This window comes from Arthrobacter oryzae (genome assembly GCF_031454875.1).
In the GTDB taxonomy this organism is placed as follows: Bacteria; Actinomycetota; Actinomycetes; order Actinomycetales; family Micrococcaceae; genus Arthrobacter; species Arthrobacter oryzae_D.
Window position 1 is genome coordinate 230,686 of sequence record NZ_JAVDRQ010000005.1, and the last position, 175,138, is coordinate 405,823.

The 175,138-nt window shown below is 65.5% G+C and carries 158 protein-coding genes, 4 tRNA genes and 1 riboswitch (1 of these 163 cut by a window edge); of the genes, 115 read left to right on the top strand and 47 right to left on the bottom strand.

What is annotated here, in order from left to right:
* A protein-coding gene (locus J2805_RS11025) for a WecB/TagA/CpsF family glycosyltransferase (RefSeq protein WP_309976022.1) crosses the window boundary here: on the top strand, positions 1 to 714 show its 3' portion. 45 nt of this gene lie to the left of the window's left edge; the window shows 714 of its 759 coding nt (coding positions 46–759); the start codon falls outside the window, past its left edge; it ends in the stop codon at positions 712 to 714.
* 46 nt (positions 715 to 760) lie between these two features.
* Here the strand turns inward: J2805_RS11025 and J2805_RS11030 are convergent, their stop codons facing one another.
* On the bottom strand, positions 761 to 1,657 hold the full coding sequence (locus J2805_RS11030; protein WP_309976024.1) for a glycosyltransferase: 897 nt from the start codon (positions 1,655 to 1,657) through the stop codon (positions 761 to 763).
* Positions 1,658 to 1,953: 296 nt separating this feature from the next.
* On the opposite strand from J2805_RS11030, the gene J2805_RS11035 reads away from it, so the two are divergent.
* The 14 genes from J2805_RS11035 (at position 1,954) to J2805_RS11100 (ending at position 15,574) form a co-directional block, all read left to right on the top strand.
* Positions 1,954 to 3,114: an MraY family glycosyltransferase gene (locus tag J2805_RS11035; protein ID WP_309976026.1), complete on the top strand. Its 1,161-nt coding sequence runs from the start codon at positions 1,954 to 1,956 to the stop codon at positions 3,112 to 3,114.
* A 107-nt stretch (positions 3,115 to 3,221) separates the two neighbouring features.
* Positions 3,222 to 3,713, top strand: coding sequence for a hypothetical protein (locus tag J2805_RS11040; RefSeq protein WP_309976028.1), 492 nt, complete (start codon positions 3,222 to 3,224; stop codon positions 3,711 to 3,713).
* Positions 3,700 to 4,029, top strand: coding sequence for a hypothetical protein (locus J2805_RS11045; protein WP_309976317.1), 330 nt, complete (start codon positions 3,700 to 3,702; stop codon positions 4,027 to 4,029). The genes J2805_RS11040 and J2805_RS11045 overlap by 14 nt, the downstream gene beginning before the upstream one ends.
* 91 nt (positions 4,030 to 4,120) lie before the next feature.
* Positions 4,121 to 4,921, top strand: coding sequence for a F0F1 ATP synthase subunit A (gene atpB / locus J2805_RS11050; protein ID WP_309976030.1), 801 nt, complete (start codon positions 4,121 to 4,123; stop codon positions 4,919 to 4,921).
* Positions 4,922 to 5,001: 80 nt separating this feature from the next.
* Positions 5,002 to 5,220: an ATP synthase F0 subunit C gene (atpE, locus tag J2805_RS11055; RefSeq protein ID WP_011692451.1), complete on the top strand. Its 219-nt coding sequence runs from the start codon at positions 5,002 to 5,004 to the stop codon at positions 5,218 to 5,220.
* A 51-nt stretch (positions 5,221 to 5,271) separates the two neighbouring features.
* Positions 5,272 to 5,829, top strand: a complete 558-nt coding sequence (locus J2805_RS11060) for a F0F1 ATP synthase subunit B (protein ID WP_309976032.1) — start codon at positions 5,272 to 5,274, stop codon at positions 5,827 to 5,829.
* On the top strand, positions 5,829 to 6,656 hold the full coding sequence (locus tag J2805_RS11065) for a F0F1 ATP synthase subunit delta (protein ID WP_309976033.1): 828 nt from the start codon (positions 5,829 to 5,831) through the stop codon (positions 6,654 to 6,656). Before J2805_RS11060 ends, J2805_RS11065 begins: the two co-directional genes overlap by 1 nt.
* An 82-nt stretch (positions 6,657 to 6,738) precedes the next feature.
* The gene (gene atpA, locus J2805_RS11070; protein ID WP_309976319.1) at positions 6,739 to 8,376 is read left to right on the top strand and encodes a F0F1 ATP synthase subunit alpha; all 1,638 of its coding nucleotides are present in this window, start codon (positions 6,739 to 6,741) and stop codon (positions 8,374 to 8,376) included.
* 76 nt (positions 8,377 to 8,452) lie between these two features.
* Complete coding sequence (locus J2805_RS11075; protein ID WP_309976035.1) at positions 8,453 to 9,346, top strand: F0F1 ATP synthase subunit gamma; 894 nt, start codon at positions 8,453 to 8,455, stop codon at positions 9,344 to 9,346.
* Between the two features lie 81 nt (positions 9,347 to 9,427).
* Positions 9,428 to 10,882 (top strand): F0F1 ATP synthase subunit beta, encoded by a 1,455-nt coding sequence (atpD, locus tag J2805_RS11080; RefSeq protein WP_011692446.1) that lies wholly within the window; start codon positions 9,428 to 9,430, stop codon positions 10,880 to 10,882.
* Position 10,883: 1 nt separating this feature from the next.
* A complete protein-coding gene (locus J2805_RS11085; RefSeq protein ID WP_190989724.1) occupies positions 10,884 to 11,168 on the top strand; it encodes a F0F1 ATP synthase subunit epsilon in 285 nt (94 codons plus the stop codon).
* A 10-nt stretch (positions 11,169 to 11,178) separates the two neighbouring features.
* A complete protein-coding gene (locus J2805_RS11090) occupies positions 11,179 to 11,610 on the top strand; it encodes a DUF2550 domain-containing protein (protein WP_307046273.1) in 432 nt (143 codons plus the stop codon).
* 5 nt (positions 11,611 to 11,615) lie between these two features.
* A complete protein-coding gene (locus tag J2805_RS11095) occupies positions 11,616 to 12,944 on the top strand; it encodes an alpha/beta hydrolase (RefSeq protein ID WP_309976039.1) in 1,329 nt (442 codons plus the stop codon).
* Between the two features lie 59 nt (positions 12,945 to 13,003).
* Positions 13,004 to 15,574, top strand: a complete 2,571-nt coding sequence (locus J2805_RS11100; RefSeq protein WP_309976321.1) for a phosphatidylglycerol lysyltransferase domain-containing protein — start codon at positions 13,004 to 13,006, stop codon at positions 15,572 to 15,574.
* A gap of 171 nt (positions 15,575 to 15,745) precedes the next feature.
* Here the strand turns inward: J2805_RS11100 and J2805_RS11105 are convergent, their stop codons facing one another.
* A complete protein-coding gene (locus tag J2805_RS11105; protein ID WP_011692441.1) occupies positions 15,746 to 15,949 on the bottom strand; it encodes a cold-shock protein in 204 nt (67 codons plus the stop codon).
* Positions 15,950 to 16,245: 296 nt separating this feature from the next.
* On the bottom strand, positions 16,246 to 16,941 hold the full coding sequence (gene nucS / locus J2805_RS11110) for an endonuclease NucS (protein WP_309976041.1): 696 nt from the start codon (positions 16,939 to 16,941) through the stop codon (positions 16,246 to 16,248).
* Between the two features lie 70 nt (positions 16,942 to 17,011).
* On the opposite strand from nucS, the gene J2805_RS11115 reads away from it, so the two are divergent.
* Both J2805_RS11115 and J2805_RS11120 read left to right on the top strand, forming a co-directional pair.
* On the top strand, positions 17,012 to 17,356 hold the full coding sequence (locus tag J2805_RS11115) for an ATP/GTP-binding protein (protein ID WP_309976043.1): 345 nt from the start codon (positions 17,012 to 17,014) through the stop codon (positions 17,354 to 17,356).
* A 10-nt stretch (positions 17,357 to 17,366) separates the two neighbouring features.
* Positions 17,367 to 18,167: an alpha/beta hydrolase gene (locus tag J2805_RS11120; RefSeq protein ID WP_309976045.1), complete on the top strand. Its 801-nt coding sequence runs from the start codon at positions 17,367 to 17,369 to the stop codon at positions 18,165 to 18,167.
* Positions 18,168 to 18,200: 33 nt separating this feature from the next.
* On the opposite strand, the gene J2805_RS11125 is transcribed toward J2805_RS11120, so the two are convergent.
* Positions 18,201 to 19,397, bottom strand: a complete 1,197-nt coding sequence (locus J2805_RS11125) for an AI-2E family transporter (RefSeq protein ID WP_309976323.1) — start codon at positions 19,395 to 19,397, stop codon at positions 18,201 to 18,203.
* A gap of 294 nt (positions 19,398 to 19,691) precedes the next feature.
* Between J2805_RS11125 and J2805_RS11130 the strand changes: the two genes are divergently transcribed.
* From J2805_RS11130 to J2805_RS11165, 8 genes are all read left to right on the top strand, one after another.
* The gene (locus J2805_RS11130; RefSeq protein WP_309976047.1) at positions 19,692 to 21,485 is read left to right on the top strand and encodes a hypothetical protein; all 1,794 of its coding nucleotides are present in this window, start codon (positions 19,692 to 19,694) and stop codon (positions 21,483 to 21,485) included.
* Between the two features lie 51 nt (positions 21,486 to 21,536).
* The gene (locus tag J2805_RS11135; protein WP_309976049.1) at positions 21,537 to 22,568 is read left to right on the top strand and encodes a tetratricopeptide repeat protein; all 1,032 of its coding nucleotides are present in this window, start codon (positions 21,537 to 21,539) and stop codon (positions 22,566 to 22,568) included.
* Positions 22,568 to 23,668: an NADH:flavin oxidoreductase/NADH oxidase gene (locus tag J2805_RS11140; RefSeq protein ID WP_309976050.1), complete on the top strand. Its 1,101-nt coding sequence runs from the start codon at positions 22,568 to 22,570 to the stop codon at positions 23,666 to 23,668. Before J2805_RS11135 ends, J2805_RS11140 begins: the two co-directional genes overlap by 1 nt.
* A gap of 91 nt (positions 23,669 to 23,759) precedes the next feature.
* A complete protein-coding gene (locus J2805_RS11145; RefSeq protein WP_309976052.1) occupies positions 23,760 to 24,560 on the top strand; it encodes an ABC transporter ATP-binding protein in 801 nt (266 codons plus the stop codon).
* Entirely contained in the window at positions 24,542 to 26,113 is a 1,572-nt protein-coding gene (locus tag J2805_RS11150) for a transporter (RefSeq protein WP_309976054.1), read from the top strand. The genes J2805_RS11145 and J2805_RS11150 overlap by 19 nt, the downstream gene beginning before the upstream one ends.
* 28 nt (positions 26,114 to 26,141) lie before the next feature.
* Positions 26,142 to 26,924, top strand: coding sequence for a glucosamine-6-phosphate deaminase (nagB, locus tag J2805_RS11155; RefSeq protein ID WP_309976056.1), 783 nt, complete (start codon positions 26,142 to 26,144; stop codon positions 26,922 to 26,924).
* Between the two features lie 37 nt (positions 26,925 to 26,961).
* On the top strand, positions 26,962 to 27,297 hold the full coding sequence (locus J2805_RS11160) for a DUF3039 domain-containing protein (RefSeq protein WP_309976058.1): 336 nt from the start codon (positions 26,962 to 26,964) through the stop codon (positions 27,295 to 27,297).
* Between the two features lie 223 nt (positions 27,298 to 27,520).
* Positions 27,521 to 29,296 carry a DEAD/DEAH box helicase gene (locus tag J2805_RS11165; protein WP_309976059.1) on the top strand — a complete coding sequence of 592 codons (1,776 nt, stop codon included), beginning with the start codon at positions 27,521 to 27,523 and terminating at the stop codon, positions 29,294 to 29,296.
* A gap of 6 nt (positions 29,297 to 29,302) precedes the next feature.
* On the opposite strand, the gene J2805_RS11170 is transcribed toward J2805_RS11165, so the two are convergent.
* Both J2805_RS11170 and J2805_RS11175 read right to left on the bottom strand, forming a co-directional pair.
* Positions 29,303 to 29,953: an isochorismatase family protein gene (locus J2805_RS11170; RefSeq protein WP_309976062.1), complete on the bottom strand. Its 651-nt coding sequence runs from the start codon at positions 29,951 to 29,953 to the stop codon at positions 29,303 to 29,305.
* Positions 29,953 to 31,290 carry a nicotinate phosphoribosyltransferase gene (locus J2805_RS11175; protein ID WP_309976064.1) on the bottom strand — a complete coding sequence of 446 codons (1,338 nt, stop codon included), beginning with the start codon at positions 31,288 to 31,290 and terminating at the stop codon, positions 29,953 to 29,955. Before J2805_RS11175 ends, J2805_RS11170 begins: the two co-directional genes overlap by 1 nt.
* A gap of 169 nt (positions 31,291 to 31,459) precedes the next feature.
* Here J2805_RS11175 and clpS point away from each other — a divergent pair, with 169 nt between their 5' ends.
* The 6 genes from clpS (at position 31,460) to rdgB (ending at position 35,814) form a co-directional block, all read left to right on the top strand.
* Positions 31,460 to 31,828, top strand: a complete 369-nt coding sequence (clpS, locus tag J2805_RS11180) for an ATP-dependent Clp protease adapter ClpS (protein WP_309976067.1) — start codon at positions 31,460 to 31,462, stop codon at positions 31,826 to 31,828.
* Positions 31,821 to 32,387 carry a DUF2017 domain-containing protein gene (locus tag J2805_RS11185; protein WP_309976069.1) on the top strand — a complete coding sequence of 189 codons (567 nt, stop codon included), beginning with the start codon at positions 31,821 to 31,823 and terminating at the stop codon, positions 32,385 to 32,387. Before clpS ends, J2805_RS11185 begins: the two co-directional genes overlap by 8 nt.
* 115 nt (positions 32,388 to 32,502) lie before the next feature.
* Positions 32,503 to 33,519 carry a glutamate racemase gene (gene murI, locus J2805_RS11190; RefSeq protein WP_396134302.1) on the top strand — a complete coding sequence of 339 codons (1,017 nt, stop codon included), beginning with the start codon at positions 32,503 to 32,505 and terminating at the stop codon, positions 33,517 to 33,519.
* The gene (locus J2805_RS11195; protein WP_309976073.1) at positions 33,516 to 34,313 is read left to right on the top strand and encodes an MBL fold metallo-hydrolase; all 798 of its coding nucleotides are present in this window, start codon (positions 33,516 to 33,518) and stop codon (positions 34,311 to 34,313) included. The genes murI and J2805_RS11195 overlap by 4 nt, the downstream gene beginning before the upstream one ends.
* Before the next feature lie 80 nt (positions 34,314 to 34,393).
* Entirely contained in the window at positions 34,394 to 35,152 is a 759-nt protein-coding gene (gene rph, locus J2805_RS11200; protein ID WP_104172370.1) for a ribonuclease PH, read from the top strand.
* Positions 35,149 to 35,814 (top strand): RdgB/HAM1 family non-canonical purine NTP pyrophosphatase, encoded by a 666-nt coding sequence (rdgB, locus tag J2805_RS11205; protein ID WP_309976077.1) that lies wholly within the window; start codon positions 35,149 to 35,151, stop codon positions 35,812 to 35,814. The genes rph and rdgB overlap by 4 nt, the downstream gene beginning before the upstream one ends.
* Positions 35,815 to 35,920: 106 nt before the next feature.
* Here rdgB and J2805_RS11210 read toward each other — a convergent pair whose 3' ends face one another.
* Positions 35,921 to 36,691, bottom strand: coding sequence for a VTT domain-containing protein (locus J2805_RS11210; protein WP_309976079.1), 771 nt, complete (start codon positions 36,689 to 36,691; stop codon positions 35,921 to 35,923).
* Between the two features lie 139 nt (positions 36,692 to 36,830).
* On the opposite strand from J2805_RS11210, the gene J2805_RS11215 reads away from it, so the two are divergent.
* Positions 36,831 to 37,847 carry a 3'-5' exonuclease gene (locus J2805_RS11215; RefSeq protein WP_309976082.1) on the top strand — a complete coding sequence of 339 codons (1,017 nt, stop codon included), beginning with the start codon at positions 36,831 to 36,833 and terminating at the stop codon, positions 37,845 to 37,847.
* Positions 37,848 to 37,965: 118 nt separating this feature from the next.
* Positions 37,966 to 38,508: a DUF4395 domain-containing protein gene (locus J2805_RS11220; RefSeq protein WP_309976084.1), complete on the top strand. Its 543-nt coding sequence runs from the start codon at positions 37,966 to 37,968 to the stop codon at positions 38,506 to 38,508.
* Here J2805_RS11220 and J2805_RS11225 read toward each other — a convergent pair.
* Positions 38,495 to 39,616, bottom strand: a complete 1,122-nt coding sequence (locus J2805_RS11225; protein WP_309976086.1) for an ADP-ribosylglycohydrolase family protein — start codon at positions 39,614 to 39,616, stop codon at positions 38,495 to 38,497. The two genes, J2805_RS11220 and J2805_RS11225, sit on opposite strands and share 14 nt — an antisense overlap.
* 212 nt (positions 39,617 to 39,828) lie before the next feature.
* Between J2805_RS11225 and J2805_RS11230 the strand changes: the two genes are divergently transcribed.
* The 4 genes from J2805_RS11230 to J2805_RS11245 all read left to right on the top strand — a co-directional run bounded on the left by J2805_RS11230 (position 39,829) and on the right by J2805_RS11245 (position 46,695).
* A complete protein-coding gene (locus J2805_RS11230) occupies positions 39,829 to 40,794 on the top strand; it encodes an MIP/aquaporin family protein (RefSeq protein WP_309976088.1) in 966 nt (321 codons plus the stop codon).
* A gap of 61 nt (positions 40,795 to 40,855) precedes the next feature.
* Entirely contained in the window at positions 40,856 to 42,028 is a 1,173-nt protein-coding gene (locus tag J2805_RS11235) for an exonuclease SbcCD subunit D (RefSeq protein WP_309976090.1), read from the top strand.
* Positions 42,025 to 45,096 (top strand): SMC family ATPase, encoded by a 3,072-nt coding sequence (locus J2805_RS11240; RefSeq protein ID WP_309976092.1) that lies wholly within the window; start codon positions 42,025 to 42,027, stop codon positions 45,094 to 45,096. Before J2805_RS11235 ends, J2805_RS11240 begins: the two co-directional genes overlap by 4 nt.
* A gap of 174 nt (positions 45,097 to 45,270) precedes the next feature.
* Positions 45,271 to 46,695 (top strand): MFS transporter, encoded by a 1,425-nt coding sequence (locus J2805_RS11245; RefSeq protein ID WP_309976094.1) that lies wholly within the window; start codon positions 45,271 to 45,273, stop codon positions 46,693 to 46,695.
* Between the two features lie 24 nt (positions 46,696 to 46,719).
* Here the strand turns inward: J2805_RS11245 and J2805_RS11250 are convergent, their stop codons facing one another.
* Positions 46,720 to 47,454, bottom strand: a complete 735-nt coding sequence (locus tag J2805_RS11250) for an IclR family transcriptional regulator (RefSeq protein WP_309976095.1) — start codon at positions 47,452 to 47,454, stop codon at positions 46,720 to 46,722.
* Between the two features lie 142 nt (positions 47,455 to 47,596).
* Here J2805_RS11250 and J2805_RS11255 point away from each other — a divergent pair, with 142 nt between their 5' ends.
* The 3 genes from J2805_RS11255 to J2805_RS11265 all read left to right on the top strand — a co-directional run bounded on the left by J2805_RS11255 (position 47,597) and on the right by J2805_RS11265 (position 51,213).
* Positions 47,597 to 48,136, top strand: a complete 540-nt coding sequence (locus tag J2805_RS11255) for a flavin reductase family protein (RefSeq protein ID WP_396134303.1) — start codon at positions 47,597 to 47,599, stop codon at positions 48,134 to 48,136.
* Positions 48,137 to 48,208: 72 nt separating this feature from the next.
* Positions 48,209 to 49,663, top strand: a complete 1,455-nt coding sequence (hpaB, locus tag J2805_RS11260) for a 4-hydroxyphenylacetate 3-monooxygenase, oxygenase component (RefSeq protein ID WP_309976097.1) — start codon at positions 48,209 to 48,211, stop codon at positions 49,661 to 49,663.
* Positions 49,664 to 49,881: 218 nt separating this feature from the next.
* Complete coding sequence (locus tag J2805_RS11265) at positions 49,882 to 51,213, top strand: MFS transporter (RefSeq protein WP_309976099.1); 1,332 nt, start codon at positions 49,882 to 49,884, stop codon at positions 51,211 to 51,213.
* 73 nt (positions 51,214 to 51,286) lie between these two features.
* Here the strand turns inward: J2805_RS11265 and J2805_RS11270 are convergent, their stop codons facing one another.
* Entirely contained in the window at positions 51,287 to 51,784 is a 498-nt protein-coding gene (locus J2805_RS11270; protein ID WP_309976101.1) for a hypothetical protein, read from the bottom strand.
* Positions 51,785 to 51,937: 153 nt separating this feature from the next.
* Here J2805_RS11270 and J2805_RS11275 point away from each other — a divergent pair, with 153 nt between their 5' ends.
* Positions 51,938 to 52,990, top strand: coding sequence for a C2 family cysteine protease (locus tag J2805_RS11275; RefSeq protein ID WP_309976103.1), 1,053 nt, complete (start codon positions 51,938 to 51,940; stop codon positions 52,988 to 52,990).
* A gap of 9 nt (positions 52,991 to 52,999) precedes the next feature.
* Positions 53,000 to 53,290 carry a hypothetical protein gene (locus tag J2805_RS11280; protein ID WP_309976104.1) on the top strand — a complete coding sequence of 97 codons (291 nt, stop codon included), beginning with the start codon at positions 53,000 to 53,002 and terminating at the stop codon, positions 53,288 to 53,290.
* A gap of 55 nt (positions 53,291 to 53,345) precedes the next feature.
* On the opposite strand, the gene J2805_RS11285 is transcribed toward J2805_RS11280, so the two are convergent.
* The 5 genes from J2805_RS11285 to J2805_RS11305 all read right to left on the bottom strand — a co-directional run bounded on the left by J2805_RS11285 (position 53,346) and on the right by J2805_RS11305 (position 58,309).
* Positions 53,346 to 54,173 (bottom strand): alpha/beta fold hydrolase, encoded by an 828-nt coding sequence (locus tag J2805_RS11285; protein ID WP_309976106.1) that lies wholly within the window; start codon positions 54,171 to 54,173, stop codon positions 53,346 to 53,348.
* 4 nt (positions 54,174 to 54,177) lie between these two features.
* Positions 54,178 to 54,507: a biotin/lipoyl-containing protein gene (locus tag J2805_RS11290; protein WP_309976108.1), complete on the bottom strand. Its 330-nt coding sequence runs from the start codon at positions 54,505 to 54,507 to the stop codon at positions 54,178 to 54,180.
* Positions 54,500 to 55,525, bottom strand: coding sequence for an alpha-ketoacid dehydrogenase subunit beta (locus tag J2805_RS11295; RefSeq protein ID WP_396134317.1), 1,026 nt, complete (start codon positions 55,523 to 55,525; stop codon positions 54,500 to 54,502). The genes J2805_RS11290 and J2805_RS11295 overlap by 8 nt, the downstream gene beginning before the upstream one ends.
* Positions 55,526 to 55,550: 25 nt before the next feature.
* Positions 55,551 to 56,693, bottom strand: coding sequence for a thiamine pyrophosphate-dependent enzyme (locus tag J2805_RS11300; RefSeq protein WP_309976112.1), 1,143 nt, complete (start codon positions 56,691 to 56,693; stop codon positions 55,551 to 55,553).
* A gap of 230 nt (positions 56,694 to 56,923) precedes the next feature.
* Entirely contained in the window at positions 56,924 to 58,309 is a 1,386-nt protein-coding gene (locus J2805_RS11305) for an amino acid permease (RefSeq protein ID WP_309976115.1), read from the bottom strand.
* Between the two features lie 173 nt (positions 58,310 to 58,482).
* Here J2805_RS11305 and J2805_RS11310 point away from each other — a divergent pair, with 173 nt between their 5' ends.
* From J2805_RS11310 to J2805_RS11335, 6 genes are all read left to right on the top strand, one after another.
* Positions 58,483 to 58,953 carry an Lrp/AsnC family transcriptional regulator gene (locus J2805_RS11310; protein WP_309976117.1) on the top strand — a complete coding sequence of 157 codons (471 nt, stop codon included), beginning with the start codon at positions 58,483 to 58,485 and terminating at the stop codon, positions 58,951 to 58,953.
* Positions 58,954 to 59,096: 143 nt separating this feature from the next.
* Complete coding sequence (locus J2805_RS11315; protein WP_309976119.1) at positions 59,097 to 59,807, top strand: NUDIX hydrolase; 711 nt, start codon at positions 59,097 to 59,099, stop codon at positions 59,805 to 59,807.
* Positions 59,804 to 61,120: a quinolinate synthase NadA gene (nadA, locus tag J2805_RS11320; protein WP_309976121.1), complete on the top strand. Its 1,317-nt coding sequence runs from the start codon at positions 59,804 to 59,806 to the stop codon at positions 61,118 to 61,120. Before J2805_RS11315 ends, nadA begins: the two co-directional genes overlap by 4 nt.
* Positions 61,121 to 61,161: 41 nt before the next feature.
* Positions 61,162 to 62,883 (top strand): L-aspartate oxidase, encoded by a 1,722-nt coding sequence (gene nadB, locus J2805_RS11325; protein ID WP_309976327.1) that lies wholly within the window; start codon positions 61,162 to 61,164, stop codon positions 62,881 to 62,883.
* The gene (gene nadC / locus J2805_RS11330; protein WP_309976124.1) at positions 62,880 to 63,803 is read left to right on the top strand and encodes a carboxylating nicotinate-nucleotide diphosphorylase; all 924 of its coding nucleotides are present in this window, start codon (positions 62,880 to 62,882) and stop codon (positions 63,801 to 63,803) included. The genes nadB and nadC overlap by 4 nt, the downstream gene beginning before the upstream one ends.
* 6 nt (positions 63,804 to 63,809) lie before the next feature.
* Complete coding sequence (locus J2805_RS11335) at positions 63,810 to 64,964, top strand: cysteine desulfurase family protein (protein WP_309976126.1); 1,155 nt, start codon at positions 63,810 to 63,812, stop codon at positions 64,962 to 64,964.
* A gap of 17 nt (positions 64,965 to 64,981) precedes the next feature.
* Here the strand turns inward: J2805_RS11335 and J2805_RS11340 are convergent, their stop codons facing one another.
* The 4 genes from J2805_RS11340 to J2805_RS11355 form a co-directional block, all read right to left on the bottom strand.
* Positions 64,982 to 65,488, bottom strand: a complete 507-nt coding sequence (locus J2805_RS11340; RefSeq protein ID WP_309976128.1) for a GtrA family protein — start codon at positions 65,486 to 65,488, stop codon at positions 64,982 to 64,984.
* Positions 65,489 to 65,529: 41 nt separating this feature from the next.
* A complete protein-coding gene (locus tag J2805_RS11345; RefSeq protein ID WP_309976130.1) occupies positions 65,530 to 66,366 on the bottom strand; it encodes a fumarylacetoacetate hydrolase family protein in 837 nt (278 codons plus the stop codon).
* Positions 66,367 to 66,438: 72 nt separating this feature from the next.
* Positions 66,439 to 67,005, bottom strand: a complete 567-nt coding sequence (locus J2805_RS11350; RefSeq protein ID WP_309976132.1) for a DM13 domain-containing protein — start codon at positions 67,003 to 67,005, stop codon at positions 66,439 to 66,441.
* 127 nt (positions 67,006 to 67,132) lie between these two features.
* Positions 67,133 to 67,795, bottom strand: coding sequence for a DUF1684 domain-containing protein (locus tag J2805_RS11355; protein ID WP_309976134.1), 663 nt, complete (start codon positions 67,793 to 67,795; stop codon positions 67,133 to 67,135).
* Between the two features lie 150 nt (positions 67,796 to 67,945).
* Between J2805_RS11355 and J2805_RS11360 the strand changes: the two genes are divergently transcribed.
* On the top strand, positions 67,946 to 68,770 hold the full coding sequence (locus J2805_RS11360) for a hypothetical protein (RefSeq protein WP_309976136.1): 825 nt from the start codon (positions 67,946 to 67,948) through the stop codon (positions 68,768 to 68,770).
* Between the two features lie 75 nt (positions 68,771 to 68,845).
* Complete coding sequence (locus J2805_RS11365; RefSeq protein ID WP_309976138.1) at positions 68,846 to 69,652, top strand: transglutaminase-like domain-containing protein; 807 nt, start codon at positions 68,846 to 68,848, stop codon at positions 69,650 to 69,652.
* Between the two features lie 71 nt (positions 69,653 to 69,723).
* Here J2805_RS11365 and J2805_RS11370 read toward each other — a convergent pair whose 3' ends face one another.
* From J2805_RS11370 to bcp, 8 genes are all read right to left on the bottom strand, one after another.
* Complete coding sequence (locus tag J2805_RS11370) at positions 69,724 to 70,185, bottom strand: MarR family winged helix-turn-helix transcriptional regulator (RefSeq protein ID WP_309976141.1); 462 nt, start codon at positions 70,183 to 70,185, stop codon at positions 69,724 to 69,726.
* Positions 70,185 to 71,309, bottom strand: a complete 1,125-nt coding sequence (locus J2805_RS11375) for an LLM class flavin-dependent oxidoreductase (protein WP_309976143.1) — start codon at positions 71,307 to 71,309, stop codon at positions 70,185 to 70,187. The genes J2805_RS11370 and J2805_RS11375 overlap by 1 nt, the downstream gene beginning before the upstream one ends.
* Before the next feature lie 207 nt (positions 71,310 to 71,516).
* Entirely contained in the window at positions 71,517 to 74,741 is a 3,225-nt protein-coding gene (locus J2805_RS11380) for an efflux RND transporter permease subunit (protein ID WP_309976145.1), read from the bottom strand.
* Between the two features lie 69 nt (positions 74,742 to 74,810).
* Entirely contained in the window at positions 74,811 to 76,316 is a 1,506-nt protein-coding gene (locus tag J2805_RS11385; RefSeq protein ID WP_309976147.1) for a malate:quinone oxidoreductase, read from the bottom strand.
* Positions 76,317 to 76,395: 79 nt separating this feature from the next.
* Positions 76,396 to 78,072 carry an ABC transporter substrate-binding protein gene (locus tag J2805_RS11390; RefSeq protein ID WP_309976149.1) on the bottom strand — a complete coding sequence of 559 codons (1,677 nt, stop codon included), beginning with the start codon at positions 78,070 to 78,072 and terminating at the stop codon, positions 76,396 to 76,398.
* A 223-nt stretch (positions 78,073 to 78,295) separates the two neighbouring features.
* Positions 78,296 to 78,970: a fasciclin domain-containing protein gene (locus J2805_RS11395; RefSeq protein WP_309976151.1), complete on the bottom strand. Its 675-nt coding sequence runs from the start codon at positions 78,968 to 78,970 to the stop codon at positions 78,296 to 78,298.
* Positions 78,971 to 79,218: 248 nt separating this feature from the next.
* Positions 79,219 to 79,300, bottom strand: a tRNA-Leu gene (locus J2805_RS11400).
* 150 nt (positions 79,301 to 79,450) lie between these two features.
* Complete coding sequence (bcp, locus tag J2805_RS11405) at positions 79,451 to 79,921, bottom strand: thioredoxin-dependent thiol peroxidase (protein WP_309976153.1); 471 nt, start codon at positions 79,919 to 79,921, stop codon at positions 79,451 to 79,453.
* 96 nt (positions 79,922 to 80,017) lie between these two features.
* Between bcp and J2805_RS11410 the strand changes: the two genes are divergently transcribed.
* On the top strand, positions 80,018 to 80,500 hold the full coding sequence (locus tag J2805_RS11410; RefSeq protein WP_309976329.1) for a MarR family winged helix-turn-helix transcriptional regulator: 483 nt from the start codon (positions 80,018 to 80,020) through the stop codon (positions 80,498 to 80,500).
* A 6-nt stretch (positions 80,501 to 80,506) separates the two neighbouring features.
* Here the strand turns inward: J2805_RS11410 and J2805_RS11415 are convergent, their stop codons facing one another.
* Positions 80,507 to 80,782 carry a hypothetical protein gene (locus J2805_RS11415; RefSeq protein WP_309976155.1) on the bottom strand — a complete coding sequence of 92 codons (276 nt, stop codon included), beginning with the start codon at positions 80,780 to 80,782 and terminating at the stop codon, positions 80,507 to 80,509.
* Positions 80,783 to 81,000: 218 nt separating this feature from the next.
* Between J2805_RS11415 and J2805_RS11420 the strand changes: the two genes are divergently transcribed.
* Positions 81,001 to 81,312: a hypothetical protein gene (locus tag J2805_RS11420; RefSeq protein ID WP_309976157.1), complete on the top strand. Its 312-nt coding sequence runs from the start codon at positions 81,001 to 81,003 to the stop codon at positions 81,310 to 81,312.
* Entirely contained in the window at positions 81,309 to 81,482 is a 174-nt protein-coding gene (locus J2805_RS11425) for a hypothetical protein (protein WP_309976159.1), read from the top strand. Before J2805_RS11420 ends, J2805_RS11425 begins: the two co-directional genes overlap by 4 nt.
* 106 nt (positions 81,483 to 81,588) lie before the next feature.
* Here the strand turns inward: J2805_RS11425 and J2805_RS11430 are convergent.
* The 3 genes from J2805_RS11430 to J2805_RS11440 form a co-directional block, all read right to left on the bottom strand.
* Positions 81,589 to 81,664 (bottom strand) — tRNA-Lys (locus J2805_RS11430).
* Between the two features lie 106 nt (positions 81,665 to 81,770).
* The gene (locus J2805_RS11435) at positions 81,771 to 82,907 is read right to left on the bottom strand and encodes a PQQ-dependent sugar dehydrogenase (RefSeq protein WP_309976161.1); all 1,137 of its coding nucleotides are present in this window, start codon (positions 82,905 to 82,907) and stop codon (positions 81,771 to 81,773) included.
* A 35-nt stretch (positions 82,908 to 82,942) separates the two neighbouring features.
* A complete protein-coding gene (locus J2805_RS11440; protein WP_309976163.1) occupies positions 82,943 to 84,217 on the bottom strand; it encodes a sunset domain-containing protein in 1,275 nt (424 codons plus the stop codon).
* A 114-nt stretch (positions 84,218 to 84,331) separates the two neighbouring features.
* Between J2805_RS11440 and J2805_RS11445 the strand changes: the two genes are divergently transcribed.
* The 17 genes from J2805_RS11445 (at position 84,332) to J2805_RS11525 (ending at position 106,815) form a co-directional block, all read left to right on the top strand.
* Positions 84,332 to 85,255 (top strand): LysR family transcriptional regulator, encoded by a 924-nt coding sequence (locus J2805_RS11445; protein WP_309976164.1) that lies wholly within the window; start codon positions 84,332 to 84,334, stop codon positions 85,253 to 85,255.
* Between the two features lie 140 nt (positions 85,256 to 85,395).
* Complete coding sequence (ilvD, locus tag J2805_RS11450) at positions 85,396 to 87,117, top strand: dihydroxy-acid dehydratase (RefSeq protein WP_309976166.1); 1,722 nt, start codon at positions 85,396 to 85,398, stop codon at positions 87,115 to 87,117.
* A gap of 405 nt (positions 87,118 to 87,522) precedes the next feature.
* Positions 87,523 to 89,424 (top strand): acetolactate synthase large subunit, encoded by a 1,902-nt coding sequence (locus J2805_RS11455; protein ID WP_309976168.1) that lies wholly within the window; start codon positions 87,523 to 87,525, stop codon positions 89,422 to 89,424.
* A gap of 2 nt (positions 89,425 to 89,426) precedes the next feature.
* Positions 89,427 to 89,939, top strand: coding sequence for an acetolactate synthase small subunit (gene ilvN / locus J2805_RS11460; RefSeq protein WP_028271611.1), 513 nt, complete (start codon positions 89,427 to 89,429; stop codon positions 89,937 to 89,939).
* A 100-nt stretch (positions 89,940 to 90,039) separates the two neighbouring features.
* On the top strand, positions 90,040 to 91,065 hold the full coding sequence (gene ilvC / locus J2805_RS11465; RefSeq protein ID WP_309976171.1) for a ketol-acid reductoisomerase: 1,026 nt from the start codon (positions 90,040 to 90,042) through the stop codon (positions 91,063 to 91,065).
* Between the two features lie 126 nt (positions 91,066 to 91,191).
* On the top strand, positions 91,192 to 92,781 hold the full coding sequence (gene serA, locus J2805_RS11470; protein ID WP_309976172.1) for a phosphoglycerate dehydrogenase: 1,590 nt from the start codon (positions 91,192 to 91,194) through the stop codon (positions 92,779 to 92,781).
* A gap of 208 nt (positions 92,782 to 92,989) precedes the next feature.
* Entirely contained in the window at positions 92,990 to 95,785 is a 2,796-nt protein-coding gene (locus J2805_RS11475) for an ABC transporter permease (protein ID WP_309976174.1), read from the top strand.
* Positions 95,782 to 96,537: an ABC transporter ATP-binding protein gene (locus J2805_RS11480; protein ID WP_309976176.1), complete on the top strand. Its 756-nt coding sequence runs from the start codon at positions 95,782 to 95,784 to the stop codon at positions 96,535 to 96,537. The genes J2805_RS11475 and J2805_RS11480 overlap by 4 nt, the downstream gene beginning before the upstream one ends.
* 65 nt (positions 96,538 to 96,602) lie before the next feature.
* On the top strand, positions 96,603 to 98,162 hold the full coding sequence (gene metG / locus J2805_RS11485) for a methionine--tRNA ligase (protein ID WP_309976178.1): 1,560 nt from the start codon (positions 96,603 to 96,605) through the stop codon (positions 98,160 to 98,162).
* Positions 98,163 to 98,575: 413 nt separating this feature from the next.
* Complete coding sequence (locus J2805_RS11490) at positions 98,576 to 99,376, top strand: hypothetical protein (protein ID WP_309976180.1); 801 nt, start codon at positions 98,576 to 98,578, stop codon at positions 99,374 to 99,376.
* Between the two features lie 89 nt (positions 99,377 to 99,465).
* Entirely contained in the window at positions 99,466 to 100,272 is an 807-nt protein-coding gene (locus J2805_RS11495) for a class F sortase (RefSeq protein WP_309976182.1), read from the top strand.
* An 80-nt stretch (positions 100,273 to 100,352) separates the two neighbouring features.
* Positions 100,353 to 101,405: a 3-isopropylmalate dehydrogenase gene (locus tag J2805_RS11500; RefSeq protein WP_309976183.1), complete on the top strand. Its 1,053-nt coding sequence runs from the start codon at positions 100,353 to 100,355 to the stop codon at positions 101,403 to 101,405.
* Between the two features lie 101 nt (positions 101,406 to 101,506).
* On the top strand, positions 101,507 to 102,619 hold the full coding sequence (locus J2805_RS11505; protein WP_309976186.1) for a branched-chain amino acid aminotransferase: 1,113 nt from the start codon (positions 101,507 to 101,509) through the stop codon (positions 102,617 to 102,619).
* A gap of 125 nt (positions 102,620 to 102,744) precedes the next feature.
* Positions 102,745 to 103,527: an MBL fold metallo-hydrolase gene (locus tag J2805_RS11510; RefSeq protein ID WP_309976188.1), complete on the top strand. Its 783-nt coding sequence runs from the start codon at positions 102,745 to 102,747 to the stop codon at positions 103,525 to 103,527.
* A 128-nt stretch (positions 103,528 to 103,655) separates the two neighbouring features.
* Entirely contained in the window at positions 103,656 to 104,432 is a 777-nt protein-coding gene (locus J2805_RS11515; RefSeq protein ID WP_309976190.1) for a fumarylacetoacetate hydrolase family protein, read from the top strand.
* 131 nt (positions 104,433 to 104,563) lie between these two features.
* Positions 104,564 to 106,078 carry a glutamate--tRNA ligase gene (gene gltX / locus J2805_RS11520; RefSeq protein ID WP_309976192.1) on the top strand — a complete coding sequence of 505 codons (1,515 nt, stop codon included), beginning with the start codon at positions 104,564 to 104,566 and terminating at the stop codon, positions 106,076 to 106,078.
* Positions 106,078 to 106,815: an HAD family hydrolase gene (locus J2805_RS11525; RefSeq protein ID WP_309976193.1), complete on the top strand. Its 738-nt coding sequence runs from the start codon at positions 106,078 to 106,080 to the stop codon at positions 106,813 to 106,815. Before gltX ends, J2805_RS11525 begins: the two co-directional genes overlap by 1 nt.
* A 15-nt stretch (positions 106,816 to 106,830) precedes the next feature.
* Here the strand turns inward: J2805_RS11525 and J2805_RS11530 are convergent, their stop codons facing one another.
* Positions 106,831 to 108,219 carry a hypothetical protein gene (locus J2805_RS11530; RefSeq protein WP_309976195.1) on the bottom strand — a complete coding sequence of 463 codons (1,389 nt, stop codon included), beginning with the start codon at positions 108,217 to 108,219 and terminating at the stop codon, positions 106,831 to 106,833.
* A 343-nt stretch (positions 108,220 to 108,562) separates the two neighbouring features.
* Here J2805_RS11530 and J2805_RS11535 point away from each other — a divergent pair.
* The 4 genes from J2805_RS11535 to J2805_RS11550 all read left to right on the top strand — a co-directional run bounded on the left by J2805_RS11535 (position 108,563) and on the right by J2805_RS11550 (position 112,411).
* Positions 108,563 to 108,634: transfer RNA gene (locus J2805_RS11535), tRNA-Gln, on the top strand.
* Positions 108,635 to 108,761: 127 nt separating this feature from the next.
* Positions 108,762 to 108,837: transfer RNA gene (locus J2805_RS11540), tRNA-Glu, on the top strand.
* A 176-nt stretch (positions 108,838 to 109,013) separates the two neighbouring features.
* The gene (locus tag J2805_RS11545) at positions 109,014 to 110,795 is read left to right on the top strand and encodes a dynamin family protein (protein ID WP_309976196.1); all 1,782 of its coding nucleotides are present in this window, start codon (positions 109,014 to 109,016) and stop codon (positions 110,793 to 110,795) included.
* The gene (locus tag J2805_RS11550) at positions 110,792 to 112,411 is read left to right on the top strand and encodes a GTPase (protein ID WP_309976198.1); all 1,620 of its coding nucleotides are present in this window, start codon (positions 110,792 to 110,794) and stop codon (positions 112,409 to 112,411) included. Before J2805_RS11545 ends, J2805_RS11550 begins: the two co-directional genes overlap by 4 nt.
* Here J2805_RS11550 and J2805_RS11555 read toward each other — a convergent pair.
* Both J2805_RS11555 and J2805_RS11560 read right to left on the bottom strand, forming a co-directional pair.
* Positions 112,408 to 112,953, bottom strand: a complete 546-nt coding sequence (locus J2805_RS11555) for a DUF1697 domain-containing protein (RefSeq protein ID WP_309976200.1) — start codon at positions 112,951 to 112,953, stop codon at positions 112,408 to 112,410. The genes J2805_RS11550 and J2805_RS11555 overlap by 4 nt on opposite strands.
* 82 nt (positions 112,954 to 113,035) lie before the next feature.
* Positions 113,036 to 113,755, bottom strand: a complete 720-nt coding sequence (locus J2805_RS11560; RefSeq protein WP_011692361.1) for an IclR family transcriptional regulator — start codon at positions 113,753 to 113,755, stop codon at positions 113,036 to 113,038.
* A 112-nt stretch (positions 113,756 to 113,867) separates the two neighbouring features.
* Here J2805_RS11560 and leuC point away from each other — a divergent pair, with 112 nt between their 5' ends.
* The 6 genes from leuC (at position 113,868) to J2805_RS11590 (ending at position 120,456) form a co-directional block, all read left to right on the top strand.
* Complete coding sequence (leuC, locus tag J2805_RS11565) at positions 113,868 to 115,322, top strand: 3-isopropylmalate dehydratase large subunit (protein ID WP_309976203.1); 1,455 nt, start codon at positions 113,868 to 113,870, stop codon at positions 115,320 to 115,322.
* 60 nt (positions 115,323 to 115,382) lie between these two features.
* A complete protein-coding gene (leuD, locus tag J2805_RS11570) occupies positions 115,383 to 115,985 on the top strand; it encodes a 3-isopropylmalate dehydratase small subunit (protein ID WP_309976205.1) in 603 nt (200 codons plus the stop codon).
* Between the two features lie 188 nt (positions 115,986 to 116,173).
* The gene (murA, locus tag J2805_RS11575; RefSeq protein ID WP_309976207.1) at positions 116,174 to 117,499 is read left to right on the top strand and encodes a UDP-N-acetylglucosamine 1-carboxyvinyltransferase; all 1,326 of its coding nucleotides are present in this window, start codon (positions 116,174 to 116,176) and stop codon (positions 117,497 to 117,499) included.
* Positions 117,500 to 117,509: 10 nt separating this feature from the next.
* A complete protein-coding gene (locus tag J2805_RS11580) occupies positions 117,510 to 118,256 on the top strand; it encodes a lysophospholipid acyltransferase family protein (protein ID WP_309976209.1) in 747 nt (248 codons plus the stop codon).
* Positions 118,253 to 119,305 carry an NAD(P)H-dependent glycerol-3-phosphate dehydrogenase gene (locus tag J2805_RS11585; protein WP_309976211.1) on the top strand — a complete coding sequence of 351 codons (1,053 nt, stop codon included), beginning with the start codon at positions 118,253 to 118,255 and terminating at the stop codon, positions 119,303 to 119,305. The genes J2805_RS11580 and J2805_RS11585 overlap by 4 nt, the downstream gene beginning before the upstream one ends.
* 2 nt (positions 119,306 to 119,307) lie before the next feature.
* Positions 119,308 to 120,456, top strand: a complete 1,149-nt coding sequence (locus J2805_RS11590; protein WP_309976213.1) for a D-alanine--D-alanine ligase family protein — start codon at positions 119,308 to 119,310, stop codon at positions 120,454 to 120,456.
* Positions 120,457 to 120,566: 110 nt separating this feature from the next.
* Here the strand turns inward: J2805_RS11590 and J2805_RS11595 are convergent, their stop codons facing one another.
* On the bottom strand, positions 120,567 to 121,070 hold the full coding sequence (locus tag J2805_RS11595) for a DUF3515 domain-containing protein (protein ID WP_309976216.1): 504 nt from the start codon (positions 121,068 to 121,070) through the stop codon (positions 120,567 to 120,569).
* Between the two features lie 127 nt (positions 121,071 to 121,197).
* Between J2805_RS11595 and thiL the strand changes: the two genes are divergently transcribed.
* Genes thiL through rsmD form a run of 4 tightly spaced genes read left to right on the top strand, consistent with a single transcriptional unit; the run spans position 121,198 to position 126,125 of the window.
* Positions 121,198 to 122,223, top strand: a complete 1,026-nt coding sequence (thiL, locus tag J2805_RS11600) for a thiamine-phosphate kinase (protein ID WP_309976218.1) — start codon at positions 121,198 to 121,200, stop codon at positions 122,221 to 122,223.
* A 22-nt stretch (positions 122,224 to 122,245) separates the two neighbouring features.
* On the top strand, positions 122,246 to 123,247 hold the full coding sequence (locus J2805_RS11605) for a DAK2 domain-containing protein (protein ID WP_309976331.1): 1,002 nt from the start codon (positions 122,246 to 122,248) through the stop codon (positions 123,245 to 123,247).
* A complete protein-coding gene (locus J2805_RS11610; RefSeq protein ID WP_309976220.1) occupies positions 123,237 to 125,507 on the top strand; it encodes an ATP-dependent DNA helicase RecG in 2,271 nt (756 codons plus the stop codon). The genes J2805_RS11605 and J2805_RS11610 overlap by 11 nt, the downstream gene beginning before the upstream one ends.
* A gap of 39 nt (positions 125,508 to 125,546) precedes the next feature.
* Entirely contained in the window at positions 125,547 to 126,125 is a 579-nt protein-coding gene (rsmD, locus tag J2805_RS11615) for a 16S rRNA (guanine(966)-N(2))-methyltransferase RsmD (RefSeq protein ID WP_309976222.1), read from the top strand.
* Between the two features lie 55 nt (positions 126,126 to 126,180).
* Here rsmD and J2805_RS11620 read toward each other — a convergent pair whose 3' ends face one another.
* Both J2805_RS11620 and J2805_RS11625 read right to left on the bottom strand, forming a co-directional pair.
* Complete coding sequence (locus tag J2805_RS11620; RefSeq protein WP_309976224.1) at positions 126,181 to 126,966, bottom strand: spermidine synthase; 786 nt, start codon at positions 126,964 to 126,966, stop codon at positions 126,181 to 126,183.
* A gap of 2 nt (positions 126,967 to 126,968) precedes the next feature.
* Positions 126,969 to 128,177, bottom strand: a complete 1,209-nt coding sequence (locus J2805_RS11625) for an aminotransferase class I/II-fold pyridoxal phosphate-dependent enzyme (RefSeq protein WP_309976225.1) — start codon at positions 128,175 to 128,177, stop codon at positions 126,969 to 126,971.
* Between the two features lie 141 nt (positions 128,178 to 128,318).
* On the opposite strand from J2805_RS11625, the gene coaD reads away from it, so the two are divergent.
* From coaD to J2805_RS11665, 8 genes are all read left to right on the top strand, one after another.
* Positions 128,319 to 128,819: a pantetheine-phosphate adenylyltransferase gene (coaD, locus tag J2805_RS11630; RefSeq protein ID WP_309976227.1), complete on the top strand. Its 501-nt coding sequence runs from the start codon at positions 128,319 to 128,321 to the stop codon at positions 128,817 to 128,819.
* Positions 128,820 to 128,994: 175 nt separating this feature from the next.
* Positions 128,995 to 129,519, top strand: coding sequence for a YceD family protein (locus tag J2805_RS11635; protein ID WP_309976229.1), 525 nt, complete (start codon positions 128,995 to 128,997; stop codon positions 129,517 to 129,519).
* Between the two features lie 36 nt (positions 129,520 to 129,555).
* On the top strand, positions 129,556 to 129,759 hold the full coding sequence (gene rpmF, locus J2805_RS11640; RefSeq protein WP_009356569.1) for a 50S ribosomal protein L32: 204 nt from the start codon (positions 129,556 to 129,558) through the stop codon (positions 129,757 to 129,759).
* Positions 129,760 to 129,777: 18 nt separating this feature from the next.
* Positions 129,778 to 130,500: a ribonuclease III gene (gene rnc / locus J2805_RS11645; RefSeq protein WP_104175399.1), complete on the top strand. Its 723-nt coding sequence runs from the start codon at positions 129,778 to 129,780 to the stop codon at positions 130,498 to 130,500.
* A gap of 7 nt (positions 130,501 to 130,507) precedes the next feature.
* Positions 130,508 to 131,488, top strand: a complete 981-nt coding sequence (gene mutM, locus J2805_RS11650; RefSeq protein ID WP_309976241.1) for a bifunctional DNA-formamidopyrimidine glycosylase/DNA-(apurinic or apyrimidinic site) lyase — start codon at positions 130,508 to 130,510, stop codon at positions 131,486 to 131,488.
* A gap of 415 nt (positions 131,489 to 131,903) precedes the next feature.
* The gene (locus J2805_RS11655; RefSeq protein WP_309976244.1) at positions 131,904 to 132,335 is read left to right on the top strand and encodes a hypothetical protein; all 432 of its coding nucleotides are present in this window, start codon (positions 131,904 to 131,906) and stop codon (positions 132,333 to 132,335) included.
* 5 nt (positions 132,336 to 132,340) lie between these two features.
* Positions 132,341 to 133,630: an MFS transporter gene (locus J2805_RS11660; RefSeq protein WP_309976246.1), complete on the top strand. Its 1,290-nt coding sequence runs from the start codon at positions 132,341 to 132,343 to the stop codon at positions 133,628 to 133,630.
* The gene (locus tag J2805_RS11665) at positions 133,627 to 134,655 is read left to right on the top strand and encodes a TolB family protein (protein WP_309976248.1); all 1,029 of its coding nucleotides are present in this window, start codon (positions 133,627 to 133,629) and stop codon (positions 134,653 to 134,655) included. The genes J2805_RS11660 and J2805_RS11665 overlap by 4 nt, the downstream gene beginning before the upstream one ends.
* A gap of 342 nt (positions 134,656 to 134,997) precedes the next feature.
* Here the strand turns inward: J2805_RS11665 and J2805_RS11670 are convergent, their stop codons facing one another.
* Complete coding sequence (locus J2805_RS11670; RefSeq protein ID WP_309976250.1) at positions 134,998 to 139,752, bottom strand: DUF4082 domain-containing protein; 4,755 nt, start codon at positions 139,750 to 139,752, stop codon at positions 134,998 to 135,000.
* A 367-nt stretch (positions 139,753 to 140,119) separates the two neighbouring features.
* Between J2805_RS11670 and smc the strand changes: the two genes are divergently transcribed.
* The gene (smc, locus tag J2805_RS11675) at positions 140,120 to 143,776 is read left to right on the top strand and encodes a chromosome segregation protein SMC (RefSeq protein WP_309976334.1); all 3,657 of its coding nucleotides are present in this window, start codon (positions 140,120 to 140,122) and stop codon (positions 143,774 to 143,776) included.
* A gap of 84 nt (positions 143,777 to 143,860) precedes the next feature.
* On the top strand, positions 143,861 to 145,075 hold the full coding sequence (ftsY, locus tag J2805_RS11680; RefSeq protein ID WP_309976252.1) for a signal recognition particle-docking protein FtsY: 1,215 nt from the start codon (positions 143,861 to 143,863) through the stop codon (positions 145,073 to 145,075).
* Here the strand turns inward: ftsY and J2805_RS11685 are convergent.
* A complete protein-coding gene (locus J2805_RS11685) occupies positions 145,072 to 146,355 on the bottom strand; it encodes an MFS transporter (protein WP_396134310.1) in 1,284 nt (427 codons plus the stop codon). The genes ftsY and J2805_RS11685 overlap by 4 nt on opposite strands.
* A 239-nt stretch (positions 146,356 to 146,594) precedes the next feature.
* Between J2805_RS11685 and J2805_RS11690 the strand changes: the two genes are divergently transcribed.
* Together J2805_RS11690 and J2805_RS11695 are read left to right on the top strand one after the other, a co-directional pair.
* Positions 146,595 to 147,947: an ammonium transporter gene (locus tag J2805_RS11690; protein ID WP_309976254.1), complete on the top strand. Its 1,353-nt coding sequence runs from the start codon at positions 146,595 to 146,597 to the stop codon at positions 147,945 to 147,947.
* Complete coding sequence (locus J2805_RS11695; protein WP_011692333.1) at positions 147,944 to 148,282, top strand: P-II family nitrogen regulator; 339 nt, start codon at positions 147,944 to 147,946, stop codon at positions 148,280 to 148,282. The genes J2805_RS11690 and J2805_RS11695 overlap by 4 nt, the downstream gene beginning before the upstream one ends.
* A 93-nt stretch (positions 148,283 to 148,375) precedes the next feature.
* Here J2805_RS11695 and J2805_RS11700 read toward each other — a convergent pair whose 3' ends face one another.
* Complete coding sequence (locus J2805_RS11700) at positions 148,376 to 149,764, bottom strand: glucose-6-phosphate dehydrogenase (RefSeq protein ID WP_309976257.1); 1,389 nt, start codon at positions 149,762 to 149,764, stop codon at positions 148,376 to 148,378.
* Positions 149,765 to 149,914: 150 nt separating this feature from the next.
* On the opposite strand from J2805_RS11700, the gene ffh reads away from it, so the two are divergent.
* Positions 149,915 to 151,504 (top strand): signal recognition particle protein, encoded by a 1,590-nt coding sequence (ffh, locus tag J2805_RS11705; protein ID WP_309976259.1) that lies wholly within the window; start codon positions 149,915 to 149,917, stop codon positions 151,502 to 151,504.
* A 95-nt stretch (positions 151,505 to 151,599) separates the two neighbouring features.
* Complete coding sequence (locus J2805_RS11710; RefSeq protein WP_309976261.1) at positions 151,600 to 152,337, top strand: alpha/beta fold hydrolase; 738 nt, start codon at positions 151,600 to 151,602, stop codon at positions 152,335 to 152,337.
* A 65-nt stretch (positions 152,338 to 152,402) separates the two neighbouring features.
* Here the strand turns inward: J2805_RS11710 and thiC are convergent, their stop codons facing one another.
* Positions 152,403 to 154,226, bottom strand: coding sequence for a phosphomethylpyrimidine synthase ThiC (thiC, locus tag J2805_RS11715; RefSeq protein ID WP_309976263.1), 1,824 nt, complete (start codon positions 154,224 to 154,226; stop codon positions 152,403 to 152,405).
* A riboswitch (TPP riboswitch) is annotated at positions 154,221 to 154,328 on the bottom strand. (Overlaps the previous gene by 6 nt.)
* Positions 154,329 to 154,412: 84 nt before the next feature.
* Between thiC and J2805_RS11720 the strand changes: the two genes are divergently transcribed.
* The 17 genes from J2805_RS11720 (at position 154,413) to J2805_RS11800 (ending at position 168,251) form a co-directional block, all read left to right on the top strand.
* The gene (locus J2805_RS11720; RefSeq protein WP_309976265.1) at positions 154,413 to 155,522 is read left to right on the top strand and encodes an amidohydrolase family protein; all 1,110 of its coding nucleotides are present in this window, start codon (positions 154,413 to 154,415) and stop codon (positions 155,520 to 155,522) included.
* Positions 155,523 to 155,579: 57 nt separating this feature from the next.
* Complete coding sequence (locus J2805_RS11725; protein WP_309976267.1) at positions 155,580 to 156,455, top strand: VOC family protein; 876 nt, start codon at positions 155,580 to 155,582, stop codon at positions 156,453 to 156,455.
* A 101-nt stretch (positions 156,456 to 156,556) separates the two neighbouring features.
* A complete protein-coding gene (locus J2805_RS11730) occupies positions 156,557 to 156,994 on the top strand; it encodes a hypothetical protein (protein ID WP_309976269.1) in 438 nt (145 codons plus the stop codon).
* Positions 156,995 to 157,178: 184 nt separating this feature from the next.
* On the top strand, positions 157,179 to 157,601 hold the full coding sequence (gene rpsP, locus J2805_RS11735; RefSeq protein ID WP_028271661.1) for a 30S ribosomal protein S16: 423 nt from the start codon (positions 157,179 to 157,181) through the stop codon (positions 157,599 to 157,601).
* A gap of 1 nt (position 157,602) precedes the next feature.
* Complete coding sequence (locus tag J2805_RS11740; protein ID WP_011692324.1) at positions 157,603 to 157,845, top strand: RNA-binding protein; 243 nt, start codon at positions 157,603 to 157,605, stop codon at positions 157,843 to 157,845.
* Positions 157,846 to 157,987: 142 nt separating this feature from the next.
* On the top strand, positions 157,988 to 158,581 hold the full coding sequence (gene rimM / locus J2805_RS11745) for a ribosome maturation factor RimM (protein WP_309976272.1): 594 nt from the start codon (positions 157,988 to 157,990) through the stop codon (positions 158,579 to 158,581).
* On the top strand, positions 158,582 to 159,406 hold the full coding sequence (gene trmD, locus J2805_RS11750) for a tRNA (guanosine(37)-N1)-methyltransferase TrmD (protein WP_309976274.1): 825 nt from the start codon (positions 158,582 to 158,584) through the stop codon (positions 159,404 to 159,406). It begins immediately after the preceding gene.
* Positions 159,407 to 159,662: 256 nt separating this feature from the next.
* A complete protein-coding gene (rplS, locus tag J2805_RS11755) occupies positions 159,663 to 160,022 on the top strand; it encodes a 50S ribosomal protein L19 (RefSeq protein WP_011692321.1) in 360 nt (119 codons plus the stop codon).
* Positions 160,023 to 160,106: 84 nt separating this feature from the next.
* Entirely contained in the window at positions 160,107 to 160,784 is a 678-nt protein-coding gene (gene lepB / locus J2805_RS11760; RefSeq protein ID WP_309976277.1) for a signal peptidase I, read from the top strand.
* Positions 160,785 to 161,750: a signal peptidase I gene (lepB, locus tag J2805_RS11765; RefSeq protein WP_309976279.1), complete on the top strand. Its 966-nt coding sequence runs from the start codon at positions 160,785 to 160,787 to the stop codon at positions 161,748 to 161,750.
* Positions 161,751 to 162,416 (top strand): ribonuclease HII, encoded by a 666-nt coding sequence (locus J2805_RS11770; protein ID WP_309976281.1) that lies wholly within the window; start codon positions 161,751 to 161,753, stop codon positions 162,414 to 162,416.
* A gap of 72 nt (positions 162,417 to 162,488) precedes the next feature.
* The gene (locus J2805_RS11775) at positions 162,489 to 162,815 is read left to right on the top strand and encodes a DUF2469 domain-containing protein (RefSeq protein ID WP_003806068.1); all 327 of its coding nucleotides are present in this window, start codon (positions 162,489 to 162,491) and stop codon (positions 162,813 to 162,815) included.
* 493 nt (positions 162,816 to 163,308) lie between these two features.
* Complete coding sequence (locus tag J2805_RS11780) at positions 163,309 to 163,665, top strand: YraN family protein (RefSeq protein WP_055795913.1); 357 nt, start codon at positions 163,309 to 163,311, stop codon at positions 163,663 to 163,665.
* Positions 163,666 to 165,210: a YifB family Mg chelatase-like AAA ATPase gene (locus tag J2805_RS11785; RefSeq protein WP_309976284.1), complete on the top strand. Its 1,545-nt coding sequence runs from the start codon at positions 163,666 to 163,668 to the stop codon at positions 165,208 to 165,210.
* Between the two features lie 10 nt (positions 165,211 to 165,220).
* A complete protein-coding gene (gene dprA, locus J2805_RS11790) occupies positions 165,221 to 166,405 on the top strand; it encodes a DNA-processing protein DprA (RefSeq protein WP_309976287.1) in 1,185 nt (394 codons plus the stop codon).
* Positions 166,406 to 166,519: 114 nt separating this feature from the next.
* On the top strand, positions 166,520 to 167,446 hold the full coding sequence (locus J2805_RS11795; RefSeq protein WP_309976288.1) for a tyrosine recombinase XerC: 927 nt from the start codon (positions 166,520 to 166,522) through the stop codon (positions 167,444 to 167,446).
* Between the two features lie 301 nt (positions 167,447 to 167,747).
* Positions 167,748 to 168,251 (top strand): DUF3145 domain-containing protein, encoded by a 504-nt coding sequence (locus J2805_RS11800; RefSeq protein WP_309976290.1) that lies wholly within the window; start codon positions 167,748 to 167,750, stop codon positions 168,249 to 168,251.
* A gap of 95 nt (positions 168,252 to 168,346) precedes the next feature.
* Here the strand turns inward: J2805_RS11800 and fabF are convergent, their stop codons facing one another.
* From fabF to J2805_RS11830, 6 genes are all read right to left on the bottom strand, one after another.
* Complete coding sequence (gene fabF / locus J2805_RS11805; protein ID WP_309976292.1) at positions 168,347 to 169,585, bottom strand: beta-ketoacyl-ACP synthase II; 1,239 nt, start codon at positions 169,583 to 169,585, stop codon at positions 168,347 to 168,349.
* Between the two features lie 158 nt (positions 169,586 to 169,743).
* The gene (locus J2805_RS11810; protein WP_011692310.1) at positions 169,744 to 169,989 is read right to left on the bottom strand and encodes an acyl carrier protein; all 246 of its coding nucleotides are present in this window, start codon (positions 169,987 to 169,989) and stop codon (positions 169,744 to 169,746) included.
* A 123-nt stretch (positions 169,990 to 170,112) separates the two neighbouring features.
* Positions 170,113 to 171,174, bottom strand: a complete 1,062-nt coding sequence (locus J2805_RS11815; RefSeq protein WP_309976294.1) for a beta-ketoacyl-ACP synthase III — start codon at positions 171,172 to 171,174, stop codon at positions 170,113 to 170,115.
* Positions 171,171 to 172,100, bottom strand: coding sequence for an ACP S-malonyltransferase (locus J2805_RS11820; protein ID WP_309976296.1), 930 nt, complete (start codon positions 172,098 to 172,100; stop codon positions 171,171 to 171,173). The genes J2805_RS11815 and J2805_RS11820 overlap by 4 nt, the downstream gene beginning before the upstream one ends.
* An 87-nt stretch (positions 172,101 to 172,187) precedes the next feature.
* Positions 172,188 to 173,432: a PucR family transcriptional regulator gene (locus J2805_RS11825; protein WP_309976297.1), complete on the bottom strand. Its 1,245-nt coding sequence runs from the start codon at positions 173,430 to 173,432 to the stop codon at positions 172,188 to 172,190.
* Positions 173,433 to 173,597: 165 nt separating this feature from the next.
* Positions 173,598 to 175,138, bottom strand: a 1,541-nt coding sequence (locus J2805_RS11830) for a transketolase-like TK C-terminal-containing protein (RefSeq protein WP_396134313.1), incomplete at its 5' end; no start/stop codon positions are given.

A 175,138-nucleotide genomic window follows, 5' to 3' on the forward strand; every position in this document is an offset into this window, starting at 1 on the left:
ACACCACTTACCGTTCCTCAGATGACCGCGGCGCTGAACCGCTTTGTCGCTGAAGGCGTCACGCGCACCGTGGTGGGCCATAACCTGCACAGCGTGACCCTCTTCCATTCGGATCCGGACTTCCGCGCACTCTACGAGGACAGCGATGTTGTGCTCCTCGACGGTGCCCCGGTCCTGTGGCTGTGGGGAAGGTCGGGGGACACGGAGGGGCCGGTCATGGATTACCGTCTGGGCTCCACCGACTGGATCCCGGCGCTGGGCGATGTCGAAGGACTTGAACGGATTGCCGTGATCGGCGCCGGAGCGGAGGCCAATGCCAGGGCCGTGGCGCGCTTGGCGGAGATTGCGCCGAATGCCAAGGTCGCCGGCATGCCCGGCGAAGGCTGGAACGACGAAATTGAGGGGCAGGCTGTCGCCTGGCTGGCGGGGCTTCGCCCGCAGCTCGTGCTGATCGGCCTCGGCATGCCCCTGCAGGAGATGGTTCTCCGGCGGCAACTGGGCGCCCTTCCCCCTGCCGTGTACTGCGCAGTGGGCGGAGCGATCGAACAGATTGCCGGAATCCAGAAGCTGGCACCGCGCTGGCTCGGACGCATGGGCCTGGAATGGGCGTGGCGGCTCCTGCTGCACCCGCGCAGGGTTGCCTACCGCGTGTTCGGCGAACCATGGGTGCTTTTGGGGCTCCTGATCCGGCGACGCCTGACGTCAAACCGCTAGGACGTCCCGTCGCCGGGCCCGAGTCCAGCGGGCTGGAATGCCGGGTTTAGAACTTCTGGTCTTTCAGGGGAGCGAACCCCTTGCCACGCAGTCCGGTGGAAAATGCCCGGAACCAGTCAGCCAGGCCGCGGAAATCGCCGCGACGCAGGAAGTAGCCAAGGTAGCCGCCCACGTCCGCCACCAGGGACTTCACCCGGAAGTGGCGGCGGATCAGATACCCGCGGTTCCGGTAGTAGTAATAGCGCTTGAAGGCGGTTTCGGGAACGATGACGTGCCACCGTGCGCCGAAGACATGCTTGGTCTCGGCAAAAGCGTGCGGGTGCGTGATCGCCGTCGTCGTTACCGTGCCGAACCGGATACCCGCCTTGCGGAGCCTGATGGTGAAGTCCACCTCGTCGCCGCGGATGAAAAGCCGCATGTCCGGCAGGCCCACCTTGAAGAAAACGTCCGAACGGATGAGCGCGCCGTTGAAGAAGTGACCGTCATCGGGCAGGAAGCCGAGTTTCTCCACTTCCGCGCGGTCGTGCGTCACTTTGCCGTCGAGCCGGAAGAAAAAGGACAGCCGGTCAGGGTGTCCGGGCGCTGCCACCAGGGGGACCACGGCATCCAGTCCGCGCGACTCAGCCTCGCGGAGCAGCGTGGCGAGGCATTCCGGGTCACCGGGCTCGGCGTCGTCGTCCATCATCCAGATCCAGTCAGCGCCGCTGGCCACCGCTTTGAGGATGGCCAGGGAGAAGCCGCCGGCGCCGCCCAGATTCGCCTCGGAGCGGACATAGTCCACATTGGAGTGCTCTGCTGCCACGTCATTGGCGGGCACCGTGCCGCTGTCCACGAGGCAGATGGAACGGACGGGCGCGGTCTGCCTGTTGATGGCATTCAGCAGAACGGCGAGCTCACGGGGACGGTCAAACGTCACGGCAGCAACTGCAACCGACATGGACATTGCTGGTTCCTTTCAACACGGCCGCCGGTGGATTTCCCGCCGGCATTGGGCCGTGTGACGCGAAGCCAGCAAGCCGTTGGCATTAGTATCTTGACTAGAGTCCACTGTAATACAGCCCTGTCAGGCACTACGCACTGCCTGCCGCGCGCACGGCGACGGAGAAGTTTCATTTATCGAAAGTCAGTTCCACAGCAATCCCGCCCGAGCTATCCCAGCCGCCAGGCATTGACCCGGCCGCAGGGATCCACGCTGCCCAGGGCTGGCTCCGCTGACGGCACGGGGAAGGTGTCCTCCCCATGATCATGTACCTGCTCATGATGCTGACGGCGGCCATCGTGTCTTACGGCGCAACCTGGGGCGCACGCCTGATCGGCAACAGGCTTGAACTGTTTTCGCCGATCCGCAGCCGCGACACGCACTCGCACAAGGTCTCCAGGCTGGGAGGCCTGGGCATTTATGCGGGATTCCTGGTGGCGCTGTGTGTTGCCAGCCAGTCATTCTTCGTCAAGGACATCTTTCGCGGCAACGCCTCCCCGTGGGGAGTCCTTGCCGGCGCCACGCTGATCGTCATCGTGGGACTCGCCGACGACCTGCTGGACCTGCGGTGGTGGGTGAAGCTGATCGGGCAGAGCGCCGCAGCCATGGTGGTGGCCATCTGGGGCGTCCGGATGGCCATTGTTCCGTTCGTCCCCGAACCGATCATTCTCGAGAACGAGATTGTGAGCATAGTCCTCACCGCCGGGCTGATCGTGACCACCATGAACGCCTTCAACTTCATCGACGGCCTTGACGGGTTGGCCGCCGGTGTTGCCATCATCGGCGGCGCAGCGTTCTTCCTGACCGCCTACTGGGTGCACCGCAATTCCGACGTGCTGGACAAGTCGGATCTCGCGACGCTCCTCACAGCGGTGGTGGTGGGCAGCTGCGTGGGCTTCCTGCCGCACAACTGGTTCCCGTCAAAAATCTTCATGGGCGACTCCGGCGCCATGCTGATCGGCCTTCTCCTGGCCTCCGCGGGCATCGTGTCAACCGGCCAGATCACGTCCGGGCTCTACGACCGCGCCAACGGTATCCCGACAATCATCCCGATCCTCCTGCCGTTCGCGGTCCTGTTCCTCCCGCTGCTGGATCTTTGCCTGGCTGTGGTGCGGCGGACAGCACTGGGCCGTTCGCCGTGGTCCGCCGACCGCGGACACCTCCATCACAAGCTGATGGACATCGGTTACTCCCACCGGACCGCGGTGCTCCTGATGTACATGTGGACGTGCATCCTGGCGTTCGGCGGCTTGGCTTTTGCGATCTTCCCGTGGCAGGTGGTGCTTGCCGCCGACGTGGCGGCGGCCGCCGTCATGGCCGTGGTGACCGCGTGGCCGTACCTTCGGGACAAGGCCCCGAAACCGGGCCCCAGGTCGGTGGCAGAGTCGGAAGCCGAGGCGGAAGCGGCGGGGCAGGATTGAGCGTTGGAGTCTCTTTTCGGAATAATTTCTATCTCATGTAGAATTCGAGTGCAGCTATTCGCCGCACCCACCCTTGCCAGCGCGCAGTACACGACGATTGGGATCTCATGACCTCCAACGCCGAACCCGGACCCAGATCCGGCAACGGACCCGTTGGTGTCTCCGGCCCCACAAATTCGCTGTGGCTGCGCCTGCTGATCCTGAGCAGCGGCGCCGGGCTGGCCGGTCTTGTCCTCGCCGGGATCCCCGCTGCCATCCTCAACGGCGCCGGGGGAGTGCTGTCCAGCACTTTCGGCGGCCTCCTGGTGATGGCCTTCTTCGGCATCAGCCTCCTGGTTGGCCATTTTGTCGGCCGGAACAACCCGTCGGGCGCCATCGGGGTCTTTGTCGTTACGTACTTCGTCAAAGTCGTCGGCTTTGCCGTGGTGCTCTTTGTCTTCGGAGCGCCTGCCTGGCTCCACGACCGCTGGTTCCTGATCGGAGCCGTTGCCTGCGTCGTGTTCTGGCAGGCCGCCGAGATCTACGGTTTCAGCAAGGCCCGACTCCGCATCTATAACGACCCCGACCCCGTGAAAGACGGCCATGATGAGCAGCCGTAATTCCAAGCGAAAAAACGTGCGTCAAATCCCCAATTCCACCTCCGGTTCGCCCGGTGTATCAGCCGACGGCGGGGACGGCGGATACAACGCCGGCATCGCCGTCTTTAGCTACATAATTGGCGGAATCATCGTCTGGAGTTTGATAGGGTGGGGTCTGGATTATCTGTGGGGAACCCGCTGGATTGTGCTCGCAGGCGCTCTGCTTGGAGCTGCGGGAGGGTTCTATCTTTCTCATATGCACGGACTCACCAGTAACAGAACGTCACCTGGTGAAGACGGTGCAGCCAGCGGCCCGTCCAAGGACGAGGAACAGTAATGCCAAACAATTTCACAAGGGGAAGGGCGGACATGATGGTCGCCCCACCCTCACCAACGCCCAATGATGGACACTGCAGAGAGGAAACGCGTTGATCGCGCTTGCGCTCCCGGCCCAAGATTCAGGAGAGTTCAATCCTCCTGGAATTGAAGAAATGCACCTGCCGGCAATCCTGCCGTGGGGTGTGGCAGACGGATTCTCCAAGCAGATGCTGCTGGTTATCCTGTCGGTCGTCATTATCGCTACATTCTTTCTGCTAGCTGCGCGGAAGCAGCAGCTTGTTCCAGGCAAACTGCAGTTTGCAGGTGAGGCCGCCTACGGCTTCGTCCGCAACAGCATCGCCAAGGACATCATTGGCGGCAAGGACTTCATTAAGTACGTCCCGCTGTTGTTCAGCCTCTTCTTCTTCATCCTGGTGAACAACATCTACGGCGCCATTCCGCTGATCCAGCTCCCGAGCTTCTCGCACGTTGGCGGCGCCTATGTGCTTGCCGGCATCGTCTACTTCACCTGGATCGCCATCGGCGTCAAGAAGAACGGGCTCAAGTACTTCAAGCTGGCTACGGTTCCTTCGGGCGTGCCGGTGTACATCCTCCCGATCGTTATTCCGATCGAGATCATCTCCAACTTCCTGGTCCGGCCCGTGACGCACAGCCTCCGTCTGTTCGCCACCATGCTGGCCGGTCACCTCATCGTGATGATCGCCGGATCCGGCATCGAGTACCTCGTCATGCAGGAGAACATCCTCCTCAAGGGCACCTCCGTACTGGTGCTCGCCGGCGCCATCGCCATGTACATGCTGGAAGCGCTGATCATGGCGCTGCAGGCTTACGTTTTCACGCTGCTGACTGCCATCTACATTGAAGGCGCTCTGCACGCGGACAGCCACTAGGCTCCCACAAACTTCCCCTTCGCGGGGATGAAGCAACCCAAACAACCTGCCACACGGGTGGCATCTTGAAAGGAAGAAAAATGGAAGGCTCCATCAACGGCTCCCTCAACCTCATCGGCTACGGCCTCTCCGCTATCGGCGGTGGTATCGGTGTGGGTCTCGTGTTCGCGGCTTACATCAATGGTGTGGCACGTCAGCCGGAAGCCCAGCGCGTCCTGCAGCCGATCGCGTTCCTCGGCCTTGCGCTGACTGAAGCACTCGCCATCCTCGGCCTGGTCTTCGCTTTCGTTCTTTCTTAATCGTCAGAACTATCGAACATCCAGAACCGAGTAGATAAGGACGGGTGAAATATGAATCAGATGATCATCTCAGCCGCCACCGAAGGCGCCGAGCCGACTAATCCGCTCGTTCCCAACGTATGGGAAATGGGCGTGGTCCTGGCCGGCTTTGCTGTCCTCTTTTACATCGTGGTCAAGTTCGTTGTCCCGATGTTCGAGAAGACGTTCGCGGAGCGTGCCGAGGCTATCGAAGGTGGCATCGCCAAGGCTGAAAAGGCCCAGGCGGAGGCTTCTGCTGCACTCGAAGAGTACAAGCAGCAGCTCACCGACGCCCGGGCAGAAGCCAACCGCATCCGCGAGGAAGCCCGTGCCGAAGGCGCTCAGATCCTGGCGGACCTGAAGGAAAAGGCAGCTGCAGAGTCTGCCCGCATCACCGCCCACGCCCACGCGCAGATCGAATCCGAGCGCCAGGCGGCTGTTGTGTCGCTGCGCACGGAGGTCGGCACGCTGGCCACCACGCTGGCGAGCCGCATCGTTGGCGAGTCACTCAGCGATGACGCGCGTGCAGCCCGTGTGGTTGACCGCTTCCTGGCAGATCTGGAGAACCAGAACGCAGGTGCAGCTAAGTAATGGCAGGTGTATCGAGCGAATCGCTGACCGCGGCGCTGGTGGCGTTGGAAGCCAAGCTTCCCTTCGCTTCGCTGCAGTTGGCTAAGGAACTCTTCGGAATCCTGGGAACGGTGGACAGCTCGGCTGGCTTGCGCCGCGCCCTGACTGACCCGTCCCGCAGCGGTGACGAAAAGTCGGCGCTGGTCAGGCAGCTCTTCAGTGGGAAAGTCTCTACTGATGCTGCGGAAATCGCGAGCGGACTGGCCGGTTCACGCTGGGCCTCGGCTCGGGATATCGGCGATGCACTCGAGACTCTTGCCGCTTCGGTGGTAATTGCCGTTGCTGAGAACAGGTCTGCCGTCTCTGCCTCAGGAATCACCGGACTGGAAGCGCTGGAGAACGATCTGTTCGCCTTCAACCAGGCCGTGGATTCCAGCCACGAGGTACAGCGTGCTCTGTCCGAGCCGCAGGCGAGCCCGGCTGCAAAGACTGCCCTCGCCGAAAAGCTCGTTCCCAATGCGAGCGAGGAAGCGAAAGTCCTCATAGGACAGGCAGTTTCGCAGCCGCGCGGCCTCAAGGTGACCAACCTTGTGCGACGTTTCGCAGAACTTGCAGCCAAGCGCCAGCAGCGCTGGATCGCAACGGTCAGCGTCACCCGTCCGCTGACGGAGACGCAGATCAGCCGGCTGCAGGCAGGGCTGAACGCCCTGTACGGGCGCGAGCTCAAGATCAACATGAACGTTGACCCGGCACTGATCGGTGGCATCCGGATCCAGGTTGGTGACGAAGTGGTTGACGCTTCCGTAATCACCCGCCTGGGCCAGCTCCAGCGTCAGCTTGCCGGCTAACCGGACAAGCACAACTTAACTGATAGAAACCCCGGTCATCGTGACAACGATGATCACGAAAACAGGAGAGCAGGGACTGCAGATGGCCGAATTGACCATCAACGCCGACGACGTCCGTATTGCGTTGAACGAGTTCGCGGCGTCCTACGAACCCGGAAACGCAGAGCGCGTAGAGGTCGGCCGTGTGACCACCGCAGGTGACGGCATCGCCCGTGTTGAGGGCCTTCCCTCGGTCATGGCGAACGAGTTGCTTCGTTTCGAAGACGGCACGCTGGGCCTGGCCCAGAACCTCGACGTCCGCGAAATCGGTGTCATTATCCTCGGTGACTTCACCGGCATCGAAGAGGGCCAGGAAGTCCACCGCACCGGTCAGGTTCTGTCCGTGCCGGTCGGCGACGCCTTCCTCGGCCGCGTGGTTGACCCGCTGGGCCAGCCGATCGACGACCTCGGCGAAATCAAGGCTGAAACCACCCGTGCACTGGAACTCCAGGCGCCCGGCGTGACGCAGCGCAAGTCGGTTCACGAGCCGATGCAGACCGGTCTGAAGGCTATCGACGCCATGATCCCGATCGGCCGCGGCCAGCGTCAGCTGATCATCGGTGACCGCCAGACCGGCAAGTCGGCAATTGCCATCGACACGATCATCAACCAGAAGGCCAACTGGGCTTCCGGAGATGTCACCAAGCAGGTGCGCTGCATCTACGTGGCCATCGGCCAGAAGGCGTCCACCATCGCGGCTGTCCGCCAGACGCTCGAGGACAACGGCGCCCTGGAATACACCACCATCGTGGCTTCCCCGGCGTCCGACCCCGCAGGCTTCAAGTACCTGGCCCCCTACGCCGGTTCGGCTATCGGCCAGCACTGGATGTACGGCGGCAAGCACGTCCTCATCGTGTTTGATGACCTGTCCAAGCAGGCTGAGGCTTACCGTGCAGTGTCGCTGCTGCTCCGCCGCCCGCCGGGACGCGAAGCCTACCCGGGCGACGTCTTCTACTTGCACTCCCGCCTGCTGGAGCGTTGTGCCAAGCTCTCCGACGAGCTCGGTGCCGGTTCGATGACCGGTCTGCCGCTCATCGAGACCAAGGCGAACGACGTGTCCGCGTACATCCCGACCAACGTGATCTCCATTACCGATGGCCAGATCTTCCTGCAGTCGGACCTCTTCAACGCCAACCAGCGTCCCGCCGTCGACGTGGGTGTCTCCGTGTCCCGCGTGGGTGGTGCAGCGCAGGTCAAGTCCATGAAGAAGGTCTCCGGTACCTTGAAGCTTGAACTGGCTCAGTACCGCGACATGCAGGCATTCGCAATGTTCGCGTCGGACCTCGACGCCGCATCGCGTCAGCAGCTGACCCGTGGTGCACGCCTGATGGAACTGCTCAAGCAGGGCCAGTACTCGCCGTTCCCGGTTGAGAACCAGGTTGTGTCGATTTGGGCCGGTACCAACGGCTACTTGGACGACGTTCCGGTTGAGGACATCAACCGCTTCGAGACCGAGTTCCTGGAGCACCTGAAGCACAAGTCCTCCATCCTGACCACGCTGGCACAGACCAACGTTATGGACGATGACACTGCGGAAGCACTGAAGACCTCGATCGTGGCCTTCAAGAAGGGCTTCTTCGGCGAGGGCGACAGCTACCTGGTCGGCGCGGGGCACGAGGAGCACGCCCCCATCGACGAGCAGCAGGTCGACCAGGAAAAAATCGTCAAGCAGAAGCGCTAGTTTCGCTGGCAGGGACTGCCGGGACCCCGACGGGTTCCGGCAGTCCCGGCCACCGGGATCTTAGGAAAGGATAAGTATGGGAGCCCAGATTCGGGTCTACCGCCAGAAGATCAGCTCGACGACGTCGATGCGCAAGATCTTCAAGGCGATGGAACTGATCGCTACCTCGCGCATCGGCAAGGCCCGCGCACGCGTAGCGGCTTCACTGCCTTACGCAAACGCGATTACGCGTGCCGTTTCTGCTGTCGCAAGCCAGAGCGAAATCGACCACCCGCTGGTCACTGAGCCCGAGCAGATCCGGCGCGCCGCTGTCCTGGTCATCACCTCGGACCGCGGCCTTGCAGGTTCCTACTCGGCAAGCGTGCTCAAGCAGGCGGAAGGCCTCACCGAGCTGCTTCGAGAGGAAGGCAAGGAAGTCAAGACGTACGTTCTCGGCCGCAAGGCCCAGGCGTACTTCGACTTCCGCAACCGTCCTTACGCCAAGGTGTGGACCGGCAATACGGACGCGCCGGAGTTTGCAACCGCGCAGGAAATCGGCGCAGCACTGCTGGAGGATTTTGCCACCGCATATGAAGAGGATGGCGTGGACGAGATCCACGTTGTCTACACCCGCTTCAAGTCCATGGTGACGCAGGAACCGACGGTTATCCGTCTTCTTCCCCTCGAGGTCGTTGAAGAGCAGGCGCAGTCCGAATCGGACCTCCTGCCGCTCTACGAATTCGAGCCGGAGGCGGAGCAGGTCCTCGATGCCCTGCTGCCGCGCTACATCGAATCACGCATCTTCGCCGCAATGTTGCAGGCAGCAGCTTCCGAGCTCGCAGCCCGTCAGCGGGCGATGAAGTCCGCCGGCGACAACGCCACGGACCTCATCAAGAAGTACACGCGTCTGCGCAACACTGCCCGCCAGGCTGAAATTACGCAGGAGCTTTCCGAAATTGTGGCCGGCGCCGACGCCTTGAACGCGTCCTAGCCAGCACGGTTCCGGATCCAGCTGTACCTGCACCAAAGATAAACTTAACCCCCACGCCATCTACTGAGTGAAGTGAGAGAGATGACTGCCACCGCTACCGAACACGTAGCCGCAACGTCCGGTGCAACCGGCCGTATTGCACGTGTTATTGGCCCGGTTGTCGACGTCGAATTCCCGGCTGACGCAATCCCCTCGATTTACAACGCACTCACCACGGAGATTACTCTCAATGGTGAGACCAAGACCATCACGTTCGAGGTTGCCCTGCACCTGGGTGACAACCTCATTCGCGCCATCTCCCTGCAGGCTACCGACGGACTCGTCCGCGGCACCAACGTAGTGGACACGGGCTCGCCCATCACCGTGCCCGTCGGCGACGGCGTCAAGGGCCACATCTTCAACGTCCTCGGCAAGCCGCTGGATGTTGACGAGTCCGAGATCCAGGCGTCGGACCACTGGGCCATCCACCGCAAGGCCCCGGCCTTCGCGACCCTCGAAGGCTCCACCGAGATGCTGGAAACCGGCATCAAGGTGATCGACCTCCTCACCCCGTACATCAAGGGTGGAAAGATCGGCCTGTTCGGTGGCGCCGGTGTGGGCAAGACCGTGCTGATCCAGGAAATGATCACCCGTGTTGCCCGCAACTTCGGCGGCACCTCGGTGTTCGCCGGCGTCGGCGAGCGTACCCGTGAAGGTAACGACCTCTGGGTTGAAATGGAAGAGGCAGGCGTCCTCAAGGACACCGCCCTTGTGTTCGGCCAGATGGATGAGCCGCCGGGAACGCGTCTGCGCGTTGCACTGTCCGCACTGACCATGGCGGAGTACTTCCGCGATGTGCAGAACCAGGACGTGCTGCTCTTCATCGACAACATCTTCCGCTTCACGCAGGCAGGTTCCGAGGTTTCCACCCTTCTCGGCCGCATGCCTTCCGCCGTGGGTTACCAGCCGAACCTTGCTGACGAGATGGGCCTCCTCCAGGAGCGCATCACGTCCACCAAGGGCCACTCCATCACCTCGATGCAGGCCATCTACGTTCCCGCGGATGACTACACCGACCCGGCACCGGCCACCACCTTCGCACACCTCGACGCGACCACGGAACTTTCCCGTGAAATCGCCTCCCGTGGTCTGTACCCGGCTGTGGATCCGCTGACGTCGACTTCCCGAATCCTGGACCCCCAGTACATCGGCAAGGACCACTACAACACGGCTGTCCGTGTGAAGCAGATCCTGCAGAAGAACAAGGAACTCCAGGACATCATCGCCATCCTCGGTGTTGACGAACTGTCGGAAGAGGACAAGATCGTCGTGTCGCGTGCACGCCGCATCCAGCAGTTCCTCTCCCAGAACACCTACACCGCCAAGCAGTTCACCGGCGTGGAAGGCTCCACCGTTTCCATCAAGGACACGGTTGAGGGCTTCACCGCCATCTGCGACGGCGAGCTCGACCACGTTGCAGAGCAGGCGTTCTTCAACGTCGGTGGCCTCGATGACGTTGAGCGCCAGTGGGCCAAGATCCAGGAACAGACCAAGTAATATGGCTGAGCTTGAGGTTGAGATTGTCGCAGCGGATCACTTCGTGTGGTCCGGAGCGGCCAAGATGGTCAAGGCCCGCACCAGCGATGGTGAAATCGGAATCCTGCCCGGCCACTCGCCCCTGCTGGCGATTCTGGCCGAAGGTGAGCTGGCCATTGAGCCTGTTTCCGGTGACCGCATTGCTGTAGTGGTCGACGGCGGATTCTTCTCCGTCGACAACAACAGGGTCGTCATTGTTGCTGACAACGCCCAATTGGGTGACGCGGCTACTGCGGGGATCCGCTAGCACTACCTTGATGAACGATCCCGGTTTTCCGTTCATCGCGTTGGCAACCGCCTTTGCGTTGCTGATTTTTGCACTGTGCCTGTCCGGGGTACGCCGCTTTAACCTGCGGCGTGCCCTGGGCACAGTGGACGCCTCCATTTGCACGGCTGGAAAAAGCTGGCAGATGGGGGTTTGTCGTTATCAGGACAACGACCTTGAGTGGTTCAAGCTGCTCTCGCTGAGTGTCCGCCCCAAATACACTTTCCGCCGCAGTTCGCTGGAACTCGTGGGGCGCCGCAAGCCCACCGAGGCGGAACTCGTCAAGGTGCAGCCTGATTCCGTTATCGTGGAGCTTCACTATGAGGGTCAGGAAGTTCTGCTGGCTATGAAGTTTGACGCCTACACGGGCCTGTCATCGTGGCTGGAGGCCGGCCCGGTCATCGGTGTCGGCACCTGGCGCTAACGCCAGTGGACTTCATATCTGACATTCACCTGACCGACGGACCTGTGCTCTGGATTGCCTGGGCCGCCGGAGCCGCCGGGTTCGGCTGGCTGTTGTGGTCCCGCGGACGCCGCTGGATCCTGAGCGCAGCCGCTGCCCTCCTGCTGTCCGTCGGGGTTGTGGCCGCGGTGCACTGGCTGCTCATTTATGCATTTTCAACCCTGCCCGAAGAACTCCCGCGCGAGGTGCTCGCATGGTTTGTGGCAGTGGTCTTTGCCCTGTTCCTCTGGGCGCTCCGGCTCTGGAGGCTCCGCCGGCCATCCCCTCAAGCGGGGCGCGGTGCGTGGCGGGGGAGGACTGCCGTGACAGCTGCCATGCTCGGAGTGTTCCTGCTCGCCGCCGTCCAGATCAATGCCTACTTTGGCCTCAACCACACGGTCAGTGACGTTATGGGCACGGCGGTGGCCAGGATCCAGCCGCTCGAATCCGCGTTAAAGCGCCAGCCCGCGGCAGCACCCCCCATCTCCCTGGGAGACTGGCGGGCACCGGACGGAATGCCCTCGGGCGGAGTGCTGCGCAAGGCGGAGATCCCCGGCTCCGTGTCGGGCTTCAGCAGCCGCGAGGCATACGTCTATCTGCCTCCCGCTTACCAGGCCACACCCCGCCCTGCCCTTCCCGTCCTTGTCCTCTTTTCCGGTCAGCCCGGCGGTCCGTCGGACTGGCTCACTGGAGGGGCCCTGCGCAGCCGGATGGATCGGTTCGCAGCGGAGCACGACGGTGTTGCGCCCGTCATCGTTGTGGTGGACCCGAACGGTTCGGCGTCGGCCAATACACTGTGCATGGACAGCCGCATCGCCCGGGCCGACACATTCCTGTCCCGGGACGTGCCGCAGTGGATTGAACAGAACCTGGACGTTGATGCGGACCACGGCAGGTGGGCCGCCGGGGGATTCTCCTTCGGAGCGACGTGTGCACTGCAGATGGGAACCCGGCATCCGGACGTCTACGCCTCTGTCCTCGCCTTTTCCAGCGAGCGTGAACCGGCGCTTGCCAAGGAGCGGCACAAGACAGTTGAGGCGGCGTTCGGCGGCGACGTGGCGGCCTTTGATGCGCAGACTCCCTTGAACATCATGCGAAAGACGCGCTTCGATGGCCATGCCGTGTACTTCGGTGCCGGTTCCAGGGATCCCGAGTTCATCGCCTATATGGAGGAACTTTCCGGTGCCGCGCGACAGGCCGGCTTCACCGTCCAGGCCCAGCCGGTGGCCAACACGGGTCATTCCTGGGAGGCGGCTTCCAACGGTCTTCCTGCTGCCCTTAACTTCATGGCGGAGCGGTGGGGAATCCTGCCGTGACGAACGAGCGAGTGGCAAGCCGGCCGGAGGCAAAGAAGGACTACGCAAGCGACGGCGACGTGACGTGGGCCGACGTCACCCTACGGGCGCTCCGGCGTACTCAGGACCATTTCAAGGCAGTGCCCTTCACCTTGGGTGTCCTTGGCCTCTTCCTCGGAACCGGAGCCGCCACCAACAGCTTCCTGGCGGGGCCTCCGGAAGCCCTCCTTGATATTGCGTCGGTGAACATGACGGCGCTGAAGAGCGGGCAGTGGTGGTCCCTGTTCACCTCGCTCTTCTTCGCCACGAACCCCGCGGCGTACCTCACCGCTGCGTCCATGATCCTGCTGCTGCTGGGGCTCGCCGAGCGCAGGCTGGGCACACTCCGGACGGCCGGGTTCTTCTTCGGAGGACAGTTCGCAGCAGTTTCCCTGTTTCTGCTCTTCACCCAGCTCGCGCGCTACGCCGGCGACGGGTGGATGGGACTCATGGTGGACGCCCGGCTCATCGGACCGTATGCCGCCGTCCTTGCCGCAACGCTGGGGGCCAGCGGACTCGTGCCCGCCCTGTGGCAGCGGCGCCTGCGCACCGGCATCATGTCCGCGTCGCTGCTCCTTGTCCTCTATGTGGGGCACCCGGAGACCGTGGTCGGGTTCCTCGGCGCCTTGGCCGGGCTGACCGCCGGGTGGTGGATCCAGAGCGACCACGGCACACTCCACCGGCACCGTTCCACCGGCCGCGAGACACGTAATCTGCTGGCCCTGATCGTCGGCATTTTCGCTGTGGGCCCCATCCTGACTGCCGCCGTCCGCAGCCCCACGGGACCGCTGGCGCTGCTGCGGGATGTGGTCCTGAACCCGTTGCCCACCCTCAGCCAACTGGAGCAGAACTGCGGCGGCACTGTCGACGTGGACTGCCTGGAGATCGGGCGGGCGGGGTTCGCCGGACCGCTGGGCCTTGCCTTGGCCGTGGTGCCCGTGCTGCTCCTGCTGATATGCGCCGACGGGCTGCGACGGGGGCGCCGGCTCGCCTGGCGGATCACCATCGGCGTCCAGCTGGCCGTCACGGCGCTGTCCGCCGTGTACCTCACGCTGTTTGCGCGGATACCGCACTACCCGTCGCGGCCGCACACCGCCGTCATGGGTTCAGGGTTCGTCCACGTTCTCCCGCTGGTGGCAATTCCGCTGCTGCTGGTGGTGCTGCTCTGGATCAACCGCCGCCAGTTCCGGGTGGAAACATCCGCGCCGGCACGGCGTCACCTGGCCCGGGTGCTGGCAGGTACGTGGGCGGCCCTTGCGGGCACGTACACCATCGCCTGGCTGGCCGCCGGCGGAATAGAGCGCGACGGCGGCCCGTCCGGGCTCGCCGCCGAACTCGCCCGCCAGTACCTGCCGGTGCCCATCCCCAGCCTGTACAACCGGATCTTCCAGGACCGGAATTCGGTTGAGGCCTTCCTGTTTGCGTTTTCCGGCATCGCCTTCTGGGCAGTGGCCCTGGCCGGAGTCTGGGTGGTGCTGCTCGGGCAGCACCACGGGGCAGGCGCAGGGGTTGAGGACAGGGACGTGGCCCGCCGCCTGGTGCGCAGGGGCGGCGACTCACTGTCCTGGATGGCATTGTGGGAGCCCAACAAGTACTGGTTCACGCCGGCCCGGGACGCGGGGGTGGCGTACCAGCAGCATGGCAGTGTGGCACTGACGCTGGGCGGTCCGTTCGGAGACCCGGGACTGCGGGAGGAGGCTGCTGCCGGATTCATGCAGTACTGCGCGGAGCATGCCCTGGTTCCCTGCTTCTATTCCTGCACCGACGGGCTGTGGCCCATGCTGCAGTCACGTGCGTTCAGCCGGGTGGCCGTGGCCCAGGAGACCCGGCTTGCCGTGAGGGAGCTCGAGTTCAAAGGCAAGGAATGGCAAAACGTCCGGACAGCGCTGAACCGAGCGCGAAAAATCGGCGTGACGGCGGTGTGGGGAGCCTACAGCGGGTTTCCCGCACCGCTGCGCGCCCAGCTCCTTGAGGTGTCGGAGGAGTGGGCCGCGCAGAAGTCCGTCCCGGAGATGGGTTTCACGCTCGGGGGCATGGACGAACTGATGGACGACGACGTTCTGTGCTGTGTGGCAGTCGACGGAGGCGGCCTGGTACACGGCGTGACCAGCTGGCTGCCGGTTTTCGACGACGGAACGGTGGTCAGCTGGACGCTCGACTTCATGCGCCGGCGGGACGACGGATTCCCCGGCGTCATGGAATTCCTGATTGCCTCCGCCGTCTTGGAGCTGCGGACTTCCGTTGAAGTCATTTCCCTGTCCGGGTCGCCCCTGGCCAAGGAACCCGCCGAGGCGGCAGCGTCCGTGGCAGCCCCGGACACCGAGGGGGTTTCGGACCCTGCAACAGACCGGGACGCGGAGCGGGAGAGGGACCGTAAGCCTGAGGGACTTGCGGCGATCCTGGATGTGGTGGGCCGTGCATTGGAGCCGGTGTACGGCTTCCGTTCCCTGGCCACCTTCAAATCCCGGTTTAAGCCGGACTACCGTACGCTCTACCTCTACTATCAGGACCCCCTGCAGCTGCCCGCCATCGGGCGGGCGCTGAGCCGCGCCTACCTGCCCGGTCTCTCTGTCCGCCAGAGCGCACGGCTGCTGCGGACACTGGTCAGCTAATTGCGCAGGGCCGGCCGGGTAATTTGGGTGCATGTTTTCTGATTCCGAAAACATTTGTGACGGGAAACAATGTGCAGGCGTGGCAATAGATAAAAAATGATCCCCGGCATTAGTGCCGGGGATCATTTGTTTCGTTGGAGGCCACCGGCAGGCGGCCGGCCGACGAAGGGACTAGACCAGCGTTACGCCGGTTGCCTGGGGGCCCTTGGCGCCCTGGCCGATCTCGAACTGAACGCGCTGGTTCTCGTCGAGGGTCTTGAATCCACCGGTCTGGATCTCCGAGTAGTGAACGAAGACATCGCCATCGGAGTCATCCGGGGTGATGAAGCCGAAGCCCTTTTCAGCGTTGAACCACTTGACGGTTCCCTGTGCCATTTATTTCTCCTCATTGTGGAACTTGCTTAAGCCCGGCACACTTCGTGCCGCACTTGGTCACTCCGCGAGAAGAATCCTGGCTTGCCGTCCGGTGGAACCGGACACTAGCTGACGAAGCTTCGCGCTCGCAACATGTCTTGCGAGCATGAAAAACACCTACACAAAGACTTATATAAGAATTTCATGTGGGTTGCGTCAGGTCAACGGGCAAAACGGGGAATTCGATAAATTTTGCGTAAAGCCCATGTGAACCGCGGCCTTATGACAGTGCGCCGCGCTATTGGACAACCGCCAATTCAGAAGAGGCGGGATTCGCTGTCGTCAACGCCGCGCATGGCGTCGTAGTCGAGCGTGACGCAGTCGATGCCGCGGTCGGTGGCCAGGACCTTGGCCTGGGGCTTGATCTGCTGGGCGGCGAAAATGCCGCGGACCGGTGCCAGCAGCGGGTCGCGGTTGAGCAGTTCCAGGTACCGGGTCAGCTGTTCAACGCCGTCGATGTCGCCGCGCCGTTTGAGTTCGATGGCCACCGTGGCACCGTCCGCATCCCTGGCCAGGATGTCCACCGGGCCGATGGCCGTGAAGTACTCGCGCCGGATGAGTGAAAAGCCGGTGCCGAGCCGTTCGATCTGATCGGCCAGCAATCGCTGCAGGTCAGCTTCGACCCCATCCTTGATGAGGCCCGGATCCTGGCCCAGCTCATGGGAGGTGTCGTGCAGCTGCTCGTGGATGTTGATGATCAGCCGGTCATCGGTCTTGGCGGACTGCACGGTCCACTGTTCGGTGACGCCGAGCTCCAGGTCCACCTCGTCAGGCGTGGAGACCCGGAGGCTGGCCGGGGGACTCATCCAGTTCAGCGGCTTGTACGAGCCGCCGTCGGAGTGCACCAGGACGGACCCGTCCGCCTTCACCAGCAGGAGCCTGGTGGCAAGGGGGAGATGGGCCTTGAGCCGGCCAACGTAATCAACAGAACAACGGGCTATGACTAAACGCACCCGGTCAACACTACCGTCTGAGTCCATGGCAGGAACAGCGCGGGGCCGGAGCCTGGGGCAGAATGGAGACATGCCCCGTTCCAACCGCCCCCGCCGTGCCGTCTCCGGAAAATTGGGACAGGCCAGCCGCAAGCACGCCACCGGCCCCGTACCGGAGCTGGACCTGGAGCGTGCCCGGTCGGGCATCGCACGGCGTGAAAGCGCGCCCGACGGCGAGTGGATGGTTCGGACCATGACGGCCAAACGGGCCGAAAAGTCATACATCTGCCCGGGCTGCTCAACCGCGGTCCTTCCCGGCGTGGAGCATCTGGTGGTCTGGTCCGAAGACCACCTGTTCGGCGCGGCGGCCGGGCTCGCCGAACGGCGCCACTGGCACTCCAACTGCTGGACTTCACGCACGTACCGCTATCGCTAAGCTGGTAGTCATGACTTTTGACCCGGCGTCGTTCGTATTCAGCCAGCCTTCCGAAGCAACCGCAATCCGGGCCTCAACGGTTCTTCCGGCCCGCCGGGAGAACGTGGAGATTCGCACCGAAGACGGTCACGTCCTTGTCGGCGAACTCGCCATCCCCGAGTCGGGTGACATCACCGCCACTCTGATCACGCTGCATCCGCTGCCCACCCACGGCGGGTTCATGGACTCGCACGTCTACCGCAAGGCCTCGTACCGGCTCCCCGCCCTTGCCGGCGTCGCCGTGCTCCGGTTCAACACCAGGGGAACCAGTTCGCCGCGGGGCACCAGCGAAGGCCGGTTCGAGGAGGGCATCGGCGAACGGTTCGACGTCGAGGCGGCCGTCAGGTTCGCCGCGGACCGGAACCTGCCCAACCGCTGGCTGGTGGGCTGGTCGTTCGGCACCGAGCTTGCACTGATGTACGGGGCGACAGACCCGGTGGCCTCAGCGGTGGAAGGCGCCGTCCTGCTTTCGCCGCCGCTGCACAGGGCAACGGATGTTCACCTGAAGGAGTGGGCTGCCGCAGGCAAGCCCCTGAAAGTGCTGGTCCCCGAACACGACGACTACCTCCAGCCTGCTGCCGCCGTCGAGCGCTTCAGCCTGGTGCCGCAGGCTGACGTGGTGGGAGTCGACGGCGCCAAGCACCTCTGGGTGGGGGAGAAGTACGCCGCCCGAGTCCTCAATGAAATCGTCGACGAGGTCACTGAGCGGGGTGCAGGCCCGGACGGCCTGCCGCAGGAATGGAGCGGTCCCGTGGCCACGGCCGCGCCCTAGTTGCGGGATTTACGCCCAGGCCGGAACCGCCGGTCAGTGCTTGTCCTGGCGGACGATGAAGATTTCCTTCACGAGCAGCATGACCGCCGCAGCCGTGGGAATGGCGATCAGGGCGCCGAGCACCCCAAGGAGGCTGCCGCCTGCAATGACGGAAATGACGGCAACGGCGCCGGGCACGGCTACCGCCTTCTGCATGATCCGGGGCGAGATGAAGTACGCCTCGAACTGCAGGTAGGCAAAGTAGCAAATAGCGTAGACGAGGGCGGTCTGCCAGCCCGCCGTGAGTGCGATCAGCGTTACCACCACGCCGGCGATGAGACCGCCGACTAACGGGATGAACGCCAGCAGAGCCACGACGAAGGCCAGCAGGACGGCAAAGGGAACGCCGACGATCGACATCACGATGAAGGCGAAGGTCGCGTTGAGGAGGGCTACGCAGGCCTGGCCGATCACGTAGTTGCCCACCGAAGCGGTGATCTCTTCGGCAAGTGCTTCCACGCGCACGCGGCGGGAGCGCGGCGCGAGCCGGTAGCCCCACTTCTTCATGGCCGGCAGGGCCGCAAGGAAGTAAAGGCTGAGCACCAGGACTATGAGGGTGCCGAACAGCCCGTTGGCAACGGTGGAGCCGAATCCCACAACCCCTCCGAAAATGCCTCCCATGGCATCCGGATCGTTAACGAACTTCTCCAGTTCCTGCGTGATGCGCTCCCGCACACCGAACTGGTCGTCGACGCTGCGGAAGAAGTCCGAATCAATGAAGTCCTGGATCCAGCGCGGCGCCTCCTGCACAACCTGGGTCACCTGCTGGACGATGGTGGGGATCAGGGTGGCGAAGAATCCGGCGACGGCGGACACGAGTACCGTTACCGCCACCAGGATTCCGATGGGCCGGGGAAGCCTGCGCCCTTCAAGCCAGCGCACAACCGGGTCCAGGCCCAGCGCGATGAACAGCGCGGTCACGATCCAGAGCAGCAGCTGCGTGGTGTTGGACCCGATCCAGTAGACCAGCAGGGCCACGCCGACGCCCACAGTCCCCATGAAGCCCATATATAGGGGATGCTGGGACGACATTCGCGGCCCCGGGTGGCCGAAGCGTGTTCCCTTCTCGGTTTCGGGGGTGATGGAGTCCTCCGCGGACTCCGGCGGCATCTCGAAGCGAAGCCGGGGCTGGGCGCCGGGAATGGGCGTCCGAAGCCTGCGCACCACCGCCGCCGCCAGTCCCGGCAACAGGCGTTTGCGTTCGTGGGGCTTGGGGCCCGTCACACTTTCCTGGGCACCGGATCCCGTAATTTTTTCCTGTCCTGGGGTGGACGAATCCGTGTGTTCAGTCACTGCGTTTTGGGGCCCTTTACCGTCCGTGGCGCCGCCGTTGCGGGCCTTGTGATGATCATCGCAAACACTATCAGCAGGCCCGTCAGCGCCCGGTTTTCGAGCGGACCCGGCAGGTTGCCCTAGGCTGGGACCAGAGCCCCGATCTGACTCATTGGTAACAAAACGGTTACTATTGAAAGTAAACCCCCGCTGATGATAGGTATCCTTTTGCGTTTCAAGACTGCAGTTGCACTAGTGCTGCTCGGCCTCCTGACACTGCTGGCCGGCGTAGGACAGAAGACCATCTGGGCCCCGGCCGAGACCGTAACGGCCTCGGCGCCCTCCGACGGCACCGCCGCACCACTTACCGTCATTGACCAGAAGTTGAGGACCCTTCACGGGGGAACGGTCAAGATCAACGTCAAGGGCGAAGGCAGCTTCATGCTGGCCGCCGGCCGTCCCGACGACGTGGACGCCTGGGTTGGCAAAACAGCCCACAACACCGTTTCCGGAGTTTCGGAGGACAACAAGTCCCTCCAGCTGAACCACACGGACGGCGAAGCAACCGCGCCGACGCCTGCCGGTTCCGATCTGTGGGTTTCCACGGAGAACGCCAGCGGTGAGCTGAACTACACCTGGAATGCCCCGGCCGACGGCGAGTGGTCGCTCCTGCTGGCCTCGGACGGCACCAAGCCGGCGCCGTCGTCCATCTCCATGACGTTCCCCAATGACACTTCCACGCCGTGGGCCGTACCGTTGATGGTCCTTGGCGGCCTCCTGATGCTCGCCGGACTGGCGCTGCTGCTGATCAAGCCCAAGGGCGGGAAGCCCGAGGGGGTCGGCGGGGACGACACCGGCGAATCCATGAAGGACAAGTTGATCCGCCGTGCACGCGCAGTCCGCCCGGCCGACAAGCCGGCGCCTGTAACTCCGTCACCCGTTGAAAAGCAGCCCGGTAGCGCCAATAGCAGCTCTAACTTCGCTGCCCCGTTCAAAACCAGGCGCGCCGGCGTGGCCATGGCCGCACTGGCAGCCACGATCGTCGCCGGCACGGGCGTAGCCGCCCAGGCTACTACCACTCCGTCGCCGTCAGCCAGCGCTTCCGCCGAGGCTGAAACCCCCGACTCGCCGGTGCTGCTGGATGCCCAATTCCGCCGGATCCTGGAACAGGTGTCCAGCACTGTGGATGCCGGCGACGCCGCCAAGGATGCCGCGAAACTGAAGACCCGCGTGGACCGCACCGAACTCGAGGTACGCACGCAGAACTACAAGATCCGTTCGCAGGTGGGCGCCTACGAGGCGCGCATGCCCGTTCGTGCCACCAAGTTGCTGACCACCGTTGTCACCAGCAAGCGAGCCTGGCCGCGCTCGGTCATGGCCGTTACCCAGGGTGAAGGCAATGTTGTTCCCCAGCTGCTGACTCTCGTCCAGAAGTCCCCGCGCGAGAACTACAAGCTGGTGGAAACCACGCCGCTGCAGCCGGGCACCACGTTCCCTGCAATCGGACGGTCCGGCACGGAAACCCTGGCCGCCAACGACAAGTCCGGCCTGCTCTACAGCGGTGAGGAAGCCCTCGCCGGGCTGGGTGACCGCCTGACCAAGCCGGATTCGACGTTCAAGGACAAGCTGGTTGAAGGTCAGTCCTCGCCGTACATCGCCGACACGCTGGCCTACCAGGCTGATGTGGTCAAGACCGGCGTCAACGGCAACTTCAGCTTCACGCATAAGGTGGCACCCGAGGAAACCGTGGTGTTCCGCACCGCTGACGGCGGCGCCCTGGTCCTTGGCCGCCTGAACTTCGCCTTCGACGGAACCCCCAAGGCCGAAGGGGACAAGCTGGCCATCGGCGACGACGCGGCCGTCCTGGCAGGGGGCAAGGAAACGAGCTCCGGCATGGTGCTCAACTTCGCCGAATCCATGGCCGTCTACATCCCGCCGACCGGTTCCAAGGATCCGATGAAGCTGGTAGCCGCCACCCGCGGACTCGTGGGAGCCAGCTTCAAGTAGCCCAGGCTACGGGTATGACCAGCAGCGGCCGGAGTGGCTAGAGTGGAGGCTATGAGTTCGCCAGCCTCCCGTCCAGTCCCTCCAGCCGCTGCCAGCCAGCTCAACCTGCGCGGCGCCGTCGACCTTTCCAGCCTGAAACAGCGCCCTGCCGCCCCGCCGGCACCAGGTGCGCCCGCCGGCGGCCCGTCCGCTGCCGGGCAGGCGGGGGCCGTCCCGCCGTCAGCGACCGCCCAGGGGGCGGCGCCGGACACCGGCGGGCAACCGCTCCGCGTCGAAGTCACCGAGGCCAACTTCCAGCAGCTCGTTGAACTGTCCGCCCAGGTTCCCGTGGTGTTCGGCCTCTGGGCCAGCTATTCACCCGCTTCGGGCGACCTGCTGAATGTCCTTGAGGACATCATCAACAGCTATGGCGGACGCCTGGTCCTCGGTGCCGCAGACATTGATGCCTTCCCGCAGCTTGCCCAGGCCTTCCAGGTCCAGGCCGTGCCCACGGCCGTGGCAGTTGTGAAGGGGCAGCCCGTGCCCCTGTTCCAGGGCGGAGCCGATGAACAGCAGGTGCGCAGCCTGCTGGATGAACTGCTGAAGGTCGCAGCCGCCAACGGCGTCACGGGCAGCCTGGGCGGCGCCGGAACCGCTGCCGCCGAAGCCGAACCCGCCCCGCTGCCGCCCCTGCACCAGGCAGCTTATGACGCCATCGAAGCCGGAGACTATGCCGCCGCGGCCGCATCCTACCGGCAGGCGCTGCTCGAGATGCCGGCGGACGCAGAAGCCAAGGCAGGCCTCGCCCAGGTGGAGCTGATGGAGCGACTGCAGTCCCTGACCGGTCCGGAAGGCGACGCGCTGCGCCAGCTCGCAGCCGAGCAGCCGGACAACCTTGATGCCCAGCTTGGCGTGGCGGACCTGGACATTGCCGGCGGGCACATCGAGGACGCCCTGGGCAGGATTGTCAGCTTCATCGGCCGGAACTTCGGCCCGGAGCGCGAGACCGCCCGCGTCCGGCTGTTGGACCTCTTCGAGGTTGTGGGGCCGTCGGATGAACGCGTGGCCAAGGCGCGGCAGGGGTTGGCCCGGGTGCTCTTTTAATGCCCCCGGCCCTCTTTTCGCCGCTGGAGCTGCGCTCACTGACCCTGCGCCACCGCGGCTGGGTCTCGCCGATGTGCCAGTACAGCTGCGGCCCGGACACCGGCGAAGGCGTCCCGCACGACTGGCACCTTATGCACCTGGGATCCTTCGCAGCCGGGGGAGCGGCGCTGATCCTCACCGAGGCAGCAGCCGTTAACGCAGCCGGACGGATCAGCCCCCTGGACGCCGGAATCTACAACGACGAGCAGGCGGCCGGCTGGGAACGTATCACGGCGTTTGTGCACCGCCACGGCGCGGCAGACGCCAAGATCGGCACCCAGCTGGCGCACGCGGGCCGCAAGGCCTCGACGTATTGGCCCTTTTCGGGGAAGCGCGGCTCGGTGCCGGCCTCCGACGGTGGCTGGGAGACTGTGGGGCCGGGCACCTCGGCGTTCGACGGCTATGCGGCGCCCGGAGCCATGACCGCGGCGGAAATTGACGGCGTCATTGCCGATTTTGCCGCGGCCGCCGTCCGGGCAGTCGACGCAGGGTTCGACACCATCGAAATCCACGGTGCCCATGGCTATTTGCTGCATCAGTTCCAGAGCCCGCTGATCAACGACCGCACTGACGACTGGGGCGGCGACGAGCCCGGACGGAACCGGCTGACCCTGGCAGTGGTGGACGCGGTGCGGAACGTCATCCCCGACTCGATGCCGCTGCTGCTACGGATCTCCGCTTCGGACTGGGCCGAGGGCGGGATCGATGCCGCTGCATCGGTCCGGCTGGCTTCCGCCGCCGCCGAACGTGGCGTGGACCTGGTGGACGTGTCCAGCGGGGGAGCCGTGGCACACCAGCAGATCCCGGCCGGTCCCGGCTACCAGACAGGCTTCGCGGCCCAGATCCGGCGCGAGGCCGGCGTGCGGACGGGCACCGTGGGACTGCTGACCTCGCCCGGTCAGGCGGAACACGCCGTCGCCACGGGCCAGGCTGACGGGGTCTTCATTGCCCGCGCGGCCTTGCGGGACCCGCACTGGTGGCTGCGCGCCGCCTTCGAACTCGGCCACGAGCTCCCGTGGGCGCCGCAGTATGAACGGGCCATTCCCCGCCGCTCTTTCTAGGAAATGACCCTTGCAGGAAGTAATCCTTTCGGTCAGGAAGTAACTCTTTCGGAGGACCCTCCCGGCATAACCGGAGGACTACGCTGGCATCATGACTGAACCGCAACCCGGGCTGCCTCCGTCTGCCGGCCCCCAGCCTGTTCCTGCCCTGGCCATCCGCGGCCTGGCGAAACGCTTCGGCGGCAAGATCGCCGTCGACGGCATCAGCCTGGATGTGCCCGCAGGGTCCTTCTATGGGATTGTGGGGCCTAACGGTGCCGGCAAGACCACCACGCTGTCCATGGCCACGGGGCTTCTCCGGCCGGACTTCGGCACGGCCCTGGTGCACGGCGTCGACGTCTGGGCGCGGCCGCTTGAGGCAAAAAAACTCATGGGCATCCTCCCTGACGGAGTCCGCCTGTTTGACCGCCTCACCGGAGAACAACTGGTGACCTACGCGGGCCTGCTGCGCGGAATGGATAGGGACGTGGTGTCCGCCCGGGTGGGGGAGCTGCTGGCGGCACTGGACCTGGGCGCCGATGCCGGCACCCTGGTGGTGGACTATTCGGCCGGCATGACCAAGAAGATTGCCTTGGCCTCCGCCCTCATCCATGCGCCGAGGCTGCTGGTCCTGGATGAGCCCTTTGAATCGGTGGACCCGGTGTCTGCGGCGAATATCCGGGACATCCTGGACCGTTATGTCGAATCCGGCGGAACAGTGATCGTTTCCAGCCACGTCATGGACCTGGTCCAGCGGATGTGCGACCACGTCGCCGTGGTGGCCGCCGGGCGGGTGTTGGCTGCCGGCACTGTGGAGGAAGTCCGGGCCGGTGCTTCCCTGGAGGACCGGTTTGTCCAGCTCGTGGGCGGCCGGAGCCAGACGGAGGGCCTGGAATGGTTGCGCACCTTCTAAGACTGAAGATCACGCTCCTGCGCAACAGCCTCCGCCGCAGCCCGTGGCAGCTCGTGGGCCTGATCGTCGGGGGCCTGTACGCGCTGGGGCTGGTGGGTGTGCTGGTGGTGGCCCTGCTTCTGCTGCGGCAGGAAGACAACGAACTCGCGCACACCGTGGTGGTGCTGGGCGGTGCGGCGGCCATTCTGGGCTGGGGCATCATCCCGGTCGCCGTCTCGGCCGCCGACATGACGCTCGATCCCGCACGGTTCACCACGTTCGCCGTCCCTATGCGGCAACTCCTGACAGGCTTGGCTCTGGGCGGGCTGATCGGAATTCCGGGTGGGGCCACTGCCCTGGTGGCGCTGGCTACGGTGGGGACCTGGTCCCGCGGCGTTCTTCCCGCCCTGGCCGCGCTACTGGGGGCGGTCCTGGGCGTTTGCACGTGCATTCTGCTCTCCAAAGTTGCCACCACGGCCACAGCCAGCCTCGCGGCCTCGCGCCGTTTCAAGGACGTCAGCGGAGTTGTCTTTATGGTGCCGCTGATCCTGCTGGGCCCCATCGTGGCAGGAGTTTCGCAAGGAATCTCCGCGTCCGGAGGGTTTCTTCCTGACTTTGCCAGAACCATGGCGTGGACACCGCTTGGCGCTGCCTGGTCCCTGGGCGGCGACGTCGACGCCGGGCACGCGGGGACGGCTGCAGCCAAACTCCTCATCGCCGTGGCCTCCGTGGGGGCGCTCGCCTGGTGCTGGAAGATCCTGCTGGAGCGCGCCCTGGTCAACCCTCCCTACGCGGGTGGCGGGAGCCGCAAGGGCGGCAAGATGGGGCTGTTCTCCATCATGCCCGCAACGCCGACCGGTGCGGTGACCGCACGGGCCCTGACCTACTGGCTCCGCGATCCCCGTTACGGCGGCTCGCTCATTGTCATCCCGCTGCTGGCGGTGGTGATGTTTTTCCAGGCGAGCCAGGGAGATGACTTCGGGATCCTCATGGTGCTTGGCCCACTGACCGCGTTCCTGATGGCCTGGTCGATCTCAGCCGACGTCTCCTATGACAACACCGCTTTTGCGCTCCACCTTGCCACGGGAGTGCGGGGGGTGGCGGACCGGCTCGGCCGTGCCCTGGCCTGTCTGATCCTCTCCGTTCCCGTGGTGCTGGCCTTCACCTTCGTGCCCTTTGCGTTCACCGGCAGCTGGGCGTGGCTGCCCGGCGTACTGGGATTGTCCGTGGGTATTCTCCTGACCGGTCTTGGCCTCTCGTCAGTGGTGTCGGCCCGCTATAACGTAGCAGTGCCGCTGCCGGGAGACAGCCCTTTCAAGAAACCTCCCGGCAACGTCGGCCAGACCATGCTGGTGCAGTTCGGCGGGATGGGGGTGCTCTTTCTCCTGGTCCTCCCGGAAGCGGCGCTGATAATAGCCCAGAGCGTGACGGGCGATGCTCTCTTCGGCTGGCTGAACCTTGCGCTGGGCCCCATCCTGGGGCTGGTACTTTTCGTGACGGGCGTCAGGCTCGGCGGCCGGTGGCTCGAATCCCGGGGCCCTGAAATGCTGGCCCAGCTAAGCGTCAACCGCTGATTCCGAGGCACAAGAAAGGTGGCCCCACGTGGAAGTTGTCATCCTCCCGGGCAGCAAACAGATCGCATCACTGGCTGCGGACGCCATTGAGGCCCTGCTGCGCCGGAAACCGGGCGCTGTCCTGGGGCTGGCCACCGGGTCCTCTCCGTTGCCGGTCTACGATGAGCTTGCCCGCAGGCATGAGGCGGATGGCCTCGACTTCAGCCGTGCCCACGGCTTTGCCCTGGACGAGTATGTGGGCCTTGAGCCGGGGCATCCGCAGTCCTACCGCGAGGTGATCCGGCGGGAGTTCACGGACCGCGTGAACATCGATCCGGCGAACGTGCACAGCCCCGACGGCTCGGCGTCGGATATCCTGGCCGCCTGCCAGGCCTACGAGGAAGCCATCAAGGCGGCCGGAGGCGTGGATCTTCAGTTGCTGGGAGTGGGCACGGACGGCCACATCGGGTTCAATGAGCCCGGGTCCTCGCTGGTATCGAGGACCCGGATCAAAAGCCTGATCGAACAGACACGCCGGGACAACGCCCGATTCTTCAATAGCATCCAGGACGTTCCCCACCATGTGCTCACCCAGGGGCTGGGCACCATCATGGACGCCCGCCATGTGATCCTGATTGCAACCGGCGCCCAGAAGGCACAGGCTGTCCGGGACTTCGTAGAGGGTCCGGTCGCAGCCATCTGCGCAGCGTCCGTGCTGCAGATGCACCCGCACGCCACAGTCCTGGTGGATGAGGCCGCTGCGTCGTCGCTGCGGCTGGCGGACTACTACCGCCACACCTATGACAACAAGCCCGAGTGGCAGGGCCTGTAGTCCGGGGTTCAGTTTTTTGTCCGGCACAACGGCTAAGATGGATGCCATGACTAGCATGACGGATCCCCTCGAAAACGACCCGATGCGTGAGCTTTCCGGAGCAGGAACGTCCACTGCCACTATCGAGCGCGAGGAACTGCGCCAGGAAGTGGAGCCCGGCGACCGGGAGCGGTTCTCCCACTACGTGCGCAAAGAGAAGATCATGGAATCGGCCATGACGGGCGAGCCGGTCATCGCACTGTGCGGCAAGGTGTGGACCCCCGGCCGCGATCCCCAGAAGTTCCCGGTCTGCCCCGAGTGCAAAGAGGTCTACGAAGGCCTGCGCCCCGGTAACGACGGCGGCAAGGGCTCGGACGGCGATTCCGGCAAGTAGCCGGCCCCTCCTGCGGCCGCCCACTCCCTGAGGCGACCGCGCCCTGCCCGAGCAGGGCGACAAATCACGGTGCGCAATTCCATGCTGCGCGCGTCCCGTGACGATATTGATTGCGGCTAACTGTGGTTACCGGATCAGTGCGGCTCTTCCGGAACAGATTGGTGTTTATGTTTATGTGTCTTTCGCTGACGGCTGCCGCAATGCGGGGAACTGAGGGCTCTGCGTGACGGAGACACTCTTTGGCGGGCCAACGCTGCCACCGGCCTACCCTGAACGGGCAGCGTGGGGAACCGCGCCGAAGCTCCGTGCCTGGCAGCAGGAGGCGCTTGACCGTTATTTTGCGGCCGGTCCCCGGGACTTCCTGGCCGTGGCAACCCCGGGCGCGGGCAAGACCACCTTCGCCCTGCGGGTGGCCTCGATGCTGATCGAAGCCGGCACCGTGAACCGCGTGACCATCGTGGCACCCACAGACCACCTGAAACGCCAGTGGGCCGATGCCGCGGCCAAGGTGGGGATTGCGATCGACCCCAACTTCAAGAACGCCGACGGGCAGCACGGCCGCGGCTTCATTGGCGTGGCCGTGACCTATGCGCAGGTGGCCAGCAAGCCCATGCTGCACCGCGCGAAGACTGAGGCCGCCCGTACCCTGGTGATCCTGGACGAGATCCACCACGGCGGCGAAGCCCTGTCCTGGGGCGACGGCCTCCGCGAAGCCTTTGACCCGGCAGCACGCCGACTGTCGCTGACCGGAACGCCCTTCCGCTCCGACACGTCACCCATCCCGTTCGTGGAGTACGCCGAGGACCGGGACGGCATCCGCCGCTCCAAGGCCGACTACACCTACGGCTACGGGAACGCCCTGCGTGACCACGTGGTCCGTCCCGTCATGTTCATGGCCTACTCGGGGCAGATGCGCTGGCGTACCAGCGGGGGCGAGGAGATGGCCGCTTCCCTTGGCGAATCGGCCGTCACCAAGGACATCATTTCGCAGGCCTGGCGCACCGCGCTCAACCCTGCCGGCGAATGGATCCCGGCCGTGCTGGCCGGGGCGGACAAGCGCCTGAGCGAGGTCCGCCGGACTGTTCCCGACGCCGGCGGCCTGGTGATCGCCACCGACCACGAGGACGCCCGCGCCTACGCCGGCCAGCTGAAGAAGATCACCGGAGAATCGCCCACCGTCATCCTTTCCGACGACGCCAAGGCATCCAGCAAGATCGAGGAATTCACCGCCAGCGAAAAGCGCTGGATGGTAGCCGTCCGCATGGTCTCCGAAGGCGTGGACGTGCCCCGGCTGTCCGTAGGTGTCTACGCCACTTCCACGTCCACGCCGCTCTTCTTCGCCCAGGCCGTGGGCCGTTTCGTGCGTGCACGGAAGCGGGGCGAGACGGCCTCCGTGTTCCTGCCGTCGGTTCCGCAGCTGACCGCGCTCGCGAACTCGATGGAGGCCGAACGGGACCATGCCCTGGACCGGCCGGAAAAAGAGGACGCCGACGGCCTGTTCAATCCGGAGGACTCGCTGATGGACGAGGCCAACCGGGAGGACAAAGCCTCCGACAGCCTCACCAAGGGCAAGTTCGAGGCCCTGGACTCGCAGGCATCGTTCGACCGCGTACTGTTCGACGGCGGCGAGTTCGGCACCGGCGGCGACATCGGGTCAGATGACGAGCTGGACTTCCTCGGAATTCCGGGGCTCCTGGACGCCGAGCAGGTGGGCACGCTGCTGCGCCAGCGCCAGCACGAACAGCAGAGCCGCAAGAAGCTCAGGTCCGCGGAGCCTGTTGCTTCGCCGGCCGTGCCGGACCACCGGATGCTGATGGACCTGCGCAACGAACTGGCCAAGAACGTGGCTGCCTGGTCCGCCCGGACAGGAACGCCGCACGGCGTGGTGCACACCAAGCTCCGCACCGTCTGCGGCGGTCCTCCCGTGGCGCAGGCCAACGAGGAACAGCTGCAGGCCAGGCTGCGGAAGCTTCAGGACTGGTTCATCGGCCGCAAATAGGCCGGCTCAGGCCAGGTCCACGCCGCCGAGCTCCATTTCGGCGTAGGCGTCGTCAAGGTCGTCGGCAATCCCCGCGGTCAGGTTTTTGACCACCGTCACGGAGTAGCCGGCCTGGACGGCATCCAGGGACGTTGCCATGACGCAGTAGTCGGTGGCGATGCCCACGATCACAACGTCTTCCACGTCGTGGCTCTGCAGCCAGTCGTCCAGGCCGATCGCGTCCTCGTCGGCAAACGAACTGGCGGTTAGCGCCGCCGCGTCGTCCGGCAACGGCAGAGCGCCGGGCTTGCGGTCGCCGGTCGGAACGGCGTCCTCGGGCGCCAGGATGCCTTCAAAGCCGGAGTAGGCGGCAGTGAACTGGCCCTTCTGGAAGTAGGCCTGGATGTACTCGGTGTCCAGGTCCGGATGCAGCTCCGCGCCGCGGGTTCCCGCGACGCAGTGCGGCGGCCAGGTGTCAATGAAGTCGGGAGCCTCTGAGAAATGTGGGCCGGGCTCGATGTGCCAGTCCTGCGTGGCCACGATGTGGTCGAACTGGCCGTGGTGGGCATCCACGTATTCGCTGATGGCGCCGGCCACTTCGGCCCCGCCTTTGACGGCGAGGGAGCCGCCCTCGCAGAAATCGTTCTGGACATCAACAATGATCAGGGCGCGGGACATCAGATCTCCTCAGTTTCCTCGTAGAGAGTAGGGATAGCCGGTTCGCCGCGCTGCAGGCGGTTGACCACGGCGGGAAGTTCCGCCATGGAGTCCATGTGACGCTGGCGGGCCCGGGTCACGCCCTCGGTTCCGGTCCAGCCGGGAAGCAGTTCGCCGTTTTTGATGAACTGCTGCAGCAGCTGGCGGTCGTTGCCGTCGTCCTCAGGCCGGTGACCCACGCCCACGATTTCCTGGGTGGCGACGCCCCGCTCGTTCAGCTTTCGCAGGGCGTATTTCCGGCCGCCCTTGCTCGCCTTGTTTTTGGCCGCCTTGGCCACCGAAACAAATTCACCGGTGTCATCCGTGCGGCTGACGAGTTTGTACACCATGCTCGCCGTGGGTGCGCCGGAACCGGTGACCAGCGAGGTGCCCACGCCGTAGGAGTCAACCGGCGCCGACTGCAGGGCTGCGATGGCGTATTCATCCAGGTCGGAGGTGACCACAATCTTGGTGTTTTCGTTGCCCAGATCGTCCAGCAACTGCCGGACCCACTGGGCCTGGGCCACGAGGTCTCCGGAGTCCAGCCGGACGGCCCCCAGCTCGGGTCCCGCAAGGTCAACGGCCGTACGGACGGCCGTTTCGACGTCGTACGTGTCCACCAGCAGCGAGGTTCCGCTGCCGAGCGAGGCGATCTGCGCTTCGAAGGCTTCCCGTTCGGTGTCATGGAGAAGCGTGAAGGAGTGGGCCGCGGTGCCCACGGTCTTGATCCCGTAGCGCCGGCCGGCCTCCAGGTTGGAAGTGCTGTCGAAGCCGGCGATGACGGCTGCGCGGGCGGCGGCGGCTGCGGATTCCTCCTGGGTCCGCCGGGAGCCCATTTCGATGCAGGGGCGGTTGCCTGCCGCGGTGATCATCCGGGACGCCGCGGAGGCGATGGCGCTGTCATGGTTGAGCACCGAGAGGATGTACGTCTCCAGGATGCACGCCTCGGCGAACGTGGATTCCACAATCAGGATGGGGGAGTGGGGGAAATATGCTTCGCCCTCCGCGTAACCCCAGATGTCACCGGTGAAGCGGAATCCGGCCAGATAGTCCAGGGTTTCGGCGTTGACCACTCCGGTGCTCCGGAGGAAATCCAGCTCGGGGCCGCCGAAGCGGAAGTCCGCGATGCCCTCCAGCAGCCGGCCTGTTCCGGCCACAATCCCGTAGCGGCGGCCGTCCGGAAGCCGCCGGGCGAACGCCTCAAACACCGACTTCCGGTGTGCGGCGCCGGAATGCAGCGCCGCCTGGAGCATGGTCAGCTCGTAATGGTCGGTGTACAAGGACGTGCCGGGATGGTCCCAGCCAGCAGAGGTACTCACGAAATTCACTCTAGTCCCCACCGGCTCCCACGTCTCGCTTCGCTTCGCCGCGGGGCCCTCGCCGGCGTGGGCCCACCCACCGGCTCCCACGTCTTGCTTCGCTTCGCCGCGGGGCCCATCCGGCGTGGGCCCATCCGGCGTGGGCCCATCATCGCCCTAGAATGGACAGATGACCTTAAGCGTTGCGCTCGGCCCTGACACCCAGGAGAGCACCCAGACCGGAACAGTGACGTCCACCGACGCCCTGACCGCCCCGGACATTCCCTGGAACCTGGTGATCTGGAACGATCCCGTCAACCTGATGAGCTATGTAAGCTACGTCTTCCAGAGCTATTTCGGCTATTCGGAGCCCAAAGCCAACAAGCTCATGATGGAGGTCCATAAGAAGGGACGCTCCATCGTGGCGCACGGCAGCAAGGAACAGGTGGAGCAGCACGCCGTCGCCATGCACGGCTACGGCCTGTGGGCAACGGTGGAAAAAGCCACCGGTGGCGGCAAAGAGGGCGGATCCGGCAAGGGCAAGGGCAAACGTGGCTAAGGCATTCAAATACGGACTCAAAGGAATTACCGGCTACCTGGAACCCGCCGAACGGGAGCTGCTGCGCAGCCTGATCGACGACGTCATCTCCATGCTCGAGCCGTCGGAAAGTGCCAGCGAAGATCCGCTGACTGCCCTGATCGGGCTGGACATGAACGTCCGGGAACCGTCAGACCGTGCGCTGCGGCGGCTGCTGCCCAACGTCACGAAGAACGACGACGCCGCCTCCCTGGAATTCCGCCAGCTCACCGAACGCTCGCTGCGGGAAAACAAGATCGGCGCCCTGCGCGCCGCGTCGCTGGGCCTGGACACCAATGACGTGGTTCTTTCGCCCGCCGATGCCCGGCACTGGTCCCAGGCGCTCAACGACGTCCGCCTTGTCCTGGCCGAACGGCTGGACATCCGGGACGACGCCGACGCCGACCACGTCCACACCATGCAGGACTGGTCCCAGGCCGAAGACGTGGAAAGCTACCTGGCGCTGGTGTACAACTTCACTACCTGGCTGCAGGAATCACTGGTGCAGGCCATGCTCCAGTCCATGGAATCGCGCGGCTGACCGGACCGTCGCGCGGCCCCCGGCGGCCCGTCCCGCAAGTGTGACCCAACCGACATGAGTCGGACGACACAATGTGATGGCCGCACCAACAGGGAAGCCCTATCCTCGAATAATCATGACAACAGCCTCGAGCATGGATCCGGCAGCGGGAGCTGCGGCGGATTCCCCAGCGATCAGCACGGACAACAGCCCCATGGGCTCGCGGCCTATCGGCATCTTCGACTCCGGCGTCGGAGGGCTTACCGTGGCGCGGTCCATCATCGACCAGCTGCCCAACGAGTCGATCCTCTATGTGGGTGACACCGCCAACGGCCCGTACGGCCCGCTGCCTATCGCGGAAGTCCGGGCCAACGCCCTGGGTGTGATGGACGAGCTGGTTGATTCCGGCGTCAAGCTGCTGACCATTGCCTGCAACTCCGCCTCCGCAGCCGTGCTGCGGGATGCCCGCGAACGGTATACGGCGCGTTACGGCATCCCGGTTCTCGAAGTGATCCAGCCCGCCGTTCGCCGGGCCGTGGCCGCCACCCGGAGCGGGCGGGTGGGCGTCATCGGGACATCCGCCACCGTGGGCTCCCGCGCCTACGAGGACACGTTCGCCGCCGCCCCGGACCTGCACATCACCTCCGTGGCCTGCCCGGCGTTCGTCAGCTACGTGGAGGCCGGAGTCACCACCGGCCCGGAACTGCTGGCCGTTGCCCGGGAATACCTTGAGCCACTCCGGACCGCCGGAGTGGATACCGTGGTCCTCGGCTGCACCCATTACCCGCTGCTTACCGGCGTGATCTCCTACGTCATGGGCGAAGACGTCACGCTGGTCTCCAGCGCCGAGGAGACCGCCAAGGACGTTTACCGGGCGCTGGTTTCGCACGACCTGCAGCGGACACTCGACGCGCCGCCGCAGCACCATTTCATCGCCACCGGCGAGGCGGGCCAGTTCGAAACTCTGGCCAGGCGTTTCCTGGGGCCCGAAGTGCTCAGCGTCCGGCACGTTGACCACGTCGCCGCGCAGTACCCCACCGGCAGCCTGGCAAGGATAACGCCGGAGATGATCGCGGCCGCCCAGTCCGGCGCCGCCCGGCCGCGGCTTTCCAACTTCGTCAGCGGTTCCGCAGCCGGAGGTTCCCGCCTGTGAAGCTGACCATTGTTGGGTGCACCGGCTCCTTTCCGGGACCGGGCTCGCCGGCGTCGTGCTACCTGCTGACCGCCCACGACGGCCAGCGGACCTGGAAGATCGTGATGGACCTCGGCAGCGGGGCGCTCGGAGCAATCCAGCGGTATACGGACCTGGAGGACATCGACGCGATCTTCCTCACGCACCTGCACCCGGACCACTGCATGGACCTGTGCGGCCTGCACGTGGCTGTGCGCTGGAAGCCGGGCGGCTGGGGGCGTGACCGGATTCCGGTCTGGGGCCCTGCCGCCACGGCGGACCGGATGGCCACGGCCTACGGGCTGGAGCTCGACCCCGGCATGCACGAGGAATTCGACTTCACCAACTGGACTGAACGGCAGTCCGTCACCGTTGGTCCGTACACCGTGACACCGTTCGCAGTGAACCACCCCGTCGAGGAGGCTTACGCCCTCCGCGTCGAGGTCACCGAACCGTCCGCGCACGGCGTGCCGGTCACCCGGGTGCTCACGTATTCGGGGGACACGGACTCCTGCGCCGGGCTGGAAGAGGCTGCGAAGGACGCGGACCTGTTCCTGTGCGAGGCCGCCTTTGAAGAAGGCCGGGACGACGACATCAAGGATGTGCACCTGACCGGAAAGCGCGCCGGTGAGGCCGCCGCCGCCGCCGGGGCACGCCGGCTGCTCCTCACGCACATTCCGGTGTGGACGTCGCAGACCAAGGTGATGGCCGAGGCGAAACCGGTGTTCAACGGCGACGTTGCGGTTGCAGTGGCCGGAGTCCACTACACCGTCTGAGCCTGCCGTTGGCAGTACGGGCGGTGCAGTGCGTCCTGGCCGGTGTCCGGCGGGACCGTGCGGGTCGATAAGCTAAAGGCATGACTTCTGAAGCAATTGCCACCCCCGTCATTCGTGCCGACGGCCGTACTCCTGATCAGCTCCGCCCGATCAGCATCACCCGCGGCTGGTCCAAGCAGGCCGAAGGATCGGCCCTGATCGAATTCGGCAACACCCGGGTGCTGTGCACGGCTTCCCTGACCGAAGGCGTGCCGCGCTGGCTTAAGGGGGAGGGACGCGGCTGGGTCACGGCCGAATACGCCATGCTGCCCCGTGCCACCAACACCCGCTCCGACCGCGAGTCCGTCAAGGGCAAGATTGGCGGCCGCACCCACGAGATTTCCCGGCTCATCGGCCGCTCGCTCCGCTCCATCATTGACACGAAGGCGCTCGGCGAGAACACCATCGTGCTGGACTGCGATGTCCTGCAGGCCGACGGCGGCACCCGCACAGCCGCCATCACCGGTGCCTACGTCGCGCTGGCCGAAGCCATCCGCTTTGCCCGCGAAAACAAGATGATCTCCAAGAACGCGCAGCCCCTCATCGACACCATCGCTGCCGTGTCCGTCGGCATCATCGACGGCATCCCCATGCTGGACCTGCCGTATGTCGAGGACGTCCGCGCGGAGACCGACATGAACGTCGTGGTCACCGGCTCCGGCAAGTTCGTCGAGGTCCAGGGAACCGCCGAAGGAGCCCCTTTCGACCGCGATGAGCTGAACCAGCTGCTGGACCTCGCCCTGCTGGGCACCGAGCAGCTCGCGGCCATCCAGCGCGAAACGCTGGCGGAAGCCCCGTGACCCACGCGGACGGGCCGGCTCCCGTGCTGGTCCTTGCCACACACAACAAAGGCAAGCTCCGCGAACTGCGCGAGTTGCTGCGCGGGCAGGTGCCCGGGCTCGACGTCGACACGCAGGTTGTGGACGCCGGCGCCGTCGGCGCGCCGGACGTCGCCGAGACGGGTGTGACGTTTGCCGAGAACTCCCTGCTGAAGGCCCGCGCTGTGGCCGAGGCCACCGGCCTGGTGGCCATTGCCGACGACTCCGGCCTTTCCGTGGACGTCCTCGGCGGGGCCCCCGGCATCTTTTCCGCCCGGTGGAGCGGCCGGCACGGTGACGACGCCGCGAACCTGCGGCTCCTCCTCGCCCAGCTCGCGGATGTTCCGGATGAATACCGCGGGGCTGCCTTCGTCTGCGCCGCAGCGCTCGCCGTCCCGGGCCAGGCCGGCGGACGCGAGGTGGTGGAGTACGGCCAGCTCGAAGGCTCACTGCTGCGCGAACCACGGGGCGAGGGCGGTTTCGGCTATGATCCGGTGCTGCAGCCGAGCGGACTGGACCGCAGCTGTGCAGAGTTGAGCCCCGAGGAAAAGAACGCCATCAGCCACCGGGGCCAGGCATTCAGGGCATTGCTGCCCGCGATCGTCGAGGCGCTGGCGGAGCATCGCCTGAGGAACCGGACCTAGGTACGGCAACTACCAGTTACGGCGACAACGACTTACTGCAACAACGACGAAGGCGCCCCACAAATGTGGGGCGCCTTCGTCGTGGCGTGTGGTCCGCAGGCTGGAACTACATGTTGGTTTTGCGCTCGCCCTCGGGAGCATGCTCTTCGATGTACTCGTCCACGGCATCGGTGCCGAAGTGGGCTGCCTGGCGTTTGGCGGACAGCCCGCGCAGGACCTCGATGCCGATGGGGATCACGGAGACCAGCACAATGATGATGAAGATGATGTCCAGGTTGTCACGGACCCACGGCACCCGGTCGCCCAGGAGGTAGCCCAGGAGTGTGACTCCGCCGCCCCACAGCACGGCACCGATGACATTGAAGAGGAAGAACTTCCGCTTGCTCATCTGCGCGACGCCCACGATCACGGGCACGAAGGTGCGGATGATGGGAACGAAACGCGCGAGGATCAGCGCCTTGCCGCCGTGCTTTTCAAAGAAGGCGTGTGCGCTTTCCACGTTCTCGCGCTTGAACAGCCTGGAATCCGGCTTGTTGAAGATGGCCGGGCCGGCCTTGGAACCGATGAAATAGCCGGTCTGGTTTCCCACGATGGCCGCCACGATGATCAGCGCGGAGAAGAGCCAGATGTTGAACTTGATGGTGTCCGTGGCGACCAGGAGGCCCGCCGTGAAAAGCATGGAGTCCCCCGGGAGGAAGAAGCCGATCAGCAGCCCCGTCTCCGCGAAGATGATGCCGCAGACCAGCAGGACAACCCACGGGGCAAGTGCCGGATCGGCCAGGAAGATCTGGGGGTTGAGCCAGTCAGGGAGGAACGAGGCCAGGTGCGGCTGCACCGGTCCCGCACCCCCGAGGGTGGACACGGCAAAGTCACTCATCGCATGTAGGTTCACCCCTCAAGGTTACTGGACCTCCGGCGTCGGCCCTTGCCGGGCGCCGTCGGCGTGACCATCAACACGCACGACAGGCGGGGGAACGGTACAGGGGCCGGCGCGGGCCGACGGTAAAGTGTGAGCCGTGGGTTTGGACTTTACGGCGATCGACTTCGAGACAGCCAACGGCTTCCGCGGTTCGCCGTGTGCCGTTGGGCTCAGCAAGGTCCGCGGCGGGGTGGTGGTGGAGGAAGCTTCCTGGCTGATGCGTCCGCCCGAAAACCATGACCGGTTCGACTACCACAATGTGCGGATCCACGGCATACGGCCCGAGGATGTTGCCGGCCTGCCGCGCTTCGGCGAGCTCTTCCCCGAGATCGGCGCGTTCATCGGCGGAGACGTCCTCGCGGCGCACAATGCGGCCTTTGACCTGGGCGTGATCCGCTCCGCGTTGGAAGTGTCCGGACTGCCGGGCCCGGCCTATGACTACGTGTGCACGGTGATGCTGTCACGCCGGTGCTATTCACTGGTCTCCAACTCGCTGCCCTACGCGGCGGAGGAAGCCGGCGTCCCGCTGGTCAACCATCACGATGCTGCTGAGGATGCGAGGGCGTGCGCGGGAATCCTGATAGACATTGCACGGCGCAACGGAGCCGGGAGCATCGCCGAACTCTTCCTGTCCCTTGGACTGTCGGTTCCGCACCAGCAGGCCTTCGATCCCACGCGTGACGGGCTGTCGAAGGCTACGCTGACCGCCCTGGGGAGAGGCGGAGGCAACGGAGCCGCTCCGGTGCGCGCGTTCAAGCCCGGCTGGCCCGAAGAAGGGGCCAACCCTGTTCCGAACTCCGACGCCGAGCCCGATCATCCGCTGTTCGGGCAGACGGTGGTGTTCACGGGAGAACTCGCCATGCCCCGCCCGGACGCCAAGGTCCTGTCGGCGGAGTTTGGCGCTCAGCCGGAAAGCCGGGTGACCGGGCGGACAACCGTGCTGGTGGTCGGCGACGGATTTGTGGCCTCCGACCTTCGATCCGGGCGCCTGACAGGGAAGGCCCGGCGGGTCCTGGAGCTCCACGAGCGCGGTCAGCGCATCGAGGTGGTGTCCGAGGGCGAGTTCCTGCAGATGGTGGCGGGGCAGGTCCCCGCAGCCCCGGCACTGCTCTAACCAGGGCGCTGGCTCCGTTTTCCGGCCCTGGCTGCCGGATGCTGTGCGAGAGGCGGCAGGCGGGTCATACGGGGCAACAATGCTTCCGGTGCCGGACGGGGCCTCCTAGCCTTGCAGCATGGGCAAACTCCGCATCAACGATACGAGCGCCGTCGCAGATAGCGGGCACGCCGGCGTCAACTGGCGCAAGGTTTTCGAATTCCCCAACCCGGTCAACGAGTACGCCGCCCGGATCACTGCGGGCATGGTGGTGGTGCTGGCTGCTGTGACGCTGCTGACCGGCTGGGGATGGGGACTGGCCCTCATCGCGGCCGGTTTCTGGCTGCGTGTGCTGTTCGGCCCCAGGATTTCGCCCCTGGCGCTGCTTTCCGTCAAGGTCCTGGCGCCGCGCCTGGGCAGGGCCAAGCTGGTCCCCGGCCCGCCTAAGCGCTTCGCCCAGGGAATGGGTGCGGCCATGTCAACGGCCGCGGCACTGCTCCTCGCGGCAGGTCTTGCTCCCGCTGCCTGGATTCTCCTGGCTGTGCTCGTGCTGGCAGCCTCGCTGGAAGCATTCGCCGGCTTCTGCCTGGGCTGCGTGATCTTCGGGTTCCTGCAGCGCCGCGGACTTATCCCGGCGGAAGTCTGCGAAGCCTGCAACAACATCTCGCTCAGGCGACTGTAACCGAGATCAGCTGCCGGGCCATGCCGCGGATCACCTCCGGGGCTTCCAGTGCTTCCAGCCACTCGGCCGGCAGGCACTCCTCGCCGTAGAAGGCACCCAAAATGTTCCCGGCAATGGATCCGGTGGAGTCGCTGTCCCCGCTGTGGTTCACAGCCAGCGCAATGGCGTCGCGGAAGTGCGCCCGGGGGGCCGTACCGGCGGGCTCCGAATTAAGGTCCCCGGCGGGGGCTGTAGCCAGTACTGCGTAAAGCGCGACCGCGAGGGCCTCCTCGGCAACCCAGCCTTCCCCCAGCTCGCGCACCAGCTCTTCGGGACTGAGCTGGCGGGCGGCGGTTGCGTCCTGCCCCGAACTTTCCGCCAGCTGAAGGGCCCGCTGCAGCCGATCAATGAGGGCGGGCTCGGCGTCAGCCTGGCTCCGCGCATGGTCAAGGGCGAATTCCGCCGCTTCGGGGAGACTTTGGCCACTCACGAGTGCGTGGATCAGGAGGCTGAAGGTACCGGCACTTTGGCGCGCCGAACGGTGCCCGTGGGTCAAAGACGCCGCATCGGAACTCAGCTTGTACACCGCCTCGGCGGGAACGTGAGGGATAAGCCCGAACGGCGCCGAACGCATCACGGTGCCGCATCCCTTCGAGTCAGGATTGACCGGGCGGTACACGGTCCCCATTTCACCGGTGGCCAGGCCGCTGAGGCAGGCATTCCCGGGTGCGCGCCGGTGCTTCAGGGCTGCCTGGCCATCAATCCAGCGCGGCTGCGGGGCAGGAGCCGACGGCGGGACCGGTACCCCCTGCGTCGCAAGCCAGCGCAGGTAGGCGAGCCACACGCACGCGTTGGCGTCGGCGGCCGTCCCGTCATTGGCCCACTCCAGAGCCTCTACCAGGCCGTCAACCGTGTACAGCGTCATCTGCGTGTCGTCCGAGAAGTGACTGCCGGCGTCGAGCGCTGAAAAATCCTGGAGCCCTGCGGGGCCGAAGCGGCTCCGGATGGTGGAAATGTCATCGAATTCCACGGCGTAGCCGAGGGAATCGCCCAGGGCGCCGCCCAGCAGGCAGCCGTGGATCCGGGATTCGGGCGTCGGTGCCGTCCGGCGGAAAGGTTCAGTGCTCATGACTGTAAATTTACCCCGGGCCGGCCACGGTCCGATCCGCGGGCAGGCGCCACAGTCGCAGCGAAGGCCGCCCGCCCGCTAAGCTCGGACCCAGCAAGCGTCCAGACTCAGTTGGCAGAATACGTCGGACAGTACATTGCCGGGTGCACCGCCGCCCGCACGCGCACCGGAATCACCGGCTGGGCAACGAAGCAAAAGGATTTTCCAAAACCATGACCTCCCCTGTGCCTGCGCACCAGACCTCAAGTCCCGATTTGCACGCCGCTCCGGAGGCGTTCAAACCGGGGCTGGTGGCCCGCCTGTCAGCCGAGGCCTTTGGAACCCTGTTCCTGGTGATCGCAGGGCTTGGGGTCCCGCTGTTCACGATTCCCCAGTCCAACCCGCTGCCCGCCTCCCTGGCCGCCGGACTGGCCGTCACCGCCGCCATGCTGGCATTCGCCTACATTTCCGGCGGCCACTTCAACCCGGCAGTCACCCTCGGCAACGCCATCGCCGGCCGCATCAGGCTGCCGGAAGCCGCGGCGTACCTCGGCGCGCAGCTTGTCGGCGCCATTGCCGGAACCCTGGCACTGTTCGGCGTGCTACGGACGGTCCCCAAGATCGAGGACACCCGCGCAGCTTTTGACACGGTGACCGCAGGGTTTGGCGAGCACTCCATCATCCAGGCCCCGATGGCCGGCGTCCTGCTCGTCGAGGTCCTGGGCGCGGCCCTGCTGGTAGCCGTCTTCCTTGGCACTACCGCAGCTCGCAACACCACTAAGGCCGCCGCACCCTTCGCCGTGGGCCTCACACTCGCCGTCCTGCTGCAGCTGGGCCAGGCAGTGGGCAACGCGCCCTTCAACCCGGCCCGGGCAACTGCGTCGGCCATCTTCAGCAACTCCTGGTCCCTCGAACAGCTGTGGCTCTTCTGGGTCGCGCCGCTGGTTGGCGCGGCGATCGCCGGCCTTGTGTTCCGCGGCTTCGCCGAGACCCCGGCTGTGCCGGCGCGCACGCAAAACGCGGCAGGCGACGACTCCGCGCTGGATCGCGACGGCGACGACGACCTTGACGACGACCTCGACAGCGGGGATGAGAAGCTGTACGGCAAGGCTGAGGCCGGCAACGCCACGCCGCAGGCTCCGGGACGGCCGGAATCTGACGACGCCCGCGACTTCTTCGACGGCAAGCACGGACAGTAGTTTGCCGCTCCTGCCGTGTCTGTGCCGCAATACTGTCAGTACCCGCGGATAGCTTAAGAACATGCGGCTATTGCACACTTCCGATTGGCACCTGGGCAGGTCTTTCCACGGCGTCGGCATGCTGGACGCCCAGCAGGGCTTCATCGATCAGCTGGTCGACTTCGTCCGCACCGAAAAGGTGGACGTCGTCCTGATTGCCGGTGACGTCTACGACCGTGCCCTGCCGGGGGTTGACGTGGTCCGCCTCCTGGATGACGCCCTGGTACGGCTGACGGCGGCAGGAGCGCAGGTGGTCCTCACCAGCGGTAACCACGATTCCGCAATCCGCCTCGGCTTTGCCTCAAGGCTGCTGGAGCGCGGGGGAGTGCACCTGCGCACACGGCTCGCCGAACTGGACGTTCCGGTGCTCCTTCCCCTGGACTCCTCCGCGCACGGTTCCGTACTGGCCATCTATGGCATTCCGTGGCTTGAGCCCCGCCTGGTTGCCGATCAGCTGGGCGTTGAGCCCGCCAGCCACTTCGAAGTGACACGCGCCGCCACCGGGAGGATCAGGGCTGATATCGCAACCATGGCCGGGAGCAGGCAGGTCCACTCGGTGGTGCTGGCCCACACTTTTGCAAGCGGCGGCATCAGTTCGGACAGTGAACGGGACCTGAGCATCGGCGGTGTCGGCGCCGTGCCGCTGGACCTGTTCGACGGCTTCGGTTACACAGCTCTCGGCCACCTCCATGGAAGGCAGTCTTTGTCGCCTACGGTCCGCTATTCCGGATCGCCGCTGGCCTATTCATTCTCCGAAGCGAAGCACCGCAAAGGCGGCTGGCTGATCGAAGCGGACGCCACGGGCATCACCGGAGTCAGCGAGGTCCTGTGGGACGCGCCCCGTTCCCTCGCCGTCCTGCGGGGCACCCTGGACCACCTGCTGTCGGCCGAGGAGCACTCCTGGGCCGAGGCCGCCTATTGCCAGATCACCCTGACGGATGCCCAGCGTCCCGCCCAGGCCATGGAGAAACTGCGGGCACGCTTTCCGGACACTTTGGTGCTGGGTTTCGAGCCTGAAGGCGCCGCCGCAGGCGTGAGGACGAGCTACAGCAGCAGGCTCGCCGCGGCGGAGGACGATCTTTCCGTCTGCTGCGGCTTCCTCGAGCACGTCCGCGGCCGGAGCGCCGACGACGCCGAAGCGGCTGTCCTGGCGGAAGCCCTCGACGCCGTACGCCTGGAAGAGATGTCACGATGAGGATCCACCGTCTCGAAATTTCCGCGTTCGGCCCGTTCGCCGGCACCGAGCAGATCGACTTTGACCGGCTCAGCGCGCACGGCCTCTTCCTGCTGAACGGACCAACCGGCGCCGGCAAAACCAGCGTGCTGGATGCCATCTGCTTCGCCCTCTACGGATCCGTGCCGGGTGCACGCCAGGAAGGCAAGCGCCTCCGGAGCGACCACGCCGAGGCCGCCGCCGAACCCCGCGTCACTTGTGAGTTTTCCGCCAAGGGCAGGCGTTTTGAAGTGTCCAGGATCCCGGCGTGGAACAGGCCCAGTGCACGGGGCAGGAACGGATTTACGGAGCAGAAGGCCAACACCCTGCTGCGCGAACGCGTGGACGGGCAATGGATCGAGAAGTCCGGCCGGAACGACGAAGCCGGAGCGGAAATCAGCTCGGTGCTGGGCATGGACCGCGACCAGTTCACGCGTGTGGTCATGCTGCCGCAGGGCGACTTCGCCGCTTTTCTCCGGTCGAAGCCCGCCGACCGGCTCGACCTGCTCCAAAGCCTCTTTGGCACGCAGCGGTTCGAAGCCGTGGAGCAGGAACTGGCCCGCCGGGCCGCGGATTCCCGCACGGAGGTCGCCAGCCTGAACGGCCAGTTGGAACTCCTGCTGGCACAGGCCCGGTCACAAGCGGAACCACCGGAACAGGGCCTGCCGAGCGCCCTCCCGGAGCCGGAAGATCCGGAGGAACTCCTCATCTGGCTGCAGGATTGTGCAGCCGAGAGGGCTGCGTCACTGCAGTCCGAGGCTGACCAGGCGGAAGCCCAGCGCAACGGGAGCGCCAAGCGACTCGAGGCTGCGGCAGCGCGGGCCGCCCGCCAGGCGAAACTCTCGGCGGCCGAACGGCGGCGATTGGCCGCAGAAGACGCCGCACCGGAGCTCGAGGAAAAGGCCAAGCGGCTTCGCCTGCACCGCAGGGCGGAAGTGCTGGGTGGCCAACTTCAGGCCGTAGACAAGGCAGGTGAGGCCGAAGAGCGGGCCGCCAAGGCCATGACCGCGGCAGCCGACGAACTGCGTGCTGCCGTACTGGTGGATCCGGAGCTTTCTGCTCTGTCCGCTGCCGGCGGCCAAAGCGACGATAATCCGGGTGCGCCATTCTTCGAAGGTGCGGTGGTGCGCAGCGAACTCAGCCGGCTGAAGTCCCTCCGCGCAGTGCTGGAGGAACGCCTTCCGGACGAGGCCAGGCTGGCCGGGATGGTGGCCCGCGGGACCGAACTCCAGACGACTTTGAATCAGCTGAGGGAGGAAAGAAGGGCCGGTGCCGCCGCTCTTGATTCACTGCGCGCTGAGGCGGCCGGGCTGCTGGCGCGGGTGATGCCCCTCGAGGAGCTCGCAGCGGAGGCGCAGCTGCGGACCAAGGAGGCTGCGGCCGCAGAAGAACTCGTCGCCCTGGTCAGCCGGCACATCGCGGCGGTCCGAGTGTGTTCAGGGGTTGCAGAACGGCACCGCCTGGCCCGGGACGAGCACCAAAACCACCGTCAGCGCTGGCTGGATCTGCGGGAAGAGCGGCTCGCGAATGCCGCGGCGGAACTGGCTTCCCAGCTCCTGCCGGCCGAGCCCTGCCCGGTGTGCGGGAGTCCCGAGCATCCGGCTCCGGCGCCCGCGGCCACAGCGGCTTTGGCCGTCGCCGAAGCGGAACGGGATGCCCAGGAGGCCTGCGAGGCAGCAGAAGCGGTGCTTGCGGCACTGGAAGCGGAATTTGCCGACGTGCGGCAAGAGGTCGCCGTCCTGGCGGCCCAGGGCGGGGACACCCCTCCGGACGAAGCCCGAGCGGAGGCCGCCTTCGCCAAGGAACGTGCGGACCAGGCGGTCCGGGCGGCTGCGGAACTCGCCGCGGGCCGTGAACGGCAGACGGAGCTGGACGGCCAGATCACCGCTGCCGAATCCGCGCAGGCGGCCACCGAGTCCCGGATCGCGAAGGCGGAATCCACCCTCCAGGAAGTCCTGGAACAGGCGGATGCCCTGGACGGTGCGCTGTTGAAGCTGCGTGCGGGTTTCCAGACCCTTGGCGGCCGCATCACTTCCCTGAGTGGAACAACAGCGCTCCTGGAACGGACGGACGCCGCCCGGACCAGCCTCGAACAGGCCCGGCTGCGCACCGGGGAGGCCCGCCAGCAGCTGGAGCAGGCGCTCCCGGATTCCGGATTCGATTCCGCTGATGCGGCGCGGTCAGTTCTGCTACCGGCCCCGGATGCCGCCGTGCTCGAGGCCGCCATCCGGGCCGGCCAGGATGAGGCAGCCCGCGTCGGGGAACTCTTCGCCGGAGAGGAACTCACCCTGGCGGCCCGGGAACTGGAAACTGACGGGCCCCTGGACGCCGGGGAACTCGAACGGCTCCGCGTGGAAGCCGCCGCGGCTGAACGAACTGCCAGGCAGGCCGTTGTAGCCGCGGGCCTCGCGGACAAGTCAGTGCTGACCGTCCGCCGGATCGCGGGGGACTACGCCCGGCTCGCAGCGTCGGGGCAGGGGCCCAGGGAACGCGCAGCGCTGCTGACTGCCGTGTCCGAGGCCGCCCGGGGCGCCGGCGACAACACCTACCGCATGAGCCTGAACAGCTATGTGCTCGCAGCCAGGCTTGAGCAGGTGGCCATCGCCGCCTCGGAACGGCTGATCGGCATGAGTGACGGCCGCTACACGCTGCAGCACACGGACGCGAAAGCTGCCCGCGGAGCCAAGTCCGGCCTTGGCCTGGAAGTCGTGGACCAGTGGACCGGCCACCGCCGCGACACCGCCACGCTGTCCGGCGGCGAATCGTTCATGGCCTCGTTGTCCCTGGCCCTCGGCCTTGCTGACGTGGTACAGCAGGAGTCCGGCGGAGTCGATATTGAGACGCTCTTTGTGGATGAAGGTTTCGGCAGCCTCGACGAGCAGGCCCTGGAGCAGGTGATGGATGCCCTCGAGGGGCTTCGGGACGGCGGCCGGGTGGTGGGCCTGGTGAGCCATGTGCCGGAAATGAAGCAACGCATCAGCACCCAGCTTCAGGTGGTCAAGGGCCGGAACGGATCCGCCCTCCACATTTCCGACGACGCCGTGTCCTGAGTAGCGTGTCTGATTCCCGTGTCCTGATGCGTTTCTCCTGATTCGGGTCTCCTGATTTGCGGACGGACGGACGGCCCCAGCGCGACGCTCCGGGGCTCGGCTACAATTGAAAAGTTACCGGGTCGCGCGCATCGGGAGGAGGGACGATGCGCACTCTTGAACGAACCCGGAATAATGACCTCTTCAACTTCTTTGCAGGCAACCGCCGCAACTTCATCGGCCGCGGACACCGCACACGCGGCCACTCTTCCCGTCCAGGATTTCCCGAGCCCTCCTTCGTCGACAGGCGGCCGCTACGCCCGGCTGCCGCTGCTGGCCGGCAAGGGATTCATCCCCCTGGGACTCTTCGCCCGCCTCCCCCTTGCCATGCTGACGGTGGGTGCACTGACTCTGGTTACTGCAGTCACGGGCTCGTATGCCATTGGCGGAGCTGCAGCAGGTGCCGTCGGCATCGGCTCCGCGCTGGGTGCGCCCGTCCTCGGTGCATGGGCGGACCGGCTGGGCCAGCGGCCCGTGCTGCTGTTCGCGGCAATTTTCAACGCTACCGCCGTAGTGGCCCTGATCCTCACGGCATACCTCGTTCCCTCCGGACGGGAGCTGGCTGAGGCAGTACCCGTCCTCGCCGTGGCTTTGGTGGCCGGTGCGAGCTGTCCCCAGGTAGGCCCACTTGCCCGCGTCCGCTGGATGGCCCTGACCGGCCGGGGCAGCAACGCGGGGAACGCGCGGGACCTTGACGCGGCCCTGTCCTACGAAAGCACGGCGGATGAACTGACCTTCGTCCTCGGCCCTGCGCTGGTGGGCATCCTGGCCAGCCTCATCACCCCATGGCTCCCGCTTGCCCTCGCCGCTGCCCTCACCATTACCCTGGTTCCCGCCTTCGCCGTCCACCGCACGCACCGTGCCGTACCGCTGAGCCTGCGTCGCCGGCGGGACGCTGCCCCGGCTGAAAAAGCCCCGGCTTCAAGCGATTCCGCTGCCGGTTCCCGGCGAGCCGGCATCCGCGGCACGGGCCTGGCCGCCGTAGCCCTGCCCTTCCTGGCGATGGTATGCATGGGAACATTTTTCGGCTCCACCCAGACCGGGCTGAGTTCCTTCTCCGCGAGCTTCGCCACCGCCGAAATCGCCGGGCTGCTGTACGCGGTCATGGGGTTGAGTTCCGCAGCGGCCGCTTTGAGTGTCGCCTACTGGCCGGCGCGCTTCACCCTGTCAGCACGCTGGATGGTCAGCGCCGTGCTCATGGCCGGCCTCGCCGTACTCCTGCTGCTGCCGGCCTCGGCGCTGCCGATGGTACTGGTCCTGCTTGTCCTGGGGCTGCCGGTAGGACCGCTGATGGTCACCGTATTCGCGATCGGCGGGGTAGTGGCCCCTGCCGGGCGGCTGGGAACGGTCATGACAGCCCTCGCCAGCGGCATTGTTGCCGGCACGGCCCTTGGGTCCTCCGTCGCCGGGCAGCTGGCGGAGCACCAGGGATATTCCGCTGCTTTCGTAGTACCGGTGTGTGCTGCTGCGGCGTTGTTCCTGCTCGGGTCGGCCGCCGCCGTCGTAATCAGCCGGCGCAGGAAGGCCGCCCTTCCGCCCGCAACAGCCGCCATCCGCTAGCTGGCCCCGCAGGGGGCCGTTGCGTTACAGCAGCTGCTTCTCGATGCGGGCGGCACTTGAGGTCAGGGCTGCCGCCACCTCGGCGGGATCCTGCGTTGAGCGGATATAGACGACGGCAACCGAAGCGGGGCGGCTGCCCGGCACGTTGATGGGTGCCGCCAGCGATGAAACCCCGGCAATGACTTCATCGTGGCTGGCCGCATAGCCGCGCTCCCGTGCTTCTGCCGCCTCGGCCCGGTAGGGGATATCCGGTGCCAACACCTTCCACTCATGTTCGGTGAGCGCGGACTGGATGGCGATGCCCGGGGCGCCGGCACTGATCGGGTGCCGTGAGCCGGGGTGCTGGACCACCGTGGCCGCCGAGTGCCGGGGCTCCACAGTCACGAGGGTGATGCAGTCCTGGTGGTCCCACACAGCGATGAAGGCGGTCATGTTCAGTGTGTTGGCAAGCTGGGTGAGCTCCGGCAAGGCTGCCGCCTGCAGCGTGCGCGAAACCCCCCGGGCCAGCACGGCGAGGCCGGGACCGGGCTGGACCTTTCCGGCGTCGTCCCGGACCAGGAGTGAATGGTCCTCCAGCGTGCGCAGGATGCGGTATGCCACGGAACGGTGCACACCCATGGCGTCCGCGAGTTCTGCAATGGTGAGCGGCCGCTCGGCTTCCGCCAGGATTTCCAGCGCGCGGATGCCGCGCGAAAGGGTCTGGGACGGGGAAGCCTGGGCGGGCGCAGCCTGTGCGCCGGCGCCTGCGGTCTGAGTCATGGTCTCCATCCTAGGCCGGGATTTGGGGCGCTCCGCCCGGAGGGTCTTGTGTCGGGCCCCACAATGGGCTAGCGTTCGATATGGGAACTATATGTTCAACTATAGAATAGTTCAAATATAGAACGGCTAGTCAAAGGGATCAATGATGATTGCCAGGCCCCGTCCGGGAGGGGCGCCCGAAGTCGTCGGCAGGACCTCCGCCCCGCGTGCCCATCATTTCCGCGGCAGTCTCGGCAGGTTTGCCACGGGGGTCGCGATCGTGACATTCGACGGCCCCACCAAACGCCACGGCATCACCGTCAATTCGTTCACATCCGTGTCCATGGAGCCGCCCCTGGTCCTGGTCAGCATTGCGCGGACCGCGAAAGCGCATGACGAGCTGGCCGGCCGTCCGTTCACCGTAAACATCCTGGGGGCCGAACAGCGGCAGCTGGCCCTGCACTTCTCCGGCCGCCCGGGGCCCCAGCCCCGATGGGTGGAAGGCGAGACGGCGCCACGGCTTTCCGGAGTCCTCGCCTACTTCGAGTGCAAGCCATGGGCGGAGTACGACGGCGGCGACCATACCCTCTATCTCGGCGAGGTGGTGGATTTCAACTACCGCAACGGCGATGCCCTGGCGTTCGCCAACAGCACCTTCACCACCATCCCTGAGAGCCAGTTGGGCATGGAGGACCTTCTCTAGCCTTGCCATCCCCGGTCCGCGGGGACGCCGAGCCAATCCCACTGCAGATCAGCATCGACTGGAGGAATAACAATGGGTATCCGTACCGGCCAGCAGTACCTGGACAAGCTCAACGCCATGACGCCCCATGTGGTGATCGACGGGGAAGTGGTCAGCGAGAAAATCGCCGAGCACCCGGCGTTCCGCAACGTTGCCCGGTCCTACGCGAAGCTCTTTGACATGCAGCATGACCCCGCCTACCAGGAAGCACTGACGTACACCTCGCCGTCCACCGGCGACCTGGTGAATGCATCCTTCCTGGTCCCCAGGACTGTTGAGGACCTGCAGCGACGGCGCAGGGCTATTTCCACGTGGGCCGAAGCCTCGAACGGTTTCCTGGGCCGCACGGGAGACTACATGAACTCCTCTCTCACAGCTCTCAGTACCGCAGAGAAATGGTTCGGGCAGGCCGATCCCAGATTCGCCGAAAATATCCGCAACTACTATGAGTGGGCGCGAGAGAATGACGTCCTGGCCACTCATACGCTGATCCCGCCGCAGGTCAACCGCTCCGTCTCGGGTTCTGAGCAGATGGGCGGGCAGCTGACGGCCCACATCGTCGAGGAACGGGAGGACGGGATTGTGATCAGCGGCGCCCGCATGCTGGCTACCATCGCCCCGATTGCCGATGAACTCCTGGTGTTCCCGTCCACCGTGCTGCGCGGCACGCCGGAAGATGCTCCGTACTCCTTCGCATTTGCCATTCCCAACGATGCGCCGGGCTTGCGCTACCTCTGCCGCACCTCGCTGTACAACGGCGGCAGCACCCATGACGAACCGCTGGCATCGAGATACGAGGAGATGGACGCCGTCGCAATCTTCGACAACGTGTTCGTGCCGAGCGAACGGATCTTCATGCTCGGCAACCCGCAGCTCTGCAATGCCTTCTACACCGAGACCGGCGCGGGTGCCCTGATGACCCACCAGGTGGTCACCCGGACCATCGCCAAGAGCGAGTTCTTCCTTGGCCTGGCGTCCGAGCTCGCCGATTCGATCGGGATCGACGGCTTCCAGCACATCCAGGAGGATATTGCGGAACTCATTATCGACGTCGAGATCGGTAAGGCGCTGGTCAGGGCGTCCGAGGCGGACGCCCAACTCAACGAGGCGGGCATGATGCTGCCCAAGTGGTCCACCCTGAATGCCGCCAGGAACTGGTACCCCAAGATCGCCCAGCGCTTCCCGCAGATCATCCGGAAGTTCTCGGCGTCCGGGCTGATGGCGCTGCCGGGGGAGGCGGACGTTAACAGCGAGGCCAGGGCGGACATCGACACGTACCTGCAGGGCAAGACGCTCACCGGCCCCGAACGCGTCCGCCTGTTCAAGCTGGCCTTCGATGCGTCGATCTCCGGGTTCTCCGGCCGGCAATCCCTCTACGAATACTTCTTCTTCGGTGATCCCGTCCGGATGGCCGGCGCCCTCGTGAACACCTATGACCGCGAGCCGGTCCGGGCCCGGGTCCGGGAATTCCTCAACCGGCAGAACTGAACCGGCAGGACTGAACGGGCGGTGCTCCGCCCGGCCGCGCTCCGGCCATCCTGCCCGCCGCCCTGGCGGGCGGGAAGGCGTCCATAAGAATTTAGTGCGCTTTGTCACACATTCGAGTATCCTCATACCTACTGACCGTTCGATCGGTAAATCGCTCGACGTCAATCCACCTCGGTAGTAGCACTTCCGGTAACACTGCCCCCAGCCATGGAGTTCCAATGACCGCAACTTCACACGTCGATTCGGAGACGGGTCCCAGCAGCAAGCATGAGGAACGCAAAGTCCTCGCGGGGACCTTGGTCGGCACCACCATCGAGTGGTACGACTTCTTCATCTTCGCCCAGCTGACGGGCACCCTGCTGTCACCGCTGTTTCTAACCCCGCTACAGCAGTCCAACCCCGGACTGGCCCAGATCCTCTCGTTCGCCCTCATCGGCATCAGCTTCCTCTTCCGCCCGCTCGGGGCTGTCATCGCCGGCCACCTCGGAGACCGGTTGGGCCGCAAGGCCATGCTGGTCTTCACGCTCGTGATGATGGGTGCCGCGACGGCGCTGATCGGCGTCCTGCCCACCTACACGCAAATCGGGGTCTGGGCTCCGATCCTGCTGATCCTCCTCCGGATCATCCAGGGCTTCTCCGCGGGCGGTGAATGGGGCGGGGCTGCCCTGATGGCCGTGGAGCATGCACCGATGAGCAAGCGCGGCATCTTCGGCGCATATCCCCAGATCGGCGTTCCCGTCGGCATGATCCTCGCCACCGGCCTGCTGTTCTTCCTGCGGAGCGGCATGTCGCCTGCTGATTTCGACGCGTGGGGCTGGCGTGTACCGTTCCTGCTGTCCATCGTGCTGATTGTGGTGGGGTACCTCATTCGCCGCGCTGTTGCGGAGAGCCCCGTCTTCCGGGAGATGGCCGCACGCAAGGCCGAGAGCAAGGCCCCGCTGGGAGAGCTCATCCGTCACCACAAGAAGCCGGTCCTCTACTCAACGATGATCTTCATCGCCAACAACGCCGCCGGATACCTCCTGATTGCTTTCTTCATTTCCTACGCAACGCGCTCGCTGCAGATGCCCGCACCGCAGGTCCTGCTCGCCACGACACTTGCCTCCTTCGGCTGGCTGATCTTTACCCTTGTGGGCGGCTGGCTTTCGGACAGGATCGGCCGGGTCAAGACCTTCCTGACGGGCTATGCCATCGTCTTTGCCTGGATGATTCCGATGTTCGCCCTCATCGACACCAAGGACATCGTGCTCTACGGCGTGGCGCTGTTCGTCCTCACCATCGGCCTGGGCCTGTCCTACGGCCCGATGTCCGCCATGTACGCGGAAATGTTCCCGGCGAACGTCCGCTACTCGGGCATCTCAATCGGCTACGCCTTCGGCGCGATCCTGGGCGGTGCGTTCGCCGCCACCATCGCGGAGTGGCTGCTGCAGACCACCAAGTGGACCGGATCCATCGGCATCTACATCATGATCCTGTGCGTCATTTCCGTGGTCGGTGTGCTTCTGGCAAAGGAGACCAAGGGGAACCTGCTGGGTGTGAGCCGCCACTAGGCGGAGCCCGCAAGCAGCAAGGCGGCCGGCACGGACCGAAGGGTCTGTGCCGGCCGTTCTTTTTCACCGTGCCTTACGAGCCGTACGGTGGAAGAGACATGTCGCAGTCACCGGCCTTCAACGGCGCCTCCAGCACCAGCAGAGTGTTGCCCTTTGCTGAGAGGTTTACCTCGGCGCCGTGGGGGTCCTTTGACTTGACAGTTGTCCAGCCTCCGGGAACGTCCGACAGCTTCTCCACCTTGGCGAAGTGGAACTTTTCAAGTACCGGATTAACCGTAGCCATGACTTCCGTGAAGGCGGGGGAGACCGCCTCGAGGTTCTGCTTCGATTCGTAGGACGCCGGATAAAAATCACAGACTCGTCCGTCTTTGTCGAGTTCCAGGCTTTCCGTTGACTCCCTATTCCATTCAACGGACGGGAACTTTGCCGAGAGGGCTGCCGTCAATTCCCGCGTCATGGACCGGTAGTGGGGCACGCCATCCTCAATGGACAGCGGCTCTGCGGCCGAGCAGCCGGAGATCAATATCGCCAGGATTCCGGCAGCAGCTGCCCATGGTCGTGGTACATGCATCGATAGCGCCTCCTGGCTGACGTCGGTCCTATCAACATACTGTGACCGGAGTGCCGGTGCCATGGGCAGGGCAACCCATGGCAGGCCGCCCGGCTGCTGTCCATACTGGAGGTTCGCCGGCTGGACCGTCGAGACTTACGGAAAGGGACCGCAATGGGGATCTACGGTGCAGACACAGCGCAGCTGCGCGAATTGGCGAAGGCCATGATGCAGGGGAGCGAACGGCTGGCCGCCGTGAAGAGCCAGCTCGGAACGGCAGTGGCGCAGTCACCGTGGGGTGGTCCTGACGCCCAGTCGTTCAGGGAGGACTGGCGGTCCGGGCACAGCCGGGTGCTCGCCTCCGCGATCTCCGGCCTGGAACTCCAGGCGAAAGTCCTGTCTGCCAACGCCCAGGAGCAGGAAACCGCCAGTCGGGCGTCGGGCGGCGGCCCGGGCGCTTCCGGCGGTGAGCGCTCCACTGCCGACCGCGACCGGCCGGGATCCCCGGATCCGGGCGGCCTCGGCGGCTATGACCCGCTGCCCGGCTACATCCCGCTCGACGATGACGCCTTGGACCCGACCAACATGCACCAGGGATCCATCGGGGACTGCTGGCTTCTGGCGGCACTTGGAGCCGTCGCCAAGGACGATCCCGGATTCATCCGCGATCACATGTGGCAGAACCCCGACGGCACGTGGACGGTCAAAATGTACAGGGACGGAGAGCCCGTCTACATTCAGGTGGAGCCCAAAGTGGTGGAACTGGGCGCCAAGGATGCCGACAAGAACGCCAACTGGCTTTCGGTCTACGAGAAGGCGGCAGCCGAGTACTACGGCGGATCCTACGATGACATCGACGGCGGGCATTCGAGCGACGGGTTCGAAGCCATCACCGGCCAAGATGCCGACAAGACCGGCGACATCGGCTTCGATGAGCTGAAGGACAGGCTGGCTGATGGTCCGGTGGCGCTGGGCACTGAAGTCAGAGGAACCTGGTGGCCGCTGGACGACGAAGTGGATGACAACCGGATCGTTCCCAACCATGCCTATATCGTGGACCGGGTCGAAGAAAGGAACGGGCAGACCATGATCCATGTGCTCAACCCATGGGGGCCGGACGGCGGGATGTACGACGGGCACCAGCGGGCGGGAGACATCTGGCTGACTGAAGATCAATACAAAGAGAACTTTGCCACCGTCTACTCGGCTCCATCAACGAAGGACTAGGGGAGCATTATGAATGCCGTACAGCAAGTCACCGCAAGCCAAGGCTCCCAGCCGACGTTTGCGGGAGTCCGTGTGGGAATCTTCCAGGCTGGCGAGCCGGATGGTGTGCTGACCGTCCGGCTCCTGCTCAGGAACGAGCGTGAAAACCGCTACGTCGATGTTGTACCTGGCGGCGCTGTTGACCTTTTCGGCCAAGGCGTCCTGACAGTGCAGGACATCCGGCTGGGCAGGGAATCAGGGTCCGGCCGGGATGTCGTCGTCCTGGCGTTCGAACCTTCACCAACTGGTCCGGCAGTCTGACGGCACGGCCGCGGCCCGGCCCGGAAATCAGACCCCGGAAATCAGACCCCGGGAATCAGACGCTGAGGAAATCGATAGCGCCCTGCTTGAACGCCCTGCTGGTGATCACATTGCTGTGGTTCCGGCCCGGTATCAGCAGCTGTTCCACGAGCGTCCCCGATTTGGCGCCCAGTTCGGCGAGCTCGGGCATGGTCGCGGCGCGGTCGTCCTTCTCGCCGGCCACCAGCAGCATGGGCATGTGCGGGACGGCTTCGGCGGGATCGAACGGCTCGCCCTTGATCGCTTCCACGAGGGACAGCAGCGCAAAGACGTTGTTGCTGGGCAGTCCCTGGGCCATTTTCAGCAGCCCGGCAGTGGACTCGTCCGCGATGGGCGTGCCGTCTGCCAGGTGGCGCTGCGCGGCCACCAGGTCAAAGGCTGCCAGCGGGTCCGCGATGTTGGGGCCTCCGAGCACCAGCCGGTGAACCAGTTCCGGCTGGGTGGCGCCGAATTCCCAGGCGAGCCGGGATCCCAGGGAGTAGCCGATCACGTCCAGCCCGCTGACCGGGTCGCCGTCCCGCAGCGGCCGGACGCCGGCGTCGAACGCCACCTGCAGGAGGTCCGCCCGGATCCTGCTCGGGCTGTACGAGTCCATGTCCTCCGGGGCTCCGCTGCGGCCATGGCCCGGCAGATCCACAGTGATGACGCGGCGGCCGGCTTCCAGCAGGGCGGTAAGCCAGCCGGTGTCCTGCCAGTTGAGCCTGGTGGAGGAAGAGAAACCGTGGAGCAGCAGGACGGGCCGCAGCCCGGCGTCGGCCGCCGGCTCATGCACCTCCACATAAAGCTGGGGGTCGGTGCCCTCCACGGTGTGGTGGTGCTGTTCGCCGGTGTGCCTGCCGCTCATCGTGTCAGTCCTCATCAAGTACGGCGCTCAGGCGGACCCGGCGCTTCGGTGCCTCTTCCTTCGGGACCGTGCCCACGATGCCGGCGGTGTTGTCCGGCACCTCAAACACAATCAGGGGCTCGCCGACATTGATCTTGTCGCCGGGCCCGCCGTGGATACGCACCACTTTACCTGCCTGCGGACTGGGCAGTTCAACAGCCGATTTGGTGGTTTCAACCTCGACGAGGGGCTGGTTCCGTTCCACCTGGTCGCCGGGTGATACCAGCCATTCCAGTACGGTCGCCTCGACCAGGCCCTCGCCGAGATCGGGAAGCGGGAAGGAAATTTCAGCCACGGCGGTACTCCAATACTCGCTGGATGCCGAAAAGGATCCGGTCAATGTTGGGGATGTATTCGTCTTCGAGGTCGCCTGAGGGATACGGGACGTCGAAGCCGGTGATTCGTTCCACGGGAGCCTTGAGGGTGTCGAAGCAGCCCTGCGTGATCAGCTGGGCCACCTCGGCGCCCAGCCCTGAGGTCAGCGGTGCCTCATGGACGACGACGGCGCGCCGCGTCTTCCGTACGGACGCCACCAGCGCGGCCTCGTCGATGGGCTTCAGCCAGCGGAGGTCCAGGACCTCGACGTCGATCCCGTCCTCGGCGGCGAGTTCTGCCACCTGGAGGCAGCGGGCCACCATGGCGCCCCAGGCGACGAGGGTCAGGTGCCGGCCCTCGCGCATGACCTTGGCGCCGGTGGGGGAGCCCCCGGAGGCGGACGGGTCTGCGGAGTCAAAGTCGACCTCGCCCTTTTGCCAGTAGCGGGACTTTGGTTCCATGAAGACCACCGGGTCCGGCCGGGTGGCGGCGTACTTGAGCAAGTGGTATGCCTCGTGCGGATTCGACGGCGAAACCACTTTGAGGCCTGGAACGTGGGCGAAGAGTGCCTCGAGGCTTTCGCCGTGGTGTTCGGGGGCCCGGATGCCGCCGAAGCTGGGTACACGCAGGGTAATCGGCATCGGCATAGTGCCCCGGCTGCGGTAGTTCATCCGGGCAATCTGGCAGACGATCTGGTTGATGGCCGGATAGGCGAAGCCGTCGAACTGGACCTCGGGGATCGGGTGGAAGCCCGCCATGGCCAGGCCCACGGACATGCCGAGGATGCCGGATTCGGCAAGCGGAGTGTCGAAAACCCTGCCGGGTCCGTACTTCGCCTGAAGCCCGTCCGTAATGCGAAAGACCCCGCCCAGCCGGCCGCAGTCCTCACCGAAGATCAGCGTTTTCGGGTGCTCGGCCAACACCTCGTCGAGGGCGCGGTTCAGCGCCTGCTGCATGGAAAGCTGTTCAATTCCGTGGCGTGGAGTTCCGTCGGCCATGGCGGCCTCGCTCTCAAGGGTGGCGTTAGACATGTTCGGACTCCTTGCGCCAGTTGGCTGCCTGGGCCTGCAGTGCAGGGGTGGTTTCCTGGAAGACCAGGTCGAACATTTCGCTGCCGGGGCGGGAGCCCAGCGCCTGGATGCCGGCGCGGATTTCTTCCTCTTCGGCTTTGGCGGCGGCGAGGGCTTCGGCGAAGAAGGCATCGTCGGCGACGCCGTCGGCGAGCAGCCGCTGCCGGAACCGTTCCAGCGGGTCCTCCCCGGCGCCGTCGCGCTCTTCATTCAGCGAGCGGTACCGGCCCGGATCATCGGAGGTGGAGTGCGGGCCGCGGCGATAGGTCATCGCCTCGATGAGTGCCGGGCCGTTCCCTGCCCGGCAATGCGCAAGGGCCTTCCGGGTCGCTTGGACCACGGAGACGACGTCGTTCCCGTCAATCCGCAGCGCCGGTATGCCGTATCCGGCAGCGCGGGAGGCCACGGAGCCGCCGGCCACCTGGCGTTCCGTGGGGACGGAGATGGCCCAGCCGTTGTTCTGGACGAAGAAGACCACCGGGGCCTTCAAGACGGCAGCGAAGTTCATGGCCTCATGCACGTCGCCCTGCGAGGAGGCGCCGTCACCGAAGTAGGTCATGGCCACGCCGAGGGTATGGTCGGCAGTGTTAGTCCCGGGAGTGTTTGTCCCGACAGCGCCTGTCCCGGCGGTGCCGGCCAGCGTCTGGCCGTGGGCCCAGCCCACGGCGTGCAGCACGGAGCCGCCCACCACGGCCTGGATCGGCGCGAGCCGGGACTCCCGGGGATCGTACAGACCGCCGTGCCAGGTGGCCTTGTGCGTGGACATGTAGGCCACCATGTCGACCCCCATGGCCCGGGCAACCCCCATTTCGCGGTATGTGGGGAAAACGAAGTCGCGGGCGGTGTCCACGGCGTACCCGCTTCCCACCTGGGCCGCTTCCTGCCCAAGTTCGGGGGCGTAGCCGGGGATAAGCCCCTGCCGCTGCCAGGCGATGGCCGAGGTATCAAGGTGCCGCACGGCCACCATCAGCGAATACAGTTCGCGGAGCTGGCCGGCGGTCAGCGGCTCAGCCGGGAGGCCGGACAGCTGCTCGTGAAGCGGTTCCGGCGGCGGGGCGGCGTCGTTGCCGGCGGCCGGGCTAAGCGGGGTATCCATAAATGTGACCCTAGTCACCGGCGGATAGCTGGGCAATCAGTCCATGAATCACTGACCAGATTGCCGAAAGCTGCCAGCTGTGGACCTGAATCGCATAGCAATTTGTATAGCAGTCGCGGGGTGGTGCCCGGCGGCCAGGTCACCCAACTGAGTCGCAGTTAATGTCGTTTTGAGCGCTCATAACGACATCTATTGCGACCTGGTTGGGTGGCGGCCTGGCTGGGGTGAAATTATCGGGTAAGGCTGTCCTGGCGTGATGCGGCGACCTTGGCGCCGATCCGGCATGCCGCGGCGATGGCGGCAATCAGGATGATGGTGCTCACCAGCTGCCGGCTGCTGTCGGCGTTGCTGAACCCGACGGCGAAGATCAGGGCCAGCAGGACCAGCCCGAAAATCGTCAGGCCCGGGAAGCCCTTCATCCGGAGCGGAAGTTCGGTGCCGTCGCGGTCGGCCCTGCGGCGCAGGATCAGCTGCGAGACGAGGGCCGAGCCCCAGACCATGAGGCAGGTGGAGCCCACGAGCTGGAAGAGCGCCGGCAGGATCTGTTCCGGGAAAAGCAGCTCCAGCACGGCGGCAATGAAGCCGAACGCCACGGACACGCCGACGGCGACCATCGGCACCCTGGCCTTGTTCAGCTTCGACAGGAAGAGCGGGGCTTCGCCGCGCTCCGCCAGGGAGTAGATCATCCTGGATGCGCCGTAGAGGTTCGCGTTGAGTGCGGACAACAGGGCGACGACTGCCACGAGGGTGATGGCTGCGCCGGCTCCGGGGATCCGGGCGGCATCGAGGACTCCGGCGAAGGGCGACGCCAGTGATTCGGACGTGGCGGGCAAGACGGCGGCAATGACAAAGACGGAGCCGATGTAGAAGACGAGGATCCGCCATAGCACCGTGCGGATGGCCTGGCCCACGCTGTGGCGGGGGTTCTCGGTTTCGGCTGCGGCCACGCTCACGATCTCGGTGCCGCCGAACGCGAAGATCACCACGAACAGCGCGGCGGCAATTCCGCCGAGGCCTTCCGGGGCGAAGTTCCCGGTGATGTTGGCCAGGCCCGGGCTCGCTACGTCCGGGAGCAGGCCCAGGAGCAGTGCGGTGCCGACGCCCAGGAACAGCAGGATCGCGGCGACCTTGAGGATGGCGAACCAGAACTCAAATTCGCCGAAGTTGTTCACGCCCGCGAGGTTGATGGCGGTGAAGACGGCCATGAACGCCAGGGCAAGTGCCCAGACGGGAATGACCGGCCACACGGTGAAGAGCAGGCCGGCCGCGCCGAGAGCCTCGGCTGCGATGACCACCACCAGCTGCAGCCACCACAGCCAGCCCACTGTGGCGCCGGCGGTGCGTCCCATGGCCTTTTCGGCGTAGACGGAGAAGGCGCCGCTGTTCGGGTTGGCCGCGGCCATTTCGCCCAAGGCCCACATCACCAGGATGATCAGGGTGCCGGCTACGAGGTAGGAAATCAGCACGGCCGGCCCGGCGGCCTGGATGCCTGCTCCCGAGCCGAGGAACAGCCCGGCCCCAATGGCGCTTCCCAGCCCCATCATGGTGAGCTGGCGGGGTTTCATGCTGTGCCCAAGAGTTGTGGCGGGGCGCTCTGCGGTGGACTTCATTGTCATGCTTGCGAACCTTCTTGTGGTCGGTGGTGTGGTCCTTGTGGGACATCTTGAATTTACCGTCCCGGGCAGGTCTCTCCGCGCACCATCCGTGAGAGCATGGTGGCAGTTTTCAGGTGCATCGTCCTTTTGTTCGGCGATTTGTTACTTAGGCGGGGACCTTGGAAGGAAATTCGATGAATGTGGACGTCATGGACGCTAAAATTGTCCGGTTCTTTACGGATTCGCCCAGGGCTTCGGTGCTTGAAGCCTCGCGTGTCCTGAAGATCGCCCGGGCCACCGTCCAGTCGCGGCTGGACCGGATGGCGGCGGGCGGGGTCATCGGATCTTGGGTGCCCCAGCCGGATCCGGCCCACTTCGGTTATCCGGTGGTGGCATTCTGCTCGCTCACCATCAATCAGGACCTGGGTCATGATGCGGTGGTGGAGGCGCTGGCCCGGATCCCCGAACTGATCGAGATTCACACTGTGTCCGGCAGCTCGGACCTGATGGCCCGGATCGCGGCCAGGTCCAACCCGGACCTGCAGCGGGTCCTCGATGCCATGATTGCCACCAGGACGGTGCTGCGGGCCTCGTCCGTGATAGTCCTGAACACCCATTTCCAAGGCCGCACGCTGCCGCTGCTGGAAGCTGCTGCCGCAATGTGACCTGAAACATTTTGCCTACGGGCGCCACAGCCGTACCATTAGTTCTAGTCAACTTGACTATAACTAACGGAGCGCCCCACGGACGGGACGCCGGACGAAGCCCAGAGGCGCCAGCGGGCGCGCGGAAAGCGGGGTGAACCGCCGTGTACACCAGCTCAGCCAACGTCGCCGAGCGGCAGGCCGCCCCGCCGTCGCTGGCCATTTCCACGGTGATCTTCGCCCTCCGCCCCAGCGAGAAGTCCGGGCGCCCCACCCTCTGGATCCCGCTGGTACGCCGGATCCGTGAGCCGTTCAAAGGACTCTGGGCCCTGCCCGGGGGGCCGCTGACCCACACGGAATCCCTGCAGGACGCGGCGTCGCGGAACCTGCGGGAAACCACCGGGCTGGCACCCGAATACCTCGAGCAGCTGTACGCGTTCGGCGGCCTCCACCGCTCACCGACCCAGCGCGTGGTGTCCATCGTGTACTGGGCGCTGGTGCAGCCCACTGAGGCAGCGCTCGCCGACGAGTCGGAAAACGTCAAGTGGTTCCGGGCGGACCGCCTGGGAGACCTGGCCTTCGACCACAACGCGATCGTGGATTACGCCCTCTGGCGCCTGCGGAACAAGCTGGCCTACGGCTCCGTTGCCTACCACCTGCTGGGGGAGTACTTCACCCTGGCCCAGGTCCGGGAAGTGTACGAAGCAGTCCTGGACCGTGAACTGGACCCCGCCAATTTCCGCCGACAGCTCAAGTCAACGCCGGAGATCGAAGAAACCGGCGAATACCTGCAGGGCGGCAAACACCGCCCTCCCCGCCTCTACCGCTTTACCGGCCGCCCCGGCCTTGACCCAGATAACAGGAGCACACCATGAGCAGCGTCAACACGGCAATCCAGTTGATCACTCGCGAACAGGCCGAACAGAAAGCTCTGGGTCTGGCGACCGGAGCCGCCGCCACTTGCAGCCCGGCACTGGCGCGCGGACCATGGGACTACGATCTGGCCGAGGCCCTCGCCGGCGTGCCCGCGTATGGCCCGGGCGCCTCGAGCGCGGACGTTGCCCCGGCCGCCACCCCGCGCCAGGGCCAGCTGCCGGAGGAATACAAAAAGGCCAGTGACGCCGAACTGGACGCCCGCATCCGCGCCGCCAAGGCGACCCTCGGGGAGAAGGCCGTCATTCTCGGCCACTTCTACCAGCGGGACGAGGTCATTGAATACGCCGACTTCGTGGGCGACTCCTTCCAGCTGGCCAATGCGGCACTGACCAAACCGGACGCCGAGGCAATCATCTTCTGCGGCGTGCACTTCATGGCGGAAACCGCGGACATCCTGTCCAAGCCCGACCAAGCCGTCATCCTGCCGAACCTCGCCGCCGGCTGCTCGATGGCGGACATGGCGGACATTGATTCCGTGACCGAGTGCTGGGAGCAGCTCGAAGAGCTCTACGGCACCGAGCCCGACGCCGACGGCCGGGTTCCGGTCATTCCTGTCACCTATATGAACTCCTCCGCAGCGCTCAAGGGCTTCTGCGGCGAGCACGGCGGCATTGTGTGCACGTCATCCAACGCCGCCACCGTCCTCGAATGGGCCTTCCAGCGCGGCCAGCGGGTCCTGTTCTTCCCCGACCAGCACCTGGGCCGCAACACGGCCAAGGCCATGGGAGTGCCAATGGAGCAGATGCCCATGTGGAACCCGCGCAAGGACCTCGGCGGCAACGACGAACAGACCCTGCTCGATTCCCGGGTGATTCTCTGGCACGGTTTCTGCTCGGTGCACAAGCGCTTCAATGTGGCCCAGATCGAGAAGGCCCGCACCGACTTCCCCGGCGTCAACGTGATCGTCCACCCCGAGTGCCCCATGGAAGTAGTGGACGCCGCCGATTCCGCAGGATCCACCGACTTCATCAGGAAGGCCATCGCCGCGGCCACGGAACCCACCACGTTTGCCATCGGCACCGAGATCAACATGGTCAACCGGCTGGCCGCGGAATACCCGCAGCACACCATCTTCTGCCTGGACCCGGTGATCTGCCCGTGCTCCACCATGTACCGGATCCACCCCGGCTACCTCGCCTGGGTGCTGGAGGCGCTGGTCAACGGGGAGATCCTCAACCGCATCACCGTGGACGACGACGTTGCAGCCCCGGCGCGCGTGGCGCTTGAACGGATGCTGGCGGCCCGGCCGTGACCAGGCCCGGTAGTGCCCGGAAAGCGGCCGACGGCGGTGCGATCGGCTACGGCGGCGCCCAGGGAAATCCGACGCGGCCCCGCCGCCTCGTGGTGGTTGGCAGCGGAATTGCCGGGCTGTACGCAGCGTTGCTGGCGGCCGACGCCGAAGGAGGCGCCGCGGCCGAGGTGGTGCTTCTCAGCAAGGGGCAGCTGGAACACAGCAACACGTTCTACGCGCAGGGCGGTGTGTCCGCGGTGCTGGAACCCGGCGAAGCCGCCCCGGGAGACTCCGTGGAGGCCCACGTCGCGGACACACTGGCAGCCGGAGCGGGACTGAACAACACGGAAGCCGTCCGGATCCTTTGCACGGAAGCCGCACGCGACATCGCAGGGCTGCGCCGGTACGGAGTCACGTTCGACGCCGATGCGCAGGGGGACACCGCGCTGGGGCTGGAAGCTGCCCATTCAGCGCCGCGCATCCTGCACGCCGGCGGGGACGCCACCGGCGCCCGCATTGCCCGCGGCCTGATCGCCGCCGTCCTGGAGCGGGCCGTGTCCGGCCGGCTCCGGCTGGAAACCGGCGCCTTCGTTACGGAGCTGACGACGGCGGATGGCCGGGTGACCGGGGTTGAGTACCTGCAGAACGGTGAACGGAAGAGCCTGCCGGCCGACGGCGTGCTGCTCGCCACCGGCGGTGCCGGCAGGGTCTTTGCCCGCACCAGCAACCCCTCGGTTGCCACAGCGGACGGACTGGCGCTCGCGTGGCGGGCAGGTGCCGCTGTGGGCGACCTTGAATTCTTCCAGTTCCACCCCACCACCATGGCGATGCACGAGGTGGCAGGCGGACCGCCGCCACTGCTGGTTTCCGAAGCTGTCCGCGGCGAAGGAGCAGTGCTGCTCGATGCCGACGGTTACCGCTTCATGCCGGACCATCACCCGGACGCCGAGTTGGCACCCCGCGACGTCGTCTCCCGCAGCATTGCGCTGCACCTGGCCCGCACCGGGGCGCCGGCGGACAGCCCGGTGTTCCTGGACGCCCGGGGGATAGAAGCCAGCAGGGGCCCCGGCTTCCTGGCACGGCGTTTTCCCACCATCAACGCCGCCACGGGGGCCGCAGGCTACGACTGGACGGCCGAACCGCTCCCCGTGTCCCCGGCAGCCCACTACTGGATGGGCGGGGTGTCCACCGATCTTGGCGGACGAACCTCCGTCCCGGGCCTCTACGCCGCGGGCGAAGTGGCGTGCACCGGTGCCCAGGGCGCCAACAGGTTGGCCAGCAATTCGCTGCTCGAAGGACTGGTTTTCGGGCGACGCGCTGTTGAGTCCTTCCTTGGTGCTGAACCGTCGCACGACAGCACTGCTCCGCGTGCTGCCTCGGCCGCTGGCGGCCTCACCTTGACGCACGCTTCCGCAGCACTGTCGCGCGACGTAATCGGCCGGGAAGGTTCAGCGACTGAGCCCGAAGGTGTTGTTACATCCTGGTCCGAGGCCGGGGTGTTTTCTCGGGAGGCTCTGGGGCGGTTGATGACTGGTGCTGCCGGGGTGTTGCGGACCGGGCCGGACCTTGATGCTGCAGCCGCACAGCTTGCCCTCTGGGCGGGCTCCATTGACAGTGTTGAAGCGAGCTGCCCGCGGGAGTTTGAGGACCGCAACCTGCTGCTGGCCGCGCGGCTGCTTGTGGCGGCCGCCCGGAAGCGGACCGTATCCGTGGGCGCGCACTACCGGGCCGATACCGACCACGCGTCAGCCCCTACCCATTCCATGCAAAGGATTTCGTCATGACCACCACCGCCCCGGAAACGCCGGCCCTGACGGCCGGTGAGCTCACCGGCACCCTGCCCGAAGCCGCCGTGTTGAGTGTGCTGCGCGCTGCGCTCGCCGAGGATGCCCCGTACGGCGACATCACCTCGCAGGTTCTTATCCCGGCGGACGCACGCGCGACAGCGATGCTCAACGCCCGTGTCGCGGGGGTCCTGAGCGGGGGAACGGTGTTTGCTGCCGCCATGAAACTCACGGACCCGGACGCCATCGTCGAGCTGCTGGTGGCGGACGGCGAGAGGTTCGGCGCGGGCACGCCGCTGGCCAGGGTGACCGGCAACGCCCGGGCAGTCCTGCTGGCGGAACGCGTGGCCCTGAACCTGGTCCAGCGGATGAGCGCGATCGCCACTAAGACGGCCGAATTCGTGGACCTTGTCCAGGGGACCAGGGCACGGATCACGGACACTCGGAAGACGACGCCGGGCCTGCGGGTCCTGGAGCGCTACGCGGTACGGTGCGGAGGCGGCGCCAACCACCGTTTCAGCCTGTCCGACGCCGTGCTGGCCAAGGACAACCACCTCGCGGTCATCACCGGCGGGGACCCGGCAAAACTTACGGCGGTGCTCCGCGCGGCCAAGGCACAACTCGGCCACACCACCCACTTCGAGGTTGAGGTGGACCGCATGGAACAGGTGGAGCCCGTCCTTGCCGCCGGGGTGGACACCATCATGCTGGATAACTTCACGCTCGAGGAACTGGCCGTCGGCGTTGCCCTGGTGGACGGACGTGCCCGGGTGGAGGCCAGCGGGAACGTCAACCTCCAAACGGTGGCAGCGATCGCCGCCACAGGCGTGGACGTCATTTCCATCGGCGGCCTCACCCACAGCGTCATCGCCCTCGATCTGGGCCTCGACATTGAACTGCTAGAACTGACAGCGGGCTGAATCACCATGATTTTCCTGGACGCAGCGGCCACCACGCCCGTCCGCCGCGAAGTGCTGGAAGCCATGTGGCCCTACCTCACCGGCGACTTCGGAAATCCGTCGAGCCACCACTCGCTGGGCGAGTCTGCCGCTGCGGCGCTCGCCGGCGCCCGCACGGGCACCAGCAAGGCGCTGAACTGCCGGCCGGCAGAGATCACGTTCACTTCCGGCGGAACGGAGGCTGACAACCTCGCTGTCAAGGGCATCGCCCTGGCGCGGCAGGCAGCCGACCCCACGCTCAACCGTGTGGTGATCAGCGCCGTCGAGCACCCCGCCGTGGAGGAGTCGGCACGGTACCTCGAACGGTTCCACGGGTTTGCCATCGACGTCGTCCCGGTGGACGGCTTCGGGCAGGTCACACCGGAGGCCCTCGCCGCCGTACTCCGGCCGGAGACGGCGCTGGTCAGCATCATGTACGCGAACAACGAGGTGGGGACGGTCCAGCCGATCCGGCAGCTCTCCGGGCTGACCCGCGAACGGGGAATTCCGTTCCACACGGACGCGGTCCAGGCCGCTGGCTGGCTGCCGCTGGACACCAAGCTTCTGGGCGTGGACGCCATGAGCATCTCCGGCCACAAACTGGGGGCACCAAAAGGCAACGGAGCGCTGTTCGTGCGGAGCCGTACCCGCATCGAGCCGCTCCTCCATGGCGGTGGGCAGGAACGCGGCCGCCGCTCCGGAACCGAGAATGTTGCCGGCGCCGTGGCGTTGGCAACCGCACTGTCGCTGGTCCGCCCCGAACAGGGTCTGCCTGCGCTTGTCACGGCCCTGCGGGACAACTTCATCGGGGAGGTCCTGGCCGGCGTTCCCGGCGCTCAACTGACAGGTCACCCGGTGGACCGGCTGCCCTCAGTGGCGTCGTTCTGTTTCCCCGGAACCAGCGGGGAGTCGGTGCTCCTGGAGCTGGAGCGGCAGGGCGTGGTCTGCTCCAGCGGATCGGCCTGCGCCGCCGGATCGGATGCTGCCTCGCCGGTCCTGCTGGCCATGGGCATTCCGTCCGAAGTCGCCCAGACCGCCGTCCGGTTCAGCTTTAATGCCACGATTACGGCGGAAGAACTGCAGGAAGCGGCGGCAGCCGTTCGCAGCGCCGTCGGCAGCGTGCTGACCTTGGGCATCCGCTAGGCGCCGACTGTCCGGCGTCAGCGGTGGCGTGCTCGGCGGAAGATCCAGTGCCGCAGCAGCACAAAACGCACCGCCGTGGCCAGGAATCCGGACAGCGTGGTGGTCCACAGCTCATCGGACATGGTGGCGTCCGGATTGATCCAGTGCAGCACGCCAAGGCTGCCACCCGTGATCACCAGCGCAATCACGATGACCACCATGCCGCTGAGATGGTCCCTGGCAAGTTTTCCGTTTCCGGCGATCTTGAACGTGAGGCGCCGGTTCAGGGCCGTATTCATCACCGAGGTAATGATCAGCGCTGCGGCGTTGGCCAGCTGGGGTCCCAGCCACGGCCGGAGCAGGGCGTACAGGGCCAGTGACGTCAGTGTGCACACGATGCCCACACCCGTGAACCGGAGGAGCTGCCGGACCGCGGGAAAACGAAGGACGCCACGGTAGTGCTTCGTGGCTGGCGCGCGCCGGACGGCCGTGCCGGAATCGGACTGTTGCGTCAGCGGGGCGGCGGCCGCAGCAGGTGATTCCATCGCTCAAGCCTGCCACACCGTGTTGCCGAATCCCGTCAGGCCTAGCCCGTCACCGGGTTGGTCAGTTCCCCGATACCTCCCACCCGGCACGTGACGGTGTCTCCGGGGTAAAGCCGCGCGCATTCGGCGGGGAACCCCGTGAGGACCAGGTCTCCCGGGTGCAGCGTCATGAAGGACGTCAGATACACCAGGATTTCGTCCACGCCCCAGCCGAGGTCCGCTGAGCTGGCGGGCCGCAGCTCCGTGCCGTTGTGCACGATGCCGATGGACAGGGCGGTGCTGTCCAACGTCCTGTCCAGGCCTGTCACGATCCACGGTCCTACCGGAGTGAACGTGTCCTGGCTCTTGGCGCTGATCCAGAGGTCGTCCGTTTTCTGCAGGTCGCGGGCCGTGACGTCGTTGCCAATGGTGAACCCCAGGACGGCCGTCCGTGCATTCTCCAAGGTCAATCCGCGTGCTTGGCGCCCGACGACTATAGTCAGTTCCGCTTCCGGGTCCACGTGCCCAATGCCCGGCGCGAGTTCGATGGCATCGCCCGGTCCCACCACGCTGGTGGCCGCCTTGTGGAAGGCCTGGGGCGGGAGGTCCCGGCCGGCCTGGCCGGTGTTGTGAGCCATGCCGAGGACGTTGGCCGGACTGCTCGGAGCGAGGAAAGTGAAGGAGTCTTCACCGACCATGGAGCCATGGTGCCAGCCTTCCCGCGGAGCAGCCGCCGCGTTCGCCAGGGATCCGGGAAAGGGGCTGTCGATAACTGTCCAGAGTTTTCCCGCATCGCTGCCGAAGTCCGCGGCATCGTTGGCCACGAAGAACTGTTCCAGCTCTGAGGCAGGGGCGTGCGGACGGACTCGCGCGATGCGGCGCGCTGGGATGGCGGTCATCATGACATCCTATGTCCTGTCCGGGACCTGGGCGGAGTGTGTCGTCCTCCCGGTCGCGGCCCCTTCAGAGCGTCAGGCCAGGGCTGCTGATCCGAATGCCACGCTGAACCTGTCGCACCAGAGCACCAGGGTGTCCAGGCCGGTGAGGTCTGTTCCCGGAGGCACCGCGTAGTTCTGGTTGCCGTGTGTTGCCTTGACGGGGCCAAGATCCAGGAACCTGCCGGAACGGTATTTGAACCAGTCCCCGCCTGCCTCGAGATTACTGAGCCATACCTTGACATCGGGGCCGTCACTGCTGGCGAGGTTCTCGAGTCTGACCACATAGGAGCCGTCAGGCAGCTGCACCAGGCTCGCGTTGCCGGACGTGGGATGTTCCTGGGACTGGAAGGGGCCTGTGGCCAGAACGTTGGGCCCGATGGCTGCCGTAGCGGCGGGAGCGGGCTGTGAAGCGACCGGCGGCGAACCGGCCTGCGGCGAACCCGCCGCTGCGGTTGCTGCAGGGCCCGGCGTCAGGGGTTCATCGATCGAACTGCTGGTGAACAGTCGCCAAGGCTGGAACAGGAGCATTCCGGCAACGAGCAACACCAGGAAAGCCGCGGAGGCCAAAGCCAGGAAGGTACGTCGTCGGGGTTTGCCCATGATCCAAGGCTAGATGCGGTGCGGGGCGGCGTCCCGGCGTTTTCCTTACGATTCCCTATCGGCGTCCCCACCGGTCGGCTCGCTGAGATTAATCGCGTAGTGCTGGCGTAGCCCGGGCGAGGAGCCGTCAGTAGAGCTCGCCGACCGGGATTTCCACAGCCAGCCGGTTGGACGGGCCCGCCAGCGGGCACGCCCATGCCTCGTTGTAGGCACAGGACGGGTTGTACGCGAAGTTGAAGTCCAGGATGAATTCGGCGTCGGGCCCGGATCCAAGGACGCCGTGGAAGGCTCCCTTGATGGTGTCCAGGAGGTAGCGTCCTGCGCCGTAGCTGCCGCCCGGCTGGCCCGCCGTGGCATCCCGGAACGGCACGAAGATTCCGCCGCCGTAACCGTGCAGTTTCCAGACCCCCAACTGACCCATTTCCGGCAGGTCGAAGGTGCCCAGGCGCACGAACCTGACAACGCCGTCGGTCCCGGTCTCGACATTCATCTCCCGGCCAGCCCCCTCTTTGGTCAGGGGAACGTGGAACCGGTAGATGGGGTCGTAGTCAGCAGTACGGAGCCCGCTGAAGTTCGCCTTCTCCGTCGCGGTGAGGGCGGAGGCCGGGTGGGTTCCGAACATCCGGTCGCGTTCCTGCCGCCAGTACGTATGGGCTTCGGCGGGGCTGTCCACGGCGATCCTGCGGACGTTTTGGTACATGGCGAAGGTCCGGACCCGCCAGTCGGCAATGTCCAGGGCCGAGATGTCCGCCACGCTGTCCTGATCCGCGTCAAAGTGCTGTTCCGCCATGTCCCCAGCGTATCCCTCTTTGCGGGCGGGAAAGCCCGCCCCCACGCAGTAACACCGCCCCGGCAGATATGAGCCGGGCTGCAACACGGGGACCACAACACTCCGGCCGGAACACGGCGGCCGCGGCGGCCGCGAAGCTACGCTTGCCTCATGACAGGGAAGGCAGCGGTACGCAGGGCCAGGTTTTGCGCGGCACTTATGGTTGTTGCCGCAGTGATGTCAGGCTGCAGCGGCGAAGGCAAGGGCGAACCCGCCTGGACGGCGGACAGCACTCCAACGGAAAGCGCGACGGCGGAAGGCACCTCTTCGGCGTCGGCACCAGGGGCAACTCCTGCAGCTTCGGCCACGGGCACGGCCACGGCCACCGGCACGGAATCCGCATCCGCGGGTGCGACCGCATCGGCGTGGAAGGTCTTCTCGGATTCCGCCAAGAACGTCAGCTTTGAATTGCCCCAGGACTGGATCGCGCAGTCAGTCACGCCGGACCAGGGGACGCTTCCGGGCGCCCTCAAGATCGAGGTCAAGGACGCCAAGGGAAATTACCTGGCCACGCTGCAGACCGGCCTGCCCTCGCCGTCCGCTGCCGCCTGTGCTGAAGCGGGAAGAAAGCCCTACGTGGTAGTCAGCAGCGTCCCGGTGGACCTGCCGCACCGTGAGGGCGAGGGCCTCATCACCCCGCATGTGGTGTTCCGAGTACTTCAGGGATACAGGTTCTTCGGCTCCTACGGCATCACCAACGTCGTGGGCGGAGGCGACGGCAAGGCCTGCACACTGCAGAACATCGTCCGTGGACCCGACGGCAAAGGCGACGTCTCCTTCGGGGACCTGACGGCTTTGAAGACCTTTGCAACAGACGAGAAGGTGGCCCCTGCCAAGGCCTTCGACACCCTGGACCAAGCGGCCAAGTACGTCAACGAGGGGTCCGAATTCGCGAATGTCCAGCGGATGCTAATGTCTCTGAAGATCAAAAGTTAGTCCCGCCGCCCTCCCGTAAACCCAACCGGCCGGCACTGGGGACTGTTCTGCCACTACCTCACACCCCGGAGATACATGGAACGCAGCGTGGCCGCCCGGCTCGTGTTTAAGACCGCGGCTGAAACCAAAGTCGCGCTGGCGGTTTCCGTCGCCAGGAACGAGGGCTATACGTCCCTCGATGAAACGCTTTCGGTGACGTCAGGGGCGGACCAGGTTCCCGTGACGGAACTGTCCGATCACCATGGTGGACGCTTCCACTACATGGAGTTCGCGGAACCCACGGAGGTGACGGTGGAGTATACGGCCACGGTTTCCGGGCAGGCGCTTCCGGAAGAGCCGAACCGTATGGAGCTCATCCGGTACGTCAGGCCCAGCCGCTACGCGGAGTCCGACCGGCTGCTGCCCACGGCTTACGCGGAATTCGGCGGCCTCCAAGGGGAAGAGCTCCTGCATGCTGTGCGCAACTGGGTCTTCAGCGAGCTCCGCTATGTCAGCGGATCCTCCCGCGGCACCGACGGTGCAGTGGAGACGCTCCTGCACCGCCGCGGCGTGTGCCGGGACTTCGCGCACCTGGCTATCGCCCTGCTGCGGTCCAAGGACATCCCGGCAAGGCTGGTGGCCGTTTACGCGCCCGGGCTGAGCCCGATGGATTTCCATGCCGTAGCAGAGGCGTACATCAATGGTGCCTGGTACGTCATCGATCCCACCGGGCTCGCGCCGCGGGAGAGCATGCTGAGGATTACCGCCGGCCGGGACTCCTCGGACACGGCCTTCCTGTCCACCGTAGGCGGAAGCCTGTCCCTGCGGGAGCTTCGCGTGACGGCAGTAGTGAACGGCGACTTGCCCGTGGAGGATCCCACGAGGCTTGTCGCCATCGCCTGAGGCGCGCCCGCCATCGCCTGGGGCGCGCCCGCCATCGCCTGGGGCGCGCCCCTACGTCCTGCCCCTTCGTCCTAGTGCCCTGAGACGGAGCCGCGCAGTTTCTCGGTAAGCCGCAACAGTTCACGCTGTTCGCTGGGGGTCAGCGCCGGAGTGATCAGGGCGGAGATGTCCCGGACGTGCTCCCGCCCGATCTGCTTTTGCAGGTCCCGGCCGGCGTCCGTCAGCTTCAGCAGGACGCCCCGGCCGTCCTGTGGCGCCGGCATCCGCTCCACGAGTCCGCGCTTTTCCAGCCGCTCAACGAGCCTGCTGAGGCTGGACTGGCTGAGCAGCACGTTGTCATTCAGCTCGTTCAGTCGCAGCCAACCCGAGGGGCAGCGGGAGAGCGTGAACAGGACGTCGTATTCGTTGAGGGCCAGCGCCTTGAAGGCAGGGCCGGACTGCAGCCTGCGCATCACCGCCACCTGGGCGCGGAACAGCGCTTCCCAGGTTTCGGCGGCGAGCCGGACGGGCGACTCGCCTGACGGGGAGGCCATCATGCCTCCTGCGCCGTCGGATTGCTCAGGGCGTCTTCCTGCACCTGTGCAGCCATCCGGGCTGCCACCCGGCCCGCATGGGTGGGCGGTTCAGGCACGTGGGCCGGCGTGAGCGCGGCATACTCCTTGCGCAGCACCGGCAGCACTTCCTCGCCGAACAGGTCCAGCTGCTCCAGAACGGTCTTCAGCGGCAGGCCCGCGTGGTCAATAAGGAAGAGTTGGCGCTGGTAGTCGCCGAAGTACTCACGGAAGGTGAGGGTCTTTTCGATGACCTCCTGCGGGCTGCCGACCGTCAGCGGTGTCTGCGAGGTGAAGTCCTCCAGCGAAGGACCGTGGCCGTAGACGGGAGCATTGTCGAAGTAGGGGCGGAACTCCTTCACGGCGTCCTGGGAGTTCTTGCGCATGAAGAACTGTCCGCCTAGTCCCACGATGGCCTGGTCTGCCTTGCCGTGACCGTAGTGCTCGTAGCGTTCGCGGTAGAGGCCGATCAGCTGCTGGTAGTGCTCCTTGGGCCAGAAGATGTTGTTGGCGAAGAAGCCGTCGCCGTAGTAGGCGGCCACCTCCGCGATCTGCGGCGTGCGGATGGAGCCGTGCCACACGAAGGGGGCCACGCCGTCGAGCGGGCGCGGGGTGGAGGTGAAGTTCTGCAGCGGGGTGCGGTGCTTGCCGGACCAGTTCACTGTGTCTTCATCCCAGAGCCGGCGCAGCAGGCTGTAGTTCTCGATTGCCAGCTCGATGCCGTCCTGCATGTTCTTGCCGAACCACGGGTAGACCGGGGCGGTGTTGCCGCGGCCCATCACCAGGTCCACCCGGCCGTCGGCCAGATGCTGCAGCATGGCAAAGTCCTCGGCAATTTTGACGGGGTCGTTGGTGGTGATCAGCGTGGTCGCGGTGGAAAGGATGATTCGTTCCGTCTGGGCCGCGATGTAGGCCAGCGTGGTAGTGGGGGAGGACGAGAAGAACGGGCGGTTATGGTGCTCGCCGATGGCGTAGACATCCATACCGATCTCTTCGACCTTCTTGGCAATCGCCACGGACGCCTTGATGCGCTCGTGTTCCGTGGGAGTGCGGCCTGTGGTGGGATCAGTGGTGATGTCACTGACGCTGAATACGCCGATCTGCATGATGTGCCTTCCTTCGATTCCGAACTGCTCCGGGTCTTTGTCCCAGTGTAGCCGATTTACATGCATTTGCATCTATCGTGAGATGTAACGTCACGCGCGCAAGGATATTCCCGCACGTTAAACAGCAGTGCCTGTGCCACCGGGGCGGCACAGGCACTGCTGTTGTTGGGCACTGCTGTTCGGGGACTGTCGTCACTCAGGCTGCCGCTATTCCGGCTCCCCGGCGGCCGCACGGCGGCCGGAAACTTTGGGAACCATCCCCGTTGTCCAATCGACGAACTCTGCGTCGACGTCGTCGGCCTGCCCGAAGTCGGGGCGTTCCTGCATCGCGCGGATCAGGGCCTTCCTCTCGCGGCGCCCCTCCACCAGCCGGTACAACACCGGTACCAGGACAAGCGTCAGCGCCGTTGAGGAGATCAGGCCGCCGATGACTACGACGGCCAGCGGCTGGGAAATGAAGCCGCCGCCGCCGGTCAGTCCCAGCGCCATGGGAGTCAGCGCGAAGACGGTGGCCAGGGCGGTCATCAGGATGGGCCGGAGGCGCTGCCGTGCACCGTGCGTGATGGCGTCGGCCACGTTCATTCCCGGCAATTCTATTCCGGAGGGGCCGGTTCGCGGCTTCCTGTACTGATTGATGAGGTCGATCAGGACGATCGCGTTGGTGACCACGATGCCCACCAGCATCAGCATGCCTATCAGCGATGGCAGCCCCAGCGGCACGCCTGTCACCAGCAGCAGTGCGATGGCACCCGTTGCCGCGAACGGGACGGACACCAGGAGGATCAGCGGCTGTATCAGCGACTTGAAGGTGGCCACCATAATCACGTACACAATGGCGATGGCGGCCAGGAGGGCCAGGCCCAGCTGCTGGAAGGACTCCGCCTGCTGGGTGGTGGCGCCGCCGATTTCTGCCGTGACTCCCGGGGGAAGCTCAACCCCCTTGAGCCGGTTCTGCACCTCGGTGCTGACCTCGCCCAGGTTGGCGCCCGACGGCGTGACGGAGACGCGCACGGTGCGCTGGCCGTTGCTGGCGGTAATGGAAACCGGGATGTCCACTTGCTCCACGGAGGCGATGCTGCCCAGCGGCACGGCGCCGCCCGACGTCGGCAGCGGGATGCTGCGGACGGCGCTGACGCTCGTGAAGCGGGTACCCTCGCCGATCTGCACCGGGAAGTCATTGGTATCGATGCGCACGGTACCGGCGGGAACCGGGCTGATGGTGGAAGCCAGGACGCCGGCCACCTGCTCCTCGTTCAGGCCGGCGGCGACTGCCTTGGCACGATCAACTTTTACCTGCACCACGGGTTGGCTGGCCGCGAGGTTGGTGGCAACCTCCGTGCTGCCGGGGACGCCCTCCATGGCCTTGACCATGGCATCGCTGGCCGCCCGGAGGTCCGCGGAGTTGGCCGCCTTGAGGGTGATGTCCACGGTGGAGGAGGTGCCCAATCCGCCCTGCTGGGAGCCGACGGAGATTTTGCCCGCGTCGCTGATCTTGGCCAGTTCCGTGCGAACGGTCTCCTGGAGCTTGGCCTGGTTGGCTTTTTCCTCGGTGACGACCGTGAAGGACGAGTTGGAAGCGCCGCTGGAGGTCAGCGCGGTGAAGCCCGTCTGGGCGTTGCCCGAGGTGACCTGGACGTCCTTGATGCCGTCGATGTCGCGGAGCGCGTCTTCGACCTTCACGGCGGCCGCGCTGGTGTCGGTCAGGCTGGTTCCGGCCGGCAGAACCTGGCGGACCGTCATGCTGTTCTCGCCGGACCGGCCCAGCAGGTCGGTGGCGAGCAGCGGCGTCATCGCAGCCGTCCCGCCGAGGACCAGGGCCGCCGCAATGAGTGTTATCACGGGGTGCTTCTGTGTCTTGTTCAGGATGGGCAGGTAGCCGCGCTGAAGCCGGCTGCGCTGCTCTGCCTCATGTGCCTTGGCTGCGGCTTCCCGCGCGGCCCCGGCGGACAGTGCGGTGCCGGCGGGTGTCTTGAGGAACCAGTAGGCCAGGACGGGCACGATGGTGAGCGATACCAGCAGCGACGAAAGCAGCGCAATGGTCACCGTCAGGGCGAAGGGCCGGAACAGCTCGCCGGCCAGTTCCCCGACGAACGCGATCGGAAGGAAAACGGCCACGGTGGTAAGCGTGGATGCCGTGATGGCACCGGCGACTTCACGGATGGAGGTCAGAATCGCGTCCAGTTTGGCTTCGCCGTAGCTGAGGTGGCGCTTGATGTTCTCGATCACCACAATCGAGTCGTCCACCACACGTCCGATTGCTATGGTGAGCGCGCCGAGGGTCAGGATGTTGAGGGAGTATCCGGTCGCCGACAGTCCAATGAACGTGATGAGCAGGGACAACGGGATGGAGACGGCCGTGACCAGCGTGGACCGCACAGACATCAGGAACACCAGGATCACTGCCACAGCGAATCCGAGGCCGAGCAGGCCTTCGGTGGTGAGGTCCTTGATGGACTTTTCGATAAACGGAGCCTGGTCGAACACCGGGGTGAACTTGGCGTTGGATCCGAGCTCCGCCTCGAGCTGGCCGATGGAATCCTTCACCGCGTGCGAGATCGCCACCGTGTCGCCTTCAGGCTTCTTGGTCACGGAGAGGGCAAGTGTTTCCTTGCCGTTGGTTCGCGTGATGGATGTGCGGACGTCGTCCTTGATGCTGACATCCGCCACGCTGCCGATGGTGGCGGCGTCCTTGGCGCCGCCGAGCGGCAGCGCCTTGACGGCATCCAGGGAGTCAACCGGGCTGCCGATCTGCAACGAGAGCGTCTTGCCCTGTTCCTCGATGGTGCCCGCCGGAATCAGCGCACCGTTGTTCTTCAGCGCATTGCTGATGGACTGGATGGTGGCGCCCTTGACCGCCATGGCATCCGGGCGCGGGAGGATCTGGATGTGCTGGGTGGCGCCGCCTGTGACGTCGGCGCCCCGGACGCCGTCGAGCTTCTGGAGGCGGGGAACGGTGAGCCGCTGCAGGTCGGCGTTCAGCTCGCTGAGCGGCTTGTCGGAGGAGACCGCCAGGAAAACGATAGGGAAGTCACTGATGCTGCCTGCGATGGCCTGCGGCTGGACGTCATCGGGCAGCGCGCGCTTGGCGTTGGAGATGGCGCGGTCGATCTGGTTCCGTGCACGGTCCAGGTTTGTCCCGTACGTGAACACCATGGTGATCTGCGAGACGCCGGTCCGGGACGTGGACGACGTCGATTCCAGCCCCTCGACACCGTTCAGTGCGGTTTCGAGAGGCCCGCTCACCTGCTTGTCCACCACTTCCGGGGACGCGCCCGGCATCGACGAGATGACCGTGATCTGCGGAAACTCGATGGAGGGGATGAGTTCCTGCTTCAGCGAGGACATGGTGATCACGCCGAACACCGATGCGAAGACGGTGATCAGCGCGATCAGGGCCCTGTTTGCCAGCGAAAGTTTTGCCAGCCGGTACATCTCATCGTCTCCTGGTGGGTTAGCGGACTTGTGGTTGGGGGTGAAACCTGCCGTAACCCGAACAGGGCGTCAGCTCGAAGGTGCGTCCACGGCTTCCAGCTGGAGTGCCTTGGCAGTTTCTGCCTCCAGCTGTGCAGCCAACTCCGGGTTGTCGTTGAGCTTGATGCCGTAGCCGGGCATCATTTCCTTGAGCTTCGACTGCCAGCCCCGGAAGTTCTTGGGGAAGGACTTCTGGAGCAGCTCGATCATGATGGGAACAGCGGTTGAGGCTCCGGGGGAGGCCCCCAGCAGCGCGCCGATGGAACCGTCGCGGGCCGCGATCACTTCAGTACCGAACTGCAGGACGCCGCCCTTCTTCGGATCCTTCTTGATGATCTGAACACGCTGACCGGCGGTGATGAGTTCCCAGTCGCCGTCTTTTGCTTCCGGATAGTACTCGCGCAGGGCCTCCACCTTGTCGCCGTGGCGCTTCGCGACTTCCTTGACCAGGTAGGCAGTCAGGTCCATGTTGTCCTTGGCCACCGCCAGCATCGGGATGATGTTGCTGGGGCGGATGGACAGCGGGAGGTCCAGGTACGATCCGCTTTTGAGGAAGTTGGTGGAGAACCCGGCGTACGGGCCGAACAGCAGTGAACGCTTGCCGTTGACGTAGCGGGTGTCCAGGTGCGGGACGGACATGGGCGGCGCTCCGACGGAGGCCTGGCCGTAGACCTTGGCGCTGTGCTGGCCGGCGAGTGCCTGGTCGGTGCAGCGGAAGAACTGGCCGGAGACGGGGAACCCGCCGTAGCCCTTGCTCTCGGGGATTCCGGACGCCTGCAGCAGGTGGAGGGCGCCGCCGCCCGCGCCCACGAAGACGAACTTGGCGCGGATGTTGCCGTGCTCGCCGGACTTCTTGTGCTTGAGCGTAAGGTCCCAGCCGCCGCCCGGTGCGCGGCGGATGCCGTTGACGTCGTGGCCGTAGTTGATCTCCACGCCGTTGTTGCCCAGGTAAGTGGTCAGCTCGCGGGTCAGTGCGCCGAAGTCGACGTCGGTACCCTCGGCTGCGCGGGTGGCGGCAATCCGCTGCTTCGCGTCCCGGCCCTTGACGATCAACGGCGCCCACTTGGCGATCTGGGCGTGGTCTTCGGAGTACTCCATGGAGCGGAAGAGGGGGTTCGGCTTCAGCGCCTCATACCGGGTCTTCAGGAAGTTGGCGTTGGCGTCCCCGATCACGAAGCTCATGTGCGGGACGGTGTTGATGAAGCCCTTGGGGGAGCCGATAAGCGAGTTGCTGACCAGATGGGACCAGAACTGGCGGGACAGCTGGAACTGCTCGTTGATGTGCAGTGCCTTGGAGGGGTCAACCGAGCCGTCTTTGGCTGCGGGAGAGTAGTTAAGCTCACACAGTGCGGCGTGGCCGGTTCCTGCGTTGTTCCACGGGCCTGAGCTTTCCAGGCCGGCCTCGTCGAGCCGTTCGAACAGCGAGATGGTCCAGTTCGGTTCGAGCTGCTTGATGAACGCACCCAGCGTGGCGCTCATAATGCCTCCGCCAATCAGGACGACGTCGGCATGTTGGGTCTTGGAAATGAAAGTCACAATCAGTCTCCGATAGCAGCGGCTCTGGCTGTCACAGAATATCCCCGAGCACCCTACTAACTGAAATTGGGCCAGTCCGTCAAGGTTTCAGCTCGACCTTTGTGAAAACCTCGTTTAATACCGGTGACGCAGGGTACTTCAGCACCCGGTCCGACAACGCCAGGGCCGAAATGGGGAAGGCGATGGGGACCGCGGGGACGGACTCGGCAATCTGGGCGTTGATGGTGCGGTACTGCTCTGTCCGCTCCTCGCCCTCCGGCAGGCCGCGGGCACGGGCGATCTTGGAAAAGATCTGCGGATCCTGGTAGCCGAACTCGCCGCTTTTCTCGCCGAACAGGGGGCCGACGAAGTTGTCCGGATCGGCGTACGAGCCGTTCCACCCCAGCAGGTGCAGGGCATGGTCGCCCGGGGACTGGACCTTTTGCAGGTACCCGTCAGACCATTCCACCGGAACAGGCTTCACATTCAGCCCCACGGCGGTGAGCTGCCGGCTGAGTTCGGCGTAGACCTTTTCGGGTGTGGGGAGGTACGGCCTGGTCACGTTGAGGGGGTAGTAGAACTTGAGTTCCTCGCCCTTGTACCCGGCCTCCTCCAACAATGCCTTGGCCTTGGCCGGATCGTAGCCAAGGGAAGGGGCGTTGTTGTTGAACCCGCTCAGTTTGGGCGGGACGAACTGGGTTGCCTGCGTGGTGTTGTCGATGAAGAACCTGCGGATCAGCGTGTCCTTGTCCACCGCCATTTCGATGGCCTGCCGCACTTTGAGGTTCTGCAGGATGGGCACTTCCTGGTTCATGCCGAGGTACATCACGGAGAAGGGGTCACGCTGGATGATCTGTTTTCCGCGTTTGACCAGCTGATCGAAGTTCCCCACAGTGACGGCGTCGTAGGCATCGATCTTCCCGTCGAGGAGGGCCTGCAGCCTCGCCTGGGGCTGGTCGTAGGTGACGAAGTTGATGGTGGCGATCTGGCCCTTGTCGCCCCAGTAGTCCTTGTTGCTGACCAGCCTGACGTTTGAGTCTTCCCAACCCGCGAAGCTGTAGGGGCCCGTGCCGACAGGGTGCAGGGCATAGTCCGAGACCGGCTGGCCGTCCCGGGTCTGGCTGAGGGTGTCAGCCTTCTGATCCGCCATTGCTTTCGGGGAGGACATCGCGAAGGCCGGGAGGGTCAGGGCCTGGAGGAACCCGGTGAAGGGCTGCGTGAGGTCGATCCGGACATTCCCGGCTGAGAGTGCGGTGCAGCCTTTGTAGATGGACAGTGAGGCTTGGTCGGCGTGGGCCTTGAAGACCCCCTTGAATGACATGCCGGGTGCCTGCTTCCGGAGGCTGTCCGGAAAATTGAACCAGCGGTTGAAGTTAGTGCACACCGATGCGGCATCGAACGCTGACCCGTCCTGGAACGTGACGCCTTCACGGAGCTTGAAGGTGTAGGCGCGGCCCTCGTTGGATTCCGCCCACTCGGTGGCGAGCAGGGGAGTCGGCAGTCCGGTCGTCTGGTCCACCCCGACCAGGCCTTCGAGGACCTGGCGGGTGATCCGGTAGGACTCCACGTCCGAGGCCAGGGCCGGATCGAGTCCCAGCGGCTGGGCCGCGGTGCCGAACGTAAAGGTCGCCGTCGGGGCTGTCGGGGCCGAGCTGGTAGTGACCGCAGAGGACGACGCCGGCGCGGGAGCGGGCACGCCCGTGCACGAGGCAAGCAGCAGCGACAGGACCCCTGCACCGATACTGACTGCAATGCGGTGCGATTTACTGCTGGGCACTCGATTATCACCTCTGGACGGCCGGAAGGCCTGGGACGGCTGGGGAGGTCCGCGGGCCGGGACCGTTCCCCAGTCTAATTGACCGTTCCTGGACGCCGGCCGGGTGTGGACCGTGTCCGGCCGTGGACGAAACGAAGGTCCGCACCATCGGCGCGGACCTTCGTTTTCTCCAGGTCGGCCCAGGGAGTCAGGCTGGAACCGGATCAGGAGCGTTGCGGGTTGCCTACTTCGGCATCAGGACGGAGTCCACCAGGTACACCGTGGCGTTGGCCGTCTGGACGCCGCCGCAAATGACGCTGGCGTCATCGACCTTGAGTGCATCCTTGGTGCCGGTAACGGTGACGGAGCCGCCCTGGACAGTCTTGTGGGTGCCCACAATGTTGTCAGGGGTGATCTGGCCGGGAACCACGTGGTAGGTCAGGATTTTGCTCAACAGGGCGTCGTCGGTCTTGAGGGTTTCGATGGTGGCGGCGTCGATCTTGGCGAACGCGTCATCCACCGGTGCGAAGACGGTGAATTCGCTGCCGTTGAGCGTATCCACCAGATCGACCTTCGGGTTGAGCTTGCCGGACACCGCAGCCGTCAGGGTCTTCAGCAGCGGGTTGTTGGAAGCTGCCACCGCGACCGGGTCAAGGGCCATGCCTGCCACCGAACCGGCGCCGTCGGGAACCTGCTCTGCGTAGCCTGCACAGCCGGGACCCACAAGGTTGGCCGCCGGGTCCATTGCGGCCGAGGAGCTGGCCGACGGGGACGGTGCCATGCTCGAGGCGGACGGCGTGGAAGCCGGTGTCGACGAGCTGGTTGCCGTCGTGGCGGAGCCTCCGCAGGCGGTCAGGCTGAGCAGAGCCGCAGCTGCAACGCCTGCAACGGTGAAGGTAGTGCGCTTGAATGACTGCATTTCGATTCTCCTTGTTAGTGCCGATCATTGCCTGCGGCGAACGAAACGTTCGATCACTGCACTGGCTTAATTCCGACTGTGGGCACCGACCCTTGGTTGGTGTCTCAATGGGTATTCGGCAGTTCAGCGGAAACGGATGGGTGAACCCGGAGAATTATTTTTCGCGGACTTTCCGAGCACCGGACCTTTGGCGTTAAACGGCGGAATCCCGGACCGTGAAGTCCGGGATTCCGGTGTTCGTACTGCTGTGCGCAAGGGGGGACTTGAACCCCCACGCCCGAAGGCACAGGAACCTAAATCCTGCGTGTCTGCCAATTTCACCACTCGCGCGCGGCGCCGTCGCGGGCTTGCCCTGACGCTGTTCCTGCCAAAGCGAAAAGACGTCCGACGGCGGATGCCAGGCTCCAGTGTACCTGCCAAGCGGTGCCTTCCGCTCGGTAATAAACCAAACCCGGCGCCCGGCTCAGCGGGAGGAAAGACCTACGCCAGGCCGAGGTCCCGGCGCAGCTTCGCCACGTGGCCGGTAGCCCGCACGTTGTACTGCGCCACCGCCACCTTGCCCTCTGGATCCACCACAATCGTGGAGCGGATGAGGCCTTCGTAAGTCCGTCCGTAGTTCTTCTTTTCCCCCCAGGCGCCGTAGGCCTCGGCCACGGAGTGGTCCACGTCGGACAGGAGCGGGAAAGTCAGTCCCTCTGCTTCGGCGAACTTGGCAAGCTTCTCGATCGGATCAGGGGACACGCCCAGGACGTCATAACCTTCGCGTTGCAGGGATGCGAGGGTGTCGCGGAAGTCGCACGCTTCCTTGGTGCACCCGGGTGTGGACGCTGCCGGGTAGAAGTACACAATGGTGTTCCGGCCGCGGTGGCTCTGCAGGCTGACATCGTTCCCTGCGGAGTCCTTCAGCGTAAAGTCCGGTGCCGGAGTGCCGGGAATGAGTCGTTCAGCCAAGATTTTCTCCTCTGGAATGTACTGGATATCCAAGCTTAGTAAGCGGGGGAGCGGGCGACGAATCCGGCGCTGGCTATACTAAGTGGTATGCCTGATATGGATCGCTGGCCCACAGGGCGCCTCTTGTCCACGGCGGCACGCCTCGTCGAACATTCCTGGAATGAGAAGCTGGGAGCCATCGGGCTTACCCATGCCGGGGTTATCGCCATGGAGGTTCTTGCCCTCAACGGACCCATGACCCAGGCGCAGCTTGCCCAATTGGTGCGCGTCCAGGCCCAGACTATGGGGAAAACCCTCAGCCGGCTTGAGGTGCACGGGCACATCCGCCGCGAGCGCAGCACGTCTGACCGCCGAAGCCACGTGGTGTCCCTCACGGACCGGGGTGTTGAGGCCGTAGGTGCGGCAGCTGATATGGAACGAACCGTCCTTGCAGCCGCTTCGATCGACCCCGATGTCCTGCGGCAGGAGCTCCAGGCCGTCGTTACTGTCCTTGCCAGCCGCTTTTCCTCGCCGGAGACCAAGGCCATTGTGGCCAGCGCCGAGTCCGGCCTCACGGTGGACGCCAACAGCGCCAGCTGAGTTTTCCTACCCCAGAAGCCGGACGGCTATCGCTTCCAGGGCCTGAATGTCCCAGCCCTTATTCAAGGGGCCCAATTTGGCCTGCAGGATCCCCATCACTCCCATTTCCAATAACGCCTGCAAAGCGGAGCCTGGGTTCTCGCTGAACTCCAGGCTGCTTTCCAGCGCGATTATTGCGTCGGCGTCGGTGAGATGGGGCGGGAGGGAGGCAGCCATGGCGGCGCCCAGGGCGTCGACATCCGCCTCGATCGTGCCCGTCACAGTAAACCGAAAGACAGCCATGGTTTGACCTCCCGCACCTAGTAATGAGGTCACCTTATCCAGCATTTCGCAGGTATTCCGATGCTTAGGGTGAATTTTTGCCAAAGAAAAATGAGTCCGTGCCTCAAGACGGGCGATACCCTGACCCGGTACACACGGGACCTGCTCCTGCAGGCGTTGATGCGGGACTGGTCCTTGGGGACCTGCTCCCCGATGGCTGACTCGGGAGGACGCACCGGATGGCGAATACACCACGTGCCACACACCACGACGATGTGTTCGTTCCCCAGCCGCGGCAACGCGAACTCGGATACTGGCTCTCGGAGGACGCCGCCCGCTACGCGCCTGCGGGGGTGACAACAGCACTTCGTGCCATGGCCTGGAACCGAAGCCAACTCCGAGGCCTGGCCGGTGCCGCGTTGGGAGCCGGAGGGGCATTCACGGGGCTCGGGATTCTTGGTGCAGTCAGTGGAGGCGGCCCGGGCTTTCTGCTCTGGCTGTCCGCCCCTGGTCTGAAGGCGCCGCCCTTCTGCTCGGCCATGCCGCCATGACTCTCGCCTTTTTCGGCGGCGTCTTTGCCGTGCCGTCCTACTTCATAGAGCACGCCAGGCGCGATTTCCTTGCCGATATTTCCGCAGATCCTCAGCTTCGCGCGGCGCTGGAGGAGATGTCGGTGACGTGGCGGGATCCGGTGGGCACCCGGGAGTTTGGGCCGCTGTAACAGGTGGCCCCTGGCGTAGTCCAGCCGGGCGTCGCCCTGCCGGCCCTGTCCGGGCAAAACAAAACCCCGCCTTCACGGCTTGTGGCCAGTGAAGACGGGGTTTCCGTGGTGCACCCCCCGGGACTCGAACCCGGAACCCATTGATTAAGAGTCAATTGCTCTGCCAGTTGAGCTAGAGGTGCAGCTGTTGTTTTGGTTCTTCCCGGGGGCTTTTGTTTCCCGCGTTCATCTCCGCAACGACATGAAACTCTACACGAGAATTAGCGCAGTGTGAAATCGGCGCCCGGCTCAGCTCTTCGGGCGGCCCGGAGGGGCCAAAATCAGCGCGGAATCAGGGTTCTGGTTGTTGGTCAGCATCCACAATGTGCCGTCCGGGGCGAGCGAAACGTCGCGAATGCGCCCGAAGCGGCCTGTGAAATGGCTCACAGGATTGCCGGCATTTTCACCCTCGAGCGGGACAGCCCAAAGCCGCTGACCCCTGAGCGCTCCGAGATAAGCCGTGGAGCCCACGATTTCCAGTCCGCTTGGAGACGATTCCGCGGTAGAGGGCCAGACCACCTTCGCGTCGATAAAGCCGTCCCTGCCCGGCGCACCCGTGACCTCCGGCCAGCCGTAGTTGCCGCCCGGCTGGATCAGGTTCAGTTCATCGTCCACTGTCGGACCGAATTCGCTGGACCACAGCCTGCCCGAATCATCCCAGTCGAGACCCTGCACATTCCGGTGGCCAAGGCTGTAGACGGGGTTGTCGCCAAAGGGATTCCCGGGTGCAGGCCGGCCCTCCGGAGTGATCCTGAGGATCTTGCCGCCCATCGCGTTCGGGTCCTGGGGTTGGTCGCGGCGTTGTGAATCACCGGTTCCGACGTACAGATGTCCGTCGGGTCCAAAGCGGATGCGGCCTCCATTGTGCGTTGAGGCCTTGGGGATGCCGGAGAAGATGATCTCCGGCTGTCCAAGGCTCAACGGGCTCCCCGTTTCCGGGTCCGTCAGCGTGAGCCGGGCAATCCTGTTGTCCGCGCCGGCCGTGAAGTAGGCGAACAGCGACTTGTCGGAGCCGTAGTCGGGTGACACGGCCAACCCCAAAAGTCCGCCTTCTCCACCGGGAACAACCCCGGGGATGCTGCCGAGTGACGTCGTCCTGCCGTCTTTGACCGACTTGAGTTCGCCGCTGTCACGTTCGGAGATGATGGCGGTGCCATCCGGCAGGAAGACGGTGGACCAGGGCAGCCGCAGCCCTTCGATGGTCCGCAGCACCTGCGGTTCCTGGGCCGCTGAGTTGCTGCCGGTGGCTGACCCGGCGTTGCCCGTGGGAGTGCCATTGCCTCCGCCGGTGCAGGCCGCCAGCGCGAGCAACGAGAACAGTGCGGTGGCGGCAGGCAAAAGGCGGAGTGCACGCCCGGGTGCGCGCCCCGCCTTCTTCGGGTTCATGGTGGACCCCGCCCCGCCCGGTTGACGGTCCCGGCCTAGTGCCGACTCCGACGCGGCGCCCGGAATCCTGCCGCTTCTGCGTGTGCGGCAGATTCGAACCACACCTCGGCAGTGGTTTCTTCGTAGGCCGGGCTGGTTTCATCGTGGTAGATCATCGACTGTGCATCGCCCTTGACCGTGTAGCCCTCCGGTCCGCTGCCGTCCGGCCCCGGAGCCGCGGACCCTTCGCCGTAGGGCTTGTCGGCTGCGAGATGCCCGGCGGGCTCTGCAGTATGGCTTGCGGCCGCTTCTGTGGCCGCTGATGACGCGGCAGCCTGCAGCGTTTCAGCATCTCCATCGGAGAGGACGCCCGTATGGGTCCCTGCCGCCGGTGCGGCTCCGCCGACGGGTGCCGGTTCCGCTTCGCGTGAGGGCGGCGCTGCCGTTGGGCGTTCATCAGCCGCCATATCATCGGACGCAACATCCTCGGCCGCGGCGGATTCGGCGCCGGGAAGGGTGGGAGCGTGGGGCTCCGTGTACTCGGGATGGTGGGTTGGTGCTTGCTTGTTGACGGCGGCGGGCGTTTCCCGTGCTGCCGCCTCCTTGGCTTCCGCGTCCCTCGGGTGTGTTTCGACCGCATGCGGAGTGCTGGCAGACTCGGACCACTGCGCTTCCCACTCGGCCTTGTCTGCCACTGCGGCGCGGTCCGCCCCGGCTGTCCTGTCCTGTTCGGCTGTCCGGCCTGTTTCTGCAGCAGCGGAGCCGGCCGGGGCCGGTGTCACGTCGTCGTCCCAGTCATCCACGTCCCCGCCGGCCGGGACCGCGCTCGCTGGCAGGGGACCGGCCGGAGCGGAACTCGCCGGTGCCGACCCCGCTGGCGGGACAGCCGCCGCGGGCCCAGCCGCTGACGCTGCGGGCCCAGCCGCTGACGCCGCGGGACCAGCCGCTGACGCTGCCGGCGCAGCATCTGTAGGCCCCGGCATGCTTTGCCCTGCAGGACGGAGAGTTGCAGCTTCCGCCTCGGCGGCCCGCTGCCGGTCCCTGGCGTCATCGGCCGTCGTCGGCGCGGACGGTCCGGCAGGAGAGCCGAAGCCTGCGGCACTTGCCATTCCGGCCGTGGCGGCTGCCTCTGCCGACACTGCCGCGCCCCCGCCTGATGGTGCGCCGCCAGCGGGCTTGGCGGCGCCGGTCTGCTCTGCCCGTGGAGCGGACACACCGGAATCGGAGGACGCCGAAGACCCGGTGGTATTCCCTGAACTGTTTCGATTCAGGAGCCACCAGATGACCCCGACGATTACCACGATGACGATGATCCAAATGATCCAGTCCATAGCAGAGCCCTTCTGTCCACAAGGCAAGGTTGCCGTTGCTTGACGTTACGTCGGTGTGATTACGGCTGTAAAGGCTTACATGGGGTAATCGGGGCCGTCCTGTAGCCTCGGCTCATGGATTTGAAACGGCTCCGGATTCTCCGCGAACTTTCGGACCGGGGCACCGTGGGCGCCACTGCCGAAGCGATGGATGTGACGCCCTCAGCCGTCTCCCAGCAGCTCAAGACCCTCCAGGATGAACTGGGCGTTGTCCTGGTCGAAAAATCCGGCAGGGGAGTGCGCCTCACAGAGGCGGGCCGGGCCATGGCGGCGGCTGCGGCGGACGTCTCAACGGCCATGGCCCGCGCCGAAGCAACCATCGACACGTACCGGCAGGGCTGGCAAACGCATGTCAAGGCGGCTTTCTTTCCGAGCGCAGCTGAGATGTTCCTCCCGGGCCTCCTACACCGGGTTAAGGAAGTGGAGGGCCTCCGGTTCGAGGCCCGCTTCGAGGACCCCGGCGTCGCGGGGTTTACTGCCCTCGCCGCTGATTACGACGTCGTGCTCGCCCACAGCGTGGACGGCCCCGACGTTTTTGCCCGGCAGGGGCTCGTTGTGGTCCCGCTCCTTAACGAGCCGTTGGATGTAGCCATGCCGGCCGGCCATATCCTGGCGGCAAAGCCTTCGCTGACAGCCGGCGATGTGGTGGGGTTTCCCTGGATGGGCGTGCCGGAGGGCTTTCCGTTTGACACCGTGCTGCGCCAGATTGAGGTTCATGCGGGGGCCCCGGCGTTTCGCGCCCAGCTGTTTCCCGACCTGCGGGTGCTGGAGGCGCTCGTCAGCGCCGGCCACGGGCTGAGCCTGCTTCCCAGGTACACAGCCCTGAGAAACCAGGATCGCGGCTTTGTGCTCCGTCCTTTGCTCGGAGTTACTGCCCGCCGCAGCATCGTCGCGCTTGCCCGCCCGGATGTGGCGGCACGCACCACCATCCAGCAAGTCCTGTCCATGCTTGAGGCGGAGGCCGAGTCCATCAACACCGCCAGCCGGAGTGACGCGTGACACAAGCAAAGGCCCCCCAGGGTTTGCCATCTCATTATTTGAGACGAGAGTCCACTATTTGATCGAAATATTCCTTGTTTTCGGCTTAACCCGCCCTTCCCGGTCGTTGGCGCCCTTCTCTGAGCAATAGACTTTGACCCATGAGTGAGGACACCCAAACCGCGACAGAAAACAAGCCGGATATCAAGCCCCGCAGCCGGGTCGTAACCGATGGAATACACGCCGCGCCCGCGCGTGGCATGTTCCGGGCGGTGGGCATGGGCGACGACGACTTTGCGAAGCCCCAGATTGGCGTTGCCAGTTCCTGGAACGAGATCACTCCCTGCAACCTTTCCCTGAACCGCCTGGCCCAGGGCGCCAAGGAAGGCGTCCACGCCGGCGGCGGTTTCCCCATGCAGTTCGGAACCATCTCCGTTTCCGACGGCATCTCCATGGGTCACGAGGGGATGCACTTCTCCCTGGTCTCCCGCGAGGTCATTGCCGACTCCGTGGAAACCGTGATGCAGGCTGAGCGCATTGACGGCTCCGTGCTTCTGGCCGGCTGCGACAAGTCGCTGCCGGGAATGCTGATGGCCGCCGCGCGCCTGGACCTCGCCAGTGTGTTCCTTTACGCCGGCTCCATCATGCCGGGCTGGGTCAAGCTTGAGGACGGCTCCGAAAAGGAAGTCACCCTCATCGACGCCTTCGAAGCCGTGGGTGCCTGCGCCGCCGGCAAGATGAGCCTCGGGGACCTGGAGCGCATCGAAAAGGCCATCTGTCCGGGTGAAGGCGCCTGCGGCGGCATGTACACGGCCAACACCATGGCCTGCATCGGGGAAGCCCTGGGCATGTCCCTTCCGGGCTCCGCCGCCCCGCCCTCGGCAGACCGCCGTCGCGATGAGTTTGCCCGCAAGTCCGGCGAAGCGGTGGTCAACCTGCTCCGCCTCGGCATCACCGCCCGCGACATCATGACCAAGAAGGCGTTCGAGAATGCCATCGCCGTGACCATGGCATTCGGTGGCTCCACCAACGCCGTCCTGCACCTGCTGGCCATTGCCCGCGAAGCCGAGGTTGAACTGACGCTCGACGACTTCAACCGCATTGGCGACAAGATCCCGCACCTCGGCGACCTCAAGCCCTTCGGGCGCTACGTCATGACGGACGTGGACAAGATCGGCGGCGTGCCGGTCATCATGAAGGCACTGCTCGACGCCGGACTGCTGCACGGCGACTGCCTTACCGTTACCGGCAAGACCCTTGCCGAGAACCTCGCGTCCATCAACCCGCCGGACCTCGACGGCAAGATCCTCCGCGCCTTGGACAACCCGATCCACAAGACCGGCGGCATCACCATCCTGCACGGTTCCATGGCACCGGAAGGCGCCGTCGTGAAGAGTGCCGGCTTCGACGCCGATGTCTTCGAAGGCACCGCCCGCGTGTTCGAACGCGAGCAGGGCGCCCTGGATGCGCTGGACAACGGACAAATCAACAAGGGCGACGTTGTGGTCATCCGCTACGAGGGTCCCAAGGGCGGTCCGGGCATGCGCGAAATGCTCGCCATCACCGGTGCCATCAAGGGCGCCGGCCTGGGCAAGGATGTGCTGCTGCTGACCGATGGCCGCTTCTCCGGCGGAACCACCGGACTGTGCATCGGCCACGTTGCGCCGGAAGCTGTCGACGGCGGCCCCATCGCCTTCGTCAAGGACGGCGACCGGATCCGCGTGGACATCGCTGCCCGCAGCTTCGACCTGCTGGTGGACGACGCCGAGCTCGAGTCCCGCAAGATCGGCTGGGAGCCGCTTCCGGCCAAGTTCACGAAAGGCGTGCTCGCCAAGTACGCCAAGCTGGTGCACAGCGCCTCCACAGGGGCATACTGCGGGTGATTCCTTCCCTTGGCGTGCGGCGCGGGGCGCCGCACGCCAAGGGGCCCGCGGATCCCCTTATTAAGCCCTGCCTCCTAGGTGGGGCTTGTGCGGGGGGATACCTTTAGGAATACGCGACCGAGCCCTGCGTTCGGTCTGTGGACAATGGAGTCCATATGGTGAGATGCGCGCCGTCGTCGTTGACACGCTTCTTACCAGAGGGAAAACTGAACGCATGATCGCATTCGTTACCGGCATCGTCGTCGTCCTTACCAAGCGCGTGGCTCAATAGCCCGACTGGTAACGAACCGTCACGCGCAACCCCTCGAAGAGCCACTAGGCTGAGGGGTTTTTTTATTTGTTGCAAGTAATTGAATTCCGCCCTGAGAACAACCCGCTAATGAAGATCCACAAAGGAAGAGTCCGATGAGCAAAGGATCGCCGATCAGCCCCTCGCTGATGGCTACAAAGTCCGCTGGAGCCCCCAAGGCTCCGGAACGCGCCGACCGCACGGCCGATGCCGGCGTCGACCACGCTGCTGCTGTCTCTCCTGTCCTTGGACCGAACAACGTCGTACCCCCGACGGTGATGACCGGTTCGCAAGCTATTGTCCGCTCGCTCGAAGAACTCGGCGTGGACGATATTTTTGGTTTGCCCGGTGGCGCGATCCTGCCCACCTATGACCCCTTGATGGCCTCCCGCATGAATCACGTGCTGGTCCGTCACGAACAGGGAGCCGGCCACGCCGCGCAAGGCTACGCCATGGTTACCGGGCGGGTAGGCGTTTGTATTGCCACCTCCGGCCCCGGAGCCACCAACCTCGTTACCGCCATCATGGATGCGCACATGGACTCCGTACCGCTGGTGGCCATCACCGGCCAGGTATCCAGCGGAGTCATTGGCACTGACGCTTTCCAGGAAGCGGACATCGTCGGCATCACGATGCCGATCACCAAGCACTCTTTCCTGGTGACCGACCCCAACGACATCCCGCATGTCATGGCCGAGGCCTTCCACCTTGCCTCCACGGGACGTCCGGGTCCGGTGTTGGTGGATGTCGCCAAGGATGCGCAGCAGGGCCAGATGACCTTTTCCTGGCCGCCGAAGATCGACCTTCCCGGTTACCGTCCCGTGGTCCGCGGCCACAACAAGCAGGTTCGCGAAGCGGCGAAGCTGATTGCCGCGGCCAGCAAGCCCGTGCTGTACGTCGGTGGCGGCGTAGTCAAGGCCCACGCTGCGGCCGAACTGCGGGAACTGGCAGAAATCACCGGCGCTCCCGTGGTCACCACACTGATGGCCCGCGGCGTCTTCCCGGACTCCCACCCGCAGCACGTCGGCATGCCCGGCATGCACGGTACGGTCTCCGCCGTGACCGCGCTGCAGCAGTCGGATCTGCTCATCACGCTCGGAGCACGTTTCGATGACCGGGTGACCGGAGTCCTGAAGACGTTCGCACCCAACGCGAAGGTGATCCACGCGGACATCGATCCGGCCGAGATTTCCAAGAACCGCACGGCGGACGTTCCGATCGTGGGATCCGTCAAGGAGATCATCCCGGAGCTCACCGAGGCCGTGAAGACGCAGTTCGAGGTGTCCGGCAAGCCGGACCTGGACAACTGGTGGACGTTCCTGAACAACCTGAAGGAAACGTATCCGCTGGGCTGGACGGAGCCGGAGGACGGACTATCCGCCCCGCAGCGTGTCATCGAACGCATCGGTGCCCTCACCGGACCCGAGGGGATCTATGTGGCCGGAGTGGGCCAGCACCAGATGTGGGCCGCGCAGTTCATCAAGTACGAACGCCCCCACGCCTGGCTGAACTCAGGCGGTGCCGGCACCATGGGCTACGCCGTACCGGCGGCCATGGGTGCCAAAGTGGGCGAACCGGACCGTGTGGTCTGGGCCATCGACGGTGACGGCTGCTTCCAGATGACCAACCAGGAACTGGCCACCTGCGCCATTAACAAGATCCCCATCAAGGTTGCCGTCATCAACAACTCCTCGCTGGGAATGGTTCGCCAGTGGCAGACGCTCTTTTATGAGGGCCGCTACTCGAACACTGACCTGAACACCGGACACGAGACGGTCCGGATTCCGGACTTCGTGAAACTGGGCGAGGCCTACGGCTGCGCGTCCTTCCGGTGCGAGCGCGACGAGGACATCGACGCCACCATCCAGAAGGCCCTTGAGATCAATGACCGCCCCGTGGTCATCGACTTCGTGGTGAGCCCCGACTCCATGGTGTGGCCGATGGTGCCCGCCGGAGTGAGCAACGACCAGATCCAGGTCGCCCGCAACATGACCCCGGAATGGGAAGAGGAGGACTGATCATGACCCGCCACACGCTGTCCGTTCTGGTCGAAGACAAACCCGGTGTGCTGACCCGCGTCGCAAGTCTTTTTGCCCGCCGGGCCTTCAACATCAACTCCCTGGCCGTCGGCCCGACGGAGGTCCCGGGCATGTCCCGGATGACCGTCGTCGTCGACGCCGACGGTGACCTCATTGAGCAGGTCACCAAACAGCTCAACAAACTGGTCAACGTGATCAAAATCGTCGAGCTGACCTCCGAATCTTCCGTACAGCGAGACCACATCCTGGTCAAGGTACGTGCGGATGCCGCGACACGTCTGCAGGTGACCCAGGCTGCAGACCTGTTCCGCGCTTCAGTGGTTGACGTCTCCACAGACTCCGTGGTCATTGAAGCAACCGGCCACCCCGAAAAGCTCACTGCACTCCTGTCAGTGCTCGAGCCCTTCGGCATCCGCGAAATTGTGCAGTCCGGCACCCTGGCCGTTGGACGGGGATCCCGCTCCATGAGTGACAGGGCCTTGCGCAGCGCCTGATGCATAGGCAGGCACCGTCCTGCCTGCAGCGCAATGCCCGTGCAGTACCGCAACACCACAGACTAATTACCAGTGAATCCACTCAAGAGGAGTTACCCAAGTGACTGAAATGTTTTACGACGACGATGCAGACCTGTCGATCATCCAGGGTCGCAAGGTTGCGATCGTCGGATACGGCTCGCAGGGCCACGCCCACGCCCTGAACCTGCGCGATTCCGGCGTCGACGTTGTCATTGCCCTCAAGGAAGGCTCGGCGTCGATCGCCAAGGCACAGGATGCCGGCTTCACCGTCAAGAACGTGGCGGACGCCGCCGAATGGGCCGACGTCATCATGATCCTGGCTCCGGACCAGCACCAGCGCTCGATCTTCAACGACTCCATCAAGGACAAGCTGACCCCGGGCAAGGCACTCGCCTTCGCGCACGGCTTCAACATCCGCTTTGGCTACATCGAGGCACCGGAAGGCGTTGACGTCATCCTGATCGCCCCGAAGGCTCCGGGCCACACCGTGCGCCGCGAATTCGAAGCCGGCCGCGGCATCCCGGACATCATCGCCGTGGAGCAGGACGCCTCCGGCTCCGCCTGGGAACTGGCCAAGTCCTACGCCAAGGCCATTGGCGGCACCCGCGCCGGCGTCATCAAGACCACCTTCACCGAAGAGACCGAAACCGACCTCTTCGGCGAGCAGTCCGTGCTGTGCGGCGGCGTTTCCCAGCTGGTCCAGTACGGCTTCGAGACCCTGACCGAGGCCGGCTACCAGCCGCAGATCGCCTACTTCGAGGTCCTTCACGAGCTCAAGCTCATCGTTGACCTCATGTGGGAAGGCGGCATCGCCAAGCAGCGCTGGAGTGTTTCCGACACCGCAGAATACGGCGACTACGTCTCCGGCCCGCGCGTCATCACCCCCGAGGTGAAGGAAAACATGAAGGCTGTCCTCGCCGACATCCAGAGCGGCGCGTTCGCCAAGCGCTTCATCGACGACCAGGACAACGGCGGCGCCGAGTTCAAGGCGCTGCGTGCCAAGGCTGAGCAGCACCCCATCGAGAGCGTTGGCCGCGAACTGCGCGGCCTGTTCTCCTGGCAGCAGCAGGACGAGGACTACGTAGAGGGTTCGGCAGCCCGCTAAGCCCGGCATTCAGCCGCCAGGCAGAAGACAACAGTGAGGCCGGGTTCACACTTAACAATGTGAGCCCGGCCTTTCCGTCAGCCTAGACTTGATTTATCCCCAGGACTGCAACGCAGAGGATCAGCCGTGTCAAAACCCGTAGTACTGCTCGCCGAAGAACTTTCACCCGCCACAGTCGAGGCCCTCGGCCCGGACTTTGAAATCCGCCAGACCGACGGCGCCGACCGTTCCCAGCTGCTCGCAGCCATCGCGGATGTTGACGCCATCCTGGTCCGCTCTGCCACCCAGGTGGACGCCGAGGCCATCGCTGCGGCCAAGAACCTGAAGGTCATTGCCCGCGCCGGCGTCGGCCTGGACAACGTCGACATCAGGGCCGCAACGCAGGCCGGTGTCATGGTGGTCAACGCACCGACGTCGAACATCGTCTCGGCCGCCGAACTCACGGTGGGCCACATCCTGAGCCTCGCGCGCCACATCCCGCAGGCCAGTGCCGCGCTCAAGGACGGCGAATGGAAGCGCTCCAAGTACACCGGCATTGAACTTTACGAGAAGAAGATCGGCATCATCGGCCTGGGCCGGATCGGTGCCCTCGTGGCGGCCCGCCTCAAGGGCTTCGACACCAAAATCCTGGCGTATGACCCCTACATCACCTCCGCCCGTGCAGCCCAGCTCGGCGTGCAGCTGGTGACTCTCGACGAACTGCTGGCTCAGTCGGACTTCATCACCATCCACATGCCCAAGACGCCGGAAACGGTGGGCATGCTCGGCGCCGAGGCGTTCAAGAAGATGAAGCCGACCGCCTACGTCATCAACGTTGCCCGCGGCGGCCTGGTGGACGAGGAAGCACTCCACGCGGCCCTGAAGGACGGCGAGATCGCCGGAGCCGGTGTTGACGTCTTCGTCAAGGAACCCAGCACCGACCTGCCGTTCTTCGAGATGGACAACGTCGTGGTGACCCCGCACCTGGGCGCATCCACCGACGAAGCACAGGAAAAGGCCGGCGTCTCCGTGGCCAAGTCCGTCCGCCTGGCGCTGGCCGGCGAGCTGGTCCCCGATGCAGTGAACGTTGCCGGCGGCGTCATCGCTCCCGACGTCCGCCCGGGCATCCCGCTGATCGAGAAGCTGGGCCGCATCTTCACGGCGCTGACCCACGCATCCCTGACCCAGTTCGACGTTGAAGTTGCCGGCGAGATTTCCTCACTGGACGTCAAGGTGCTGGAACTGGCCGCGCTCAAGGGCATCTTCGCCGACGTTGTGACCGAACAGGTCTCCTACGTCAACGCCCCGGTCATTGCCGAGCAGCGCGGCATCAACGTCCGCCTGATCACCACTCCGGACACTGAGTCGTACCGCAACGTCCTGACCCTGCGCGGTGCCCTGAGCGACGGTAGCCAGATCTCCGTGGCCGGAACCCTGACCGGACCCAAGCAGATCCAGAAGCTCGTGGGCGTCAACGGCTATGAAGTGGAAATCCCGATCAGCGAGCACCTGGTGGTGGTGGCCTACGCCGACCGCCCCGGCGTGATCGGCACGATCGGGCACATCCTGGGCATGAACAACATCAACATCGCCGGCATGCAGGTTGCGCGCCAGGCGGAGGGCGGCCAGGTCCTGGCTCTCCTGACCATCGACAGCTCGGTGCCGCAGCAGGTCCTTGACGCGATCAAGGCCGGCATCGGTGCCGAAATGGTGCGTGAAGTCGATCTCGAAGACTGACATCCCGCCTATTCGGTGAACTTCCTGTGACAGAGGTTAACTTCTGCCACATATGATTGGCCGGTCTGCGTACAATGGCTGGGTCCGATTTTCGGATCCGGCCGGCAGACCGGCCATTATTTTTTGCACGCCCGGCAGGGGACGCCTTCACATCCATTAGGTGTGACTGAGGTGTGCACACACGCAATCGAGCTTTTCAGGGAGCCCAATGAACGCCGTCCAGAGGTTCATCAGAAGCCGAGTGCTTTTGCTGACCGCGGCCATTTTGATCGTCGCCATGTGCCTGTCCGTCCTCGTCCAGGGCCAGTCGCAGGCGGCGCTCAACCGAACTGTCGACGAGAATTCCCGCGGCCTCTATGACATCCTGGTCCAGGCCAAGGCCGGGTCCGGTGGAGCGCTGATGCAGCCGGAAATCGCCAATGGCCAGGGCGGCATCAGCTTCGATCAGCTGGATGGCATCAGGAAGCTCTCAGGCACGTCCGTGGCGGCTCCGATCAGCCTGGTGTCCCGGGTGTCGCAGAACCTGGAGTCCCCGCGCCTTGACGCCATGGACTACCTGGGCTTCAACGCCGGCCTCGTGGGCACGGCAACCGCCGGGGAGCCCGGGGCAACCGACCCCAGCAAGTGGCCGGCAGCCGAATCCGTCCTCACCGACGAGGCGAAGAAATACCGGATGACGGCCAGCGCCGTCAGCTCGGACGGCAAGTCCGAACAGACGCTGTTCAAGTCCATGGCCGAGGGCTCGCTCGGCAAGGCGCGGCTCGTCGAAGAGCAGACCGCCGGCGGCAAGAGCATCCGCATTGCGGGCGCCGAAGGCGAGACCGGCATCAAGTTCCCGGCTCCGGCCGGCGGTTCCGAACACAACCTTTTCAATCTTTCCGTTTCCCTTCCGCTGGCGCCGCAGGTGACGGAGTCGGTCGTCGCCGTCGACCCCGTCTCGGAGCGCGCCCTGTTGGGGACCGCCGGTGACTTCCTGGCACCGCTCGAAAAGGCGCCGCCGGCGGATGCCCGCAACGCCGGAGCAATCGGCCGGCACTTCGAAAGCCTGTTCACCACCGGAATCAGCATGCAGGAGCTCGAGGAGGGACCTGACTTCCTCGGCGTCAAACTCAAGTACTGGGCTCCCCTGATGACCCAGTTCCAGCAGGCAAAACGGAACGGCCAGCTCACCGCCGATTCCCAGGCCATCCCGCTGATCGTCCGCTCGGGTACCTCCCTGGACCTCAAGTACACGGTCAAGATTGAGGAAATCGACGATTCCGGAAACGTGGTCAAGGATGTGGGCACCGTAACCCGCTCCCTGGACAAGGACTACCTCCCGTTCGTCTCCAAGTCGCCGTTTGCGCTTTCCTGGCCGGGATCGCAGGACTACTCCCAGCTGCTGGGCAACACCGGCAACTTCAGCCAGGGCCTTTACAACCCGGCGACGTGGAGCACCGACTTCGCATCGGCTCCCAAATACACCGACGGCGACACCGCCGGCAACGGCGCCGTGGACAAGACGGCGACACCGGGGGAGTGGGTGACCGTCAACCGGCTCCCGGAGAAGGGAGCCGGCGGCGCACCGGTCGACCAGACCCAGCGGGAACCGGTCGACGAGCGCTCCTACCGCGAGAACCTGGAAACGGGCACCAAGCTCGCAGCTCCGCTCGCCATGGTCTATGGCACGTTCGACGCCGACAAGGTCCAGGAAGCCGCCGGAGACATCAACCGGCTGCCTTTGGGCGGCTACGACCCCTCACCGCTTACCCTGACCGAGGACGCGCAGGGGAACAAGGTCGAGAACACCGAACTCAAGCCCTCGCTAAGCGCCACCGGACTGGTCAGCCAGTCCGCCGGTGCCATCACCGATTACTACGGCCTCGCCGCGGCACGGGGGTACGAAGAGAACGCTTCCGTGATCGACGCCGTCCGCGTCCGTGCCAAGGCGCCGGGCAGCTGGAAGCAGTCGCAGCCGGAGGTGGAGCAGCTCGCCAACGAAATCCGCGACATGGGTCTGGAAGCCACCGTTGTTGCCGGCTCCGCGCGTGAAGACGCCAACATCTTCGTCCCCGGCTATTCCAAGGACGACGCCGGCAAGGAATCCGCGCTGGGCACCGTTAGCCAGTCCTGGGTCCGCCAGGATGCGGCCGATGCCGTGACCGGCTCCCTGACCGGAACCAACGTGACCCTGCTGTTCCTGACCCTCATCGGGGCCGCCCTCCTTACAGGGGCGTCCACCGTCAGCTACATCCGCCAGCGCCGCCTCGAAGCCGGCACACTGCGGGCCATGGGTTGGACCCAGACGCGGATCCGCAGCTGGGTGCTTGCGGAATTCGGCGTCGGAGCGGGGCTGTTGGCCATTGCCGGCATTGTCCTGAGCCTGGTCAGCTGGAACGTCGCGACCGTCATCGTCTCCGCATCCGTGCTGGTGCTTTACCTGGCCGCCGCGTACTTCGCGGCCCAGCAGCTGAGGCACCGCGACGAAGTGGACCAGGAACCGCAGCACGATGAGCGGCTGATCGCCGTGGACTCCCCGCTCACGTTCGCCAACCGGCAGCTCAGCACCAACAAGTTCAACACCATCTCCCTGGCTGTCGCCGTCGGCGTCTTCGGGGCTGCTGTGGGCGGGCTGATCGCCCTCCTGATCGACATTCCCCGGGCAGCCGGCGCGAGTGCCCTGAGCGGTCTCGCCGCGGCAAGCGTGGCCCTGCCCAGCATTGTCCTGGCCCTTTCGGGAGTGGCGGTGGGTCTGGTGCTGACCCTCGTGACCGGACGCTTTGAGCTCCAGGCCAAGCGCCAGTACCTCGGCACCCTCGAAGCGATGGGCTGGAACCCCGACATGCTGGGCCAGGTGCGGCTGTTCGAAAACGCCCTCGTGGGTACGGTGGCCTTGCCGCTTGGCGTGGTGGGCGCCCTGGGCATCGGCCTGCTGCTCGCACCCTATGCCGCGCTCTGGGCCGCACTGGCCGGGCTCGTGGCTGTACTTTGCTGGATTCCAATTGCAACGAAAGTGGTCCAATGAACAACGACCTGAATCTCGACCGGATTCCCCAGGATGAGGCCGGGGACGGCTTGCTCCAGACCCGTGCCAACACCATCCTGAAGGCCGAAGACCACGGGACCCCGCTGGAACTGAGCAACATCACCATCCGCTACGGGGGCCAGAAGGGCGGAGCCGACGCCGTCAACGTCGTCGAGGGCTTCGACCTGACCCTCCACGCCGGTGAAATGCATTGCGTCGCCGGCCGAAGCGGTTCGGGCAAGACCAGCATCCTCACCGTCGGCGCCGGACTCACGCTGCCGACGTCGGGCCGTGTCTTCTGGGAAGGACAGTCCCTCGAGAGCATGGGCGACGACGAAATCGCCGACCGCCGTCGGGCACTGATCGGCTACGTGGACCAGGGCGGTGCCCTGATTGACGGCATGAGCGCTTTGGAGAACGTGCTGCTGCCGGCCGTGCCGGACGGTGAAGTGGACCAGCGCCGCGACATGGCAAAGGACCTCCTGGACCTGGTGGGCCTGGGACGGCGCATGCGGCACCGTCCCGCCCAGCTCTCCGGTGGCGAGCGTCAGCGCGTGGCGATTGCCCGCGCACTGATCCTGGGAACGCGCGTGCTGGTAGTGGACGAACCCACCGCGAGCCTGGACCGCACGTCAGCCAACCGCATCATCAGCATCCTCAAGGACACCACGTCCGACGGTATTGCTGTGCTGGTGGCGTCACATGACCACGAACTTGTCCGGCTCAGCGATACCCTGACCGAACTGATCTAGATTTAGGGGTAGCGTTTCCCGTCTGCCGGCCCAGCCACCGTTCCGAAAAAAGGTAACTTCCCAGAGTGTCGTCTTCAGCCCAAACCCCGTTCTACATCACCACTGCCATCACGTACCCCAACGGCGTGCCGCACATCGGCCACGCGTACGAGTACATTGCCACCGATGCGATGGCCCGTTTCAAGCGCCTGGACGGGTTCGACGTCTTTTTCCTGACCGGCACCGATGAGCACGGCATGAAAATTGCGCAGGCTGCCGAGAAGGAAGGCATTACGCCCAAGGAGCTGGTGGACCGGAACGCCGAAATCTACAAGGCGGCCCATGCCGACCTGGGAATCTCGTACAACCGCTTCATCCGGACCACGGACGAAGACCACTACGCCGCCTCGCAGGCCATCTGGAAGAAGATGGAGGCCAACGGGGATATTTACCTGTCGAAGTACGAAGGCTGGTACTCGGTCCGCGACGAAGCGTATTACGTCGAAGACGAGACGGTGCTCAAGGAAGACGGCCTGCGCTACTCCCGTGAGACGGACACCGAGCTGACGTGGACGGCCGAGGAGAGCTACTTCTTCCGGCTCTCCTCCTACCAGGACAAACTGCTGGCGCTGTACGAGGCACATCCGGAATTCGGCGCTCCGCAGTCCCGCTTCAACGAGGTCATCAGCTTCGTCAAGCGCGGGCTGGAGGATCTCTCCATCAGCCGCACCACCTTCGACTGGGGTGTGCCGGTTCCCGGCAACGACAAGCACGTGATGTACGTGTGGGTGGATGCGCTGACGAACTACCTCACCGGCATCGGCTACCCGGACGTGGACTCTGAGTCCTTCAGGAAGTTCTGGCCGGCGGATGTCCACGTGATCGGCAAGGACATCTCCCGGTTCCACGCCATCTACTGGCCGGCATTCCTGATGAGTGCCGGACTGGAGCTGCCCAAGCGGATCATGATCCACGGCTTCCTGCACAACAACGGCGTCAAGATGTCCAAGTCCCTGGGCAACGTCGTGGCGCCGTCGGACTTCGTGGCCCAGTACGGCCTGGACCAGGTGCGCTTCTTCTTCCTGCGCGAAGTGCCTTTCGGCGCCGACGGCAGCTACAACCACGAAGCGATTGTGGGACGGATGAATGCCGACCTCGCGAACAACTTCGGAAACCTGGCCCAGCGTTCATTGTCCATGGTCGCCAAGAACTGCGAGGGCCGCGTTCCGGTTCCCGGCGCCTTCTCGGCCGAGGATACCGCCCTGCTGGCCCAGGCCAACGGACTGCTGGACGCCGCCCGGGCTGCGTTTGAAAAGCAGGAATTCAGCCGTGCCCTCGAAGCAATCTGGAGTGTTCTGGGCGACACCAACGCGTACTTCGCCGAGCAGGCCCCATGGGTCCTGCGGAAGACCGACGTCGAACGCATGAATACGGTGCTGTATGTGACGCTTGAGGTGCTCCGGATCGTGGCCATCCTGGTCCAGCCGGTAATGCCGACGGCGGCCTCCGCCCTGCTTGGGACCCTCGGCCAGCCCGACGGCGACGCCCGCCGGTTCGCGGCGATCTCCACGCCGCTGGTTCACGGCACGGAACTGCCCGCCCCCGCGCCGATCTTCCCCAAGTATGAGGAACCGGCAGAAGCGTAATTTCCGCAGAATGCTCCCGCAGGTGAGCAAATTGTTGTGAGGCTCCCTCACCCGGGTCACCGGGTGGGGGAGCGCTTTTTCACCCACGGGACGGCAGTTCCAAGGGGAGCCTCCCGTCTCAAACAGGTACTGGCTCCAAGTAGTTCCCTCTATGCATTCGAGTGAATAGATTCTCGAAGCAGGTAATTGGTACCCGCGCCCGTTTGGTAATCGCGTACCCGTTACTCGGGTTTAACTTCAGCCGCAAACCTAGCCTGAAAAGGCAAGCGAACTGATGACGAATGCTGGGGAGTAACCGTCACCATTCAATTCGCTCATTGAGGTCTCACGCAGGTTTGCAGTACCTGGTCTCAAGACGGTTACTCCACGCAGTCCGGTCAGTTCGAATCGGATTTGCTATGGAGGGACCGAAAATGAAACGCACTATCGCCACTCTGGGGGTGGTGGGGCTGGGGCTGATGGGTGCCACAGTTGCAGCGAACGCCGCCCCCAATGACAGGATCACCATTTGCCACGCCACCGGCTCGGCGTCCAACCCCTATCTCTTGGAAACCATCAGTCTCAATGCGCTGGCGGCACACGTCGGCGACACTGGCGACATCGTGCCGGCGAACGCTGGGAACGACATACCCCACGGCCAGAACCTCACGGCAGCGAACCTCATCCTGCTGGCCAACAACTGCGTGGCTCCGCCCGCTCCCGTTGACCCCGACCCGGTAGATCCCGGCCCCGTTGATCCGGGCCCTGTGGATCCGGGCCCTGTGGATCCGGGTCCGGTTGATCCGGGCCCTGTGGATCCGGGTCCGGTTGATCCGGGCCCGGTTGATCCGGGTCCGGTTGATCCGGGCCCTGTGGATCCGGGTCCGGTGGATCCGGGTCCGGTGGACCCCGGACCCGTGGATACGGTTGACGAAGTTGTGCCGGCAACCGTTGTTGTCCCGGACGGAGCGCTGCCTGCCGCCGTGCCGCCCGCAGCTGTTCCGGCCGCGGTGCCGGCTGCGGCGGCGGTGACACCGGTTGCCTCAACGTCCGGCGGTGCTGCTGCGGCAGCTGTTCCGGCGGCCAGCAACGTTGGCTACAACGTCCAGACTGCCGTTGGGAGCCCGGGCACGGGGATCCCGGCCTGGCTGGCGGCGTTGACCGGGCTCTTCGCGGCGGTAGGTGGCTGGGTGCTCGTCAAGGGCGGCCTGCGCTCCCGCGGCGCGAACACCTAGGGAACCCAACCAGGGCGGGTGCCGTGAAGTTGCGGTCGCGGCACCCGCCTTCCCTTTCACTGATTTCAGTTTCAGCACCAGGAGCCCCCATGGTCAGTCATCGCCGAAACCGGCAGAAGCGTGCCGTCGGTATCCGTGGCCTGTTGCTCAGCTACCGGGATATCCTGATGCTCGCCGTGTGCGCTGCGGGGCTTCTGGCAGCGTGGCTGGTGTACGGAGTGACCGGCTCCGGAAATCACGGGTCGCCCGCGGCGGGGGAGCCTGCTGCGACAGTTCTTTCAGGGCCGGTTCCAGTCGCGCAGGCTGACCCGCAGGTTCCTGACCCGCAGGTTCAGGCCGGGGCGACCGCGCCTGAAGCCGCGGCGACTGCGCCGGCGCCGGGCGGGGAGCCCGCTGCACCGCTGGCCAACGGCGGCGTGCCCGCGGCACAGCCAACGGTTTCGTATCCGGCTGCGTCTTCGCCGCAAAGGCTGACGTACCCCGCGGCCGAAATGGACGTGGTGGTGCATCCCCTGGCATCCGATTCCCTTGATGCTGAAAGCCACAGCATTGTTCCGCCCGAGACGATGGACGCCTACTGGCTGGCGCCCTTCGGGACGCCCGGGGCCGGCTCCACCAACACGACCTACATCATCGGCCACAGCTGGGAGGGGCTCGATGCGCCGTTCAACCACTTGAGCTCAGCCGCCGCGGCCGGCGACGAACTGACCGTCACCACAGCTTCCGGCACCATGACTTACAGGGTGGATTCCGTCACCACCTACACCAAGGCCACCTTGAAGGACAGCCCAATCTGGGCTGTAGCGCCCAATCGGCTTGTCCTCATCAGCTGCTACACCGAGGATCCGTGGGGTAAGAACGTGGCGGTGGTGGCCTCCCCGGTACCAGGCCGCTGACGCATCTTCCGCCTACCCGGCGTGTTTCGAATACTGAGACAACTTGACCATCATGTGGATGGCTTGGCTACCCTGAAAACATGAGCGCATCCACGATTAATCTTGCTGTCATTCCCGGCGACGGCATCGGCCCTGAGGTCATCGCCGAAGCCTTGAAGGTCCTGGAGAAGGTTGTGGCCGCAGAAGGCGTCACCCTGGAACAGACCCACTACAAGCTGGGCGCGCAGCACTGGCTGGAGACGGGCGAGACCCTGCCGGACGAGGTGCTCAGCGATCTCCGCACCCGCGACGCCATCCTGTTCGGCGCTGTCGGCGCTGCCCCCGGTGACACCCGGATCCCGTCCGGCATCATCGAGCGGGAGATGCTCCTCAAACTCCGCTTCAGCCTGGACCACTTCGTCAACCTGCGGCCGTCACGCCTCTTCGGTAGCGTGGGCAGCCCGCTGGCCAACCCCGGCGAGATTGACTTCCTTGTGGTCCGTGAAGGCACCGAGGGCCCCTACGTCGGCAACGGCGGCACCCTTCGCGCCGGCACCAAGCACGAGGTTGCCACCGAGGTCTCCCTTAACACCGCCCACGGCGTGGAGCGGGTGGTCCGCGATGCGTTCCGCCGGGCCAGCGAACGTCCGCGTAAGCACGTCACCCTCGTCCACAAGCACAACGTGCTGGTCTACGCCGGCCACCTGTGGAAGCGCACCGTTGAAGCGGTGGCACCGGAATTCCCGGACGTCACCCATGATTACCTGCACATCGACGCGGCAACGATCTTCATGGTCACCGACCCTTCGCGCTTCGACGTGATTGTCACGGACAACCTTTTTGGCGACATCATCACCGACCTCGCCGCTGCCATCACCGGAGGCATCGGCCTGGCCGCCTCGGGCAACATCAACATGGAGCGGACGGCCCCGTCCATGTTCGAACCGGTGCACGGATCGGCTCCCGACATCGCCGGACAGCAGAAGGCGGACCCCACCGCGGCCATCCTGTCCGCTGCGCTGCTCCTGGACCACCTCGGCTACACCGACGCCGCGAAAAAGATCGAAGCAGCGGTCATCGCCGACGTCGAAGGCCGCGACGGCGGGGAACGCACCACGAGCGCCGTGGGCGACGCAATCGCGGCCGCCCTGTAGGGGCCCGCATCAGGCGTAAGCTTGTTTCGAATCACCAACATGCTGCCGTGGTCCGACGATGAACCACGTCCACACACCAGGCAGCCGACCGTGGAGGAACCATGACTCAGACTGCCCATGGCGTCGAATTCACCCAGCAGCCTTCGGCAACCCCGAAGTCAGCTGAAGAGCGTGCAGCCATCCTGGCGAACCCAGGATTCGGCAACTATTTCACCGACCACACCGCGGTCGTCGACTACAGCGTCGACGAGAACGGCAGGGGCGGCTGGCATGACGCACGCATCGAGGCATACGGTCCCATCTCGCTTGACCCTTCGGCGGCAGTGCTGCACTACGGCCAGGAGATCTTTGAGGGGCTCAAGGCCTACCGCCATGCCGACGGATCGGTGTGGACGTTCCGCCCCGAGGCCAACGCCGCGCGGCTGAACAAGTCCGCCCGCCGGCTCGCGCTGCCGGAACTGCCGGAGGAATACTTCCTCGGCGCCATCCGGGAACTCGTGCAGGCCGACCGGGAGTGGGTTCCGGCCGGGGATGGCGAGGCCCTGTACCTCCGCCCGTTCATGATCGCCACTGAAGCCTTCCTTGGCGTCCGCGCGGCCCGTGAAGTGTCCTTCCGCGTGATCGCATCACCGGCCGGCAACTACTTCGGCGGTGAGCTGAAGCCTGTTTCCATCTGGATCTCGCGGGAGTACGCCCGTGCAGGCCGTGGCGGAACCGGTGCTGCCAAATGCGGCGGCAACTACGCGGCATCCCTCATCGCACAGCAGGAAGCCGAGGCCCACGGCTGCAAGCAGGTCCTCTTCCTGGACCAGTTCAATGACAATGCCGTTGAGGAACTGGGCGGCATGAACGTGTTCTTCGTCATGAAGGACGGCTCACTGGTGACGCCAGCCCTCACCGGAACCATCCTTGAAGGCGTCACCCGGATGTCCGTCATCCAGGTGGCCAAGGACATGGGCCGCACCGTCACCGAGCGCAAGATCACCCTGGACGAATGGCGCGACGGCGTTGCATCGGGTGAGATCACCGAGGTCTTTGCCTGCGGCACTGCGGCCGTGATCACGCCCATCGGAGTCCTCAAGGACGCCACGGAGTTCATCGGTTCCGAGGATGCAAAGGCAGGGGAGACCACCATGGCCATCCGCGAGCATCTCCTGGGCATCCAGACGGGCACCGTCGAGGATACGCACGGCTGGCTGACGCGCCTTGCCTAGCTCCCTCTGACCGACGCACGACGCCGGGTGGCCCGCAACGCTTGCGGGCCACCCGGCGTCGTACTTTCCTGACGCAGCTGGTGCCGCCTCCGGTCCTGTTGGAGCAGAAATGCGAAGATGGAGACGTGAATCCCGCATCCTCCGCTTCGATTCTTCCCGCCAGCGACCTGGCGCGTTTCCGGCTGGCACCGAATCCCGGGCCTATGAGCCTGGACGGCACCAATTCGTATTTGCTGGGCGTCCCGGGGTCCGGGAGCGCCGTGGTGGTGGACCCCGGGCCGTTGGATGAAGGGCATCTCGGTGAGCTGGCCGCTGAGGGTCGGGTGGAACTCATCCTCGTCACGCACCGTCACGCGGACCACTCGGCCGCCGCCGCATACTTCCATGAACTCACGGGAGCACCGGTCCGCGCCGCGGACGCCTGCCACTGTCACGGAGGTCAACCGCTTACAGACGGTGAGGCCATTCTCGCTGCGGGGATCGAGCTGCGCGTCATTGCCGCCCCCGGCCACACCTCGGATTCCGTATGCTTCCACCTGCCCGCAGACGGCCCGAACGGTTCGGTGCTGACGGGGGACACCATTCTGGGACGCGGCACCACGGTGCTGGACTTTCCTGACGGCAAACTGGGCGACTACCTGGCAACCCTGGACAGGCTCGAGGAGCTTGGACCGGCCACCGTCCTGCCCGGGCACGGACCCGTGCTTCCCGCGCTGGATGCCGTAGTCCGTTCGTACCGGGAACACCGCCACGAACGGCTCGGACAGATCCGTGCAGCACTGGGCGACCTGGGGGCCGGTGCAGGTGTGCATGAAATCACGGACGCCGTCTACTCGGACATCGATCCCGCCGTGCGCCGGGCTGCGGAGAACTCAGTGGCTGCACAGCTGGAGTTCCTCCGCGGCTGAGCAGGCGGTGGCAGCGCCGGCGGGGGTGTGCTGAGGTGCCGATGGGGTCCTGCTGCGGTGCCCGTGCGGATCCCGGTTCGGCATCGCCCTCGCCGGGACGACTGAGCGGAGACTGTACGCTAGGAACCATGCGTATTGCCCGTTTTGTAGCTGATTCCGATCCCCTCTACGGCGTTGTTGAAGGCGAGCCCGGCAGTGAGGAAGTCACTGTCATCAAGGGTGACCCCTTCTTTAACGGCGTTGAACGCAGCACCGTCAAGTACAAGCTGGAGGATGTGCGGCTGCTGGCCCCCATCATCCCGCGCAGCAAAGTTGTGGGCGTCGGAAGAAACTTCGTTGAGCACGCCAAGGAACTGGGCAACGACGTGCCGCAGCAGCCACTCCTGTTCCTGAAGCCGAACACGTCGGTCGTAGGACCCAACGATCCCGTTGTGCTGCCGGAATTCTCGGACGAGGTGTCCTTCGAGGCTGAGCTGTGCGTGGTTATCGGAAGGATCTGCAAGGACGTTCCCGAGGACCGCGTCGACGACGTCATCTTTGGTTACACCTGCGGCAACGACCTGACCGCCCGTGACGTCCAGAAGACGGACCTGCAGTGGGCGCGTGCCAAGGGCTTTGACACCTCTGCTCCGCTGGGCCCGTGGATCGAGACCGAACTGGATACTGAGGACCTCCGGATCCAGGGACGGCTCAACGGTGAACTTCGCCAGGACGGCAGCACCAGCCAGATGATCCGGGGCGTGCGCGAACTCGTCTCCGTCGTGTCGCAGGCCTTCACGCTACTTCCTGGCGACGTGATCATGACCGGCACGCCGGCAGGGGTGGGCCTGGTCGCGGCCGGTGACCGCTTTGAGGTCGAGATCGAAGGCATCGGACGCCTCTCCAACCCGATCGTCCGGCGCTAGCCACTAAACCGCACTGATGCGGGCAGCCGTCCCGGGAATCCCCGGGACGGCTTTTCCGTATCTGCAGCGCATCCGGCGGCGGATCGGTGGCGGGCCGGCGCCCCCGGGCAGGCGGTAAAGTTGGAGTCACTATGACTACTCCTTCTGTGTCCAACGCCGTCTCCAGCCCTGCCGTCACCCCCGAAACCCCGGTCCGGGTGCGCTTTTGCCCGTCGCCCACCGGTACCCCGCACGTGGGCCTGATCCGGACGGCGCTGTTCAACTGGGCCTACGCCCGGCACACCCAGGGAACTTTCGTCTTCCGTATCGAGGACACGGATGCGGCACGCGACTCCGAAGAAAGCTACGAGCAGCTGCTTGAGGCCCTGAAATGGCTGGGCATCTCCTGGGAAGAAGGCGTGGAAACGGGTGGCCCGCACGAGCCCTACCGCCAGTCACAGCGTCTGGATCTCTACAAGGACGTGGTGGCCAAGCTCCTGGCGGCCGGCTACGCCTACGAGTGCTACTCCTCACCGGACGAAGTGGAGGCGCGTCACCGCGCCGCAGGCCGCGACCCCAAGCTCGGCTACGACAACTTCGACCGAAACCTCAGTGCCGAGCAGGTTGCCGCTTTCAAAGCCGAGGGCCGCGAACCCGTGCTCCGGGTCCGCATGCCTGACGAGGACGTCACGTTCACCGACATGGTCCGCGGCGAAATCACGTTCAAGGCCGGCAGTATCCCGGACTACGTGATTGTCCGCGCTGACGGTTCCCCGCTCTACACCCTGGTCAACCCGGTTGATGACGCCCTGATGGGAATCACCCACGTGCTGCGCGGCGAGGACCTGCTCTCCTCCACCCCCCGCCAGGTGGTGCTGATCCGCGCGCTCATGGACATTGGTGTCGCCAGCTACATGCCCGTGTTCGGACACCTTCCCTACGTCATGGGCGAGGGCAACAAGAAGCTCTCCAAGCGCGATCCGCAGTCCAACCTGTTCCTGCTCCGGGACCGCGGCTTCATCCCCGAGGGCCTGCTCAACTACCTCTCGCTGCTGGGCTGGAGCCTGTCCGCCGATGAGGATATTTTCACGGTGGAACAGCTCATCGAGAACTTCGACGTCCACGACGTCCTGGCTAACCCGGCGCGCTTCGACATCAAGAAGGCCGAGGCCATCAACGGGACCCACATCCGGATGCTCGCAGCGGACGACTTCAGGGGCCGCCTGGTCCCGTACCTGCACGCAGCAAACCTGGTGGGGGACACCCTGACCGCGCGCGAGGAGGAGATCCTCGCGGAGGCCGCCCCGCTGATCCAGGAGCGGATTGCACTGCTGGGCGAAGCGCCCGAGATGATTTCCTTCCTGTTCAAGAACGACGACGCCATCGACGTGGCGGACGATGCCCGCAAGGGGCTGCCGGAAAACCTCGCCGAGGTCCTGGACGCCGCGATCGCTGCGCTGGACGCCGTCACGGACTGGAACGCCGAGAACATCCAGACGGCGCTGAAGCAGGCCCTGGTCGAGGATCTGGGCATGAAGCCGAGGCTGGCCTTCGGTCCCGTCCGCACGGCCGTCTCCGGGCGGCGGATTTCCCCGCCGCTCTTTGAATCCATGGTCATCCTGGGCAAGGCCTCGTCGCTGGCCCGCCTGCGCGCTTTCCGCGGCTGATGACTGCCATGCGCGGTGACGGCGGCGGTGTCCTGCACACGGGTTTTGGTGTCATCAGGGGTGTGCTGTTCGATATCGACGACACCCTGGTGGACCTTGAATTTGCTATGACCACCGCGCTGCGTGACGTCAGCGAACACCTCCTGCCCGGCCTGGACCAGGCCGGGTGGGAGAAGTTCGGGCGGATTTTCACGCATGAGACCACACATTTCTACGACCGCTACCTTGCCGGCGAGCTGACCTTCAACGAGCAGCGGCTGCTCCGCGGCCGGGCCGCCCTGGGCCACTTCGGCGTGGAGCTCGAGGAGGGTGAGGAGTCGCATGCCTGGGTTACGTCGTACGCTGCCCTGCAGCACGGCTACGTCCGCGCGTTCGAGGACGTTGCGCCGGTCCTGGATGCCCTTGACGCCGCCGGGATTCCCTACGGCGCCGTGAGCAACAATGTCCACGACTACCAACGCGTGAAGCTCGATACCGCGGGGTTGCAGCGCATCAGGGTCCTGGTGGGAACGGACACGGTGGGGGTGCCCAAACCGGATCCTGCCATTTACCTTGAGGGGGTCCGCCTCCTGGGCAGCAGTGCGGCCGAGACGCTCTATGTGGGTGATAACCGGCTGCTTGACGCGGAAGGTTCGACGGCGGCTGGCCTGCTGGGCGTCTGGCTGAACCGCACCGGTGAAACCGAGTCTGCTTTCGCCGGTCATCAGATAGGTTCGCTGGCGGACCTGCTGGGCTAGGGCCGGCGGCCGGCATTAGGCGGATGCCCCACGCGGCCGACTTTTGCGCAACGCCACAAAGACGCCAACGGAACCGAGTCCAAGCGCCCCCACCATGCCGACGGCCGTTCCGGCGTCGGGCTGCCCCGCCATGTCCGACGGGGAGACCGCTGCAGCGCTCGAGTGCAGCGTGTCCGTCCCAGCCGCCACCTTCGCGTTCCCTTCCGCCAGCTTGCCGGCCCCTGCGGCCAGCTGCGTCGACCCGGAGGCGAGCTTGTTGTTGCCCTCCGCGAGTGCGGAGGCTCCGGCGGCCAGGACCTCGGAGCCGCTGAGCAGCCCGGGGTTGGCGGGATCACCAGGGTGGCCCTGGATGCCGGTATTCAGGGCCACAGTCCCGGCGGCAAGCCGGGCGGAGCCTTCGGTCATCCCGGCACTCGCCCTGAGCAGGCCCGGGCGTTCGGGGTTTCCGGGCACGCCGTCCATCCCCACCCTGAGTTTGGCGGTGCCGTCTGCCAGGAGCTGCGTGCCGAGGACAATCCCGGGGTTCGCCGGGTCCTGGCTGTTGAGCCTGCCGCTGAGGGTGGTGAAGCCGGCGGCCAGCTTGCCGGCACCCGCCTTCAATTCCCCGGTGCCTTCGTGGAGCCGTGAGGCGCCGGACTGGAGCTGTCCTGCTCCGGCGTCGAGCCTGTGGGCGCCAGCGGTGATTTGTGCAATTTTGTCCTTCACGAGGGACAGCGGCGCAAGCCCCCGGACGGGGTCTTCGGCGGCGGCCTGCAGCAGGTCAAGGGCCTGGGCCAGGGCAGCGGTGCCAGTACCCGCTTCCGGATTGCCGTTGGTCCCGCGGTAGCCTTTGAGCTGATCTGTCCCGGCAGCGAGCTGGCCTGCGCCTGCGTCCAGCCTGCCGGCACCGCCGGCGAGCTGTGTGGCGCCGTCGGCCAGATTGTTCTCCCCGGTGCCGCCGGGTGTAGGAGTCAGGGCTGCAGAGAGCTGCGCCGCTCCGGTGGCCAGTCTGCGGGCACCGTCATCAACTTTGTACACGCCGGGGGCGAGCTTGTTGCTGACGTCCGTTTCGATCCGGGCCGCTCCGGATGCCAGCCTTTCGGCCCCAGCCTGCAGCTGGTCCGCGCCGGGAGCGAGCCGCTTGCTGATGCCGGCATGGATCTTTTCGGCCCCAGCTGAGAGGTCTCCAGCGCCCGAGTCTGCCAGTGCAGCACCCTCGGACAATTTTGCGGCACCGACTTTGACCTGGTCGGCACCGGCCGAGGCCTGGCCTGCCCCGTCCTTGAGGCGGGCCGATCCGTCGGTAATGCGTCCGGTGACCATTGTGTAAAAGCCCAACAGTGCAATGAGGAGCAAGGCAAGGATCGTTATGGCAACCTGTTGTGAACGGGTGCTCGGGGGAGCGGCGGCACGACTCTGTGGCACGGAAGATTCCTCTCGACGGTCCTGGCGGGAGCAGTGTCCCCTGGCGCTCCCGACCGTGACGCAGCTAACATGCTGGGCCGGGCTGAAAGCTGCCGGTCGGGCAGGGCGGAAACCCTTGGTTACTGGCTAGTAACTTACCGAGCGTAAACTTGCCTGGCCCGGATTTGCAAGGAATTTCTCGGCTGCGCGCCCAGTCGGGCGGTGTTTCAGCCGCCCCGCGTCCTCGCTGGCGGGGCGGGACGCCTCGATTTGTGCCAGCCAAAACTCTCGGGTAAAGTAATTACTCGTGCTGAGGCGCTCGGAGCGAAGGTTTAGACCTGATTCTCCGGCCCGAAAGCGTCATTGGGATATGGTGTAATTGGCAACACTACGGTTTCTGGTACCGTCATTCTAGGTTCGAGTCCTGGTATCCCAGCTCTGAATAAGCGGCACTTCGGTGCAGCGGATCAGGGTTTCAAGCCGGTTTAGCCGATTTGAAACACCGGCTCTGTGTGTGAAACAATCACTGAGCCTGATGGCAGAAATGCTATCCGGAAGTACGCGGCCCCATCGTATAGCGGCCTAGTACGCTGCCCTCTCACGGCGGTAACGCGGGTTCGAATCCCGCTGGGGTCACCATTGAAACGGTCCCGGGCAACAGCCCGGGGCCGTTTTGTTTTGCATGGTACCTTCCGCGACAAATCCCCGTCGAACGGTCCTTTCCCCCGGAGTCGCGAGGGGGAGTTGACTTCCCGGCGGGGATTTCCCGGCGGGATGCACACGCCGGACGGTAACCGAACTGGCATGATGAAGCTGTGACGTCCCCATCTGAGAGTTCGCCCCCGGGCGCTCCCGCTTCGAACTCACGGGCTGCTGCCGCCGTGGAACTGCTCGAAGCTGTTCGCGGCGATCTCTTCGCGGCCGAGCTGCCCCTCGCACTGCCGGGCGCGGACACCGCCCGACTCGATATCAGGAACGCGCTGTCGCAGCTCGATGACTACATCCTCCCGCGCTTCCGCAGCTTGGACGCTCCGCTGCTGGCGGTGGTGGGCGGATCCACCGGTGCCGGGAAATCCACCCTCGTCAATGCCCTGGTGGGCCACCCTGTCACGAGGGCGGGGGCTATCCGTCCAACCACGAGGCAGCCGATCCTCCTTCACAACCCGGCCGATGCCAGCTGGTTCGAAGACCAGCGTGTGCTGCCGAGCCTGAGCCGGGTCCGGGGTGTTGTGGTGGACACGCCGGTTCCAGCCAACCGTGCAGGGGCTGCACCGGATGCCGCCTCAACATCGTCCCTTGTGCTCGTGGGGCATCCTGCGGTGCCGGAAGGCATAGCGCTGCTGGATGCTCCGGACGTCGACTCAGTATCGGATGACAACCGGAAGCTCGCAGGCCAGTTGCTCGCGGCGGCCGACCTCTGGGTATTCGTCACGACAGCCAACCGCTATGCTGACGCCGTCCCCTGGAAGCTGCTGCTCGATGCCGCTGCCAGGGACATCATGGTGGCCGTGGTCCTGGACCGCGTGCCCCCTGCCGCTGAGGCGGAGGTGAGCACGGACCTGCGGGCGATGCTCCAGCAGGAGGGCCTCGGCGCAGCGCGGCTGTTCATTGTGCAGGAGGTTGCCCTTGACCGCCTCGGAATGCTGCCACCCCAAGCTGTGGAACCCCTGGGACGGTGGCTCCGCGAACTGGCGGAGGATGCGGCCGGGCGGGCTGAGATTGCCCGCCGGACGCTGAACGGCGCAGTGCGCACGCTCAGCGGGCGGGTCGCGGCCCTCGCCCGGGCTTCGCAGGAGCAGCAGCAGGCTGCGGAAGTGCTGGCCAGGGATGCCCGCACGGCCTATCAGGATGCTGCGGTGCGGATTTTGGAGGCCACCCGGGACGGAGCCCTCCTGCGCGGCGAAGTCCTTGCCAGGTGGCAGGACTTCGTGGGCACCGGCGAATTCTTCCGGGTCCTGGAACAAAACATTTGGCGCATGCGGGACCGCGTAGGTGCGTTTTTCCGGGGAGAGCCTGCCCCGGCGGTCAAGGTTGAAACAGCCATCGAAACCGGGCTGCAGGCCGTCATTATGGACGAGGCCGCCAATGCGGCCGAGGATGCCGACCAGCGCTGGCGCTCGGACCCTGCAGGCCGGCAATTGCTGGGCACCGATGACCTTTCCGGCACCAGCACCGGCTTCCCGGACAGGGTCGCGGCAGAGATCCGGGCGTGGCAGGCAGGGCTCATGGAGCTCATCCGCACCGAGGGGCAAGGCAAGCGCACACAGGCGCGGTGGCTTTCCTTTGGGGTTAACGGGCTCGGCGCCGCGCTCATGATCGTCGTTTTCTCCATGACTGCCGGACTCACGGGACTCGAGGTCGGTGTGGCCGGCGGTACCGCTATCGTGGGTCAACGGCTCCTGGAAGCCGTCTTCGGCGAGGATGCCGTGCGGCGCCTCGCAAGGACCGCGCGTGAGGACCTGCATTCTCGGTGCGACAAGTTGCTGCTGGAAGAACAACAGCGCTTCCTTGAACGGCTGGAGTTCAGCGCCGGCGTGTCGCCGGACGTGCTGGCCGGCCATGCCCGTGCCCTTCAGCGGCTGGCGGAGACCGCGTGAGTAGGCACAGCGGGACCAGGGAAGCCTCCCGGCTCCACACCCGGCTGGAAGCCCTGAACGACGCGCGGGAACTTGCCGGCGGAGTGCTTCCCGAAGAGTCGCTCGATGACGTGCTGCACGTCCTCGAGCGCGCCAGTTCGCGCCGGTCACTGTCCTCGGACCACACGGTGGTGGGGTTCTTCGGTGCCACGGGCAGCGGCAAGTCCTCGCTCTTCAACGCGGTCAGCGGCGCTGAGATCGCGACGGCGGCAGCCCGCCGTCCCACGACGTCGGAACCGTTGGCAGGCGTCTGGGGAACGGAGGGTAGCGAACCGCTGCTGGACTGGCTGGGGGTTAACCAGCGGCACCATGCCACAGCGGTGCCGGGATTCGCCGACGAGTCCACCGGCCTGATCCTGCTGGACCTTCCCGACTTCGACTCGACGAAGGCTGCCAACCGGGAAATTGTGCAGCGGATGGTGGGACTGGTGGATGTACTTGTGTGGGTGCTGGACCCTCAGAAATACGCGGATGCAGCAGTTCACAACGACTTCCTGGCGCCGCTGGCTTCGCACGGAGCCGTCACCCTGGTGGTCCTCAACCAGATTGACCTGCTTCCGCCGCCGGACGTCGCGCCCGTGCTGGAATCGCTCAAGGCTATTCTGGCCCGGGACGGGCTGGGGAAAGTCCAGGTCCTGGGCGCCTCGGCCCTGACGGGAACCGGCGTGGACAAGGTCCGTGCGGCAATCCGCCAGGTGGCGGTACAACGGCAGGCATTGTCCCAGCGGCTGGCGGCGGATGTTTCCAAGGCCTCGGCTCAGCTGGCGGCGGTCTCCGGAACCGGGGAAGCGGCAGGAGTCCGGGCCGGCACACGGACGCGCCTCGCAGCAGAGCTTGCAGAGGCCGCCAACGTTCCGCTCGTGGTTGATGCCGTGGCGCGGTCGTACCGGCATGAATCCACACGGCGCACCGGCTGGCCCCTTACCCGCTGGCTGATCCGGTTCCGCCCGGACCCGTTGCGGCGGCTGAACCTTCGCCGTGAAGGGGGCAACGCCGAGGTCAACAGAACATCGCTGCCGCCGGCGGGTGCGCCTGAACGCGCCAGGACGGATGCGGCCGTGCGGGAATTCGCGGACGCAGCCAGTATCGGTGCTCCAGGCCCGTGGCGGGCGGCTATCCGCGGCGCGGCACGCGAAGGACGGGAGCAGTTGCCGGACGCCCTGGACCAGGCCATCGCGGGCACCGAGCTGCTGGCCGGACGTAAATCGTGGTGGTGGGGCCTATTCAACGTCGTCCAGTGGCTGGCGCTTCTGGCAGCCCTGGGTGGGCTGGCCTGGCTTGGCGGCCTTGCAGGCCTCGGCTATCTCCAGCTGCCGGTTCCGGAAGTGCCCAGGGTGGAAGGGTGGCCTGTTCCCACCCTGATGATTGCCGGGGGAGTGGTGCTTGGCATTGTCCTGGCCATCGCCGCGAAATTCATCGCCGGCGCGGCCGCCGGACTGCGTGCCGCAGCGGCGCGGAAGAAGCTCAATGCGGCTGTGGCTGCGGTGGCGGACAGGCTCGTGGTTGAACCGGTGGAGGTCGAGGTCAGCAGGCTGAAGTCCTTTAACGCCGCCCTGAAGTCAGCGGAGCGAGACTAGCCGTCCTGCAGGGCCGTCGTTGCGTCGCGCACCTTGATCATGGTGCGAAGGTTGCGGGTGGTGGTGCTGGATTTGTAGCGGGCCTTGGATGAGAGCTTGCTGAACGGGCTGTCCAGGGTACCGCCGGCGGGCGCAAGCCATGCCATGGCCTCCGGACCCAGCCGGTGCTGCCGATTGCCGTCCAGCCCTTCACCCGCCTCGAACAGCTCGTCCAGCACGGCTTTGTCCGAACTGAGCGTGATGTAGGTGTGGGTCGCCCTGTCGTCGGCCGGGTAGGGGCACGCCTCGACGATATCGGCAACCCTGTCGGCGGTGAGCACCACAACCCAGGCGTCATAACCGAAGGCTTCACGCAGGCAGGCTTCAACGTCCTTCTTGACTGCTGCCGCACCGAGATCGCTGGCCAGTGCCACGTTGCCGCTTGCCAAAAGCGTCCTCACTCCCGTGAAGCCGCGCGACGCGAGGGCAGCTTTGAGGTCTGCCATTTTGATGTTGATGCCGCCCACATTGATGCCGCGGAGAAAGACCGCATAGCTGTTCATGGGCACAGCCTAGTGCCACGTGAGGTGGCGGGAGCGCCAAGTGTGGACCGCCGGCAGGCCGCGTCAGCAGGACGCTGCCGGTTCAGTCGTTGTTTTTGCGGAGTGCCTCGGTAAGAACCCGGGCAGCGTTGCAGACGACTTCGGCGTGCAGCCGGCCGGGCTGGCGCGTCAGGCGCTCGATCGGACCGGAAATTGAGACAGCGGCAATAACCCGTCCGGACGGACCCCGCACAGGTGCCGAAACGGAGGCGACCCCCGGCTCGCGTTCGCCGAGGCTCTGGCCCCAGCCCCGCCGTCGTACTCCCGCCAGGACAGTGGGTGTGAAGCGCGCTGCCTGCAGTCCTTCGAGGAGCCGGTCGTGATCCTCCCAAGCCAGCAGCACCTGGGCGGCCGAGCCGGCCTTCATGGAGAGCTGGGTGCCCACCGGAATGGTGTCCCGGAGGCCGATGGGCCGCTCCGCTGACGCTACGCACACACGCCAGTCACCCTGGCGGCGAAAGATCTGGGCGCTTTCGCCGGTGGCGTCGCGCAGCTGCATGAGCACCGGCCCGGCGGAAGCGATCAGCCGGTCCTCGCCAGCGGCGGAGGCGAGCTCCACGAGGCGGCTGCCCAGCACGAACCGGCCCTGGATGTCGCGGCTGACAAGCCGGTGGTGAACGAGGGCCAGGGCAAGCCTGTGCACAGTCGGCCGCGCCAGACCGGTGGCAGCCACCAGCTGCGCCAGAGTGGTGGGACCGGCCTCAAGCGCGTCAAGCACATGGGCCGCTTTATCGATGACACCGACTCCACTAGAATTGTCCATGTAATGATATTGCCGTCTCAATATCTGAGATGCAAATCATTTGGCTGGCGTATTACGCGGGCCTGCTGGTTCAGTGGATATAAACAGCCAACAGCAGTGAAGGGAGATGGCCATGGCAAAGACATTGGCCGAGAAAGTCTGGGACGCGCACGTGGTGCGCAAAGGCGACGGCGAAGGTGCCAACGCTCAGCCGGACCTTCTCTACATCGACCTCCACCTGGTGCATGAAGTCACGTCCCCGCAGGCCTTCGAGGGGCTCCGCCTGGCCGGCCGCCAACTGCGCCGCCCGGACCTCACCATCGCCACCGAGGACCACAACACCCCGACGCTGGACATCGATAAGCCTATCGCCGATCTCACCAGCCGGACGCAGATCCAGACCCTGCGCAACAACTGTGCGGAATTCGGCGTCCGCCTGCATTCCCTGGGCGACGCCGAGCAGGGCATCGTCCACGTGGTGGGGCCCCAGCTCGGGCTCACCCAGCCGGGCATGACCGTGGTCTGCGGCGACTCGCACACCTCCACGCACGGAGCCTTTGGCGCACTGGCCATGGGCATCGGCACCTCCGAGGTTGAACATGTCATGGCCACCCAGACGCTGTCCCTGAAGCCGTTCAAAACCATGGCGATCAACGTCGAGGGGACTCTCCGGCCCGGTGTTTCGGCGAAGGACATCATCCTGGCCGTCATCGCGAAGATCGGCACGGGCGGCGGGCAGGGCTACGTCCTGGAATACCGCGGTTCAGCCATCCGCGCGCTGTCCATGGAAGCCCGGATGACCATCTGCAACATGTCCATCGAAGCCGGTGCGCGCGCAGGCCTGGTTGCCCCGGACCAGACCACTTATGACTACATGTACGGACGCCCGCACGCGCCGCAGGGCGCGGAGTGGGACGCCGCCGTCGAATACTGGAACACCCTGCGCTCGGAAGACGACGCGACGTTCGACGTCGAGGTGGACCTGGACGCCGACACCCTGGAACCCTTTGTGACATGGGGTACCAACCCCGGCCAGGGCGTTTCGCTGTCCTCGAAGGTTCCCTCGCCTGAGGACTTCGGTGATGAAAACGCCAAGGCAGCGGCCGAACGGGCGCTGCAGTACATGGGACTGGAAGCCGGAACGCCGATGAAGGAGATCCGGGTGGACACAGTCTTCCTGGGCTCCTGCACCAACTCCCGGATGGAAGACCTGCGCGCCGCCGCGGACATCATTCGCGGCCGCACCAAGGACCCGAACATCCGGATGCTCGTTGTACCGGGATCCGCGCGGGTCCGGCTGGAAGCGGAAGCGGAAGGCCTGGACAAGGTCTTCAAGGACTTCGGTGCCGAATGGCGCTTCGCGGGCTGCTCCATGTGCCTGGGCATGAACCCCGACCAGTTGGAGCCGGGCGAACGCTGCGCCTCCACGTCCAACCGCAACTTTGAAGGACGCCAGGGCAAGGGCGGACGCACGCACCTCGTCTCACCGGTCGTGGCAGCAGCGACGGCGGTCCGCGGCACGCTGAGTTCCCCGTCGGACCTTGACCCCGCACCGGAGTCCGCCGCCCTCCGCACCAGCGCCGCCTAGATAACGCCGACCAGTCGACGCCGTTTCGACGACGCAACGACCAGCACCGAAGGATCCGCCATGGAAAAGTTCAGCACCCACACCGGGATCGGCGTACCGCTGCGCCAGAGCAACGTGGACACCGACCAGATCATCCCCGCCGTTTACCTCAAGCGCATCACCCGTACCGGCTTCGAGGACGCCCTCTTCGCCGCCTGGCGCAAGGACCCGGCCTTCATCCTCAACCAGGAACCGTTCAACGCCGGCTCCGTGCTGGTTGCCGGCCCCGATTTCGGCACCGGGTCCTCCCGTGAGCACGCCGTCTGGGCATTGAAGGACTACGGCTTCAAGACCGTTCTGTCCTCCCGGTTCGCGGACATTTTCCGCGGCAACTCCGGCAAACAGGGGCTTTTGGCAGCGGAAGTGGCCCAGGATGACATCGAGCTCATCTGGAAGGTGCTGGAGAACGCCCCCGGCACCGAAGTGACGGTGGACCTCGTTTCGAAGACCGTGATCTGCGGCAACGTGGTGGCGCCGTTCGAGATTGACGACTACACGCGCTGGCGCCTCCTGGAGGGCCTGGACGACATCGGGCTGACCCTTCAGCACGAGGAAGACATCACCGCCTACGAGGCAACCAGGCCCGCATTCAAGCCGAAAACCCTCCCCGCGCGGCTGTCCTAGGCAGGGCGGTATTACCGGACGGACGCGTCACGCCACAGGCCCGCTCCCGGACGCTGTTGCGACCGCTCCCGGTCCTGTGCTGCACCTGCGGGGGGCGCGCCGTATTTCAGATCGGTAACGCAAGCTCCTATGCTTAGCTGGAGCCTTTCTAAGGATTTGGGGGCGAGTAGTCGTGAGGAAACCGGTAAATGAGTAGTGTTCTGACAATCCGCGGAGGCGTCCCGCTGACTGGCCGCGTCACCGTTCGCGGGGCCAAGAATCTTGTCCCCAAGGCCATGGTGGCTGCCCTTCTGGGCAACGAGCCGTCCGTGCTGCGCAACGTTCCTGAAATCAAGGACGTCGAGGTTGTCACCAGCCTGCTCCAGCTCCACGGCGTCACCGTGGAAAAGGACCCCGTCACCGGGGACCTCACCCTGGATCCGAAGGGCGCCAAGACCGCGTCCAGCACCGCCATTGACGCGCACGCCGGTGACTCCAGGATCCCGATCCTGCTGTGCGGTCCGCTGATCCACGCCATCGGTGAGGCCTTCATTCCTGACCTGGGCGGCTGCAAGATCGGCGACCGCCCCATTGACTACCACCTGAACGTCCTGCGTCAGTTCGGGGCCGTCGTCGAAAAGCGTCCGGGCGGCATCCACATTTCCGCACCCAAAGGCCTGCAGGGGGCCAAGATCTCCCTGCCGTACCCGTCAGTGGGTGCCACCGAGCAGGTCCTGCTCAGCGCCACCCGGGCCGAAGGCATCACCGAGCTCTCCGGTGCGGCCACGGAGCCGGAAATCATCGACCTCATTGCCGTGCTGCAGAAAATGGGCGCCATCATCAGCGTCCAGACTGACCGCACCATCCGGATCGAAGGCGTGAGGGACCTGGGCGGCTACAACCACCGCGCACTCTCGGACCGCAACGAATCCGCATCGTGGGCATCAGCGGCGCTGGTGACGCGCGGAGACATTTTTGTCGAGGGTGCGTCCCAGCGCGACATGATGACCTTCCTGAACACCTACCGCAAGGTGGGCGGCGGCATGGACATCGGCGAGGACGGCATCCGTTTCTACCACCGCGGCGGCAAACTGAACCCGCTCGTCCTGGAAACGGATGTGCACCCGGGATTCATGACCGACTGGCAGCAGCCGCTCGTTGTGGCCCTGACCCAGGCCGAGGGCGTCTCGATCGTCCACGAGACCGTCTACGAGAACCGTTTCGGCTTCACGGACGCGCTCCTCCGGATGGGTGCCAACATCCAGGTGCACCGGGAATGCCTCGGCAGTGTGCCGTGCCGCTTCGGCCAGCGCAACTTCCTTCACTCGGCCGTCATCTCAGGCCCCACGCAGCTCAAGGGCACCGATATCGACGTCCCGGACCTCCGGGGCGGCTTCAGCCACCTCATTGCCGCCCTGGCCGCCACCGGCACATCCAGGGTCACCGGAATCGACATCATCAACCGCGGCTACGAGCGCTTCACCGAGAAGCTCGCCGGCCTGGGCGCCGATTTCGACATCACCTCAGCCAAGTAACGGGGTTCCAGTGAAGGAAACGGCCAAGAGCCGCATCACCTTTGTCATCGTCGCCGGGATCGTCAGGCCCGTGATGAACCTGCTCATGAACAAGAAGTGGGAAGGGCTGGAAAAGCTTCCGGCAGGCGGCTTCATCGCTGCCCCCAACCACTGCACCGAGATCGACCCGCTGGTGATCGGCCACATGCTTTACAACCAGAAGCGGATGCCGCACTTCCTCGCCAAGGGCGGCCTCTTCAAAGTGCCGGTCGTCGGGGCCGTGCTGCGCGCCACCAAGCAGATCCCGGTGGAGCGTTCGACGGCGGGTGCCAACCGTTCGCTGAACGTCGCCAAGGAAGTGGTGGGCGAAGGCGGAGCGATCATCATCTACCCGGAAGGCACCCTGACCCGGGACCCGGAACTGTGGCCGATGAAGGGCCATACCGGCGCCGCCCGGATGGCGCTGGAAAGCGGTATTCCGGTTGTTCCCATGGCCCATTGGGGGGCCCACCAGGTCTTTCCCCGCTATGCCAAGCGCTTCCACGTGTTTCCCCGCCGGACATCCCGCGTTCTGGTGGGCGATCCCGTGGACCTCAGCGCTTTTGCGGGCCGGCCGCTAGACAAGGCGACGCTGACGGCGGCCACCGCCGTCATCATGGACGCCATCACCGGGCTGCTGGGAACGCTGCGGTCGGAGCAGCCTCCCGCCGAACGGTGGGACCCTGCCGCCCACAACCAGAGCAAACACGGACGCAACATCGAACGGGGCGGCAAATGACCCAGGAACAGGCCGCAGCGGGCTCAGCGAAATTGGTCGCCGTCCTCGGAGCCGGCTCCTGGGGCACCACTTTTGCCAAGATCCTCGCCGACGCCGCCACGGCATCCGGCGTTCAGCGGAACATCCGCCTCTGGGGCCGCCGCAGCGAAGTCGTTGAGCAGATCAACACCCGCCACCGCAACCCGCAGTACCTCAAGGAGATTGACCTCCCGCACAGCATCACCGCCTCCACCGACGTCGCGGACGTGCTGTCCGGTGCAGACCTTGTGGTTCTGGCCGTTCCCGCCCAGTCCCTTCGGCTGCAGCTGCGCGAGTGGCGGCACCTGATCTCTCCCGACGCCCTGGTGGTCTCGCTGATGAAGGGGCTGGAACTCAGTTCGGACGCCCGCATGAGCGAAGTCATCTGTGAGGAACTGGGAATCAAGGCGGACCGCGTTGCCGTGGTGTCCGGACCGAACCTTGCCATGGAAATTGCCCGGGAGGAACCGACGGCGTCGGTCGTGGCCTGCTCGGACGCCGAGGCGGCGTCATGGATTGCCCGCAGCTGCACCGCCCCGTACTTCCGCCCCTACACCAGCACCGACGTCGTCGGCGTTGAAATCGGCGGCATCGTCAAGAACGTCATTGCCCTGGCCGTAGGCATCTGCGAAGGCAAGCGGATGGGCGACAACACCAAGGCTTCGGTCATCACCCGCGGACTTGCGGAGACATCCCGGCTGGCGCTGGCCCTCGGAGGAGAGGCGCAGACCATGGCAGGCCTGGCCGGACTGGGGGACCTGGTGGCCACGTGCTCCTCGCCGCTGTCCCGCAACCACACCGCCGGACGACTCCTCGGCAAGGGGTTGACGCTCGAACAGGTGGCCGCGGAAATGACCCAGACGGCCGAAGGGATCAAGTCGGGCCAGGCCGTGCATGAACTTGCCGGAAAGCTTGGCGTCGACATGCCCATCACTGCGGCCGTCGTTGCCGTCCTGGCCGGAAAATTGTCCGTTGACGAACTGGGACCGCTGCTGCTGGCCCGGGACCTTAAATCCGAAGGCGATTACTAACTGTGTCGGAAGAACAATTGAACAAGAACACCGGTGCCGGCCACGCTAAACCACGCGTTGCCGTTTTGTTTGGGGGCCGCTCGAGTGAGCATGCCGTCAGTTGCGTGACCGCTGCGGGCGTGCTCGGCGCCATCGACTACGACAAGTACGATGTCATCCCCATCGGTATAGCCAAGACCGGGCAGTGGGTCCTCGCCTCGGGGGACACCCGGCAGTGGTCCCTCTCGGCCACCTCACTCCCTGAAGTGGCGCCGTCAGACCAGACAGTCACACTCGCGGAAATTGGCGGCGAACACCAGCTGATTGTCGCCTCCCCGAACGAAGTTCCGCAGGAGCTTGGCTCCGTGGACGTTGTCTTCCCCCTGCTCCATGGACCGTTCGGCGAGGACGGCACCATCCAGGGCTTGCTGGAACTCTCGGACACACGCTACGTGGGTGCCGGCGTTCTCGCGTCCGCGGTGGGCATGGACAAGCACTACATGAAGGTGGTCTTCGAAGCCGCCGGCCTGCAGGTGGGCCCCTACATCGCCGTGACCGACCGCCAGTGGATCACGGACCCCGAGTCAGTCCGCAAACGCGTTGACCTGCTGGGCTACCCCGTGTTCGTCAAGCCTGCCCGGGCGGGCTCTTCCATGGGAATCTCCAAGGTGGACTCCCTGGAAGGCCTGGACGCGGCCATCGAGGCTGCCCGTGAACATGACCTCAAACTCGTGATCGAAGCCGGAATCGTGGGCCGCGAAATCGAGTGCGCCGTCCTCGAAGGGCGCGGCACCGACAGCCCGCGGACCTCAATGCCGGGCGAGATTGCAGTGGCACCGGGCGAGCATGAGTTCTACGACTTCAATGCCAAATACGTGGAGGACGACGCCGCCTCGCTCAGTTGCCCGGCCGACATCCCCGAGGAAGCAATCGCCCGGGTCCGCGAGCTTGCCGCCGCGGCGTTCGATGCCGTGGGGGCGGAGGGCCTCAGCAGGGTGGACTTCTTCTACACTCCCGACGGTGAGCTGATCATCAACGAGATCAACACCATGCCCGGCTTCACACCCAAGAGCATGTATCCGCAGATGTGGGCCGCCTCCGGACTCAGTTATGCGGACCTGATCGACGAACTCATCTCTCTGGCGCTGCACCGCAAGACCGGGCTGCGCTAGTCCCCACCGGCACCCTAACCTCGCTCCGCTTCGGCCAGGGAACCCTGCCGGCGTGGGCCCACCGGCAGCACCCTAACCATGCTCCGCTTCGGCCAGGGAACCCTGCCGGGCTACTGACCGGTGGGCAGGTTCTGGAGTTCTTCCTGGCCCACGCAGTTCCTCGTGGCCTTGATCTTCCCGGCAGCGGCGGACAGTTCCGCCAGCACGGTCGCGGAACTGATCTGGTCCGGGTCCATGAGGATCTCCGTGGCCGGCTCGCGGCCGAATGTCGTCAGCGTCCACACGGGGTCGCCTTCCTTGATGACCCAGTCGATGCCGTTGACGCTGACGCAGCGGTCGGTGGTGGGGCCGGGTACGTTGACCCCGCAGCGCAGGATGACCTTGGACGGATCGCCCCAGGCCGCGGTTGCCTGGCTGTTGGTCTTGCGCAGCCCGGCATCACCCATGGTGTCCGGAAGTGCAACCATCATGGGGGCGCAGGCGGGATTGGCCGCATCCTTGGCCGGCGATACATCCACCGCTGGGGCGCAGGCGCTGAGGGCAAGCACCACGGCCGCCGCCGTTGCCGGCAGTCGAAGCGAACTGATGGAAGCCGGGGAGCGGAACTGGTGCATGTTTTAAGCCTATCCCGCGCCGGCGTGCCGGACGGACGCTGACCGGACCGTCGGCGTCGGCCGGATGCCGGCGGGTCAGCGCGGGGTCCGGGGAACGGATGTCGGTCCCTGACTGTAGCGTAGTGCTGTGCCTGAAACTCACCTTACTGTCGCCGGACTTTCCGAGTCCGAGCTCCTGGCCAGGATCTTTCCGCGCCTCAACAGCGGACCCGCAAAGGGCTCGGCGCTCCTGCTTGGGCCCGGGGACGATGCCGCCATTGTGGCCGCCCCGGACGGGAGGACGGTGGTGAGCATCGACACGCAGGTGCAGGACCAGGATTTCCGGCTGGTGTGGCGCAATGGTTACCGGACCACCGGTTTCGACGTCGGCTGGAAGGCCGCGGCACAGAACCTCAGCGACATCAACGCCATGGGCGCGCGGTCCACGTCGATGGTGGTGAGCCTGACCCTGCCGCCGGAAACGGCGGTCTCCTGGGTGGAGGACTTCGCGGACGGCCTTTCCCACGCCATCCGCGACCTCGGCGCTGCCGGCTGTTCGGTTGCCGGCGGGGACCTGGGCCGGGGCCGGGAACTGTCCGTTACCGTGGCCATCCTGGGAACGCTGGACGGCCGGGAAGCGGTACTGCGGTCCGGTGCCCGCCCGGGCCATACCGTGGCCCTGGCCGGAACGGTGGGGCAGGCAGCGGCCGGCCTTGCCCTGCTCGAAGCCGGGCCGGGCGTCAACCTTCTGACGCCTGAGCAGCGCACCATCATGGACAGGCAATGCCGCCCTCTTCCGCCACTGGCTGCAGGGCCGTCAGCGCTCGCGGCCGGAGCCTCGGCAATGATGGATATTTCCGACGGACTGATCCGTGACGGCAGCCGCCTGGCCGCGGCGAGCGGCGTCGTCCTGGACCTGGATCCGGCTGTGCTGAAGCATCTCACCGGGCCTTTGTCTGCAGCTGCCGACGCCGTGGGCGGGGATGCCATGGAATGGGTGCTCGGCGGCGGGGAAGATCATGGACTCCTCGCCACATTTCCCGCGGACGTACAGCTGCCTCCGGGTTTCGCTGCGATAGGCTCAGTAGAAGCCCTTGCACCGATGGAAAGCACTGGCGTCAAGATAGCGGGCCGGCCCGCGGACACTGTGGGATGGGATCACTTTGCAGACTAAGATTGCCGCCAACGCGCAAGCGATGAAGCGGTGGTTGGGCAAGGCCGAAACAGCGCTCGGGAACCACAGCGACCGGCTCAACGCGATAAACATCTTTCCGGTGGCCGACGGCGATACCGGCACCAACCTGTACCTGACGGTCCGTGCCGCTGCGCAGGCCCTCAGCAGCCCGGCAGCACCGCAGGACCCCGGGACGGCGAACCGGTCCGCCGGCAGCCACAGCCAGCAGGACGTCGGGGCAGTGCTTGCCCGGGCCGGCCAGGCGGCCATGGAACAGGCTCGCGGCAACTCCGGAACCTTGTTTTCGGTGTTTTTGTGCGCCGCTGCCGAACCTTTGGCCGGCCATACCCGCCTCAGCTCGCCGCTGCTGGCGGCTGCACTGAACCGGGCCCAGATCCGGGCCTGGTCCGCCCTGAGCGACCCCGTTCCGGGGACCATGCTCTCCGTCATGGAGGCGGCTGCGCGGGCCGCAGCGGCGGTGGACGCCGACCAGAACGGCGACGACAGCAACCACGCACTGGGCCTCGCCCTGGACGCAGCTGTTGAGGCGGCGCTCGAAGCAGTGGTCCGGACTGAGGACCAGCTGGCTGCCCTGCACGAAGCCCATGTGGTTGACGCGGGTGGGGTGGGGATGCTGCTGATCCTGGACTGCCTGCGCTCGGCAGTGCTGGGTGAAGAACTCCAAAGCGAACTGCTGGACGGTCTGCACGGCTACGACGTCCAGGACCCGCATATCCATACCAGCATGCCCGACGACGACGGCGTGGAAGTCATGTGCACCATCAGCCTGTCGCCCCTGGACGCGGCCACGCTGCGCCAACGGCTGGACGAAATGGGGGATTCGGTGATCATGAGCCAGGTGGGCGGCGCCATGGACTCCGACGGAAAATACCGCTGGCGCGTGCACGTCCACGTTCCTGCCCCCGAACCGGCAGTGGCACTGATCGGTTCGCTCGGGGAACCCACGGAAATTTCGGTCAGCCAGCTCGCCCTGCCGCGGGACCCCAACGGACATGAACACTGAGCTCGAACTCGGCCTGGAACGGCGCATCGGCAAACGGTCCGCGGCCGTCATCGAGAAACACCTGGGCATCACCACCGTGGGCGGGCTGCTTAACTACTTTCCACGCCGCTACCTCAACCGCGGTGAGCTGACCCCGATCAGCGAGGTTCCGCTGGATGAAGAGGTCACGCTCATCGCGCGCGTCGTCTCCAACAGCACCCGGGCCATGCGGGCGCGCCGCGGCACGCTCACCGACGTCGTCATTACGGATGATTCCGGGACGAACCACAACAGCCAGGGGCACGTCGGCAGGCTTCCCGGGGCCGGCGTCCCGGGCACCCTGAAGGTGAGCTTCTTCAATGGCTATCGCGCCAAGGCGGAGCTGCTCCCGGGGCGGCGGGCCCTGTTCTCCGGCAAGGTCACACGGTACGCCGGCAGCCTGAGCCTCACCAACCCCGACTTCCAGCTGCTCGACGAGGACCCGGACACCCCGGGCATGGACCCGGAGAAGCTCGCCGCCATGCCCATCCCGATCTACCCGGCAACGGCCAAACTCACCAGCTGGTCCATCCAGAAAGTGATCTCCACCCTCCTGGACACGGCCGACCTGGACGCCCTGGCTGATCCTCTGCCGCCCGAGGTCGCGTCACGGGAAAAGTTCCTGCCGGCGGCAGAGGCGTACCGGCTGATCCACTCCCCGGAGGTGCCCGGCGACTGGCAGCGGGCCAGGGACCGCTTCCGGTACCAGGAAGCCCTGGTCCTGCAGTCAGCCCTCGCGCGGCGCCGCGCCCAGCTGGCCGCCGAGGAGGCCACGGCCCGCAGGCCCGTGACAGCCGGCATCCTGGCCGCGTTCGACCGTCAGCTGCCTTTCACGCTCACCGCCGGCCAGTCTGCCGTCGGAAAAACACTCGCGGAGGAGCTGTCGCAGGACAGCCCCATGAACCGGCTCCTCCAGGGCGAGGTGGGGTCAGGCAAGACCATCGTTGCCCTGCGCGCCATACTCCAGGTGGTTGACGCCGGGGGACAGGCCGCGCTGCTGGCGCCAACCGAGGTCCTGGCAGCCCAGCACTTCGAATCCATCCGCCGGACGCTGGGGCCGCTGTCGCGCGACGGCCTGCTGGGCGGATTGGGTCCCGATTCCGTGCAGGTCACATTGCTTACCGGCTCCATGCCCACTGCAGCCCGCAAGCAGGCCATGCTGGACGCAGCCTCAGGCACCGCCGGGATCGTGATCGGGACGCACGCGCTACTCAGCGACAACGTCTCGTTCTACGACCTCGGGCTGATCGTCGTGGATGAACAGCACCGCTTCGGAGTTGAGCAACGCGATGCCCTACGCGCGAAAGCGAGCAAACCGCCGCACCTGCTGGTCATGACCGCCACGCCCATTCCCAGGACCGTGGCCATGACCGTGTTCGGCGACCTGGAAACCTCGGTGCTGGACGAGCTCCCGGCGGGCCGGGCCCCCATTTCCACGCACGTCGTTGGCCTGGCCGAAAATCCCGGCTGGGCCGGACGCATCTGGTCCCGGTCCCGGGAGGAGATCGACGCCGGACACCAGGTTTATGTGGTGTGTCCCAAGATCGGCGAGGACGACGACGGCGACTTCAGTCCCGGGGAAGCGGAGCCGTCCGCCGCCGAGCTGGAAGGTGACGGACCGGCCCGCGAGCTCGCGTCAGTCACGGCCGTCGTCGAACACCTCAACGATGAACCCGCGCTGGCCGGCGTTTCTTTGGCACCGCTGCACGGCAGGCAGGATCCTGTCCTGAAGTCAGCAACCATGGCATCCTTCACGGCCAATGAGACCAAGTTGCTGGTGTCCACAACTGTGATCGAGGTGGGCGTCGACGTGCACAACGCCACGCTCATGGTGATCCTGGATGCCGACAGGTTCGGCATTTCGCAGCTGCACCAGCTTCGGGGACGGGTGGGCCGCGGCGGCCTGCCCGGTACCTGCCTCCTGGTCACCACGCTGGAACCCGGCCACCCCAGCCGCCGCAGGCTGGACGCGGTGGCGGCCACGACGGACGGATTCGAGCTGTCACAGGAGGACCTGAAGCTGCGCCGTGAAGGCGACATCCTGGGGGCATCACAGTCCGGCGGACGGTCCGCGCTCAAACTGCTGCGTGTCCTGGAGCATGAGGCCGTCATCTCGAAGGCGCGCCAGGATGCGCAGCGGATCGTGGCCCGGGATCCCGGCCTGGCCGAGCATTCTGCACTCGCGGAGGCAATAGAAGAGTATTTGAACCCCGAAAAGGAGGCGTTCCTTGAGCGTGGCTAGGAGTTGGCGCATGGCTGCAAGCAGCGGGACGGTGCAGGCATGAGCCGCATCATTGCCGGCGCCGGAGGCGGGATTCCGCTGGTCAGCGTACCGGGGTCCATGACCCGTCCCACTACGGACCGCGTCAAGGAAGCCCTCTTCTCACGGCTTGAGGCGTTCAACGTGGTGGCCGGTGCCCGGGTTCTTGACCTTTACGCGGGATCCGGTTCCCTGGGCGTGGAAAGCGCCAGCCGCGGGGCGGAAACCGTCGACCTGGTGGAATTCGACGGCAAGGCCAGCGAGGTTTGCCAGCGTAATGCGGACCTTGTCAACGGGGCAGTTGGCCGCAAGGCCGTATCCGTGCACCGGTCCCGGGTGGAGTCCTTCCTGGAACGGACCGTGCAGGGCACGCTGTGGGACCTCGTGTTCCTGGACCCGCCGTATCCGCTGGATGAGCCCGCGATGGGTGCGGTGCTGGAAGAGCTGTCGCCTTACCTGGCGGAGAGCGCCGTCGTGGTGGTGGAGCGTTCCTCCCGCAGCCCGGAGCCGTCGTGGCCGGCATCGCTGGAGCGGTTCGCCGAGAAGAAATACGGCGAGACCAAGCTGTGGTTCGCTGAACCCGTGGGAGGCGGCAGCTGACAAGCCGCAACCCGGTCGCGGTCCTGCTGCGGCCGCGGCGAAGGCTGAGCCCGTCCTAGTCCGACAACGCCTCGAGGTCCACACCGGCGAGCACTCTCGCCGGGTGCGGGCCTCGGGCGGTCAGCACGTCAGTCCATTCTGAAGGCCACGGCCCCTGGGTGCCGGTGAGGATGATGTTGCCGGGATAGCGGCCGGCGAACATCCCGGCTTCGGCGAACGCGGACACCCCGCTCATGGCCCGCCGCAGCGCTGCCACCTGGCTTCGGACCAGCGTCAGCCCGGGTTCGTCGCCCACGTTTACTATCAGCACGCCACGCGGTGTCAGCTTCGCCGCCGCTTCAGCGTAGAACTCGGTGCAGGCGATATGCTCCGGCGCCTCCGGTCCGGAAAAGATGTCGAGGATGACGACGTCGAAACGCAGTTCCGCGGGCAGTTCCGCCAGCGCGTCGCGGGCGTCGCCGATCACCGTGTGCAGCACCGTTCCGTCGGGCATCGGCAGCTGCTGCAGGACGAAGTCAAGCAGCTCACGCTCAAGCTCGACGGCGTACTGCACGGATCCCGGACGTGTCGCCTGGATGTAGCGTGCCAGCGTGAGCGCCCCGGCCCCAAGATGCAGGGCGCTGACGGGCTCCCCGGCAGGGGCGGCCAGATCCACGATGTGCCCGATCCGGCGGAGGTACTCGTAGAATATTTCGCCCGGCTCAGCGAGGTTCACGTGGGACTGCTCCGCCCCGCCGATGCTGAGAACGTAGGCTCCCTCGGTAAAGGCATCCGGCTCGATGGCTGCATGCTGGCCGGTTGTCCGGAGATAGCGGGACGCTGCCGCAGGCCGGGCCGCCATGGTCAGAGCCTGTCGCGAAGCGTCGCGAGCCTGGCGGCGGCTTCTTCGAGGACTGAGGTCTTCTTGCAGAAGGCAAAGCGGAGCAGGCTGCGGGTCCGCTCGGCGCCCTCGGGGTGGCAGAAAACGGGCACCGGGATGGCGGCGACCCCCACGAGCTCCGGAAGCCTCCGGGCCAGGTCAACGGAGTCGGAGATCCCCAGAGGTGCCGTGTCCACATTCACGAAGTACGTACCCTGCGGTGTGAAGACGTCCAGGCCGGCGGCCTTCAGCCCCTCACTGAGGATGTCGCGCTTGTGCCGGAGGGTCTCGGAAATTCCGGTGTAGAAATCGTCAGGAAGGCCAAGACCAACAGCGATGGCGCCCTGGAACGGCGTGCCGGAGCTGTAGCTCAGGAACTGCTTTACTGTCCGGATGGCGGCCACCAGGTGTTCGGGCCCGCTCAGCCAGCCGATCTTCCAGCCTGTAAACGAGAATGTTTTCCCCGCTGAGGAAATGGTGACGGTCCTGCCGGCGGCACCGGGGAGGGAAGCCACGGGGATGTGCCGTTCGCCGAACGTCAGGTGCTCGTAGACCTCATCCGTGATGATCACTGCGTCGTGCCGGGAGGCAAGTTCGACGACGCGCTGAAGCACCTCGCGCGGGAAGACGGCGCCGGTGGGGTTGTGCGGATTGTTGATGAGCACCACCTTGGTGCGGCCGCTGAAGGCGGCTTCCAGCGCCGCCATGTCCGGCATGAAGTCCGGAGCGAGCAGGGGCGCCGTCACATGCGTGGCCCCCGCCAGTCCGATCATGGCGCCGTAGGAGTCGTAGAACGGTTCGAAGGTGAGCACTTCGTCACCGGGTTCCACGAGTGCCAGCAGTGAAGCTGCAATGGCTTCGGTGGCGCCGGTGGTGACGATGATCTCTGCCTCCGGGTCCGGCGTCAGCCCGTAGAACCGGTCCTGGTGCGCCGCGATGGCCTCCCGCAGGGGAAGGATTCCCTTGCCCGGTGCATATTGGTTGGCGCCGGCGGCAATTGCAGCCTGCGCAGCAGCCTTGATCTCTGCCGGGCCGTCCTCATCCGGGAAACCCTGTCCCAGGTTGATGGCACCGGTCCGTACCGCGAGGGTGGTCATTTCCTCGAAGATTGTGACGCCGAGGTTACCGTTGGCTGCCAGCAGGTTGGCTCCTGCTGCCGCCCGCTGCCAGGGTGCCGGAACTGATGTGGTCACTGTCTGCCTGCCTGTCGGTTGGTTACGGCGTTCGCTGCCCGCGCTGTGACAAGAACTGCGCCCACTGCAGCGGTGCACGGAATGTTCGACTCGGGCATCCAGTCATGTTATCCCGGCCCGCGGATGCGGTAGGTTCGGAATATGAGACGCGCCGTATGCCCAGGCTCCTTCGACCCGATCCACAACGGCCACCTGGAAGTCATCGCCAGGGCCGCGGGCCTCTTTGACGAAGTCATCGTGGCCGTGTCAACCAACTACGCCAAGAAGTACCGCTTCCCGCTGGAAGAGCGGATCGACATGGCCCGCGAGACCTTGGCGTCGCTGCGCGGCATCGTGGTGGAGCCGGTAGGGGAGGGGCTCCTGGCCGAATACTGCAGGCAGCGGGGTGTATCCGCCATTGTGAAGGGCCTCCGCTCCTCGTCCGACTTCGACTATGAGCTCCCGATGGCAACCATGAACCGGCAGCTCAGCGGAGTGGAAACGGTGTTCCTTCCCACCGAGGGCCACTACCTCCACCTGTCGTCAACGCTTATCAAGGAAGTCTTCACGTTGGGCGGCAGTGTGTCCGACTATGTGCCCAGGTCCGTGCTGAAACGGCTTCTAGCGGGCGAGTCGTCTTCGGACCAGCCCGGCAGAGGGTAGGCTTGACCAGTACGCAACGGCCTCTGCCGGTTCTGCGACCCATTCCCTGCCTGTCCCGCGGTGTTCGACTGTGCGGCGTCCGCCCGGTTTGAGTCCGCCCGGGAGATCAGGCTAAGATAGTACGTCGGTCATATGTTCAACAGGAGTTCTCATTAAACGAGATGCTAGTTCGCCCTTGGCGTTCGACGTCAAGGACCTCGGACGCAGTCCGGGGAGCATGCGGACGCTGACGGAACATGTACCTGCACCAAGGGATCTTGGTGTGGCGCTCATTGGCGTGCAGGAAGGCTCGGACATCGAGCTGGATCTGCGGCTGGAGGCCGTACACGAAGGAATTCTGGTATCAGGAACCGTTCTCGTCGGAGTAACCGGCGAGTGCGGCCGATGCCTGGATCCCCTTGCGTATGACCTTGAGGTCAATGTGCAAGAACTTTTCTTCTACGAGGGCGCCCAGTTCTCCGCTGAAGAAGACGAAGAAGAGCAATATCGAATCGAGCACGATTTAATCGATCTTGAGCCGGTGTTGCGGGACGCGGTTGTAACCATGCTGCCGTTCCAGCCGGTGTGCCGGGAAGACTGCCAGGGCCTTTGTTCCGAATGCGGAATACGCCTGGAAGACGAGCCGGGGCATCACCACGAGGTCGTAGATCCTCGCTGGGCCGCCCTAGCTGACTTGGCTAAGCCTGACCGGCAAAATTGATTTGTAAGTGTTTTTCTAGAGAGAAATGAGTTAGCCGTGGCTGTCCCGAAGCGGAAAATGTCTCGCTCGAATACCCGCGCCCGCCGCTCCCAGTGGAAGGCAACTGCCCCCCACCTGGTGAAGACCGTTGAGAACGGCCAGGTTACCTACAGCCTGCCGCACCAGGCAAAGGTCGTTACCGACTCGGCTGGCACTGCGCTGTTCCTTGAGTACAAGGGCCGCAAGGTCGCAGACGTCTAATCGGCCCACTGGCTGAAAATGACGTCTTCAACTGAAGAGCTTTTGAAGCGTCTCGGTGTCTCTATTGACGCCGGGACGCTTCGTCTTGCTCTGACACATCGTTCATATGCCTACGAAAACGGCGGCATACCCACTAACGAGCGCCTTGAGTTCCTTGGCGATTCCATCCTGGGTTTCTCCGTGACGGATGCGCTGTACCGCGACAACCCGGCATTGCCTGAAGGCGACCTCGCGAAGCGGCGGTCGGCCGTTGTCAGCACCAGGGCACTTGCCGGAATCGGCCGCAGCCTCGGCATCGGTGACTACATCTACCTCGGACAGGGCGAAAAGCTCACCGACGGCAAGAACAAGTCCTCCATCCTGGCGGACACCATGGAGGCCCTCATCGGCGCCACCTACGTGTCCAACGACATCGAAACGGCCCGCCAGTTGGTCATGCGGCTCATCGGACCGCTGCTCCAGGACGCCGCTGCACTTGGCGCCGGAACCGACTGGAAAACCAGCATCCAGGAGTTGGCAGCCAGCCGCCAGCTGGGCAGCATCTACTACGCCGTGGAGGGTTCAGGCCCGGACCATGCGCGGACCTTTGAAGCTGTGCTCCGGATCGGCGGGACCGACTACGGACAGGGTGCGGGACGCTCCAAGAAGGAAGCCGAGCAGGAAGCTGCCGCCGACGCCTGGCGGAAGCTGTCGGCTGCCGGGACGCCAAGCCTTCCAGCGGAATCCGAAGCCGGCCGCTAGGTCTTCAGTGCCCGAACTGCCGGAAGTCGAAGTTGTCCGCCGCGGACTTGTGAGTTGGGTCCGCGGCAGGACAATCACCTCTGTTGACGTCCTGGACCCGCGCTCCATCCGCCGCCATGCTCTCGGCGTGCAGGATTTTGCCGGCAACCTCGAAGGCGCCCGGGTCCTGGACGTGGTGCGGCGCGGAAAGTTCCTCTGGCTTCCCTTGGAGGAGGCCGAGGCCGTGCAGCCGGAGCCCCTGGAGGTCCTTCCGCCCGGGGCTGTCCGACCGGCCGTGGCACTGATGGCGCATTTGGGCATGAGCGGCCAACTGCTGATGCAGGATGCCGGCGTGCCGGACGAGAAACACTTGAAAATCCGCCTGCGGCTCAGCCCGGCTGAAGGCATGCCGGAGCAGCTCAGGTTTGTGGACCAGCGCATTTTCGGCGGCCTGTTCGTGACGTCGCTCATCCCGACATCCGACGGCGGACCAGGCGGCCTAGGGGAACTCCCGGCGCCGGTCATTGCCGAGGAAGCCGCCCACATCGCCCGGGACCCGCTCGACCCGCATTTCTCCTTCGATTCCTTTTACCGCCGGCTGCGGATCCGGAAAACGGGCCTCAAACGCGCGCTCCTGGACCAGGGACTGGTTTCAGGCATCGGCAACATTTACGCGGACGAGGCCCTGTGGAGGGCCCGGCTCCACTACGCGCGGCCCACGGATACGCTCCGCCGCGCCGAGGCACTGAGGGTTCTCGAAGCCGCCCGCGAAGTGATGCTGGACGCCCTTGCCGCCGGCGGCACCAGCTTCGACTCCCTATATGTCAACGTCAACGGCGCTTCCGGGTACTTCGACCGGTCCCTCAACGCCTATGGCAGGGAAAACCAGGAGTGTAGACGCTGTGCGGCGGCGGGAATCGTGAGCCTCATGAAACGCGAACAGTTCATGAACCGCTCGTCCTACACCTGCCCCGTATGCCAGCCGCGCCCCCGTAATGGCCGGTGGTAGAGGTCCCAAAAAGCAGGTAGCGCCACTCTACCGAACTGTTTGTCACAGGTGACACACTGTGCCCAAGGCAGTCGGGGCTGCCGGTAGCGCAGATGCGTTGGTCTCCAACGCCTGAACGGGAGGCGGGGGCCCAATGATAGCCAAGAGGCTTGTCATCGTAGGGGTGAGTGTTGCAGCAGCGTTGGGCGGCACTGCGGTTTATCTGGATCAGATGGCGGTGGCCCCGGATGTCGGCGCGGCCGCTCAGTCAGGCTCCGTTCCCGGCGCCTCGGCCAGTCCCGGTGACAGTAGCCCATCCGGAGCGGCGTCCGAGGTACCCGGCGGAGGTGGATCGGGCGCGGAAGGGGGCGGCGCAGGCGGAACAGATCCCTCTCCCGGAAAGTCCACGGAGAGCCCGGCACCCGAGTCCACACGAATGGAAGTGCTTCCCCCTGTGTCCGACGCCCCAAGAGGGCTTCCGCTGCCATCGCCGCCGGCTGCACTGGTCAGCCTGCCGCTACCTGCCACGGCGTCCGCCCAAGGGAAAATCGTCGATGGCTTCCCGGCTGCCGCTCTCCCTTTCCCGGATGAGTCCATCGTGGTCTTCACCGGTGTATCTGCTGCGGACACCGTCCTTCAGGTGACAGCGGACGCCATTTCTGAGTTGAGCCGGGACTCCGTTGTGGGTCATTTCCAACAGCGCCTCATGACTGTCGGCTTCTGGTCTGAGGCCGCTCCGGCAGCCGAGGGGCGGCGGGCAGTGCGTTTCGTTCGGGGCAGCGATTCGCTGACCCTCACCACATCAACAACCGGAACGGGCAGTACGCGGTTTACGCTGCTCGGTAGCCTCCACGCGACGGCGGGGTAGCGGTCATGTACATTTCTGTCTCGGATCGGAACGGCGGCAAGAAGGACGCGCAGCCAACGTCGAACGATCCCCAACTGCCGCAGCAGGCCTTCCGTTTGTCCCCTGTCATTCTCTGGCTGGGGATCGTCAGCATGTTCACCGACATATCCTCCGAATCGGTATCGGCCGTCCTCCCCCTTTACATCACCGGATTTCTCGGTCTGTCCGCCATCGCCTTCGGAATTCTTGACGGAATCAACCAGGGGGCCAGCGCCATTGTGAGAATCGCCGCGGGCTGGGCAGCGGACCGGAGCGGACACCCGAAATGGATTGCCCTCGCAGGCTACGGCCTGTCCATGGTGGCCAGGGTAGGGTTCCTCTTCGCCGGCGGCTTCTGGGCGCTGACGGCGATCGTTACCGGTGACCGGATTGGCAAGGGTATCCGCACGGCCCCGCGCGATGCCCTCATCACCGTATCCGCCCAGTCTGAGTATCTGGCACGGCACTTCGGCGTGCACCGGATGCTGGACAACATCGGGGCTGCCAGCGGTCCGCTGCTCGCGTTCTTTATCCTTATGCTGATCCCGAACGGATACGGAACCCTCTTCGTGGTTTCCCTTGCTTTTGCGGTGATCGGGGTCGCCACACTCGCCCTGGTGGTGCCCAACCTGAAAACTGCCAAATCCGCCGGGACCGCACGGGAACCGCGGCGCCGCCCTTCCTTCGTTTTCCGCTGGAGCCTGTTGCGGGAGCCCGGACTTGGCCGGCTGCTTGTCGCTTCGGGTCTGCTTGGACTGCTGACGGTGGGGGACGGGTTCATTTACCTTGTCCTGCAGGACCGTGATTCATTTGCGGTGCAGTGGTTCCCGCTGCTGTATGTGGGCACGAACGTGGTTTTCCTCGTTCTTGCGATCCCGCTCGGCCGGCTGGCCGACCGTTGGGGGAAGGCAAAAGTCTTCGTGGCCGGGCATGTCGCCCTCCTGCTGTGCTATGTCCTTGCCGCCGTGCCGCTGGGCGGACTGGGCCCTACGCTGGGGTGCCTGGTCCTGCTCGGTGCCTTCTACGCCGCAACGGACGGCGTCCTCGCCGCCCTGGCAAGCCAGCTCACGCCGCCGGAGAAGCTGGCGACGGGGATCGGCGCCGCCCAGACAGTCGTTGCCCTCAGTCGAATGGCCGCTTCTGCGGGCTTTGGTGTCCTGTGGTTTGCGCTTGGTCCGTCCACGGCCATGTTCGTGGTGGGCGGCTGCCTCGCCGTCGCCGTACCGGCCTCGTTGCTGATTCTCCGGGCGGGCATTCGTCAGAGGCAGTCGGCTTGAATCCGGCCGGAGGCAGGAAGCGCTGGATCATCCTGTTGGCGATCACTGTACTGGTCCTTGCCGGTGCCGGGACATACGCCGTTGTTGCCTTCCAGCGCTTCCAGGAAAGCCGTTCGGCTGCATCCGCCGTCAGTGCGGCTTCCGGCGGGGCCCTTCCTGCCGCTTCGTTCGTGCTCTTCCGCAACACGGCTCCGGGGCAGGGATACGGCATGGCCGGCACTGTTCCCCTCGACGCACCTTCCGGTCAGCGGTTCCTGGCGGCTGAGGCCTGCGACCGGATTTACGGGACGGCGCGGGGCGTCGTCTGCCTGAAGACCAACCGGGGTCTTGTCACAAATTTCGAGGCTGTGCTGCTGGACAGGGAGTGGCAGGCAACCGGCCGGTGGGCACTGCCCGGCATCCCCAGCCGAACCCGGATGAGTGCTGATGGCTCAATGGTTTCCACCACCGTGTTCGTTTCAGGCCACTCATACGGCGCCTCGGGCTTTTCGACCGAGACTTCCATCAGCCGGACGGACGGGAGTGCCGGAACCGGCAACCTGGAAGACTTCGCCCTCCTTGTCAACGGAGCACGGGTGACGGCAGCGGACCGCAATATCTGGGGCGTGACTTTCGTGCCCGGAGACCCTGACGCCTTCTATGCCACCGCTGCGTCGTCAGGGCGCATCTGGCTGGTCAAGGGAAACCTCTCGGCCAGGACGCTCACAGCCGTCCACGACGGCGTGGAATGCCCGTCAGTGTCACCCGACGGTACCCGTGTGGCTTACAAGAAGAACACCGGCACGGCGCTGGCCACGCATTGGAAGGTCATGATCCTGGACCTGGCCAGCGGCAAGGAATCTGTTCTGGCAGAGCCGCGGAGTGTTGACGACCAGGTTGAATGGCTCGATGACGGAACACTCCTCTATGGCCTTGCGCGCGAAGGCGCCGACGGCGACAGCGACATCTGGCAGATCAAGGCGGATCCGTCCGCCGTCGCCTCCCTGTACATAGAGCATGCCTGGTCGCCTTCCGTGGTTCGCTGAGTCAAGGCACTCCCAGCTTCACCGGAAGGAGCGGTCGGGTTGTCCTGTTTCGGCGTACCGGCCTCCCAACCGCATGCGCCCCCGCCGGGGTAACACGGCTTTCCTCCCCGACCCGAACGACGGACTGCCTCGTGTCGACCTCCCGGCAACACCGGGACAGCGGCCATGCCCCGCGAAGTCCGCGGAGCGAGCCTGAGAGCTGCCGGCGCCGTGACCCCATGGGCAAGCGGGCCCTTTCTCTGCCGGCAGAGAAAGGGCCCGCTGTGCACCCGCATTTCGGAATACCCGACGTCCGGGAGCGCCTCCTGGCTGGCGGCTGCCGGACGTATACCGGTCCCGGACTTATGGTGAAGCAGGGGCGAAGACGACATCCACGAAGTAATTGGTCGCATTCCAGGAGTTCGTCGGGACCGGCCCGCCTGCCCCGTACCGGTAGACGCCGTTGTTCGGACCGGGGGCGGTGAAGACACCGTTGGTCCACGCCTGTTCGAAGAACGCCGAGGTGTACGCGTAGTTACCGTTGGGCGCCTGGTACGACACCACGTAGGTCTGGCCAACAGCCAGCGGGACGGGGTTGGCAAACATTGCCGTTTGCCAACCTGTCGACGTCTCGTCGGTGAAAGTCACCTCGGCGATCTTCTCACCGGCCGAATTCCACAGAGACCCCACATGGGTTCCGGTGTTGCCGGAGCCCTTATAGAAGCGGACGCCCGTGGCGTTACCTGCCGCGGACACGGAGAACGCGGTTCCCAGCTCAATGGATGAGTTGTCACCGGATGCAGCGGGAACTGCCGGCAGCAGCGAGCCGAACATGGTCTGTTGAGCAGCAGAAGGACTCGCCGTCGTGAATCGCCAGTTCACCGGTGCCAGCGCCGCTCCCTGTGTCGAGATGACGTTGCTGATGCTGGCAGAAAGCGCCGTACCGGAAGGGAGCGGCTGGGCTGGCGAAAACGTGACGGTGCCGGCGTCCGCTGACAGCGCTGCGCTTCCCTGGACCGGGGTACCGTCTGCCGACAAGGCGAATGTGAAGCCGGACTGAATCGGCCCCGAGAACGTGATGGCCGGCTTCGACGTGAGCGGGAAGTCCGTTGAGTCGGGTGCGGGCATCTGTGACACAACACTCAGCGGCGGTGCCATGCCCACGAAAACGACATCCACGAGGTAGCTCGCGCTCGCCGACGACGACGGGAAGTCACCGTTGTAGGAGTATGCGCCCTCCTTCGCGGATAGCGGCCCGCTGATAAGAGTTGAACTCAATCCTCCCGGCGTTGCCGAATACGTGCCTGAGGGAGTGCGGTAGGCCGCCACATATTCGGTGTTGGCCGCGATAGCCACTGGCTGGCTGAAGGTGGCGGTTTGCCACCCGGCCGTGGTTTCTCCGCTGAAGGTGACCGTGGCCAACTGCTGACCGCCGGCGGTGTAGAGGGCACCAGTGTGGTTTCCGGTGTTCCCGGCGGCCTTGTAGAAGCGGACCCCCGTAACCTGACCGGACGTGGTGCTGGAGAAGCGGACGCCCAGGGTCAGGGGCACTCCGTCGCGGAATTCCGCTACGTCGGGTACCACGGTGTCCTGGTAGAGCGAGCAGGGGCAGTCGCCCTCGGTCCGCGGCAGCGGTGCTGTGGTGAATGTCCAAGCCCCGCCCGACTCGAGCTCCTGTCCTGTCGTTGAGACTGCCGTCAGAGTGGCGGCGTAGGCAGTGGCTGCCGTCAGGGGTGCCGACGGCGTGAATTCCACCTTGCCGGTTGCCTGGTTGTAGGCCGTGGTCCCCGGGAGATCCGAGTTGTTCGGTCCTGTCAGTGTCATCCGGACAGTTGAAGCCGTCGCCGGCTTGGAGAGCGTCGCAGTCAGGACGGCGTCCAAGGCAATGCTCGATGAGCCGGGGTAAGGGGTGTGCCCGCTGGCCGCGAAAGGTACCTCCGGATATTGGGTCACTACGTCCACTAGGTAGCTGGCGAAGGACCGTGCGTCCGGGAAGTTGTTCGCGTATGAGTAAGCGCCGGCCTCGGATCCCGTCCTCAGGTTCCCTGAGCTGAGTCCGCTCCCGAATCCATTGATTGTTGCTGAATACGTTCCGATCTCCGTCTTGTAAGCCACGATGTATTCGGTGTTCGCCGCCATCGGCACCGGCTGGTCAAAGTAGGCGGTCTGCCAACCGGTGGTGCTCTCGTTGATGAACGTGACGGTGGCCAGCTGCTGGCCGCCGGCGGTGAAGAGTGCGCCCGTGTGGGTGCCAGTGTTTCCCGCCGACTTGAAGAAGCGCACACCCGTAATTGTTCCGGCAGTTGTGCTGTAGAACCGTACGCCCAGCGTCAGCGGCACACCGTCCCTGAACTCCTGGACTCCCGGGAGGACTGTGTCGTCATACAGACCGCACGGGCAGACGCCCGGGGGAAGCGGGGCAACAACTGTGGTGAACGACCACCTGCCACCGGCGGTCAGGGAGCCCCCGCCTGTTGCGGTTGCACCAAGCGCAGCAGTGTAGGTGGTCGCCGGGTCCAGGGGAGCAGCGGGCGTGAACGTTGCCTTCCGGGAAAGCCCGTCGTAGCCGACTGTGCCCGGTACAGATGTTCCATTGGAAGCAGTCAGGGTGAGCTGCACACTCGACGCAGTCACAGGCTTGGAGAATACCGCGCCCACCGTGGTGGCGGAGGAGACGCTGGAGGATCCGTCCAGCGGCCACTGCCCGGAGGCTGTCAGTGGCGTGTTGTCCACGGTGTCGAACACCGCATCGACGAAGTAATTCCCGTTGCCGAAGCTACTGGTTGGGAGCGTTCCCGGTCCGCCGTACACGCCGGCCGGTTCACTGCCGAACCCACCGGCGACGGTCAGGGGCGGATCCGTGAACCCGGTGCTCGCCCACTGGTAGTCCTTGATGGCGTAGCGGCCGTTGGGGGCCGTGTAGGAGACGGTGTACTTCTGTCCGGCAGTCACGGGGACCGGCGGGGTGAACATTACTTTTTGCCACCCCGAGGCGGTTTCCGAAGTGAAGGTGGCACTGGCCAGGCGCTGCCCGTTCGAATCCCACACCGAGCCGGCATGGGTGCCGGTATTTCCTGTGCTCTTGTAGAAACGGACACCGGTGATAAAGCCGTCCACGCTGGGCGTGACCTTCATGCCCAGCTCGTAGGCGCCGCCGTCCTGGGAATCGCTGACGGCGGGTACCTGGTCGCCGAAGACCGTGTAGGGGCCACTTAGCTGGACGTTGCGCGTCGTGGCAGTGCCGATGTTTGCACTGTCATCCACGGCGCGCACCTTGATGGCGGCCGTGCTGAACCCCTTCTGGAGATAGGTGTAGGTCCAGTTTTGCTTGCCCTGAGCCGGGTGCCACGTGCTGCCGCCGTCCGTTGAGACTTCGACTCCGGCAACGATACCTCCGGTATCGGTGGCTGTGCCCGTTACGGTCACTCTGCTTCCGTGTGCAATCGTGGCACCTTCGGCAGGTGAGGAGACGGTGGCTGTTGGCGCAGCCACGTCGCTGCTGGGCGCAGCCGCAGCCAAGGCTGGATCGCGCGTACCTGGCTGGGCTCCCATGTCTGCAAGCAGGTTGATCTGCGCCTGCTGCATCCGGGGGTCTGCGGCCGCGCCGCTTCCGTCGTGTTCCTGATCGAGACCCCATGTCCACTGGACTGTTCCGGCCGAGAAGACGAGGGCTCCGCTGGCCGCGCGGTACAAGGTGATGTTGTGGGTGGTGCTTCCTGCTTTGACCGTGTTGCCGAAATCCTGGAGGTACTGCTCCGCCGGACCCGTGGTCGTTGACAGCCGGACGAGTCCTGACGGCCTGAATCCGTTGTCCAAGTCCTCATTGGACTCGTAACCCACGGTGTGCGGGGCCAGCTGGGCGGAGCTCCCTGACGCCAGTGAAGCCAGGGAAGTATTGCGCCAGAGGCGCGCCTTGCCTTCGGCGGCGCTGACGGTGACTGGCAGGTCGGTGAAATTGGACATGTACAAGGTCCCGGTCAGCCCGTTCTCCGGCAGGCCACCGCCGTTTGCCTGGGAGGCGAACCTGGGATCGCGCCAAGTGCCGGTCCACTGCGTGCTGGGGTCTATCTTGCTGTTGGCCCAGGTCTCCTTGTATGACGTCAGGGTGCGGTAGGCCGTCCCGTCAACCTGAGATGGCTCGTAGCGGGTGCGCCAGTACATTTCGTTGCCGGACAGAAACTGCAAATTTACCCCCGCGTCGCGGGCTGCCTGCACATTGTCTCGCTGCGCCCCGGACCAGTATTCGTCGTGGCCGACTGAGAGGAACACTTTGTGGTTAAGAAGCAGGGAGCCGCTCCGGTCAGTGTCCACGCCACTGATGTAGCTCACGTCGTAACCGTTCTTCTCCAGGAAACGCACCAAAGGGTACTCGTTGCTAAAGTAGAAGTCGCGGCCGTCAGGACCACCCCTGGTAACAACCGGACGGTTGTAGCTAACCTTGTAGGCCCTGCCGTTCGCCCCGCCTTCGTAGAAGTCGGAGCCACCATACGTGTTATAGGCCTGCCATGTCGTGTCGGACGTCTGGAAGACCACGTCGGAATGGCTTCCGTCTGAGCGGACAATGAAAGTGATGTGGCTCTGGCCACCGGTGTCCGGACGTGTTAGCAGCGCCACGTACACGCCCGAAACGGCTGTCGCCGGGACCTGCCACGTGGCCGAGACAGCCCATGTTCCGCAATCATAGAGTTCGGTCGCCACGTCCGAAAGGCACTGGGGCTGCGCTTGCCGGAAGGCGGACGGCGTCACATTAGCGATCTTGCGGGCACCCAGGCCCTGGTACCAGCCGGTCCGGTAGATGGCGATGGTGTAATTGGACGCGTTGGTGTCGACCTTGAAGTTGATTGGCTGGCCGGCGTTGACGCTGATCTCCGTCGCGAATCCCTGGATGTCGGAATCGCCCGCGCCGATAATATCCCATTCCGACGGCGGGCTCCCCGTTTTTGAGTTTTCACACGCGATGGCGTTCACCAGCGGGGCGCAGGGGTCCGCCGCGAAGGCGAACGGTAAGAGCGCAGAGGGGGCCGCAACCGGCAGGAGGGCTGCCACCATGGCAATGGCCAGCAGGAAGATGACCCGCTTGAAGGCTTTCAGCGTGCGATCGGCTGAGGATACGGACATTTGAACTCCTGGAGTGAGTGCGCAGTTGCGGAATCGGGCCGTGCTCAAAGCACTGCCCTGCATGCCGCCCCCCGGCGCAGCCAAACCAAGATATTCAGTTATCCCTCAAAGCCGGGTTGCGCTGTTCAACGCCCCTCACTGCATCATGGCTCATCCAGCTCCGCTGGATCCTGCCAAGTCGAACCGGTGTGAGACCACCGGCTCGAGCAGCGTCAAGCAACCCTTAGCCGCGAGTCTAAGGGCATGCGGCCAGGAGTGGCAAGGGTTTGGCTGCTGCCAAATGCCCAAATCCGCGCTTTGTCCGTGCCACGCAGTAGATTTGAGCCAGGAACCAGCCGCTTCAGCCACTCAGGAGATCCGAACCACCTTGCACCTCAAGAGCCTGACCGTCCGCGGATTCAAGTCGTTCGCGTCAGCCACGACGTTCGACTTCGAGCCGGGCGTCACTGCAGTGGTCGGCCCGAACGGTTCCGGGAAATCCAACGTCGTGGACGCCCTGGCCTGGGTCATGGGCGAACAGGGTGCGAAGACACTTCGCGGCGGCAAGATGGAGGACGTCATCTTCGCCGGCACGTCCGGCCGCCCTCCGCTGGGCCGGGCGCATGTGTCCCTGACCATCGACAACGCAGATGGCGCGCTGCCTATTGAATACAGCGAAGTGACCATTTCCCGGACACTTTTCCGCACGGGCGGGTCCGAATACGCCATCAATGGTGCCGGCTGCCGTCTGCTGGATATCCAGGAGCTGCTGTCCGATTCTGGCCTTGGCCGAGAAATGCACGTGATCGTGGGGCAGGGGCAGCTGGACAAGGTCCTGCATGCCACCCCGGAGGACCGGCGCGGCTTCATCGAAGAGGCGGCGGGGATCCTCAAGCACCGCCGGCGCAAGGAGAAGACGGTCCGGAAACTGGAGGCGATGCAGGCAAACCTGCAGCGGCTGAGCGACCTCACCAGTGAGATCCGCCGACAGCTGACCCCGCTCGGCAAACAGGCCGAGGTGGCTCGCCGGGCCCAAAGCGTCCAGTTCGAAGTGAGGGACGCCCGGGCGCGGCTCCTCGCGGACGACCTCGTGCAATTGCAGTCCGCCCTGGCACAGGACGTGGCCGACGAATCGGCACTGAAGGCGCGCAGGAGCGTCGTCGGGCAGGGCCTTGAAACCGGGCGCCAGCGGCAGGCGGTGCTGGAACAGCTTGCGGCCGAAGCTACCCCGAAACTCAACGCTGCCCGGGACACGTGGTACCAGCTCTCCGCGGGGCGGGAAAGGCTGCGCTCCCTCGGGTCATTGGCCGAAGAGCGCCGGCGGCTGCTTGGCGCCGCAGAAGATGTCCCGGACTCAGGCCGGGATCCTGAGCAGCTCGAACGGAACGCGGCGCGGGTCCGCGAAGAACAGGCGGCGCTGGAAAACGGCATCCTGGAGAAGCGCGCGGCACTGGAAGCCGCCACTGCAGCCAAGCAGCATGCCGAAAGTGCCGCCAGTGCCGAAGACAAACGGTTGGCCGCTGTCCTGCGCGCAGCAGCGGATCGCCGCGAAGGGCTGGCAAAACTGGCCGGCCAGGTTGGCGCCGCCCGGTCGCGCGTCGACTCCGCACAGGCAGAACTCGGCAGGCTCCGGGAATCCCAGGCTGCCGGCGATGAGCGCCGGCGGCGCGCCCAGAGCGAGTTCACTGCCCTGGAATCGCAGGTGGCAGGCGTCGAGGACGGCGAGGAAACCCTCGACGCCGATTACGAGGACGCCAGCGCTGTCCTGGACGCCATCCTGGCCGATATCGACAGGCTGAAATCCGCCGAGCGCGAGGGTGAAAGGGAACGGGACGCCCTCGTGGCCCGGCGGGATGCGCTGCAGCTGGGGCTCAGCCGCAAGGACGGTTCAGGCCGCGTCGCCGATTCAGGATTGCCCGGTGTCGTGGGGCCGCTCGCATCGATGCTCGCCGTCGAGGCCGGTTATGAAGCGGCAGTCGCCGCTGCCCTGGGAAGCTCCTCGGACGCCGTCGTCGTCCGGGACGCCGGTACCGCCGTCGAAGTGCTGCAGCTGCTAAAGGACGACGACGCCGGCCTCGCCTCGCTGCTGCTGGCAGCCGGGGAACAGCCGCCCGCCGATTTGCACGCCGTTCCCGATCAGCGGCCCCTTCCCGGGGATGCCCGCTGGGCCACGGACCTGGTCAGCGCGACGGGGCCGGCGCTGGAGGGAGTGCCGGGCGTCGACGGCCGCGCGGACAGCCGGGAAGCCGCCCCGCTGCTGGACAGCCTGCTGAATAGACTGCTTGCCGGAACAGCCGTTGTCACGGATCTGGAGTCGGCGGCACAGCTTATCCAGGTACAGCCGGAGCTGACCGTGGTGACACGCGCGGGTGACGTCTTCACGGCCTTCACCGTCCGGGGCGGGTCACCGAACGCGCCGTCGCTGCTGGAAGTGCAGGCCGCCGTCGACGAGGCCGAGGCAAGGCTCGCCACTGTCAGCGCGGATCTTGAACGGAACAGGTTTGCACTGGCCGCGGCCCAGGCCCGCCGTGCAGAAGCCCAGGACCGAGCGGACACCGCCTTGGACCGGCTCCACGAATCGGACGCCAGGCTTGCCGCCGTGGCCGAACGGCTGGGCCACCTGAACTCGGTACTGCGGAGCGCCGTCGGCGAGAGCGAAAGGCTTGGCGCATCGCTGGCCAAGGCCGAGGCGAACATCCTTGCCGAGCAGGACGCGCTGCAGGCAGCGGCCGCGCGCCTCGACGCAGCCCAGCAGGCTCCTGAGGATGAGGAACCCTCGCCGGAACTCCGGGACGAACTGGCCCTGGCAGCGTCAGCGGCGAGGTCGGCCGAAATGGAGGCCAGGCTCTCCCTGCGGAGCGCGGAGGAGCAACTGACTGCCACACGCAACCGGGCCCTGTCCCTGGAACGGGCAGCAGTGGCCGAGCGCCGTGCCCGCGAAGAGGCTGCCCAGCGTGCCCGCCGCCGCCGGATCCAGGCCGGCAGGGCGGCGGCCGTTTCGGCTGCCGTGGAGCATGTCATCGCTTTCATGGACGTGTCAGTGGAACTTGCCCTGCACGCGCGGGACCTCGCCGAGGAAGAACGGGAGCAAAGGGACCGGGAACTCGTGGAGGTCCGCTCACAGAACGACCTTCTCAGCCGCGAGCTGGCCGAACTGACGGACTCTGTGCACCGCGATGAGCTTGCGCGGACCCAGCAGCGCCTGCGGATCGAAGCCCTGGAACTGCGCTCGGTCGAGGAACTCGGCCTCTCGCCGGACCAGCTCGTGGCGGATTACGGGCCGGACCAGCCTGTGCCCGTACCCGCGGGGGAATCCGGTGACAAGTGGGCGGCACTCCGCGCGCCGGTGGACGAGGACGGCAGGCCGGTTCCGGAGGGCAGGCCCTTCGTCCGCGATGAGCAGGAAAAACGGCTCCGGAAAGCAGAACGGGACCTCTCCTCACTGGGGCGGGTCAATCCGCTGGCACTCGAGGAATTCGCTGCCCTGGAGGAACGGCACCAATTCCTCAGCACACAGCTCGAGGACCTCAAGTCCAGCCGCAAGGACCTGCTGGACATCATCAAGGAAGTGGATGATCGTGTCCAGAAGGTGTTCGCCGAAGCGTTCGCCGACACCTCGGCGCAGTTCGTCCGCGTTTTCGCACGGCTCTTTCCCGGCGGTGAAGGAAGGCTGGTCCTGACCGACCCCTCAGACATGCTCACCACGGGAATTGAAGTGGAGGCGCGGCCGGCCGGCAAGAAGATCAAACGCCTCTCGCTGCTGTCCGGCGGCGAACGTTCGCTGACGGCCGTAGCCCTGCTCGTGGCCATCTTCAAGGCCAGGCCATCGCCGTTCTACGTGATGGACGAGGTCGAAGCCGCCCTGGACGACACCAACTTGGGCAGGCTCATCACTATTTTTGAGGAACTCCGCGAGTCAAGCCAGCTGATCGTCATCACGCACCAGAAGCGGACCATGGAGGTTGCCGACGCGCTGTACGGGGTGACCATGCGGGGCGACGGCGTTTCAACGGTCATCAGCCAGCGCCTCGGAGCCGAAGTCTAGCCGCATTCGGCCCCGCGCCGACGCCCGGCTGAGGCTCCGGCAGCGTGTGACACATGGGGGAAACGTGTGTGAGAAGCTAGGGGAGTGAATGACATCCTCCCCATTATTCTTGCCATCCTCGCTGCCCTGGTGGTCATTGGCGGGCTGATCCCGGTCTTCATGAAGACCCGCCGGAACATCACCAAGTACCCGGGCACCCGCGACGCCAACGACCCCGTCGAACCCGTGCGCTCCGCTGGCGGAACGCTGCTGGAGGACCGCCCGGCGGTGACGCCTGAACGCAAGTCCACTGACGCCGTCGACCTCGAAGACCTGGAAACGGCCGAGGTCCCCGACGACGCGGCGGGACTTGAGGTCATTGCGGTGGAGACGCCGCTGCCGGTGGCGGGACGGCTCACCAGGCTCCGCGAACGCCTGGTGAGGTCAAACAACATCCTCGGCAAGGGCCTGCTCGCCCTCCTGTCCAGCGACAACATCGACGAAAACGTCTGGGACGAGGTCGAAGAAACCCTCCTGCTCGCCGACCTTGGCACCGAGCCGACCATGCAGCTGGTCGATGCCCTCCGGGAGCGCGTCAAGGTGCTGGGGACACGGACCCCCGAACAGGTCAAGGCCCTGCTTCGCGAGGAACTGATCAAGCTTGTGGACCCGACCATGGACCGCAGCCTCCGCACTGAACGCCACGCAGACACGCCGTCCGTCATGATGGTGGTGGGCGTAAACGGTGTCGGCAAGACCACCACCGTGGGCAAGCTCGCCCGCGTCCTCGTCGCCGAGGACAAGGACGTCCTGCTGGGCGCGGCGGACACCTTCCGTGCGGCCGCCGCCGAACAGCTCGCCACCTGGGGGCAGCGGGTGGGCGTGCCTACCGTCAAGTCCGACGTCGACGGCGCGGATCCTGCCTCCGTTGCCTATGAAGCGGTCAAGGCAGGCATCGACCAGGAAGTCGACGTGGTCATGATCGATACCGCCGGCAGGCTCCAGAACAAGGTGGGCCTGATGGACGAACTCGGCAAGGTCAAGCGGGTCATCGAGAAGCTTGCCGAGGTGGACGAGGTCCTGCTGGTGCTGGATGCCACCACCGGACAAAACGGCCTGAACCAGGCCCGCGTGTTCTCCGAGGTGGTCAACATCACCGGCATCGTCCTCACCAAGCTGGACGGCACGGCCAAGGGCGGCATCGTGGTCGCCATCCAGAAATCGCTCGGCGTTCCGGTCAAGCTGATCGGACTGGGCGAGGGCGCGGACGACCTTGCTCCGTTCGAAGTCGAGAGCTTTGTCGACGCACTCCTGAACTAGTTCGTTGATGCGCCGCTTTGGGCGTTCCGCTGGAACGTCTCGCGTGCCAACAGCCAGCCGGCGGCAGCCACGATCAGGACGCCGCCGGTGACACCGAATGCCCAGCCGTAGCCGAGCCGGTCGGCGAGGAGCCCGGCGAGCACGGGGCCGATGATTGCCCCTGCATCGGACATCATCTGGAAGACGGCAAGCACACGGCCGCCGGAACGGCCATTGCCGATCACGTCGGCGATGGCCGCCTGCTGGGCCGGCCCCAGCAGTCCGGAACCGATTCCGGCAACGGCCGAGGCCGCCAGGAACCAGGGCATATCGTGGGTCAGCCCGATGCCCGCAGTTGCCACCCCGGTGAGGACCAGCCCGGCAATCATCAGCGGCTTCCGGCCAAGGGTGTCCGCGAGTCTCCCGGAGACCGTGAGGGCTGCGGCGTTGCCGCCGGCGAACACGGCCAGCGCCCAGCCCGCCGCAGCGGTGCCGCCGCCCAGTGCCGCGACGGCGAAAAGCGGAACTGTTGCCATGCGCACGCCGAAGGTTGCCCAACCGTTGGCGAAGCTGGAGAAGAGGCCTGCCCGGTAGGCGCTGTCGTGCAATGCTTCGCCCAGACCCATCGCCTGCCCCGGGCTGCCGTCCTTCCGTGATCTGCCGGGGACGTGGCTGAGCTGGGTCTGCACTACAAGCGCCGCCAGGACCAGCGCAGCCGCATACGCCAGGAACGGAATGCGGAGGCCGAAACCGGCCAGGAGGCCACCGACAATGGGGCCGCAGACGTTGCCGATCAGGAAGGCGGAAGCGTACGCGCCGGAGACCCTGCCGCGGCTCTCCGGCGGTGCAAGCCGCACCACCAGGGCCATCGACGCCACCGTGAACATCACCGAGCCTGCGCCGCCGAGACCCCGGAAAATGAGCAGCTGCCAATAGTCCTGGGCGAACGCGCACGCCGCCGTTGAGGCCGCCACGATCAGCAGTCCGGCCACGTAGACGGGCCGTTCGCCGAGCCTCACGATCAATGCACCGCCTGCCGGTGCGAACAGCAGCCGCATGAACGCAAAAATGCTCACGATCACGGCTGCGGCAGTGGCCCCGACATCGAATGTCGTAGCGAACTGGGGCAACACCGGCGCCACCAGTCCGAAACCGAGCGCAATCAGGAACGCTGCAGCCAGCATCACCTTGATGTCACGCGGCAACTTGGTGTTGACGGGCTTTGCCTCACCCTCCGTGCGGCCTGATTTGCCGCTGTTCCGGCGCGGCAGGGGCTTGGCAGGGCGGAAACGATCGGTCATGGGGCCGTAGTCCTTGCAGGGGGCTGGGGGATGGCGGTTTGGGAATGGTGAAACATAACCGTAACAAGCAGGATATGCACCATTTACTTCCGGGAGGTTCTTGTAACAACCCGGACATCTAATTCCTCCGCCGGCGAAACACAGCCCGGCAAAAATCGTCTAAGAACGCAAAAAGGCGTTGGGCAAGCGGAGGATTCCGCTGGAACAACTACGGAACTAGGCAAGGGAGGACGTGCACCATGGAACTTACCGCAGGTCACGTATGGCTCATGGTTGCGGCGGCACTCGTGCTGTTCATGACACCAGGACTGGCATTTTTCTACGGCGGCATGACACGTGCGAAAGCCGCGCTGAACATGATGATGATGAGCTTCATTTCCATCGGCATGGTCGGTGTGGTGTGGGTGCTCTGGGGCGCATCAATGAGCTCCGGCGAAGGCTTCATGCAGATCGTCGGGAACCCGTTCGCAACATTCGGCCTTGAGGGCATCACGGCTCCTGACGGACTTATCAAGGTCGGCTACGCAGCAACCTTCGCCATCATCACGGTGGCACTGATCAGCGGCGCCATCGCCGACCGCGCAAAGTTTGGCGCATGGACCGTGTTCGTGCCTGTCTGGGTCACCCTGGTCTACTGCCCCATCGCGTACATGGTCTGGGGCGGCGGACTGTTCGGCCCGGAAGGCGCCGTCGGTCAGGCCCTCGGCCCGGCCATTGACTTCGCTGGCGGCACAGTGGTTCACATCAACGCCGGTGTAGCCGCGCTGATCCTGGTTCTGATCATCGGCAACCGCAAGGGCTTCGGCAAGGACCCGAACCACCGCCCGCACAACGTTCCGTTCGTTATGCTCGGCGCGGCTATTCTCTGGTTCGGCTGGTTCGGTTTCAACGGCGGCGCAGCCACCACGGCAGAGCAGGGCGGCCTCATCTGGGTCAACACGCTCGCCGCTCCGGCAGCTGCCATGCTCGGCTGGCTCATCACTGAGCGCATCCGCGACGGCCACCCGACCTCGCTCGGTGCAGCATCGGGTGTGGTTGCCGGTCTGGTTGCCATCACCCCGGCCTGTGCAAACGTCAGCCCGATCGGGGCTCTCGGACTCGGCGTCGTCGCCGGTGTGGCTTCCGCACTGGCAGTGGGCCTGAAGTTCCGCTGGGGCTTCGATGACTCCTTGGATGTAGTTGGCGTCCACCTGGTGTCGGGCATCATCGGCACCGTGGCACTTGGCTTCATCGCACTCCCGGTTGAGGGCGTCGGCGGCGGCCTGTTCTACGGCGGCGGACTGACCCAGCTGTGGGCCCAGCTCGCAGCGGCAGGCATCGCGATCGCTTACTCGGCCATCCTGACCACCGTGATCGCACTGGCGATCCACAAGACCATGGGCTTCCGGGTCTCCCAGGAGCAGGAAGTTGTGGGCGTGGACCTCAGCCTGCACGCAGAAACCGCTTACGAATTCGGCGTCGGCGGCCACGGCGGGAGCTTCCAGCCGCTGCATGAACTGATCACCGGCAAGCAGGGCGAAGAGCCCGCCCCGGTTTCGGAAGACGGCAAGAAGACTGATGCAGCAACAGGTAAGGAAAGTGTGGGGGCATGAAACTGATCACAGCAATCGTCCGGCCGGAAAAGCTCGACTCCATCCGGGAGGGGCTCGAATCCTACGGTGTGCAGGGCCTCACGGTCAGCGCCGCCAGCGGATACGGCAGGCAGCGGGGATACACGGAGGTGTACCGCGGGGCTGAGTACAACGTGGACCTGCTTCCCAAGATCCGCGTTGAGGTCCTGGCCACGGACGAACAGGCGGACGACATCCTGGATGTCATCATCGCCAGCTCCAACACAGGCAGGGCCGGCGACGGCAAGGTCTGGACGGTGGATGTCTTTGAAGCTGTAAGAGTACGTACGGGAGAACGCGGCTCGGCCGCAATCTAGCCCACTGCCAGCCCAATGATTGCAAAAGGCGGGCCCGGCACCTGAAAAGGTGCCGGGCCCGCCTTTTGCATGGCGGAATGCCTTGGGCAATGCCTAGGCAGGCCAGTCTTCCGGCCCGGCGGTTCCGGCGGCGTATTCCTCCAGCGGAACACTGCCGCGGCCCCAGGCCGTGATGACCGGCGCAACGATCCGCCAGCAGTCCTCGGCGGTGTCCGCCCGCACGGACAGCAGCGGATCGCCGGTGAGGACGCCTTCGAGGACTTCACCGTAGGGGAGCAGGTCGGAAGCGCTGAGTTCGGCGTTGAGGGTGGTCCGGTCAAGGCTAAGGACGTTTCCGGGGCCGTTCACGTCGACGTCGAACTGCAGGGTGTCAGGCCCGAATCCGATCCGGAGCTGGTTGGGCGAGTCGACGCCGGTGAAACCCCTGGGCAGATGGGGCACCGGTTTGAAGGTGACCACGGCCTCCTTGCGTTTCGCCCCCAGCGCCTTGCCGGAACGGAGGATGAACGGGACCCCCTGCCAGCGCCAGTTGTCGATGTCCACCCGTACTTCAGCCAGCGTCTCGGTGTTCCTGGCGGCGTCCACGCCATCTTCCTTGGCGTAGTCGGGCACTTTACGGCCGGAGATGGATCCCGCCGTGTACCGGGCGCGGCGTGTGCTCGACCGGTAGGGCGCCTTGATGCTGCTGGCACGCAGGAGAATGGCCACGGCGTCCCGGAGATCACGCTCCTCGACCGAAGCCGGCGGCTCAATCGCCATCAGGGCCATGATCTGCAGCAGGTGGCTCTGGATCATGTCCCGGAGTGCGCCTGCGGAATCGTAATAGCGGGCGCGGCCCTCCAAGGCGAGGTCCTCGTCAAAGATGACCTCCACCTTTTCAATGAAGTCCCGGTTCCAGACCGGTTCCAGGAAGGTGTTGGCGAAGCGGAGGCCCAAGATGTTAAGCACCGTTGCCTTGCCCAGGAAGTGGTCCACCCGGTGGATGTGGTCCTCCGGGACCAGCGCGGCCAAAGTCTCGTTGAGGTGGCGGGCGGAGTCCTCGCTGGAGCCGAACGGCTTCTCCATGACCAGCCGCGTGCCGGCCGGGACGTCCTCCGGGGCCAGCACTTCGCACGCCTTCTGGCTGACGTGGGGCGGAAGTGCGAAGTAGACAGCGACGGGAGCCTCAAGGCCGGATAACAGGGTGGCGAGCTCCCCGCCCGCAGTCACGTCAAGCTGTTGGTACACGGTTGTTCCGGTGATCCGTTTGAGCTCGCGCCTGCCATCGGCATCCGCTTGGGAGTTCGCATCGGCGAAGGATGATTCGACGCGCTCAAGCCACTGTTCCTGCGTCCACGGGTCCGATCCGGCTCCCACGAGGGTAAGTCCGCCGGCGCGCCCCTTGGCAGCCAGCCTGGCGAGTCCCGGCAGCAGCAGCCTGCCGGTGAGGTCCCCGGATGCGCCAAGGATGAGCAGGGTTTTTACACTTGTTTGGCTTGCCATCCTGCCAGCATGCCATCTTGAAGGGCTGTCTTGGTACCCTAGATAGTCGAGTCCCATTGTCGAGGCAGTTGGTCCAGGCCAACAACAGTCACGACTCTGGCGAGCCGCACCGGCCGCCAGCTGTAATCCACTGAAAGAAGTGCACGGCGCGTGTTCAATTCACTCTCTGACCGGTTGACAGCAACCTTCAAGAATCTCCGTGGCAAGGGCCGCCTCACCGAGGCGGACGTTGACGCCACCGTCCGCGAGATCCGGCGCGCCCTGCTGGACGCTGACGTTGCCGTGCCCGTGGTCCGGGAATTCACGGGCCGGGTGCGTGAGCGCGCCCTCGGCGCCGAGGTTTCCGGTGCGTTGAACCCCAGCCAGCAGATCGTGAAGATCGTCAACGAGGAGCTCGTTGAAATCCTGGGCGGCGAAACCCGGCGCATTCGCCTGGCCAAAACCGGCCCCACCATCATCATGCTCGCGGGCCTCCAGGGCGCCGGCAAGACCACCCTCGCCGGCAAGCTCTCCAAGTGGATGAAGTCCCAGGGGCACAGCCCCTTGCTCGTCGCCTGTGACCTCCAGCGGCCCAACGCCGTGACGCAGCTCCAGGTTGTGGGCCAGCGCGCCGGCGTGCCCGTTTTTGCCCCGCACCCGGGTGCCACCTCCACCGAGCTCGAACACCCGGCCGGGGACCCCGTGGCTGTTGCCCGTGCCGGCGTCGAAGAAGCGCGCCAGAAGCTGCACGACGTCGTTATTGTGGACACTGCCGGTCGGCTCGGTGTGGACGCCGAAATGATGGAACAGGCCCGCCAGATCCGCCGCGCCATCGTGCCGAACGAAGTGCTCTTCGTCATCGACTCCATGATCGGCCAGGACGCCGTCAACACGGCGCTGGCCTTCGATGAGGGCGTCAACTTCACCGGTATCGTGCTTTCCAAGCTCGACGGCGACGCCCGCGGCGGTGCCGCCCTGTCGGTCGCATCGGTCACCGGCAAGCCCGTCATGTTCGCCTCGACCGGTGAAGGCGTAAACGACTTTGAGCTGTTCCACCCGGACCGGATGGCGTCCCGCATCCTCGACATGGGTGACGTCCTCACCCTGATCGAACAGGCTGAAAAGTCCTGGGACAAGGATGAAGCGGCCAGGATGGCGAAGAAGTTCGCCGACCAGGAAGACTTCACGCTCGACGACTTCCTGGCCCAGATGCAGCAGATCCGCAACATGGGGTCCATGAAGAAAATGCTCATGATGATGCCGGGCGCGCAGAATATCCGCCAGCAGCTTGAGCAGTTCGACGAACGCGAAATCGACCGCGTGGAAGCGATCGTCCGTTCCATGACCCCGCACGAGCGCGTTGCACCCAAGATCATCAACGGTTCGCGCCGGGCGCGCATCGCCAAGGGCTCGGGCATGCACGTCTCGGACGTCAACGGCCTGCTGGAGCGGTTTGCCCAGGCCCAGAAGATGATGAAGAAGATGGCAGCCGGCGGCGGCATGCCGGGGATGCCCGGTATGCCGGGCATGGGCGGCGGCGGTGGAGCCCGGAAGGGCGCCAAGAATGCGCCGAAGAAGAAGGCCAAGTCCGGAAACCCGGCCAAGGCTGCACAGGAACTGCGCGATGCCGAGGCGCGGCGCGCCAACGCTGCAAAAGCACTGCCGACCGGTGCTTCCTTCGGCCAGCAGGGAGCGGACTTCGACCCGTCCCAGCTCAACCTGCCCAAGGGCTTCGACAAGTTCCTCGGCGGGAGCAAGTAGTTCCCGGCGGCGCGGCCACCCGCACGGGCAACTTCGGTTCCGGCGGGTTCAATGTCGGCCGCCGATTTGTCCGGCTATTGCCATAGGGTTGGGGCATGTTTAAGCAGCGCGTAGTGTTCGTCCACGGTTCGGGGGCCTTCGGGTCCGCCGCGTGGCCCAAGCAGCACGGCATGGCCCTGGCCTACGACGCTCTGTTCCTGCGCCGCCACGGCTTTGACGCGACGGCGGAACCCCTCGAATCGGACTTCCAGGCTGACACGGACATTGTTCTCGGCGCCCTGGCGGACGAGGGCCGGGGCGCCGCCGGCGGGCATGTGGTAGCGCACTCGCAAGGTGCCATTGCGGCCATGATGGCGGCCGTGGAACGGCCGGACCTGGTGCAGTCCCTCACGCTCGTGGAGCCCGCGTGCCTGTCGCTGACCGCCGAACTGCCGGCTACCGCCGCACACCGTGCCCTGATGCAGCCGCTCTTTGATGTGCGGCACCAGCTCGGCGACGACGACTTCCAGCGCGAATTCGTACGGCGGGCGTTTTCCGTGCACAGCGACGATCCGGCAACGCCGGAGGCACGGAGCGCAGCCCGCCGGCTCCGGCTGCAGGCACCTCCGTGGGAGGCGCCGCTGCAGATTGTTCCGGGCGTCCCCACACTGGTCCTCACCGGCGGCTGGGAGCCGCTTTACGAGGAAATCGCCGGCTACCTGCGCGAGACCGGTGCCCTGCACCGCGTAGCAGCGGGCGGACACCGGCCCCAGGACTCGCTGGAGGGCGACCGGTTCATCCGGTCGTTCATCGCGGAGGTCAGCCGGCGTCAGCAGCAGCCCCGCGCCTCCTGATCAGCTTTTCCTGGCCTACGTCCGGCTGGCCCCCAATGCCAGCCGGACGGCGCCCCGAAGAGCCGTTACTTGCCGGCTGACTCCGGAAGCTGCAGCTCCGGCAGGTAGACCTTGCCGCCCGCGGCGAGGAATTCGTTGCTCTTCTCACGCATTCCCGCAGCCATCTCCGCCAGGGCTGCCTGCGCCTCGGCTGAACCGTATTCGTCCCTGATGTCCTGGCTGATGCGCATGGAGCAGAACTTGGGACCGCACATCGAGCAGAAATGGGCGGTCTTCGCCGGTTCGGCGGGCAGTGTCTCGTCGTGGAAGGCTTCCGCCGTGACCGGGTCCAGGGACAGCGCGAACTGGTCCCGCCAGCGGAACTCGAACCGGGCCTTGGACAGTGCGTCGTCCCGCTCATGGGCGCCGGGGTGGCCCTTGGCCAGGTCGGCGGCATGGGCTGCGATCTTGTAGGTGATCACACCGGTCTTCACATCGTCCTTGTTCGGCAGACCCAGGTGCTCCTTGGGCGTGACGTAGCAGAGCATGGCAGTGCCGTACCGGGCGATTTCCGTGGCGCCGATGGCGGACGTGATGTGGTCATAGCCCGGGGCGATGTCCGTGACCAGCGGCCCGAGGGTGTAGAACGGGGCCCCCTTGCAGAGCTCCTGCTGGCGTTCCACGTTCTCGCGAACCAGGTGGAACGGTACGTGGCCGGGTCCTTCCACCATCACCTGCACGTCGAATTCCCAGGCGCGCTGCGTCAGTTCAGCCAGCGTATCCAGCTCGGCGAACTGGGCGGCATCGTTGGCGTCCGCCGTAGCTCCGGGCCGCAGTCCGTCGCCCAGTGAGAACGCGACGTCGTACTTGGCGAAGATCTCGCACAGCTCGTCGAAGTGCGTGTACAGGAAGTTTTCCTGGTGGTGGGCCAGGCACCAGCCGGCCATGATGGCGCCGCCCCTGGACACGATTCCGGTGACCCGTTTGACGGTGAGCGGAACATAACGGAGCAGCACGCCGGCGTGAATGGTCATGTAGTCCACACCCTGTTCGCACTGTTCGATCACGGTGTCGCGGAAGATTTCCCAGGTGAGGGCGTTAGCTTCGCCGTTGACCTTCTCCAGGGCCTGGTAGATCGGTACCGTGCCGATCGGGACCGGGGAGTTGCGGATGAGCCATTCCCGGGTCGTGTGGATGTCGTCGCCGGTGGACAGGTCCATCACCGTGTCGGCGCCCCACTGGGTGGCCCACTGCAGTTTGTCCACTTCCTCGGCGATGGAGCTGGTCACGGCCGAGTTTCCGATGTTGGCGTTGATCTTCACCAGGAAGGCCTTGCCGATGATCATCGGTTCCGATTCCGGGTGATTGATGTTGTTGGGGATGATGGCGCGGCCGGCAGCCACTTCGCTCCGGACCAGTTCCACGTCACAGTTCTCGCGGAGGGCGACGAACTGCATCTCGGGCGTCACCACGCCCTGCCGTGCGTAGTGCATCTGGGTGACGGTTTTGCCGTCGACGGCGCGGCGGGGCACCGGCTGTGCTCCCTTCCACTCCGCGGAGGCCGCACCGCGGCGCACGGCCGACTTGCCGTCGTCGAGCAGGTTCCGTTCCCGGCCGCTGTAGGGCTCGGTGTCGGCCCGCGATTCGATCCACCGGGACCTGAACGGTTCCAGGCCCAGCACGGGATCGCTACCGGGCCCCGCCGTCCGGTACACCCGGAACGGAGGGTTGGCCACGCCGCCCGGTGAATCCTCCAGAGCGATCTCGGTCACCGGCACCCTCATCCCGGTGTCCTCGTCAGTGATGAACGCCAACGAGTGGGACTTCAGTGACTGCGTTTCAGTGGTTCCCGAGTTGCTTACGGCAGTTTCATTTTGGGCAGGGAACAGCTGTGTTTCTTGTGTATTCACGGAATACTCACTTCCTTCGCCGGCATTACCCGGACAGGTTCAACGGTCGCAGGCTGCATCAGCCCGATCTCAGCCCCTGCAAGGGCACCCGTGTGGTCGTAGACGAAGCTACCACAGGGCCGGGCAGTGTTCCTGTCACACAGCGTTCACGCCAGCAGCCGCCGTCCGCCGGTCTAGGCTTGAAGCATGGCTGGCATCATCGAATTCAGCGGGACCGTTCTCACGGCCCCCGACCAGGAACGGCACGGCCTGTGGGCCGTCAACGGCAGGCTGACGTTCAGGCGCCCGGCCGTTCCCCCCGACGTTGTGCTGGACGGCTGGGTCCTGCCGGGCCTGGTGGATGCGCATTGCCACATTGGACTCGGGCCGGCAGGGGACGTTTCCGAATCCCTGGCCGAGCAGCAGGCCGTCACGGACCGGAACGCCGGCACGCTCCTGGTGCGCGACGCGGGAGCGGTGCATGACACGCGCTGGATCCAGCAGCGCACTGAGCTGCCCCGGATTATCCGGGCGGGGCGCCACATTGCCAGAACCCGCCGCTACCTGCGGGGATTCGCCGTCGAAGTCGAGCCGGACGGACTCGTCGAAGCGGTGCGCAAGCAGGCGCTCGCCGGTGACGGCTGGGTCAAGCTCGTGGGGGACTGGATCGACCGCGACGCCGGCGACCTCACGCCGTCGTTCCCCGCAGCCGTGGTGCGGGACGCTGTCCGCGCCGCCCACGATGAAGGGGCCAGGGTGACGGCGCACTGTTTCGCCGAGGACACGCTGGATGACATGCTCGACGCCGGCATCGACTGCATCGAACACGGAACCGGCCTGCTTCCCCGGCACCTGCCCAGGTTCGTGGAACAGCGTGTGCCGATTGTTCCCACCCTCATCAATATCGCCACGTTCCCGGAGATCGCCGACCGGGCGGAAGCGAAGTTTCCCCGCTACGCAGCACACATGCAGGCGCTGTGGCAGCGGCGGAACGAGCGGATCCTGGAAGCCTACGAGGCAGGCGTGACGATTTACGCCGGGACGGATGCGGGCAGCGTCATCAGCCACGGCCGGATCGTGGATGAGATCCACGCGCTGCACGCCGCCGGCCTGCCGGCAACAGCAGCACTGGACGCTGCGTCATGGGCCGCGCGGGAATGGCTGGGAGCTGACGGCATCGCGGAAGGGGCCAGCGCCGACGTCGTGGTCTGCGGACAGGACCCGCGGATCAGTCCGGAAACACTGGGGGAGCTGAAGCACATCATTCTCCGAGGGCGGGAACTCCGCGGGAATAAATTGAAGCTTCAAGTAATTTAACTCTATGTAATCGTCGCCGGCAGCCGGTGGCGTAGTTTCGGGAATTTGGAAGTTGCCATGACCACAGAATCCAGCAGCAAGGACCTGCTGCCCGCCGATCTCGCCATGGGCACCGTGATGCTCAAGGTGGGGAACATGAAGCTGATGACGGACTATTACCAGCGGGCACTCGGGCTGGAAGCCGTGGCCGAGCAGGACGGTGGCGTGTACCTTGGCCGCGGCGGAAGTCCCCTGGTTCACCTGGCGCCGGCCCCCGGGCTTAACCTCCCGGCGCGGGGTGAGGCCGGACTCTTCCACACCGCGATTCTTTTCGAGGACCGTCCGGCGCTCGCCGCCACGGTGGCGTCGGCGGCACGGTACGAACCGCGGTTGTTCACGGGCAGCGCGGACCATCTCGTCAGCGAGGCCTTCTACTTCAGCGACCCCGAGGGCAACGGAATCGAACTCTACTGGGACCGCCCGCGTGAAGCCTGGTCCTGGGAGGGCGGCACCGTGGTCATGGACAGCCTCGCGCTGCCTCCCCAGAAGTTCCTGCAGGATCACCTGACGGAGGATGCGGTGAGCGGACAGCGGGGATCCCGGGCCGGCATCGGGCATGTCCATCTTCAAGTGGGCGATGTGAAGTCAGCGCAGGATTTTTACGTGGGCACCCTTGGTTTCGAACAGACGGCGGGCTGGCACAGGCAGGCCCTGTTCGTCTCGGCCGGCGGCTACCACCACCACATGGCCATGAACGTCTGGAACAGCCGGGGCGCCGGGCCCAGGAAGGACACTCTGGGCCTGGGCGAAGTCCTGATCGAAGTGCCGGAGGGCGACGACGTCGGCGCGCTCGCGGACCGTTTGGGGGTTGCCGGTGTTCCCTCCCGCCACAACGGGGCGGAGCTGCAGTTCGAGGATCCGTGGCGCAACCGGATCCGCGTCGCCGTCCGCTAAGAGTGCGCTGGCCAGCACCTCCATCTGGGTTAGGCTGAATCCGGAAGGCCCCGGGCAGCCGCCAGGACCATCACACCGCCGACGGAATGAGGATGATTTCCATGGGTTTCACCGAAATCTTTGTTTCCACCCACGATGAGGCACTTAAGCGCGCCGGGGTACTCGACGGCGGGGGCCCTGCAGCTCCTGAGGCGCTCCGGATTCCGGACATCAGCGATTTTGAAATCGAGCAGCTCGGCGACCTTGCAGGGGCGGCGGTGCACGCGGCGGGCGCCGACTACGAGCTCGCCATGGTGGATGTGGCCAGCGATTCGCTCCTGGGCGTGCCGGCGGCAATGGTCCGGGCACTCGCGGAACTCCTCAGCTACGAAACCGAGGGGGACGGCGACATCCTGGAGGACGTGGCGGCCAGGTGGGCAGCCGAGGAGGACATGCCTTTCGGGCCCGAAGAGGCCCGCGGCTACGTTCAGCGGCTGGCCCAGCTCGCCGGCAGCGTGGACCCCAACGCCCGAACCGGACTGTACGTATGGTCCTCCTGACCCGGCCGCTGTGTGTCAAGTCGAAATCCCGGCGTTGATCTGGCACAATGAACAGGTACTCGATCTGCGTGGCCCCTCTCTCCGCGTCCGGATCCTGTCCTTTTAGAACCCCCTAGTACGGCCCGCCCCACGGGTGCAGAACGCCGGGCTCGACCCCGTTTCAGAAACAGGAGTGACCACAAAAGTGGCCGTAAAGATTCGCCTTAAGCGCTTTGGTAAGATGCGCGCACCGTACTACCGCATCGTCGTCATGGACGCACGCTCCAAGCGTGATGGCCGTGCCATCGAAGAAATCGGCAAGTACCACCCGACCGAAGAGCCCTCATACATCGAGGTCGACACGGACCGTGCCCAGTACTGGCTCGGGGTCGGCGCACAGCCGTCCGAGCAGGTTGCCGCGATCCTCAAGATCACCGGTGACTGGCAGAAGTTCAAGGGTCTCCCCGGCCAGGAGGGCACCTTGAAGACCAAGGCTCCCAAGGCTGCCTTCGTTACCCCGGAAAAGGGTTCCGTGATCATCCCGGAAGCCATCACCAAGAAGGCCAAGAAGGACGAGGCAGCCGAAGCTTCCACCGAAGCTGAAGCAGAGACCACCGAGGCTGAGTAAATTGCTGGCAGAAGCGCTCGAACACCTTGTCCGCGGGATCGTTGACAGTCCTGAGGACGTCAAGGTCAGCGCCAAGAACAACCGCCGCGGGGACACCCTCGAGGTGCGCGTTCACCAGGACGACCTCGGACGGGTGATCGGACGTCAGGGCCGCACGGCACGCGCACTGCGCACCGTCGTGGCGGCGCTGGCCGGTGGCGAACAGGTCAGGGTCGACGTCGTCGACACCGACCGCCGCCGGTAAACGCCCCGCACATATTTGTCTCAAGTCCGGCCCCTTCACCAGATTATGGTGGAGGGGCCGGACTGTTTTTCAGCAGAAACCCGGCGCGGCAGCAGGCGCGCGGCAGAACCAGCACAGAACGAATCCCGGAACAGAGGAACAGATGCAGCTTCAGGTGGCACGAATCGGCAAACCGCACGGTATCCGCGGCGAAGTGACCGTCCAGGTCCTGACCGACGCGCCGGAGGACCGCTTCATTCCGGGCACGGAATTCCGGGTCGAGCCCGCGACGGTGGGAACGCTGACCGTGGACAGTGCCCGCTGGAACAAGGACATCCTGCTGCTGGGTTTTGAGGGTGTTGAGACCCGCAACCAAGCCGAAGCCCTGCGCGGGGCCAGGCTGTTCATCGAGACTGAAGAGCTCGCCGAGGACGACGACGAAGGCTGGTACGAGCACGAACTCGTCGGCCTGGAGGTCCGCGTCGGCGAAGCCGTTGTGGGCAAGGTGACCGGGCTGCACACCCTTCCGGTCCAGGACCTCATTGTCGTCGAGGCAACGGACGGCAAGGAGATCCTAATTCCCTTCGTGGAGGAGATCGTGCCCGAGGTCAATGTCGGCGAAAAGTACATCCTGGTCACCCCGCCGCCCGGGCTCTTTGACATCAACGCGGATGATTCGGGCGAAACACCGGATGACGGCGACACCGGGCCGGGCAGGACCGACGCAGGCAAGACCGAGGCCGGAGACAACGCGTAAATGAGGATCGACGTCGTCAGCATCTTCCCGGAGTACCTTGCGCCACTGGAACTGTCCCTGATCGGGAAGGCCCGCCAGGACGGCCTGCTGGACCTCAACGTCCACGACCTTCGGGAGTTCACCACTGACAAACACCGGTCGGTGGACGACACCCCGTACGGCGGCGGCGCCGGCATGGTGATGAAGGCTGAACCGTGGGCACAGGCGCTGGCTTCGGTGGCCGGGGCAACGGAAGGTGCCCACTCCCGCAAACCGGTGCTGATCGTCCCGTCCCCGGCCGGTGAACGGTTCACCCAGGCGCTGGCCCACGAACTCGCGGAGGAAGACCAGCTCGTCTTCGCCTGCGGCCGGTACGAGGGCATTGACGAGAGGGTCATCGAGTGGGCGGAAGAACACTTCACCGTCCGGCCCATGAGCCTGGGGGACTATGTCCTGAACGGCGGTGAAGTGGCCGTCCTGGCCATGACGGAAGCCATCGTCCGGCTGCTTCCCGGTGTTGTTGGCAACCCGGAGTCCCTCGTTGAGGAATCACACTCCGACGGCCTGCTGGAATACCCCGTGTACACCAAACCCTCCACCTGGCGTGACCGCGACGTTCCGCCCGTATTGCTGAGCGGCAACCACGGCAAGATTGCGCAGTGGCGCCGCCACCAGCAGTACCGCCGCACGGCCGAACGCCGCCCGGACCTCCTGGCCGGTTTCGACGCCGGAAAGCTGCCGCGCGCGGACCGCACCGCACTGGGGGACCTGGGGTACGACGTCGTCGACGGTCGCCTGAGGCTACGCCCGGAGGCGGGCGGAGAGGGCGCGGCCGGCCAGGCCTGACGCCCGGCGGGACAACCGCCGCCAGCGGGCGGTTCCGGATTCGCCGGAATCCTCCGAATGTGGCAAAATTAGTCCTTGTGCCTGCTGGGTGCGCACCTGCCACAGGGGGAGCGACGCCAACAGCCCGGCACCCCGGCCCCGTCAATCAGTGATGGAACCGGAACAGAAGACTTTCGGCAGTGATTTCCGGGCTTTCCCGGGCTTGGCTGCCGTGACCCAAAGTGGATGACCTGTGGCGTTCACCAGGAGTGGATCAATGCATATCCTCGATACCGTAGACGCAGCGTCGCTGCGCACTGATGTTCCCCAGTTCCGCGCGGGTGACACCCTCAAGGTTCACGTGAACATCATCGAAGGCAAGAACTCCCGTGTCCAGGTTTTCCAGGGCTTCGTCCTGGGCCGCCAGGGCGACGGCATCCGCGAAACCTTCACGGTCCGCAAGGTCTCCTTCGGTGTCGGCGTGGAGCGTACCTTCCCGGTACACTCCCCGATCATCGACAAGATCGAGGTCGTCACCAAGGGTGACGTCCGCCGCGCCAAGCTTTACTACATGCGTGCACTGCGCGGTAAGGCTGCGAAGATCAAGGAAAAGCGCGACTTCAGCACCGCCAAGTAAGTCTTCCGGACTTCCACGGCGGGTCCAGAACCCGGATCCGGCCCGCGCCGGAGCCTTCCGCAACAGCGCCACAGGATACGGATCATGGACCAGTCAAAACGCCAGCCCAGGAAACTGGGTTGGCGTTTTGCGTTGCTGGCCCTCGCACTGGCCCTTCTCATCAGCGGACTTGTCCGTGCCCTCTGGCTCGATGTGTACTACATACCGTCCGCCTCCATGGAGCCGCTCTTCGGCGCCGGAGACAGGATCCTGGTATCCCGTACCGATTTCCAGTCCGGGCCGGTCCGCCGCGGTGACGTCGTCGTCTTCGACGGCCGCGGGACGTTCGCCCCGCTCAACAGCGGCAATGGTCCGGTGCAGGACGCCGCCGCGGCGGCCGGGCACTGGCTTGGCATTACAGGCAGTGATACAACCTACATAAAGCGGGTTATCGGGTTGCCCGGCGATCACGTTGTCTGCTGCGATGACCGGCAGCGGCTCACAGTGAACGGCCAGGCGCTTGAGGAACCATACCTCTATAGCGGGGATGTGGCGAGCAAACAGAAGTTCAGTGTGATCGTTCCGGCGGGACGGTTATGGTTGCTGGGAGACCACCGGTCGATGTCCGCCGATTCCCGAAGCCTGCTGGGCGCCCCGGGAGGCGGCATGGTGCCCCTTGACCGGGTGATTGGCCGGCCGGTCCAGATCATCTGGCCACTCGACAGATTTGCGGCCGTCCCCCGGCCTGCAGAAACCAGCACGACAACGAAGGACGGACAGTAGATGCCCGAGACCGATCCCCGGACTCCTGATCCGTTCAAGCGCGACCGCACAGACCGTGACTCCGCCGGACGCGACTCCGCCGGAGGCGACCACTCGCGAACTGCCACGGACGGGAATGTGGCGGTTCCGGCCGAAGCGCCGGTATCGCCGTCGGCGGGTGCGTCCGCCGGCGCGTCTGCCGAGCCGGCTGGATCGGAGCAGCCGGCTGTCCGGGCGGACAGCCGGGCAGCGGGTTCGAGGGGTGCCCATTCGAAGGCGGGCCCGTCAAAACCGGCCAAGGAAAGCAAAGCCCACAGCTCCCTGTACCTCTGGATCAAGGAAGTGGCCACGGTGGTGGCCATCGCAGTGGTGCTGTCCTTCCTGATCAAGACGTTCCTGTTCAGGGCGTTCTATATCCCGTCCGAATCCATGGTCAGCACGCTGGACGTGAACGACCGCATCTTCGTCAACCTGCTCGTGCCGGAGCCGTTTGCCCTCGAACGCGGCGACGTGGTGGTCTTCAAAGACACCAAGGGATGGCTGGTGCCGACCCCGGACAAGCCGGACGGCCCGTTCACGTGGGTCCAGGACGGACTGACGTTCGTGGGCCTGCTGCCGGACAACTCCGAGCAGCACCTGGTCAAGCGCGTGATAGGACTCCCGGGCGACCATGTCGTCTGCTGCGACGCCGGCGGCAAACTCACCATCAACGGCAAGGAAGTGGATGAGACCTACGTCAACCCCGCCGAGGTGCCCGATATCCGGAACTTCGACGTTGTTGTCCCCGACGGCAAAATCTGGGTGATGGGAGACAACCGGAACCACTCCGCGGACTCCCGAGCCCATCAGGACAGCAACGGCGGCTTCATCGATATGCCCGACATCGAGGGCAAGGCGGCCGTCATTGCCTGGCCCCTCAACAGGCTGACCGGGCTGGGCAACTATCCCGACGTGTTCCGGAACGTTCCCGCACCGACTGGAAAATAAATGTCCATTGCACCCACCCTCGACTACGAGCACCGCTTCCTGAGTTCCGGTGCAAGGCTCCTGGCCGGGATCGACGAGGTCGGCCGGGGAGCCATCGCGGGACCAGTGACCGTGGGCATCGCCGTCGTCGACCTCAGCCGCCCGGTTCTCCTCGACGACGTCCGCGACAGCAAGCTGCTGAAGGAAGCCGACCGTGAGCGGCTGGAACCCCTCGTACGCACCTGGAGCGTCGCATCGGCAGTAGGGCACGCCTCCGCCAACGAGATTGACACCATGGGCATCATCGCGGCGCTCCGGACCGCTGGGACAAGGGCCTGGCTCCAGATCCTGGCTGCCGGCATCACTCCGGACGTGGTGCTGCTCGACGGCAGCCACAACTGGCTGTCACCCGAGACGCAGCCCTCCCTCTTTGACGAAGCCCCCGTGGGGCCCGGCTGCGACGCTCCGGTCCACACCCTCGTCAAGGCGGACATGCAGTGCCTGAGCGTGGCCGCGGCCAGCATCCTCGCCAAAGTGGAGCGGGACCGGCTGATGCGGACGCTGCACACGGAGTTCCCGGCCTTCGCCTGGAACGAAAACAAAGGCTACGGCACAGCCACGCATAAGGAAGCCCTTAGGGCTGCGGGACCCACGCCATATCACCGCGTGAGCTGGCAGATTCTCTGACGGCCCCGCAATCTGGGGCGGGAGGAGGCCCGTGTGGCCCACGCGGTGCGCTGAATGGTGCAAGATGGAACCATGAGTGCCGAGGATCTTGAGAACTATGAAACCGACATGGAGCTGCAGCTCTACCGCGAATACCGTGACGTCGTCGGGCTGTTCAGCTACGTAGTCGAGACCGAACGGCGGTTCTACCTTGCCAACCACGTGGACCTGCAGGCGCGCAGTGCAGACGGCGAAGTCTATTTCGATCTCACCCTGCAGGACGCCTGGGTGTGGGACGTTTACAGGTCGGCCCGTTTCGTCAAGAGCGTCCGGGTGATTACGTTCAAGGACGTCAATGTGGAAGAGCTGCCCCGCAATGAGGAACTGGCTCTGCCCAAGGATGTAGACCTGGGCAACTGATCCGGGCAAGTGGTCAACGGGGCGGCGGTTGCACTACCTGTTTTTGGCGCAAGGGCTGGCATCCGTGCCGTCCTTGGCGCGAGACTACTGTATGGGATTGATTCGTAGTTCTGTTCCGACGGCTTACCGCGTTGCGGAGGGGTCTCGCGTCCTGCAGACACATCCTGACGGTGCTTGAGTCGAGCGCCGCAGGCCTCGTACTTGCACCGCCTACCCGGCTGACATCAGAGAAGATCTCGCCATGAAAATATTCTGCTGGTTCCTAGGGCACATCTGGAGCAGCCATGCCGGCTTCTACGATGAGCGGCCGCACCAGTCTGCGCACTGCATGAGATGCGGAACCCGCGCCTAGCGGTCCCGCATAGCGAATACTGCCGCAGGGCCTCCGCCCACTGCTCCTCCACAGCCCCTGTTTGCCAGGGGTTCCCCACATAGCGCCCTCGACCGGTATGCCTGGCTTCGCCGCTCCCGCAGGCTGGTGGCGGAGGTAAGAATGAGAGCCAAAGACTTGCTTGGCCGGCGCGGGGAAGAACTGGCTGCCGGATATCTGGAATCGCAGGGCATGCGGATCGTGGACCGCAACTGGCGCTGTCCCGAGGGCGAAATCGACATTGTGGCGCTTGACGGCGACTCGCTGGTTATCGCCGAAGTCAAGACGCGAAAGTCCCTGGCCTACGGGCATCCTTTTGAAGCCGTCGGCGTTGCCAAACTGGCCCGCCTTCACCGGCTGGCGTCCGCCTGGTGCCGGGACCACGAACTCCGCATGCCGTTCCGCCGCGTCGACGTAGTTTCCGTCCTTGACGACGGCGCCGGTCAGCCGCGCGTGGAGCACCTGAAAGGGGTGGGTTAGGTGGGCCTCGGCAGGACGTACTCCGTGGCCCTCGTTGGCCTCAACGGCTACATCGTGGAAGTCGAGGCGGACATCGGCCAGACCCTCCCGGCGTTCATCATCCTGGGCCTTCCGGATGCATCGCTGAACGAAGCCAAGGAACGCATCCGATCGGCGGCCCAGAACTCCGGCATCCCGCTGAGCCGGCGCAAGATCACCGCCAACCTCATCCCGGCATCGCTGCCCAAACGTGGCTCCGGCTTCGACCTGGCCATCACCATGGCCGTCCTGCGCGCCGCAAACGACATCAAATCCACTGAGCGGACCGTGTTCATCGCCGAACTGGGGCTCGACGGCAGGCTCCGGCCGGTCCGGGGCATCCTCCCGGCTGTCATGGCGGCTGTGCAGGCGGGATACCCGGACGTCGTGGTGGCCCAGGCGAATGAGGCGGAGGCAGGGCTTGTCCCGGGTGCAAAGGTCCGCGGCTACCGAACCCTTGCCCGCCTCGCGTGCGACTTCGGTGCAGATCCGCAGGAACTTGCCCTGGACTTTGAGCCGGACGACGAGGACTCCTGCGGCGACGGTCCGGCTATTGTAGGACCTGCCCCGGACATGTGCGATGTCGCCGGCCAGGCCGACGCCCGGAAAGCCCTGGAAGTTGCCGCTGCCGGTGCCCACCACTTGCTCCTGTCCGGCCCTCCGGGGGCCGGGAAGACCATGCTCGCCGAACGGCTCCCTGGCCTGCTGCCCGACCTGGCAGACGGCGAAGCGATGGAAGTCACTGCCATCCATTCCCTGTGCGCCCTGTCGTCAACTGCAGTGCAGCTGCTCCGCCGGCCGCCGTTCGAGAATCCCCACCACACGGCCACCGCAGCCGCCATCATCGGCGGCGGCTCGGGACTGCCACGGCCCGGCGCAGCGTCCCGGGCGCACCGGGGCGTGCTCTTCCTTGATGAAGCTCCGGAGTACGAGCGGCGTGTCCTCGATGCGCTCAGGCAACCCCTGGAGAGCGGTGAGCTGGTGATTCACAGGTCCGCCGGCACCGCCGCCTACCCGGCCCGGTTCCAACTCGTACTGGCCGCCAATCCCTGCCCCTGCGGGAAGGCGTCACGGAAGGGGCTCGACTGCACCTGCACGCCCATGATGAGGCGCCGGTACCTTGCGCGGATGTCCGGGCCGCTGCTGGACCGGGTGGACATCCAGTTGCAGGTGGAGAGAGTCTCGCTGGCTGACTTCGGCCAGACCGGGGCGGAAGAAGACACCGTTACGGTGGCTGCCAGGGTTCGTGCCGCCAGGGTCCGGCAGCTGGAGAGGCTGCGGCCGCTGGGCCTGGAGACCAACTCGCAGGTGCCGGGCCGTGTCCTTCGCGGGGCCCTGCGGCTGGCGCCGCCCACCACCCGGATCCTGGACCGCTCGCTGGAACGCGGAGTGCTCACCGCCCGCGGTTACGACCGCGTCCTTCGCCTGGCCTGGACGCTGGCGGACCTGGCCTGCCGTGATGCCCCGGATGACAACGACATCGGCCAGGCGCTGGGACTCCGGCAAGCCGCCTCGGCTGTGGCCTGAAAGGAACACGATGACTGGACAAGAACGCGTTGCCAGGGCCGCTCTGTCACGGCTGATGGAGCCGCAGGACGCCGTAGGCCTGGCACTGGTGAGCGCCGCCGGGGCCACCGACGCGCTGCGTATCGCCACCGGCCAGCTGGCGTCCGGGCCGCAGCTTGAGCGGGATGTCACGTCCTTGCTCGCGGACAACGGTACAGGTAGCTGGCCCGGGATGAGCGCCTCCCTCAAGCGCTGGGCACCGCGTATCCCTGACCTGGCTCCCGAACGCGATCTCGCCACTATGCAGCGCCTGGGCGGGCGCATGATCATCCCGTCCGACGCGCTGTGGCCCCCGCAACTTGCTGACCTGGACCTCCATGAACCCATCTGCCTTTGGTGGCGGGGAATAGAGCAACCGCTGCCGGCGGCCGCGACGTCCGTTGCCCTGGTGGGATCCCGCGACAGCACAAGCTACGGTGCCGCCGTCACCGGCGACCTCGCCTACTCGCTGGCACAGAGGGGATTCACCATCGTCTCCGGCGGGGCCTACGGGATTGACGCGCACGCCCACCGGTCTGCCCTGGCGGGCGCCGGTGACGCGATGCCCACCATCGCCGTCATGGCCGGGGGAGTGGACCGCTTCTATCCATCCGGCAATGAGGATCTGCTCAGGGCAGTAGCCAACCAGGGCGCGGTACTGGCAGAAGTCCCGCCCGGCTCCGCCCCCACGAGGTACCGGTTCCTGCAGCGGAACCGCCTCATCGCCGCACTGGCGTCGGTCACCGTCGTGGTGGAGGCCCGCTGGCGCTCCGGAGCCTTGAACACGGCCCACCACGCGGAATCCCTGGGCAGGGCCGTCGGTGCTGTCCCCGGGTCCGTGCACAGCGCCAATTCTGCCGGCTGCCACCGGCTGATTCGCGAAGGTGGAGCAATCTGTGTCACGGACGCCGGTGACATCGCCGAGCTTGCCTCGCCCAGCGGCGAATCGTTGGCAGAGCCGGCCCCCGAGCAGCGCGCCGACCATGACGGCCTCACCCTGGAGGACCTCATTCTGCTCGACGCTTTGCCGTTGCGGTCCACCAGCTCAGTCGAAAAGCTGACGTCCGTCGCGGGGCTGAGCGCCGATTCCGTCAGGGCGGGCCTGGGCAGGCTGGGGCTGCTGGGGCTTGCCGAATCCCAGCAGGGCGGATGGAAACGCTCCCGCAAGGCCGGCTGAGTCCCGGCAGCGGGGCCTCTGGCCCTACCGTGGCCTTTCCGCGGCCTTCCCAAACTAGGCGATGTTGGCTGCGTGGTTCCTTGATTGGCGGCTGAATAGTGGGAAAGTTGGAGCGTGGACACCCCTGATCTCCCGGCAGCCCTCGCTGGCGCCGCTGACGCCTTCGGCCGCTACCTCGAGGGCGAACGGGCAAGATCGGCCCATACGGTGCGCGCCTACCTGTCGGACGTTCACAGTTTCCTGTCGGCGGCAGCAGCTGACGGTGTCACTGACCTCGGTGGCATCGAACTTTCCACTCTGCGGCGGTGGCTCGGCGGGCAGAGCGAAGCGGGCATGTCCCGCTCCACTCTTGCCCGGCGGGCTGCCACTGCCCGGTCCTTCACCGCCTGGGCCGTTCGGGAGGAACTCCTTGAGGCCGATCCCGCCCTGCGGCTGAAGGCACCCAAGCGCGAAAAGTCGCTACCCGGCGTCCTGCATCAGCAACAGGTTGTGCGCGTACTGGACGGGCTGGAAACGGCGGCAACCGACGGTGCGCCGCTCGCCGTTCGGAACCGCGCCATGGTGGAGCTGCTCTACGCCACCGGGGTACGCGTGGGGGAGCTGGCAGGCATGGACGTGGACGATCTCGACCTGGACCGCCGCACCCTCCGGGTCATCGGCAAGGGGAACAAGGAACGGACGGTGCCTTACGGGCTGCCAGCTGCGGTTGCCGTTGACGACTGGTTACACCGGGGACGTCCGCTGCTGGCAGCGGACGCAAGCGGCCCTGCGCTGTTCCTCGGGGCGAGAGGCCGCAGGGTGGACCAGCGGCAGGTCCGTGCCGTGGTGAAAGACCTGCTGGACGCGCTGGGCGACACGGCTGCTACCGGTCCGCACGCGCTCCGGCACTCCGCCGCCACTCATTTGCTGGACGGCGGTGCGGATCTCCGGGCAGTGCAGGAAATCCTCGGCCACAGCAGCCTGGCAACCACGCAGATTTACACGCACGTCTCGGTGGACCGGCTGCGGCGAAGCTACCAGCAGGCACATCCGCGCGCCTGAGCCGTTGAACGCGGTTCGGGTTATTGCGCCGAGCGCAGCCGACTTCGGTCCGGGAAATATTGACCGCCCCCGGCGCGCCGAATTGCACTGGCGTAATTATGCGGGGTACGGCACAATAAGAGTCATGCCCGGCAACTCTCAAGTCTCACTTGAAGCTCGCCTTCCGGCGGGTTTACGCAGTACCGGGCACTAATTTCATAAGTTTGCAGGATCACCGGCAGCATGCGGGAATTCTGCGCGGCAGACACACATCCAGGCAGAGGTCGTTGGGGAAGACGTACCTACAGCTATGGAGGATGGAATGTCTGTTGCAATGACTCGCGGTGTCCTGTTCGTTCACTCGGCCCCGACCGCCCTGTGCCCCCACGTTGAGTGGGCCATCGGGTCGGTCGTGGACAAGCGCACGGACTTGGAGTGGACTGCTCAGCCTGCTGCGCCCGGAATGTTCCGTTCGGAACTGTCGTGGACCGGCAGCCCGGGGACCGGCGCCCAGTTGGCGTCTGCCCTGCGCGGTTGGGCACACCTGCGCTATGAAGTCACGGAGGAGCCCAGCCAGGGCGTAGACGGCGGCAGGTGGTCGCATACCCCGGAGCTGGGAATCTTCCATGCCGTCACCGATGTGCACGGAAACATCATGGTGTCCGAAGACCGGATCCGTTATGCCTATGAGTCCGGCGCGGGCGACCCCTCGGCCGTCTATCATGAGCTCTCCCTTGCCCTTGGCGAAGCCTGGGACGAAGAGCTGGAGCCTTTCAGGCACGCCGCAGAGGGTGCCCCTGTGCGCTGGCTGCACCAGGTCGGCTGACCGCCGCGGGCCGACCTGTCCGCCCTGCAATAACCTCCATAACGCAAGAGGCCCCCGCCGACGGCAGGGGCCTCTTGCTGCAACATCCGTGAATGCTAGATGCTGCGGACTGCAATGACGGCGTTGTGGCCGCCGAAGCCGAACGAGTTGCTCAGCGCCACGATGCTACCGGACGGCAGGTCGCGTGCGGTCTTGGTGACCACGTCGAGGGGGATTTCGGGGTCCTGGTTCTCCAGGTTGATGGTGACCGGAGCCTTGCGCTCGTAAACAGCGAGCACGGTCAGCACGGCTTCAACGGCCCCTGAGGCGCCCAGCAGGTGACCCATCTGGGACTTTGTAGCGGAGACCGCCACGTTGTCAACGTGGGTGCCCAGGGAAGCGCGCAGAGCCGTGTACTCGGGCTTGTCGCCCACAGGAGTGGAGGTTGCGTGCGCGTTGACGTGGACTACGTCCTCGGCCTGGATGCGGCCATCGAACATCGCAGCCTTCAACGCACGGGTGGCGCCCAGGCCTTCGGGGTCCGGAGCGGTGATGTGGTAAGCGTCAGCCGTCACCGATGTTCCGGCGAGCTCAGCGTAGATCCGTGCTCCGCGGGCAAGCGCGTGTTCCTCGGCCTCGATGACCAGGGCACCGGCGCCTTCGCCCATGACGAAACCGTCACGGCCGGTGTCGTAGGGGCGCGATGCACCTGCGGGATCGTCATTGCGGCGCGAGAGGGCCTGCATCGAGGCGAACGCGGCAATCGGCATGGGGTGAATCGCTGCTTCGGCGCCGCCGCAGACAACAACGTCAGCCTTGCCGGAGCGGATCAGGTCCAGGCCAAGGTGCAGGGCTTCGGTGCCCGAGGCACAGGCGGATACCGGCGTGTGGGCACCGGCACGGGCGCCCAGGTCCAGGCTCACCGCTGCGGCCACACCGTTGGGCATCAGCATGGGGACCGTCATGGGCAGGACACGTCGCGGGCCCTTTTCGCGCAGGGTGTCCCACGCGTCCAGCAGTGTCCAGACGCCTCCGATGCCGGTGGCGAAAGCCACCGCCAGGCGGTCGTGGTCGATTTCCGTAATGCCGGAGTCCGCCCAGGCTTCGCGTGCGGCGACGACGCCGAACTGCGTGGACGGGTCCATGCGCTTGGCTTCCACGCGGCTCAGGACGTCCAGTGCGGGGGTGGAGGCGCGGGCTGCGAAGTGAACGGGCAGTTCGTACTTGGCTACCCAGTCGTCCTCGAGCGTTTGCGCGCCGGAGACGCCCTTCAGCGCGTTCTTCCACATTGTGGGGACATCGCCGCCAATGGGTGTGGTGGCACCCAGACCGGTAATGACTACTTTGCGTGCCATGGGATCACTCTCTATCGGTGCGCATGCCGTGTCCGGGAAGTGCCTGGCCGGGGGCTGCGTGGGGAAACTTGAGGTCATTCAGGGGTGTCCGCTCCGGGGCGCTGGGTCAGCGCCCCGGAGCGGTTACCGGGTTCGGCCGTTGCCGGCAGGAGCCAGGACTAGGCCTGTGCGTTTGCGATGAAGCTGACTGCGTCACCGACGGTCTTGAGGTTCTTGACCTCTTCGTCCGGGATGCGCACGCCGAACTTTTCTTCAGCGTTGACCACGATGGTCATCATGGAGATGGAGTCGATGTCCAGGTCCTCGGTGAAGGACTTGTCCAGCTCGACGGCTTCGGTGGCGAGGCCGGTTTCTTCGTTGACGATTTCAGCCAGGCCGGCCAGGATCTCTTCGTTGCTAGCCATTGATGGCTCCTTTTCTTGTTGTTGCCGGCAGGTGCTGCCGGAAATGATTCAAGCCGAGATTACGGCTTGGTTCGCGAATCCGTGCTGTGCAGAACGTATTCAGTTGTGGGTAAAGGGGTGCGGCTACGGGAGCACGACTACCTGTGCGCCGAAGACCAGGCCAGCGCCAAAGCCGATTTGCAGGGCGAGTCCGCCGCTGAGTTCGGGGTTTTCCTGCAACAGGCGGTGCGTGGCCAGGGGGATCGAGGCGGCAGAGGTGTTTCCGGCCTCGGCGATGTCCCGGGCGACCTTGACGGTTTCGGGAAGCTTGAGCTTCTTGACCATCTCATCGATGATGCGCATGTTCGCCTGGTGCGGAATGAAGGCTACGAGGTCTTCAGCTGCGATGCCTGCGACGTCGAGTGCCTGCTGGGCAACCTTGGCCATTTCCCAGACAGCCCAGCGGAAGACGGTCTGGCCGTCCTGGCGAAGGGTGGGCCAGAGAGCGGCGTCGGTTGCTTCGGCTTCCCCGGCGCTCAGCGAGCCGGCTTTATTCGCCGCCAGGGCCAGTTCGCGGACATCCAGCAGCGAATGCGTCATGCCGATCGCGTCCCACTTACTGCCGTCCGAACCCCAGACCGATGGGCCGATGCCCGCGATCTCCGAAGGGCCGATGACGACGGCGCCGGCGCCGTCGCCGAGCAGGAAGGAAATGGTGCGCTCGGTGTTGTCGATGACGTCCGAAAGCTTCTCGGCACCGACCACCAGCACGTAATCCGCCGCGCCGGAGCGGACCAGCGCGTCACCCTGCGCAATCCCGTAGCAGTAGCCTGCACACGCAGCGGAAATGTCGAACGCGGGAGCCGGTGTGGCGCCGAGGCGGTCCGCCAGGCTGGCGGCCGCGGACGGCGTCGCGAAGGGATGCGTAACGGTGGAGACGATCACAGCGCCCAACTGGGAGGCTTCGATTCCGGCCTTCGCCAGGGCTTCGCGGGCAGCGCCCTCTGCCATGTCAATGACGCTGACGTCTGCCGGCGCGCGGTGCCGGGTCACAATGCCGGTGCGCTGTCGGATCCATTCGTCCGAAGAGTCGATCCACTGGCAGACGTCATCGTTCGTGACGATAACGTCGGGCCGGTAGGCGCCGAGTCCGAGGATGCGGGTGTGTTCCCGCAGCGGTGCCTGCTTGAGTGCGGGAGCGCTCATGCCTGTCCCTCCAGTTCTGCGAATAGTGCGAGGGCGGCAGAGAGGTCCTCGGGAGTCTTGACGGCCACCGTCTTGACTCCGGGCATGCCCCGCTTGGCGAGTCCCGCCAGAGTACCGGCCGGCGCAAGTTCAATAACGCCCGTAACGCCGCGCTGCACCAGCGTCTCCATGCACAGGTCCCAGCGGACCGGCCGGGAAACCTGGGCGATGAGGCTGTCGACTGCGGCACCGCCGTCGGCCACTTCCTTGCCGTCGAAGTTGGACAGCAGGGGCACCTGCGCGGCCTGCGGCTTAAGCGACGGCTTTAGCGCTTCCAACGCCGCAACGGCGGGGGACATGTGCGAGGTGTGGAAAGCCCCTGCCACCTTGAGCGGGATCACGCGGGCCTTGGCCGGGGGATTGTCCGCAAGGGCCTTGAGCTGCTCGAAAGTGCCGGCCGCTACGGTTTGGCCGGCACCGTTCACATTGGCCGGCGTTGCGCCGGAGGCCTCAATGGCTGCCAGGACCTCAGCCGGGTCCCCGCCCACCACGGCACTCATGCCCGTGGGCGTGACTGCGGCCGCGGCGGCCATGCTGTTGGCACGTTCCCGCACGAAGGTCATGGCCTCTGTCTCGGTCAGGACACCGGCAAGTGCCGACGCCGTGATCTCACCGACGGAATGTCCGGCGAGGACGACGGGAAGGGTGCTGAGTTCGACGTCGAACAGGGACTTGGCGGCGATCAGTCCTGCCGCAACGATCAGCGGCTGTGCCACCGCCGTATCCTTGATGGTTTCTTCATCCGACGTGGTGCCGTGTGCGGTGAGGTCGATGCCTGCTATTTCACTCAGGGAGGCCAAATGGCCTGCGACGGGAGGCAGTTCCAGCCAAGGGGCCAGAAAACCAGGGGTCTGGGAGCCCTGTCCAGGGCAGACGATTGCAAGCACGTATCCAGCTTTCCAAATTACCGCGTGATTCTCGGTGTATTCATGCACCAAGCTCACTGGGTCAGTTTGTAGGAAGTCTACAACGGTTCAGTTGCCGTTCCGGGACGGCTGGCGTTCGGTGGGCGCCTTGGGCGGCACGGAAAGTCGTCCCACCACGAGTGCCGCCTGGAGTACAAACGCCTCCCGGGGGAGCAGCGGATCCCAGCCTGTGACGTCACAAACCCGCTTCAACCGGTAGCGGACGGTGTTGGCATGCACGAAGAGTTCGCGTGCCGTGGCCTCCAGCGAGTGGCCCAGTTCGAGGTAGGTTCCCAACGTCTCCACCAGCCCATTGGATGCAGCGAGCAGGGGCCGGTAGATATTCTTGATGAGGGACCGGCGCGCGGCATCGTCCCCTGATATGACACGCTCCGGAAGCAGGTCGTCAGCGGCGACAGGCCGCGGCGCGGAAGGCCAGGCCCGTGCCGCCGTGAGTCCCGCGAAGGCCGACTGCGCTGAACTGCTCGCTTCCAGCAGCGAGCCCGCCTCGGGGCCGTAGACAACGGGTCCCGGGGCGAAGAGTTCACTGAGCTTCAGGTAGGCCGTCTCCCGGTCCTGGACGCCGCCAAGGATCAGGATGAGGCGGTCGCCCTGGATTCCCACGAGGGCATCCTCTGCGAATCGGCCGGCCGTCCGGCGCAGCTCGCTCACGTAGCTGGCGCTGGGTTCCGACGGCGAATTGCCCACCATCACGGTAAAGCGCTCCTGCGCTTTCCAGCCGAGGGCGGCGATGCGGGACCGCAAGGCGTCCGTGTTCTCGCCGCGCAGGATCGCATCCACGATCAGTGCTTCCAGCCGGGTGTCCCAGGAACCCCTCGACTCGGCGGCCCTGGCATAGACGTCGGCGGCCGCAAAGGCCACTTCGCGGGAATAGCGGAGCACCGCTTCGCGCAAGGCGGGCTGGTCCGCCTCCGGAGCGATCACCGGAACCTGGTCCTCCACGACCTCCACGACGATCCTGATGAGCTGGAGGGCCTTCTGCAGGCTGATGGAGCGAGTCAGTTCGGTGGGGGCGGTCCCGAAGACATCGGTGAGGATCCACGACGGCGAGCTGGGACGCTCGTACCAGGTCACAAAAGCGGCGATCCCGTTTTGGGCCACCATGCCGAGGGCGGACCGTTCATCGGAACTCAGCCGGCTGTACCACGGGAGTGATTTTTCCAGCTCGCGCATGGTGGTGGTGGACAATTGCCCCACACTGGCCCGCAGTTTCTTCAACGTTTGGGCTTTTTCCGGCGTCAGGGCGGACGATGCCGGCTTGCGCTTTGCGGGAGTGGGGTTTGGCTCTGCCATGCATCGAGCATACGGTGCGCGCAGGCCAACCTCCATTTGTGCAAAGGCTACAACTCGATTTGTGCTGCGTCACAGGACCGCCAGGTTCGCGGAACGCTGGGCCGGAACGACGACGGCGGCCCCCACCGTTGGTGAGGGCCGCCGTCGTGATTTACTGCGTCCGGGTCAGGATTCGCCGCCGGCGTTCCCGGTGGATCCAGCGTTCACATTGTGAAGCCTGTACTTCTCAATCGCCTGGGCCGGAGCCTGGGCATCGACTTCGCTGCGGCGGGCGAGCATCTCCAGCGAACGGACCACGATGGAGTGGGTGTCGTTCTTGAAGAAGCGCCGTGCCGCGGCGCGGGTGTCGGAGAAGCCGAAGCCGTCCGCACCGAGCGAGGCGAACTCGTTCGGGAGGAACTGGCGGATCTGGTCCGGGACAGCCTTCATGTAGTCCGAAACCGCCACGATGGGGCCGGTTGCCCCTTCGAGCTGTGCCGTGACGAACGGTACCCGCGCCGGCTGGCCCGGGTTGAGGAACGCGTCCTCTTCCGCTGCCATGGCGTCGCGGCGCAGTTCGTTCCAGGACGTGACGGACCAGACGTCCGCGGAGACGCCCCAGTCCTCGGCCAGGATCCGCTGGGCTTCCAGCGCCCACGGCACCGAAACACCCGAGGCCAGGATCTGCGTGCGGGGGCCGTCAATCTTGGCCGGTGCCAGCAGGTAGATGCCCTTGAGCACGCCTTCAACGTCCAGCTCTTCCGGCTCAGCCGGCTGGGTGATGGGTTCGTTGTAGACAGTGATGTAGTACATCAGGTTCCGGTCCGTCGACTCCGGTCCGTACATGCGCTCGATGCCGTCGCGCATGATGTGGCCCATTTCGTAGCCGTAGGCGGGGTCGTAGGTGACCACTGCCGGGTTTGTGGCGGCGAGGATGGGGGAGTGCCCGTCGGCGTGCTGGAGTCCTTCGCCGGTGAGGGTGGTCCGTCCGGCGGTGGCGCCGATGATGAAGCCGCGGGTCATCTGGTCCGCTGCTGCCCAGAAGGCGTCCCCGGTGCGCTGGAAGCCGAACATGGAGTAGAACACGTAGACCGGGATCAGCGGTACGCCGTGGGTGGCGTACGCGGTGCCGGCGGCGGTGAAGGCTGCGACGGCGCCGGCTTCGTTGATGCCGGGGTGGATCAGCTGGCCCTGGGCGGATTCCTTGTAGGCCAGGACCAGGTCCCGGTCCACGGACAGGTAGTTCTGTCCCTTGGGGTTGTAGATCTTGGCGGTGGGGAAGAACGCGTCCATGCCGAACGTGCGGGCCTCATCGGGAATGATCGGCGCGATGTGCTTGCCGAACTCCTTGTCCCGCATGAGGTCCTTGAGCAGCCGGACGAACGCCATGGTGGTGGCGGCCTGCTGCTTGCCCGAACCGCGCTTGGCAACCTCATAGGACTTCGCGTCCGGAAGCGTGATCGCTGCATGCTTGCTGCGGCGTTCCGGAACCGAGCCGCCCAGTGCGGCGCGGCGCTCCATCATGTACGCAATTTCCGGTGCGTCGATTCCCGGGTGGAAGTACGGCGGCTGGTATGGGTCACCCTCGAGCTGCTCATCCGTGATCGGGATGCGCAGGTGGTCCCTGAACGACTTGAGGTCGTCGAGGGTGAGTTTTTTCATCTGGTGGGTGGCGTTGCGGCCTTCGAAGTGCGGTCCGAGTCCGTAGCCCTTGACCGTTTTGGCCA

Bases quoted from the DNA above. Each gene is read 5' to 3' on its own strand.
- J2805_RS11395 (WP_309976151.1), bottom strand. From the start codon at position 78,970: ATGCAGTCATTCAAGCGCACTACCTTCACCGTTGCAGGCGTTGCAGCT.
- J2805_RS11145 (WP_309976052.1), top strand. From the start codon at position 23,760: ATGACTGAACCGCAACCCGGGCTGCCTCCGTCTGCCGGCCCCCAGCCT.
- J2805_RS11815 (WP_309976294.1), bottom strand. From the start codon at position 171,174: ATGAGCGCTCCCGCACTCAAGCAGGCACCGCTGCGGGAACACACCCGC.
- J2805_RS11560 (WP_011692361.1), bottom strand. From the start codon at position 113,755: ATGGACAATTCTAGTGGAGTCGGTGTCATCGATAAAGCGGCCCATGTG.
- J2805_RS11660 (WP_309976246.1), top strand. From the start codon at position 132,341: ATGTACATTTCTGTCTCGGATCGGAACGGCGGCAAGAAGGACGCGCAG.
- J2805_RS11505 (WP_309976186.1), top strand. From the start codon at position 101,507: ATGACTCAGACTGCCCATGGCGTCGAATTCACCCAGCAGCCTTCGGCA.
- J2805_RS11300 (WP_309976112.1), bottom strand. From the start codon at position 56,693: ATGGATACCCCGCTTAGCCCGGCCGCCGGCAACGACGCCGCCCCGCCG.
- J2805_RS11340 (WP_309976128.1), bottom strand. From the start codon at position 65,488: ATGGAATCACCTGCTGCGGCCGCCGCCCCGCTGACGCAACAGTCCGAT.
- J2805_RS11105 (WP_011692441.1), bottom strand. From the start codon at position 15,949: ATGGCACAGGGAACCGTCAAGTGGTTCAACGCTGAAAAGGGCTTCGGC.
- lepB (WP_309976279.1), top strand. From the start codon at position 160,785: ATGCCCGAGACCGATCCCCGGACTCCTGATCCGTTCAAGCGCGACCGC.
- J2805_RS11160 (WP_309976058.1), top strand. From the start codon at position 26,962: ATGGATGCCATGACTAGCATGACGGATCCCCTCGAAAACGACCCGATG.
- fabF (WP_309976292.1), bottom strand. From the start codon at position 169,585: ATGGCACGCAAAGTAGTCATTACCGGTCTGGGTGCCACCACACCCATT.
- J2805_RS11305 (WP_309976115.1), bottom strand. From the start codon at position 58,309: ATGACAATGAAGTCCACCGCAGAGCGCCCCGCCACAACTCTTGGGCAC.
- J2805_RS11455 (WP_309976168.1), top strand. From the start codon at position 87,523: ATGAGCAAAGGATCGCCGATCAGCCCCTCGCTGATGGCTACAAAGTCC.
- J2805_RS11060 (WP_309976032.1), top strand. From the start codon at position 5,272: ATGAATCAGATGATCATCTCAGCCGCCACCGAAGGCGCCGAGCCGACT.
- J2805_RS11475 (WP_309976174.1), top strand. From the start codon at position 92,990: ATGAACGCCGTCCAGAGGTTCATCAGAAGCCGAGTGCTTTTGCTGACC.
- J2805_RS11035 (WP_309976026.1), top strand. From the start codon at position 1,954: ATGATCATGTACCTGCTCATGATGCTGACGGCGGCCATCGTGTCTTAC.
- nadC (WP_309976124.1), top strand. From the start codon at position 62,880: ATGACCACCACCGCCCCGGAAACGCCGGCCCTGACGGCCGGTGAGCTC.
- atpE (WP_011692451.1), top strand. From the start codon at position 5,002: ATGGAAGGCTCCATCAACGGCTCCCTCAACCTCATCGGCTACGGCCTC.
- J2805_RS11620 (WP_309976224.1), bottom strand. From the start codon at position 126,966: ATGGCGGCCCGGCCTGCGGCAGCGTCCCGCTATCTCCGGACAACCGGC.
- nadA (WP_309976121.1), top strand. From the start codon at position 59,804: ATGAGCAGCGTCAACACGGCAATCCAGTTGATCACTCGCGAACAGGCC.
- J2805_RS11310 (WP_309976117.1), top strand. From the start codon at position 58,483: ATGAATGTGGACGTCATGGACGCTAAAATTGTCCGGTTCTTTACGGAT.
- ilvN (WP_028271611.1), top strand. From the start codon at position 89,427: ATGACCCGCCACACGCTGTCCGTTCTGGTCGAAGACAAACCCGGTGTG.
- J2805_RS11605 (WP_309976331.1), top strand. From the start codon at position 122,246: ATGAAGCGGTGGTTGGGCAAGGCCGAAACAGCGCTCGGGAACCACAGC.
- J2805_RS11770 (WP_309976281.1), top strand. From the start codon at position 161,751: ATGTCCATTGCACCCACCCTCGACTACGAGCACCGCTTCCTGAGTTCC.
- J2805_RS11410 (WP_309976329.1), top strand. From the start codon at position 80,018: ATGGATCGCTGGCCCACAGGGCGCCTCTTGTCCACGGCGGCACGCCTC.
- J2805_RS11525 (WP_309976193.1), top strand. From the start codon at position 106,078: ATGACTGCCATGCGCGGTGACGGCGGCGGTGTCCTGCACACGGGTTTT.
- J2805_RS11380 (WP_309976145.1), bottom strand. From the start codon at position 74,741: ATGTACCGGCTGGCAAAACTTTCGCTGGCAAACAGGGCCCTGATCGCG.
- J2805_RS11515 (WP_309976190.1), top strand. From the start codon at position 103,656: ATGCGTATTGCCCGTTTTGTAGCTGATTCCGATCCCCTCTACGGCGTT.
- J2805_RS11695 (WP_011692333.1), top strand. From the start codon at position 147,944: ATGAAACTGATCACAGCAATCGTCCGGCCGGAAAAGCTCGACTCCATC.
- J2805_RS11355 (WP_309976134.1), bottom strand. From the start codon at position 67,795: ATGGCGGAACAGCACTTTGACGCGGATCAGGACAGCGTGGCGGACATC.
- J2805_RS11420 (WP_309976157.1), top strand. From the start codon at position 81,001: ATGGCGAATACACCACGTGCCACACACCACGACGATGTGTTCGTTCCC.
- gltX (WP_309976192.1), top strand. From the start codon at position 104,564: ATGACTACTCCTTCTGTGTCCAACGCCGTCTCCAGCCCTGCCGTCACC.
- J2805_RS11670 (WP_309976250.1), bottom strand. From the start codon at position 139,752: ATGTCCGTATCCTCAGCCGATCGCACGCTGAAAGCCTTCAAGCGGGTC.
- coaD (WP_309976227.1), top strand. From the start codon at position 128,319: ATGAGACGCGCCGTATGCCCAGGCTCCTTCGACCCGATCCACAACGGC.
- J2805_RS11090 (WP_307046273.1), top strand. From the start codon at position 11,179: ATGAACGATCCCGGTTTTCCGTTCATCGCGTTGGCAACCGCCTTTGCG.
- ilvD (WP_309976166.1), top strand. From the start codon at position 85,396: ATGAGTGAGGACACCCAAACCGCGACAGAAAACAAGCCGGATATCAAG.
- J2805_RS11800 (WP_309976290.1), top strand. From the start codon at position 167,748: ATGTCTGTTGCAATGACTCGCGGTGTCCTGTTCGTTCACTCGGCCCCG.
- lepB (WP_309976277.1), top strand. From the start codon at position 160,107: ATGGACCAGTCAAAACGCCAGCCCAGGAAACTGGGTTGGCGTTTTGCG.
- J2805_RS11045 (WP_309976317.1), top strand. From the start codon at position 3,700: ATGAGCAGCCGTAATTCCAAGCGAAAAAACGTGCGTCAAATCCCCAAT.
- J2805_RS11285 (WP_309976106.1), bottom strand. From the start codon at position 54,173: ATGAGCGGCAGGCACACCGGCGAACAGCACCACCACACCGTGGAGGGC.
- J2805_RS11270 (WP_309976101.1), bottom strand. From the start codon at position 51,784: ATGCATGTACCACGACCATGGGCAGCTGCTGCCGGAATCCTGGCGATA.
- J2805_RS11725 (WP_309976267.1), top strand. From the start codon at position 155,580: ATGACCACAGAATCCAGCAGCAAGGACCTGCTGCCCGCCGATCTCGCC.
- murA (WP_309976207.1), top strand. From the start codon at position 116,174: ATGAGTAGTGTTCTGACAATCCGCGGAGGCGTCCCGCTGACTGGCCGC.
- J2805_RS11480 (WP_309976176.1), top strand. From the start codon at position 95,782: ATGAACAACGACCTGAATCTCGACCGGATTCCCCAGGATGAGGCCGGG.
- J2805_RS11415 (WP_309976155.1), bottom strand. From the start codon at position 80,782: ATGGCTGTCTTTCGGTTTACTGTGACGGGCACGATCGAGGCGGATGTC.
- dprA (WP_309976287.1), top strand. From the start codon at position 165,221: ATGACTGGACAAGAACGCGTTGCCAGGGCCGCTCTGTCACGGCTGATG.
- J2805_RS11245 (WP_309976094.1), top strand. From the start codon at position 45,271: ATGACCTCTTCAACTTCTTTGCAGGCAACCGCCGCAACTTCATCGGCC.
- J2805_RS11115 (WP_309976043.1), top strand. From the start codon at position 17,012: ATGCCCCGTTCCAACCGCCCCCGCCGTGCCGTCTCCGGAAAATTGGGA.
- J2805_RS11825 (WP_309976297.1), bottom strand. From the start codon at position 173,432: ATGGCAGAGCCAAACCCCACTCCCGCAAAGCGCAAGCCGGCATCGTCC.
- J2805_RS11065 (WP_309976033.1), top strand. From the start codon at position 5,829: ATGGCAGGTGTATCGAGCGAATCGCTGACCGCGGCGCTGGTGGCGTTG.
- J2805_RS11370 (WP_309976141.1), bottom strand. From the start codon at position 70,185: ATGGCCTCCCCGTCAGGCGAGTCGCCCGTCCGGCTCGCCGCCGAAACC.
- leuC (WP_309976203.1), top strand. From the start codon at position 113,868: ATGGCAAAGACATTGGCCGAGAAAGTCTGGGACGCGCACGTGGTGCGC.
- J2805_RS11375 (WP_309976143.1), bottom strand. From the start codon at position 71,309: ATGCAGATCGGCGTATTCAGCGTCAGTGACATCACCACTGATCCCACC.
- J2805_RS11220 (WP_309976084.1), top strand. From the start codon at position 37,966: ATGGGCAAACTCCGCATCAACGATACGAGCGCCGTCGCAGATAGCGGG.
- J2805_RS11040 (WP_309976028.1), top strand. From the start codon at position 3,222: ATGACCTCCAACGCCGAACCCGGACCCAGATCCGGCAACGGACCCGTT.
- J2805_RS11240 (WP_309976092.1), top strand. From the start codon at position 42,025: ATGAGGATCCACCGTCTCGAAATTTCCGCGTTCGGCCCGTTCGCCGGC.
- J2805_RS11250 (WP_309976095.1), bottom strand. From the start codon at position 47,454: ATGACTCAGACCGCAGGCGCCGGCGCACAGGCTGCGCCCGCCCAGGCT.
- rimM (WP_309976272.1), top strand. From the start codon at position 157,988: ATGCAGCTTCAGGTGGCACGAATCGGCAAACCGCACGGTATCCGCGGC.
- hpaB (WP_309976097.1), top strand. From the start codon at position 48,209: ATGGGTATCCGTACCGGCCAGCAGTACCTGGACAAGCTCAACGCCATG.
- rsmD (WP_309976222.1), top strand. From the start codon at position 125,547: ATGAGCCGCATCATTGCCGGCGCCGGAGGCGGGATTCCGCTGGTCAGC.
- J2805_RS11810 (WP_011692310.1), bottom strand. From the start codon at position 169,989: ATGGCTAGCAACGAAGAGATCCTGGCCGGCCTGGCTGAAATCGTCAAC.
- atpA (WP_309976319.1), top strand. From the start codon at position 6,739: ATGGCCGAATTGACCATCAACGCCGACGACGTCCGTATTGCGTTGAAC.
- J2805_RS11210 (WP_309976079.1), bottom strand. From the start codon at position 36,691: ATGAGTGACTTTGCCGTGTCCACCCTCGGGGGTGCGGGACCGGTGCAG.
- J2805_RS11360 (WP_309976136.1), top strand. From the start codon at position 67,946: ATGACAGGGAAGGCAGCGGTACGCAGGGCCAGGTTTTGCGCGGCACTT.
- J2805_RS11780 (WP_055795913.1), top strand. From the start codon at position 163,309: ATGAGAGCCAAAGACTTGCTTGGCCGGCGCGGGGAAGAACTGGCTGCC.
- J2805_RS11235 (WP_309976090.1), top strand. From the start codon at position 40,856: ATGCGGCTATTGCACACTTCCGATTGGCACCTGGGCAGGTCTTTCCAC.
- J2805_RS11335 (WP_309976126.1), top strand. From the start codon at position 63,810: ATGATTTTCCTGGACGCAGCGGCCACCACGCCCGTCCGCCGCGAAGTG.
- J2805_RS11555 (WP_309976200.1), bottom strand. From the start codon at position 112,953: ATGAACAGCTATGCGGTCTTTCTCCGCGGCATCAATGTGGGCGGCATC.
- clpS (WP_309976067.1), top strand. From the start codon at position 31,460: ATGACCTTAAGCGTTGCGCTCGGCCCTGACACCCAGGAGAGCACCCAG.
- J2805_RS11225 (WP_309976086.1), bottom strand. From the start codon at position 39,616: ATGAGCACTGAACCTTTCCGCCGGACGGCACCGACGCCCGAATCCCGG.
- J2805_RS11775 (WP_003806068.1), top strand. From the start codon at position 162,489: ATGAGTGCCGAGGATCTTGAGAACTATGAAACCGACATGGAGCTGCAG.
- J2805_RS11150 (WP_309976054.1), top strand. From the start codon at position 24,542: ATGGTTGCGCACCTTCTAAGACTGAAGATCACGCTCCTGCGCAACAGC.
- rph (WP_104172370.1), top strand. From the start codon at position 34,394: ATGACTTCTGAAGCAATTGCCACCCCCGTCATTCGTGCCGACGGCCGT.
- J2805_RS11350 (WP_309976132.1), bottom strand. From the start codon at position 67,005: ATGGGCAAACCCCGACGACGTACCTTCCTGGCTTTGGCCTCCGCGGCT.
- J2805_RS11655 (WP_309976244.1), top strand. From the start codon at position 131,904: ATGGAAGTGCTTCCCCCTGTGTCCGACGCCCCAAGAGGGCTTCCGCTG.
- J2805_RS11365 (WP_309976138.1), top strand. From the start codon at position 68,846: ATGGAACGCAGCGTGGCCGCCCGGCTCGTGTTTAAGACCGCGGCTGAA.
- J2805_RS11265 (WP_309976099.1), top strand. From the start codon at position 49,882: ATGACCGCAACTTCACACGTCGATTCGGAGACGGGTCCCAGCAGCAAG.
- J2805_RS11280 (WP_309976104.1), top strand. From the start codon at position 53,000: ATGAATGCCGTACAGCAAGTCACCGCAAGCCAAGGCTCCCAGCCGACG.
- J2805_RS11690 (WP_309976254.1), top strand. From the start codon at position 146,595: ATGGAACTTACCGCAGGTCACGTATGGCTCATGGTTGCGGCGGCACTC.
- J2805_RS11170 (WP_309976062.1), bottom strand. From the start codon at position 29,953: ATGTCCCGCGCCCTGATCATTGTTGATGTCCAGAACGATTTCTGCGAG.
- J2805_RS11120 (WP_309976045.1), top strand. From the start codon at position 17,367: ATGACTTTTGACCCGGCGTCGTTCGTATTCAGCCAGCCTTCCGAAGCA.
- J2805_RS11685 (WP_396134310.1), bottom strand. From the start codon at position 146,355: ATGACCGATCGTTTCCGCCCTGCCAAGCCCCTGCCGCGCCGGAACAGC.
- murI (WP_396134302.1), top strand. From the start codon at position 32,503: ATGACAACAGCCTCGAGCATGGATCCGGCAGCGGGAGCTGCGGCGGAT.
- J2805_RS11495 (WP_309976182.1), top strand. From the start codon at position 99,466: ATGGTCAGTCATCGCCGAAACCGGCAGAAGCGTGCCGTCGGTATCCGT.
- J2805_RS11230 (WP_309976088.1), top strand. From the start codon at position 39,829: ATGACCTCCCCTGTGCCTGCGCACCAGACCTCAAGTCCCGATTTGCAC.
- J2805_RS11585 (WP_309976211.1), top strand. From the start codon at position 118,253: ATGACCCAGGAACAGGCCGCAGCGGGCTCAGCGAAATTGGTCGCCGTC.
- J2805_RS11295 (WP_396134317.1), bottom strand. From the start codon at position 55,525: ATGGCCGACGGAACTCCACGCCACGGAATTGAACAGCTTTCCATGCAG.
- J2805_RS11255 (WP_396134303.1), top strand. From the start codon at position 47,597: ATGATGATTGCCAGGCCCCGTCCGGGAGGGGCGCCCGAAGTCGTCGGC.
- J2805_RS11700 (WP_309976257.1), bottom strand. From the start codon at position 149,764: ATGGCAAGCCAAACAAGTGTAAAAACCCTGCTCATCCTTGGCGCATCC.
- J2805_RS11135 (WP_309976049.1), top strand. From the start codon at position 21,537: ATGAGTTCGCCAGCCTCCCGTCCAGTCCCTCCAGCCGCTGCCAGCCAG.
- J2805_RS11130 (WP_309976047.1), top strand. From the start codon at position 19,692: ATGATAGGTATCCTTTTGCGTTTCAAGACTGCAGTTGCACTAGTGCTG.
- J2805_RS11435 (WP_309976161.1), bottom strand. From the start codon at position 82,907: ATGAACCCGAAGAAGGCGGGGCGCGCACCCGGGCGTGCACTCCGCCTT.
- leuD (WP_309976205.1), top strand. From the start codon at position 115,383: ATGGAAAAGTTCAGCACCCACACCGGGATCGGCGTACCGCTGCGCCAG.
- J2805_RS11275 (WP_309976103.1), top strand. From the start codon at position 51,938: ATGGGGATCTACGGTGCAGACACAGCGCAGCTGCGCGAATTGGCGAAG.
- rnc (WP_104175399.1), top strand. From the start codon at position 129,778: ATGACGTCTTCAACTGAAGAGCTTTTGAAGCGTCTCGGTGTCTCTATT.
- J2805_RS11730 (WP_309976269.1), top strand. From the start codon at position 156,557: ATGGGTTTCACCGAAATCTTTGTTTCCACCCACGATGAGGCACTTAAG.
- J2805_RS11425 (WP_309976159.1), top strand. From the start codon at position 81,309: ATGACTCTCGCCTTTTTCGGCGGCGTCTTTGCCGTGCCGTCCTACTTC.
- J2805_RS11595 (WP_309976216.1), bottom strand. From the start codon at position 121,070: ATGCACCAGTTCCGCTCCCCGGCTTCCATCAGTTCGCTTCGACTGCCG.
- J2805_RS11710 (WP_309976261.1), top strand. From the start codon at position 151,600: ATGTTTAAGCAGCGCGTAGTGTTCGTCCACGGTTCGGGGGCCTTCGGG.
- J2805_RS11610 (WP_309976220.1), top strand. From the start codon at position 123,237: ATGAACACTGAGCTCGAACTCGGCCTGGAACGGCGCATCGGCAAACGG.
- J2805_RS11500 (WP_309976183.1), top strand. From the start codon at position 100,353: ATGAGCGCATCCACGATTAATCTTGCTGTCATTCCCGGCGACGGCATC.
- atpD (WP_011692446.1), top strand. From the start codon at position 9,428: ATGACTGCCACCGCTACCGAACACGTAGCCGCAACGTCCGGTGCAACC.
- J2805_RS11085 (WP_190989724.1), top strand. From the start codon at position 10,884: ATGGCTGAGCTTGAGGTTGAGATTGTCGCAGCGGATCACTTCGTGTGG.
- trmD (WP_309976274.1), top strand. From the start codon at position 158,582: ATGAGGATCGACGTCGTCAGCATCTTCCCGGAGTACCTTGCGCCACTG.
- J2805_RS11345 (WP_309976130.1), bottom strand. From the start codon at position 66,366: ATGACCGCCATCCCAGCGCGCCGCATCGCGCGAGTCCGTCCGCACGCC.
- J2805_RS11440 (WP_309976163.1), bottom strand. From the start codon at position 84,217: ATGGACTGGATCATTTGGATCATCGTCATCGTGGTAATCGTCGGGGTC.
- J2805_RS11490 (WP_309976180.1), top strand. From the start codon at position 98,576: ATGAAACGCACTATCGCCACTCTGGGGGTGGTGGGGCTGGGGCTGATG.
- rplS (WP_011692321.1), top strand. From the start codon at position 159,663: ATGCATATCCTCGATACCGTAGACGCAGCGTCGCTGCGCACTGATGTT.
- J2805_RS11030 (WP_309976024.1), bottom strand. From the start codon at position 1,657: ATGTCCATGTCGGTTGCAGTTGCTGCCGTGACGTTTGACCGTCCCCGT.
- J2805_RS11720 (WP_309976265.1), top strand. From the start codon at position 154,413: ATGGCTGGCATCATCGAATTCAGCGGGACCGTTCTCACGGCCCCCGAC.
- J2805_RS11075 (WP_309976035.1), top strand. From the start codon at position 8,453: ATGGGAGCCCAGATTCGGGTCTACCGCCAGAAGATCAGCTCGACGACG.
- J2805_RS11140 (WP_309976050.1), top strand. From the start codon at position 22,568: ATGCCCCCGGCCCTCTTTTCGCCGCTGGAGCTGCGCTCACTGACCCTG.
- J2805_RS11445 (WP_309976164.1), top strand. From the start codon at position 84,332: ATGGATTTGAAACGGCTCCGGATTCTCCGCGAACTTTCGGACCGGGGC.